The 227185-nt window shown below is 67.9% G+C and carries 219 protein-coding genes, 1 tRNA gene, 2 pseudogenes and 1 riboswitch (2 of these 223 only partly in view); of the genes and pseudogenes, 109 read left to right on the top strand and 113 right to left on the bottom strand.

Features of this window, described 5'->3' with window-relative positions:
* The 4 genes in view from dgoD to EV653_RS21720 are tightly spaced (at most 53 nt apart) and all read right to left on the bottom strand, a layout consistent with a single transcriptional unit that may run on beyond the window.
* A protein-coding gene (gene dgoD, locus EV653_RS21735) for a galactonate dehydratase (protein ID WP_134105558.1) crosses the window boundary here: on the bottom strand, window positions 1-3 show its 5' portion. 1143 nt of this gene lie to the left of the window's left edge; the window shows 3 of its 1146 coding nt (coding positions 1-3); the start codon lies at window positions 1-3; its stop codon lies off the left edge, out of view.
* 53 nt (window positions 4-56) lie between these two features.
* Window positions 57-1097 (bottom strand): hypothetical protein, encoded by a 1041-nt coding sequence (locus EV653_RS21730; protein WP_134105557.1) that lies wholly within the window; start codon window positions 1095-1097, stop codon window positions 57-59.
* Complete coding sequence (locus EV653_RS21725) at window positions 1097-1603, bottom strand: SigE family RNA polymerase sigma factor (RefSeq protein ID WP_134105556.1); 507 nt, start codon at window positions 1601-1603, stop codon at window positions 1097-1099. Before EV653_RS21725 ends, EV653_RS21730 begins: the two co-directional genes overlap by 1 nt.
* A 51-nt stretch (window positions 1604-1654) precedes the next feature.
* Complete coding sequence (locus EV653_RS21720; RefSeq protein WP_238160157.1) at window positions 1655-2902, bottom strand: DUF4032 domain-containing protein; 1248 nt, start codon at window positions 2900-2902, stop codon at window positions 1655-1657.
* A 67-nt stretch (window positions 2903-2969) separates the two neighbouring features.
* On the opposite strand from EV653_RS21720, the gene EV653_RS21715 reads away from it, so the two are divergent.
* The 5 genes from EV653_RS21715 (at window position 2970) to EV653_RS21695 (ending at window position 9294) form a co-directional block, all read left to right on the top strand.
* Window positions 2970-3962 (top strand): LacI family DNA-binding transcriptional regulator, encoded by a 993-nt coding sequence (locus tag EV653_RS21715; protein ID WP_134105554.1) that lies wholly within the window; start codon window positions 2970-2972, stop codon window positions 3960-3962.
* A 173-nt stretch (window positions 3963-4135) separates the two neighbouring features.
* A complete protein-coding gene (locus EV653_RS21710) occupies window positions 4136-5506 on the top strand; it encodes an ABC transporter substrate-binding protein (RefSeq protein ID WP_134105553.1) in 1371 nt (456 codons plus the stop codon).
* Between the two features lie 245 nt (window positions 5507-5751).
* Window positions 5752-6537, top strand: coding sequence for a carbohydrate ABC transporter permease (locus tag EV653_RS21705; protein WP_238159946.1), 786 nt, complete (start codon window positions 5752-5754; stop codon window positions 6535-6537).
* Window positions 6534-7403, top strand: coding sequence for a carbohydrate ABC transporter permease (locus EV653_RS21700; protein ID WP_134105551.1), 870 nt, complete (start codon window positions 6534-6536; stop codon window positions 7401-7403). The genes EV653_RS21705 and EV653_RS21700 overlap by 4 nt, the downstream gene beginning before the upstream one ends.
* A gap of 349 nt (window positions 7404-7752) precedes the next feature.
* Window positions 7753-9294, top strand: a complete 1542-nt coding sequence (locus tag EV653_RS21695; protein ID WP_134105550.1) for a glycoside hydrolase family 13 protein — start codon at window positions 7753-7755, stop codon at window positions 9292-9294.
* On the opposite strand, the gene EV653_RS21690 is transcribed toward EV653_RS21695, so the two are convergent.
* From EV653_RS21690 to EV653_RS21675, 4 genes are all read right to left on the bottom strand, one after another.
* Window positions 9287-11524, bottom strand: a complete 2238-nt coding sequence (locus tag EV653_RS21690) for a heavy metal translocating P-type ATPase (RefSeq protein WP_134105549.1) — start codon at window positions 11522-11524, stop codon at window positions 9287-9289. The genes EV653_RS21695 and EV653_RS21690 overlap by 8 nt on opposite strands.
* Window positions 11484-12455, bottom strand: coding sequence for a hypothetical protein (locus EV653_RS21685; protein WP_134105548.1), 972 nt, complete (start codon window positions 12453-12455; stop codon window positions 11484-11486). The genes EV653_RS21690 and EV653_RS21685 overlap by 41 nt, the downstream gene beginning before the upstream one ends.
* Window positions 12452-12670: a heavy-metal-associated domain-containing protein gene (locus tag EV653_RS21680; protein ID WP_134105547.1), complete on the bottom strand. Its 219-nt coding sequence runs from the start codon at window positions 12668-12670 to the stop codon at window positions 12452-12454. The genes EV653_RS21685 and EV653_RS21680 overlap by 4 nt, the downstream gene beginning before the upstream one ends.
* A 235-nt stretch (window positions 12671-12905) precedes the next feature.
* Window positions 12906-13202 carry a metal-sensitive transcriptional regulator gene (locus EV653_RS21675; protein WP_130446371.1) on the bottom strand — a complete coding sequence of 99 codons (297 nt, stop codon included), beginning with the start codon at window positions 13200-13202 and terminating at the stop codon, window positions 12906-12908.
* An 897-nt stretch (window positions 13203-14099) separates the two neighbouring features.
* Between EV653_RS21675 and EV653_RS21670 the strand changes: the two genes are divergently transcribed.
* Complete coding sequence (locus tag EV653_RS21670; RefSeq protein WP_238159944.1) at window positions 14100-14570, top strand: nuclear transport factor 2 family protein; 471 nt, start codon at window positions 14100-14102, stop codon at window positions 14568-14570.
* A 1323-nt stretch (window positions 14571-15893) separates the two neighbouring features.
* Here the strand turns inward: EV653_RS21670 and EV653_RS21665 are convergent.
* Window positions 15894-16460: a GNAT family N-acetyltransferase gene (locus EV653_RS21665; RefSeq protein ID WP_134105545.1), complete on the bottom strand. Its 567-nt coding sequence runs from the start codon at window positions 16458-16460 to the stop codon at window positions 15894-15896.
* Between the two features lie 163 nt (window positions 16461-16623).
* Here EV653_RS21665 and EV653_RS21660 point away from each other — a divergent pair, with 163 nt between their 5' ends.
* The 3 genes from EV653_RS21660 to EV653_RS21650 all read left to right on the top strand — a co-directional run bounded on the left by EV653_RS21660 (window position 16624) and on the right by EV653_RS21650 (window position 18435).
* Window positions 16624-16941 (top strand): ankyrin repeat domain-containing protein, encoded by a 318-nt coding sequence (locus EV653_RS21660; protein WP_202871772.1) that lies wholly within the window; start codon window positions 16624-16626, stop codon window positions 16939-16941.
* Window positions 16942-17242: 301 nt separating this feature from the next.
* The gene (locus EV653_RS21655) at window positions 17243-17671 is read left to right on the top strand and encodes a hypothetical protein (RefSeq protein ID WP_134105543.1); all 429 of its coding nucleotides are present in this window, start codon (window positions 17243-17245) and stop codon (window positions 17669-17671) included.
* Window positions 17672-17997: 326 nt separating this feature from the next.
* Window positions 17998-18435 carry a hypothetical protein gene (locus EV653_RS21650; protein WP_134105542.1) on the top strand — a complete coding sequence of 146 codons (438 nt, stop codon included), beginning with the start codon at window positions 17998-18000 and terminating at the stop codon, window positions 18433-18435.
* A gap of 73 nt (window positions 18436-18508) precedes the next feature.
* Here the strand turns inward: EV653_RS21650 and EV653_RS21645 are convergent, their stop codons facing one another.
* Together EV653_RS21645 and EV653_RS21640 are read right to left on the bottom strand one after the other, a co-directional pair.
* Window positions 18509-18946 carry a DUF6228 family protein gene (locus EV653_RS21645; RefSeq protein WP_255510908.1) on the bottom strand — a complete coding sequence of 146 codons (438 nt, stop codon included), beginning with the start codon at window positions 18944-18946 and terminating at the stop codon, window positions 18509-18511.
* A gap of 785 nt (window positions 18947-19731) precedes the next feature.
* The gene (locus tag EV653_RS21640) at window positions 19732-19926 is read right to left on the bottom strand and encodes a hypothetical protein (protein ID WP_134105540.1); all 195 of its coding nucleotides are present in this window, start codon (window positions 19924-19926) and stop codon (window positions 19732-19734) included.
* Window positions 19927-20595: 669 nt separating this feature from the next.
* On the opposite strand from EV653_RS21640, the gene EV653_RS21635 reads away from it, so the two are divergent.
* Window positions 20596-21516, top strand: a complete 921-nt coding sequence (locus tag EV653_RS21635; RefSeq protein ID WP_134105539.1) for an ABC transporter ATP-binding protein — start codon at window positions 20596-20598, stop codon at window positions 21514-21516.
* Window positions 21516-22505 (top strand): ABC transporter permease subunit, encoded by a 990-nt coding sequence (locus EV653_RS21630; protein WP_134105538.1) that lies wholly within the window; start codon window positions 21516-21518, stop codon window positions 22503-22505. Before EV653_RS21635 ends, EV653_RS21630 begins: the two co-directional genes overlap by 1 nt.
* On the opposite strand, the gene EV653_RS21625 is transcribed toward EV653_RS21630, so the two are convergent.
* Entirely contained in the window at window positions 22498-24975 is a 2478-nt protein-coding gene (locus tag EV653_RS21625) for a YfhO family protein (RefSeq protein ID WP_238159943.1), read from the bottom strand. The genes EV653_RS21630 and EV653_RS21625 overlap by 8 nt on opposite strands.
* Window positions 24976-25041: 66 nt before the next feature.
* Here EV653_RS21625 and EV653_RS21620 point away from each other — a divergent pair, with 66 nt between their 5' ends.
* Window positions 25042-26034: a glycosyltransferase family 2 protein gene (locus EV653_RS21620; protein ID WP_134105536.1), complete on the top strand. Its 993-nt coding sequence runs from the start codon at window positions 25042-25044 to the stop codon at window positions 26032-26034.
* 20 nt (window positions 26035-26054) lie between these two features.
* Here the strand turns inward: EV653_RS21620 and EV653_RS21615 are convergent, their stop codons facing one another.
* On the bottom strand, window positions 26055-27134 hold the full coding sequence (locus tag EV653_RS21615; RefSeq protein WP_134105535.1) for an ABC transporter ATP-binding protein: 1080 nt from the start codon (window positions 27132-27134) through the stop codon (window positions 26055-26057).
* 223 nt (window positions 27135-27357) lie between these two features.
* Between EV653_RS21615 and EV653_RS21610 the strand changes: the two genes are divergently transcribed.
* The gene (locus tag EV653_RS21610) at window positions 27358-28377 is read left to right on the top strand and encodes a LacI family DNA-binding transcriptional regulator (RefSeq protein WP_134105534.1); all 1020 of its coding nucleotides are present in this window, start codon (window positions 27358-27360) and stop codon (window positions 28375-28377) included.
* Between the two features lie 121 nt (window positions 28378-28498).
* Here the strand turns inward: EV653_RS21610 and snpA are convergent, their stop codons facing one another.
* Together snpA and EV653_RS21600 are read right to left on the bottom strand one after the other, a co-directional pair.
* Entirely contained in the window at window positions 28499-29191 is a 693-nt protein-coding gene (gene snpA / locus EV653_RS21605) for a snapalysin (RefSeq protein ID WP_166679508.1), read from the bottom strand.
* Between the two features lie 171 nt (window positions 29192-29362).
* Window positions 29363-30247 carry an alpha/beta fold hydrolase gene (locus tag EV653_RS21600; RefSeq protein WP_238159942.1) on the bottom strand — a complete coding sequence of 295 codons (885 nt, stop codon included), beginning with the start codon at window positions 30245-30247 and terminating at the stop codon, window positions 29363-29365.
* 52 nt (window positions 30248-30299) lie between these two features.
* Here EV653_RS21600 and EV653_RS21595 point away from each other — a divergent pair, with 52 nt between their 5' ends.
* Entirely contained in the window at window positions 30300-30884 is a 585-nt protein-coding gene (locus EV653_RS21595; protein WP_134105532.1) for a TetR/AcrR family transcriptional regulator, read from the top strand.
* Between the two features lie 57 nt (window positions 30885-30941).
* Here EV653_RS21595 and soxR read toward each other — a convergent pair whose 3' ends face one another.
* Window positions 30942-31418: a redox-sensitive transcriptional activator SoxR gene (soxR, locus tag EV653_RS21590; RefSeq protein WP_134105531.1), complete on the bottom strand. Its 477-nt coding sequence runs from the start codon at window positions 31416-31418 to the stop codon at window positions 30942-30944.
* Between the two features lie 387 nt (window positions 31419-31805).
* Here soxR and EV653_RS21585 point away from each other — a divergent pair, with 387 nt between their 5' ends.
* Window positions 31806-33749, top strand: a complete 1944-nt coding sequence (locus EV653_RS21585) for a DEAD/DEAH box helicase (protein WP_134105530.1) — start codon at window positions 31806-31808, stop codon at window positions 33747-33749.
* 67 nt (window positions 33750-33816) lie between these two features.
* Here the strand turns inward: EV653_RS21585 and EV653_RS21580 are convergent, their stop codons facing one another.
* Entirely contained in the window at window positions 33817-34905 is a 1089-nt protein-coding gene (locus tag EV653_RS21580) for an aminotransferase class V-fold PLP-dependent enzyme (RefSeq protein ID WP_134105529.1), read from the bottom strand.
* A gap of 114 nt (window positions 34906-35019) precedes the next feature.
* On the opposite strand from EV653_RS21580, the gene EV653_RS21575 reads away from it, so the two are divergent.
* From EV653_RS21575 to EV653_RS21560, 4 genes are read left to right on the top strand one after another with little or no spacing between them, the layout of a single operon-like run.
* Complete coding sequence (locus tag EV653_RS21575) at window positions 35020-38172, top strand: penicillin acylase family protein (protein WP_134105528.1); 3153 nt, start codon at window positions 35020-35022, stop codon at window positions 38170-38172.
* 27 nt (window positions 38173-38199) lie between these two features.
* On the top strand, window positions 38200-38811 hold the full coding sequence (locus EV653_RS21570; RefSeq protein WP_134105527.1) for a YbjQ family protein: 612 nt from the start codon (window positions 38200-38202) through the stop codon (window positions 38809-38811).
* Complete coding sequence (locus EV653_RS21565; protein WP_134105526.1) at window positions 38801-40180, top strand: GH1 family beta-glucosidase; 1380 nt, start codon at window positions 38801-38803, stop codon at window positions 40178-40180. The genes EV653_RS21570 and EV653_RS21565 overlap by 11 nt, the downstream gene beginning before the upstream one ends.
* The gene (locus EV653_RS21560; RefSeq protein WP_134105525.1) at window positions 40177-41421 is read left to right on the top strand and encodes an MFS transporter; all 1245 of its coding nucleotides are present in this window, start codon (window positions 40177-40179) and stop codon (window positions 41419-41421) included. Before EV653_RS21565 ends, EV653_RS21560 begins: the two co-directional genes overlap by 4 nt.
* Here EV653_RS21560 and EV653_RS21555 read toward each other — a convergent pair.
* Window positions 41352-42581 (bottom strand): winged helix-turn-helix domain-containing protein, encoded by a 1230-nt coding sequence (locus tag EV653_RS21555; RefSeq protein WP_238159941.1) that lies wholly within the window; start codon window positions 42579-42581, stop codon window positions 41352-41354. The two genes, EV653_RS21560 and EV653_RS21555, sit on opposite strands and share 70 nt — an antisense overlap.
* Window positions 42582-42716: 135 nt before the next feature.
* Between EV653_RS21555 and EV653_RS21550 the strand changes: the two genes are divergently transcribed.
* Window positions 42717-43151: a hypothetical protein gene (locus EV653_RS21550; RefSeq protein ID WP_134105523.1), complete on the top strand. Its 435-nt coding sequence runs from the start codon at window positions 42717-42719 to the stop codon at window positions 43149-43151.
* On the opposite strand, the gene EV653_RS21545 is transcribed toward EV653_RS21550, so the two are convergent.
* Window positions 43148-43756, bottom strand: coding sequence for a VC0807 family protein (locus tag EV653_RS21545; RefSeq protein WP_134105522.1), 609 nt, complete (start codon window positions 43754-43756; stop codon window positions 43148-43150). The two genes, EV653_RS21550 and EV653_RS21545, sit on opposite strands and share 4 nt — an antisense overlap.
* A 92-nt stretch (window positions 43757-43848) precedes the next feature.
* Between EV653_RS21545 and EV653_RS21540 the strand changes: the two genes are divergently transcribed.
* Window positions 43849-44457: a TetR/AcrR family transcriptional regulator gene (locus tag EV653_RS21540; protein WP_238159940.1), complete on the top strand. Its 609-nt coding sequence runs from the start codon at window positions 43849-43851 to the stop codon at window positions 44455-44457.
* On the opposite strand, the gene EV653_RS21535 is transcribed toward EV653_RS21540, so the two are convergent.
* Genes EV653_RS21535 through EV653_RS21520 form a run of 4 tightly spaced genes read right to left on the bottom strand, consistent with a single transcriptional unit; the run spans window position 44446 to window position 47885 of the window.
* Window positions 44446-44880, bottom strand: a complete 435-nt coding sequence (locus tag EV653_RS21535) for an EVE domain-containing protein (RefSeq protein WP_134105521.1) — start codon at window positions 44878-44880, stop codon at window positions 44446-44448. The two genes, EV653_RS21540 and EV653_RS21535, sit on opposite strands and share 12 nt — an antisense overlap.
* A 4-nt stretch (window positions 44881-44884) precedes the next feature.
* A complete protein-coding gene (locus EV653_RS21530; RefSeq protein WP_134105520.1) occupies window positions 44885-46387 on the bottom strand; it encodes a tripartite tricarboxylate transporter permease in 1503 nt (500 codons plus the stop codon).
* On the bottom strand, window positions 46387-46890 hold the full coding sequence (locus tag EV653_RS21525; protein WP_134105519.1) for a tripartite tricarboxylate transporter TctB family protein: 504 nt from the start codon (window positions 46888-46890) through the stop codon (window positions 46387-46389). The genes EV653_RS21530 and EV653_RS21525 overlap by 1 nt, the downstream gene beginning before the upstream one ends.
* Window positions 46887-47885, bottom strand: a complete 999-nt coding sequence (locus EV653_RS21520; protein ID WP_134105518.1) for a Bug family tripartite tricarboxylate transporter substrate binding protein — start codon at window positions 47883-47885, stop codon at window positions 46887-46889. Before EV653_RS21520 ends, EV653_RS21525 begins: the two co-directional genes overlap by 4 nt.
* A 181-nt stretch (window positions 47886-48066) precedes the next feature.
* On the opposite strand from EV653_RS21520, the gene EV653_RS21515 reads away from it, so the two are divergent.
* Both EV653_RS21515 and EV653_RS21510 read left to right on the top strand, forming a co-directional pair.
* A complete protein-coding gene (locus EV653_RS21515) occupies window positions 48067-49710 on the top strand; it encodes a sensor histidine kinase (RefSeq protein ID WP_134105517.1) in 1644 nt (547 codons plus the stop codon).
* Window positions 49707-50372 (top strand): response regulator, encoded by a 666-nt coding sequence (locus EV653_RS21510; RefSeq protein ID WP_134105516.1) that lies wholly within the window; start codon window positions 49707-49709, stop codon window positions 50370-50372. The genes EV653_RS21515 and EV653_RS21510 overlap by 4 nt, the downstream gene beginning before the upstream one ends.
* Here EV653_RS21510 and EV653_RS21505 read toward each other — a convergent pair.
* Window positions 50369-50920, bottom strand: coding sequence for a DinB family protein (locus EV653_RS21505; RefSeq protein ID WP_134105515.1), 552 nt, complete (start codon window positions 50918-50920; stop codon window positions 50369-50371). The two genes, EV653_RS21510 and EV653_RS21505, sit on opposite strands and share 4 nt — an antisense overlap.
* Entirely contained in the window at window positions 50917-51444 is a 528-nt protein-coding gene (locus EV653_RS21500; protein WP_134105514.1) for a gamma carbonic anhydrase family protein, read from the bottom strand. Before EV653_RS21500 ends, EV653_RS21505 begins: the two co-directional genes overlap by 4 nt.
* A gap of 12 nt (window positions 51445-51456) precedes the next feature.
* Between EV653_RS21500 and EV653_RS21495 the strand changes: the two genes are divergently transcribed.
* Window positions 51457-52650 (top strand): MFS transporter, encoded by a 1194-nt coding sequence (locus EV653_RS21495; protein ID WP_134105513.1) that lies wholly within the window; start codon window positions 51457-51459, stop codon window positions 52648-52650.
* A 49-nt stretch (window positions 52651-52699) separates the two neighbouring features.
* The gene (locus tag EV653_RS21490; protein ID WP_134105512.1) at window positions 52700-53062 is read left to right on the top strand and encodes a cupin domain-containing protein; all 363 of its coding nucleotides are present in this window, start codon (window positions 52700-52702) and stop codon (window positions 53060-53062) included.
* On the opposite strand, the gene EV653_RS21485 is transcribed toward EV653_RS21490, so the two are convergent.
* Complete coding sequence (locus tag EV653_RS21485) at window positions 53063-53632, bottom strand: TetR/AcrR family transcriptional regulator (RefSeq protein ID WP_134105511.1); 570 nt, start codon at window positions 53630-53632, stop codon at window positions 53063-53065. It lies immediately after the preceding gene.
* A 113-nt stretch (window positions 53633-53745) separates the two neighbouring features.
* On the opposite strand from EV653_RS21485, the gene EV653_RS21480 reads away from it, so the two are divergent.
* The gene (locus EV653_RS21480) at window positions 53746-55125 is read left to right on the top strand and encodes an MFS transporter (RefSeq protein WP_134105510.1); all 1380 of its coding nucleotides are present in this window, start codon (window positions 53746-53748) and stop codon (window positions 55123-55125) included.
* Complete coding sequence (locus EV653_RS21475) at window positions 55115-55582, top strand: GNAT family N-acetyltransferase (RefSeq protein ID WP_134105509.1); 468 nt, start codon at window positions 55115-55117, stop codon at window positions 55580-55582. Before EV653_RS21480 ends, EV653_RS21475 begins: the two co-directional genes overlap by 11 nt.
* On the opposite strand, the gene EV653_RS21470 is transcribed toward EV653_RS21475, so the two are convergent.
* The gene (locus EV653_RS21470) at window positions 55567-56364 is read right to left on the bottom strand and encodes an endonuclease/exonuclease/phosphatase family protein (protein WP_238159939.1); all 798 of its coding nucleotides are present in this window, start codon (window positions 56362-56364) and stop codon (window positions 55567-55569) included. The genes EV653_RS21475 and EV653_RS21470 overlap by 16 nt on opposite strands.
* Before the next feature lie 89 nt (window positions 56365-56453).
* Here EV653_RS21470 and EV653_RS21465 point away from each other — a divergent pair, with 89 nt between their 5' ends.
* The gene (locus EV653_RS21465; protein WP_202871770.1) at window positions 56454-57305 is read left to right on the top strand and encodes an EamA family transporter; all 852 of its coding nucleotides are present in this window, start codon (window positions 56454-56456) and stop codon (window positions 57303-57305) included.
* Here the strand turns inward: EV653_RS21465 and EV653_RS21460 are convergent.
* From EV653_RS21460 to EV653_RS21450, 3 genes are all read right to left on the bottom strand, one after another.
* The gene (locus EV653_RS21460) at window positions 57292-58104 is read right to left on the bottom strand and encodes an SDR family NAD(P)-dependent oxidoreductase (RefSeq protein ID WP_134105506.1); all 813 of its coding nucleotides are present in this window, start codon (window positions 58102-58104) and stop codon (window positions 57292-57294) included. The two genes, EV653_RS21465 and EV653_RS21460, sit on opposite strands and share 14 nt — an antisense overlap.
* Window positions 58101-59429, bottom strand: a complete 1329-nt coding sequence (locus tag EV653_RS21455) for an FAD-binding oxidoreductase (protein WP_134105505.1) — start codon at window positions 59427-59429, stop codon at window positions 58101-58103. The genes EV653_RS21460 and EV653_RS21455 overlap by 4 nt, the downstream gene beginning before the upstream one ends.
* A gap of 146 nt (window positions 59430-59575) precedes the next feature.
* On the bottom strand, window positions 59576-60064 hold the full coding sequence (locus EV653_RS21450) for a VOC family protein (RefSeq protein ID WP_134105504.1): 489 nt from the start codon (window positions 60062-60064) through the stop codon (window positions 59576-59578).
* A gap of 119 nt (window positions 60065-60183) precedes the next feature.
* Between EV653_RS21450 and EV653_RS21445 the strand changes: the two genes are divergently transcribed.
* Window positions 60184-60849 carry an alpha/beta fold hydrolase gene (locus EV653_RS21445; protein WP_134105503.1) on the top strand — a complete coding sequence of 222 codons (666 nt, stop codon included), beginning with the start codon at window positions 60184-60186 and terminating at the stop codon, window positions 60847-60849.
* 15 nt (window positions 60850-60864) lie between these two features.
* Here the strand turns inward: EV653_RS21445 and EV653_RS21440 are convergent, their stop codons facing one another.
* Window positions 60865-61992, bottom strand: coding sequence for a serine hydrolase domain-containing protein (locus EV653_RS21440; protein WP_134105502.1), 1128 nt, complete (start codon window positions 61990-61992; stop codon window positions 60865-60867).
* Between the two features lie 42 nt (window positions 61993-62034).
* Window positions 62035-65058, bottom strand: coding sequence for a PQQ-dependent sugar dehydrogenase (locus EV653_RS21435; RefSeq protein ID WP_134105501.1), 3024 nt, complete (start codon window positions 65056-65058; stop codon window positions 62035-62037).
* A gap of 170 nt (window positions 65059-65228) precedes the next feature.
* Here EV653_RS21435 and EV653_RS21430 point away from each other — a divergent pair, with 170 nt between their 5' ends.
* Window positions 65229-66128, top strand: a complete 900-nt coding sequence (locus EV653_RS21430; RefSeq protein ID WP_166679507.1) for a GIY-YIG nuclease family protein — start codon at window positions 65229-65231, stop codon at window positions 66126-66128.
* Between the two features lie 19 nt (window positions 66129-66147).
* Window positions 66148-66750 (top strand): SecDF P1 head subdomain-containing protein, encoded by a 603-nt coding sequence (locus EV653_RS21425; RefSeq protein WP_134105499.1) that lies wholly within the window; start codon window positions 66148-66150, stop codon window positions 66748-66750.
* On the opposite strand, the gene EV653_RS21420 is transcribed toward EV653_RS21425, so the two are convergent.
* From EV653_RS21420 to EV653_RS42200, 4 genes are all read right to left on the bottom strand, one after another.
* Window positions 66740-67471, bottom strand: coding sequence for a hypothetical protein (locus EV653_RS21420; RefSeq protein WP_134105498.1), 732 nt, complete (start codon window positions 67469-67471; stop codon window positions 66740-66742). The two genes, EV653_RS21425 and EV653_RS21420, sit on opposite strands and share 11 nt — an antisense overlap.
* 1 nt (window position 67472) lies before the next feature.
* Window positions 67473-67997: a SigE family RNA polymerase sigma factor gene (locus EV653_RS21415; RefSeq protein WP_134105497.1), complete on the bottom strand. Its 525-nt coding sequence runs from the start codon at window positions 67995-67997 to the stop codon at window positions 67473-67475.
* Between the two features lie 77 nt (window positions 67998-68074).
* Window positions 68075-68815, bottom strand: a complete 741-nt coding sequence (locus EV653_RS21410) for a TrmH family RNA methyltransferase (protein ID WP_134105496.1) — start codon at window positions 68813-68815, stop codon at window positions 68075-68077.
* Between the two features lie 4 nt (window positions 68816-68819).
* Window positions 68820-69137 (bottom strand): hypothetical protein, encoded by a 318-nt coding sequence (locus tag EV653_RS42200; protein ID WP_238159938.1) that lies wholly within the window; start codon window positions 69135-69137, stop codon window positions 68820-68822.
* Here EV653_RS42200 and EV653_RS21405 point away from each other — a divergent pair.
* Together EV653_RS21405 and EV653_RS21400 are read left to right on the top strand one after the other, a co-directional pair.
* Entirely contained in the window at window positions 69124-69537 is a 414-nt protein-coding gene (locus EV653_RS21405; protein WP_238159937.1) for an AMIN-like domain-containing (lipo)protein, read from the top strand. The genes EV653_RS42200 and EV653_RS21405 overlap by 14 nt on opposite strands.
* A 6-nt stretch (window positions 69538-69543) precedes the next feature.
* Window positions 69544-70503: a GNAT family N-acetyltransferase gene (locus EV653_RS21400; protein ID WP_134105494.1), complete on the top strand. Its 960-nt coding sequence runs from the start codon at window positions 69544-69546 to the stop codon at window positions 70501-70503.
* Here EV653_RS21400 and EV653_RS21395 read toward each other — a convergent pair.
* Complete coding sequence (locus EV653_RS21395; protein WP_134105493.1) at window positions 70493-70783, bottom strand: DUF4287 domain-containing protein; 291 nt, start codon at window positions 70781-70783, stop codon at window positions 70493-70495. The two genes, EV653_RS21400 and EV653_RS21395, sit on opposite strands and share 11 nt — an antisense overlap.
* A 133-nt stretch (window positions 70784-70916) precedes the next feature.
* On the opposite strand from EV653_RS21395, the gene EV653_RS21390 reads away from it, so the two are divergent.
* Window positions 70917-71111: a DUF3072 domain-containing protein gene (locus tag EV653_RS21390; RefSeq protein ID WP_134105492.1), complete on the top strand. Its 195-nt coding sequence runs from the start codon at window positions 70917-70919 to the stop codon at window positions 71109-71111.
* Here the strand turns inward: EV653_RS21390 and EV653_RS21385 are convergent.
* On the bottom strand, window positions 71108-72523 hold the full coding sequence (locus EV653_RS21385; protein WP_134105491.1) for a pyridoxal phosphate-dependent decarboxylase family protein: 1416 nt from the start codon (window positions 72521-72523) through the stop codon (window positions 71108-71110). The genes EV653_RS21390 and EV653_RS21385 overlap by 4 nt on opposite strands.
* Window positions 72524-72562: 39 nt before the next feature.
* On the opposite strand from EV653_RS21385, the gene EV653_RS42195 reads away from it, so the two are divergent.
* On the top strand, window positions 72563-73981 hold the full coding sequence (locus EV653_RS42195) for an MFS transporter (protein ID WP_238159936.1): 1419 nt from the start codon (window positions 72563-72565) through the stop codon (window positions 73979-73981).
* On the opposite strand, the gene EV653_RS21370 is transcribed toward EV653_RS42195, so the two are convergent.
* Window positions 73911-75095: an MFS transporter gene (locus EV653_RS21370; RefSeq protein ID WP_134105490.1), complete on the bottom strand. Its 1185-nt coding sequence runs from the start codon at window positions 75093-75095 to the stop codon at window positions 73911-73913. The genes EV653_RS42195 and EV653_RS21370 overlap by 71 nt on opposite strands.
* 51 nt (window positions 75096-75146) lie before the next feature.
* On the opposite strand from EV653_RS21370, the gene EV653_RS21365 reads away from it, so the two are divergent.
* Window positions 75147-75219, top strand: a tRNA-Thr gene (locus EV653_RS21365).
* Window positions 75220-77003: 1784 nt separating this feature from the next.
* Here the strand turns inward: EV653_RS21365 and EV653_RS21355 are convergent.
* Window positions 77004-78446 carry a DUF1254 domain-containing protein gene (locus EV653_RS21355; protein WP_202871769.1) on the bottom strand — a complete coding sequence of 481 codons (1443 nt, stop codon included), beginning with the start codon at window positions 78444-78446 and terminating at the stop codon, window positions 77004-77006.
* A 464-nt stretch (window positions 78447-78910) separates the two neighbouring features.
* Here EV653_RS21355 and EV653_RS21350 point away from each other — a divergent pair, with 464 nt between their 5' ends.
* The 3 genes from EV653_RS21350 to EV653_RS21340 all read left to right on the top strand — a co-directional run bounded on the left by EV653_RS21350 (window position 78911) and on the right by EV653_RS21340 (window position 81857).
* Complete coding sequence (locus EV653_RS21350; RefSeq protein WP_134105489.1) at window positions 78911-79633, top strand: HNH endonuclease family protein; 723 nt, start codon at window positions 78911-78913, stop codon at window positions 79631-79633.
* A 212-nt stretch (window positions 79634-79845) separates the two neighbouring features.
* Complete coding sequence (locus EV653_RS21345) at window positions 79846-80637, top strand: hypothetical protein (protein ID WP_134105488.1); 792 nt, start codon at window positions 79846-79848, stop codon at window positions 80635-80637.
* 269 nt (window positions 80638-80906) lie between these two features.
* Window positions 80907-81857, top strand: a complete 951-nt coding sequence (locus tag EV653_RS21340; protein WP_134105487.1) for a hypothetical protein — start codon at window positions 80907-80909, stop codon at window positions 81855-81857.
* 664 nt (window positions 81858-82521) lie between these two features.
* Here the strand turns inward: EV653_RS21340 and EV653_RS21335 are convergent.
* On the bottom strand, window positions 82522-82836 hold the full coding sequence (locus EV653_RS21335) for a hypothetical protein (protein ID WP_134105486.1): 315 nt from the start codon (window positions 82834-82836) through the stop codon (window positions 82522-82524).
* A gap of 182 nt (window positions 82837-83018) precedes the next feature.
* Window positions 83019-83366, bottom strand: a complete 348-nt coding sequence (locus tag EV653_RS21330; RefSeq protein ID WP_238159934.1) for a nucleotide pyrophosphohydrolase — start codon at window positions 83364-83366, stop codon at window positions 83019-83021.
* A gap of 228 nt (window positions 83367-83594) precedes the next feature.
* Between EV653_RS21330 and EV653_RS42190 the strand changes: the two are divergent.
* The 3 genes and pseudogenes from EV653_RS42190 to EV653_RS21315 all read left to right on the top strand — a co-directional run bounded on the left by EV653_RS42190 (window position 83595) and on the right by EV653_RS21315 (window position 86534).
* Window positions 83595-85394 (top strand): annotated as a pseudogene (locus EV653_RS42190) (DNA/RNA helicase domain-containing protein).
* A gap of 275 nt (window positions 85395-85669) precedes the next feature.
* Window positions 85670-86098 (top strand): hypothetical protein, encoded by a 429-nt coding sequence (locus EV653_RS21320; RefSeq protein WP_134105485.1) that lies wholly within the window; start codon window positions 85670-85672, stop codon window positions 86096-86098.
* 49 nt (window positions 86099-86147) lie between these two features.
* Window positions 86148-86534: a VOC family protein gene (locus tag EV653_RS21315; protein WP_134105484.1), complete on the top strand. Its 387-nt coding sequence runs from the start codon at window positions 86148-86150 to the stop codon at window positions 86532-86534.
* A 45-nt stretch (window positions 86535-86579) separates the two neighbouring features.
* On the opposite strand, the gene EV653_RS21310 is transcribed toward EV653_RS21315, so the two are convergent.
* Both EV653_RS21310 and EV653_RS21305 read right to left on the bottom strand, forming a co-directional pair.
* Window positions 86580-88298: a GH39 family glycosyl hydrolase gene (locus tag EV653_RS21310; protein ID WP_134105483.1), complete on the bottom strand. Its 1719-nt coding sequence runs from the start codon at window positions 88296-88298 to the stop codon at window positions 86580-86582.
* Window positions 88299-88450: 152 nt separating this feature from the next.
* A complete protein-coding gene (locus tag EV653_RS21305; protein WP_134105482.1) occupies window positions 88451-90097 on the bottom strand; it encodes an FAD-dependent monooxygenase in 1647 nt (548 codons plus the stop codon).
* Window positions 90098-90166: 69 nt separating this feature from the next.
* Here EV653_RS21305 and EV653_RS21300 point away from each other — a divergent pair, with 69 nt between their 5' ends.
* The 3 genes from EV653_RS21300 (at window position 90167) to EV653_RS21290 (ending at window position 92316) form a co-directional block, all read left to right on the top strand.
* On the top strand, window positions 90167-90793 hold the full coding sequence (locus EV653_RS21300) for a TetR/AcrR family transcriptional regulator (RefSeq protein ID WP_134105481.1): 627 nt from the start codon (window positions 90167-90169) through the stop codon (window positions 90791-90793).
* A 105-nt stretch (window positions 90794-90898) separates the two neighbouring features.
* Window positions 90899-91639, top strand: a complete 741-nt coding sequence (locus EV653_RS21295) for a polysaccharide deacetylase family protein (protein WP_134105480.1) — start codon at window positions 90899-90901, stop codon at window positions 91637-91639.
* 53 nt (window positions 91640-91692) lie between these two features.
* On the top strand, window positions 91693-92316 hold the full coding sequence (locus EV653_RS21290; RefSeq protein ID WP_134105479.1) for a glyoxalase: 624 nt from the start codon (window positions 91693-91695) through the stop codon (window positions 92314-92316).
* 1 nt (window position 92317) lies between these two features.
* Here EV653_RS21290 and EV653_RS21285 read toward each other — a convergent pair whose 3' ends face one another.
* The 3 genes from EV653_RS21285 to EV653_RS21275 form a co-directional block, all read right to left on the bottom strand.
* On the bottom strand, window positions 92318-92791 hold the full coding sequence (locus EV653_RS21285; RefSeq protein WP_134105478.1) for a winged helix-turn-helix transcriptional regulator: 474 nt from the start codon (window positions 92789-92791) through the stop codon (window positions 92318-92320).
* A complete protein-coding gene (locus EV653_RS21280) occupies window positions 92788-94017 on the bottom strand; it encodes an MFS transporter (RefSeq protein WP_166679506.1) in 1230 nt (409 codons plus the stop codon). The genes EV653_RS21285 and EV653_RS21280 overlap by 4 nt, the downstream gene beginning before the upstream one ends.
* Window positions 94018-94185: 168 nt before the next feature.
* Window positions 94186-94809: a hypothetical protein gene (locus tag EV653_RS21275; RefSeq protein ID WP_134105476.1), complete on the bottom strand. Its 624-nt coding sequence runs from the start codon at window positions 94807-94809 to the stop codon at window positions 94186-94188.
* 122 nt (window positions 94810-94931) lie between these two features.
* On the opposite strand from EV653_RS21275, the gene EV653_RS21270 reads away from it, so the two are divergent.
* The 9 genes from EV653_RS21270 to EV653_RS21230 all read left to right on the top strand — a co-directional run bounded on the left by EV653_RS21270 (window position 94932) and on the right by EV653_RS21230 (window position 105830).
* The gene (locus tag EV653_RS21270; RefSeq protein WP_134105475.1) at window positions 94932-97445 is read left to right on the top strand and encodes an ATP-binding protein; all 2514 of its coding nucleotides are present in this window, start codon (window positions 94932-94934) and stop codon (window positions 97443-97445) included.
* A gap of 134 nt (window positions 97446-97579) precedes the next feature.
* The gene (locus EV653_RS21265; protein WP_134105474.1) at window positions 97580-98419 is read left to right on the top strand and encodes a DUF11 domain-containing protein; all 840 of its coding nucleotides are present in this window, start codon (window positions 97580-97582) and stop codon (window positions 98417-98419) included.
* A 197-nt stretch (window positions 98420-98616) separates the two neighbouring features.
* Window positions 98617-100242 carry an extracellular solute-binding protein gene (locus tag EV653_RS21260; RefSeq protein WP_134105473.1) on the top strand — a complete coding sequence of 542 codons (1626 nt, stop codon included), beginning with the start codon at window positions 98617-98619 and terminating at the stop codon, window positions 100240-100242.
* Window positions 100242-101198 carry an ABC transporter permease gene (locus tag EV653_RS21255; protein ID WP_238159933.1) on the top strand — a complete coding sequence of 319 codons (957 nt, stop codon included), beginning with the start codon at window positions 100242-100244 and terminating at the stop codon, window positions 101196-101198. Before EV653_RS21260 ends, EV653_RS21255 begins: the two co-directional genes overlap by 1 nt.
* Window positions 101195-102070: a carbohydrate ABC transporter permease gene (locus EV653_RS21250; protein WP_134105472.1), complete on the top strand. Its 876-nt coding sequence runs from the start codon at window positions 101195-101197 to the stop codon at window positions 102068-102070. Before EV653_RS21255 ends, EV653_RS21250 begins: the two co-directional genes overlap by 4 nt.
* Before the next feature lie 17 nt (window positions 102071-102087).
* Complete coding sequence (locus EV653_RS21245) at window positions 102088-103086, top strand: LacI family DNA-binding transcriptional regulator (protein WP_202871766.1); 999 nt, start codon at window positions 102088-102090, stop codon at window positions 103084-103086.
* A complete protein-coding gene (locus EV653_RS21240; protein WP_238159932.1) occupies window positions 103050-104555 on the top strand; it encodes an arylsulfatase in 1506 nt (501 codons plus the stop codon). The genes EV653_RS21245 and EV653_RS21240 overlap by 37 nt, the downstream gene beginning before the upstream one ends.
* Window positions 104536-105288, top strand: coding sequence for an aminoglycoside 3'-phosphotransferase (locus tag EV653_RS21235; protein WP_134105471.1), 753 nt, complete (start codon window positions 104536-104538; stop codon window positions 105286-105288). Before EV653_RS21240 ends, EV653_RS21235 begins: the two co-directional genes overlap by 20 nt.
* A 5-nt stretch (window positions 105289-105293) precedes the next feature.
* Complete coding sequence (locus EV653_RS21230; protein ID WP_134105470.1) at window positions 105294-105830, top strand: MOSC domain-containing protein; 537 nt, start codon at window positions 105294-105296, stop codon at window positions 105828-105830.
* Window positions 105831-105837: 7 nt separating this feature from the next.
* On the opposite strand, the gene EV653_RS21225 is transcribed toward EV653_RS21230, so the two are convergent.
* Both EV653_RS21225 and EV653_RS21220 read right to left on the bottom strand, forming a co-directional pair.
* Window positions 105838-106260 carry a hypothetical protein gene (locus EV653_RS21225; RefSeq protein ID WP_134105469.1) on the bottom strand — a complete coding sequence of 141 codons (423 nt, stop codon included), beginning with the start codon at window positions 106258-106260 and terminating at the stop codon, window positions 105838-105840.
* Window positions 106257-107015 carry an SAM-dependent methyltransferase gene (locus EV653_RS21220; RefSeq protein WP_238159930.1) on the bottom strand — a complete coding sequence of 253 codons (759 nt, stop codon included), beginning with the start codon at window positions 107013-107015 and terminating at the stop codon, window positions 106257-106259. The genes EV653_RS21225 and EV653_RS21220 overlap by 4 nt, the downstream gene beginning before the upstream one ends.
* Before the next feature lie 63 nt (window positions 107016-107078).
* Here EV653_RS21220 and EV653_RS21215 point away from each other — a divergent pair, with 63 nt between their 5' ends.
* Entirely contained in the window at window positions 107079-107864 is a 786-nt protein-coding gene (locus EV653_RS21215) for a class I SAM-dependent methyltransferase (RefSeq protein ID WP_134105468.1), read from the top strand.
* Here the strand turns inward: EV653_RS21215 and EV653_RS21210 are convergent.
* Window positions 107861-108595: a hypothetical protein gene (locus EV653_RS21210; RefSeq protein ID WP_134105467.1), complete on the bottom strand. Its 735-nt coding sequence runs from the start codon at window positions 108593-108595 to the stop codon at window positions 107861-107863. The two genes, EV653_RS21215 and EV653_RS21210, sit on opposite strands and share 4 nt — an antisense overlap.
* Window positions 108596-108766: 171 nt before the next feature.
* Between EV653_RS21210 and EV653_RS21205 the strand changes: the two genes are divergently transcribed.
* The 4 genes from EV653_RS21205 to EV653_RS21190 are packed head-to-tail and all read left to right on the top strand — an operon-like array spanning window position 108767 to window position 113054.
* The gene (locus tag EV653_RS21205; protein WP_134105466.1) at window positions 108767-109969 is read left to right on the top strand and encodes a neutral zinc metallopeptidase; all 1203 of its coding nucleotides are present in this window, start codon (window positions 108767-108769) and stop codon (window positions 109967-109969) included.
* 18 nt (window positions 109970-109987) lie between these two features.
* A complete protein-coding gene (locus tag EV653_RS21200) occupies window positions 109988-111274 on the top strand; it encodes a neutral zinc metallopeptidase (RefSeq protein WP_134105465.1) in 1287 nt (428 codons plus the stop codon).
* The gene (locus EV653_RS21195) at window positions 111274-112155 is read left to right on the top strand and encodes a neutral zinc metallopeptidase (RefSeq protein ID WP_134105464.1); all 882 of its coding nucleotides are present in this window, start codon (window positions 111274-111276) and stop codon (window positions 112153-112155) included. Before EV653_RS21200 ends, EV653_RS21195 begins: the two co-directional genes overlap by 1 nt.
* Window positions 112152-113054 (top strand): neutral zinc metallopeptidase, encoded by a 903-nt coding sequence (locus EV653_RS21190; RefSeq protein ID WP_134105463.1) that lies wholly within the window; start codon window positions 112152-112154, stop codon window positions 113052-113054. Before EV653_RS21195 ends, EV653_RS21190 begins: the two co-directional genes overlap by 4 nt.
* Window positions 113055-113057: 3 nt before the next feature.
* Here the strand turns inward: EV653_RS21190 and EV653_RS21185 are convergent, their stop codons facing one another.
* Window positions 113058-113513, bottom strand: coding sequence for a GNAT family N-acetyltransferase (locus EV653_RS21185; protein ID WP_134105462.1), 456 nt, complete (start codon window positions 113511-113513; stop codon window positions 113058-113060).
* A gap of 180 nt (window positions 113514-113693) precedes the next feature.
* On the opposite strand from EV653_RS21185, the gene EV653_RS21180 reads away from it, so the two are divergent.
* Together EV653_RS21180 and helR are read left to right on the top strand one after the other, a co-directional pair.
* Window positions 113694-114524 (top strand): mechanosensitive ion channel family protein, encoded by an 831-nt coding sequence (locus EV653_RS21180; protein WP_134105461.1) that lies wholly within the window; start codon window positions 113694-113696, stop codon window positions 114522-114524.
* 100 nt (window positions 114525-114624) lie between these two features.
* Entirely contained in the window at window positions 114625-116781 is a 2157-nt protein-coding gene (helR, locus tag EV653_RS21175) for an RNA polymerase recycling motor ATPase HelR (protein WP_134105460.1), read from the top strand.
* Window positions 116782-116784: 3 nt separating this feature from the next.
* On the opposite strand, the gene EV653_RS21170 is transcribed toward helR, so the two are convergent.
* The 13 genes from EV653_RS21170 to EV653_RS21115 form a co-directional block, all read right to left on the bottom strand.
* Window positions 116785-117315 (bottom strand): hypothetical protein, encoded by a 531-nt coding sequence (locus tag EV653_RS21170; protein ID WP_134105459.1) that lies wholly within the window; start codon window positions 117313-117315, stop codon window positions 116785-116787.
* A gap of 39 nt (window positions 117316-117354) precedes the next feature.
* Entirely contained in the window at window positions 117355-118077 is a 723-nt protein-coding gene (locus EV653_RS21165) for a hypothetical protein (protein WP_134105458.1), read from the bottom strand.
* A gap of 133 nt (window positions 118078-118210) precedes the next feature.
* Window positions 118211-119215 carry an N-acetylglucosamine kinase gene (locus EV653_RS21160; RefSeq protein ID WP_134105457.1) on the bottom strand — a complete coding sequence of 335 codons (1005 nt, stop codon included), beginning with the start codon at window positions 119213-119215 and terminating at the stop codon, window positions 118211-118213.
* Window positions 119203-120459, bottom strand: coding sequence for a 6-phospho-beta-glucosidase (locus tag EV653_RS21155; RefSeq protein WP_134105456.1), 1257 nt, complete (start codon window positions 120457-120459; stop codon window positions 119203-119205). The genes EV653_RS21160 and EV653_RS21155 overlap by 13 nt, the downstream gene beginning before the upstream one ends.
* Before the next feature lie 10 nt (window positions 120460-120469).
* Window positions 120470-121657 (bottom strand): ROK family transcriptional regulator, encoded by a 1188-nt coding sequence (locus tag EV653_RS21150; RefSeq protein WP_134105455.1) that lies wholly within the window; start codon window positions 121655-121657, stop codon window positions 120470-120472.
* Window positions 121658-121822: 165 nt separating this feature from the next.
* On the bottom strand, window positions 121823-122788 hold the full coding sequence (locus EV653_RS21145; RefSeq protein ID WP_134105454.1) for a DUF2891 domain-containing protein: 966 nt from the start codon (window positions 122786-122788) through the stop codon (window positions 121823-121825).
* Window positions 122789-122798: 10 nt separating this feature from the next.
* Entirely contained in the window at window positions 122799-123770 is a 972-nt protein-coding gene (locus EV653_RS21140) for a DUF979 domain-containing protein (RefSeq protein ID WP_134105453.1), read from the bottom strand.
* Entirely contained in the window at window positions 123767-124480 is a 714-nt protein-coding gene (locus tag EV653_RS21135; protein ID WP_134105452.1) for a DUF969 domain-containing protein, read from the bottom strand. Before EV653_RS21135 ends, EV653_RS21140 begins: the two co-directional genes overlap by 4 nt.
* A 145-nt stretch (window positions 124481-124625) precedes the next feature.
* Window positions 124626-125303 (bottom strand): uracil-DNA glycosylase, encoded by a 678-nt coding sequence (locus EV653_RS21130; protein WP_134105451.1) that lies wholly within the window; start codon window positions 125301-125303, stop codon window positions 124626-124628.
* A gap of 176 nt (window positions 125304-125479) precedes the next feature.
* Window positions 125480-126031: a DUF1990 family protein gene (locus EV653_RS21125; RefSeq protein ID WP_134105450.1), complete on the bottom strand. Its 552-nt coding sequence runs from the start codon at window positions 126029-126031 to the stop codon at window positions 125480-125482.
* Entirely contained in the window at window positions 126028-126126 is a 99-nt protein-coding gene (locus EV653_RS42860; protein ID WP_441294977.1) for a hypothetical protein, read from the bottom strand. Before EV653_RS42860 ends, EV653_RS21125 begins: the two co-directional genes overlap by 4 nt.
* A gap of 288 nt (window positions 126127-126414) precedes the next feature.
* Window positions 126415-127449, bottom strand: coding sequence for an LCP family protein (locus EV653_RS21120; RefSeq protein WP_134105449.1), 1035 nt, complete (start codon window positions 127447-127449; stop codon window positions 126415-126417).
* A gap of 83 nt (window positions 127450-127532) precedes the next feature.
* A complete protein-coding gene (locus EV653_RS21115) occupies window positions 127533-128336 on the bottom strand; it encodes a helix-turn-helix domain-containing protein (RefSeq protein WP_166679505.1) in 804 nt (267 codons plus the stop codon).
* A gap of 71 nt (window positions 128337-128407) precedes the next feature.
* Here EV653_RS21115 and EV653_RS21110 point away from each other — a divergent pair, with 71 nt between their 5' ends.
* Both EV653_RS21110 and EV653_RS21105 read left to right on the top strand, forming a co-directional pair.
* Window positions 128408-129193 (top strand): phytanoyl-CoA dioxygenase family protein, encoded by a 786-nt coding sequence (locus EV653_RS21110; RefSeq protein ID WP_134105447.1) that lies wholly within the window; start codon window positions 128408-128410, stop codon window positions 129191-129193.
* Window positions 129194-129276: 83 nt separating this feature from the next.
* A pseudogene (locus EV653_RS21105) lies at window positions 129277-129528 on the top strand (HU family DNA-binding protein); the annotation flags it as partial.
* A gap of 97 nt (window positions 129529-129625) precedes the next feature.
* Here the strand turns inward: EV653_RS21105 and EV653_RS41260 are convergent.
* Entirely contained in the window at window positions 129626-129796 is a 171-nt protein-coding gene (locus EV653_RS41260; RefSeq protein WP_166679451.1) for a hypothetical protein, read from the bottom strand.
* A gap of 137 nt (window positions 129797-129933) precedes the next feature.
* Between EV653_RS41260 and EV653_RS21100 the strand changes: the two genes are divergently transcribed.
* Window positions 129934-131877, top strand: a complete 1944-nt coding sequence (locus EV653_RS21100; RefSeq protein WP_134105446.1) for a M13 family metallopeptidase — start codon at window positions 129934-129936, stop codon at window positions 131875-131877.
* A gap of 46 nt (window positions 131878-131923) precedes the next feature.
* Here EV653_RS21100 and EV653_RS21095 read toward each other — a convergent pair whose 3' ends face one another.
* A complete protein-coding gene (locus tag EV653_RS21095) occupies window positions 131924-133237 on the bottom strand; it encodes an FAD-binding oxidoreductase (protein WP_134105445.1) in 1314 nt (437 codons plus the stop codon).
* Window positions 133234-133638, bottom strand: a complete 405-nt coding sequence (locus EV653_RS21090) for a DoxX family protein (protein ID WP_134105444.1) — start codon at window positions 133636-133638, stop codon at window positions 133234-133236. The genes EV653_RS21095 and EV653_RS21090 overlap by 4 nt, the downstream gene beginning before the upstream one ends.
* Window positions 133639-133765: 127 nt before the next feature.
* Between EV653_RS21090 and EV653_RS21085 the strand changes: the two genes are divergently transcribed.
* Window positions 133766-136429: an ATP-binding protein gene (locus EV653_RS21085; protein ID WP_166679504.1), complete on the top strand. Its 2664-nt coding sequence runs from the start codon at window positions 133766-133768 to the stop codon at window positions 136427-136429.
* A gap of 139 nt (window positions 136430-136568) precedes the next feature.
* Here EV653_RS21085 and EV653_RS21080 read toward each other — a convergent pair whose 3' ends face one another.
* From EV653_RS21080 to EV653_RS21040, 9 genes are all read right to left on the bottom strand, one after another.
* Window positions 136569-138008 (bottom strand): aminopeptidase P family protein, encoded by a 1440-nt coding sequence (locus tag EV653_RS21080; protein WP_134105442.1) that lies wholly within the window; start codon window positions 138006-138008, stop codon window positions 136569-136571.
* 18 nt (window positions 138009-138026) lie between these two features.
* Window positions 138027-138449 (bottom strand): aspartate 1-decarboxylase, encoded by a 423-nt coding sequence (gene panD / locus EV653_RS21075; RefSeq protein WP_134105441.1) that lies wholly within the window; start codon window positions 138447-138449, stop codon window positions 138027-138029.
* 51 nt (window positions 138450-138500) lie between these two features.
* The gene (locus EV653_RS21070) at window positions 138501-140660 is read right to left on the bottom strand and encodes an MMPL family transporter (protein WP_134105440.1); all 2160 of its coding nucleotides are present in this window, start codon (window positions 140658-140660) and stop codon (window positions 138501-138503) included.
* An 81-nt stretch (window positions 140661-140741) separates the two neighbouring features.
* The gene (locus EV653_RS21065; protein WP_202871765.1) at window positions 140742-141419 is read right to left on the bottom strand and encodes a response regulator transcription factor; all 678 of its coding nucleotides are present in this window, start codon (window positions 141417-141419) and stop codon (window positions 140742-140744) included.
* Entirely contained in the window at window positions 141325-142596 is a 1272-nt protein-coding gene (locus tag EV653_RS21060; protein ID WP_134105438.1) for a sensor histidine kinase, read from the bottom strand. The genes EV653_RS21065 and EV653_RS21060 overlap by 95 nt, the downstream gene beginning before the upstream one ends.
* An 85-nt stretch (window positions 142597-142681) precedes the next feature.
* Window positions 142682-144103, bottom strand: coding sequence for an FGGY family carbohydrate kinase (locus EV653_RS21055; protein WP_134105437.1), 1422 nt, complete (start codon window positions 144101-144103; stop codon window positions 142682-142684).
* Window positions 144090-145487, bottom strand: coding sequence for an alpha,alpha-trehalose-phosphate synthase (UDP-forming) (locus EV653_RS21050; RefSeq protein ID WP_134105436.1), 1398 nt, complete (start codon window positions 145485-145487; stop codon window positions 144090-144092). Before EV653_RS21050 ends, EV653_RS21055 begins: the two co-directional genes overlap by 14 nt.
* 8 nt (window positions 145488-145495) lie before the next feature.
* Window positions 145496-146497: a Gfo/Idh/MocA family protein gene (locus EV653_RS21045; protein ID WP_134105435.1), complete on the bottom strand. Its 1002-nt coding sequence runs from the start codon at window positions 146495-146497 to the stop codon at window positions 145496-145498.
* Entirely contained in the window at window positions 146488-147891 is a 1404-nt protein-coding gene (locus EV653_RS21040) for an amidase (protein ID WP_238159929.1), read from the bottom strand. Before EV653_RS21040 ends, EV653_RS21045 begins: the two co-directional genes overlap by 10 nt.
* Before the next feature lie 148 nt (window positions 147892-148039).
* On the opposite strand from EV653_RS21040, the gene EV653_RS21035 reads away from it, so the two are divergent.
* Genes EV653_RS21035 through otsB form a run of 3 tightly spaced genes read left to right on the top strand, consistent with a single transcriptional unit; the run spans window position 148040 to window position 149843 of the window.
* On the top strand, window positions 148040-148348 hold the full coding sequence (locus EV653_RS21035) for a DUF3263 domain-containing protein (protein ID WP_134105433.1): 309 nt from the start codon (window positions 148040-148042) through the stop codon (window positions 148346-148348).
* Window positions 148349-148350: 2 nt separating this feature from the next.
* Window positions 148351-149013 carry a LytR C-terminal domain-containing protein gene (locus EV653_RS21030; RefSeq protein ID WP_134105432.1) on the top strand — a complete coding sequence of 221 codons (663 nt, stop codon included), beginning with the start codon at window positions 148351-148353 and terminating at the stop codon, window positions 149011-149013.
* Window positions 149010-149843, top strand: coding sequence for a trehalose-phosphatase (gene otsB, locus EV653_RS21025; RefSeq protein ID WP_134105431.1), 834 nt, complete (start codon window positions 149010-149012; stop codon window positions 149841-149843). Before EV653_RS21030 ends, otsB begins: the two co-directional genes overlap by 4 nt.
* On the opposite strand, the gene EV653_RS21020 is transcribed toward otsB, so the two are convergent.
* Complete coding sequence (locus EV653_RS21020) at window positions 149809-150276, bottom strand: hypothetical protein (protein WP_134105430.1); 468 nt, start codon at window positions 150274-150276, stop codon at window positions 149809-149811. The genes otsB and EV653_RS21020 overlap by 35 nt on opposite strands.
* A 47-nt stretch (window positions 150277-150323) precedes the next feature.
* On the opposite strand from EV653_RS21020, the gene EV653_RS21015 reads away from it, so the two are divergent.
* From EV653_RS21015 to EV653_RS20990, 6 genes are all read left to right on the top strand, one after another.
* Complete coding sequence (locus EV653_RS21015) at window positions 150324-151271, top strand: DNA-3-methyladenine glycosylase family protein (protein WP_134105429.1); 948 nt, start codon at window positions 150324-150326, stop codon at window positions 151269-151271.
* 9 nt (window positions 151272-151280) lie between these two features.
* Window positions 151281-152528, top strand: coding sequence for a cation:proton antiporter (locus EV653_RS21010; RefSeq protein WP_134105428.1), 1248 nt, complete (start codon window positions 151281-151283; stop codon window positions 152526-152528).
* Window positions 152529-152610: 82 nt separating this feature from the next.
* A riboswitch (SAM riboswitch) is annotated at window positions 152611-152753 on the top strand.
* A gap of 13 nt (window positions 152754-152766) precedes the next feature.
* Entirely contained in the window at window positions 152767-154026 is a 1260-nt protein-coding gene (thrC, locus tag EV653_RS21005) for a threonine synthase (protein ID WP_134105427.1), read from the top strand.
* The gene (locus EV653_RS21000; protein WP_134105426.1) at window positions 154023-154298 is read left to right on the top strand and encodes a ubiquitin-like small modifier protein 1; all 276 of its coding nucleotides are present in this window, start codon (window positions 154023-154025) and stop codon (window positions 154296-154298) included. Before thrC ends, EV653_RS21000 begins: the two co-directional genes overlap by 4 nt.
* Before the next feature lie 13 nt (window positions 154299-154311).
* On the top strand, window positions 154312-155337 hold the full coding sequence (locus tag EV653_RS20995) for a zinc-dependent alcohol dehydrogenase family protein (RefSeq protein WP_134105425.1): 1026 nt from the start codon (window positions 154312-154314) through the stop codon (window positions 155335-155337).
* A gap of 184 nt (window positions 155338-155521) precedes the next feature.
* A complete protein-coding gene (locus EV653_RS20990) occupies window positions 155522-156352 on the top strand; it encodes a carbon-nitrogen hydrolase family protein (protein WP_238159928.1) in 831 nt (276 codons plus the stop codon).
* Window positions 156353-156364: 12 nt separating this feature from the next.
* Here the strand turns inward: EV653_RS20990 and EV653_RS41725 are convergent, their stop codons facing one another.
* The 4 genes from EV653_RS41725 to EV653_RS20970 form a co-directional block, all read right to left on the bottom strand.
* Window positions 156365-156856, bottom strand: a complete 492-nt coding sequence (locus EV653_RS41725) for a hypothetical protein (protein WP_202871764.1) — start codon at window positions 156854-156856, stop codon at window positions 156365-156367.
* Window positions 156857-156984: 128 nt separating this feature from the next.
* Window positions 156985-158208 (bottom strand): hypothetical protein, encoded by a 1224-nt coding sequence (locus EV653_RS20980; RefSeq protein WP_134105423.1) that lies wholly within the window; start codon window positions 158206-158208, stop codon window positions 156985-156987.
* A gap of 224 nt (window positions 158209-158432) precedes the next feature.
* Window positions 158433-159383 (bottom strand): dihydrodipicolinate synthase family protein, encoded by a 951-nt coding sequence (locus EV653_RS20975; RefSeq protein ID WP_134105422.1) that lies wholly within the window; start codon window positions 159381-159383, stop codon window positions 158433-158435.
* Between the two features lie 39 nt (window positions 159384-159422).
* Window positions 159423-160571, bottom strand: coding sequence for a mandelate racemase/muconate lactonizing enzyme family protein (locus tag EV653_RS20970; RefSeq protein ID WP_134105421.1), 1149 nt, complete (start codon window positions 160569-160571; stop codon window positions 159423-159425).
* A gap of 94 nt (window positions 160572-160665) precedes the next feature.
* Here EV653_RS20970 and EV653_RS20965 point away from each other — a divergent pair, with 94 nt between their 5' ends.
* Window positions 160666-161631 carry an LLM class flavin-dependent oxidoreductase gene (locus EV653_RS20965; protein ID WP_134105420.1) on the top strand — a complete coding sequence of 322 codons (966 nt, stop codon included), beginning with the start codon at window positions 160666-160668 and terminating at the stop codon, window positions 161629-161631.
* A 16-nt stretch (window positions 161632-161647) separates the two neighbouring features.
* Here the strand turns inward: EV653_RS20965 and EV653_RS20960 are convergent, their stop codons facing one another.
* The gene (locus EV653_RS20960; RefSeq protein ID WP_202871763.1) at window positions 161648-162862 is read right to left on the bottom strand and encodes an AI-2E family transporter; all 1215 of its coding nucleotides are present in this window, start codon (window positions 162860-162862) and stop codon (window positions 161648-161650) included.
* Window positions 162863-163081: 219 nt separating this feature from the next.
* Between EV653_RS20960 and EV653_RS20955 the strand changes: the two genes are divergently transcribed.
* Together EV653_RS20955 and EV653_RS20950 are read left to right on the top strand one after the other, a co-directional pair.
* Complete coding sequence (locus tag EV653_RS20955; protein WP_134105419.1) at window positions 163082-164164, top strand: hypothetical protein; 1083 nt, start codon at window positions 163082-163084, stop codon at window positions 164162-164164.
* Between the two features lie 10 nt (window positions 164165-164174).
* Window positions 164175-164636, top strand: a complete 462-nt coding sequence (locus tag EV653_RS20950; RefSeq protein WP_134105418.1) for a DUF7144 family membrane protein — start codon at window positions 164175-164177, stop codon at window positions 164634-164636.
* Between the two features lie 4 nt (window positions 164637-164640).
* Here the strand turns inward: EV653_RS20950 and EV653_RS20945 are convergent, their stop codons facing one another.
* The 10 genes from EV653_RS20945 to EV653_RS20900 all read right to left on the bottom strand — a co-directional run bounded on the left by EV653_RS20945 (window position 164641) and on the right by EV653_RS20900 (window position 174757).
* On the bottom strand, window positions 164641-165513 hold the full coding sequence (locus tag EV653_RS20945) for a carbohydrate ABC transporter permease (protein WP_134105417.1): 873 nt from the start codon (window positions 165511-165513) through the stop codon (window positions 164641-164643).
* Window positions 165513-166292, bottom strand: a complete 780-nt coding sequence (locus EV653_RS20940) for a carbohydrate ABC transporter permease (RefSeq protein ID WP_238159927.1) — start codon at window positions 166290-166292, stop codon at window positions 165513-165515. Before EV653_RS20940 ends, EV653_RS20945 begins: the two co-directional genes overlap by 1 nt.
* Before the next feature lie 137 nt (window positions 166293-166429).
* The gene (locus tag EV653_RS20935; protein WP_134105415.1) at window positions 166430-167695 is read right to left on the bottom strand and encodes an extracellular solute-binding protein; all 1266 of its coding nucleotides are present in this window, start codon (window positions 167693-167695) and stop codon (window positions 166430-166432) included.
* Window positions 167696-167800: 105 nt separating this feature from the next.
* Window positions 167801-169822 (bottom strand): hypothetical protein, encoded by a 2022-nt coding sequence (locus tag EV653_RS20930; RefSeq protein ID WP_134105414.1) that lies wholly within the window; start codon window positions 169820-169822, stop codon window positions 167801-167803.
* Between the two features lie 127 nt (window positions 169823-169949).
* Complete coding sequence (locus EV653_RS20925; RefSeq protein ID WP_134105413.1) at window positions 169950-170513, bottom strand: hypothetical protein; 564 nt, start codon at window positions 170511-170513, stop codon at window positions 169950-169952.
* On the bottom strand, window positions 170510-171661 hold the full coding sequence (locus tag EV653_RS20920; RefSeq protein ID WP_134105412.1) for an L-histidine N(alpha)-methyltransferase: 1152 nt from the start codon (window positions 171659-171661) through the stop codon (window positions 170510-170512). Before EV653_RS20920 ends, EV653_RS20925 begins: the two co-directional genes overlap by 4 nt.
* Window positions 171662-171718: 57 nt before the next feature.
* Window positions 171719-171943 (bottom strand): cold-shock protein, encoded by a 225-nt coding sequence (locus tag EV653_RS20915; RefSeq protein WP_134105411.1) that lies wholly within the window; start codon window positions 171941-171943, stop codon window positions 171719-171721.
* Window positions 171944-171969: 26 nt separating this feature from the next.
* Window positions 171970-173109, bottom strand: a complete 1140-nt coding sequence (locus EV653_RS20910; RefSeq protein ID WP_134105410.1) for a Cmx/CmrA family chloramphenicol efflux MFS transporter — start codon at window positions 173107-173109, stop codon at window positions 171970-171972.
* Between the two features lie 113 nt (window positions 173110-173222).
* Window positions 173223-173423, bottom strand: coding sequence for a hypothetical protein (locus EV653_RS20905; protein ID WP_134105409.1), 201 nt, complete (start codon window positions 173421-173423; stop codon window positions 173223-173225).
* Complete coding sequence (locus EV653_RS20900) at window positions 173420-174757, bottom strand: PspC domain-containing protein (RefSeq protein WP_134105408.1); 1338 nt, start codon at window positions 174755-174757, stop codon at window positions 173420-173422. Before EV653_RS20900 ends, EV653_RS20905 begins: the two co-directional genes overlap by 4 nt.
* Before the next feature lie 195 nt (window positions 174758-174952).
* On the opposite strand from EV653_RS20900, the gene EV653_RS20895 reads away from it, so the two are divergent.
* The 3 genes from EV653_RS20895 (at window position 174953) to EV653_RS20885 (ending at window position 178219) form a co-directional block, all read left to right on the top strand.
* The gene (locus EV653_RS20895; protein WP_134105407.1) at window positions 174953-176527 is read left to right on the top strand and encodes an ATP-binding protein; all 1575 of its coding nucleotides are present in this window, start codon (window positions 174953-174955) and stop codon (window positions 176525-176527) included.
* Window positions 176524-177165: a response regulator gene (locus EV653_RS20890; RefSeq protein WP_130443951.1), complete on the top strand. Its 642-nt coding sequence runs from the start codon at window positions 176524-176526 to the stop codon at window positions 177163-177165. Before EV653_RS20895 ends, EV653_RS20890 begins: the two co-directional genes overlap by 4 nt.
* 73 nt (window positions 177166-177238) lie before the next feature.
* Window positions 177239-178219, top strand: a complete 981-nt coding sequence (locus EV653_RS20885) for an ABC transporter permease (RefSeq protein ID WP_238159926.1) — start codon at window positions 177239-177241, stop codon at window positions 178217-178219.
* A gap of 12 nt (window positions 178220-178231) precedes the next feature.
* Here EV653_RS20885 and rpsR read toward each other — a convergent pair whose 3' ends face one another.
* On the bottom strand, window positions 178232-178474 hold the full coding sequence (gene rpsR / locus EV653_RS20880) for a 30S ribosomal protein S18 (protein WP_130443954.1): 243 nt from the start codon (window positions 178472-178474) through the stop codon (window positions 178232-178234).
* Window positions 178475-178611: 137 nt separating this feature from the next.
* On the opposite strand from rpsR, the gene EV653_RS20875 reads away from it, so the two are divergent.
* Complete coding sequence (locus EV653_RS20875; RefSeq protein ID WP_134105405.1) at window positions 178612-179934, top strand: aminopeptidase C; 1323 nt, start codon at window positions 178612-178614, stop codon at window positions 179932-179934.
* A gap of 68 nt (window positions 179935-180002) precedes the next feature.
* Here EV653_RS20875 and EV653_RS20870 read toward each other — a convergent pair whose 3' ends face one another.
* Window positions 180003-180761 (bottom strand): alpha/beta fold hydrolase, encoded by a 759-nt coding sequence (locus tag EV653_RS20870; protein ID WP_134105404.1) that lies wholly within the window; start codon window positions 180759-180761, stop codon window positions 180003-180005.
* A gap of 41 nt (window positions 180762-180802) precedes the next feature.
* Window positions 180803-181537, bottom strand: coding sequence for a PIG-L deacetylase family protein (locus tag EV653_RS20865; protein WP_238159925.1), 735 nt, complete (start codon window positions 181535-181537; stop codon window positions 180803-180805).
* 38 nt (window positions 181538-181575) lie between these two features.
* Between EV653_RS20865 and EV653_RS20860 the strand changes: the two genes are divergently transcribed.
* Window positions 181576-182646 (top strand): serine hydrolase domain-containing protein, encoded by a 1071-nt coding sequence (locus EV653_RS20860; protein ID WP_134105403.1) that lies wholly within the window; start codon window positions 181576-181578, stop codon window positions 182644-182646.
* Here EV653_RS20860 and EV653_RS20855 read toward each other — a convergent pair.
* On the bottom strand, window positions 182643-183251 hold the full coding sequence (locus EV653_RS20855) for a ClpP family protease (RefSeq protein ID WP_134105402.1): 609 nt from the start codon (window positions 183249-183251) through the stop codon (window positions 182643-182645). The genes EV653_RS20860 and EV653_RS20855 overlap by 4 nt on opposite strands.
* Window positions 183248-183847 carry a ClpP family protease gene (locus EV653_RS20850; RefSeq protein WP_134105401.1) on the bottom strand — a complete coding sequence of 200 codons (600 nt, stop codon included), beginning with the start codon at window positions 183845-183847 and terminating at the stop codon, window positions 183248-183250. Before EV653_RS20850 ends, EV653_RS20855 begins: the two co-directional genes overlap by 4 nt.
* Before the next feature lie 98 nt (window positions 183848-183945).
* On the opposite strand from EV653_RS20850, the gene EV653_RS20845 reads away from it, so the two are divergent.
* The 6 genes from EV653_RS20845 (at window position 183946) to EV653_RS20820 (ending at window position 190157) form a co-directional block, all read left to right on the top strand.
* The gene (locus EV653_RS20845) at window positions 183946-184302 is read left to right on the top strand and encodes a hypothetical protein (RefSeq protein WP_134105400.1); all 357 of its coding nucleotides are present in this window, start codon (window positions 183946-183948) and stop codon (window positions 184300-184302) included.
* Window positions 184303-184354: 52 nt separating this feature from the next.
* Window positions 184355-186670, top strand: coding sequence for a DNA helicase PcrA (gene pcrA, locus EV653_RS20840; RefSeq protein WP_134105399.1), 2316 nt, complete (start codon window positions 184355-184357; stop codon window positions 186668-186670).
* A gap of 71 nt (window positions 186671-186741) precedes the next feature.
* The gene (locus EV653_RS20835) at window positions 186742-187692 is read left to right on the top strand and encodes a glycosyltransferase (RefSeq protein WP_134105398.1); all 951 of its coding nucleotides are present in this window, start codon (window positions 186742-186744) and stop codon (window positions 187690-187692) included.
* Between the two features lie 99 nt (window positions 187693-187791).
* Window positions 187792-188352: a hypothetical protein gene (locus tag EV653_RS20830; RefSeq protein WP_134105397.1), complete on the top strand. Its 561-nt coding sequence runs from the start codon at window positions 187792-187794 to the stop codon at window positions 188350-188352.
* 39 nt (window positions 188353-188391) lie between these two features.
* Window positions 188392-189075 carry a TetR/AcrR family transcriptional regulator gene (locus EV653_RS20825; RefSeq protein ID WP_134105396.1) on the top strand — a complete coding sequence of 228 codons (684 nt, stop codon included), beginning with the start codon at window positions 188392-188394 and terminating at the stop codon, window positions 189073-189075.
* 101 nt (window positions 189076-189176) lie between these two features.
* Window positions 189177-190157 carry an NAD(P)-dependent alcohol dehydrogenase gene (locus EV653_RS20820; protein ID WP_134105395.1) on the top strand — a complete coding sequence of 327 codons (981 nt, stop codon included), beginning with the start codon at window positions 189177-189179 and terminating at the stop codon, window positions 190155-190157.
* Here EV653_RS20820 and EV653_RS20815 read toward each other — a convergent pair.
* The 4 genes from EV653_RS20815 to EV653_RS20800 all read right to left on the bottom strand — a co-directional run bounded on the left by EV653_RS20815 (window position 190147) and on the right by EV653_RS20800 (window position 193975).
* On the bottom strand, window positions 190147-191460 hold the full coding sequence (locus EV653_RS20815; protein WP_202871761.1) for a lanthionine synthetase LanC family protein: 1314 nt from the start codon (window positions 191458-191460) through the stop codon (window positions 190147-190149). The genes EV653_RS20820 and EV653_RS20815 overlap by 11 nt on opposite strands.
* A complete protein-coding gene (locus EV653_RS20810; RefSeq protein ID WP_134105394.1) occupies window positions 191424-191942 on the bottom strand; it encodes a DUF6886 family protein in 519 nt (172 codons plus the stop codon). The genes EV653_RS20815 and EV653_RS20810 overlap by 37 nt, the downstream gene beginning before the upstream one ends.
* 60 nt (window positions 191943-192002) lie before the next feature.
* Entirely contained in the window at window positions 192003-192902 is a 900-nt protein-coding gene (locus EV653_RS20805; RefSeq protein ID WP_238159924.1) for a M23 family metallopeptidase, read from the bottom strand.
* Between the two features lie 218 nt (window positions 192903-193120).
* Complete coding sequence (locus EV653_RS20800) at window positions 193121-193975, bottom strand: esterase/lipase family protein (protein ID WP_134105393.1); 855 nt, start codon at window positions 193973-193975, stop codon at window positions 193121-193123.
* Between the two features lie 132 nt (window positions 193976-194107).
* Here EV653_RS20800 and EV653_RS20795 point away from each other — a divergent pair, with 132 nt between their 5' ends.
* From EV653_RS20795 to EV653_RS20780, 4 genes are all read left to right on the top strand, one after another.
* Window positions 194108-194527 carry a cobalamin B12-binding domain-containing protein gene (locus EV653_RS20795; RefSeq protein ID WP_134105392.1) on the top strand — a complete coding sequence of 140 codons (420 nt, stop codon included), beginning with the start codon at window positions 194108-194110 and terminating at the stop codon, window positions 194525-194527.
* Between the two features lie 404 nt (window positions 194528-194931).
* Window positions 194932-196215 carry an ABC transporter substrate-binding protein gene (locus EV653_RS20790; protein ID WP_238159923.1) on the top strand — a complete coding sequence of 428 codons (1284 nt, stop codon included), beginning with the start codon at window positions 194932-194934 and terminating at the stop codon, window positions 196213-196215.
* Window positions 196216-196401: 186 nt separating this feature from the next.
* Window positions 196402-197364 carry a carbohydrate ABC transporter permease gene (locus EV653_RS20785; protein ID WP_370358693.1) on the top strand — a complete coding sequence of 321 codons (963 nt, stop codon included), beginning with the start codon at window positions 196402-196404 and terminating at the stop codon, window positions 197362-197364.
* The gene (locus tag EV653_RS20780) at window positions 197364-198245 is read left to right on the top strand and encodes a carbohydrate ABC transporter permease (RefSeq protein WP_134105389.1); all 882 of its coding nucleotides are present in this window, start codon (window positions 197364-197366) and stop codon (window positions 198243-198245) included. The genes EV653_RS20785 and EV653_RS20780 overlap by 1 nt, the downstream gene beginning before the upstream one ends.
* 185 nt (window positions 198246-198430) lie before the next feature.
* On the opposite strand, the gene EV653_RS20775 is transcribed toward EV653_RS20780, so the two are convergent.
* Window positions 198431-200080 (bottom strand): glycoside hydrolase family 13 protein, encoded by a 1650-nt coding sequence (locus EV653_RS20775; protein WP_134105388.1) that lies wholly within the window; start codon window positions 200078-200080, stop codon window positions 198431-198433.
* Window positions 200081-200208: 128 nt separating this feature from the next.
* On the opposite strand from EV653_RS20775, the gene sucC reads away from it, so the two are divergent.
* Both sucC and sucD read left to right on the top strand, forming a co-directional pair.
* A complete protein-coding gene (gene sucC / locus EV653_RS20770) occupies window positions 200209-201381 on the top strand; it encodes an ADP-forming succinate--CoA ligase subunit beta (protein ID WP_134105387.1) in 1173 nt (390 codons plus the stop codon).
* Window positions 201382-201395: 14 nt separating this feature from the next.
* The gene (gene sucD, locus EV653_RS20765; protein WP_134105386.1) at window positions 201396-202286 is read left to right on the top strand and encodes a succinate--CoA ligase subunit alpha; all 891 of its coding nucleotides are present in this window, start codon (window positions 201396-201398) and stop codon (window positions 202284-202286) included.
* Between the two features lie 85 nt (window positions 202287-202371).
* Here the strand turns inward: sucD and EV653_RS20760 are convergent, their stop codons facing one another.
* Complete coding sequence (locus tag EV653_RS20760; protein WP_134105385.1) at window positions 202372-203706, bottom strand: hypothetical protein; 1335 nt, start codon at window positions 203704-203706, stop codon at window positions 202372-202374.
* 175 nt (window positions 203707-203881) lie between these two features.
* On the opposite strand from EV653_RS20760, the gene EV653_RS20755 reads away from it, so the two are divergent.
* From EV653_RS20755 to EV653_RS20740, 4 genes are read left to right on the top strand one after another with little or no spacing between them, the layout of a single operon-like run.
* Window positions 203882-205147, top strand: a complete 1266-nt coding sequence (locus tag EV653_RS20755) for a cell division protein PerM (protein WP_134105384.1) — start codon at window positions 203882-203884, stop codon at window positions 205145-205147.
* A 1-nt stretch (window position 205148) separates the two neighbouring features.
* The gene (gene purN / locus EV653_RS20750) at window positions 205149-205784 is read left to right on the top strand and encodes a phosphoribosylglycinamide formyltransferase (protein ID WP_370358691.1); all 636 of its coding nucleotides are present in this window, start codon (window positions 205149-205151) and stop codon (window positions 205782-205784) included.
* A complete protein-coding gene (gene purH, locus EV653_RS20745; RefSeq protein ID WP_202871760.1) occupies window positions 205748-207337 on the top strand; it encodes a bifunctional phosphoribosylaminoimidazolecarboxamide formyltransferase/IMP cyclohydrolase in 1590 nt (529 codons plus the stop codon). The genes purN and purH overlap by 37 nt, the downstream gene beginning before the upstream one ends.
* A gap of 58 nt (window positions 207338-207395) precedes the next feature.
* Window positions 207396-208079, top strand: coding sequence for a hypothetical protein (locus EV653_RS20740; protein ID WP_134105381.1), 684 nt, complete (start codon window positions 207396-207398; stop codon window positions 208077-208079).
* Here EV653_RS20740 and EV653_RS20735 read toward each other — a convergent pair.
* The 3 genes from EV653_RS20735 to EV653_RS20725 are packed head-to-tail and all read right to left on the bottom strand — an operon-like array spanning window position 208076 to window position 209761.
* Window positions 208076-208540, bottom strand: coding sequence for a GNAT family N-acetyltransferase (locus EV653_RS20735; protein ID WP_134105380.1), 465 nt, complete (start codon window positions 208538-208540; stop codon window positions 208076-208078). The genes EV653_RS20740 and EV653_RS20735 overlap by 4 nt on opposite strands.
* 56 nt (window positions 208541-208596) lie before the next feature.
* Window positions 208597-208866, bottom strand: coding sequence for a DUF3017 domain-containing protein (locus tag EV653_RS20730; RefSeq protein ID WP_134106630.1), 270 nt, complete (start codon window positions 208864-208866; stop codon window positions 208597-208599).
* 37 nt (window positions 208867-208903) lie between these two features.
* Window positions 208904-209761: a bifunctional methylenetetrahydrofolate dehydrogenase/methenyltetrahydrofolate cyclohydrolase gene (locus EV653_RS20725; RefSeq protein WP_134105379.1), complete on the bottom strand. Its 858-nt coding sequence runs from the start codon at window positions 209759-209761 to the stop codon at window positions 208904-208906.
* A gap of 236 nt (window positions 209762-209997) precedes the next feature.
* Here EV653_RS20725 and EV653_RS20720 point away from each other — a divergent pair, with 236 nt between their 5' ends.
* Window positions 209998-210984 (top strand): pirin family protein, encoded by a 987-nt coding sequence (locus EV653_RS20720; RefSeq protein WP_134105378.1) that lies wholly within the window; start codon window positions 209998-210000, stop codon window positions 210982-210984.
* A gap of 61 nt (window positions 210985-211045) precedes the next feature.
* Window positions 211046-211987, top strand: coding sequence for a hypothetical protein (locus EV653_RS20715; RefSeq protein WP_202871759.1), 942 nt, complete (start codon window positions 211046-211048; stop codon window positions 211985-211987).
* 4 nt (window positions 211988-211991) lie between these two features.
* On the opposite strand, the gene EV653_RS20710 is transcribed toward EV653_RS20715, so the two are convergent.
* Window positions 211992-212303 (bottom strand): cupin domain-containing protein, encoded by a 312-nt coding sequence (locus EV653_RS20710; RefSeq protein ID WP_134105377.1) that lies wholly within the window; start codon window positions 212301-212303, stop codon window positions 211992-211994.
* Window positions 212304-212374: 71 nt separating this feature from the next.
* Here EV653_RS20710 and EV653_RS20705 point away from each other — a divergent pair, with 71 nt between their 5' ends.
* Entirely contained in the window at window positions 212375-213295 is a 921-nt protein-coding gene (locus EV653_RS20705; RefSeq protein ID WP_134105376.1) for a helix-turn-helix domain-containing protein, read from the top strand.
* Here the strand turns inward: EV653_RS20705 and EV653_RS20700 are convergent.
* Both EV653_RS20700 and EV653_RS20695 read right to left on the bottom strand, forming a co-directional pair.
* On the bottom strand, window positions 213283-213924 hold the full coding sequence (locus EV653_RS20700) for a phosphotransferase (protein ID WP_134105375.1): 642 nt from the start codon (window positions 213922-213924) through the stop codon (window positions 213283-213285). The two genes, EV653_RS20705 and EV653_RS20700, sit on opposite strands and share 13 nt — an antisense overlap.
* Window positions 213925-215199 carry a glycoside hydrolase family 18 protein gene (locus EV653_RS20695; RefSeq protein WP_134105374.1) on the bottom strand — a complete coding sequence of 425 codons (1275 nt, stop codon included), beginning with the start codon at window positions 215197-215199 and terminating at the stop codon, window positions 213925-213927.
* A 110-nt stretch (window positions 215200-215309) separates the two neighbouring features.
* On the opposite strand from EV653_RS20695, the gene EV653_RS20690 reads away from it, so the two are divergent.
* From EV653_RS20690 to EV653_RS20675, 4 genes are all read left to right on the top strand, one after another.
* Window positions 215310-216539 (top strand): M48 family metallopeptidase, encoded by a 1230-nt coding sequence (locus EV653_RS20690; protein WP_134105373.1) that lies wholly within the window; start codon window positions 215310-215312, stop codon window positions 216537-216539.
* Window positions 216540-216595: 56 nt separating this feature from the next.
* Window positions 216596-217306, top strand: coding sequence for a transporter substrate-binding domain-containing protein (locus EV653_RS20685; RefSeq protein WP_134105372.1), 711 nt, complete (start codon window positions 216596-216598; stop codon window positions 217304-217306).
* Window positions 217307-217414: 108 nt separating this feature from the next.
* Entirely contained in the window at window positions 217415-220081 is a 2667-nt protein-coding gene (locus EV653_RS20680; RefSeq protein WP_134105371.1) for a S8 family serine peptidase, read from the top strand.
* The gene (locus tag EV653_RS20675; RefSeq protein WP_134105370.1) at window positions 220048-220650 is read left to right on the top strand and encodes a hypothetical protein; all 603 of its coding nucleotides are present in this window, start codon (window positions 220048-220050) and stop codon (window positions 220648-220650) included. Before EV653_RS20680 ends, EV653_RS20675 begins: the two co-directional genes overlap by 34 nt.
* A gap of 60 nt (window positions 220651-220710) precedes the next feature.
* On the opposite strand, the gene EV653_RS20670 is transcribed toward EV653_RS20675, so the two are convergent.
* Window positions 220711-221703: a malate dehydrogenase gene (locus tag EV653_RS20670; protein ID WP_134105369.1), complete on the bottom strand. Its 993-nt coding sequence runs from the start codon at window positions 221701-221703 to the stop codon at window positions 220711-220713.
* A gap of 187 nt (window positions 221704-221890) precedes the next feature.
* Between EV653_RS20670 and EV653_RS20665 the strand changes: the two genes are divergently transcribed.
* Both EV653_RS20665 and EV653_RS20660 read left to right on the top strand, forming a co-directional pair.
* A complete protein-coding gene (locus tag EV653_RS20665) occupies window positions 221891-222727 on the top strand; it encodes a glycerophosphodiester phosphodiesterase family protein (RefSeq protein ID WP_134105368.1) in 837 nt (278 codons plus the stop codon).
* Between the two features lie 16 nt (window positions 222728-222743).
* Window positions 222744-223550 (top strand): spermidine synthase, encoded by an 807-nt coding sequence (locus EV653_RS20660; RefSeq protein ID WP_134105367.1) that lies wholly within the window; start codon window positions 222744-222746, stop codon window positions 223548-223550.
* On the opposite strand, the gene EV653_RS20655 is transcribed toward EV653_RS20660, so the two are convergent.
* Window positions 223513-224115 (bottom strand): helix-turn-helix domain-containing protein, encoded by a 603-nt coding sequence (locus tag EV653_RS20655; protein WP_166679503.1) that lies wholly within the window; start codon window positions 224113-224115, stop codon window positions 223513-223515. The genes EV653_RS20660 and EV653_RS20655 overlap by 38 nt on opposite strands.
* Before the next feature lie 58 nt (window positions 224116-224173).
* Here EV653_RS20655 and EV653_RS20650 point away from each other — a divergent pair, with 58 nt between their 5' ends.
* A complete protein-coding gene (locus EV653_RS20650) occupies window positions 224174-225025 on the top strand; it encodes an MOSC domain-containing protein (RefSeq protein ID WP_134105365.1) in 852 nt (283 codons plus the stop codon).
* A gap of 32 nt (window positions 225026-225057) precedes the next feature.
* Here EV653_RS20650 and EV653_RS20645 read toward each other — a convergent pair whose 3' ends face one another.
* Both EV653_RS20645 and EV653_RS20640 read right to left on the bottom strand, forming a co-directional pair.
* Window positions 225058-225528, bottom strand: a complete 471-nt coding sequence (locus EV653_RS20645) for a lamin tail domain-containing protein (RefSeq protein ID WP_166679502.1) — start codon at window positions 225526-225528, stop codon at window positions 225058-225060.
* Window positions 225529-225641: 113 nt separating this feature from the next.
* Window positions 225642-226403, bottom strand: coding sequence for an MBL fold metallo-hydrolase (locus tag EV653_RS20640; protein WP_134105363.1), 762 nt, complete (start codon window positions 226401-226403; stop codon window positions 225642-225644).
* Between the two features lie 82 nt (window positions 226404-226485).
* Here EV653_RS20640 and EV653_RS20635 point away from each other — a divergent pair, with 82 nt between their 5' ends.
* On the top strand, window positions 226486-227185 hold the 5' portion of the coding sequence (locus EV653_RS20635; RefSeq protein ID WP_238159922.1) for a GlxA family transcriptional regulator. It continues 263 nt past the right edge of the window; the window shows 700 of its 963 coding nt (coding positions 1-700); its start codon is at window positions 226486-226488; the stop codon falls past the right edge of the window.

Below are 227185 nucleotides of genomic sequence, written 5' to 3'. Positions count from 1 at the left end.
CACGTTTCAACCCTAGTCACCATCTGCGGTGGGCAACCGCCGGACCGCCTCTGATTTCAGCGGGCGGGTGGGGTGATGGCGCGCGGCGGGTCGAACATGTCGCTGGGTTGGTGAGGTTTGTGGACGCCCCGCTGGACGAGGTCGACCGTGATCCCGTCGGCACGCCGCTGGGTTGTTCCGTCGTCGGTGGCGAAGGTTCCGTCGACCGAGCAGTAGTCGGAGGTGATCCAGACCGGGTACGAGGCGGCGCCGGTGTGCAAGGTGACGACGAAGGTGCGTTGGTTGATGTTGCCGCAACCCGTGGCGCGAGCCGGCGGCGGGCCTTCGGGCGAATCGTTCACTCGTCGTGCGAAGGCGGAAGCCGGTCCGGCGGCGAGGTCGGTTCCCGCGACCAGCGTGCCTCGCCAGTACTCGCACACGCCGGCAGAGGTGAACCGTTCGTTCGCCTTGAACCCGGCGCCGTGCGGCTCGGGGAGGGTCGGCGTGCAGCCGTAGTAGTCGGTGCCGGTGATCGGGCGGGCGGAGTCGACGATGCGGCGGCGGAGCGTGTCGTCGTTCGTCAGCACGCTGATCTTCGTCCCGCCGACGAGCCGGGTCTCTTCGGTCCAGCCCCCGTCGTAGTGCTTGATTCCGGGCGCTTGCACGTCGTCGAACCAGAGATACGGCTGCCGTTTGTTCAGTGGCAGTACGGCGTACTGGCACGTGTACCAGCTTTTGCTGAGCCAGCCGCTCAACCGTCCGATGGAGGGGACGGCCGAGTTGGCGAACGTCGTACACGGTGCCGGCCCGGAGATGTACTGCGTCCACCTCGTCGGCACCTGCACCTGCACCGTCTTGTACGACTCCCAGCGCCATCCGGCAGCGGGCGGGCCCGGCCGGCTGATCTGCGGATCGGTCCGCAGCCCCGACGTCAGGGTGTGCGTCGCGACGATCGCAGTGGCGACCGCAGCGGCAGCTACGACGACCGCGCCGACCGCGCGGCTGGTGCGGCGACGGCGCAGACGGGCGTGTACGCCGGCCAGGAGGTGGTCGTCCGTGGGAGCGTCCGCGGCGTGCTTCGACAGGCTGTCGGCGATGAGTTGCTCGGAGCGGTCCATCAGCGCTGGACCTCCTCGGTTTCGATGGTGGTGCGGAGGCTTGCCAGCGCACGATGGATCTGCGAGCGCACGGTGCTTGGGGAACAGTCCAGGATCACGGCGATCTCCGCGTCCGGGAGATCCTCGTAGTAGCGCAGTACGACGGCTGCCCGTTGTTTCGCGGGCAGCGTCGCGCACAGCGCCCACACGGCGTCGTGTTCTGCCTGTGTGACGGCGTGATCCGGCGTTGCGTCCGACGTTGAGGCCGACGTACCGGGGTTCTCGGTGGGGGATTCGCGGCGGAAGAAGCGGCGCCAGCGGGAGATGTCGGCGTTGACGATGCAGCGGCGTACGTAGGCTTCCGGATCCTGGGCGCGGCAGATCTTCGTCCAGCGTGAGTACGCCGCGATCAGCGCGTCCTGGACCGCTTCCTCCGCGCGGTTGTGGTCGCGCGTGACCAGGTACGCGAACCGCAGCAGCGCGCCGCCGCGCTGAGTGACCCAGTCGTCGAAGTCGGGTGTCTCCATCCGGCACCTCCCACCCTGATCACGTCACGGAGGACCGGAACGTTGCAAACCTCAGTCGGGCTCGGGCAGAGACGGTGTCGGCAGCGCGAGTTTCTCGTCCGGCTTGGCCGCCAGTACGTCGTTCACGTACGAGCGGGCCGCTTCCATCGTGTCGACCTCGTGGCCGGCCTGTTCGGACAAGAACCAGCGGTGTTCGAGGACCTCGTGAAAGACCTCGGCGGGTTCGAGCTTGCGGTTCAGGTTGCGGGGGACCGAGCGGACGACGGGCTCGAAGACATCGGTCAGCCACTGGTGGGCGACGATCTCCTCGTCCTCGTTCTGCTGGTCGGTCGCGGCGGCGAACGCGTCCAGGTCGTTGAGGAGCCGGCGCGCCTGGTTCTCCTCGACGTCCAGTCCGGTGAGGCGGAGCAGGCGGCGGGAATGGTGGCCCGCGTCGACGACCTTCGGCTGGATGCGGACCTGGCTGCCGTCCCAGTCGGTGATGATGTCGATCTCGGCGACGTCGAAGCCGAGCTCGTTCAGCCGCCGGATCCGCGAGTCCAACCGGTGCATCTCGTCGGTGGCGAACTCCTCCGGTGCGGTCAGCTCGGCCCAGAGCGCTTCGTACCGCTTCTGGATCGACTCGACGGTTTCCTGCGGGTCGATCGACTCGTCGAGCAGACCGCCCTCCTGCAGGTCGAGCAGCTCGCCGAAGAGGTTGATCTCGGCGGTGTACAGATCGTGCGCCCGCTGCCCGTCGGAGATGTCCTGGTGCAGCTCACCGGTCTCGGCATCCACCAGGTACGCCGCGAACGCGCCGGCGTCCCGTCGGAACAGGGTGTTGGACAGCGAGCAGTCGCCCCAGAAGAACCCGAGCAGGTGCAGCCGGACGATCAACGCGACCAGCGCGTCGATCAGCCGGTTGACCGTGTCCGGCCGGAGCGTGCTGGAGAACAGTGCGCGGTACGGCAGCGAGAACTGCAGGTGCCGGGTGATCAGGATCGAGTCGATCGGCTCGCCGTCGCGGTCGATCCGGTCGGTGATCACGCCGACGGGCTCGACGGACGGGGCCTCGAGGCGTTCGAGGTCGCGGAGCAGCCGGTACTCGTGCATCGCCAGATGCTCGAGGACCTCCTTGATCGCGTACACCGTGCCGTTGACCCGGACGAAGCGCACGACGTGCCGTGAGATACCGCGCGGCAGCGCGACCAACTGGTCCTCGGGCCAGTCCTCCAGCGGGACGTCCCAGGGGAGCGACAGCAGGCCGGTATCCGGGCGGGTGGCGACGAAGCGGGGCACGGCTCCCAGTCTGTCAGGAATCCTGAGGGTTCAGCGAGGTACGCAAGTGCTTGCAAATTCTTGCGTGATTAGGCGTAGAGTTTGCGCCATGACACGACGACTTGCAGAGGTGGCCAAGAAGGTCGGCGTCAGCGAAGCCACCGTGAGCCGCGTCCTGAACGGGAAACCAGGGGTGTCCGAGGCGACCCGTGAAGCGGTGCTCACCGCGCTCGATGTCCTGGGGTACGAGCGTCCCACGCAGCTGCGCGGCGATCGGGCCCGGCTGGTCGGTCTGGTCCTGCCGGAGTTGCAGAACCCGATCTTCCCGGCGTTCGCCGAGGTCGTCGGCGGCGCGCTCGCGCAGCAAGGTTTCACCTCCTTGCTGTGCACCCGGACGGTCGGTGGCGTGTCCGAGGCCGACTACGTGGATCTGCTCCTCCAGCAGCAGGTGTCCGGGGTGGTGTTCGCCGGTGGTTTCTACGCGCAGGCGGACGCGCCGCACCAGCACTACGAGCTCATCCAGGAGCGCAAGCTGCCGACCGTGCTGGTCAACGCGGCGGTCGACCACCTCGGGTTCCCGCAGGTCTCGTCGGACGACTATGTCGCCGCCGAGATGGCGATCGGGCACCTGCGAGCGCTCGGTCACCTGCGGATCGGGATGGTCCTCGGCCCGCGCGACCACATCCCCTCACGGCGGAAGCTGGAGGCGTACCTCGCCGCGGACGAGGCCGATCCGAAGCTCGTCGAGCACACGATGTTCTCCCTCGAAGGCGGGCACGCGGCGGCGACCCGGCTGGTGAACTCCGGCGTCACCGGCATCGTCTGCGCCAGCGACATCCTCGCGCTCGGCGCGATCCGCGCCGTCCGCCGGGCCGGCCTGAGTGTGCCGGGCGACGTTTCGGTGATCGGGTACGACGACTCCGCGATGATGAACTGCACCGACCCGCCGCTCACCACCGTCCGTCAGCCGATCGACGCGATGGGCCGCGCCGCGGTCGACATGCTGGTCGCCCTGATCGAGCGCGCCGTCGTACCCGCCGACGAGCTGCTCTTCGAGCCGGAACTCGTCGTCCGCGCCTCGACCGCCCGGGCCCGGATCTAGACGTCACGCAGTACCCCGGCAGCCGCTGACCGCTCTGGCGGCGGCTGCTGCCGTTTGTCCTCTGCTGGGTAATCTCCCATGGGAAGTCACGTTTTTGCAATCTCAGATCGAAGTATTGCGATCATGCGTCCAGTTCCCTACGGTGTCCACACGATCCGAGGGAGAGGGTGGAAATGACGACAACGCGCCGCGGGCTCAGCCTGCTGCTGGTTGCGGGACTCGGGCTGGTGGCCGCGTCCTGCGGGTCGGACGACGGGAACAAGCCGGCCGCTGGGGGAGCGTCGGACGGACCGGTGACGATCACGGTCGGCTGCGAGCCGCCGAAGAGCAATCCGAAGGAGCGCGAGGCCTGGGAGGCGGATGTCGCCACGTTCCAGAAAGCGCACCCGAACATCACCGTCCAGGGCAAGGACGCGTTCCCCTGCATCAACCCCGACACGTTCCAGGCGAAGCTGGCCGGCGGCACGCAGGAGGATCTCTTCTACGTCTACTACACCGATGTCCGGAAGATCATCGAGAAGAAGCAGGCCGCCGATATCAGCCAGTACGTCGGCAGCGTCGGCGCGGTCAAGGATCTGCGTCCGGACGTGATGGGCGTGTTCAAGGACGGCGACAAGACGTACGGGCTGCCGCGCAACAACTACAACATGGGCCTGGTCTACAACCGGAAGCTGTTCACCCAGGCCGGTCTCGACCCGGCCAACCCGCCGAAGACGTGGGAAGAGGTCCGCGACGCGGCGAAGAAGATCGCGGCGCTCGGCCCGGGCTACGTCGGGTACGGCGAGTACTCCGCCGGCAACACGGGCGGGTGGCACTTCGCGGCCGAGCTGTACGCGCGCGGCGGGTCGATGGTGAGCGACGACGGGAAGACCGCCGCGTTCAACAGCGACGAGGGTAAGGCGGTCCTCGAGAACCTGAAGAAGATGCGTTGGGACGACAACTCCATGGGCACGAAGCAGCTGCTCCAGTGGGAGGACCTGATGCGGATGATGGGCGGCGGCAAGCTCGGCATGATGGTCGGCGCGCCGGACGTCGTGCAGTCGGTCAACAACGACTTCAAGGGCAAGTTCGAGGACTACGGCGTCACCGCCGTACCGGAGTCGGACGGGAAGTCGTCGCTGAGTGGTGGCGACGGGTACATGTTCAACCCGAAGGCTTCGCCGGAGAAGATCAAGGCTGGTCTGCAGTGGCTCGAGTTCCACGAGCTGACGCCGGGCAAGGGCCAGTTCGACTACGCGCGGTCGAAGCAGCAGGGTCGCCCGGTCGGTCTGCCGATCCCGGACCTCTACGGAACGAGTGCCCCCGGCAACGAGATCACCGCGTTGCGCAAGCAGTACGCAACGGTCCCGGTCGACAACTTCGCGCCGTACGTCGCTGCCCAGGGCAACATCACCAACAAGCTCGAGCCCCCCAAGGCGCAGGAACTCTACGCCGTCCTCGACGTAGCGATGTCCGCCGTCCTCACCCGCAAGGACGCCGACATCAACAAGCTCCTCTCTGACGCCGAAGGCAAGGCCAACAAGATCCTCGCGAAGAACACGTGATGGATGACAAAACCACAAGCACCCGCCGTCCCCGCTCCGCGGGGACGGCGGGTGGTGTGGGAACAGCCGAGGCCGTGGAGGATCTGCAGGTGGGTTGGGGGCCCGAGAGCCGGCTGGCCGAACGGCACGAACCTCCAACCCCTCACGGTGCCGGAGCTCTGCGGAGAGCGGTCGGCCGGAACCTGACCGCGTACGGGTTTCTCTGTGCGGCCTTGATCTGTTTCGCCTTGTTCTCCTGGTATCCGATGTTTCGGGAAGTTGTGCTGAGTTTTCAGCAGAACAACTTTGTGGATCCGGGGATCTGGGTCGGGTTCGACAACTTTCGTACGGTGATTGCGGACCCGGCGTTCCGGTCTGCGTGGTTGAACACGGCGGCTTTCAGCGGGCTGGCGTTGGTGATCGGGTACGCCGTCCCGTTCGTGCTCGCCGTGGTGCTCAATGAGCTGAAGCACGCCAAGGCGTACCTGCGCTTCGTCGTGTACCTGCCGGTGATGCTTCCGCCGGCTGTCGCCGTACTGCTGTTCAAGTGGTTCTACGACCCGGGCGCGGGCCTCTTCAACCAGGTGCTAGGCGTCGTCCACATCCCGCCGCTGAGCTGGCTGGACTCGACGAGTACGGCGCTCATCAGCCTCGTGATCGTGTCGACCTGGATGAACCTCGGCACCGGCACGCTCATCTACCTTGCCGCGCTGCAGAGCATCCCTGGCGAGCTCTACGAGTCCGCGGAGCTCGACGGCGCCGGGCTGTTCCGCCGCGTCTGGCATGTGACGATCCCGCAGACCAAGCTGATCCTGCTGGTGATGCTGCTGCTGCAGATCGTCGCGACGATGCAGGTCTTCATCGAGCCGTACCTGCTGACCGGCGGCGGCCCGGAGAACGCGACCGTGACGGTCGCCTACCTGATGTACCAGTACGCGTTCAACTTCGGCGACTTCGGCGGCGGCTCCGCGCTCGGCCTGATGTTGATGATCGCGCTGCTGATCTTCTCCACGGTCTACCTGCGTGTGTCGCGCGAGGAGGATGCCCGATGAGGACCTTGGTCTCACCGCTCGCACTCCGCACGCCGCGCGGCAGGGTTATCTACTGGACGATCCTCACGGTGACGGTCGTCGGGTTCACCGGCGCGTTCGTGTTCCCGCTCTACTGGATGGTGACGGGCGCGCTCAAGTCACCTGACGAGCTCGCGCAGATCCCGCCCAGCTTCTTCCCGAAACACTTCGACCTGCACGTGTACGTCGACGCGTGGGAACAGCTCCAGCTCGGAGTCTTCCTGAAGAACACCGTGCTGTACGCCGGTGGCGCGTGGCTGTTCACGCTCGCGGTCGACGTCAGTGCGGCGTACGCGTTGTCGAAGCTGCGACCGATCTTCGGGAAGCTGGTGCTCGGCGCGATGCTGGCGACGCTGATGATCCCGCCGATGGTTTTGCTGCTTCCGACGTACCTGGTGGCGAAGGACCTGCCCATCTTCCACGCCGACCTGCTGAACACCCCGTGGGCGATTTGGTTGCCGGCGGCAGCGAATGGGTTCTTCGTGTTCCTGCTGAAGCGGTTCTTCGACTCGATCCCGCGGGAGCTGCTGGAGGCGGCGGAGATCGACGGCGCTTCACCCGCGAGGATCCTGTGGTCGATCGTGCTGCCGGTCTCCCGCCCGATCATCGGAGTCGTGTCGATCCTGTCCGTGGTCACGGTCTGGAAGGACTTCGTCTGGCCGCTCCTGGTCCTCCCGGAAACCGACAAGATGTCGATCAGCGTAGGCATCGCGTCCCTCTCGGCCCAGATGCCCCAGAACGTCCTCATAGCCTCACTGGTCATCGCCAGCCTGCCCACAATCATCGTGTTCTTCATCTTCCAGCGAAGCATCATGGCAGGCCTAACAGCCGGAAGCCTCAAAGGATGAAAGAAAACCCGCCCCTCGCTCCGCTCGGCGCGGGGAGAGGAAAGAAGCCGGCCCCTGCGGGGGTCGGGTTGGACCCGTCCCGGGTCGGGCGGTGGGAGAGGCAGAGGCCGACCCCCGCGGGGTCGGACTCGGCCCAGGTCGGGCGGTGGGAGAGGAGCCGGACCTGGGGAGCGGTTTGGACCCCGCGCCGGGTCGGGCGGGGAGGAGGGGGCCGGCTCTGCGGGGGGCGGGTTGGGCCCTGTCTCGGGGTGGGGCGGGGTGGAAACGGATACCTGACCTGCGCTCGGGGCGGGCGTGAACAAACATCACCGGGCCGAGCGGAGCGAGGGTCGGTTTGAGAGGAGATCTTGTGGGTGACGAGTGGTGGCGTGGGGCTGCGATTTATCAGGTGTATTTGCGGAGCTTTGCGGATGGGAACAGTGACGGGGTCGGGGATCTGGCCGGCCTGCGGGCCAAGTTGCCGTATCTGGCTGAGCTCGGTGTGGATGCGATCTGGTTGAACCCGTGGTATCCGTCGCCGATGGCCGACGGTGGGTACGACGTTGCCGACTACCGGGCGATCGACCCGGCGTTCGGCACGCTGGAGGAGGCCGAGGCGTACATCGCCGAGGCGCATGCGCTGAACATCCGGACGATCATCGACATCGTGCCGAACCACGGCTCCGACCAGCAGGACTGGTTCGTCGAGGCCCTCCGCGCCGGACCGGGGTCGCCCGAGCGTGAGCGGTTCCTGTTCCGCCCCGGCCGGAACGATGGTCCGCCCAACGATTGGCAGTCGATCTTCAACGGACCGGCATGGACACAGGTCGACGACGGTGAGTGGTACTTGCACCTGTTTGCGCCCGAACAGCCCGACTTCAACTGGCGCAACCCGGAGGTTGTCGAGGAATTTCACGACATCCTTCGGTTCTGGCTCGATCGCGGCGTCGACGGGATCCGGATCGACAGCGCCGCCGTACTGTTCAAGGACCTGGACAGCGTCGAGGAGTCCTACACCGACCACGACGAAGTACACGAGATCTATCGCGGCTGGCGGCACCTCACCGATCAGTACGACGGGCGCTTCCTCGTCGGGGAGATGTGGATGCCCGACCAGGAACGGTTCGCGCTGTACCTGCGGCCGGACGAGATGCAGACCGCGTTCAACTTCGACTTCTTGTCGCGTCCGTGGGAAGCCGACGAGCTACGCGCGTCCATCGACCTGACACTGTCGACGCACGTGCCGATCGGGGCACCTCCGACCTGGGTCCTCTCGAACCACGACGTGACGCGCCCGGTAACGAAGTACGGGCGGCCGGATACATCGTTCTCGCACCAGGATCGCAAGCATGGGATGCCGACCGATCTGCTGCTGGGGGAACGCCGGGCCCGCGCGGCCGCCCTGCTCGCCATGGCGCTGCCCGGGAGCCTCTACGTCTACCAGGGCGAAGAGCTGGGGTTGCCCGAGGTGGAGGATCTGCCGGACGAGCTCCTGCAGGATCCGATCTTCGCGCGCTCGGGAGGCGCCGACCGCGGCCGGGATGGTTGCCGAGTGCCCCTACCTTGGTCCGGCAAAGAACCGCCGTTCGGCTTCGGAGCCGGTACGCCGTGGCTTCCGCAGCCGGCGGACTGGAAGAACCTCACGGTCGAATCCCAGCACGATGACCAGAACTCGATGCTGGCCCTGTATCGCACCGGACTACGGATCCGACGCGAACTGCTCGGGGACGGCACCTTGTCCTGGGTCGAATCTGCTGCCGACGTACTGGTGTTCCGGCGGGAGAACCTGACCTGCGTAACCAACCTCAGCGCCGACCCGATCGAGCTGCCGCCGCACGAGGAGGTGCTGTTGAGCAGCATCCCCCTCGACGACGGCAAGCTTCCGGCCGACGCGACCGCCTGGATCAGGTGAGCGAACGGAACCGGCGCAACCGCAGGCTGTTGGACACGACGAACACCGAGCTGAAGGCCATCGCGGCCCCGGCCAGCATGGGGTTCAACAGACCGGCGGCGGCGAGCGGCAGCGCCAGCACGTTGTAGGCGAACGCCCAGAACAAGTTGCCCTTGATCGTGCGCAACGTACTGCGGGACAGCCGAATGGCGTCCACAGCCGCGCGCAAATCGCCGCGCACCAGCGTCAGATCGCTTGCTTCGATCGCCACGTCGGTGCCGGTGCCCATGCTCAGGCCGAGGTCGGCCTGGGCGAGGGCGGCCGCGTCGTTGACGCCGTCACCGATCATCGCGACCACGCGCCCCTCGTCCTGCAGCTTCTTCACCGCGTCGACCTTGCCGGCCGGCAGTACGTCGGCGATCACGTCGTCGATCCCGACCTCACCGGCAACCTTCAACGCAACTGCTTCGTTGTCGCCAGTCAGCAGCACCGGCCGCAGACCCAGCTCGCGCAACTGAGAGATCGCCTGCACCGACGTGGGTTTCACAGTGTCCGCAACAACCAGCACGGCCCGCGCAACCCCGTCCCACCCGACCGCAACCGCCGTACTGCCCTCGGCCTCGGCATGCTCCTTCGCGTGCGCGAGGTCGTCAGGCAGGTGCTGGCTCCACTCCTCCAGCAACCGCGTCCGCCCGACCAGCACGGCATGCCCGTCGACGATCCCCTGCACGCCAAGGCCTTCGACGTTCCCGAAGTCCTCGACTTCCGGCAGCTTCCCGGCGGCTGATGCAGCCCGGGCGACCGCCTGCGCGATCGGGTGCTCCGACGAGTGCTCCAGCGCGCCGGCCAACCGCAGTACCTCGGCCCGCTCCTGACCCGGAGCCAGCAGTACGTCGACCAGCTCCATCCGGCCCGTGGTAACGGTGCCCGTCTTGTCCAGCACGACGGTGTCGACGCGCCGCGTGGACTCGAGCACCTCCGGACCCTTGATCAGGATGCCCAACTGCGCGCCCCGACCGGTCCCGACCATCAACGCGGTCGGCGTGGCCAGCCCCAACGCACACGGGCAGGCGATGATCAGTACGGCGACTGCCGCCGTGAACGCGACTTCCACCGGCGAACCATTGCCCAGCCAGAAGCCGAGCGTCGCCAGCGCAAGCCCGATCACGATCGGCACGAAGATCCCGGACACCTTGTCGGCAAGGCGTTGTACGGCGGCCTTCCCGTTCTGCGCGTCCTCGACCAGCCGCGCCATCTGCGCCAGCTGAGTATCCGCGCCGACTCGCACGGCCCGTACGACGAGCCGTCCGCCCGCATTGACGGTCGCACCAACGACCGCGTCACCCGCGCCGACCTCGACCGGCACGGATTCGCCGGTCAGCATCGATGCGTCGACCGCACTGCTGCCGGTCACGATCACGCCATCGGTCGCGATCTTCTCGCCGGGCCGGACGACGAACTCGTCGCCCACGACCAGTTGGTCGGCGGGGATCCGGATCTCCGTACCGTTACGCAATACTGCGACGTCCTTCGCCCCGAGCTCCAGCAGAGCGCGCAAGGCGGCACCGGAGCGACGCTTGGCCCGCGCCTCGAAGTACCGGCCGGCCAGGATGAACGTGGTGACGGCGGTCGCCACCTCGAGGTAGATCTCCTCGGCGCCGCTGCCGCGGGACGGGATCAGCGTGAACGGCATCTTCATGCCGGGTTCGCCCGCCGAGCCGAGGAACAACGCGTACAGCGACCAGAGGAACGAGCTCACCACGCCCAGCGAGATCAGCGTGTCCATCGTCGTCGCGGCATGCCGCAGGTTCGTCCAGGCGGCCTTGTGGAACGGCCAGGCCGCCCACGTGACCACCGGGAACGCCAGCGTCAGCGACGCCCACTGCCACGAGTTGAACTGCAGCGCTGGGATCATCCCGAACGCGACCACCGGCACCGTGAGCGCGATGCTCGCGATCAGCCGCTCCCGCAGGGGTTTCAGCTCGTCCGGCTCCTCGACCTCGGTCGAGACGGCCGGAGTCGGCAGGGCCGCGGTGTAGCCGGTCTTCTCGACGGTGGCGACCAGGTCGTCGGTCGAGACGCCGTCGGGGTACGTCACCTTTGCCTTCTCAGTGGCGTAGTTGACGGTCGCCGTGACGCCGTCCATCCGGTTCAGCTTCTTCTCGACGCGGGCCGCGCAGGAGGCGCACGTCATCCCGCCGATGATGAGCTCAACGGACTGGTTGCTCATGTTCGTGTGCCTCCTCTTCATGTGCGGCGGATGTCGGTACGGCGGTCGGCGGGGCGATCGTGGTGCCGTTCGAGTCGACGTGCACCGTGAACTCCGCGGTGTGTACGGCGCCGGCGTGCTGGAAGTCCAGGAACAGGCTGTACGTGCCGGCGGTCGGGAACGTCGTCATGAAGTCGATCGACGGGCCGCCCTTCATCCCCGGCTCGGCGTGCTGCGCCGGGTGGTTGTGCAGATAGGCCAGGTCGCCGCTGCGCAGTGAGACCAGGTGCCCGAAAGCGCCCAAGTACGGCTGCAGGTCGGTGACCGGTTTGCCGTTCTTGCTGATCTTGAACGTCAGTTGCGATTCCTTGCCCGCAACCGGCGTGCCGGCGAGTGTCACGTTGTACCCCTGGACGCTGGTGACGGCGGCCGGATCATTCAGCGGGACCGGGACATACAGCCCGGTGACGTTGACGTCCGTGCCGAGCGTGATGTTCTTGTCGAGGCCGGCCGGCTGGAAGTCGGCGTACAGCCGCCACGTCCCGCCGGCGGTGAACGTGAACGGGATGCTCCACGTCCCGTCTGCCGCCAAGGTCGGGTGCACGTGGTGGAAGCCGGACAGATCGCGGCGTACGACGATCAGATGCAGGTCCTTCTCATGCGTCTTCGTGTACTGCGTGACCGGCTTGCCGTCAGGCCCTTTGATGGTGAAACGCAGTGCGGTCTTCGTGCCGGCGGTGAAGAACGTCGACGCCGGGGCGAACGTGTACCCGGCGTCGGACACCGCGAGCCCCGGCAGTTGCCCGCCGGCGTCGTGCCCGCCCATGTCGCTCATCCCCATCTCCTGCGACTGCGAAGGTGTGTCGGCCGCCGCGATCGGGTCGACCGCGGTGCCGATGCCGTACGCCGCCCCGAAGGCGAGCGCCAGCGCACCGGCGAACGCGCCGAGCCGGAGCGCGGCGGCCCGGCTCACGACGCCGCCAGTTCGTAACCCGCCTCGTCGACGGCCTCGCGTACGGCGGCCTCGTCGAGCGCGGACTCACTCGTCACGTGCACCGGGGAGGTGCCACCGGCGACGAGATCGATCGTCACGTCCTGCACGCCGACGAGCTTGCTCAACTCCTCGGTGACCGCAGAGGTGCAGTGCGCACAGGTCATACCGGACACGGAGTAAGTGGTGGTGGTCATATCAGCTGCTCCTTGAATGGTTAGCTACGAACTAGGCCGGCGATCGCATCGAGTGACTTGCTGCGAACCAGGCGGGCGATCGTGTCGACTGACTTGCTGCGAACTAGGCGGGCAACCGCATCGAGTGACTTGCTATGAACCAAGCGCGCGGTCGCGTCGAGCAGTTCGCTTCGAACTAGGCGGGCGGTCGCTCGAACGGTTAGCTTCGAACCGGGCGGCCGATCGCATCGAGTGATTAGCTTCGAACCAGGCGGGCGATCGCGTCCGAGGCCTCGCGGACCTTCTCCTCGGCTTCCGGACCACCCTTCTGCGCGGCCTCGACCACGCAGTGCGAGAGATGCTCGTCGAGCAGTTCGAGCGAGAACGACTGCAACGCCTTCGTCGCCGCCGACACCTGCGTCAGGATGTCGATGCAGTACTTGTCCTCCTCGACCATCCGCTGCAGACCACGAATCTGCCCCTCGATCCGCCGCAGCCGCTTCAGGTGACTGGTCTTCTCAGCGGTGTATCCGTGTACGTGCTCGTCGCTCATCTCAAACTCCTCAGCTACCCCTCGGGGGTATGTCGACCACCAAAAAGTACCCCCTATGGGTATCGAATGCAAGTCGTCATCGATACCTGGAGGGGGTATTTGTGGGAGGTGTTTCGTCCCCACGCGTGCTGCGCGGGCGCTTTCCTCGTCGCTACGCTCCTCGGCGCACCCGCTCCGCCCGCTCCCGCCCACCCTCCGGCTGGCGCCGGCGTGTCTTCCGGCTCATCGCCGGTGTGGCGAGCTGCCGCTCGCGGGTGACTGCTTGGTAGCCCTGATTCGTCGCGGCGGGCTGATTGGCGGTGGAAGTGGTTATCCCACGCGTGCTACGCGGGCGCTTTCCTCGTCGCTGCGCTCCTCGGCGCGCCCGCTCCGCGCTCCCGCCCACCCTCCGGCTGCCGCCGGCGTGTCTTCCGGCTTATCGCCGGTTTGGCGAGCTGCCGCTCGCGGTGAGGGCTAAGCGGATCTGGTTCGTCGCGGCGGCGCTGGTGGGTGGTGAAGCTCGTGTTCCCCAGGTGCGCCCCGCCGGTCACCTCTCGGCTGCCGCTGGGTCCTCCGGGCTTCGCGCCTCTGACCTATGGAGATGACCAATCCGTCACTGGCGGCGGCCAGCGCTACTTGGCTGGGCTCCTTGGTCAGCCGTCCGACTCACGCGCCCACTTCTGCGTCAGAGACTCGACAAACCTCGCCCCGCACCCGCCCCGAGGACCGGATCAGGTCGAGCCATTGCGCCGGGTGCCCTGCGAAGGATGCCCGCGGACTACCCGTCCACCTCGCAACGGCAACCGTTCACCTCCTGCAGCGTCACCCGACGTCCGCCGCGTGCAGCGAATGCGTAGCGCGGGCGGGGAATTTGATCCAAGATTGAACGGACCTGCTTGGCAACCGAAGGAGCCGCTTGTGAACGCGCGTCCCCCACTCCCGCCTTTCACCCGGGAGACCGCCATCCAGAAGGTTCGTGCCGCGGAGAACGCGTGGAACAAGCAGGATCCGGAGGCGGTGTCGCTTGCTTACACCCCGGACACCTTCTGGCGGAACCGGGATGTCTTCGTGAACGGACGGGCCGAGGTTGTCGAGTTCCTGACGCAGAAGTGGGCTCGTGAGCTGGACTACCGACTGATCAAGGAGCTGTGGGCGTTCACCGACGACCGCATCGCTGTGCGCTTCGTCTACGAGTCCCACGACGCAGCCGGCCAGTGGTACCGCTCGCACGGCAACGAGAACTGGGAGTTCGACGAGAACGGCCTGATGCGGGTTCGGCGGGCCAGCATCAACGACCAGGTGATCGCCGAGTCGGACCGGCTGTTCCACTGGGACGCGCCAGGCCCACGCCCGGACGACCACCCGGGCCTCACCGAACTTGGCCTCTAATCAACGTTGCCTATGTGATCCGCCAACAGATCCGCGACAGATGTCCGCCAACCGATGTGCGGCTAGCAGAGATCTGTCCGCGTGTCGGAGCAACGCAGGATCTGCCGACGGCAGGAAGTTCCTTGAGCCTTCCAGTCTACTCTGTGGCTCATGCCCACCGGGGACAGCTCAACAGCCATCGACACCTTCGAAAGCGATAGCCACTTCCACATCTGGCGCTACGAGGTGGGACATGACCAAGTTTGATGGACTTCAGATCGAGCGCGACGGATACCACTACGCCGTGTCGGGAGCAGACTGGTCCGGGTGTGTCATCGCGGGTGCCTGCGTCCAGGCCGAGGACGCCGGTGAGTACTACAACCCGAGCCCGTTCGCGCTGTCGATGCCCGGAGCGCGAGCAAATTCTACGATCGCGTTCAGACAGCGGGCCCGAGTAGATCCGCGACACATGTCTGCCAACTGATGTGCGACAGGCTAGATGCCTGAGCGACCACCTGGCGCGCCGGCCAACGTACGGATCTGCCGATGTGCGGATGTTTCGTTGGGCCGACTGCAAGACTGGCCGCGTGACCAGCCCTGAGCATCCAATGCTGCCGCATCTCATCGACCTTGAGTCTCAGTTCGACCCACGTGCCCTTCACGATTACGACCCGGTCGAGCTGGTTCGGTATGCGCTTGGGACAACGGATTACTGGGCCGACCTGGCGCTCAGGTGGCTGGAGCAGGGTGTTCCCGCCCGAGGACTGGAGCACGACCTGCTAGCGCTTGAAGCGCAGACCAGCCGACCCCAGTCGTTGCGACACCGGGCGAAGCGCTTGAGGAAATCTGCCTGAACTGAACGCACGAACATGCCGCGATCCGCGCGCTCATGCCGATGAGCGGTAAACGGCCGACCAATGGCCGGGCGGACCATAGGGTCGGTCCATGTCGTCGGTACGCACTCACTTCGAGGATCGCGCAGCCATGCTGTGGGATCGCGCCGCTGTTGGCTCTGTCGAGAAGGACGGAGCTGTGATGACCCGACTCCGTCCGAACGCACCCACGGCCGTGAGCGTCGTCCTGTACCTCTTTGCCGACAGGCACGGCACAGGGAGCAGACAAGCTTCAGCGCCATGAGGCCTACGAGGCGGTTGCTGCCGACGTGATGCGATTTGTCGAGTCGCAGGCCGAGCCGTTCTGGAAGCAACAACTCTCGGCGCGGACGTAGCCTCAGCCGACTCAACGGCGTAGCCCGTAGGCACCGAGCGCTGCGGAGACTGAAGCGCGCTCATGCCGATGAGATGGCGTTGACGACGGCATCCGAACCACCCCCTCGTGCCACGGCTACCTGCGGAGCATTGTCCAGAGTGTCGGGCCGTCTTCTGGGAGTGAGATCTCCTCGATCACGGCGAAGCCAAATCGCTGGTAGAGCGGCACGTTCCGCAGATTGCTGCTCTCCAGATAGGCCGGCCCGTCGATGCTCGCCAGGCGGCGCTCCAGCAAAGCCGACCCGACGCCTCTTCCCTGCGTCGAAGCGCCGATCTGCGCGAGATACCAGAGCTGCCCGGCCGGTCTCGCGCGTGTGAAGGCGCGCTCCAGCACAACGCCGCGGCGCAGCCCCGACCCCATCGCAAGAAACAACCTCGACAACCCCACCAGCCCTTGTCGAAATGACACGCTATGACCCGGTGGATCCCACAAGGCAGCCCCCACCGGTTCACCGTTGTCGAACGCGATGTCAGCGCAAGCGGGAGCGGCATGCAGGTGAAGGGTGAGGGCTCGAAACATCTGAACGTCGCGGCCTGCCTTCGGCATGAGCCAGCGGACCACGGGATCGGCGGCGAACGCAGTGGCCAACACCACGCTGATAGCTCTCCGCTCCTGCGCTGTGGCTCTGCGGACCTCCAGCATGGCTGGGAGTCTATGGGGCGCAGCCTCGCCAAACGAGGGCAGGCTCGAACGTCCGGATCTGCCGCTGTCGGGATGGACGCGTCCGGCCAGGCCGCGAGTATTGCGGCCAACGTCGTCCACGTGTGCTACGCAGATACCTTCTGCGCCAACCAGAGGAATGACGATGACACCTGCGCATCTTGCCGTCGAGAACGAGGACCTGCCGAGGCTGCGGGAGCTGCTCGATGGCGGTGTCGACGTCGAAGAGATCGATGGCGGTCTGACCCTGCTCCAGCACGCGGTCGACGTCGAAATCGATGCACACGCTCAGACGGGCGGCCCGCTTCATGTCGACGTCACGGCGTACCTCCTCGCCCGAGGCGCAGATCCACTTGCGTCGCCTGTAGGCGGCGGGGTGGGCTCTGCTCTCCACATGGCTCACCTCGGCGGTCACTGGCTTGCAATCTCGCTGATCGAGGCCTTCGCTGCGCGCAGGACGTAGATCCAACGCCCTCATCTTCCGCTGTCCGCGTGCACCTCGCGCGTCTACCAGATGGGCCGAGACGATCGACTCGTGGACCCAGTGACGCCCGGCGGACCACGGGTTGATCGAACGCGTCCGCTCGCGGCTGCGGCGGGCCAGGCCACCCTTCCCGCCTCTGCCCAAGGGCTCCTACCCGGCGCCGTGGGTCGCCGCGAGATGTTGCACAGATGTTGCTCGCGACCACGTGCGCCCGACCAGCCTCAACCGCCAGTCTTGCCCTGTGCGGACCAGTTGGCGTGTCGTCACGACATCGCGCAGCATGAAGCCGCGTCTGCACCTGGTCGCAGGTCTCCTCCTCTTCGGCGCAGTGGCAGCCTGCAATAGCGTGGTCAACTGCAGCCCGTGCGGCGGCCCGGTCCTGATCGAGTTGGGCGGACTGCAGCCTCGACCAACCCAACTACAGGTCTGCCTCGACAAAGTGTGCCAGGCCGCCAGCCGCCTGCCTGCTGACCAACCGATGATCAATGCGGGAGGGCCCGCGGTGTACGACCACTCGACGATCACGCTGCACACCTACCGCAACGGCCGGCGGGCCGGCACCTACGTCATCACCGACCTGACCCTCCGGCGACCAAGTGGAAAAGGCTGTGACTGCGGCGAGGAAGTCGCGTTGGTACCGGCACCCGACGGCACCTTGCGGCGTCGGCCGCCCGGCTCGCCATCACCAACGCTGCCGCCGTCGACCTGACCTTCTCATACGCGTCCGTGGCGATCCCGCGCGGCGTACGCCGTACTCTGCCGAGTTGATGCCGGCAACGCACGGATTTGCCGCGATCCGTACTTGCGACTGTCCTATGAGAACGATCCGGTGCCCGTGGCTCCACGATCGATGCGACCGCCGACGGCAGGCTAGGTTGTGCGGCATGAGGCAGTCGACCTGCCCGCGGACGGCAAGGCGAACAGCGTCTCGCTTGGTTCGGGGCTCCCGCGTGCTGTGTGCCGTCGCCCTTTCGCTTGCTCACCACCCTGGCCGGGTGTGCATCAGCGCCCGCAGACCCCGCAGGAGAATTTGCAATGAACCAAGAACCCGAGCGCTTCACGATCGTTCCTGACGACTATCACGTGCCCTACGCCGGCACCGCCGAGGACGGCCGCAAGTTCTTCCTCAGCGACGAACTGTTCACCCCCGGGTCGGGCTATGTCGGGCTGTTTTGGTGGAAGCCCGATGGGACCTTCGACGAGGTGAGAGTCGACGAGGTTCGTCGCTCCGAGGGCGTGCCCCCGGGCCAGGCAGTGTCGGCCGGTGCCGACGAGCTCGTCGCCTCCCGGCTGGCCGAACTGGGCAAGTACGTCCTAGAGCCGATCGAGGTCGAGCCGTTTTCCATTGAGGTCGACGGTGTGACCTTCGGTTGGATGGGGAGTGAGTTCGACGGCATCTACTCGATCAACATCGAGCCAGGCGACTTCATCGCGTACTACGAACCTTGGGATGGGCTCGAGTACGACACGTAGCACGCCGTTTCACGACGGCTTCGCCGACGTGAGACTCACGCACATGCCGCATTGAGGACGCACGGCTCGGGCTTCACTCTGCCGCTTCGAAGAAGTTCGCCATCGCGACGCTCAATGCCTCCATCTCGGCCCCGGCCTCAACGTCGAGATCAACGGAGAGATCCCACGGCACGTCATACGCTTTCGGCCGCAGCCTAAAGGTGAGCGTCACATGCCCTCGGCTACCCCACCGCGCTTCGACTCGCAGCTGGTCTTCCAGGCTGCGCCATTGGCGGATCCCTGACCATCCCCCGAACTCCTCAGCAAGATCAGCGAAGTAGCCGGCCAACAAGTCACCCTCTAGACTCGTGACCACCGCCGTAGCTTTCATTCCGGCACCGGCCACCTCGACGAGATAGTCCACGACCACGTCGCTCCACGGCCGCTGTGGGGCGCTGAAGACTAACCGTACTTCTGATCCATAACCTGCGGTCAGGACTACCTGCGGCTCGTCCGCCGTTGCTTGGCGCATCCCCGCATCGTCGCAGAGACCGGTCTCGCTATGTCCAAGAACGCACTCATTTGCCGCAGATAGGAAGCGCGGTCATGCCGAAATTCAGGGAAGACCTCGTGGATCTGCGTGTCGGGCGGCACGCCACGACCAGGCCCGATCCGTCAGACTGTGCGCATGAGTGTAGGTGCGGCTAGTCCCAGGCAGATGACACACGCGTGCCGATCAACCGCGCTGTGGGTGGGTGTACTGACCGAGGTGGAATGTTGACCGACAATTGTGGACCGGCAGAGCCCCATCATTTCGATGCTGCGCTCGCCACTCTCCGCCGCGCTCGACCCAGGCCAACCGTCACGGAGGCCGCCGAAGTCCTCCGTCAGGCTCTGGCTGCGGACGGAGCCATCTGGCCACAGTCATCCCTGCTCAAGATCGCGCGCGCTGTCGTAGAACCATCGTGGCCTTTTCGTCACCCGCTCAAGTTCCTGCGAGAACGAGCTACACAAGACCGGGTCGCCTCCGAACAGACCATTGGCTCGGCCATCGATTCAGAGCATGACGCAGTCGAATCCGCTCTGAGAGAGCGACTTGCGCTAGATCTCAGAGCCGATGACGCGGTGAAGGGAGTTGAGTTCCTCGCTGCTCGGCCGGGCGAAGTCGGCGTGTTACTGAACCCCTGGACGCGCTCCGCCGCCGACGCAGTACGGCGAAGATGCCTGCCTTATCGGGTCTACTTTATTGATGCTCTGCCCGAGCTCGACGCCGATCCGCCACACAACACCAAGGACACGTGATGCGGCCAGGTACGCTCATCGGCTGAACGCGAACGTCCGGACATGCAGCGATCCGGTGCGTTTCAGGGTTCGCCGCCCGTGCTGGGCGGCGACCCCTGGGGCCTGGCCCGACTCGAACGGTGCCGTCATCCTTGGGTTCAGTGACGCCCAGTACCAGCGCTGGGCGTTGAGCAGGCTGACCTCCAACGGTACGTGAGCACGCACGCTCATGTCGCGATCCGCGCTTTGGGCTCTCGCAGATCACCTGGCGGACGTGTGTCGCCCACCTGTCGACGGAGGACATCAAGCGCCTATGGATCAAGGTCGCGTCTTCGGCGTTGAGTGGGTGAGCCAATGCTGCATGCCACAGGTTCAGAGCTGAGACGCGTACCGCGGACACGGTGAGCAGCGCTGAAAGGAGGCGCGACGCGTAGCACGCCAGTACGGACACCTCGATCGGCCGCCACGTCCGACGCCGACGAATCAGATCCACTAAGCAGTCACGGCGAGCGGTAGCTCGCCACTCCGGCGGTAAGCCGGCAAATGTCGGCGGCAGCCGACGGGCGGGTGGGAGCGGGCGAAGCGGGTGCGGTGAGGAGCGTCGCGACGCGGCAAGCGCCTGCCTAGCGCGCGTGGGGCACACCAGCTCCACCACTCAGCACGCCCCAACCGCGACGAACCAGCTCCGCTCAGCCCTCGACGCGAGCGGCAGCTCGCGACCCCGGCGATGAGCCGGAAGGAATGCCGGCGGTAGCCAGAGGGTGGGTGGGAGCGCGCGGAGCGGGTGCGCCGAGCAGCGTAGCGACGAGGAAAGCGCCTGCGTAGCGCGCGTAGGGCACTCACCTGAGCACGAACAAAGCTGTCAGGCTGTGCGTCTGCTGACTGACGAGAGGGGCGTGGATGTCCGACGTGGCCATCAGTACGCGTGGGTTGCGTAAGACGTATCGGACCAGGCGGGGGCGCAAGGTGGTTGCGGTGCATGGGCTCGATCTCGACGTACCGACCGGTGGGGTGCACGGATTCCTGGGGCCGAATGGTTCGGGGAAGACGACCTCCATCCGTATGCTTCTCGGGCTCGTTCGTTCGGATGCGGGCACGATGACGGTGTTCGGCAAGACGGTGCCGGCGCAACTGCCTGAGGTGGTCGGCCGGGTCGGTGCGATCGTGGAGTCGCCGAAGTTCTTCCCGGCGTTCACCGGCCGGAAGAACCTCGAGCTGCTCGCGGAGGCGATCGGTGCTCCGAGAACGCGCGTCAGCGAAGTACTCGAGCAGACCTCACTGGGTGAGCGCGGCAACGACCGTTTCCGCTCGTACTCGCTCGGTATGAAGCAGCGCCTCGCGATCGCCGCCACGCTGCTGAAACAGCCCGACCTGCTGATCTTCGACGAGCCGACCAACGGTCTCGACCCCGCGGGTATCCGGGAGATCCGCGAGACCATGCGCGGCCTCGGCGATCAGGGTAAGACCGTCCTCGTCAGCAGCCACATCCTGGCCGAGGTCGAGCAAGTCGCCGACACCGTCTCGATCATCGGCCACGGCCGGCTCCTGGCCGCAGGAACAGTTGCCGAGGTCATCGGCGGTAGTACGACGCCGACGGTTAAGGTTGCTATAGGCAACCATGAGACCGCGGCCCGCATACTGACCGCTGCCGGCATGACCGTGCGGACCGACGGCAAGTACCTGCTCGTCGAGGGTGCGCCCGACCCAGCTGACGTGACCCGCCGTCTCGCGCATCAGGAGTTGTACGTGTCGGAGCTGGTTCCGGTCCGCGCCGACCTGGAATCCGTCTTCCTCGAGCTGACCGAGGGCGAGGGGCTGTGATGATCCGACTCACCAAGGTCGAACTCCGCCGCCTGACCGCTCGTCGGCTCACGTTGATCGGCGTCGCAGGACTCTTCTTGATTACCGCGCTGCTGCTGGTAGCGACCTGGTTCGACGCGCGACCGCTCTCCGCGGCGGAACAGCAGCAGGCCGAGCGCCAGTTCCAGTTGGCCCATAAGGACTGGGTCGACAACGCGGCCGAGAACCGCGCGCAATGCGAGGCGGACTGGAAGACGCAGCCTGACCCGAAGCCGACGGTCGACGACATGTGTTCCTACCCGGAGCCCAAGCTGGAGGACTTCGGCAAGCCGCCGACCGTGTTCGCCCAGGTCATGCCCGGTCTGCTGCAAGGTTCGTCGTACATCCTGGCCTTCGCCGCGTTCCTGATCGGGGCCGGCTTCGTCGGCGCCGAGTTCAGTTCCGGTGCCATCGGCAACTGGTTGACGTTCGAACCGCGCCGGCTCCGGGTCTACGGCAGCAAGCTGCTCGCGGCCGCGACCGGCTTCGTGCCGATCGCCGCGGTAGTGCTCGCGATCGTGCTGCTCGGCACGTTCCTGATCGTCGACCACCCCGGTGACACCGCCGGCACAACACGAAAGACCTGGGGAGATCTCAGCGCGATCGGCGGCCGCGCCGTGCTGACGACCGCGCTGGCGGCGGCTCTCGGCTCCGTCGTCGGCCTGCTGCTCCGACACACGGCGGCCGCGATCGGCCTGGTGATGGCGTACCTGGTCCTGGCCGAGGGCGTGTTCGCCGCGTTCCTGGAGAAGGCTCAGCCGTGGCTCGTGAAGGTCAACTTCGACGCCTTCGTCCGTCACGACGCGCAGTACTACGTCACCCAATGCAAGACTGGGAGCGACGGCAGCTACGTCTGCGACTACGTCCCGAAGACGCTGTCGTTCGAGCACGGTGCCTGGTACCTGGCGATCCTTGCCGTCCTCGCGATCGTGCTCGGCGGATGGGTTTTTCACCGCCGCGACGTCAACTAGCGGCGCGTCGCCGTCGTCGTAGTGTGCCGAGGAGCACGATCCCGAGTGTGAGTACGGCGGCGGCCCCGCCGATCGCCAGTCCACGACGCAGCCCGGGCGGTACAAAGGTGCAGTCGATCCGGTCCGCGCTACCCGTCAACGGAACAGCAATGAGTCCGCCGTAATCCCGCGGCACCTGAGCCTTGCCTCCGCCGACCGAGCACATCCACCCGTCGATCTTCGGTACGGCGACCACGGCGTACCCCGTGCTGCCGGGCCGCAGCGTCGCGTGCAGCGAATGACCGCCGGCCTTCACATCGGTCGCTCCGCTCGCCCGTAGCCGCCGGATCGCCTTCGCCAGCTCTTGCTCGTTGAGGCATCCGATTGCGCTGGACGGCGGGATGCCCTGCGGGTCGTCACCGAAGTTGAGCTCGATCAGCACCACGCCGGTCTTCGGCACCGAGCCGAGGGAGACCATCGCGCTGCTCGTGTTGATCCCCGGCCGCCGTGTCGCGCTCAGCTCGTGCCACTGCCCGTCAGCCAGCCGGGCCCGTCCGCCGACCCGCGGCATGAACAGGTACACCGACGTACCGGGAGTGCAGGCCCCGACCAGCTTGACGTCACCGGTCTCGAGCCGCGTCCCCTTGTACTTCGGGACTTCGTACACCGTGCTCCCGAGCAGCCGTTCCTGGATCGCATACGCGTTCGGCGCATTGGTGTCGACGTCGGGCGTCGCTCCGAGCCGTCGCCGTACCGTCACGAGCGGCGGCGCATCGGACCGGGTGATGCTCGGTTGCCCGGTGCCGACGAGCCGCATCCGCGCGCCGACCGAGAAGATCGCGTCGGTGACCGGGTTGTCGAGAGTGCGCGACGCGCGACCGTACCCGGACCAGCCGAAACCGAGACCGGTCAGCGTCTCGTTCACCGACTCCGGCAACAGGCTGCTGTACAGGCCGGCGCCCTGCCCGCCGAGCAGGATCGGGTCGTTCGGGGTGATCGACGTACCCGGCTCGGTCCTGTAGTTCGGCCACGCGCCCAACGCCCGGAGCGCGTCGTACCGCGCTGTCTGCTTGTCGTCCCACGCCGCGGCCGACGCGCCGAGCACCCGTCCGCGCTGCTCGTCGGTGACCACCGCGGTCCACGTGGTCTCCACCGCCACAACCACCAGCAGTACGCCGAATGCCGCCGCCACCGGCCACTTGACCCGCCGGGTGTTCGTGAACCGGCGCAGCGTCCAAATGGTGCCGAAGACAACCAAAGTCGCGACTCCGGACCCGATCAGCACGAACAACCAATGCCTGGTCAGCAACGGGCTGTCGTCGGACAGTACGGCGATCAGCGCGAGCAACGCACCGCCGCCGAGCAGCGCGATCGGGCCCGGCAGTTTGTGCGAGACCGAGATCCACGCGAGCACCACGATCACGCCGCAGAGCACGAACGCCTCGCGGTACTGGCTGCCGTTCGGGGTGTCGAACGCGTGCCAGAACTCCTGTGTGGGCGGCCACCTGAACGACAACGCGATCAGGACGGTCGTGATCACCCAGACGAGCTTGGTCAGCCATGGCACGAACTTGTTGAACGGCATCGTCAGTGCGAGTAGGAGCGCAACGGTTCCGACGTACAGGCTCGCCGTCCGGCCGACGCCCTCGGACAGCGGCAACAGCCGGGACAGGAAGATGTCCAGCGCGGACGGGTGGAAGATCCCGGACGGTGACGGCGTTGCGGCGCGGTTGGTCATGACGATCGGTAGCAGGATGGGCGCGACCAAGGCTATGCCGAGCACGAACGAGATGCCGTGCCGCAGGATCGCCCGCAGCCGCAGTGACCAGCTGAGATCGCTGGTGAGCAGCCGGGCGAGCAGGTAGATCCCACCCGCGATCGTTGCCATGTAGGCGGTGTAGAAGTTGGACAGCCAGAACAGGCCGACCACCAACACACTGAGCAGCCGGTTGGTCCGGCGCAGTGACCACTCCGCGACCATGAAGAACATCGGCAGGGCGATCAGGCCGTCCAGCCACATCGGCACGTACGATCCGTCGTCGAGCGCCCAGCCGCAGACGCCGTACGAAACGCCCAGCATTGCGGCAACCCAGCGGGGGCCTGGACGCATCTTCATCAGTAGGGCCGCCATCGCGGCCGCGGCCAGGCTCAGCTTCAGGGTGGTGATGACGTAGACGGCCAGGTCGATCTGATGGCGGGGGAACAACCCCACGAGCAGGGACAATGGGCTGCCGAGATCGACCCCGAGGTCGGCCAGGAAGCCGACCCCGAACGCGCTCTGCCAGTTGAACAGCAGGTCACCCTGGGCCCGGCCGTGCAGGATGTCCCACAGGTGGGCGAAGAAGGGGACGTACTGCGTGCCAAGATCGTTGGTACTGCGCGACAGCGAACCGAAGGGATAGGTACCGCGGATGATGCCGGAGGTGGCGAACACCGCCGCCACGACGACGAAGGCGACGACGGCGGGCAGCAACGCCGAACGTCGCCGCACTACCTTTGGTGATTCGCCGTCCGCTGAGGCCACCGACTGTTCCCCTGCCCTTTCTGGAAGTTACGCATGAGCCCGACAACGCGCCTGAGCCTAGTGGTGCCGTGTTACAACGAGGTCGAGGTGGTCAACCGGTTCCACGAGGCGCTCAGCCGCGAACTGTCTGCCTCCGGCCGGCCGTACGAGATCGTGTACGTGGACGACGGCAGTAGTGATGGGACGCTTGACGCCCTCGTCGGGTTGGCAGCCGCCGACGAGTCGGTCCGTTATCTGTCCTTCAGCCGCAACTTCGGCAAGGAGTCCGCGATGCTGGCCGGCCTGCGGTACGCCACCGGCGACGCGGTCGTGATCATGGACGCCGACCTGCAGCACCCGCCGGAACTGATCGGCCGGATGCTGGCGGAGTACGAGCGCGGTTTCGACCAGGTCATCGCCCGGCGGAACCGCACCGGCGACCCGGCCACCCGGACGTTCCTGGCGCGGGCGTACTACTGGCTGATCAACAAATGGGCCGATGTCGAGCTGACGGACGGGGTCGGCGACTTCCGGCTGCTGTCGCGGCGCGCCGTCGACGGGCTGCTCGAGCTCAACGAGTACAACCGTTTCTCGAAAGGGCTGTTCGCCTGGATCGGGTTCGAGTCGATCCTGTTCGAGTACGACAACGTGAAGGCGGCGCCGGACCGGAAGAGCCGCTGGACGTTCCGGCGACTGCTCGAGTACGGGCTCGACGGGCTGCTGTCGTTCAACAACAAGCCGCTGCGGATGGCGATCTACGTCGGCCTGCTGCTGACCGCGGTCGCTGCCGGATACGCGATCTGGGTGCTCGTGGCCGCGCTTCTGCACGGGGTCGACATGCCGGGGTACGTGACGCTGATCGCGGCGATCACCGGGCTCGGCGGCCTGCAGATGGTGATGCTCGGTGTGATCGGCGAGTACATCGGCCGGATCTACTACGAGGCCAAGAAACGCCCGCACTACCTGCTCAAGCAGACCAACATGAACCCGGTCGACCGGCTGGACAAACCACCGGCCCCGGGCGGACGAACCACCCGGGGCCGGTAGGCGAAAACTCCTGCTGACGATCAGGCCGTGAGCCGCTCGTCGGTGGAGGTGGAGAACAGGTGCAGCTTCTCCGGAACCGCCGCGAGGCGGATGGTGGAGCCCTTCTCGACCGGCATCCGGGCGTCGATGCGAGCAACGATCTGCTGGTGCTCGCCGGAGTGCTCCGCGGTGCCGTACAGGTACGCGTCGGCGCCGAGCTCCTCGACCACGGCGACCTTCACCGGCAGACCCTCGTCGGCGACCTTGAAGGCCTCCGGGCGAACGCCCACGGTCAGGGTCTTGTCGCTACCGGCCTTGGCCAGCACCGAGCGGTCGATCGGGATGGTGTAGTCGCCGAGCTTCGCGCCGCCGTCGGTGATGTCGGCGGTCAGCAGGTTCATCGCCGGGGAACCGATGAAGCCCGCGACGAACTTGTTCTTCGGGTTGTCGTACAGGTTCAGCGGGGTGTCGACCTGCTGGAGCAGACCGTCCTTGAGGACGGCCACCCGGTCGCCCATCGTCATGGCCTCGACCTGGTCGTGCGTGACGTACACGGTCGTGACACCGAGACGCTGCTGCAGCTCGGCGATCTGCGTACGGGTCTGCACCCGCAGCTTGGCGTCGAGGTTCGACAGCGGCTCGTCCATCAGGAAGACCTGCGGGTTACGCACGATCGCGCGACCCATGGCGACACGCTGACGCTGACCACCGGAGAGGGCCTTCGGCTTGCGCTCCAGGTACTCCTCCAGGCCGAGCAGCTTGGCGGCCTCCATCACGCGCTTGGCGCGGTCCTCCTTGGACACACCCTGCATCTTCAGCGCGAAGCCCATGTTGTCGGCGACCGACATGTGCGGGTACAGCGCGTAGTTCTGGAACACCATCGCGATGTCCCGCTCCTTCGGCGGACGGTGCGTGACGTCGCGGTCGCCGATGTAGATCGAACCCTCGTTGACCTCTTCGAGGCCGGCGAGCATCCGGAGCGAGGTGGACTTACCACAACCCGACGGGCCGACGAGCACCATGAACTCGCCGTCCTCGATCTCGAGGTTGAGCTTGTCGACGGCCGGCGTGTCAGAACCGGGGTAGATCCGGGTCGCCGCCTTGAACGAAACAGTAGCCATGACGATTTCTTCCCTTCACCGGCAGGAACGTGCCGGACGATCCGAGTAAAGGCACCCCCGAGGCGGGGGAGTCCGCCTATCCTCGCCTGGCCCGCTCGTCCTGACAAGGTATGCGGCGTGTGACGTGTCCATTCTGTTCACGTTGTGGACATCCGTGCGCAGTCTGCAAGTTCTTGCAGGATCTTGCTGAAATGTCAGGTGTGAGCTGGGTACAGTGCCCGGCGTGAGCAGCAGAGCACGGCTCGCGGATATCGCGGCCAAGGCGGGGGTCAGTGAGGCCACGGTCTCGCGGGTACTGAACGGCAAGCCGGGGGTGGCGGACGAGACCAAACAGTCCGTCCTGACCGCACTCGACGTACTCGGGTTCGAACGGCCGACTCGGTTGCGGCGGCGGTCGGCCGGGCTGATCGGGCTGGTGATGCCGGAGCTAATCAACCCGATCTTCCCGGCGTTCGCCCAGGTGATCGAGTCCGCGCTGTCGCAGCGCGGCTTCACCCCGGTGCTCTGCACGCAGTCACCCTCCGGAGCCACGGAGGAGGAGTACGTCGAGATGCTGCTCGAGCGCGGCGTCTCCGGAATCATCTTCGTCTCCGGCCTGCACGCCGACACCGGCGCGGATCACGCCCGGTACCAGGCGCTGGTGGACCGGCGGCTGCCGGTGGTGTTCGTGAACGGCTGGCTGCCGTCGGTCGAGGCGCCGTTCGTGTCGTCGGACGAGTACGCCGCGATGGAGCTGGCGGTCGCGCACCTCGTTGCCCTCGGCCACCGCCGGATCGGGTTCGCATCCGGGCCGGAGCGGTTCATCGTCGTCCAGCGGAAACTCACCGGGTACCGGACCTCGATGAAGGCGCAGCTGGGGGTGTCGGACGAGGACATCGATCCGATGGTCGCGCTGAGCATGTTCGGGGTCGAGGGCGGTGAGGCCGCGGGCCGGCAGCTCCTCGATGCGCAGGTCACGGCGGTCGTCTGCGGCTCCGACATGATGGCTCTCGGTGTGATCCGTGCCGCCCGCCAGCGCGGCCTCGCCGTACCGGGCGACATCTCGGTGGTCGGCTACGACGACGCCCCGATGATGGAATTCACCGACCCCCCGATGACCACCATCCGCCAACCGGTCCAGGCGATGGGCCTGGCCGCCGTCCAGTCCCTCCTCGAAGAGGTCCGCGGCCACGCCACCCCCCACACGGAGTTCCTGTTCCGCCCCGAGTTGGTCGTCCGCGGCTCCACCGGCCCCCTCCGCTGACAGCACTTTGTGCACCCATCGACCATTTCCAGGGCGGAAAAGTGGTCGGTGGGTGCACAAAGAAGGGCTCCGGCCCGGAAACCGTCCCCTGCCGGGCGGTTCCGGGCCGGAGGTACGTGGGTTACTTGGAGGTGTGGAAGGCGGCCTTGGCTGCGTTGGCGAAGCCGTTGGCCCAGAGGTTGTTGACCTTGGAGCGCTCGGTGGCGTTCGGGTACGGGTTGGTGCAGGACGGGCCGGGGCCGCCGCCGGACATCAGTTCGGAGCACGGGCCGGAGTAGTGGTCGGGCAGACCGAGGACGTGGCCGGTCTCGTGGGCGACGATGCGGGTCTTGTCGTACTGCTGGGACTGGGCGTAGTCGATGAAGACGTAGCCGCTTCCGTGGCCGTCCGTGGAGGCGTACGAACCGCGCGGGTCGTTGCCCTCGGTGTAGTAGAAGTCGTAGTTGCTGCCCTCGACGAGCTTCACGTTGCTGACGCTCGAGTTCCAGATCGACGAGCTGGACGCGATCTGGGACGCGAAGGTCGGCGCGTCGACGGCGTACGTGACGGTCACGGCGGTGACCTTCTGGCCGGCCTTGGCCTGCTTGGCCATCTTGGCGCGGGCGGACTTCATCACGGCGTCGTAGAACGCCTTGGTGGCGGCTTCGTCCTGCGGGGAGCCGACGTATGCCGCCCGGGTGGCGGCGGTCGAGACGTGCGAGCTGTGCGAATCAGGGGCCGGCGCGGCAGTCGAGGGGGACGCTGCGAACGCGGGCACGGCCAGCGCGGCGGCGGCAAGCCCCGCGAGACTGGTCAGGATACGGCGATGCGACATGGAGGGCCTCACTCCGAATCGGTGGCGGATAGCGACGGGCGGATTACCGATCGCCACCATCGGATGCTCCCAAGCGCCCAGGAATTCCGCATCACATCGCAGAAAACCCAGGGGATAACCCGCGCATCACGCCTGCCGTTCTATGCCGGACATAACGGCCGGGTTATGGGTTTAGCAGTCGTACGCCGTGAGGAACGTCCGCAGGTCATCGGCGATCCGGTCGGGGTACTCGCCGTTGACCGCGTGCGACGCGTCCGGGTACAGCACCACCGTCTTCGTTCGGAGCGCGCGTTCCGCCGTACTGCGGGCCTTCGCCGGGTCGTGCATCACCGAGCGTCCGGCGATGATCGCGAGGACCGGCATCGGCAGAGCGGCCAGCTGTGCCTCGGTGATGCGGTGCGGCTGCGGCTGGCGGATCGTGTAGTTCTTCATGCCGGCCTCGATCATGTCGGCCACCGGTACCTGCTGGACCGGCTTCCCGCCGGCCGTGTACGAGTTGAAGCGGTCCCGCCAGGACCGCGGCAGCCACTTCACCGCAGCCGGCAACGACCTCAACACCGTGCCGAGCGGAATTCCGTCGTACACGTTGACCGCGTCCAGCGTTGTAACGGTCGCAACCCGCTCCGGACGCCGAACGGCGAGATTCATCGCAGTCCAGCCGCCAATAGACAGCCCGAGCAGGTTGAACCGCTGCTCGGCCAGGGCAGCCAGGGTCTGGTCGAGCCAGGCCGCCTTGTCCTCGTCGGAGGTGATCGGCTTGCTCTGGATGCTCATCCCGGGCTCGCCGAGCAGGTCGATCGCGTAGACCTCGGCGATCGCGAGCAAGGACTTCAGGTTGTCGCCCCACACCGGCGTCCCGGATGAGGTGCCGGGAAGTAGCACGAGCGGGTCCAGACCGCTCTTGGCGCCGGCGTACCGGTACACGCGGACGAGCCCGTACTCCGTGCGGATGTCGCGGACCTCGGTCGGGGCGGGGAGGTCCCGCATTGCGGCGTCGTACTTGTCGCGATAGTCCTCGCGTCCAGCATCGCTCCGCCAGGTGCCGATCCTTGGCATGACCTCTCCTAACCGATCGGTAGGTGATCCCACCATACGGTAGGTTGAGGTCATGCCTTCAGCGCGTGGCCGGAACCTCACGTTCACCGAGCAGGCGCGGCGGGTGCAGCTGATCGACGTCACGATCGAGCTGGTCGCCGAGCGTGGGTACGCGACGGCGTCGCTCGGCCGGATCGCCGAGAGTGCCGGGATCACGAAGGCGGGAGTGCTGTATCACTTCCCGTCGAAACAGGCTCTGGTCGAGGCTGCGCACGAGCACGTGCTGTCCGCGCTGGTGATGACGGTCGGCGCGGCCGTCGAAGCGGCGGGGCCGGCCGAGGGTCCGGCGGCGTACATCCGGTCGATGGTGGGGCACCTTCGAGATCGCCCGCGGCACGTGCGAATGCTGATCGAGGCGATCACGTCCGGTGCGTCGTTGACCGACTCGAAGGCGCGCTGGTCAGTGGTCGCGGAGTTGGTGTCCGCTGCGCGCGCTGCCCGGGGGCTGACTGGTGTGGCGGATGTGCGGTCGGCCGCGCTGGTGATCGGCGGTGGCATCGACGCGATCGTGTCGGAGTCGCTCGCCGACCCGGAGTACGACGCTGCGGCCGCGGCTGAACTGCTCGTCCACGTGGTCGAGCGCGGCCTACTGTCGTAGCGCGCCCGGTGGTCCTGGCCGACCGGCTGCTCCAGTGTTGGTCAGGTCCAGCGGTGGTCAGGCCTCGCCGGGGATGCCGACGTTGAGGAGGCGGGCGCCGGGGCCACGGGTGGCCAGGCGGTCCTCCTTGTTGTAGAGGTTGCAGCGCTGGAGGCTGAGGCAGCCGCAGCCGATACAGCTGTCGAGGTCGTCGCGGAGCCGCTCGAGCTCGGCGATGCGCTCGTCGAGGCGGTTGCGCCACGTCTTCGACAGCTTGCTCCAGTCGGCGCGGGTCGGCGTCCGGTCCTCGGGGAGCGAATCCAGCGCGTTCTTGATCTCCGCGAGCGCGAGTCCGACCCGCTGGGCCGCCTGCACGAACGCGATCCGCCGCAGCGTGCTCCGCTGGTACTGACGCTGGTTGCCGGCCGTACGCCGGGACGCGATCAGGCCCTGGTCCTCGTAGAACCGTAACGCCGACGCCGCCACCCCGGACCGATGTGCGATCTCCCCGATCGAGAGCCAGTGCTCCTTGCTGGGGACGTTCTCCTCCGCCATATCGCCACCCTAGGACGGCGTTCCAAGAACTCAAGCTGGCTTGAACTCTGCGAGGCGGCATGCCGAGCGGAATGCCGGGTGGATGCCGGGAGCACCAGTCGGGTGGGTGGTCTGGTCATCGGCAGCATGGTCAGGGCTGCCGTCACGATCGGTTATACTTTTCTGGTGTCGGTGCGCGCGTCGCGTCACCAGAGATGTTCCCAGGCGCTCCGACCCGTCGGTTTCAGCATCCGCTGAGAGTCCGGCGACATGGGTGCAACGCGATAGCACCCGCAGGTCGATGCCCGTCTCCTGCTGAGCACGTTGTCCGGTCCCGTTTTCGTGACCGGACCTTCGTTGCGGCTGCGATCCGGCGCCATTCGTCCGTGAAACTGAGAGAGAGTTTGCGTGACCCAGCACCACCAGCAGGACGAGTCCGCCGACGGGCGGGCCAAGAAGCCCCGACACAAGAAGTACCAGAACCAGTCGTACGGCGAGCGCCTCGCCGCGAACGCCGCGTACGACGCACCGCGCGAGGACCGCAAGCCGGTGAAGGGCTACCGCTCCGAGGAGCCCCGCCCGGACCGCGGCCAGCGCAGCTATGACCGCGCCGACGACCGTGGCCGCGACGACCGCAGCCGTGACGAGCGCCCGCGCTACGAGAACCGCAACCGCGACGACCGTCCGGCACCGCGTCGTGACGACCGCCCGCAGTACAACCGCGACGACCGCCCGCGCTACAACCGTGACGACCGGCCGCAGTACAACCGTGGCGACAAGCCGCAGTACAACCGCCCCGAGCGCACCGACCGCCGCGACGACCGTGGCGACCGGCCGCAGTACCGGCGCGACGACAAGCCGCGGTTCGACCGCGACGAGCGTCCCCGGTTCGAGCGCAGCGAGCGTCCGTCGTACCAGCGCGACGACCGTTCGTCGTACCGCCGGGACGACAAGCCGTTCGTCCGGCGTCCGTCGCAGGAGGCTCGCCGCGAGGAGCAGGGCCCCCGCGAGGAGCCGGTCGTCGACCTCGGCACTGTTGCCGATGACAACCAGTTCGCCGCGCTCGGTCTCGCACCGCGGCTCGTGCAGCGGCTGGCCCGCGACGGCATCACCGCGCCGTTCCCGATCCAGGCCGCGACCATCCCGGACGCACTGGCCGGCAAGGACGTGCTCGGCCGCGGTCAGACCGGTTCCGGCAAGACCCTCGGCTTCGGGCTCCCGACGCTGATGCGTCTGGCCGGCGGCCACACCGAGTCGCGCCGCCCGCGCGGGATGATCCTGGTCCCGACCCGTGAGCTCGCGATGCAGGTGCACGATGCCCTCGAGCCGCTCGCGCACGTGATAAACGTGTCGCTCAAGCTGATCGCCGGCGGTCTTCCGTACCCGAAGCAGATCGACGCGCTCCGTCGTGGTGTCGACCTGCTGATCGCCACCCCGGGCCGCCTGATCGACCTGTGCGAGCAGGGTGCGGCCGACCTGGGTGCCGTGGAGGTTGCGGTCCTCGACGAGGCCGACCACATGTGCGACATGGGCTTCATGCCGGCGGTCACCACGCTGCTCGACATGACGCCGCCGGAGGGCCAGCGCCTGCTGTTCTCGGCGACGCTGGACAACGACGTCGACAAGATCGTGAAGACCTACTTGAAGGACCCGGTGCAGCACTCGACCGAGTCCGGTCAGGCCTCGGTGAGCACGATGGAGCACCACCTGCTGGTGATCGAGCCGGGTCACAAGCAGTCGCTGACCGCCGAGCTCGCCAGCCGTGACGGCCGGACCATCGTGTTCGTCCGGACAAAGCTGGGCGCCGACCGCATCGCCACCCAGCTGCGCGACCGTGGCGTGATGGCCGCGGCGCTGCACGGCGGCCTGACCCAGGGTGTCCGGAACCGGACGCTGGACCAGTTCAAGGACGGTTCGGTACCGGTGCTCGTGGCAACGGATGTCGCGGCCCGTGGCATCCACGTCGACGACGTCGGCCTGGTGGTTCAGGCTGACCCGCCGGCCGAGCACAAGGACTACCTGCACCGTGCCGGTCGTACGGCGCGGGCCGGCGGCAAGGGCGCCGTCGTCACGCTCGTCCTGCCGCACCAGCGGCGCGGCATGATCCGGATGGCCGAGACCGCCGGCGTCAAGGCCGAGCCGGTTCGCGCCCGTCCGGGTGACGAGCTGGTCACCGAGCTGACCGGCGGCACCAAGCCGTCCGGCTACCCGGTGAAGCTGCCGGCTCCGAAGCCGCAGCGGTTCGCCAAGGGCGGCAAGCGGTTCGGCGGCAGCAGCCGTCCGGGTCGCGGTCAGGGCGGCGGCAACGGCGGTCCCCGCCGCAGCGGCCCGCGCAAGTCCTACCAGCACTGACGCTGACACACGCAACGGTGGGCCGGTACAGGAAACCTGTGCCGGCCCACCGTTTGTCGTGTAAGGCTCAGGTCAGTATGGCCCACAGCCTGGCGAGGATCGCGTCGATCTCCTCGGCGGTGAGGGGGACGAGCTCCAGCATGAGTTCGCCTTCGGCCATCCGGTCGGTCATCACGTAGATGGACGGCGTACCCGCCTCGAGTTCGGTCGCGACGCGCTTCGCGTCCGCCACCTTGAGCAGGACCCGGGAGACCTGCAAACCGGTCGGGTCCTTGACCACCTCGGCGGTGACATCGGGGATCCGGGACGCCGCGGCAACGAACGCGTCGACCTTCGCGAGCTCGTCGGCCTCCCACTTCACCCGGTCGAACGCCTGCCACTCCTCGAGGGCCGCGAGTACGCCGATGATCGCTTCCTTCGTCGGCTTCATCACCCGCCCGATGCCCTTCTCCTGGGCCCGCAGTGCCTGCACCAGCGGCCAGCTCCCGGCGACGAGCCCCGCGGTCGGCGAGCCGAGGTACTTCTGCCCGCTGACCAGGACCAGATCCGCGCCGGTCGCCAGCAGGTCCGCGATCCGCGGGAACTGCGCGGCCGCATCGACGATCGCCGGTACGCCGCGACGGTGCGCGGCACGGACCGCGGCGACGAGGTCGATCGGTTCGCCGCGGGTCAGCCTCGATGCCACCAGCATCAGGCACGCCACATCCGGCCCGTCGAGCTCGTCCTCCAGCTCGGCGATCGTGCAACCGTCGTCGTCGCCGGCCAGGTCGACCTGGGCGCCGGCGAGCCGGATCCCTTGCAGATTGGTGTGTCCGTAGTCGACCACGTGACAAGCCGGCAAGACGACGCGGTTGTGCATATCCGTTGCATCCGGCAACGCCGCAGTACGCCGGGGGTCGCCACCGGTCATCGTGGCCGCGACCGCGAGGGTGATGCCGGCCGCGGTGCAGTGCACGACCGCACCGGCCTGGGCGCCGGTCACCTGTGCGATGGCCTCGCTGGCGCGGTCGCCGAGCTCGTCCATCACGAAGAACTCAGGCAACGCCTGTGCGACGGCCTCGGCCACCCCGTCGGAACTCCTGGACACCCCGAGCGGGGTGTAGGTCCCCTTGGCGTTGATCACCACACTCAAGCGGTAACGCTCATGAATGCTCATGGTGAAGCAGAGCGTAGTGGTCACAGACAGCAATTGGCGAGAGTCTGGACGTGAGTTCTTGACCTGATGCTACTGGTGAGTCATTCTCACTTTCACCGACCTGAGGAGGGAACCGTGCCCCGCCCCGCACTCCGAACCCGCCTTCGCATCACGATCGCCGCCGCCGCTGTAACCGCCGTCCTGGCGGCGCTGCCGGCACCGACCCAGGCAACCCGGCAGGCCGTTGCCGCGACCCCGGCAGATTATTGCCTCGAGCAATGTCGTGACATCCTTCCGCCGGGTCAGAACGGCAACGCGACCTTCACGGATCTCCTTGCTTTCAAGGCATTGGGCGTCAGGCCGGCGCACTTCAGCGACACGGTCAAGCCCTACCAGGACCTGGTCTGGAACTCGCAAGGCATCACCGACGACGGCCTCGCGCCGTACTACGACGACTCGTCGTTCGGCGTGAAACCGGACGACGTCGGGAGCACGATCCATCCGCGCAGCGACGTCACGATCGTGCGGGACAGGTCGCGCGGCATCCCGCACATCACCGGCACCACGCGGCTCGGCACGATGTTCGGCGCCGGGTACGCCGGGGCGCAGGACCGGCTGTTCGTGATGGACGTGTTCCGCCACCTCGGCCGCGGCCAGCTGACGCCGTTCGCGGGCGGTGCAGCGGCGAACCGCGAGTTCGAGCAGGAGTTCTGGCGCACCGCGCCGTACACCGAGGCTGATCTCCAGCGGGAGTTCGACGACGCCGACGACCTGTACGGCGCCGACGGCGTGAAGATGCAGCAGGACATCCAGGCCTGGGTCGACGGCGTGAACCACTACATCGACACGGTCGGCATCGCGTATCCCGGTGAGTACGTCGCCCTCGGTCTGCAGTGGCCCACCCCGCACTGGAAGGTGACGGATGTCGTCGCCACCGCCGCCGTTGTCGCAGGCATCTTCGGCACCGGCGGCGGCGCGGAGGTCACGTCCGCGCTCGCATTGCTTGAGGCACAAGTGAAGTACGGCGTTGCCCAGGGCACCAAAGTGTGGGAGTCCTTCCGCTCGCAGAACGATCCCGAGGCCAGTACGACGGTGCACAACGGCACCTCGTTCCCGTACGGCACGACCGGTCCGAACCCTGCCGGCCGCGCGATGCCGGACCGCGGCTCGGTCACCGCAGAGCCCGAGGTCATCGACCAGACCGCCAACAAGACGGCGGCCGCGAAACCGGCACCGAAGGGCTCGGACTCGTTGAAGGGGATCTTCGACGCCGGCCTGTTCCCGGAAGGCTTCGGCAAGAAGGGGATGTCGAACGCGCTGGTGGTCTCCGGTGCACACACGCAGAGCGGCAACCCGATCGCTGTCTACGGTCCGCAGACCGGGTACTTCGCGCCACAGTTGCTGATGCGCCAAGAGCTGCAAGGCCCGGGCGTCAGCTCGCGTGGCATCGCGTTCGCCGGCCTCAACTTCTACACGCTCATCGGCCGCGGCCCCGACTACTCGTGGAGCGCGACGTCCGCAGGGCAGGACATCACTGACACGTTCGCTGTACCGCTGTGCGAACCGAACGGCGGGACACCGACGAAGAACTCGCAGTACTACGAGTTCCGCGGGCAATGTGTTCCGATCGAGCGGCTCGAACGGCACAACGCGTGGTACGCCAGCCTCGGATCGTCCGAACCCGCGGGGTCGTACACATTGGTTGCCCTGCGCACCAAATACGGCATCGTCACGCACCGCGGGACGGTTGGTGGCAAGCCGGTGCTGTTCACCAAGAACCGATCGACGTACGGGAACGAGGCCGGGTCGGCGCTCGGGTTCATGCAGTTCAACGACCCCGACCGGATCCATTCGGCCGCCGACTTCCAGAGGGCGGCCGCGAACATCGGGTATACGTTCAACTGGTTCTACACCGACAAGGATTCGATCGCGTACTTCAACTCCGGCGACAACCCGGTCCGCGCGGCCGGCGCCGACCCGAACCTCCCGACCTGGAGTTCGTACGAGTGGCAGGGCTGGAACCCGGACACGAATCGCGCGACCTACACGCCGGCGGCGCAGCATCCGCAGGTGGTGAACCAGGACTACCTGACCAGCTGGAACAACAAACAAGCGCCCGGGTACTCCGCTTCGGACGGGCAATGGGGTTACAACGCGGTCTACCGCAGCCAGCCGCTCGACGACCGGATCAAGGCGGTCATCAACAACGGACAGAAGTTCACCCGCGCCAAGCTGGTCGAAGCCATGGAGGACGCGGCCACGGTCGACCTGCGTGGCGACCAGGTCCTGCCGTATCTGCTCAGAGTCCTGAAGTCCGCACCGATCACCGACCCGGCGGTCGCCGACGCCGTCGCCAAGCTGACCGCCTGGCAACAGGCCGGCGCCCACCGCAAGACACCCAACGCGTCGTCGAAGACCTACGACAACGCCGACGCCATCCGCATCCTCGATGCCTGGTGGCCGCTGCTCGTCCCCGCCGAGTTCAAGGACCTCGGACCGGATCTGTACGGCGCACTGGTCGCAAATCTCAAGATCGACGAGCGCCCCAGCGCCCAGGGTTCGTCGTTCCAGAGCGGCTGGTGGGGCTTCGTCCAGCGGGACCTGCGCAAGGTTCTCGGTGACCCGGTGAAGGCAGCTCAGCCGGTGACGTACTGCGGTAGCGGATCCCTGGCCGCCTGCCGCGCGACTCTGACGGAAACATTGCTGGCGGCAACCAAGGTGCCGGCCGCGACGACCTACCCGGCGACAGCGGACTGTGCCGCGGGCGACCAGTTGTGCGCGGACCAGATCGTGCATCAGCCGATGGGTGGCATCACCCAGGACCGGATCGCGTGGGTCAACCGGCCGACGTACCAGCAGGTCGTCGAGTTCCCGGCTCGGCGCGGCGACGACGTCACCAACCTGGCGGTCGGGAAGACCGCGACGGCGAGCAGTTACGAGACCGGGTGGTACAACTCGCCGCCGGCGCAGGCCGTCGACGGGAAGTCGGACACCCGGTGGGCGAGCGACTGGTCGGATCCGCAATGGCTGAAGGTTGACCTCGGCAACGAGCAGACGGTACGCCGGGTGGTGCTCGACTGGGAGGCGGCGTACGGGAAGTCGTACAAGGTCGAGGTCTCCCGGGACGGGGCGACGTGGCAACAGGTGTATGCGACGACGACCGGTGACGGAGGCGAGGACGTGGTGCGTTTCGTGCCGGTCCAGGCGAGATATGTCCGTGTCACCGGTACGCAGCGCGCGACCTCTTACGGGTATTCGCTGTACGAGTTCCAAGTGTTCAGATGGTGATGCCCCGAGGCCTGTCAGGATGAGGGCATGAACCAGAACTTTCCTCCGAACCAGCCGTTCCCGCCGCAGCCCGGCGACCAGCAGGGCCCTCCTCCGGGGTACCAGGGGCCGCCTCCGGGGTACCAGGGGCCGCCTCCGGGCTACCAGCAGGGGCCGCCGCCGCAGGGGTACGGGCAGCAGCCCGGGTACGGCCAGGCGCCGGGCAACTACCAGCCGGCCCAGCAGAGTGCGCCGCATGTCGCGCCGCAGGGTTCGCCGTACCCGGTGCTGGTCTCGACGATGAACGACCTGCCCGGGTACACCGCGGACAAGGTGTTCGGCGAGGTGTTCGGGCTGACCGTGCGGAGCCGCGACTTCGGGTCGAACTTCACCGCGAGCTTCCGTTCGCTGGGCGGTGGCGAGGTGCCGGAGTACACCCAGATGCTGGCCGAGTCGCGGCACGTCGCGGTGATGCGGATGTGCCAGATGGCGCAGCAGATGGGCGCGAACGCGATCCTCGCGATGCGGTTCGACTGCAACGAGATCGCCCAGACGATGAGCGAGGTCGCGGCGTACGGCACGGCCGTGATCGTGCACAAGGTCGAGCCGCCGCGGCCGCAGGACACCCAGCCTGACGAGGATGATGCGAATGACAGCTGAGCTTGTGTTTCCGCCCGGATTCCGCTGGGGGGTCTCGACGTCGGCGTACCAGATCGAGGGTGCTGTGGCCGAGGGCGGCCGCGGCCCCTCCACCTGGGACACGTTCTGCACCGAGCCCGGCAAGATCCTGAACGGCGACACCGGGGCAGTCGCGTGCGACCACTACCACCGGTACGCCGAGGACGTCGCGCTGATGCGGGAGCTCGGGGTGGACACCTACCGGTTCTCGTTCTCCTGGCCGCGCATCCAGCCGTCGGGTCGCGGGCCGGCCGTGGCGGCCGGATTGGATTTCTACGACCGGCTGATCGACACCTTGCTCGGCGCCGGGATCCAGCCGGCGCCGACGCTGTATCACTGGGACACCCCGCAGGCGCTCGAGGACGGCGGCGGCTGGTTGTCCCGCGACATCACCGACCGCTTCGCGGAGTACGCCGGGATTCTGGGCGCTCGGTTCGCGGATCGGGTGCCGCTGTGGATCACGATCAACGAGCCGATGGTGCTCACGCTGATGGGGTACTCGCTCGGCGCTCATGCGCCCGGGAAGGAGCTGTTGTTCGACGCTCTCCCGGTCGCGCATCATCAGCTGCTCGCGCACGGCCGCGCAGTACAGGCGCTGCGTGCGGCCGGTGCTACTCAGATCGGTATCGCCAGCAACCATGCGCCGACCTGGCCTGCGAGTGACAGTGCCGAGGACAAGGAAGCGGCCGCGCTGTACGACAACCTGATCAACTGGCTGTTCGCCGACCCGATCCTGCTCGGCGAGTACCCGAACGGCATGGGTGACGCGATGCCTGGCCCGGTCGCCGACGACCTGGCGGTCATCTCGACGCCGCTCGACTTCTTCGGCATCAACCACTACGCGCCGGTCTCGGTCGGCGCTGCCACCGGTCAGGCCGACACCGCGGCGACGGATGGGGTGCTGTTGCCGCCGGGGCTGCCGTTCGAGCCGCGGACACTGACCGGTTATCCGACCACGGACTTCGGCTGGCCGGTGGTGCCGGACGCGTTCGGCGAGATCCTGCGGATCTTCAAGGAGCGGTACGGCGACCGGCTGCCGCCGATCTACATCACCGAGAACGGCTGCGCGATCAACGACGAGCCCGTCGACGGGGTTGTGGACGATCAGCGACGGATCTCCTACCTGGACGGGTATCTGCGATCGCTCCGCGCGGCGATGGACGACGGCATCGACGTCCGCGGGTACTTCCAGTGGTCGCTGATGGACAACTTCGAGTGGGCCGCCGGGTACTCGCAACGGTTCGGCCTGGTGCATGTGGACTTCGAGACACAGGAACGTACGCCGAAGGCGTCGTACCACTGGATGCGCGAGCTGATCGCTCAGAGTCGTCAGGCACCGGGCCGGAAATGATTCCCGAGCCGGGGGTGGTGCCGTCCGCGCTGGCGGAGCCGACCGTCCGGGTGCGGCCGGGGTGGACGGCGGCCGTCGTCCTCGCGAACGTCGGGGTGTTCGCGGCCTGGCTCGGTCCGATCCAGGTGCTGCTCGCGAAGCAGTCGGAGTCGGTTGCTCCGGGCAACAAAGAGTTCGTGTTCGGGCTGGTGACCGGGGTCGGCGCGGCGGTGTCGGTGTTCGCGAACCCGGCGTTCGGCGCGATCTCCGACCGAACCACCTCACGCTTCGGCCGGCGGGTGCCTTGGGTGGTGGCCGGCGCGGTCGGCGGTGCGGTCGGGCTGGGGATCCTGGCCGGCGCCCACCTGATCGCGTTGATGCTGCTCGGTTGGTGCTTGATGCAACTGTTCGGCAACGCGCTGCTCGCCGCGGCAACGGCCGTCGTACCGGATCGCGTCCCGGTCCTCCAGCGCGGCGGCGTCGGCGGCTGGGTGGCGATCTCGCAGGTCTTGGGTGCACTGGTCGGTACTGCGCTTGCCGCAGCCTTCGACAGCTACGCGCTCGGGTATGCCGCGTGTGCGGCGTTCCTGTTGTTGTCGGTCGTGCCCTATGTGCTGCGCAGTCATGACGTCCAGTTGGTGGAGCGTCCGACGTTCGTACTGCGCGATTTCCTTCGCGGGTTCTGGATCAGCCCGCGACGGTACCCGGACTTCGGCTGGGCCTGGCTGACCCGATTCCTGTTCAACGTGGGCAATGCGCTCGGCACGCTGTACCTGTTCTACTACTTGCAGGACAAGGTCGGCGTCGACGATCCGGACACCGCCGTACTGATCCTGACCGCGATCTACAGCGTGTGCGTGCTGACGACCGCGATCACGTGCGGTCGCTGGTCGGACCGCTCCGAACGCCGCAAGGTCTTCGTCACCGCCTCCGGCTGGGTGATGGCCGTCGCGGGCGTCGTTCTCGCGGTCTGGCCGACCTGGGCGGGCGCGATCCTCGGCGCGATCATCCTCGGCATGGGGTTCGGCGTCTATCTTGCCGTCGACTTCGCCTTGCTCACGCAGGTGCTGCCGAGCGCCCAGGACCGGGCGAAGGACCTCGGTGTCATCAACATCGCGAACTCGCTCCCACAGGTCCTCGCACCCGCGATCGCGGCCCCGATCGTCAAACACCTGGGCGGCTACCCGGTGCTCTACCTTTTGGCGTCCGCGGTCACGGTCCTGGCCGGCGTACTCGTCACGCGGATCCGATCGGTCAACTGAGCAGCGAGCCGTCCGTCGGCTCGGACGTGGACGTGGTCGAGCGACAGCCAGTCGGCCATCAGGTGGAGTTCGTCCGCCAAGGGTTCGATGAAGTCGGGTGCGTCGGGCTCGGCGGTCAGGGTGGGGACGACGAGCGTGGACGTCTGGCGGTCTGCCTTGAGGTCGACACGGGCCACGAGCTGATCGCCCAGGAGGAACGGCAGGACGTAGTACCCGTGGATCCGTTGTGGGGCTGGGGTGTAGATGCTGATGCGGTAGAAGAAGTCGAACAGGAGGTGGGTGCGGTCGCGGTTCCAGATCAGGGGGTCGAAGGGGGAGAGGAGCGCTTGGGCGTCGATGGGGCGGTCCTTGGCCTCGTGCCAGCGGTAGCTCTGTCGGGTGACGCCTTCGACGCGGACGGGGATCAGTTCGCCGGCGTCGATCAGCTCGCCGATCACCTCGCGGGCGGTTGCTGTGGGCAATGGAAAGTGGGCCTGGCCGGAGTTGCCGCAGAGTTCTTTTGCGGTGGCGATTCCGAGGCCGCGGGCCGCGATCCGGACCAGCTCGCGGCGGCCCTCGGCGGCCGTGGGCTCGGGGGCGGCGAGTACCTCGGCGGGTAGGACGCGTTCGGTCAGGTCGTAGATCCGCTCGAAGTGCCGACGGCCGGCGATCGTCACCTGGCCCGTGCAGAACAGGTACTCGATCGCGATCTTCGCGTCCTGCCAGTTCCACATCCGCCCGGTGCCCGGGTCCGGATCCGGGTCGGTGCGCTTCCGGCGTACGCCGTCCGGGCTTGCCTCGCCCGCGGTCAACGGGCCCTTCTCGGTGATCATCCGCAGTACCTCGTCGACGTACCCGGGCCGCTCCGCGGTCAGCCGCCGCATCCCCGCCACGACCGACCATGGCGCGGTCACGTCCGGGCTCAGCTCTTCGTCCCACACCTGTCGCTCCGCCGCCCGCATCCGCCACCGCATCAACGGGTACGCCGTGAGCGGGATGAGCGCCGCCTTGTGCCCCCAGAAGTACTCGAACAACTCGCGGTCCTTGCCCCACGCCAGCTTGTCGAGGGTCGCCCGCGGATAGTTCCCCACCCGCGCGAACACCGGCAGGTAATGCGACCGAGTCAGCACATTCACCGAATCCAGCTGCAGCACACCGGCCCACCCGATCGCCTTCCGCACCGCCCGCACATCCCCCCGCTTCGGCCGCCCGCCCCCAAACCCCTGCGCCCCCAGAGCAATCCGCCGAGCAACCCCCACCGAAACCTCATCACCCACGGCCGCCATGAACCGAACCTATAGCGCGACACTGGCCACATGCAGTTCATCACGATCGGAAAGCCACCTGATTACCTCCGGCTGACCGCCGTACGCCAGCCGCCGGACGGCGCACCGGAGTTCGTGCCCAGGCACAGGCGCCGCTATCTGGACGCCGAACTCCGTGGCCGCGACGTGACCGCCAAGGTCAGGCTCGACTTATTCGATGAGTACGGCGGCCTGGTGCAGTTCCTCGACCAGGTCGCCGCGCACTGGCACGACATGGACAACTGGTCCATGGCGTGGGGACGGGGCAACCCACTCCGGCTCGAGGTCATCCGTGGACCTCGACCGGCGCTAGGACCGGACCACCTGATCGTCCACATCAAACTCCATCACGGCGGCCAGCGTTTCTGGACGCTCGAGACCTCCCTGATTCTCTCACCGGAGGAATTCGAGGCGATTGCTCGTGATGCGCACAGGTTGACCGACTAGCTCGGCTGCATCGCGCGGTGGCGGTGGTTGCGGTACCAGAGGGACCAGGTGGTGAGGGTTCCGAGGGCGGCGACGTGCATGAGTGGGGACAGGTTGGCCATTGTGTTGACGGGGAGGGTGTAGACGAGGACCAGTCGGATGATTGCGTCTGCGAGGAGTACTCCGCCGAAGACTGCGGTCAGGGTGGTGAAGTGTTTGCGGAACGGCGGCTGGGTGTGCCAGCGGTCGTCCCACTCTGCGAGGAGTTCCGGCTTGTTGGCGTTGGCTTTGCGGGCGATCGCGTAGACGAGCGGTCGGCCGTGCAGACATGAACCCAGCAGCAACAGCCCGGCCGTGCCCGACAGCACCGACTCCTTTGCGAGCAGGATCCGCGGATCCCCGGTCAGCAACGAGACGACGAGCAGCAGGGCGAACGTCCCGCCGACAAAGGCCGAGAGCGCGTTCAACTTGCGCTGTACGACGGCGATGACAGCGACCCGCAGCAGCGCGGCGCCGGCACCGGCGGCAAGGGCGGGGAGTACGTCGTACCCGAGGATGCGGCCGGCGTAGTAGACGACGAGCGGGAGACCGATGTCCCAGAGCAGACCGGCGAGGACCTTACGCATGAGGTGAACCCTTCTCTTAAGATACTGCTAGTAGCTTAAGAGCCGCAGATCCAGCCGGATTAGGCCGATTGTCATGGGATACCCTGAGTGTCGTGACGACACGTCGGCGGGGTGCCGCGCTGGAGGAGGCGATCCTGCAGGCCGCGGTCGAGGAGCTGACCGAGGTCGGGTACCGCGAGCTGACGATGGACGGTGTCGCCGCCCGCGCCGGCACCGCCAAGAACGTGATCTACCGTCGCTGGCCGAGCCGGGCCGCGCTGTGCATCGCGGCGTACCGTCACATGCTCCCGAGCGGTCCGGACTCGACGCCCGACACCGGCTCGCTCCGCGGTGATGCGCTCGCGCTGCTCACCCGTGCCAACGACCGCATGTCGTCCCCGGTCGGTCGCATCCTGCGCCAGCTCCTGGCCGACATCCAGTCCGACCCCGAGCGGATGCGCGAACTCCGCGACCAGGTCGCCCGCGCCGGCGTCTCGCACTGGCTGACCGTCCTGGCCCGCGCCGCGAGCCGCGGCGAAGTCGGCCAACAAGCCCTCACTCCACGCGTCGCCACCGTCGCCGTCGACCTGCTCCGCAACGAGTACGCCCTCAACGGCGCGACCGCAGTCTCCCCCGAGGTCCTGACCGAGATCGTCGACCAGGTCTTCGTACCACTCGCTACCCAGGCGCCAGCCCCGTCGGACGCGAGCTCACGAGATTGACATGGCTGACCGCAAGGCCTCGAAGTCTTCCGGCTCGAGTGGGACGAGCCCGCGGCGGAGTTGGTAGCCCCAGTTCGGCTGCCTGGTCAGGTCCAGCTCGACAGCTCGGAGATCCGCTCGCTGCACGGGTAGGAACTCGATCCGCCGGCGCCATGGCTGGACGATGCCGTGGGCGCCCATGTTCATCGGCTCTGCCTGGTACGGCGCGGCGTCGGCGACTACGCCTAGCGCGGTGAACGCGCGGAGCGGCTGCTTCTCGCCGTACCGTTCGGTCGGCGAATAGATCACGAAGCCGTCGCCCTCGCGCAGCCGCGCGACGCCGTACCGCTTGCCGTGGTTGAGCTGGATGAAACCGCCTTCGACCGCGCACTGGGTGTGGTCCGCGGAGACCACACCCAGCCATGCACGCTGCAAATCCGTCATACGACTACTGTCCGCCGGAATATACGACATCTTTCGTCATGATTTTGCGGCGGAGTCTGGCGAGCAGCGGCCAGGCGATCATCAACAGGATCGCCGCGTAGATGACGTACGCGACCGGTCCGCCGATCAGCCCGGAGACGTCGCCGTTGGACAGCTGCAGTGCCATCCGCGCCTGCCGTTCGGCGATCGGGCCGAGGATCACGCCGATGATCAGCGGCAGCACCGGCAGACCGAACCGGCGCATCCCGAAACCGAGCAGCCCGAGCAGCAGAAGCAGCAACAGGTCGAGCGGCTGCGCGTTCACGGCGTACGCACCCATCGAGGCGAAGAAGATGATCCCGGCGTACAGATACGGCCTCGGGATCTGCAGGAGCTTCGCCCAGGCCGGCGCCAGCGGCAGGTTGAGGAGCAGCAGCATCAGGTTGCCGATGAACAGGCTGGCGATCAGCGCCCACACCAGCCTCGGCTCGCGCTGGAACAGCAGCGGCCCGGGCTGGATGCCGTACGACGTGAACGCGGCCAGCATCACCGCCGCGGTCGCGTTCGTCGGCAGACCGAGCGCGAGCATCGGCACGAGCGTCCCGGCCGCCGACGCGTTGTTCGCGGCTTCCGGCCCGGCGACGCCCTCGATCGCGCCGTGCCCGAATTCCTCCGGATGCTTGGACAGCTTCTTCTCGGTCGCATACGACAGGAACGTCGGGATCTCCGCACCGCCGGCCGGCAGCGCACCGATCGGGAAGCCGTACGCCGTCCCGCGCAGCCATGGCTTCCACGAACGACGCCAGTCCGACTTGCCCATCCACGGCCGGCCGACCGGAATCACGGTGCCCGGGTTCCGCCGCAGGTGGGCCGCGACCCAGAGCGCCTCGCCGACCGCGAAGATGCCAACGGCAACCACTACGACATCGATGCCGTCGGCAAGCTGCGGTACGCCGAACGTGAGCCGCTGCTGGCCGGTCACCTTGTCGATCCCGACCAGCCCGATCACCAATCCGAGCAGCAAAGCCGCAAATCCACGGATCCGGGACGATCCGAGCACCGAGGTCGCACCGGCGAACGCGAGCAGCATGATGGCCAGGTAGTCCGGCGCGCCCAGGCTGATCGCGAACTTCACCACCTGCGGCGCCACCAGCACGAGCAGGAGCGTTCCGATCGTTCCGGCCACGAACGACCCGATCGCCGCGGTCGCCAACGCCTGTGCGGCCCGTCCGGCGCGCGCCATCTTGTTGCCTTCGATTGCCGTCACCACCGATGACGACTCGCCTGGCGTGTTCAACAGGATCGACGTCGTCGAGCCGCCGTACATGCCGCCGTAGAAGATCCCGGCGAACATGATGAACGCCTGCACCGGCTCGAGTCCGTAGGTGATCGGCAGCAGCAGCGCGACCGTCATCGCCGGCCCGATCCCCGGCAGTACGCCGACCGCCGTACCGACGGTGACGCCGAGCAACGCAAGCAGCAGATTGATGGGTGTCAGGACATCTGCAAATCCCTGGAGGAGGTCCATCACAAGATCCCTTGCAGTACGCCGGCCGGCAGGTTGACGCCCAGCCCGATCGCGAACGCGTAGAACGTGATCAGCGCCAGCGCGACGGCGATGAACACGTTCCGGACGTGGTGCCGGCTGCCGAGCGCGAACGCCGATCCCCAGAACAGCAGGGTCCCGCTGATCACCCAGCCCAGCGGCTCGATCAGCGCCAGGTTGACCACGAACGCGGCGATCAGTGTGAGCACCGTGCGCCAGTCGACGGAGGACGTCACGTCGACGTCCTCGCCTTCCTCCGCTTCGCCGGTACCTCCGCGCGCCACGTCGACGGCGTAAAGGACGGCGACGACGAGCAGCAGTACGCCGAGGACGATCGGTACCGGCTTCGGGCCGATCGGATCGTTGCTGTTGGCAATGTGCTGGAGCCGGGCGGCGTCGACGATCACCAGGACGCCGACGACCGCCAGGAACCCGCACACTCCGTACTGCGCACGATCCGGCCGCCTGACAGCGGCCTCGTTCACGCCGCCAGTCCCAGCTTGGTCAGGATGTCGGCGACGGCCTTGTCCTGGTCGGTGAGGAACTTGCCGAACTCGTCACCGGTCACGAACGCGTCGGTCCAGCCGTGCTTGTCCAGCTCGGACTTCCACTCCGCGGAGTCGTGCATCTTCGTCAGCGCGGCGATCCATACCTGCTTGTCCGCGTCGCTGATGCCCGGCGGCGCGACGATGCCACGCCAGTTCGTGAACACCAGGTCGATGCCCGAGCCCTTCAGCGTCGGCACGTCCTTCAGCGCCTCGATCGGCTGCTCGCTCGTCACCGCGAGCACCCGCACCTGGCCGCTCTGGACCTGGTCCAGGAACTCCCCGAATCCGCTGGCCCCGAAGGCGATCTTGCTTCCCAGCAGCGCGGGGAGCAGCTCGCCGCCGCCGTCGTACGAGACGAAGTTGACGTCTTTCGGCTCGATGCCGACGGCTTGCGCAAGCTGCATCGGCAGCAGGTGGTCCGGCCCGCCCGGCGATGAGCCGCCGCCGACGGCCATCCCCTTCGGGTTCGCCTTCCAGGCGGTGACCAGGTCGCCGATCGTCTTGTACGGCGAGTTCTTCGGTACGACGATCGCGCCGGCCTCCTCGATCAGCTTGGCGATCGGGGTGGTCTGGGTGAGCGTGGCCTTCGACTTCGACGTGTACGTCGCGCCGACCACGCCGAGCCCCATCTGCATGGCGAGCTTGCCGTTGCCCTTCTCGTTCACGGTCCGCTGCAGGCCGACCGTGCCGCCGGCGCCCGGCAGGTTGAACACCTGGACGCCGGTGGCGATCTTCGCGTCCTCCATCACCTTCGCGGCGACCCGGGCGGTGGTGTCGTATCCGCCGCCGGCCGCGTTCGGCACCATCAGCCGCAGCCCGGTCGCGGGCTTGCCGCTGTCGGCGTTGGTGTCGGATTTGTCGGCGGTCGCGCCGCAAGCGCTCGCGCCGACCAGCGCGAGCACTGCTGTGGTGACCCAGAGCATCGGCCTCATGGCGGTGTCCTTTTCGATGGGGATCAGGTGGCGACGATCGTGGACCTCCAGCGGGTACGCCGTCTGCGTTGTGGCCGCAGCGGTGGTTGAGTTCATTGTGGTCACAGGCGGAATCTGGGTGAAGTGTGGCACTCGAGCGCCGCAGCGGTGATCATGCGGCAGGACCTTATGGGAGGTGAATATGGCCGTCAGGCGTCCGACCTTGGCCGGGCAGCTGCTCGTGCTGCAGTTGGCGATCGTTGTGGTTGTGCTCGTCGCCGTCGCCGCGGTCTCGCTCGCCCAGTCCGCCGCCACGTTCAACCGCGTCGAAGGTCGCCGGGTGACCGCACTGGCCGAGCAGCTCTCCGGGAACCAGACGCTGCGGTTCGGTATCCGCCACCCCGCACCGGCGGAGGTTCTCGCACCGTTGCTTCAGACAACGTTGACGCAGTCCGGCGTCACCTCGATCACGGTCGCCGACGCTCAGGGCCGGATCATCGCGGCCACGAACCCCACCACGATCGGCAACTCGTTGACTCTCGGTGATCCTTGGGTGGCGCAAGGCCGCGGGTGGTCCGGCGAGTTGCGCCTCGGGGACGGCAAGGAGCTGGTCTCGCAGGTCCCTGTGCTCAGTCAGGGCACGGATTCGAACGGCCGGCCGGACGGAACGCTCGGCGATCACATCGGCACCGTGATGGTCGGCGAGCAGGCTCCCTCGATCTGGCAACGATTGCGCGGCGCATCGTCGTACCTGGCGATCTATCTCGGCATCGCCTGCGTGCTCGGGCTGCTCGGTTCGTGGTTGCTGGCGCGCCGGATCAAGCGGCAGACGCTCGGGCTCGAACCGCGCGAGATCGCCGGTCTCGCCGAGCACCGGGAGGCGATGCTGTACGGGCTGGCCGAGGGAGTCGTTGCCTTGGACCCCCATTTGCGCGTCACGCTGGTGAACGACGTCGGCCGCCGGCTGCTCGACCTCCCGGCGAACGCGGTCGGCCGCAACCTCGACGATCTGGGGATCGAAGGCCGGCTCCGCGAAGTACTCGCCGGCGAGGACGAGGCGCGCGACGCGGTGGTCGTACGACGTGGGCGCGTGCTCGTGATGAACCGGATGGAAGTGCTGAAGGACGGGCGGTCGCTGGGCTCCGTCACCACGCTGCGTGATCGGACCGAGTTGGCGCAGCTGGAGCGGGAGCTGGGGTCGTTCCGTTCGTCCGCCGAGTTACTGCGGGCCCAAACGCACGAGTTCGCGAACCAGCTGCACACGATCTCGGGCCTGATCCAGATCGGGGAGTACGACGAGGTCGTCACGTACGTCGGGGCGCTCAACCGGTACCGTGAATCGCTCGACCTGACCGTGACCCGGCGGGTTCACGACACCGCGGTCGCCGCCCTCCTGATGGCGAAGTCCTCGCTCGCGGCCGAACGCCGCGTCGAGCTGCGCGTGTCCGAACGTACGACGCTGCTCCGGCTCGACCCCGCGCTCTCGGCCGATGTGGCGACCGTGGTCGGCAACCTCGTCGACAACGCGATCGACGCGGCCGCCCAGTCCGGTACGCCGCTGTCGCCCGCGTGGGTCGAGGTCGAACTCCGGCAGGACGCAACGAGTGTGGAGATCGTGGTCCGCGACTCAGGTCCGGGGGTTGCACCCGAGCTGGCGCAGGAGGTGTTCGCGCACGGCTTCACCACCAAGGCCGCGGCCGAGGGGGAGCGCGGGATCGGTCTCGCGATGACCCGGCTGATCTGCCGCCGGCGCGGCGGCGAGGTCGCGGTCATGAACAATTCCGACGGCGGCGCGGCGTTCGTCGCCCGCATGTCCGCCCAGCGCACGCCCGAGGGAGCCCGATGATCACGGTCCTCGTCGTCGACGACGACTTCATGGTCGCCCGCATCCACCGCGGATTCGTGGACCGCGTGGACGGCTTCGAGGTCGTCGGTACGGCGAACTCCGGCGATCAGGCGGTCGCGGCGTTGTCCGACCTTCGCCCTGATCTGGTGCTGCTCGACCTCTACCTCCCCGACGTATTCGGCATCGACCTGATCGCCCGGCTGCGCGCCGTACGGCCTGACGTGGACATCCTCGTCATTACCGCGGCCCGCGAGGCCGACGCGGTGCGCGGCGCCGTACGCCAGGGGGTCGTCAACTACCTGCTGAAACCCTTCGGTTTCGAGGATCTGCGGGCTCGGTTACAGGAGTACGAGCGTCGCCGGGCGAGCGTCCCCGATCAGGTCACGTCCCAGGCGGACGTCGACCGCGTCCTCGCACCTGCCCGTCCAATGGTCAATCGCCTCCCCAAGGGCCTCAGCCAGGAGACGACCGACTTGGTCACCGCCGCCCTCCGCGCCACCCCCGACAACCTCTCGGCCGCCGAATGCGCCGAAAAGGTCGGCATCTCCCGCGTCAGCGCCCGCCGGTACCTCGAGTTCCTCTGCACCCAAGGCCAAGCCCAGGTCACCCTCCGCTACGGCACCACCGGACGCCCCGAACGCCGCTACCACTGGAGAAGCTAGTTCGCCGCGCGGGCGGCGCTCTCGATCCGGGCTCGGTGTGCTTCCCAGTCGACGTCTGACGCGCCGGTGGGCGCGCCCAGTTGTTCGCGGAGGATGTCGGCGTGACCCGTGTGGCGGTTGGTCTCGGCAACGACGTGCACCAGGATGTTGAGGAGTTTGACGTTGGGCCGCGGCCACCACGGGACGAATCCGGGAGCGTCGATCGGGAGGGCGTGGATGGTGGCATCGGCGTGCTCGCACGCGCGCTGGTACGCCGCGATCACGTCGGCGCGGGACTCGTGTTCGCGCACCCACATGTGGTCGTGGTTCGCGAACCCGGGATCGTCGAAGGTTGGGATCGGATCCGGATACGGCCGGCCGAAGATCTCCCCGAAGTACCGAGCCTCGGTCAGTGCCAGGTGCTTGACCAGGCCGAGCAGGTTCGTCCCGGTCCGCGTGAGTGGACGGCGTACGTCGTACTCCGGCAGTCCGTCGAGCGTCGACAGGAGCGACTCCCGCACCCACCGCAGCTCGTCGTGGAGGTAGGCCTTGGCGAACTCGTCGGTCATCGCTCCTCCACCAACTCGACGGTGGCGGCGTGGCGTTCGGCGAGGGCGTGGTAGACGGCGGCGTTGTGGTCGACGAAGAGTTTCGCGGTTCCTTCGAGCGGGACGATCTTCTTCGCCGGGCTGCCCATCGCGACCGATTCCGGCGGGATGACGGCGCCGGGCGTGACCGTGGAACCGGCCGCCACCAGCGAACGCTCGCCGACCACCGCGCCGTCGAGCACGATCGCGCCGTTGCCGACGAGAGCCTGCTCGCCGATCGTGCAGTCGTGGACCAGGCACTGGTGTCCGACCGTCGCGTTCGGCCCGATCTCGCAGCCGTTGTGGCCGACGTGGATCACCGTGTTGTCCTGGATGTTCGCCCCCGCGCGGATCGTGATCGTCCCCAGATCGGCGCGGATCACCACGCCGTACCAGATCGAAACCCCCGCCTCCACGACCACATCCCCGACCAGCGTCGCAGTCGGCGCGATCCACGCGTCCGGGTGCACACTCGGACGCTTACCTTCGAACGAAAACAGCGGCATACGCTGCACCCTATGCCGCGTAGCCTCGAGCGGGTGCGGAAAACAGTCGCCGGGTTCGCCGTGTTCGGGTTGTTCTGGGGAGCGTGGGGCGCGATCCTGCCCGCGGTCCGGGCCGGCGCCGGGGTGAACGACGGTGAGCTCGGCGTCGCGGTGCTGATGATCGGACTCGGTGCCCTGGTGTCGATGCGGTTCACCGGCTACCTGATCGATCGGTACGGCGGCGTGGTGCTGCCGGTCGTGACCGTGCTGTTCGCGATCTGCGGCGTACTGCCCGCACTGGCGGGCTCGGTCGTCACCCTGAGCGCGGCCTTGTTGTTGCTGGGAGCAACGTCTGGTGCGATGGACGTGGCCATCAATGCAACCGGATCCCACGCTGAGGCGGTGTCCGGGCGGCCGGTGATGAACCTCGCGCACGGCATGTTCTCGGTCGCCGTCGTGGTCGCAAGCCTCAGTACGGCGGGACTCCGCGCCGCCGGGGTGGGCGCACTGCCCGTGCTGGGCGGGGCGGGCGCTCTGATCGTGATCACCGCGCTCGTTGTCTTCGTGCCACGGGACAGCGCACCGGCCGCCCCCTCGGGCGGCGCACAGGACGTGCCGGCTGCCGCCGAAACTCCGAGGAGCGGGCTGGAGCCGGCGCTCCTCATGTTCGGTGTGCTGTGCGCGATCGCCTACCTCGTCGAGAACGCGTGGCAGAGCTGGAGCGCCGTACATCTGGATACCTCGCTGAACGCCCCGGCCGGCCTGGCATCCATCGCGCCCGCAGTCTTCGCCGCTGCAGCCGCCACGGGCCGGTTCGCCGGCAATGCTGTCCTGAAGCGGTTCCGGCCGGTCCAGCTCCTGGTCGTCGGCGGCGTCGTCGCCGCCATCGGCTCGCTGGCCGCGGCCACCGCGAACCATCCTTGGGCAGCTCTGGCCGGTATCGGAGTCGCGGGTCTTGGTACGTCGGTCTGCGCGCCGACGATCATCGGGATGGCCGGCGCTTGGGCCGGTCCCGAGCGGCGCGCGGGTGCGATCTCGGTGGTGACCACGATCGCCTATCTCGGATTCCTGATCGGCCCGGCGGCAGTCGGCGCGGTGTCCTCGCACTGGTCGCTTCCGGTCGCGCTGGGTGGCGTCGCCGTACTCGCGGTCGTCGTCGCCGGCCTCGCTCCGGTGGCCGGCCGCATCGCCGGAGCCGGCCTTCGACGTACGGCGAAAGGGATGTGAAAGGACCGTGCGCGAAGCTACGGTGACTAGGACCAGCGAGGAGGGTGGCATGACGGAGATCGCGAAATCGGGGGCCGTGGTGATCGACCGGGCCGACGGGCGGGACGACGGGGAGGAGTGGACCGAGAACTACACCCAGTTGCCAGGTGGGGCTGGGGTCTCGTTGATTCTCGAGTCGACCACGAAGGAGGGCGCTGGGCCGCGGTTGCACAAGCATCCGTACGCCGAGACGTTCATCATCCGGCGCGGTACGGCGACGTTCACGGTCGGCACCGAGGAGATCGTCGGCCGGGCCGGCCAGATCCTGGTCGTTCCCGCCGACACCCCGCACAAGTTCCGCACCGGTCCCGGCGGCTACGAAGCAGTCCACATCCACGCCAACCCCACGTTCGAAACCGTCTGGCTGGAGTAGTCAGGCAGGAGCGAACGCGCTCAGCAAGGTCGCGGTGATGTACGGCGCGGCTTGGTCGGACGTGATGCGGCCGGCTTGAAGTTCGCTTGCAGCGCCGTGCATGACGTTGTGCATGACGCTGACCAGCCACGAGGTTGGCAGGTCGCTGCGGAAGACGCCTTCGGCGCGGCCGCGTTCCAGTAGACGTTCCACGCGTGCCATCGGGTCGGCGTGCAGCTCTTGCACCCGCCCCGGCGGCAGCGCGTCCTGAGCCGCGAGCAGTAGCGCGCGGTACTGGTCGACCAGCTGCCAGCTCGACTCGGTCAACCGGGCCAGCGCCTCGCGCGGGTCACCGGTCAGATCGACCTGCCCGAGCGTCTCCTCGCCGGTCGCGATCGCCTGGACGAACACCGCGTCGACGAGCTCGGCCCGGGACGGGAAGTGGCCGTACAGCGTGACCCGTCCGACCCCGGCCGCCTTCGCGATCTCCGACGTGCTCGCGGCCGGATCGCGGCTCAGGCACTCGGCCGCCGCGGTCAGGATCGCCGCGATGTTGCGCTGCGCGTCCGCCCGCCGGGTGGTCACCGCCATCGACCGCCTCCTCATCTCGAACACCACTGTACGAATTCCTCTTGTTGAACACCAGTGTACGAGTTACGGTACTGATCTAACCCGTACACGGCTGTTCGACTTAAGGATGACCCATGAATCAACCCGACCCGCGGCGGTGGCGACTGCTGGGGCTGCTCGCCGTCGCGCAGTTCATGCTGATCCTCGACGTGACGGTGGTCGCGATCGCGCTCCCGAACATCCAGTCCGATCTCGGGCTCAGCCGCGAGACCCTCACCTGGGTGGTCAGCGCGTACACGCTGATGTTCGGCGGCTTGATGCTGCTGGGCGGCCGCGCCGCCGACCTGTTCGGCTCGCGCCGCGTCGTACTGACCGGCCTGATCGTCTTCACCCTGGCCTCGCTCGTCACCGGCCTGGCCAATGGGCCCGAGCTTCTCCTCGGCGGCCGCGTTGCTCAAGGCATCGGCGCCGCGATGCTCTCGCCGGCCGCGTTGTCCGTCGTCACCAAGACGTTCGACGGCGACGAACGCAACAAGGCGCTGGGCATCTGGTCTGCGATGGGCGGTGGCGGCGCCGCGATCGGCGTACTGCTCGGCGGCCTGCTCACCGCGGGCCCCGGCTGGCAGTGGGTCTTCTACATCAACCTGCCCATCGGCCTGATCGTGTTCATCCTCCTGCTCCGTCTGCTCCCCGCGGATCGCCCGAGCGAGGAGCAGGGCCGCCTCGACGTACCCGGCGCTCTTCTCGTCACAGCAGGCACAGGTACGGCGATCTACGCGCTGATCAACGCCGGTGACCGCGGCTGGCTCTCGGCCGCAACCCTCGGCACGCTCGCCGGCGCCCTCGTACTGTACGGCGTTTTCGCCTGGGTCCAGCGCTCCGTCCGCTCGCCGCTGATGGACCTCCGGATCCTCACCCGCCGACCTGTTGCCGTAGGCACCTTCATGTTGCTGATCGCAACCGCTCTGATGATCTCGATGTTCTTCCTCGGATCCTTCTACCTACAGCACTTCAAGCAGTACGGCGCTTTGCGCACCGGTCTGTTGTTCTTGCCGGTGGCAATCGCCGCGATCGTCGGCGCGCATCTGGCCGGCCAACTCGTCGGACGGGTCGGCGCACGCCCGGTCGCCGTCGCCGGATTCGCGATCACCGCGATCGGTGTCGCTGTCCCCGCGATCTGGGAGGGTGCTACCGAGATCGTGATCGGGATGACCGTCGGGACCGTAGGACTCGGCGCCGCATTCGTGGCGGCCTCGACCACGACGTTCGCGCAGATCGACCATCGGGAGGCGGGCCTCGCTTCCGGCATCCTGAGTACGTTCCACGAGTTCGGCGCATCGCTCGGCGTTGCGGTCGTGTCGAGTGTGGCGGCGGCAAGTCTCGCCGGCACGGTGTCGACCGGGTTCTCCAGCGGGTTCACGTTCGCCGCGGTCACCGCAGCGGTCGCGGCTGTCCTCGCGCTGATCGTCGTACCGGCGTTCAAGCCTGCAACCGGAGGGGTTCATGTCCATTGAGATCCGCCGCGCGGTGGTCGCGGACGCAGAGACAGTGCTGACGATGCTGGGGGAGCTGGCGGCGTACCAGGATCAGCAGCAGTACGTGACAGCAAGCCTGCAGGATTGGCAAGGGTTCCTCGGACGCGACGAGGTGATTGTGTTGCTTGCAGAGGTAGACGGGGTTGCGGCGGGCTACGTGTCCGCGCTGCGTCGCCCGTACCTCTGGGTCGGCGGCGATCGGCTCGCGCTGGACGACCTCTACGTCCGCGAGCAGTTCCGCGACGCCGGTGTCGGTCGCCAGTTGATGCTCGGCCTGGCCCGGTACGCGCTGCCGGATCGCCTCCCGATCGGCTGGGGTCTGCGCCTGGAAAACACAGCCGGCTACCGCTTCTACGAACGCCTGGGCGCCAAGCTGGTCACGAAAACCGCGGCCAGTTGGTCCGTAGAGGCCTACGAGGGTCAGCTCAACGAATAGGTGGCCGCGACCGGGAGATGGTCGGAGGCGAAGCTGACCGGGACAGACACCGCGGTCGGCGCCAGTTGCGCACTGTGCAGCTGGTAGTCGATCCGCTTGGTCGGCAGCGGCACCGGGCTGGTGAGCCCGAGCCCCAAGCCCTTCTCCGGCCAGGTGTCGGTCCAGTGTGTGGTCAGTGTCCTCACCTCGGCCGACGTCGGTAGGGCGTTGAAGTCGCCGACCAGCACCGTTGCCTCGGGCGCATCCTTGAGCAGGGCAACGATCGCGTTCACCTGCTCGATCCGCTCGCCGTCGTCCTTCGTGGTCAGGTGCGTGTCGGCGAAGCGCAACGGCGTACCGCCGACGTCGATCAATGCCTCGAGCAGACCCCGCTGCTCGCTCCCCGGATGCAGCGGCAGCAGACTGTTGCGTGAGTCAACGATCGGGTACTTCGACAACACCAGCGTCCCGTACTGACGACGGGGCTTGCCCGGCTCCAGCGGATCCCAGTCCAGGTTGGCGGCGAACACGTAGTTCATCTTCAACCGTGCAGCGAGCCAAGCCGGCTGATCGACCCAGTTGCTGCGCGCGTCGAAGTACTTGTCGACCTCCTGCAGGCCGACGACCGACGCACCGGAGGCCTCGATCGTCTTCGCGACCCGCTCGAGGTCGAGCTTCCCGTCGACACCCGCGCCGTGGTGGATGTTGAACGTCAGCGTCTTCACCGGGGTGGCCTCCACCTCCGCTTGAGCAGTCAGTGGCGACACGAGCAGCAGTAAGGAACTGGCCAGAGCAGCGAACACCACCGCAGTATCACATGTGGAAAGGATCAGGCCCCGGAGCTTACCGAAACGTCATGGCCCTACCGGGTTCTGGTTCCTACCGTGAAGTGATGCGACGGACGGTACCGCCACAGGCCTACTTCATCGTCAGTGCGGTCTTCCACTACCTCGGCCCTGCCTTCGCCGTGCTGCTGTTCGCGCGGATCGATCCACTCGGCGTGGCTTGGCTACGGATCGCTGCGGCCGGGCTGATCTTCTCGATCTGGCGCCGGCCGTGGCGCGCCTGGCGTCTGCTCTCCTGGGGCACGCGCCGACTCGTGATCGCGTGGGGCGCCGTCCTCGCGGTGATGAACTGCTGCTTCTACCTGGCGATCGATCGCATCCCACTCGGCACGGTCGCCGCGGCCGAGTTCGCCCCGGTGATCGTGCTCGCAGCGATCGCGGTGCGTTCACTGCGCAACTTGCTGGCTCTGGTGCTCGCAGTCGGCGGCGTCTATGTGCTGACCGACATCCGCCTGTCCCACGACTGGATCGGGATGGTCTTCACCGCACTCAACGCCGTCCTCTTCGCGGCGTACGTCGTCCTCGGGCACCGCATGTCCCGAGTCGAAGGACTGCGCCGGATCGACGGTCTCGCCCTCGCGATGGGAGTTGCGTCCGTCCTCGCGCTACCGGTCGGGCTGCGCGCTGCCGTCCCCGCGTTCACCGATCCCGGGCTGCTCGCCGCAGCAGTCGGGGTCGGTGTTTGCTCGTCGGTGATTCCGTACGTCGCGGATCAGCTCGCGATGGCACGGTTGAAGCGGTCCACGTTCGCGTTGATGCTGGCGTTGCTGCCCGCCACGGCGACGGTGATCGGTGCCGTCGTACTGCGACAGTTCCCGCGGCCGGCCGAACTGGCAGCGGTTGCGATCATCGTCGTCGCGGTCGGGCTGCATCGCGAGCGCGAGCCTAGATCGCCTTGAGCGACAGCTCTTGCCAGTCCGCCCAGGTCTTCAGCCGATCCTCGTAGGCCTGCTTCACCAGCTCGTAGCCCTGACCGAAGAACACGTGCAAGGGCGGGTTGGGGGAGTCGGCGAGCTCGAGGATCGCGGGTCCGGCCGCGGCCGGGTCGTCGAAGTCGACCGACGCCACGTAGTCCATGAGCGCCTGACGCTGGCCGTCGTACAACGGGTTCGGTGTCGCGGCCACCCCACCGGTCAGCCCCTCGGTCGCGTACCCGCCGGGCTCGACCACAGTCACCTTGATCCCGAATCCCGCGACCTCCTGGGCGAGCGCCTCGCTCAGTCCCTCCAGCGCCCACTTCGACGCGCAGTACCCGCTGCCGAGCAGGAATCCGGTCAGCCCGGCGACTGACGAGATCTGGATGATGTGGCCGCTGCCCTGCTCACGCAGGTACGGCAGCACTGCCTGGGTGACCCAGACCGGACCGAAGAAGTTCGTCTCGAACTGGTCCCGTAGTTGCTGCTCGGTGAACTCCTCCACGGCGCCCGACAAGCCGTAGCCGGCGTTGTTCACGATCACGTCGAGACGGCCGAAGTGTTCCTTCGCCTGCTCGACCGCCCCGAAGACAGCGGCCTTGTCGGTGACGTCGAGCTCGAGCGGCAGGACTGCGTCGCCGTACGTGTCGACCAACTCGATGAGGCTCTTCCGGGCCGTCGCGGCCACCCGGTCCCCGCGGGACAGAGCAGCCTCGACGAAGTGGCGGCCGAGGCCGCGGGACGAGCCGGTGACGAACCAGACCTTGCTACTTGTCGGGCTCATGCCGGCCTCACATTGTGGTTGCTCCTGAACAGATTGGCCGGGTCGTACTCGCGCTTGACCGCCGCGAGCCGCTCGTACGTCGCCGCCGGGTAGACCGCAGCCACGTCGGCGTCCTCGGCATCGGACAGGAAGTTCGCGTAGGCGCCGGTGACCTGCGGCGTGAGCTTGTCCCACAGCGCCTGGCGAGCCGGACCGGTCGCCGCGATGACCGGTGGCGGGCCGATCGTGGTCGTCGCGAACATCAGCTCCGCCTCACGATGCGCGTACGCCGTGGCGTCCGCAGCGAGCTGCGACACCGCCCCGCCGACGGTGCGGATCGACATGATCGGGGACCCCTGCGAGGCGCCGGTCTCGGCGAGGATCCGCAGCACCTCGGGGACGGAATCCTTGTCGACAAAGGCACTTCGGGTGACCAGCTGGATGCCGGGCGGCGGGACCACCCCGTCCACCAGCACCTCGGCGTACGGCCGGAGCCCGACCTCGTCGGCGAGCACCGTGCCGAGCTTGCGGATCGGATCGATCGCCCGGGCGGCGAGTTCCGCGTCGTCACCGTCGAAGGCGACCTCGATCTCCAGCGGCGCGTCGGGGCCGCCGAGGAACGGATTGGCGAACGACGCGATCGACGTGAGCTCGGGCGGCGCGGTGCGCTGATACTCCGCCCAGCCCTGGAGCACCTCGGCGATCTCGCTTGCCGGGAAGGCGAGCTTGCCGAAGTAGATGTCGGTCGTCGGGTGCGCCGCGAACTCGAACGCGGTCACGATCCCGAAGTTCCCGCCGCCACCGCGGACCGCCCAGAACAGCTCGGCGTTCTCGTCCGCCGACGCCCGGACGACGTCACCGGCCGCGGTCACGAGCTCGACCGCGACCAGACTGTCCAGCGCCAGACCGTACTTGCGGACCTTCCACCCGATCCCGCCGCTCAGCGTCAGCCCGCCGACGCCCACACTCTTGGTGTCACCCGACGAGATCGCCAGCCCGTGCGGCGCGAGCGCGGCCGCCACCTGCCCCCAGGTGGCGCCGCCGCCGATGCGTACGAGATGGCGCTCCTTGTCGACGATCTCGATCCCGGCCAGCTTGCCGAGCTCGATCACCACTCCGCCGTCGTTCGTCCCGAATCCGGCGAACGCGTGCCCGCCACCACGAACCGCTAACGGCAGCCCGCTCTCCGCCGCATACGCGACGGCCTTCCGGACATCCTCGACACTCGCCGGCCTGAGGACGTACGCCGGGCTGCCCCCGACCAGCACGGTCCGGCTCGCGACGTCGTACCCCGCGTCGTCCGGCCCGACAATCTCCCCACCAAATCCTTCGATCACTACACTCATGACGTTCCTTTGCGCTTGTCCTCAACGAACAAACACCTGACGCCAGGCAACCAGCACATGTGACGTGAACAAACCCACATCACACTTCCCCCCGCCATTTCGTCTGTCCTCCCGAACCACCTCAATCCCGAGCCGAGCAGGATGCGTCAGGCGCGGGAGCGCATTTCCGTGGCGAACGACTCCTGTAGGCGGTGCATGGTTGCGGCTTCTTCTGGGTCGGTGAAGAGGGTGGGGAGGTCGGCGGGGTTTACGTCGTAGAGGTGGGTCTGGATCCACCAGATGTTGCCGGCGGGGTCCTTGATGCGGGCGCCGCGGTCGCCGACGATGCGGGACGTGGTCAGTTCGGTGACGATGGTCGCGCCGGCGGCGACGGCGCGGGCGACGGTGGCGTCGGCGTCGTCGACGTACACGCTGAGGAAGCTGGGGGTGTCCGGCCAGTCGGGGCGCGCGTCGAAGGCCATCACGACCGAGTCGCCGATCGTGATTTCGGCGTGGCCGATCGTGCCGTCCTCGTTGTGGACGGCGAAGGCCGGCTTGGTGCCGAACGCCTCCTGCACGAACTCGAGCCAGGCCGCCGCACCACGAACGGCTACGTACGGAGTAACGGTCGACTTACCACCGGGGTTCTTTGTCATGCCTTCATCCTGGCCTTGGTAGAGGACAGCTTCCGTCCTCTACCAAGGTTGGCGGCGAACGGGTATTGCTTGGCTTCCTGCCGACACCAAGCCACACCTGGATCCGGTGAGATTGCCTCATGACGACGTTCGTGCTGGTTCCCGGTGGTTGGAAGGGCTCATGGGCTTATGAGGCGGTGGTTCCGCTGCTGGAGCGAGCCGGTCAGGTCGTTCACGCGCTGACGCTGACCGGTCTGCGGCCGTCCGACGACGAGGCGACGGTCGCAACCGCCAACCTCGACGTGCACGCCGACGACGTACTGCGGGTGCTCGATCGCGCACAGCTCACCGACGTGACGCTGGTCGGACACAGCTATGCCGGGATGGTGATCACCGCCGCCGCGGATCGCGCCGGCGGCCGGGTCTCGCGACTGGTCCATCTCGATGCGTTCGTACCGCGCGACGGCGAGTCGTGGTGGTCGTTGACGAACGACTACTTCCACGACGTGGCGACGTCCGGTGCCGCGACGAGCGGGTACGCCGTACGCCCACCGGGCGACCGCGATCCCCGCCGCCGTCCGCACCCGCTCGCCTCGTTCATGCAGGAGATCCGGCTCACCGGTGAGGTCGACCGGATCGCGCGTCGGGACTTCGTCTACTGCTCGGGCTGGGAGCAGCAGACGCCGTTCGCCGAGCTCCGCACGCGGCTGCAGGCCGATCCTGACTGGCAGGTCCACGTCGTCCCGACCGGCCACGACGTGATGCACGAGGCCCCGGACTTCGTCGCCGAGCTACTGCTCAGCTAGCGCCCCGACGCGGGCTTACGCCAGGCAGCTGCGAACGGCGTCGACCAGGCGGGTCGATCGGGCGTCTCCATGGCCCACCATCCTGTTCGCGGTATAGGCGAACGCGATGCCGTGCTCGTCGTCGCCGAACGCGAACTGGCCGCCCGCGCCGTCGTTCGCGAGGCTGCGAGGACCGAGGCTCGGGCGGAAGGGTGAGTCCAGCAGGAAGCCGGATCCCCAGCGTGCGCCAGCGTCGAAGCCCAGGTAGCTCGTGCCGGCGGAGACCTCGCGCGCCGCCCCGGTGACGGTGTCGCGCGACAACAACGGATCGGCGCCGTCGAGCCCGGTGATCGCTGCGGCGTACACACCCGCGAGACCCGTCGCGGAGGCCACGGCACCGGCGCCGGGCAGCTCGATCGACAGCAACGCAGGATCGTTCCAACCGTGCGGCTGATCGATACCGGGGAACGCCAGCGCCCCGTTCATCGTCACGATGCGCATCAACAGGTGCTCGGGATCCAACGCCTGCGGACGCCCCTCCGCTTCCGCCAGCCGGGCCAGGTTCGGCAACTCCGAAGCAGGCAACCCGATCCAGGCCCGCGACCCGAGCGGCCCACCGATGACGGTCCGGAAGTATGCCCCCGGCAACTGTCCGGTCAGCCGTCGGACCACCTCGCCGAGCACGAACCCGAACACATGCCCGTGATACTCGTACGTCGTCCCCGGCTCCCACAGCGGCTTCTGCTCCTCGATCGCGGTGATCACCGGCGTCCACGCCGCGATCTCCTCGAACGAGAGTGTCTGGTCCAGCACCGGGATCCCGGCCCGATGCCCGAGCACCATCCGGCAGGTGACGTCTTCCTTGCCGTTAGCAACAAACGACGGCCAGTAGGACCCGATCGGCTCGTCCAGCGACAACTGCCCCGACTGCGCGAGCAGGTGGACGACGACGCTCACCAGCCCCTTGGCGCAGGAGAACACCGGTACGACGGTCTCCTGCGACCACGGCCGCCCCGGCGCGGCATCGCCGTCCCAGAGCTCGACGACCTTGCGCCCACCGGCGTACACCGTGACGGCCGCGCCCAGCTCGGGGAACAGCGAGAAGTTCTCCGCGAACGTGTCCGCGACCGCGCCGTACCCCTCGTCCACCCAACCCTTGCTCATACAGCAGACGATAGGTCCGACGCGATCGTCACAACGACTGAATTACGGCAGCACCCACTTCTGGCCGATCGCGGTCGTGCAGGCCGCGAGGATGAGTTTGGTGCCGTTGGCGCTCAAACCGCCAGCGGCATTGAGACACAGGCCGGATGCTGCATTGACCAACGTACCGTTGGTCTGAGGCACCCAGCGTTGGCCGGGTGAACCGTCGCAGCTCCACAACACCGCCGGGGTGTTGAGCGTGGTGGTGCGAGCCGACAGGCATTTGCCCATCGTGCGGACGGTCCCGTCCTCGAGCGACGGCGTCCACAGCTGGTTCGCGGACGACTTGCAGGTGTAGAGCGTCGTCGGAGTACCGTCCGCGGTCGCGGCCTGGTAGACGTCGATGCACTTTCCGCCGATCCCGGTCGCGGGCCCGGTGTCCTGGAAGGCGCCGAACTCCCACAGCGAGTAGTAGCTGCCGGCAACAGCGCGCTTTGTTGCATTGATCCGCACATACCGGGCGTAGTTCGCACTGAACAGCAGGTTGTCGGTGCCGCCGTCGCCGGCCGTCGTCGAGTACACGGTCTTCCACGTCCGCCCGCTCCCGGACACCTGGATCTGGTAGGACTTCGCGTACGCCGTCGACAACCAATTGAGCAGCACCCGGTTGACCAGCTGCACCGATCCCAGATCGACGCGGAACCATTGCGGATCGGTCCGCGCACTCGACCAGGCCGTCGCCATCGACCCGTCAACAGCCTTCGACGCCTCCCGCCCGGCAAGATAGGTGCTCGAGGCAAGCGCCGGTCGGCCACGGGCAAGGTTCCGCTTCACGCCGTACGACGCCGTGTACGTCGTGGCCGTCGCCGGTGCGAAGAGGTTGTGGTTGCGCGCGCCGCCGTCCGACCAGGTCGCGAACCGGTAGAGCTGGTTGGCCGAGGACTGCACCGGATCCGCGGATACCGACACGCTCGACCTGACGATCACCGTGGAGGTGAACGGGGTCTTGGCCGTCGTGTTCAGAGCGGTCACCGGCAAACCGGCCGGTGAGGAGGCGAGCCCCAGCCCGACCGTCTTCGGATCGAGCCGCACGCTCTTCGTGTCGGTCAGTCCCTGCGCGTCCGTCGCGGTCAGCTTGAGTTCGAGGTACGACGGATACTCGTGATCCGGCGCCGTGAACGTACCGCTCGCCGCGGTCAGCGAGGTGATCGTGTGCGTGTGGCAGTCGCTCGGACAGTGATGCATGATCAGGGTCCACGTCAGCGCCGACGCTGGCAACGTCCCCTGCTCCGGATCGGTCGCCGAACCCGAGAAGCTGATCGTGTCCCCGACCTTCCAGGTCGTCGCCGGACCAGGTGACGTGATCAACGCGGTCGGCGCCGTATTCGCCACGTTGATCTGCATGGACGTCGTACCGGTCGTATGACCGTCCGAGACCTTCAACCGCGCGACGACTTCTCCCGCCGTCGTATAGGTGTGCTGGACAGTCGCGGCCGTCGAGTCGTCGTACACACCGTCACCGTCCAGGTCCCAGGCGTAGGTCAACGCGTCGCCGTCGGCGTCGTTCGAGGCTGTCCCGTCGAACGTCACCGTCAACGGCGTCGGCCCGCTCGACGGGTCGGCGTGGATCACCGCGGTTGGCGGGTTGTTCGTCGCGTCGTACACGTACCGGAGGATCCGGCCGTTGTCGTAGTCGACCGCGAACATGTCTCCGCCCGGACCGGTCTGCAGCTTCGTCGCGCCGTACCCCGAGGCGAAGGTCTGGATCTTCGCGGGATCCGGCAGACCGTTCGAGCCGGGCATCATCGCCCACACGCAACGGCGGCTGTAGTCCGCGAAGAACAGCGCGCCGTCGTACTCCGCCGGGTAGTTCCCGCCGCCGTAGAACTGCATCCCGGAGATCGACGAGCTGCCGACGGTGCAGGACTCGCCGGTCACGATGTGGTCGCTGTGCTTGTACGCGTAGTACGGCGCTGCGACCGCGGACGGGCCGGCGGCGTACAGGTTCTCGCAGAGGTTGACGTTGATCGCGTCGTACCCAGGCTGGCGGCCGGCGCCTTCGTAGCAAGGCCATCCGAAGTTCGTGACCCGGGCTGTCGGGTCGACGATCCGGTCGATCTCCTCCCAGGTCGAGTACCCGACGTCGCCGATCCACATCTCCTTGGTTCCCGGGCGGAACGTGAACCGCATCGGGTTGCGCAGACCGTTCGCGACGATGCGGCGCGTGTTCAGGTCCGCAGTGCTCGACGCCGGGTTGCCGGGTGCGGCCTGACCGGTGTCGGGATCGATGCGGATGATCGAACCGTCGAGACTGGTCGGATCGCCGGTCGTCCGTACGTCCTGCGCCCGGAGCGCTCCACCTTCGGCGGTCGGCGGGGTCAGCGTCGTACCGACGGCCGCAGGCCCATCACCGCAAGGGTTGTCGGCCGTAACGTCGGACGAGGGGTAGCCGTCCTGACCATAGTCGACGTAGTTGAAGCTCGCGCCGTCACCGCCGCCGGCGTACAGCATGCCGTCCGGGCCGAACTCGATCGAGCCGATCGAGTGGCTCGGAAACACCTGGCACCAGTCCTCGACCAGCACCTGCTCGGCGCCGTTCGCGTTCAGGACCGAGAGGCGGGCACTGGCCTGGCAGCCGTCGGCGGTCGGGCCGGGCGGCGAGGGACACGGGTCGTCGTTGGTGTCCGGCGTACCCCACTTGGGTGTCGGGCCGCCGATCAGTCCGTCGTGGGTGTAGAGCACGTAGATCCGTGGATCCGTTGGAAAGTTGGGGTTCAAAGCCATGCCGAGCAGGCCGCGGTCCCAGTAGTTGTAGACCTCGGTGCGCAGATCGGCGTACACGCTCGGTGTCGGATCGTCGAGCGAGTCGAAGACCTTGATCAGGCCGCTCTTCTCGGCGACGAACACCCGGCCGTCCGGCGAGAACGCGACGTTCGTCGGATTCGTCAGCCCGGTGAACACCACCTGCTCGCTGAATCCGGTCGGCGCGACCGCGGCCTGTGCCGGCGCGATCACGGCAAGCGGCAGCAACAGCAGGACACACAACGCAGGCAGCGCACGACGCAGCCATGTGGCGGATAACCTCACGAAGCCCCCCAGCCTCCCAAGTCCGGTGCCCGCCCTCACAGCCCCCTGCGAACACTCGGATCGCTCGCCAGAATGACTGGCGCGGTCTTGCTGCACAACCCCGGATCCGCATTCGTTTCAAACAATCAACCGAATATCACTCGCGCGGTCGGACCGTGCACACTGGGCTGATGATCAACAGCGTCCGGGAGTTGCCGACAGTGCCGGGCGTTTACCGTTTCCGTGACGGCGCCGGGAAGGTGCTCTACATCGGCCGCGCCCGCAACCTTCGGCGGCGCGTGCAGTCGTACTGGGTGAATCTCGGCGACCGCCCGCACCTGGCCCGGATGGTACGGCGGATCGCCCGCGTAGAAGGCGTTTCGTGCGACTCCGAACACGAGGCGGCGTGGTTGGAGCGGAATCTGCTCGAGCATGCCAAGCCGCGCTGGAACCGGGTCGAGGGCGGCGCGGAGGTGGTCGGCTACATCCGGCTCGCCACCGGATCCAAGCCAGGGTTGAGTTTCTCGCACACAGTCAGCGGTTCGTTACCGCACTTCGGTCCGTACCTCGGTGGGTTGCGGATCCGGCAGGCGATCTCCGGGCTGCATCGGGTGCTGCCGTTGCAGTACACCGTCTCCGGCGACGGTTCAGCCGAGGAGTTCGGGCGGCTGTTCGGGATCGGTCCGGGGGATCGCGAGGCGTTGGCGCGTACTGCGATCGCCGTACTGCAACGGGATCCGGCCGCGGTGGCGACGTTGCGGGAGGAACTGGTACGTCGTCGGGATCGCGCCTCGGCAGGGCAACGGTACGAGTTCGCGGCCAAGGTGCAGGGGGAGATCGAGGCGCTCGACTGGATCGTCGCCGAGCAGAAGGTCGCGTGGCTCGAGCCGCGGGAGGCGGACGTGTACGGGTGGGCGGACGGCGTACTCGTGCGGTTCGAACTGCGCGACGGGCGGATGTGCACGTGGACGCAGCGCGCGGTCGGTGAGGCGACGGCTCGGGAACGGGTGGCGTCCACGCCCGAGCTGTGGCGGACCTTCGCGCAACGCAACGCCGAGCTCGCGGCACGCCTGCTCAAGGTGACTTCTTGATTACTTAGCATGTGTTTCCATGACGCATCCGCAGTACCCGCCGCTCTTTCCGCAGCAGCCTCCGGCGAAGCGGTCGCGGGGTCCACTGCTGCTCGTCGGCGCCCTCGTGTTGCTGCTCGTCGCCATCGTCGCGACCGGTGTGGTTCTGGTCGTCAAGCGGAGCGACGACAAGCCTGCCGCCGCCGCGCCGGCCGCGCGTACCAAGCCGTCGGACCCGACCGCGGTCGAGTTCCGTCGCGTCCTGATGGTCAAGGCCGGTACCTGCCCATCGCCGGCACCCGCGGGTACGGCGTGTGATGCGAAGGGGATGCGCTACACCCTGGGCAAGGTCGAGCTCGACGGCAGCAACGTGACCGAGGTCAAGTCGGCGCTCCAGGAGAAAGGCGCAGGCGGTTGGTACGTCGGCCTGACGCTCGACTCGAAGGGCGCCACGCTGTTCGAGCAGCTGACTGCCGCCCTTGCCAAGCAGACCCCGCCCGCGAACCAGTTGGCGATCGTGGTGCGCGGCCAGGTCGTCACCGCCCCGAGCGTCCAGTCGGCGATCGCGGGCGGCAAGATCGAGATCTCCGGCGGCTACACCCGTGAGTCGGCCGAACAGTTGGTCGGGGAGATCACCGGCTAGCCGCGACGTACTCCGCTTTGCCCGCGTACTTGAACCGGACGATCGCGTGCGGGATCGGCCCCGGCCAGGGCGAGTGCTCCACGCGGCGGTAGACGAAGTACCCGTCCTTCACCTTCGCGACGCCGACATACCCGTCAGCGGTCTCGACGGTGACACGCGGGGGAGTCCCGGCCGGCACCGTGCCGAACACAGTCGTCACACTCGAGCCGGGTTTCGCGCCGCGCCCTTCCGCGGCGCTCTTCCGCAGTACGATCCCGGCCTTCGCACCGCCTGGTACGACGGAGAGCTTCGCGCCGTTGCCCCACTCGGTCGTGCAGAACGCGATGTTGCTCTTCGACCGCCGAACCATCGACATCCCGAATGTGTCCTGGACGTAGAGAACGACCTTCGGCCACAACCAGCCGTCGGAGGTCGAACCGTCCGCGGTGGTGCAGAGCCCGGTGCTGCCGCCGGGCGGCACCGATATCTCCGGGCGGGTCACATGCGATGTCGGTGTCACCGCCGGCGCGACGGGTAGGTTGTCGGATCGGTCGATCGTGCCGACAACAGCCGTCGTCGCACCTGCGACAACGGCAACCGCGGCAGCTGTTGCGATCGCGGTTGTCACGCGACGCCGGCGTACCTGCTTGCGTCCGGTCCGGACAAGCAGGTCAACGTCGGGGACGTACGGCGCCTGGGCGTCGACGGCCTCGGTCATCAGGTCCTTGAGCTCGTTCGTCATGTCAGCCTCCCAGTTCGGCGAGGTCGAAGTCGGCGAGGGCCGGGTGCAGCCGGAGCTTGTCGAGCGCGCGCATCGTCTGGCTCTTCACGGTGCCCGGCCGGCAGCCCAGTACGTCGGCGGTCTCGTCGACGGACAGGTCGTCGAAGTACCGCAGGACGACGCAGGCCCGCTGCCGTTCGGGGAGCTCGGCGAGCGCCTGCGTGATCACGAGCCGGCGCTCGGCGCGGCCGACATGATCGGTGGGATCGGCCTCGGCGGTGAAGTAGCTGTCACCGCCGACGAGCTCGGTGCTCGACCGGCGTCGCAGTCCGTCGAGCGTCGCCGAGACGACTACCTTGCGCGCGTACGCGACGATGCCGCCCTTGCGATACAACCTCGGCCAGCGCCGGTACAGCCGGAGCAGGGCCTCCTGGGTCGCGTCCTCGGCCCGTCGACGATCCCCGCAGAGCAGGTACGCCGTACGCCACATCGCGTTCGCGTGATGGGTCACGAACGCGGTGTATTCGCTCTCCGCCTCGCTGTCCAACCTGGCCTCCTCAACTCGCGCTGCGCAATAAACGCGTCATCGCGAGATTCGGTTGCATCAGCGGTTGGTGATTTGCCTCAGCGGTTCGTCACCTCGAAGGCGACGATGGCGGCAGCGACGGCGACGTTCAGGGATTCGACGCCGGCGTGCAGCGGGATCTGCAGGTCGGAGTCGGTGGACACCGTGATGCCGTTGGTCTCGCCGCCGAGCACGTAGACGGCGCGCGGGGCGAGGTCGGCCTTGAACAGCGAGTCCTGCGAGCGGGCGCTCAGACCGTAGACGTGGTACCCCGCCGTACGCAGCAGGTCGACCGCTGCCTTCGCGGTGGACGCGTTCACGATCGGCGCCTGGAACGCGATCCCGGCCGATGCCTTGATCACCAGCGGCCCGACGTGCGGCGTACCGGCCTTCGGCAGGATCACCCCGTCGAAGCCGGCGCCGGTCGCGGTACGCAGGATCATGCCGACGTTGCCCGGGTTGGTGACGCCGTCGAGCAGGAACACGTTCGTCGGCCGCTTCCCGCGGGTCCGGACGAACTCCTCCAGCGGCGTCATCCGCGGCGCGTCCACGTCCGCGACGACACCCTGGTCGTGCTTCCCGTTCCCCGCCAGCCACTTCACCCGGCTGGCAGTCGCCCGCTCGACCGGCGTCCCGTACTTCTCCGCGGCTCTGAGGATCTCCTGCATGGAGCCCCCGGTCGCGTTGTCCGCCAGCACCACCTTCGCGACGGAGAGCTTCGGATCGTGCAACGCCTCCAGCACAGGCTTCCGCCCGTACACGGTGATCCACTTGTCCCGCGGCGACTTCTTCGAATCCACCCGCCTACGGTACGCCGGACAACGTCACAGCCGGAAAACAGCTCGGTTCAAGCAATTGAATGCCGTCACCCACCGTCGAATTCCGGGCACCTAAAGATTTTCTCGCCAAAATGTCAACTTCGACCTCCCGGGACGCATCGAACAGGTGTCTCAAAGGGGGGACAAAAATGAAGCTGTTCCATTCCATCCGAACCACGATCGCTGTACTCGCGGTGGCGGCAGTTCCTGCCGTTGCCGTACCCGCAACCGCCTCGGCCGCCACAGCCTGCCGGACCGCCTGGGGTTCATTGCCGGAGGCAAGCAACAGGGTGAGCGCCGCCACCCTGGCCACGGTCCGCGCCGGCCGGCACGCCTGCTTCGACCGTGTCGTCTTCGACCTGACAGGCACACCGACCAGTTACAGCGCGCACTACGTTTCGAACGTCTTCCGCGCCGGCGCCGGTCACCTCGTCCCGATCCGCGGGGGTGCGAAGCTGGAGATCATGCTCGGCGTCCGCGAGTTCGACGACGACGGGCATTGGGCGTTCCAGCCTGCGAACGATTCGGAGCTGGCGAACGTCGCCGGATTCCGCACCGTCCGCCAGATCGCGTACGCCGGCAGCAACGAAGGCGCCGCCTGGGTAGGGATCGGCCTGCGTGCTCGTCTGCCGTTCCGCGTGTTCACCCTCGACGGTCCGGGCTCCGGCAGCCGAGTCGTCGTCGACATCGCCCATCGGTGGTGAGGCGCGATGACCACCGCCGTACTGCCGGCCGGGTACACGGCCCGGTCTCCTGTGCCTGCCGATTGCCAGGCGATCTTCGCCCTCGTCTCCGCGTACAACACCGCTGTGATCGGATCCGCCGACTGCACACTGGCCGACATCACCAACGGCATCGTTGACCCGGGATTCGAACCGCGGACCGACGGCTGGCTGGTCTTCGACCGGGACGTGCCGGTCGGCTACGGGACAGCCTTCGGCAAGGGCCATCGCGACGTGACCGAGATCGAGGTGCTGTCACGTGACGCGATGGTCGCCGGCTGGCTGTTCGACCGGTCCCTGCGGCGTGCAGCGGAGATGGGACGTGAAGCAGGCCACGCGGAGGTCACTGTCGACAGCTACGTCTACCGCGCCGACGCGTCCCTACGTGCCCTGTTGTCCGAGCACGAATTCAGCACCGGTACGACGTTCAACCGGATGCGGATCGACCACACCGAACCCGTCGCGGCTCCCGACGTACCGGCCGGGTACGTCGTTCGCCGCGGCATGGACGACGACCAGGCACGTCGGATCGCGCACGATGTCATCATCGACTGTTTCCGCGGCCAATTCGGTTTTGTCGTTCGTCCGCACGAAGAATGGCTCGAGGCGCGCGAGGCATATGCCAATTCCTCGTGGTCCCAGTTCACTCTGCTCGAGCTCGACGGAAAAGCGGTTGCGTTCCGCGACTGCAGCGATCGGGATGTCGAGATCGAGAATTGCGGCCACATCGACGGGCTCGGCGTGGTCGAGTCGGCTCGTGGGCGAGGTCTGGCCACGTACCTGCTCCGCGACGCCTTCGCCCTCGACGCAGCCGCCGGCCGCGCCGGCACGATCCTGCACGTCGACACCAACAACCCGACCCCGGCGCTGCACCTCTACCAGTCGGTCGGTATGCGTCCAACTCTGGTCATCGAGGGCTGGCGACGCACCATGCCGGCTACGCCGTGAGCGGGTTGGTCGCTTTCCCGTCCAGCCAGAGCAGGTTGCTCGGGTCGGAGTGGGTGCCCTTGGTGCCGACGTGCTTGTCGCTGATCTGCGGCCCGTTCTTGATCACGTGCACGAGCGCCATCGCGTGCCCGCGGCCGAGGTCGTAGTCCGCCTTGAGCCAGTCGCAGATCACCCCCGCCTTGACGTCCTTGTACCCCTTGCCCTCGGCCTCGTCGACCAGTTCCCGCGGGGTCCGGCCGGTCTTCTCCTCGATCTTGTCCAAGTACGCCTGGAAAGACATGTCTGTTTCCTCCTGTGATCGTTCGTACGCCTGAGCGTCGAACGACCTCGGCGGAAATCGACAGGGTGCATGGAAGTTGATCCGGTGGGTACTGGTCGCTCGACAATCGAGCGGGTGTTCGACGGGAGGAACAATGACAGTGCACCCAGTCCCGGACAAGGATCCGGAGGAGTGGACGACCGGCGAGGAGCCGATGACCGGCCCGCAAGCGTCGTACCTGCACACCCTGGCCCAGGAGGCAGGCGTCGACGTCCCGGACCAGTTGTCGAAGGCCGACGCCTCCCGCCTGATCGACGAGTTGCAGGACCGCACCGGTCGCGGGAACTAGCCCCGGACTTGTTGCAGACAGCGCAGGACGGCTGCGGCGGAGCGGTCGATGTCGGCTTCGTCGGTGGTCCAGTTGCTGACGGAGATGCGCATCGCGGCCTTGCCCTGCCAGGTGGTGCCGGACATCCAGCAGGTGCCTTCGTTCTGGACGTCGGTGATCACGCGGCGAGTGGTGGCGTCGTCACCGAACCTCACTAGGACCTGGTTGAGGACGACGTCGTTGAGGACCTGTACGTCGTTGGTTTTGAGGCGGTCAGCAAATCGACGTGCCATCGCGTGGCAGCGGTCGACGATCTCGGCGATGCCGTCACGCCCCAGGGCGCGAATGGCGGCGTACACCGGGGTGCCGCGTGCCCGGCGCGAGAACTCCGGGTTGTAGTCGAGCGAGTCGCGCTCGCCGTCCTCGTCCTGGATCAGGTACGCCGCCCGGATCGACATCGCGGCCCGGTGCGGCTCGGGATGCGCGCAGAGCACGATGCCCGAGTCGTACGGCACGTTGAGCCACTTGTGGGCGTCGGTCGCCCAGGAGTCGGCCCTGTCGATCCCGTCGACCAGTTGCCTGAGGCCCGGACTGACCGCGGCCCATAAACCGAACGCTCCGTCGACGTGCACCCACGCTCGGTGTGCGTGCGCGATCTCGCAGATCTCCGCGATGGGGTCGAACGCTCCGGTGTTCACGTTCCCGGCCTGGGCGCAGACGATCGTCGGTCTGTCGATCGCGTTGCCGCCCGCGCCGGTGGTCCGGCCGGGGTCCGCGTCGAGCGCCTCGGCCAGCGCATCGGCGCGCATCCTCCCTTGCTCGTCCACCGCGATCGGCACGATGCTGTTCGTCCCCAGGCCGAGGAAGCGCAGGGCGCGGTCGATCGTGTCGTGGCGCTCCGCCCCGGCCAGCACTCGGATCGGCGGCGCTCCGATCAGCCCGTCCCGCTCGACATCCCACCCGGCCCGTCGCAGTACCTCATGCCTCGCGGCCGCCAGCCCGGTGAAGTTCGCCATCTGCGCACCGGTGACGAATCCGACGGAGGTCGTGGACGGCAGGCCGAAGAGCTCGACCAGCCAGCGCGCGGTGACGTCTTCCACCACGGCGGCCGCGGGCGAGGCGGCGTACAGGCCCGCGTTCTGGTCCCAGACCGTCGTGAGCCAGTCCGCGGCGAGCGACGCGGGCGTGGCGCCGCCGAACACGAACCCGAAGAAGCGCCCGCTCCCGCTCGGCAACAGCCCGTCATCGACCCCTTTCGCAAGGTGTTCGACGACCTCCCGCGGATCCGTCGGCCCGGTCGGCAGCGGTCCGCCGAGCGCCTCGTGGAGCTCTTTTGACGTCGCTCGCGGGCCGACCCGTCGCTCCGGGAGATTCTCCAGATAAGTCAGCGCCCGCTCGTACGCCTCGGACAGCGGCCCCTCCCACTCAACCATTCCTCCTTTGTACGCCAGTCCCGGCGCTACAGTTCGCAGATGCGGATGCGGAGTCAGTGGCCGGCGATCGTCGGCTACTCATTGGTGGGCGCGGCCACCCAGCTCGTCTGGCTGAACTTCGCCGGCGTCACCACCGTCGCAGCCGCGCGCTACGGCGTCTCCGAGAGCGCGATCGGCTGGCTCGCACAGGTTTTCCCCCTCCTGTACGTCGTACTCGCGATCCCGTGCGGCCTGTTGCTGGACCGCTGGTTCCGCGCCGCCCTCATCGCAGGCGCCGTGCTGACCGCCGCGGGCGCCGTCGTACGCCTGATCGGCGACGACTTCGGCTGGCTCCTGGCCGGCCAGATCCTCGCCTCGATCGCCCAGCCCCTCGTACTGAACGCAGTCACCGGCATCACCGGCCGCTACCTCTCCGAAAAGGACCGCCCAACCGGCATCGCCGTCGGCACAGCCAGCATCTTCGCCGGCATGGTGATCGCGTTCCTCCTCTCCGCGATCTTCACCACCGCGTCCTCCCTGCCAACCATGCTGTGGATCACCGCAGTCTTCTGCGTCCTCGCCACAGCCATCCTGATCTTCGTCGTACGCCGTCCCGGCCCCTTCCAGCCCGCCCACCCAGCCGCTGCATCCCACCCCGCAGCCGCCCGCGCCGACGCCTCGGCTGCACCCACCGATGCGCCGGCTGAGCACGCAGACGCTCCGGCCGCGCACGCCGACTCTGCAGCCGCTGGCGCTGCCCACGCCGCAACTGCGCACGCAGACTCCGCAGCCACGCCTGCCGATCCGCTGGGGGCAGGTTCAGACGCTTCAGCCGCGCACCCAGGCGCGTCCACCGGCTCCGGCTCTGGCTCGCCCTCCCGGCCCGGTCGCGGCGCGCTTGCGGCCGCGTGGGGTGACCCGCTGATCCGCCGCCTGTGCGTGCTCGCGCTCTTCCCGTTCGGCGTATTCGTTGCCATGAGCACCTTCGCCCAGGCCCTTCTCGAACCAGCCGGCGTCAGCGGCGGCACCGCCAGCACCATTCTTCTGGTCAACGTGATCGCCGGCGTCCTCGGCAGCGCGATCATTCCGATCCTCGTCGCACGCCGCCACGCCGAGTCCACACTCCTCGTCGTCAGCCTCACCGCCACCGCCGCGGCCTGCGTACTACTGGCACTCGCCCCCGGCGTCCTCACCGGCTTCGTCGCGATCACCCTGATCGGCCTGCTCCTCCTCCCGGCCCTCCCGATCGTCCTCGAGTTGGTAGAACGCCGTACCGGAGAAGCCGAAGGCACGGCAGCCGGCCTGATCTGGATGTCCGGCAACCTGGGCGGCCTGATCGTCGCAGTCGTGGTCGGCCTGCTGGTCGATCACCCGTCCGCAGCTTTCCTCGTCATGGCCGCGATCGCGCTCATCGCCGTACCCGGGGCTCGCGCTCTCCGTCGCCCGATCGCCGAACTCCGATCGCAGTCACAACCGTAGCCAGCAACCCGCCGGCCCCCGCGGTGATGAACGTCGTACGGGCGTTCGTCTGCTGCAGCAGCAAACCGCCCAGCACGTACGAGAGCCCCGCCGCAAGCCCGATCGCGCCGTACAAGTTGCCGAACACCCGTCCCCGCATGTGCGCCGGTACGACGCGCTGCAGATGAGTGTTGACCCCGACATCGATCCCCGCGATCCCCAGCCCGCGAATGACCTGCAGCGCGAGCGCCGCCCAGATCGCCCACGCCAGCCCCGTGACCAGATTCCCCATGCTGCTCACAGCGAACCCGGCGAGCATCAGCGTCGGCATCTTCATCCGGCCCGCGTACCGAGCCAGGATCACGAACCCGACGATCAGCCCGATCCCCACCCCGGCGTACAACGTCGCCGACGCCGAGTCACTCCCGTGCAACTCGTCCTTCGCGAGAAACACCATCGCAACGTCATCCACCCCGTTGAACGCAACCACCGCGAAGAACCCGATCCCGATGACCCGGACTGCTTTGGTTCGCCAGATGTAGCCCAACCCGTCCCGCGCATCCTTCAGGAAACTGTGCCCCGACGGCTCAGCCCGCGGGATCCTCGGCAACCGACTCAGCATCGCCGCCGACACGAAGAACGTCACCGCGTCGATCAACAGAATCCCGCGTACGTCGGTCACCAGGAACAACCCTGCCGCGATCAGCGGCCCGATCGCCTCCAACCCATACGTCCCCGCCCCCAACGCCGAGTTGGCCGCCTCCAGCTCCTCGTCCTTCACCAACCCAGGCATCGCACTGCGCGAACTAGCCTGAAACACCGTCGCCGTAATACTCCTGAGCGCCACCATCACAAGCAGCACAGGCAACGGCGGCAGAACCAACCCCATCGCGACCGTCAGCACCCCCTGCGCCAGGTCGCAGACCACCATCACCCGCTTGAGATCGAACCGATCCCCGATCGCCCCCGCGAGCGCCCCGAACAAGCCCGGCACAAAGTCCCCCGCCAACAACACCAACGCCACCGCCAGCGCCGCCCCGGTCGTCCCCTGCACATACAGCAGCAGCGCCACCAACCCCAGCGAGTCCCCCAACACCGAAACCGCCCGGGCTCCCCAAAGCCACCGAAACCCCACAGACCCCCGCAGCACTCCCCACACAATCCACTACTATGTACCAGCACACCGGCCGGTGTGGCGCAACTGGCAGCGCACCGCTCTTGTAAAGCGGGGGTTAGGGGTTCAAGTCCCCTCACCGGCTCTCTGACCAGGGGATATGCCCGGGAGGTCATGGTCCAGGGACCTCCGGGCCATGGTTTACCCCATTGTTTTCGTCGCCCGGGGCTCCCGGCATGAGGCTGTCCAGTGCCTCAGCGGCCTCCGGGTTCCGAGCCTTCCGACCGAAGTACACATCCTGTGTCATCGACGGGCGGGACTGCCCGAGCTGGTCAGCCACCTGGCGCGCGGTTTGGCCGGCCTCATCAAGACGGGCCCCTCCAGGGCCCGAATGCGCGCCGCCACCGGAGGGCGGGACGCCTGCCCGCCACTCCGCTTCGCTGCGTTCTGGGCGCGTCCCTTGGCTTTGGCGCGCACGTGCTAACAGGGTGCCGGGTCGAAGGCAGCAGAACTCGCCATCAACGATCGACACTCTGTCGGTGCGCCACTCGCCCGAATGGCCGGCTACCCGCTTTGCCCAATGACCCGAGCCGCCCGGCTTCCGGTGGGTTCGCGCACCGCCCCGCTAGCAATCATGGAGAGGTGCAGTCCGGTCCGGCACGCGTCAAGGGCGCCTCCGGCGTCGCAAGCGATCGAGCAAGCTCGACCCTTGACCCGCACCGGACCTGAGGTCGGCAGCTATCGGGGCGATGCGGGAGGACTGTCCGGGCGCTTGACACATAGCCGCCATCGGAGGCCGCGAAGCGCTGCGCACGGCCCAGACTCGCCGGGCCTGCGCACCAAGCCTATCGCCTCAGCTGGTCTCGCTCATTCCGGTTCGCCGCCCCTATCGCATCCAGCTACAGCTAAGTCGAACGCTTCGCTCACCTGAACGGCAGATCGATGTGACTATCGCAATGGCAGTGACACTCTGGAGTGTGATCCCACGCGATGTCCGGGCTGTCGTCCCTTAACTCAGGGTGGTCATGCTCCCTGATGTGCCGCTTAGCCGTGTAGTAGTCGCTGGCCTCCGTCAGTCGGGGACCGCCCGTGGCATCGATTCTCGCCACGGTTCTCCTGTCGCGCTGGACCTGCCGTTCCAACCACTGCTGCGCGGCCCGCTGCCGTCGCTTGTCTGCCCGCTTACCCATCCGAACCTCCCTGCAGGAAGCCCTCAGCTGACGTGCACGTCCGCCGATGCTTGGCCGTCCCGTTCCGCCGCCCGCTGACTAACCGTGAGGTGAACAGACCCAGGCCCTGTCGGTCATTGGTTGCTTCTGACCGGTGGGCAACTGTGCCACCACGATGAACCACCCGCCGCCGAAGCACAACCCCCGCTGGCCGGCAAGATCCCCCCAGATCTCCGGCGCCGGGGCACGGAGAGCAGCGGGAGGCGAGCCGTCGGCAGGCTACCGGGCAGAAGGTGCTGGTCCCCATGGTTTAGCCCATGGTTTTCAATGCGAAACGAGACCACAAGTCGACCGGCGACGAATTGCCTCGCTGGCCAGAATCCTCGTGTCACAAGGGCTTTGAGCATCAACGCGTACCAACAGTAGGTGAGTACCCAGAAAGCGGGGGTTAGGGGTTCGAGCCCCCTCACCGGCTCTCTGACCTGGCGATATTGCCGCGGTCTTATGGAGTATTGAGTCCCAGCTCACCACTTACTCACCGGAATCGCCTTTCGGAGGGCGTTCGCGCAGACGACCGGAACGTTGACCGAACCGAGCGGTGTCGTCACCGTGTACCTCGCGTTGACTGCGCGCGAGAAGACGGGAAAGTCCATCTTCTAGAGGTCGCCGACATCCCGAACACCGCCCTGTCACTCACGAGACCGCCACATCCGTGTGTGCTGAACGGATAACCTCTGCTTCCTGCGCAACCAGCGGTTTGTCAGTCGAGGCGCTCGAACTCGTTGAGCGTCCAGGTCCGATCGAACCACGCTTGGAGTGGTCCGTAGAGCCGGAAGAGCTGGAACCAGGACTTGCCCGGGAGTGTTTCCACCCAGTTCGATTCCTTGCCCTGCGGGGCGGTGGGTCCGAAGTACAGGTCGTAGGAGCCGTCGTTGTTGGCCTGGAGGGTGCCGGTGTTGCTGGCGACGGCCGGCCAGATCGTGGAGGGCACCTGCAGCAGGGATCGGGTCTGGGTGTCGTAGACGTCGACCGCCCAGAAGTTCTTCGCCGGTGGGTTCGGGTCGACGTGGAGCCGGTAGGTCAGGGATCCGTCCAGGAGGTCCCCGTTGCTGTCGTGGATCGTGTAGGCGTAGGCGGAGCCCGCACCGACCTGGGCGTGCGCCATGGCGGGCGTCACCACCGTGGCGAGGTAGTGGTACTGGGTGCGCGCATCGAGCAGGCGGGCGCCGTTGCGGAGGAACTCGTAGTTCCCGCCGACGAAGGGGATCTTCCATGACCCGTAGAGCGTGGCTTCGGGGTCTCGGGGTTCATAGGCGAGGGTGCGCGCCAGCCCGGCGCCGATCTCGGCTGCCCGGGAGAGAATGGCGCGCATCCGGTCGTCGGGCGCGAATGGCTGACCGTGGGCGAGACCGATCCCCGCGAGCTGGCCGGCGCGTTCGGCATCAAGTGCCTCCGTCGGCTCCTCCTGGATGAGTTCGTCGAGCTCTTCGAAGAAGGAGAAGTCGTTGCCGTGCACCGAGTTCAAGGTCGCCTCCGCCAAGTCGACGAACTCGTTGTCAGCCGGCGCCACGCCCTGCGAGAGCGGGTAGATCCGGCTCTGCTTGATGGCGGGGACGCCGCCGAGCGCGCGGAGCACGACCCAGTTCGTGTACGTCGAGCAGCGGTAAGCGAAATACCCGTCCGGGACGTCACCGTCGTAGCCGGGTGGCATGAACAGGTACTTCCCGCCCTGGCCCCGGTCGGGGCCCGCAATGCCCATGTCGGCGACATAGCGGAACCAGAAGTCGTCGACGACACAGAGCGAGTCCGGCGGCGCCTCGATCACGGTCGGGCCCCACGCCTTGAGATCCAGGAACGTGGTCCCGTAGGTGGTTTCGGTGTTCGGGGTCAAGTAGAGACTCCCGGAATTGGCCCGCGGCTCGGTCAAACCGATGACGCGTGCCGAGGTGATGCCTGCAGACCGCAGGCCGCGACGCATCGCCACCAGCGACGCACCAGGGACCGCGTTGAGGAACACCTCGATGCCACGCATCAGGTCGAGCGCGTCGTACGCCGTGGACACCGTGTCCGGTCGCGGCACCCCGTCGAAGAACTCGAGCCGCCCGAACGGCGAGTCCACCGTGTCGGGCGAGGAGACCGCACCGACCGCCGCCTTCATCTGGTCCGCCGACAGCCCTGAACCGACTGAGCTCGTGCCCACCATGGCGTGCCCCCACTGCGATCGACGCTCCTGACCGCCCAATCTCGCAGCCGTCCACGGCACTTTCTTCATCCGCGAGGGGTGAGCCGCCCCGCGCCGAGCCGACGGCCGGATGCCGCATGCGGCCTCCGGCCGTTCACCGCCTGCGCACGCTCTCGGTGCCGTTCCCGTTGCGGCCGCCATCGCGGCACTCTCAGGTGTGATAGTCGTCGGTCTGAGCCGCCGCCGGCAACAAGCGCCGTCTCCTTCTCGCTGATCGTGGCGTAGTACCGCGCCGGCGGACGTCGAGGCCAGCTCATCGGCTGCTGAGCCCGAAACGCTTCCTGCTGCACGGGTACGTTTCGCGCTGTCAGCAAGCTGGTCGCTGCACGGCGGGCGCCGGCTCGACAGACCCTGTCGAGCCGAGCTTGGTGGAGTTGTTCGGAGTGCCTGAATTCGAAGCAGCGTTCGTGGTTTAGGGTCGCGTGATGCGCTCCCTGCTTGCTGTCCTGATCCTCGGCTTCGCAACTGCAGGGTGCGCCTACCCAGCGTCCGGTGCCGACCCGGCCGCGTCCAAACAGGCGCCTCAAGCGACGCCCAAGACCAATCCCGGTGCCGTTCAGCCAGCAGCTGGGAGGGCCAAGCTAATCGCTGCCGAACTTGGCAAGATCCGGGTCGTCACGGCACGGCCGCACATACCCGGATACAGGCGCGACCAGTTCGGGCAGACCTGGACCGACGATCACGACGGCCGGGGTGGCCACAACGGCTGCGACACCCGCAACGACATACTCGCTGCCCAGTTGGCCGCAGTGCAGTACCGCGCCCGCTCCCGATGCGTGGTCATCGCCGGCACCCTTCGCACCGACCCGTACACCGGTCAACGAATCGACTTTCGCAAGACCGACGCGACCAAGGTCCAGATCGACCACGTGTATCCACTCGCCCGCGCGTGGGACATGGGCGCGGCGCGGTGGCCACGGCAGCGACGCGTCGACTTCGCCAACGACCAGGCAGCCAACCTGCTCGCTGTCGACGGACCGGCCAACGCCTCCAAGAACGACGACGGACCCGGCGAGTGGCTGCCACTCAACCGTAGTTACCGGTGCACCTACGTCCTGCGATACCTCCAAGTCGCCTACAAATACGCACTACCCATCACCGCTGCCGACCGCGACGCCGCCAACGCGATTACCCGAACTTGCCCGTGAGCGGAGTCGAACCAGCTCAGCCGGAGGATAAGAGCTGACCACGATCTCCGAAAATCTGGCGGAGGCCCCATTGCGGCCGGTCGCGGCAGATCCGGTCGCGTGGACTCGACGATCAGCCCTTGCCTCGATTTCACGCCAGGAGGCGTCGCGTAGCAGACAGGCAGGGGTTTGGAGGCTATGGAGCCGTTCAGCTCGTCGATAGTCTGCTCGACATGTCCGTGTCCCAGGCAGACCGCGCAGCTCTCACTCCGATACTTGAGGCGCAACCGGACCTTGACCGCTGGCGGCTCAGGGCGAAAACCGTAGAAGAACCAGAGAGCGGCAGCGATCTAGCGCTTGACGACAAGATCTTTCCGCACATGGCGATCAGCCAACTCGCACGGACGTCACTCGTGTTTTCCGGCGAGCATCTGCGACTCGCGCTCGATGCTGTGCATGCCAAGCAGTTGTATCCCTCGTCGCACTTCACTGTGTTGCGCGGCGCCCTAGTTGGGGCAGCTCAGGGGGTGTGGATCCTGAGCCCTGACGATCGCAGGGAACGTCGCGAGCGAGGTCTTACCGTCCTCGCCGAGATGTACAGCCAGATGGGCAAGTACTACGACTCCCTCGCTGGGCTATCTCAGGACGACCAGGAGAGGATCGATGATCAGAAGGATCGGTTGAGTGACCGCAAGGCTGGCGGTACGGCCGTGCGAACAGGCAGGGCGGGCCTCAACCTCACCGATGTCATCCGAGCCTCAGCCGAGGACACCTTCGCCAGCGCTGGCCACCACGAAGCGGTCTGTCAGCTGTGGCGTGAGACGAGTGCCGACGCGCATGTCCTGGGTTGGTCAGTTTTTCGGCGCTCGTCATTCGGATCACCCGACCGGCGAACCGGCATTGGCGTGGCTCAAGCCCCTGGAAGTCCAGGTCATGTCGCCGAGGCGTTCCTACCTTCCTATCGAATGCTCAAGCACGGCTGGTCATTGTTCGACCGCCGGTGCGAGCAACGGACCGGGGAATGACAACGCCGGCGCGCGTCGCAGCACGTCCCACTGCCGCGAACATCGACAGATCCGGTCGCCGCGCGGCGTGCGACCGGCGCCTCAAGTGCCGATAGTTGACTAGTACCGCCGGCGTTGGAGTGAGGGGCGTAGCCGGCCGGAGTCTTTCGACAACCCATGATCCGGCGAGTGAGGAACTTGCAAGGGCGGGAATTGATGAGCCGGGGATAGCAGCCGTAACGTGATGAGTTCCCGGTAACGCGGAGTACTCACCCGGCGATGTAGGGGCCATGAGACTGCGACGTGTTGCACTCGCGCTGGCCGGGCTAGGCCTGGTCACCGCGGCAGCGGTACCGGCGGCCGCGACCACGGTCAAGCCCGGATCTGACTCGTTCCGGGCCGCCGGGAAGAAAGCCGAAAAGCTCCCCACCACCGACGCACAGGCCGCTACAACGGCGTGCGGGGTCGGTGTCGGCGCTGTGAACGCCACCGGGACGGCCGGTGGGTACGACGTGACGGCCACCCGGCCGCCCACCGTGAACCCGCTCGCCCCGTACAAGCTCTTCGGCGTCCGTTCCAGCGCCAGCTGGTACCTGGAGGGCGACGGCACGACGGGCTTCTACCACGGGCTCGTCCTGCAGGGCGACAACCTGTACGGCGCGATCACCACGTACCAGGGGTCGGCCACCACGCCGACCGTCCGGGCCATCAAGCTGGGCACCGGCTGGCGCGGGTTCAGCCAGATCACCGACTCCAACTACGTCTACGGGGTCAACGAGCACGAGTTCCTCTACGGTTTGCACGCCAACGGATCGCTCTACCGGTACACGGTCGAGGACCAGGCGCGGTCATACGGCTCGGCGCCCGGCTTCGGTTCGGTCAAGGCGATGACCCTGATCGCCGAGACGGCGACGTACGACACCCTGCTGGTGCTGACCAAGGGCGGCGCGCTCTACACGGTGCACGTGCCGGTCACGCTGCCGATGAAGCCGGTCGTGAAGCAGGTCCGTGCGTCCGGGTTCGCCGCGTTCGACTCGCTGGTCGCCCAGCGGTGCGGCGCGACCAGCACGCTACTGACCGCGTTCGACCACGACACCAACACCGCCACCGTGTACGCCGTCAGCAAGGCCACCGGTACCAGCACAGTGATCAAGAGCTACGGCACCTTCAAGGCCACGTTCGGTGCGAAGGTCCATTTCCTGCTCACCGGCGGCGCCGGCCCGCAGCGACTGGGCGAGTGACCCAGCTCTGACAGCCGTGTCCCCGTCCAGCCGAGCTGGGCGGGGACACCGCTTTTCGAGCGCTCGGCGGCGGCCCGTGTACTACGCGAGGTCCCAGCTGTGCGACGAGCACACTGACCCGCACCCGCTCGAGCGAGACCGTCCCTGCGCTGCCCGACGTTAGGCGTACGGATCGAACCGGTATCCCACGAGGCGCATAGGGTCGCAGGTTCCGATGGTGGTTCGGCCGGCTCGTCTGGCACCGGTGCGCCGTCCGTCGCTCCCATGGGATCATTCGTGGTGCGAAATGGAGTCGAAGAGGGTCGGCTCGCGGGGCCAGAGTCCCTTCGAACGCAGCCTTCTGACGCCCAGAGAGGCTGGTTACTAGGGCATCATTGCCCCTTTTAATCCGCGGGTGTGGTTTCAGTCCCACGGGGTCTACCAAGCCCAGTCAGGGCACACACGACGGCGGCGGCCACCCCTCAGCCCAAACTTTTGCCACCCTTTGGCCGTCTGACTCCTCTCCGAGGCCGGTGCCGAACACGGCATTAAAGACTTCGCCGGCCCGGCGTTGCAGATCTTCCGACCGAGATATCCATCTGGGTCATCGAGACTCGGCTGTGCCGAGCTGGCCCGCGATCGGCAGCGATGCCGTGCCTGTGATTTGGGGCGGTGCTTCGGGCGGTCAGATGTCGGTTGCATCCTCCCGCGCAGCGGCAGCCCGCTTGCGTACGTTGACCTGACAGTTCGGGTGCGTGTTGATCACTTCCTTGAGCTGATCAATCGGCAAGATCGCGTCGAGATGCGCGCGATGGGTCTGATCTTCCGCTTCCCAGTCCCTGTCGAGATGGGGCATCTCGTGGTCAAGCACCAGCCTCGCCAGCTCGTGAAGTGTCTGGCGCCACCAAGTCGGGAACACCGCAACGTCTACAACTGCGCGTTGCAGTGCGAAGAGCGCGCGCAGCCACTTCTCCGCGAGTTCAGGACTCCTCGCCAGCATTCGGCCTAGTCCTGCTGCATCCGGACTGCGGGATCGGAAGAGAACCGCAACCCGCGGGGGAGTTCGACGACCGTCAACGGCCCGTATTCCACGGCCCGCGTGATGAACAGCTCCACGTGCTACGCAGGCATCACTCACGCTCTACTCTCAGTGGGCTGGCGGACATGTCGGCGTGGGAGTTATCAGTGCTTCTCTGGAGCCTGGCCGCGGACTTGTTCAGGTGGAAACCGGAGTGAAGAACCCCGCAGCTTGCGGGAGGCTGCTTCGCCAAGGTCGATGTCTACGACGTCGGCGAGGCGGACTAGGTAGAGCAGGACGTCGGCCAGTTCGTCGCTTACGCGGCTGTGGAGGGGGTCGTCATGGACGCGGGCGGCAGCGGTGTCGGCGGGGAGCCATTGGAAGAGTTCAGCTAGTTCGCCTACCTCGCCGACCAGGGCGAGGATGAGGGACTTTGGGTCGTGGAACTGGGACCAGTCGCGTTCTTCGGTGAACTGGCGCATGCGGTCTCGTAAGTCGATCAGATCGGACACGCCGCGAGCATGACACGGATCATGCGGGCCGCGCTGGCTCGGTAGAGTCGGGGGCGCGGCCCGACGGGCTTCCGCTGAGCGGCAGCGTTCGCAGGACATGCCCCCACCCGCACGACCTTGATTCGTGCTGCCCTGGGGACTTCAACCGTGACGCTGTTCCGCCAATCCGGCGCTGGTTTCGTGACGCTGACGCTTGACCAGCAATTCGCCTTGAGGATCGCTGAGCAGATGCTGTTCCACACAGGTCATCGGCCGGCGCCGGCAGAGATCCGGTCGTGGGAACGCAGCCTGCCTGTTCTTGCTCACGACCTCGAGCAGGCCGGCCTCAGCAAGGTCGAAGTACTCGTCGAACATCACCTTCCGCTGACCTCGAAGCGGGCTGACGTCGTGCTCGCCGGTCGCCACCCACGGACAGGCGAACCGTCGTACGTCGTGATCGAACTCAAGCAGTGGAGTCGCGCAGTCGCCTGGGATGATGATCGGGAGCTCGTTCTGATCGACGGTTATCCGAATGCACCTCGACTGCACCCGGTCGCTCAAGTGCGAGGGTATTGCGAGTATCTGGCCGACTTCGCCAAGTTTTTGGACGGCCAACCGGACGCTGTTGCGGGTGCGGCGTACCTGCACAACGCCATGGCCGAGGCCGATGTGCGGGATCTTTACGACTACCCGCAGGACAATCGAGGGCGACTCTTCACCGGTGCGCGCCGTGACGAGTTCATCGAGTTTCTGCGCGATCGGCTGGACCCCGATGTTCCAGGCAGCCCGTACGCCGATCAGCTGATCAGCTCCGCGATCGCGCCGTCCAAGCAGCTGCTCGCCGTGGCAGCAGACGAGGTCCAAAGAAGAGAGCAGTTCGTCCTGCTCGCCGAACAGAAGCTGGCGCACTCGTACGTGCTGCACAAGGTTGAACGTGCGCGGAGCGGCGACAACAAGTCGGTAGTCATCGTCACAGGAGGGCCCGGGAGCGGCAAGAGCGTGATCGCTCTGTCCCTCCTGGGTGACCTGGCTCGTCGCGGACGCAGCGTTCTCCATGCAACCGGGTCACGTTCGTTCACCCAGACGCTCCGCAAAGTCGCCGGCCAGCGGCAGCCTCGCGTGCAACGGATGTTCAAGTACTTCAACCAGTTCATGGAAGCAGAGCCGAACGACCTGGACGTTCTGATCCTGGACGAAGCTCACCGCATCCGGGAGACCTCCGTCGACCGCTACACCAAGGCTGCGCTCCGGACCGGCTGACGGCAGGTCGACGAACTGATCGCCGCTGCGCGGGTACCGGTGTTCCTGCTCGATCAGCACCAAGTTGTGAAGCCGGGCGAACTCGGGACCGCGGAAGAGATCCGACAGTACGCCGCTGACCTCGGCTTCGAGGTGTTCCAGATCGACCTCGATGCGCAGTTCCGCTGTGGCGGCAGCGAAGAGTATGTCCAGTGGGTCCAACGCCTCCTGGGCCTCGCGGAGGACGGACCTGTCGAATGGCAGGGTGACCCGGCATTCGATGTTCGAGTTGCCGACAGCCCCGAAGCCATGGAGTCCCTTCTCAAGGACAAGATCGCGGGCGGCTATGGCGCAAGGATTTCAGCCGGCTACTGCTGGCCGTGGAGTAACCCGTGTCCTGATGAGATCCTTGTCGAGGACGTCCAGATCGGCGGTTGGGCTCGTCCTTGGAACGTCAAGGGTGAGCGCAAGGTGGGAGAGGCTCCGCCCGCGGCCCTGTGGGCGACCGATCCGAACGGTTTCGGTCAGGTCGGCTGCATCTACACGGCGCAGGGCTTCGAGTACGACTGGAGCGGCGTCATCCTCGGGCCGGATCTGGTTTGGCGCAACGGGCGGTTCACGACTGTCCGCGACGCCAACAAGGACCCTGCCTTCAAGAACCGGAAGGCGACCGATGACGCGGCGTTCGACCGCCTGATTCGTAATACCTACAAGGTCCTCTTGACCCGAGGAATGACGGGGACAGTCCTCTACTCCCCGGACGCCGAGACCCGTGATGCCCTTCATGAATTGGTCGGGACCGCGAACTGATCAGTACATGGTCGGCTCGAGGATCAGGAGCGATGCTGGGGCCAACGGAAGTGTGACGTCCACGGACACGTCGCCGTCTGCTGTCAAGAGGCGTTCGGGAGCGATCTGCTCGAGGGCCCGGTGACCCTTGATCTTGGTGAGCTGTTCGGCGGTTGGGTCGTGGGGTAAGCCGAGGGCTTGCCAGGTGGTGAAGGAATTGCTGTGTTGGCGGGTGGTTGCGGATCGTGGAGGGAAGGAGGAACGTCGTTGGGAGGGGGGCGGGTGGGAGGTGGGCGGTGAAGCTGGAGCATCTTTGTGATGTTGAGTGGCGTTACGACCTCGTCAAGACGATTGAGCCGTCGGGGGCGGGGGACGGTCTGCTGTACGGGCAGGGGACCGCGGTGTTGGCGGGGCGGCTCGCCGGGACTGCGCGATGGTCCAATAACCCCAGGCTCGAGGGCGGGTACGCCCACCCTGATGCCCGGGGAGTGATCGACGTCGGCGATGGCGGCTTTGTGCTGTTTCGGTTGACCGGGCTGTCGAACGTCACCGATGGCTCGGGTCTGCATGTTCTGACGTTCCAGACTGACCACGAACCTAGCCGGTGGCTCAATCGTGTGCTCGCCATCGGCGAGGGCGCTATCGACGTTCAGCGCGCCGCACTGTCGATGCGCTACTACAGTTGCGAGGTCGACTACTTTCCACAGGTCCCGGCCGACGACTGAGCAGAGTGGTGAGCATGGGGCAGCTGAGAACAGGCCACGGGAGAGTGCGATGAGTGTCGAACTGAACCACACGATTGTGCATGTGAAGGATCGGTGGGCTGCGGCTCGCGATGTCGCAGAGGTCCTCGGTTTGCCGGAGGCGCGGGCGTACGGACCGTTTGCCGAGCTGAAGTTGGACAACGGGGCGAGCCTGGACTTCATGGACTCCGAGGGGGAGATCCACGGCCAGCACTATGCGTTCCTGGTGAGCGAGGAGGATTTCGACGGCATCCTCGGTCGCTTGCGGGACGAGGGTCGCAAGTGGTGGGCCGATCCGTTCAAACGCCAACCGCAAGAGATCAACCACGGCGATGGCGGCCGCGGCCTCTACTGGGAGGGCCCGGACGGGCACTGGCTGGAGATCATCACGCGTCCCTACGGCAGCAGTACTGACTGATTCTGATGGCTGCCCTCTCGGGCTTAGAGCCTTTAGCGGACATAATCACCTAGCGGGCTCGAGGATCAGCAATGATGCCGAGGGCAACGGAAGTGTGACGTCCAGGGTGACGTCGCCGTCCGCCGTCAAGTGGCGGTCGGGCTCGCACTCGTCGAGACGCTGGTGACTGGTGATCTTGGTGAGTTGTTCGGGGGTTGGGTCCTGGGGGGAGCCGAGGGATTGCCAGGTGGTGAAGGAATTGCTGTGGTCGGCGTCGATGCGGAGGTGTCGCAGGCGGTATGAACCGGCCGGGAGGTTGCGGACGATTACCGTTACCGGCGTGAGGTCGTCGCTGGTTTGATACTGGTCGTCGATGTGGCGCCAGAGTAGTACGGCGACGGTCCCGTCGTTCGAGCGTGAGGCTAGGGCGTCGACCTCCTCGGGCATGCTGCTGCCGTCGGTTTCGTCGAGTTCCCCGACGTGCCAGGCCGCGTTCGACGTTGCGCGCAAACGATCCGGACCGAGCAGCGACAGCATTCGGTAGGCGTTGAGGAACGGCTTCTCGATACCGCCTGCGGTCAGGAAGGAGCGGGTACCTTCGAAGTAGCGTTCGGCCTCGAAGTAGAAGCTCCAGGAGGTGGCGTAAGCGACTTTGGCCGGCTCGGTGTCGTTCAGGTCCAGGATCTTCTTCATCAGTTTCGCCTGGAAGACGGGGTAGTACTCCGTGTTCTGGAAGCTGTAGTTGCGGTTGTCGTACCGCCCGAAGTGGGCGGGCACCGCCGCGTCGCACTCGTCGACGATGACCGGCAGATCGGCGTACGCCTCATAAGAACCGATCAGCCGGTTGAACTCGCGTACGTCGTACAGCATCTTCGTTGACGACGGGCTGAGTTGCTCGGCGGCCGGTTCGGCAAACGGTTTGTAGTCGCGGGTCGGGAAGTGGCAGCCCTTGGTGTGGTACGAGATGAAGTCCAGCGGCTCATCGCGGCTCGACGTGTAGTCGAGGAAGCCGCGGAGGAAGTTCAGGCCGCCGCTGGTGACCGCCGGACCTCCGACCTTTGCCTCAGGCAACACGTCGCGGATCGCTTGCACCGTTACGGTGTAGAGCTCGTTGTATTGATCGAGAGTGCCGCGCCAGTAGAAGATGTCCGGCTCGTTCCACAGCTCCCACAGCCAGGTCTTCACCTCCGCCTCGCCGTATCGCTCGATGGAGTGCCGGACGGTGGCGCTGATGAGACCTGCCCACTTGGCGTAGTCGTTCGGCGGATAGGCCCAGGCGCCTGCTTCGTAGTTGGTGTACGCGGTAGGACTCGGTACGACGGTCAGCTCGGCGGCCTCGGGCGGCAGCAGGTCCCGCGGCGTGAAGCCGAGCTCGACCAGAAGGTGATGTCCGGCGCCGACGATCGCGTCGTACGCCTGGTCGAGAAGCGTGAAGTCGTAGTACGGATTGCCGTCGGCGTCCTCGTGGTAGACGTTGCCGGAGCTCCAGTGCGGGATGCCGAAGCCGCTGCCCGAGCAGTACATGTAGTGCGGCCGGACGAAGTACCCGGCGCCGGAGAAGTCGGCGAAGGTCTGCAGCAGCCGCTTGCCGGTGGGCATGTACGTCCAGTTGAACTCGTCGTACCCGAAGCTCTCCCAGATCCGCGCCAGCGGACCCTGAACCTGTCCGGCGTCGACGTCGATCATCGCCGCGGTGACGTGCGGCGCGTCTGGATTCCGGGGAGCGGCCGGCGGGAACGGGCCGAGGGCCGTGCGTCCGGTGTGAACCGCTGGGTCGGTGGTCATCGTCGCGACCTCTCTCTGCCCGGATGATCAGGCTGCACAATCTACCGAGGGACTGAGAGACGCGCTGTCCTGGGCGAGCCGCAGGCCGCCCAGGACAGCATCGACAAGTACGAACGACTGAAACGCCTCAACCGCGAGCGCTGGAGAGACGTTCAGGCTGCTTGACCGAGCCAGTTTTCGAGGGCGGGAGTGAGACCGTCGAGGTTGTCGTTGTCGGTGGACCAGGCGACGTGGCCGTCGGGGCGGAGCAGGAGGGCCGCGGGGGCCCCGGGAGTTGCCGGTTTGGTGTCGACGACGTGGAGACGGTCGGACCACGGTGCGGCCAGGTCGCGGAGTTGTGGCGAGTCGGTGAGGTTGAAGAGGACAGCCCTGCCGTCTCGGAGGTGGTCGCCGAGCCGGGTGCCGTCGGCGAACTCGAAGTCGGGGGCCGACGTTCCGACGAGGTCGTTGTCGCTGCCGAGGTCGTACCGTTGCCAGACGCCGGAGAGCTTCTTGCTCAGGAAGGTGGAGCCGTCGGCGGTGCGGAGGAGGTCGTCCATGACCCGGCGGAGGGCGCGGGCGTGGCGGTCAGGTCGCATGATGGTGATCTGGGCTCGGGTCCAGTCGAGGACCCATTCGCCGATCGGGTGGCGTTCGGTGGTGTAGGTGTCGAGGAGGCCGTCCGGCGCCCAGCCTTGGATGGTGGCGGCCAGTTTCCAGCCGAGATTCATGGCGTCGCCGATGCCCAGGTTGAGGCCCTGACCGCCGAACGGGGAGTGGACGTGAGCGGCGTCGCCGGCCAGGAGCACGCGACCGAGACGGTACGTCGTTGCTTGGCGGGCATTGTCGGTGAAGCGGGTCGCGGTGATGACCTTGGTGATCGTCACGTCGACGCCGGTCACGTTGCGGAGGCTGGTTTCCAGCTCGGCTGCGGTGATCGGGGCGTCGCGGTCGATCGGTGGCCCGTCGAACTCGACGGTGAGGATGCGGCCGGGGAACGGGCCGTACGCGTAGATGCCGGTGTCGGTGCTGCTCCAGCCGAGGGTGAGCCGCTCGGCGCCCTCCAGCTCCACCATCGCCTGGTGGCCGGTGATCTCGGGGTCGGTGCCGACGAAGTCGAAGCCGGCGAGTTTACGGACGACGCTCCGCCCGCCGTCGCAGCCGACCAGCCAGCCGGCCGACAATTCTTCATTGCCCAGCACCACGCGTACGCCGTTGTCGGACGCGGTGTAGCTGGTCAGTTCGACACCGCGGCGCACCTCGACGCCCAGCTCTTCCGCTCGTTCGGCGAGGACCTGTTCGATGGTCTGCTGGTTGATCAGGAAGATGCTGGAGGCCGGCCCGGCGTCGCGGAACTCGGGGTCGGCGAAGTCGACGTTCTCCGCGCCGACCAGAATGCCGCCGAAGTGGCCGGCGATCGGCGGGCGCTTCGGCGGCGCGGAAGCCGCCGCAGAAGCCGGGCCGGAAGTCGGCCCGGAAGTCGGCCCGGAAGTCGGCCCGGAAGTCGGCCCGGAAGTCGGCCCGGAAGTCGGCCCGGAAGTCGGCCCGGAAGCCGGGCCGGAACCCGATGCAGGAGCCGACATGCCCGCCATGCGAGCGAACTGTTGCATCATCAGCTGTTGCTGTTCCTGCAGCGCGGGCAGCAAACCCCTGCGGTACAAGGCTTCTGCGGTCGGCACGTTGATCGAACCTGCCTTGATCGTCAGGTCCGGCTCGGTGAGCCGCTCGACCACGAGCACGCTCACCCCGGCCAGTCGCAGCTCGCAGGCGAGCATGAGTCCTACCGGCCCTGCGCCGGCCACCACCACGTCGTAGTCCATATCAGCTCCCAGATCGTCGTCAGCAAATAGTGTACTCGGTCTAAATTTATGTCGAGTATGCTAAATGTCATGGATGAGCGGCTCGGCCTGCGCGAGCGGAAGAAGCGGGAGAGCCGGCGGCGGATCGCGGACGTCGCGTCGGGGTTGTTCATCGAGCGCGGGTTCGACAACGTCACGATCGCCGAGGTCGCGGAGGCGGCCAACGTGGCCCGGATGACGGTGTTCAACTACTTCCCGCGCAAGGAGGACCTGTTCCTCGATCGGCACGCGGACCTCGTCGACGATCTGCGGCGGGCCATCCGCGACCGTGAGTCCGGCGAGTCGGTCGTCGCCGCGGTACGGCGGTATCTGCACGAACTGCTGGCGACCCAGCACCCGCTGTCCGGCGCACGGGAGGGGACCCAGCACTTCTACCAAATCGTCGACGCGAGCCCGGCACTCGTACGTCGTACGCTCGAGCACACACGGGAACTGGCCGACGCGCTGACCGAGCTTCTCGAGACCGAGGTCGGACCGGGCATGGAGGCCGCCGTCGTCGCCAATCTGATCGCGACCGCCGTCACGATCGTGCCGCGCGTCGCCGTCGACAAGCTGATCGCCGGACAACTGGGCGAGAAGGTTCGCCGCGAACAGGTCGACGTCATCGATCAGACCTTCGACCTGCTCGAAGGCGGCATCGGTCAGTACGGAAGCTGAGTCCGGAACCACCTCAACGAACTCGACACCGGGTCAACTTTCCGGAGGCTCGCGGCGTCTTCAGGGAGGTAAGCGGTATCGGTGCTGAGGCTGGGGGTTCGGGGGATGTGGAGAGGTCTGAGGTTGCCCGTGGTGCTGGCGGTCGGGGCGGCAGCGGCCTTCTGGAGTTTGCATGCGGCGAACTCCAGCGAGGCGCAGAGCGCGAACACGTCCCGGCCGGCCCACCGCCTCGCAGCGACCACACCCGTCCAAAAACCCACGCCGACTGCGACGAAGAGCGTGCAGGTCACCAAGCCGGTTGAGCAAGCCCAGGGCAAGGTCGTTTACCTGACCTTCGACGACGGCCCGGATCCGCGGTGGACACCGGAAGTCCTTGCTGTACTGGCGAAACACGGCGTGCACGGGACGTTCTTCATGCTGGCCGAGGAGTCGGACTCGCATCCGGAGCTGGTCGACCAGGTGCGTGCCGCGGGCAACCAGATCGGGAATCACTCGATCTCGCACCCGCAACTGACCAAGCTTTCGCCGGCGCAGCTGCATCATCAGGTTGCCGACGGCATCAAGTCGAAGTGCTTCCGGCCACCGTACGGCGCGACGAACGCGCGGGTGCGGGCCGAGATCAAGCGGGATGGCATGCAGCAGGTCCTGTGGGATGTCGACACGGAGGACTGGAAGCGGCCGGGTACGGCGACGATCGTGCACCGGGTGCTGGCCGGCGCGCGCCCGGGAGCGATCATCCTGATGCACGACGGCGGTGGCAACCGCGCACAGACGGTCGCAGCGCTGGACCAGGCGCTGACGGCCTTGTCGGCTCGAGGATTCGGGTTCGCGACCCTGGCCTGCTAAAGCTGGTCAGGAATCAAGAAGCGCTGCGGGTCGGCCGAACCTAGTTTGAAGACATGACAAATCTTCGAGGTGTGGTTCTGGAAGTTGCCGACGTTGCAGAGACCGAGCGGTTCCTGCAGGAAGCCTTCGGGCTGGACGAGCGGGTGCGGGTGCGTCAGTCGGCCGCGGACACGAACGGTTTCCGCGGCTTCACGCTGTCCTTGACAGTAGGGCAGCCGAGCACGGTGACCAGCCTGTTCGAGAGCGCGGTTCGTGCCGGTGCGACGGTCATCAAGCCGGTGACCAAGTCGATCTGGGGGTACGGCGGCACGCTGCAAGCGCCCGACGGGACGATCTGGAAGGTCGCCACGTCGGAGAAGAAGGACACCGGTCCCGCAACGCGGGCGATCGACTCCGTCGTACTGCTCCTCGGCTGCTCGGATGTGGCCGCGAGCAAGAAGTTCTACGTCGATCACGGCCTGACGGTGGCGAGGAGCTTCGGGCGCAAGTACGTCGAGTTCGACGCCACCGGGCCGGTGAAGCTTGGGCTGTACGGGCGGAAGGCGCTGGCCAAGGACGCCGGCGTACCGGTCGACGGCAGCGGCTCGCACCGGATCGCGCTGACTGGCGACGCGGCGGACTTCGTCGACCCGGACGGCTTCAGCTGGGAACCCGCCCAACATCTCGCCGATCGGTGAGTCAGCGCCAGTCGCTGCGGTCGGCCGTGCTGCCAGGGACCGGGTCGAAGGAGACCTCCGCCGCCGGCACGCGGGTCCCCGACTCGGTCGTGAACGAGGCGTCGACCAGTTCGCCCGACTTGGCGTGCCGTACGACGGTGGGCCCCTGGTCACGGGGAACGTGGACGTCGCCCCACTGCTGGAGGGCGGCGAGGACGATCTTGAGGTCCTCGCCGGCCGCCGTCAGGTGGTAGTCACAACGCGTGCGCTCCCGCTCCGCCCGGTACTCGCGTCGCTCCAGCAGGCCGGCGTCCACCATCGCCGTCAGGCGGTTGGTCAGGATGTTCGGCGCGATGCCGAGCACGTCACGGAAGTCGGCGAAACGGGTTGTGCCCAAGTGCGCCTCGCGGAGGATCAGGAACGTCCACCGGTCGCGCAGCAGGTCGAGGGCGCGGGCGATCGAGCAGTTCGGTCGGCCCGCGGTGCGGGTGCTCATGACACCTCCTTGCGGGTGGTGTGGAGGATGGCCGCCGCCAGGATCAGGATGGCCAGCGTACCGATCACGGTGACGCCGAGGAGTAGCGCCGTACTCAGGCCGGACGCCGTCGCGACCAGGCCGAGGGTGAGGGCGATCGCGCCCTGCAGGATGTAGGCGACGAGGTAGACCGCGGAGACTGTCGCGCCGCGGTGGTGCGCTGGCGCGTGGCTCGCGATCAGGCCGAGACCGCCGGAGAAGAGCAGGCCGTACGCCGTGCCGCCGGTGATCGTCGTCGCGATGAAGAGCGGGACCGAGTGCGCTGTCGCCGCGAGCTCGAGCAGACCGAGGTCGACGAGCGTCAGGACCGCGCCGAGCGGGACCAGGCGGTGCGCGGGGAATCGGCGGCCGATGATCGCGGTCGTCCCGGTGGCGACCGAGAAGATCGCGAGCAGCAGGCCGATCACGAAGATGTTCCCGGTACCGACCAGGTCACGCACGATCTCGGCGCCGAGCGCCAGGAAGACCGAGCCGAACGCGTACGCGCCGGTGACCGCGAGGGCGGCCGCCAGGTACAGCAGACGGGTGCCCTTGGCAACGGTGATGGGGCGCGGACGCCAGCGGCCCTGTGCCTCGTCCCTCGTGTGCCGCGGCATCCGCCAGATCGCCCCGAGGACGCCGACGATGACCGCGACCAGGACCCAGTAGTCCAGGTGCAACGGAGCCGGGGCGTACTCGATCAGCCCACCGCCGACGATCGTCGCCAGGGCAAGCCCTGCCGCGGTCGCCACCGTCGTGACCGACGCCGCTCGGTGCTCCTTGCCCCTGGCGCTGAACTCGACCGCGGCTGCCGTCGCGGGCGTCAATGCCAGGCCGACGCCCGCGCCCATCAGCGCCCGGCCGGCGTAGACCCAGCCCACCGACGGGGCGACAGCGAAGAGAAGCACGCCGACGAGCATCGCGCCGACGCCGTACAGCATCGTGGTCCGGCGGCCGATGTAGTCGGACACCTGGCCGAAGATCAGCAGGAACGCGACCAGCACCACCGGGTAGACCGCGAAGATCGCTGTCGTCGCCGTGGGGGTGAGGTGCCAGGTCGAGGCATAGAGCGGGTACGTCGTGGTCGGCGCTGCGCTGGTCCACAGGCTGATGCCCGCAACGGCAGCCGCCGTCCAGAAACTGCCGCGCCGGCTCAGGTTCCGGCGCGATCGCGGAGCAGCTGAGACGGGGAGATCGAGAGTGCTCACAGAGGGGTCCTTCCAGGGACGGCTGAGACGGGGAGATCGAGAGTCAGAACACCTGACTTGCTCAAAGCAATCCAGCCACGTCTGTGAGGTGCGTCACATCACAAAAGACGGGCCCTGGAGCGCCGAAGCGCTCCAGGGCCCGCCTTTGACAGTGGTCCGAGCAGTTGGTCAGCCGGCCAGGGCGAGGGAGGTCGTCGCGTAGTTGATGACCGCGCCGAGCACCTTGCTGTCCGCGGGCGAGCCGGCGGTCGAGATCTCGACGTCCGCGCTCTTGCTGCCATCGAGGCCGACGTACCGGGTCGCGACCCAGCGGGTGGTGCTGCCGCTCTTGTAGGTGTAGACGACCGTGCTCACGGTCAGCCGGCCCTCGTGGTTGGTCGAGTTCATCCCGACCGTCGAGGTGCCGACGATGTGCAGACCGCGGGTGCCCTTGAGGGCGGCGATCTTGCGGTTGAGCGCGGTCACGGTGCCGATCTTGTAGTTGTAGTTGTTGTCGAACCGGATCATCCGGTTGTTCGCGCTGTCGTCGAAGCGCGCCTGCCAATCCCCGAGCTCGACGTCCCGCCAGGTCGTCGGCAGCACCGCCATCGCGTGGTTGCCTTCGCTGTAGTGCAGGAAGAACCGGGTCTTGTACCGCACCGGCGTGGATGCCGTGCTGTTGCTCGAAGCAACCGTCTTGATCTGCTCGGTGGCGGCGTTGCTCGGCAGTGCCCCACCCAGCAGCAATGCGGCCGCCCCGGCCAGCGCAGCCACTCCGGAGACAGCCCCCGCAACGATTCCGAACCGCTTCATCTTTCTTACCCCCAGGTCTTGTTCGCTGCCTCCTTGGCCGCGCACCGGATGAGACTCCAGGTCGTCGGCAAAAGTTGCCGCCAACTCTCGACGTTCTGTGGTGAGTTGTTGAGACTGTCGGCATGGGTGGGGGAATGGTGTCGATGTTGTTCTCCGACATCGAGGGATCGACAGTGCTGCTGCGGCGGCTGGGGGATCGGTACCTCGATGCGCTGGAAGGACATCGCCGGATCCTGCGGGCGGTCTGGTCGACGTACGGCGGGACGGAGATGGGGACCGAGGGCGACAGTTTCTTCGTCGTGTTCGAGACGGCCGGGGACGCGGTGCGGGCGGCGGTCGACGGGCAGCGCGGGCTGGCGGAGCACCGATGGCCGGGCGGTGAACGACTGCGCGTGCGGATGGGTATCCATACCGGTACGCCCGGTGTGTACGACGGCGACTACTGGGGAATGGACGTCCATCTCGCAGCACGGATCGGGGCGGCCGCGCAGGGTGGCCAGATCGTGGTCTCGGCGGTCACCGGCCGGCTCACGCAACTGCCGGACGGCGTGACGCTGCGCGACCTCGGAACCCATCATTTGAAGGACATTCCGGAGCCCGAGCACCTGTTCCAGGTCACGGTCGACGGCCTGCCGAGCGACTTCCCGCCACCACGCACCATCGGTACGTCGACCAGCCTCCCGGCTCCCGCGACCGCTCTGCTCGGTCGCGAGCATGACGTCGAACGCATCGTCGCCCTGCTCGACCGATCCGACGTACGGCTCGTCACGCTGACCGGTCCCGGTGGAGCGGGCAAGACGCGCCTCGCGATCGGTGCCGCGTCGAAGGTCCCCGGCGGGGTGTACTTCGTTCCGCTGGCGGCGGCCACGTCCGAGTCGGTGCTGTGGACGACGATCGCCGAGGTACTCGACGTACCGCCAAGAGAGCGCGGGCGGATCGTCGCGTACCTTGCGCAGCGGTCGCTGCTGCTTGTGCTCGACAACCTCGAGCAACTCCCGGACGCCGGCAAGATCGTTGCCGAGATCATCGAAGGCGCGGCGCACGTGAAGGTCGTCGCGACCTCCCGGCGTGCTCTGGGACTGGTCGGCGAGCACCTGCACCCGGTGGCGCCGCTGCCCGTCACGGACAAGGACTCTGCCGCCGTACAGCTCTTCATGCAGCGTGCTCGTGCGGTGCAGCCGACATTCACCTACTCCGACGACGTACTCGAGATCTGCCGGCGGCTCGACGGGCTTCCGCTCGCGATCGAGCTCTGTGCGCCGCGCGTGCGCCTGCTCAGCATCAAGGAGTTGCTGGCCAGGGTCGACCAGTCGCTCGACATCGCGTCGACGAGCAGCGTTACCCCGGAGCGTCAGCGGACCTTGCGCGAGACGATCGCCTGGTCGTACGAGCTGCTCACCCCCGAGTATCGCCGTACCTTCCGCCGCCTGGCGGCGTTCTCCGGTGGCGCTGACCTGGCCGCGATCCAAGAAGTTGCGACCGGCAACGATCCACTGGAATCCCTGGCAGAGTTGAGCGATGCCAACCTGATCAGACTCGTCGAAGGACCCGAAGGCACCCGCGTCGAGCTGCTCGAGACCATCCATCAGTACGCCGCCGACGAGCTGGCGGCGACCGACGAATCAGCGGCGATCTACAGCCGTCACGCCACGTACTTCGCCGACCTGGCCGAGCGACTCGAGATCCTGAAGAGGTCGATGGCCGAGCCGCCGATGGAGCGCGCCGAGGCCGACCTCGACAACTACCGCGCCGCGCTCGCCTGGGCGACCGACCACGACCTCCGGACCGCGCTGCGCCTGTGCTCGGCCCTCGGCTGGGTCTGGCAGCTCGGCGGGTACCACACCGAGAGCCGCCGCTGGCACGAACAAGTTGTCGCAGCCGCCGGTACGACGTCCTCGCCCGAGCTGGCGGCCTGTCTGCGTGGACTGAGCAATCTCCTGCTATTGCAGGGCGAAACGGATCGCGGCTACGAGGTTGCCGCGCGAAGCCTGGCCATGTCGCGCGAACTCGACGACGCGGCCGGCACCGCGTTCGGAATGACCGTGCTCGGCACGGCGCAACGCCAGCGAGGTGATCTGGACACGGCAAGGCAGACTCTGACCGACGCCGTCGAGCGACTCCGCACCCTCGACGACCGCTGGCGACTGGCGCGGGTCCTGGGTCATCTCGGCGGTATCGAGGAGGCGCTCGGGCATCTCGACCGGGCGGAGGAGCTGCTCCGCGAATCCCTGGGCATCAGCGAGTCTCTCGGGGACGTGTACGAGGTCACCGTCCACGGTCAGAACCTGGCCTATCTGCTCGCGCTCGCCGATCGCGTCGGCGAGGCCGCGGACCTGGCCCGCCACCTGAGGCCGACCGTGGTGGCCCTCGGCAGCCCGCCGCTGACCATGGCGTTCTCGAACACCGCGATGAACATCCTGCTACGGCTCGGCGATGCGGCCGGTGCGGCCGAGCTGTTCGGCGCGGAGGAGGCGATGGGCGAGCGGCTGGAGATCGTCAACCCGTACGCGGACGAGGAGCTCGCGGAGGCGCTTGAATTGGTCGGCGATGCACTTTCCCGCGCGGAATGGGAGCGCCACCGGCTCGCGGGCCGCACCGAACGCGTCGAGGATCTGCTCCAGAGACTGGATTTCTGAGGCGGGCGGTTGTACAAGGCAACGGCGAGCGGTTGACCGCTGTGAAGCTCCCTACCATACTGCTTGCACCGCCATCGGCGGTCTCTGGGGGAAGTTGTTACTGGGGTTCACATGGGGATGGGGGGCAATTGCTTATGCATGCCTGGAAGTTGTTTCGTGCCGCGCTGGTGACGGCTGTCGCCGGCGCGACACTGGTGACGGTCCCGGTGACCGCGCATGCGGCGCCGCCGACGAGTGCGATCGACGTCAGTACGACGTCGGTCGCCCGCGGGCAGACCTTTACGATCAAGCAAACCGTGTACAACTCGGACTCGTCGACCGTCATGGGCGGCAAGGCGACGTTGTACGCCAAGGACGCGATGCTGCCGGACATGGTCGATCTGGTGTCGTGCCCGGAGGCCACGGCGTGCGACACGCTCGGGACCAGCGTCCGGGCCGGAGTCGGCGACGTACCGTCGGGTGAGTCCAGGACGGTGACCTTCACCTTCCGGGTCAAGGACGATGCGCCGCTCGGAACGATCCAGCTGCAGCACCAGTTCGTCGGCGAGAACTTCTCGTTCGAGATCCTCGACGGACCGTCGCTGACGATCAAGGAAGCGCCCGCCGACATCGCCGTGTCGATGACCGGGAAGGCCGCGGGATCGCGGATCACCTACACGATCGGCGTGACCAACAACGGCCCGAGCGACGCGACCGGCGTCCGGGTTGTCGGCACGTTCCCGGCCAACCTGGCCTACGTCAGCTCGACCTGCACGCGGGTCGGGACGACGCGATCGGTCAACTGTGACGTCGCATCGCTCGCCAGCGGACAAACTGTGACCAGCACGCTCACGGTCTCCGCGGGGATGCTGACGATCGGAACGCTGACCACGACCGCGCAGCGGACAGCCAGTTCACCGGTCGACCCGGTGGCGACGAACGACAAGGCGAGCAAGGTCTGCCGGGCGCTGACCTGGTTGGTCGTCTCGTGCTGACAACGCACTGACCACGCACTGACCACGCATTGACCACGCACTCCACGTAGGACGGCCGGCGGCCGCGGGTTCTCGAGCCCGCGGCCGCCGGCTTCATTTTTGTCTCATGCCTTGCATCCAGGGGCGGCAGAGGTTTACGGTCCGGGTTAACGTTTAAGTGATTGTTAGTGAGCACTTCTTCGAAACTTGGAGCAACTATGATCAGTCGGCGACGGTTTCTGCAGGTGACCGGTGCGGCGATTGCCACCTCGACGACGCTGGCGGCCTGTGGAGACGGTGGAGCGTCGAGCGGTGGCGCGAAGGCTTCCGGTGAGCTCACGCTCCCGACGTACAAGCCGTTCGAGGGGCTGCACCCGGACTTCCCCGGGGCCGAGTCGGGCCTGGAGCCCGGGTTCCTGAAGTTCCCGGCGGACGCGATCTCGAGCGTGAAGGCACCGCCGCTGAAGAGCTCGGTGACCGCGCTGACCGAGACGTTCGCGACGCCTCCCCCGCCGATGGGCAGCAACCCGATGTGGCAGGCGCTGAACTCCGCCCTCGGCGGCGAGCTCAAGCTGACCATCGGCACCGACCCCGGCTACCCGGAGAAGTTCGCGACGCTGCTCGCCAGCGACTCCCTGCCCGACCTGATGTGGCTGCCGCCGAACCAGGGCATCCCGAACATCGGCCCGATGCTCGAGGCCAAGTTCCAGGACCTGACCAAGTACCTGTCCGGTGACGCGGTGCTGGAGTACCCGAACCTGGCCGCGCTGAAGCCGGCCTCCTGGCGGACCGCGGTGGTGAACGGGAAGATCTGGGGTGCGCCGATCCCGTCGACGCCGTTCGGTCAGGTGATGATGGGCAACCCGAAGACCTGGGCGAAGGTCGGCGGTCTGCAGTGCTCGACCGCGGACGAGTTCTTTGCCAAGTGCAAGGAGTTGAGCAACGGCACGAACTACGCGCTCGAGCCGGCGATCATCAACATGCTGCACATGTTCGGCGAGTGGTTCGGCGCCCCGAACGGCTGGCGGGTGAACCAGGACCGCTCGCTCACCTACCTGTACGAGACCGACAACTACAAGGCCGCTGTCGAGTACGCCGCCAAGCTCTGGGCGGCGAAGGTGTTCTACCCGGACCTGAACCTCGCCGACGCCACGCCGAAGACCGTGAACGGCCAGATCGCCGCGCAGGTCACGGTCGGCCCGCGGGCGACCGCTGACTTCCGGAACCTGGACCCAACGCTGTTCGTGGACACGATGATCCCGTTCGGCCACGACGGCAAGGCGAAACCGACGTACGACATGGGCTACGGGACGGTCGGATTCACGCCGTTCAAGAAGACCGACGAGGGCCGGATCCGCGAGCTGCTCGCGCTGATGGACTACCTGTCCGCGCCGTTCGGCACGAAGGAATACCTGATCAAGAACTTCGGCGTCGAAGGCCAGCAGTACCAGCTGGACGCGCAGAAGAACCCGGTGCTCACCAAGGCCGGCAACCAGCAGGCGCCCGGTCTGGTCAGTGCGCTGCAGATCATGAACTCGCCGGAGAGCGTGATCTTCAACCCGGCCTACCCGGAGGACACCCGCAAGATCTACGCCACCGAGCAGAAGCTGCTGAAGTACGCGATGCGGAACCCGACCGCGGGGACGTACTCCGACACGTCGAGCAAGCTCGGTCCGAAGCTGACCGCGGCGTTCCGGGACACGATCGTCGACATCGTCACCGGCCGGCAGAAGATGGACGCGTACGACGCGGCGCTGAAGCGCTGGAAGTCCGGTGGCGGTGACAAGATGCGCGACGAGTTCGCGGCCGTGCTGCCGTCGAGCGTGCCGGTCACCGGCTCGTGATGCTGAAGGCGAGTGCAAGGAAGCGGCAGGCGAAGGTGGGCCTGCCGCTGGCGGCGAAGTGGCGCCGCGACTGGCAGATGGTGCTGCTGATGATCCCCGGCGTCCTCTTCCTGCTGGTGTTCTTCTACCTGCCGGTGCTGGGGAACGTCGTCGCGTTCCAGGACTTCCAGCCGTACCTCGGCATCATGCACAGCGAGTGGAACGGGCTGCAGAACTTCGTCAACCTCTACGACAACCCGGACTTCTGGGACGCGTTGCGGAACACGTTGCTGCTGGCCGCCGTACAACTGCTGCTGTTCTTCCCGGTGCCGATCGGGCTGGCGCTGATCGTCGACTCGTTGGTCAGCAACCGGCTGCGGCGATGGTTCCAGACGATCGCCTATCTGCCGCACTTCCTGTCCTGGGTGCTGGTCGTGACGCTGTTCCAGCAGTCGCTCGGCGGAGCGGGGTTCGTCAACAACCTGCTCCGGCACGCGGGGCTGGACCCGATCCCGTTCATGACCAACCCGGACACGTTCCCGCTGCTGGTGGTCGCACAGCTGGTCTGGAAGGACGCGGGCTGGGCGATGATCATCTTCCTCGCGGCGCTGACCACTGTGGATGTGTCCTTGTACGAAGCCGCCGCGGCGGACGGCGCCGGGCGGTGGCGGCGGATGTGGCACATCACGCTGCCGTCGCTGCGGACCGTCATCGTGCTGCTGCTGATCCTCCGCATCGGTGACATCCTCAGCGTCGGGTTCGAGCAGTTCATCCTGCAGCGCGACTCGGTCGGCCCCGGCGCGGCCGAAGTACTCGACACGTTCACGTACTACGCGGGCGTGGTCGGCGGTGACTGGAGCAGCGGCGCCGCGGCCGGCCTGGCCAAGGGTGTGGTCGGGGCCTTGTTGCTGTGGGGCGCGAACTCACTGGCCCATCGGCTCGGCGAGCCGGGGATCTTCCAAAGGCGCGGCGCATGAGACCCATCTGGAAAGAACGTCCTTCTCCTGGATACCAGGCGATCAAGGCGTTGGTGCTCGGCGGCTTCGCGCTGGTGATCGTGATCCCGATCCTGGTCGTCATCTCGACGTCCCTGGCCAGCGATCGCGACATCATCGACGCCGGCGGGTACGTGCTGTGGCCGTCGCATCCGACGCTGAAGGCGTACCAAACGCTGTTCGGCGGCGGGTTGATGGGCCGGGCGATCCTGGTCAGCGTCTTCGTCACGCTGGTGGGTACGGCGATCGCGCTCGCCGTCACGATCGCGCTGGCGTACGCGACCTCGCGGCCGGTGCTGTTCGGGCGGCCGGTGTTGCTGATGGTGCTGTTCACGTTGTTGTTCGCGCCGGGCATCATCCCGATGTTCCTGATGGTGAAGCAGCTCGGCCTGCTCGACAGCCTGTGGTCGCTGATCCTGCCCGGGGCCCTGGGCGCCTTCAACTTCGTTGTCCTGCGCACCTTCTTCATGAACGTGCCGGGTGAGTTGCTGGAGAGCGCGCGGATCGACGGGGCGAGCGACTTCACCATCCTGCGACGGATCGTGCTGCCGCTGTCGAAGGCCGTGGTCGCGGTGGTCGGGCTGTTCTACGCGGTCGGGTTCTGGAACGCGTTCTTCAACGCGCTGCTGTACCTGAACGACACGTCGAAGTGGCCGGTCCAGGTGATCCTGCGAACGTACGTGCTGCAGGGCAAGTCGCTGTCCGCGGACCAGCTCGGCGTACACCCGCCGTCACAACCGCAGTCCCTGCAGATGGCCGTCGTCGTGGTCGCCCTGGTCCCGATCGCCATGGTCTACCCGTTCCTGCAACGCCACTTCACCAAAGGCGTCATCACCGGCGCCGTCAAAGGCTGATCTGCGACAATCGTCCTATGTCCTCACCTGCGGCCGATCGGCCGACGCTGCGTATGGTGGCGAAGGAGGCAGGTGTCTCGGTCGCGACCGTGTCCTACGTGCTGTCCGGGCGTCATCGCAGCCACACGATCAAGGACACGACCGCGGACCGGGTCCGTGAGGCGGCCACGCGGCTCGGGTACCGGCGCAACGATGCGGCACGGGCGATCCGCACCGGGAAGTCGGACCTGGTCCTGCTCTCGCTCAGCGTGCTCGCCGACCCGTGGTCACAGGCGGTCGCGGCCACGGTCAGTACGGCGGTGACTCCGCTCGGCAAGACTGCGTTGATCGTGGCCGACGGCGACTGGCGGACCGTGCTCTCGAACCGGACGCCGGACGTGATCTTCATAGACAGCGTCAAGCCGGATCCGGCGCAGATCGCTGAACTGGAGGCGTTTGCGGCGCAGGGCGTGCAGATCGTCGCGTTCAGCGAGACGCTCGAGCCGGAGGGCTTCGACGTGATCCGGTCGGGTGCCGAGCCGCGCTGTCATCTCGCGGTGGAGCATCTGCTCGAGCACCACGACCGGGTCGGCGCGCTGACCTCGCGGACGACCGGCTTCGCGCGCTTCGACGCGTATCTGAACACGTTGCGCGCCGCCGGCAGGCCGATCCGGGACGACGACATCGAGGTCTTCGAGCAGCATCCCGAAGGCGCGTACCGGGCCGCGATGGCGTTGCTCTCGAAGCCGGATCGGCCGACCGCGCTCTACTGCACGACGGACTTCGCCGCGATCGCCGCCGTCCGGGCAGCGCATCGGCTGCGGATCGACGTACCGCGGGAGCTGGCGATCGTCGGCGTCGGCAACACGCCGGAGGGCGAACATCTCGACCCGTCGCTGTCGACGGTCGGGCCGGTCGACTTCAACGACGCGCTGGCGCAGATCATCGTGAGCAGGCTGACCGATCGAGAGGGCGCTCCGGGTGAGGTGTTCGACTTCCCATGGCAGTTGATCGTGCGCGAGTCGTCCCGGGTATGAAGCGTCCCAACGTCGTACTGATCTGTGTCGACGAGTGGAGGGGCGACGCGCTGTCGTGCGCCGGTCATCCGTACGTCGAGACGCCGCATCTGGACGAGCTGGCGCGGGCCGGGGTGCGGTTCAGCCGGGGGTATTCGGCGACGCCGACGTGCGTGCCGGCCCGGGTGGCCTTGTTCACCGGGCAGTCGCAGGAGCGGCACGGGCGGGTCGGGTACACCGACGGCGTTCCTTTCGAGGCGGCGCATCCGGTGACGATCCAGGGTGAGTTCCGGCGCGCCGGGTACCACACGCAGGCGATCGGGAAGATGCACGTGTGGCCGGAGCGGGCGCGGCTCGGGTTCGACGACGTCGTACTGCATGACGGGTTCCTGCATCATTCGCGGCGGGAGCATCGGCAGCAGTTCGGGTTCTTCGACGACTACGTGCCGTGGTTGCGGCGGCAGCCGGGGGTTTCGCCGGATGCGGAGTACTTCGACCATGGCGTGAACTGCAACTCGGTGGTCACTCGCCCGTGGGACAAGGCGGAATCGCTGCATCCGACCCATTGGATCGGCACGCAGACTGTCGAGTGGCTGTACCGGCGCGATCCGACCAAACCGTTCTTCCTGTACCTGTCGTTCCATCGGCCGCATCCGCCGTACGATCCGCCGGCCTGGGCGTTCGACCGGTACGACGCGTTGCCGCCGTACGAGCGGACGTTGGGCGACTGGGAGAGTGACTGGGACGAGTTCCGGCGGGACGGGGACTATCAGGCCTCGATCGGGGATCTGCCCGACCGGGTCGTGCATCGGGCGCGGGCCGGGTACTACGGATTGATGGCACAGATCGATCTGCAGATCAACCGGATCCGCGAGGCACTGGTCGACTTCGGGGTGTACGACGACACGATCATCGCGTTCACGTCGGACCACGGCGAGATGATGGGCGACCATCGGATGTTCCGGAAGTCGGTGCCCTACGAGGGGTCGGCGCATGTGCCGTTCATCGTCGCCGATCGCGCGTCGGCGGCCGGTGCAACGCGTGGCGGGGTTGTCGATCAGGTCGTCGAGCTGCGGGACGTGATGCCGACGTTGCTGGATCTGGCCGGCGTACCGATCCCGTCGTCGGTCGACGCCTGTTCGCTGGCGCCGTTCTTGCGCGGTTCGTCGGTGCCGGTACGGGAGTGGTTGCACGGGGAGCATCTGCACTTCGGGCAGTCGATCCAGTGGGTGACGGACGGTCGGGTGAAGTACGTGTGGGGGTCGGAGCGTGGGGTGGAGCAGCTGTTCGACCTGGTGGAAGATCCGGGCGAGCTGCGGAATCTGGTTGCCTCGCGTCCTGAGCTGCGGGCGTTCTGGCGGGATCGGCTGATCGAGTCGCTGACCGGCCGCGAGGAAGGGTTTGTTGCTGATGGCAAGCTGGTGACCGGGTGTCCGGTGACCGCGATCCTCAATCACACCAGGGAGAGAATTGCTACCGCCGCGGTCTGATGAGTGGACGCTGGTAGATGTCGGCGAGTCCGATACGCGGGTCTACCGGCGGGGCGACGTCTTCGCCAAGTGCTGCGATCGTTCTGGTGTCGCAGAACTTGCGGCCGAACGCACCCGGGTGGAGTGGCTCACCGGGACCGGCTTTCCTGGCGCGACGGTTGTCGACTGGCTCGAGGCGCAGTCGGACGGCGCGTGCCTGCTGACGTCAGCTGTACCGGGTGTGCCCGGTGACGCGCTCCCGCCTTCGGCGCACGGTGCGGCGATGCAGAGCCTCGGATCGGTGCTCCGAGAGTTGCATGCGTTGACCGATTGCCCGTTCGAGCGCCCGTTGGCGGCGGTGATCGCCACGGCGGCAGACGTCGTACGACGGGATGCCGTGAACCCGGACTTCCTCACCGACGAGTGGCGGCTGCTGAAGCCGTCGGAGCTGCTCGACCAGGTAGTTGCCGAGCGCCCCTATGTCGAGAGCGTCCTCGAGCCTGTGGTCTGCCACGGTGACGCGTGCCTGCCGAACGTCTTCTTCGATCCTCGAACGCTGAAGGTCACCGGGCTGATCGACCTGGGCCGCCTGGGCATCGCCGACAGGTACACAGATCTGGCGCTGACGGCCATCCAGCTCCACGACGAGTGGTCCGCCGACCCGGCACCGTTCTTCGCTGCGTACGGGCTGTCGGAGCCTGACTCCCGGCGCCTGGAGTTCTTCCGCCTCCTCGATCCACTCACCTGGGGTTGATCCACATGCTGGTCGAGCTCGTTGCATTCGTCGTCTCCCGAGAGCACGCCTTCGAGGGCCGACCGCAGGACGGTCCCCGCCCGGACCCCGAGCCGGTAGCACGCACCGAGATCGAGATCCGCGCCGAACTGGGCATCGTCGGCGACCGCTACTACGGCCAGAAGATCCACAAGAACGCCGCCGTCACTCTGATCGACGCCGCGTCGCTCGATGAGGTCGTGCGCACCCTCGGTCTGCCTGAACCACTCGACCCGCACCTCAGCCGGCGCAACATCACCCTCCGCGGTTACCCGATCGACGAGCTGGCGGCGCACCGGGCGGCCGACGGCTCACGCGTCCCCGGCCGCCGCTTCACACTCGACTCCGGCTCCGGCCCGATCACCTTCCAAGCCAACCGCCCCGCCAACCCGTGCGCCTGGATGGACGAAGTACTCGCACCCGGCGCAATGAAAGCACTCCGCGGCCACGGCGGCATCCGCACGACGCCCCTGACCTCCGGCACCCTGCACCTGGGCCCAGCAGACCTCACGCTGCTGGACTGAGCCGGAGTTACTTCCGGCCGAACTTCCACCACTTCGGCTTGTTCATCTTGATCTCGTCCGGCGTCATCGGCGGCGGCACGGGCGGCCGGGACTCCTCGGTGAGGAAGTCACCGGACTCGGTGTCGTACGGCGTGACCCCGAGCTTGCGGCTGATCTCCATCACGATCGGGATCGACCGCGGGCCGTCGTTCAGATAGAACGTGATGTCGCGGACCTCGACCCCCTTGCCGATGGTCATCTCGACGTCGTACTCCGGACTTCGCAGCGCCAGCCAGGACGGTTTGCTCGTGTCGACATCCGGCACCACCTCCCGGACCGCGGCCACCACGTCGGTCGCCGTACCGACCGATGGCGGCTCGTAGTCCATCGGCATGTCGTCGAGGCGACGTACGCCCCCTGGCCCGCGCACCGCATAAACAGCCCAGCTCATGCCCCCAGCATGCCAGGCGATCGGCGTTTGCGGGCAGCCAGGACGGCGAAGGTCAGATACTCGCCCTGATCCGTCTCGAGCATGTCGAGCGAGCCGTCCCGTCGCTCGTCCCTGTACTCCGCGACCGCGCGGGACCATCTGAGCCAGTCCGACCAGCCGTTCTTCTGCAGCCGCGCCGCGGTGACATCGACCAGTTCGGTGATCTCCCACTGGAACCGCCACCAGTCCGCGGTGTGCCAGGCGAGGGCCTCCCACCCGACCACGTTCTTGATGTGGTCCGGGATGTGGCCGAGTTCGCGGAGCTCCTTGGTCATCGCCGGCGTCACGACGCCCAGCTGACCTCCCGGCTTGAGGAAGCTCGTGATGTAGGCGAGGTAGTTGTCCGCGGTCCCGAAGTACTCGTACGCGTCGATGCACACGATCGCGTCGAAGAAGCCCTGCGCGAACGGCAGCGTGTGCGCCTCCGCCTTGAGGGTCACCACCCCGTCCTGGGGCGCGATGTAGGCGGCGGCCTCCGTCGGGTCGACCCACAGGTCCGCGGCCCACACCTGTACGCCGTACTCCTTCGCCAGGAAGACCGAGGTGGCACCCTTCCCCGATCCCAGGTCGAGCACCCGCATACCGGGTCGCAGCTCGAGCTCGCGGGCGAGATCTTCCAGCAACCACAGGGGATTCGGGCCCATGTCACCGGACAGCAGCCACTCGGCGTCGTACCCGTTGGACCGCGGATAGTCCTCGTGCTTCAGCTCCACCACCCGCACAGGGTACCGGTGGCAAAACGGGATGTGCCTGGGATTTTCGGACGGCACAGTGGCTGAATGGTTGATCTTGATCCGTTGATCCACGAGTTCTACCGCGACCGGTATGTCGAGGACGACCGGCTGATCCGGTCCGGACACGGCCGCCTGGAGTTCCTGCGGACCCAGGAGCTGCTCCGCCGATGGCTGCCGCCCGCGTCCGACGTACTCGATGTCGGCGGCGCGACCGGGATCCACGCACGCTGGCTGGCCGAGGACGGTCACCGGGTCACGCTGGTCGATCCGGTGGTCGAACACGTCGAGCAGGCGGCGACCGTGGGCACGTTCAGCGCTGAGGTCGGCGACGCCCGCCACCTGCGGCAGGCCGACGCGAGCGTGGACGCCACGCTCCTGCTCGGCCCGCTCTACCACCTCGTCGAGGCGTCGGACCGTGCCCAGGCGCTGTCGGAGGCGCTCCGGGTGACGCGCCCCGGCGGCCTGGTGATCGCGGCCGGGATCAACCGGTACGGCGGTCTGCTCGAAGCCGGAAGCAACGGTCACCTCACTCCGGAGAACCTCCACCTGTTCGCCGAGCCGTTCGCGTCCGGTCGCAACGACGGCAGGTCCGGCTTCACCGTCGCGTACTTCCACCACGCCGACGAACTGGCCACCGAACTCGTCACCGCCGGCCTCAGCGACGTAGAGATTCTCGGAGTAGAGGGCCCAGCCGCCAACGTCCTGCAGAACACCCCGCCCGACGCTGTCGACACCCTCCTCCCATCGGCCGTCCTCCTGGCCCGTCAGGTCGAGTCCGACCCCAACCTCATCTCCGCCGGCTTCCACTTCCTCGCGCGCGGCCGCCGCTAGATCGAGATCACCTCGATCGGGATCCCGTCGCTCTGCACCAACACCCGATCCGCCAGCGGCTCCTTCAGCTTCGCTGTGACCACCCGCCCGACCGCGACCAGGGGAATCACCTCGACGCCCGGGCGGGTGGCGCCGTCGAGCACAAGAACCACAGCAGTCCGCGACTCGAGCACGGCACCCACCCACACGTCGGTGTACGCCGGCGGCGCGCCGTGCACAACCCACCGGACCGTCCGCCCGCCGTCCATCAGCACAGCCGGCGGCAGCCCTCGCAACCCACCGCGATAGCTCGACTCGAGCCCTGGGGGCCACCAGAGCTCGACGGCCGGATCGAGCACATGCATCGGCGGGTACCCGATCCCCTCCGCCTTGGGGTTCGGCGCGTGCCCGGGCCGGTACTGCAGTCCCGCGAACTCGACCCGGTACGCCGGGAGCGGCCGATGTCCGCGATCCGTGCGGAATTCCGGGGTGACGCGCCGTACAGAACGCACCCGGACCGGATCGACCTGCCAATGCGGCTTCGGATCCGGCTGCAGCGCCTCCAGCAGCCAGGGGGGCATATCGACGTCCGAAACCACCGCCGCATGCCGCAGGACGTCCGTCCGGTCCTCCAGCATCGGATACCCGCCTGGGCCGAGCGAGAAGCTCATCAGCACAATCGGCCGGGGCTGCCGGTCGACGGGGAAGTCGGACCACAGGGCCAGTGCCTCTTCGGGCAGAGGGAGGTTCATCTGTCCAGGGGGTAACGGTCGCGAAACGATGTCAATAGCTGCAACTCGGTTTTCGGCAAGGCGGTCCAGGCCGTAACATCAGCCGTCGGCCGGCACTGGGGGTGTTCCGGCCGTTCTGGTGAATGGGTGGAACCGGCACGAGGGCCGGTACTGGGGAGAAGCGGGGAAGTCATGGCCGACAAGCCGGTGCCCAAGCCTGGTCATTTCCTGCCTGGCGGCGAGGGTGAGCAGGGCTCGACGGAAACGCAGCGACCACCCGTGGCGCCGCCGGCCGGACCACTGGCCGCGCCGACGCCGCGACTGGGCGGCGAGGCTCCGCCGATCCCGCCTCAGCTGCAGGGGACCCGCATCGACTCCCGCCGTGCGACGTTGTCCGGCAGCCGGCTCGGACCGCCGACGGCCGACGACCGGGCGGCCGCCGCGTACCGGGAGGTGTTCCACCCGCAGCCGATCCCGTTCGACCCGACGAAACGGCGCTCGAAGGGCCTGGTGGCGCTGATCGTGGTCGCCGCGCTGCTGTTCGTCGGCGGTGGTGTGACGTTCGCCGTCAAGGTGTTCTCGTCCGACACCTTCAGCGTGAACCCGATGGTGACGCCGTCGGTGAAGCCGACCGGCGGGCCGACGACCACCGAGCCGGTCGGGAAGGGTACGCCGGACGCCGACATCGTCGGCAAGAACGCGATCTACACGGCCGGCGCGATGCCGGTGGTGAAATGCAAGGAGCCCGCCTTCCGGCCGACCTCGATGGAGAACGTGCGCTCGTACTACGAGGCGCTGACGGCATGTATGGACAAGGCCTGGGAGCCGATCGTCACCAAGGCCGGGTTCGAGTTCCGGTCGCCACGGCTGATCATCTACAACGAGGGCGACGAGACGGCCTGCGGCGTACAGAAGGATCTCGCGCTGTACTGCCAGGACGACCAGGGCGGCAGCGCGACGATGCCGTGGCAGAAGATCGTCGAGGACTATCCCAAGCACAAGGCCGAGACCCGCGCGGAGATGGCGCAGTCGTTCGCCTTCGTGTACGGCGTCCACGTGCAGAACCTGACCGGGATGGCCGATGCGGCCGACAACCTCGCCGACACGGCGGCGAACAAGGCCGGGCAGTTCGAGCAGCAGCGGCGGGCGGCCCTGCAGGCGTACTGCTTCGGTGCGGTGTTCTTCGGCGCGGCCAAGAACAGCTTCCCGCTGCGCGGCGAGCTGCTGAACCAGTGGAACGGGCTGATCCAGCGCCGCGGTGACGACAAGACCAAGGACAAGACCCCCGACCACGGCTCGAGCAAGAGCCTCGACCTGTGGATGAACCAGGGCTTCGCGACAACCAACCCGGGCAGCTGCAACACTTTCGTCGCAGCATCCGCGAAGGTCAGCTGAGCGAGATGGGAATGGCCGATGCCTGAGTCCGAGGACGGTACGCCGAAGCCGGGACACTTCCTGCCCGGCGGCAGCGACGAGCCGGCCGCCGGGACGCGTCCGCTGACCCTGAAGAGCCGGCAACCCGACGGCCTCGGGAAGGCTCGCTCGGTCGCGCTGGACGACTCCCCGGTACGCCGTAAGGCCCGCCCGATCCCGACCGATCCGGGTACCACGAGCGAGTACAGCGGCCCACCGGTCGCACCGCTCACAGGCGGCCCGCTGCCGCCGCTGACCGGCACTCGCCGGATCGGCGGCCAGCGGACGACGGGATGGCACAAGAACCCGTCGCGCGGCGTACCGCAGTTCTCGACGGAACCGCCGCCGGTCAAGCCACCGCGCCACTACTCGCGCCGCGTGATAGCCGGCCTCTCGGCAGTGGTCCTCGTCATGCTCACCGGCGCCACCGTCGCCGGCTTCAAACTCATCAACTCCTACGACACCAGGGTCGACAACCCACTCTCGCAGCCATCGGTGAAGAAGTCCCAGGTCCCGATCCCGACTCCACCGGACCCGACGGTCACCGTTACTGTCCCGGGGATCCCGGACATGGTTCGCCTGCAGAAGAACAAGATCTACACGTCGGGCAAGGTGGCGGCGGTCAGCTGCAAGGAACCCGCGATCACACCGGATTCGCAGTCCGCGATCCTGCGGTACTACCAGGCCCTGCTGCCCTGCCTGAACAAGGCGTGGGAGCCGGTGGTGAAGCGGGCTGGGTACGACTTCCGGGCGCCGAAGCTGAGGCTGCAGACCAGCCAGGCCACGTCTGAGGACACCTGCACCGGTGAGTCGGACACGGCGTTCTACTGCGGTTACGACGAGAGCATCAACATCAGCTGGAAGAGCGACCTCGCGTACTACAAGAACAGCCCGGAAGGTGCCAGGGTCTGGATGCTCGACACGATGGCGCACGAGTACGGCCATCACGTTCAGGAGATGACCGAGATGCTCACTGCGGAGACCTCCCGCGAGGGGTGGACGAACTCCAAGGCGATGAAGCTCGAGTGGTCCCGGCGCCTGGAGTTGCAGGCCACCTGCTTCGGCGCGGCCTTCCTCGGCGCCAACAAGAAGGCGCTCGGCATGTCCGGCGAGAAGCTGCACGTGTGGCAGTGGGAGACGCAGCACTCCGGCGACGAGTACAGCAAGAAGAAGCTCCGCGACCACGGTTCCCGCAAGAACAACTGGGTCTGGGCGGACCCCGGCTTCAAGGCCGCCGGTCCCGCCCCCTGCAACACCTTCACCGCACCCGCTGCCAAGGTGAGCTGATGCGCCGCGGGCCGGCGATGGCGCTGGCCGGACTGCTCCTCGTGTTGTCCGCTGGATGTACGCCGTCGGCCGCGCCTGCTGTGGTGTTGAGCACGGCGCCTGGTCCGACGCCGGTTGCGTCAAGGCCGGCGCGGGTTGCTCCGACGGCGAGGTCGACGTACCAGTCGCCGGGCGACTTCTACCTACTCCACAACGAGATCTACTCGGCGGGACAGGTGCCGGCGGTGCCCTGCAAGTTGCCGAAGATTCCGCTGCAGACGCAGAAGGAAGTGCAGCAGTACGCGAACGCGGTCCTGGGCTGTCTCGAGCGGGCCTGGAAGCCGGTGGTCGAGCGTGCGGACGTCGTGTACTCCTCCACCGTCGTGTACGTCGTCGACCAGGGCTGGAAGACGGGCTGCGGGATCTTCGGGAAGGACGACGAAGGTTTCTACTGCGCGGACGCCGGGATCTATCTCGACTGGGACCAGTTCACCGAGGAGAGTCCGGACGACCGCGTGTGGGCCGGGGTGTACCTCCAGTTCACGATGGCGCACGAGTTCGGCCACCACGTGCAGCAGCTGACCGGGATCTCGTCGTACTTCGACGATCGCTGGTCGGAGGCCAGCGGCGCGGCCCGCCTCGAGCAGATGCGCCGCCACGAGCTGCAGGCGTCCTGCTTCGCGTCCGCCTTCCTCGGGGCGAATCAGCAGACCCTCGACCTGTACGGCGAAAGGCTCGAGGCCTACCGGGATGCGGCGTACGCCGGCGATGACGACGCACCGACGGTCCAACCGGACCACGGCTCGCGCAAGAGCAGCACCGCCTGGGCCCAAGCCGCCTTCAAAGCCAAATCCCCCTCCGCCTGCAACACCTGGTCCGTCCCCGCAGAGCGAGTCACGTGAAGATCCCGAACCGCCTGGCGGTAGTCGCCGCGCTGTGCGTGCTCTCCGTCAGCGCTTGCGCGCCGAACAGTTCGCCGACTGCCGCCGTACCGACGCCGACGCTGACACCGACAACCTCAACACCGACTCCGACGCCGGTCGCGGTGGTGAGCACGCCGTCGGATCCGATCTCGATCGACCTCGCGGACGGCGTCATCCACAACAAGCTCTACACCGCGGGTAAGGTGCCTGCGGTGCGATGCTCGTTGCCGCGGCCCGACCTGACGTCGAAGGCGGGGATGGTCGCCTACGCCAAGGTGCTGGTCGCGTGCATGGACAAGGCGTGGGCGCCGATGGTGGAGAGGTCCGACGCCTACCTGGTGCCGCCGGAGGTCTTCGCCTACAGCATGCGCCACCCCGAGGCGACGCCGGAGTGCCTGGATCCGCCGGCGAACTCCGACGCGTTCTACCACTGGAGCGGCATGACCGGGAAGATCTGCCTGGAGTGGGAGGAGTTCCTCGACGCGGACGATCCGGTCGCGAACCTGATCGACTTCGAGCAGCTCGTCGCACACGAGTACGGCCATCACGTCCAGCGGTCGGTCGGGATTCTCACGCTGTACAACGAGCTGATGCGCGGGAAGTCCGAAGCCGGCCAGCTCGAGGTGATGCGCCGCAAGGAACTGCAGGCGAGCTGCCTGGGCGCCGCGTTCCTCGGCGCCAACAAACAGACCTTCGCCCTCTCCGGCCGCCGCCTCGGCATCTGGCGCTCGATCGTCCAGCACGTCGGCGACGAATACAGCACCGTCCGAGACCACGGCTCCCGCAAGAACCACGGCTACTGGACCATCCGAGCCTTCGCCACCACCAACCCCGCCTCCTGCAACACCTTCACCGCCCCCGCCAAGCGCGTCAGCTGACCGCTACCGGAGTTTGAGTTTGAAGCCCTCGTGGGAGTTGGTGAAGCCGAGGTTCGTGTAGAAGCGGTGGGCGTTGGTGCGGGTTTTGTCCGAGGTCAGTTGGACGAGGGTGCAGCCTCGGGTGCGGGATTCTTCGATGGCCCACTGGATGAGCTTGGTGCCGAGGCCCGAGCCGCGGGCGGGTGCCGCTACCCGGACGGCTTCGATCAGGCCGCGGGTGGAGCCCCGGCGGGACAGGCCCGGGATGATCGTCAGCTGCAGCGTGCCGATGACCTCGTTGTTGCGATCAGCAACCATCAGCAACTGGTTGGGATCACCATCGATCTGCTCGAAGGCGGCCAGGTACGGGGTGAGATCGTCGAGCGACTCGCGGGTGGCGCCTAGCTGGTCGTCGGCGATCATCGCGACGATCGGGCCGACATCGGCGGCTGTGGCGCGGCGGATCACGGTTTCGGGCATGGTCGCAGCATCTCAAACTTATGCAAACACTTTTCCTAGCGGGACCCGCCGTAGCGGGCTGTTTGCCCTGCGCAACCAAGGGTACGAGTAATACTGGACACCACTGCATCCGCCCGTGTGCCGGGGTCGTGTGCAGTGCTGCGCGACAGCGGATGCGGGCCAATTCGGAAGGAAGTCCCGATGTCCGCATTAGCGATCGACTTCACCGGGCCGTTCGAAGATGCCTTCAGCAAGTTGCTGTCGTTCATCCCGAACCTGCTCGGCGGTCTGGTCATCCTGGTGATCGGCTACTTCGTCGCCAAGGTGCTCGGCAAACTCGTCGGCAAGTTGCTCGGCCGGGTCGGCTTCGATCAATGGATGGACAGAGCCGGCGTTTCCGGTGTGCTGCAACGGTCGGGCACGGGGCTGACCGCTTCGGCGATGCTGGGCAAGGTCGTGTTCTGGTTCGTGTTCCTGATCAGCTTCACGATGTTCGCCTCCGCGCTCGGCGTACCGGAGATCTCGAACTTCATGAGCGACATGCTCGGCTACATCCCGCGGATCTTCGCCGCGATCGTGATCATCTGCCTGGCGGCGCTGTTCGCGAACTTCCTGGCCGCGATCATCCGCGGTGCCACCGGCAACGAAACGCTCGCCAAGGTGGGTAAGTACGCGATCCTCGTGTACGCCGCGTTCGCCGCGCTGACCCAGCTCGGGATCGCGGTCCAGTTGACCGGCAACACGCTGCTGATCGTGCTCGCCGGCGCCGCGCTCGCCCTCGGTCTTGCTTTCGGCCTCGGGGGCCGCGAGATGGCCGGCCGCGCATTGGCCAACCTGTTCGACCGCGACAAGATGATGAAGCCGTCCGCGGACCAGAACCCGATGAACGGTACGCCGTCGTACCCGGCCCAGGGCGGCTACGACAACGGTTACCAGCAGCCGATGCCTCCCGCGCAGCAGCACCCTGCGGCACACAGCGCCGGCTACTCCAACGGCACCCAGCCGAACGCCAACTGGCAGTCCGGCCAGTAGAAGGCAAAGAAATAGAGGGGAGCACAGAAACGTGTTCCCCTCTATTTCCAATCTATAACCGACGACCGGGCTTGCCGCAAGCCCCACCTCGTGCTTCAGAATCGCCGCCGTGCCCACCAGTGCGTTCGACCTTCCCGAACACCTTGCCGCCAAAGCCGACCCGGCACTGATCGCCGACGACGAGAAACACTTCGCGGCCATCGCGGAGACCCTGCAGCAATCGATCGCCGACCTGACCGACCGTCTCGAGACCGCCCGTAAGGCACCTGGTGGCATCGGCCAGGAGGCGATGGACCGCGACCTCGAGGTCCACCGGTTGACGACCCGTCTCCGCCTCCTCAGTCGCTTCGGCCTCGACCTGTGTCTGGGCCACGTCGTCAGCGCGGATGACCCCGAGCAGCCTGTGTACGTCGGACGCCTCGGCCTCACCGACAGCGAAGGTCGCCGCCTGCTGATCGACTGGCGTTCACCGGCGGCCGAGCCCTTCTTCGGAGCGACGCACGGCAACCCGATGGGCCTGGTCAGCCGGCGCAGGTATCGCTGGACCCGTGGCCGGATCAGCGACTACTGGGACGAGGTCTTCAACGCCGACGAGTTCGCAGGACACGCCGCGGCGCTCGACGACCAGTCCGCGTTCATCGCCAGCCTCGGCAGCAGCCGGTCGCCTCGCATGCGCGACGTACTCGGGACGATCCAGGCCGACCAGGACGCGATCATCCGTGCGGGTTCCCGCGGTGCGCTCGTCGTCGACGGCGGTCCGGGCACCGGGAAGACGGTTGTCGCGCTGCACCGTTCGGCGTACCTGCTGTACTCCGATCCACGGCTCGGCGAGCGGCATGGCGGCGTACTGTTCGTCGGCCCGCACCAGCCGTACCTGGCGTACGTCGCCGACGTCCTGCCCAGCCTGGGCGAGGAGGGCGTGCGAACGTGCACGCTCCGGGACCTCGTGCCCGAAGGCGCCGCGGCGAAGCCCGAGGACGATCCCGACGTCGCACTGCTGAAATCGTCGGCCGAACTGGTGACAGCGATCGAACCGGCCGTCCGGCTCTACGAGGAAGCGCCGACGAAGCGAATGATCGTCGAGACCCACTGGTCCGAGCTCGAACTCACGGCGGCCGACTGGACCGACGCGTTCGAAGCGCCCGATCCCGGTACGCCGCACAACGAAGCGCGCGACCTGGTCTGGGAAGAGCTGTTGACGATCCTGATCGACAAGCAGGACGACGAGGACACCCCGGAAGAGATGCTGCGCAGATCCCTGGAACAGAACGAAGACCTGCGGACGACGTTCGACAAGGCCTGGCCGTTGATCGAACCGAACGACGTCGTCGCGGATCTGTGGTCCGTCCCGGCGTACCTGCGCAGGTGTGCGCCGTGGCTCGAACCCGAAGAGGTCAAGCTGTTGCAGCGCGAGGACCCGTACGCGTTCACGCTGCAAGACCTGCCGTTCCTCGATGCTGCCCGGCTCCGGGTCGGCGATCCCGAGGCATCGCGGCGTACACGCCGGCGGAAGGCAGCGGCCGCGGCGGAGCGGGCACGCATGTCCGAGGTCGTCGACAACCTGATCGCGGCCGGCGACGACGAGTACGGCGGGGGACTCGTGTCGATGCTGCGCGGTGAGGACTTCACCGACGCGTTGGTCGACCCGGCCGGGCTGGTCCACAAGGACCCGGACCTGCTGGCCGGTCCGTTCGCACACGTCGTCGTGGACGAAGCGCAGGAGCTGACCGACGCCGAGTGGCAGATGCTGCTGCTCCGCTGCCCGTCGCGAAGCTTCACGATCGTCGGCGACCGCGCTCAGGCCAGGCACGGTTTCACGGAGACCTGGCCGGAACGGCTCGAGCGGGTCGGGCTCGACCAGATCAACGTGGCGACCCTGACCGTCAACTACAGAACGCCGGAACAGGTGATGGCCGAGGCCGAGCCGGTCATCCGGGCAGTCCTTCCGGACGCAAATGTTCCGACGTCCATCCGCAAGGGCGACCGTCCGGTGGTCCACGGCTCGGTCGCCGACCTGGGCTCGATCCTCGACGCCTGGCTCGCCGAAGAGGGCGATGGCGTTGCCTGCGTGATCAGCGCCGGCGGCGACGCAGTACCGACGACAGCACGTATCCGCTCGCTGACGCCGGCCCTGTCGAAGGGCCTCGAGTTCGACCTCGTCGTACTCATCGATCCCGAGACCTTCGAGGGAGCAGTCGACCGCTACGTCGCCATGACCCGCGCGACCCAGCAGTTGGTGATCCTCACGACCTCGTGAGGGTCAGCTCTCCGAGGTGTCGGGGCCTGCTTCGCGGACGTCCTCGACCTTGCGCATGGCTTCGCGGAGGTCGGACAGCCAGCTTTCGCTGTGCTGGGCGACCAGCTTGACGCACCAGCCGAGGGCGTCGCTGCGGGAGCGGGCCACGCCGGCGTCGACGAGCGTGTCGAGGACCTGGCGTTCGGGCTGGCGCAGGCGGGTCATCACCGGTGCGGACAGCGAGGTGAAGATCGTCCTGGTCTCGCCGCAACGGACGCCCCAGGCGACCTTGCGGCGGGTGGCGTGCTCGAGCTCGCGGGCGATCTCGATCCGGTGGTCCCGGGTGTCCTCGCGGAACTGCTTGATCCGGCCTGCCTCGGCGGCGGAGCGCTCGGAGTCGCTCACGTCCTTGCTCTGCTCGGGTGCGGGGATCCGGCCGACGATCAGGATCTCGTCCCGGTCGATCGACAGCTCGGGCTCACCCTCGAACCAGTCGCCCGGCAACCGCCCGGTCAGCCAGCCCCGCACCTTCTCCTGCTCGGTCTGTGTACTCATGTAATCATGATTACACCTCAACAGGACGAGCTCAAGCCATCAGTGGTACCGCACCGTGTACGCCGCGTGTGCGTCGCCCTGGGACAGCCCGACGTTCGACACACCGATCACCAGCGTGTGCCTGGTGACGTCGTTCCGGTACGTCACGTACGTCGTACCGGCCGCGCCCTCGGCGGAGCTGCGCGTCCAGTGCGAACCGCCCTTCGCGGCGACCTTGTGCAGTTGTGCGGCCGCGGTCGGCGTCGCGTAGTACGCAGTCCACTTGGTGTCACCGCGTCCCCAGGCCCGGACCAGATTGTCCGACCACTGGACCGCGTTCCAGGCCCGCGGCTCGCCGCTGAACTTGGCGGTGTACGCCGCGTGCCAGCCGTTCGCCGCGCGCAGACCGACGTTCTGTACGCCGATCGTGAGGTTCCCGCCGCGAGCGTCGTCGTGGTACGTCACGTAGATCGTGCCGGCGGCGCCTTCGGTCGAGACCCGGCGCCAGTGGATGCCACCGGGCAATGCCTGTCCGTAGAGCGTGCGGGTAACAGCCGTCGACGCGTAGCAGTTGGCGGTCGCGGTCGCACCGCTGCCCCACGCGCGCACCAAGCGGTCGGCGTACGCCGCAGCGGAGATGTTCGTCGCAGACGCGAGCCGGCTACAGCTGGTCGTGGTCGTGGTCGTGGTTGCGTTGGCCGGTGCTCCGGCCGCGGTGAGAACGAATGGCGCACTGACTGCGAGGGCCGTCGTACCGCCCAGACCTATGATCCTTCGAATCATCATCGACCTCCCGAGTGGATGTGGTCCTACTCGTGGGACGCCACATCACGCGCGGGAGTTTGCATCAGTCCCCAATGAAACAGTGCTGCAACATCCCCACCCCTCGCTCCGCTCGGGTGGGAGGAGGGCCGGGTCAGGCGGCCGGTGGCGGCGCGAAGGCTGCGCGTAGGCGCTCCTGGGCGCTCGCTCCGGCGGCCGTGTGGTCAAGTCCGAGCAGCGCCGCACCCACGACCGGCGGTACGTCGACCACGCGCGGGACTGCCTTCGGAGCGACGTCGGCGAGCAGACCCGTCACGCGGTCGAGCAGGACCGAGTGCCCCGCGGTCAGGACGCCACCACCGAGTACGACGGTGACGGGCTCACCGAGCAGCTCGAGCCGCCGCAACGCGCTGACCGCCATCGCGACGATCTCCTCGGCCTGTTGCTGAATGATGCCCAAGGCAACGGTGTCGCCGGCGGCCGCGACCTGGAACAGCACCGGCACGGCCTCCAGCTGCCGCGGCGCCGGGAAGTCGCCGAGGTGCAACGCCTCGATCACCGCAGCCAGTGACGGCAAGCCGTAGTGCGCCGGCAGCGCGGTGAGGAGCGCGGTCGCCGGGCCGCGGCCGTCCTCTGCGCGCGACGCCGAAAAGAACGCCTCCTCGGCCAGTTGCGCACCGCCGCCCCAGTCGCCGGTCAGCTTCCCCAGCGCGGTGAAGCGGGCGGTCCGTCCGTCGGGGAGCATCCCGGAGCAGTTGATCCCTGCACCGCAAACCACTGCCACACCACGCGGTTCGTCCACCCCGGAGCGCAGCAGGGCGAAGGTGTCGTTGGTGACGTACACCGACTCCGCCCAACCACAGTCCTCGAAGACAGCGGTCAGCTGTTCCACCTCGATCGGCAGGTCGGCGTTCGCCAGGCACGCCGAGATCTGCTGCACCAGCGGTACGTCGCCCAGTCGCAGTCCGGCTTCTGCCGCGGCAGCGCGTACCAGCGGTTCCAGCCCGGCCACCGCGGCGACCGGTCCGAGCTTCTGTGGCTCGAACCCGCCACCACGCGCCGTACCGAGCACTGTCCCGTCCGCGGCGACCAGTGCGACGTCGGTCTTGCTGTTGCCGGCATCGAAGGCGAGGACTCCGCCCGGGACTAGCGCGCCCACGGGAGATACGCCTTGTTGTGCGCCAGCAGCTTGTCGGTCAGCTTCTGAGCGATGGAGATCTGCCCGACCAGAGGATGCGCCAGCAGTGCCCTGAACACGCGCTCGGATCCGCCCTTCACAGCGGCCTCCAGCGCCAGGTCCTCGTACGCCGTCACGTGCGCGACCAGTCCGGCGTACAAGGGCTCCAGCGGGGCGACGGGCTCCGGCGTCGTACCTTCCGCGCCGACTGTGGCAGGCACCTCGATGACCGCATCGTCAGCGAGGAAGGGGAACGTGCCGTTGTTGAGGGTGTTGACCACCTGCACGTCGCCGGTGTTGTTGAGCAATGACGATGCCAGGGCGACCGCGGCCTCGGAGTAGTACGCACCGCCGCGCTTCTCGAGCAGAGCGGGCTTCTCGTCGAGCTTCGGGTCGGCGTACATGTCCAGCAGCTCCTTCTCGAGTGCTGCGACCTCCGCGGCACGAGAAGGCTTCGTGAGCAGCTCCTTCACCACCGCGTCGTGCGCGTAGTAATAGCGCAGGTAGTACGACGGCACGACGCCAAGCTCACGTACTACGTCGGCCGGCAGGATCAGGTCCTCGGACAGGTCGTCCAGGTGCTCGGCGAGCAGCTTCGGCAGCATGTCCTCGCCGTTGACGCGGACCGCGCGCTCCCAGGTCAGGTGGTTCAACCCCACGTGGTCCAGCGACACCTCTTCCGGCGTGACCCCCAGCATGGCGGCGAACCGACGCTGGAACCCGATCGCCACGTTGCACAGCCCGACCGCCTTGTGTCCGTGCGACAACAGCGCACGCGTCACGATCCCCACCGGGTTGGTGAAGTCGATGATCCACGCGTCCGGATTGGTACGTCGTACTCGCTCGGCAATGTCCAGCACGACCGGCACGGTCCGCAGTGCCTTGGCGAGACCACCGGCGCCCGTCGTCTCCTGGCCGACGCAACCGCACTCCAGCGGCCATGTCTCGTCCTCGTTGCGCGCTGCCTGCCCGCCGACGCGCAGCTGGAGCAGCACGGCGTCCGCGCCCTCGATGCCCGCGTCCAGGTCGGACGTGGTGATCACGCGGCCCGCATGCCCTTGTTTTGCGAAGATCCGGCGGGCCAGGCCGCCGACCAGCTCGAGCCGGTCCGCCGCCGGATCGACCAGCACAAGCTCCGAGACCGGCAACGTGTCCCGCAACCGGGCGAAGCCGTCGACGAGTTCGGGCGTGTAGGTGGACCCGCCACCAACGACTGTGAGTTTCATGCTGCGGCTCCTAGGTGACAGGTGGACCAGCGGTGTCGAAGACCTCGTCGCGGGTCGTGCTCAGGGCGGACTGCAGTGCTCCGGAGAGCACGGGATCGGTGCTGATCGCGGTCATCAGCAGCTGCGGCCGCGGGACGGCGAGATCAGCGAGCTCGTCCTGGACGAGGCCGCGCAGGCGTTCGCCACCTGCGGTGATGACACCACCGGCGAGCACGATCAGCTCGGGGTCGACGACCGCGACGATGGCGGCCAGCCCGACGGCCAGCCGGTGCGCGAACTCCGTGAGCACGGCGTCGCCCGCGCCTTCGGTCTGCAGCGCGGCCGCGATCGCGGCTTCCGGCGTACGGGCCTTGAAGCCGTGTTCGCGGGCGAGTTCCAGGACCGGTTCGCCGCCGGCGAGCTCCTGGAAGCCGCCGGCGTTGTTGCGGCCGACGTTGCGGACCAGCGGCGTACCCGGGAGCGGCAGGAACGCGACCTCACCCGCGCCACCGGTCGCGCCGCGGTGCAGCCGGCCGTTGATCACGATCGCGGCGCCGATGCCTTCCTCGCCCCAGAGCAGCACGAAGTTGTCGTGCTCGCGGGCGTGGCCGACGCGCTGCTCGGCGATCGCGGCCAGGTTGACGTCGTTCTCGACCTCCAGCGGTACGGCGATCGCGGCGGCCAGCTCCTCGAGCAGATGCGGCGCGTGCCAGCCGGGCAGATGGGTCGCGTACCGCAGCCGGCCGGTCGTCGGGTCGAAACCACCCGGCGTACCGATCGAGACCCGGTGCAGTCGTTCGCGATTCAGGCCCGCCTCGCCGGTTGCGCCCTCGATCGCTTTGACCACCCGGTCGACCGTGCCCTTGGCGCTGCGGCCTGGCGTAGCCAGCTCGTACTCGCCGACCACCTTGCCGGTCAGGTCCGCCACTGCGGCCCGGATCCGGGCCGGCGTGACGTCGAGGCCGGCGACGTACGCGATGCTGCCGTTGATCTCGTACAGCTGCGCGTTCGGGCCCGGGCGACCGGCGGTGGTGCCGCTCTGGCGGACCAGGTGGGCAGCCTCCAGCCGTGCGAGCAGCTGGGACGCGGTCGGCTTGGACAGACCGGTCAGGTTGCCCAGCGTGGTGCGGGAGAGCGGACCCTGGCTGAGCAGCAGGTCCAGGGCGGCGCGGTCGTTCATCGCGCGCAGCAGGCGCGGCGTTCCGGGTGTTGTTGCCATGAGCCAACCCTGCCTCCCTTCGCCGCTCGCGGGTACTCGCCGCGCTGATCACGCGATCTGTTAGGAAAGTTTCCTATTAACGCGAGACCGTACGGCGGACTTCGCCGGGTGTCAATCGGCGGCGGTCGGGAGGGCCTGACTCAGTACGTCTGTACGTCTGTCCGTCTAGGCCTGATCAGCCAGGAGGGCGAACGACACCAGCCAGTGGGTCGACATGAAGTCGCCGCCGGTGACGGTCGGCAGCGTCGCTTCGACCTGACGATCCGCGCCTTGACGAAGCGCCGAGGCAACGTCAGGCAGGGCGGGCGCGATCGTCCGCAACTGCCAGGCCCTGCTCAAAGCCAGCCCGGACAGGTGCGCCAGCTGCCCGTCGCCCGTGTCGTCGGTGATGGGCACCTCGAGCAAATGCCGGTGCGCGTCTTTGCCGAGCCCTGGCAGGAACGCGGACAGCCAGTCCGCGAACTCCGCATCCGGCAACACGCGGCGCATCAACTCCGCCTCGGTCAACGCCGGCGACAAGAAGTCCGTCCCGGACGGCTCGAATCGCGTGTCGTACGCCGTGTCGTCGCCGAACCACTCCAGCGCCCGAGACCGGATCGCCTCGACCACATCGGCGCGGCCCAGCTCGTCGTACGCCTCGAACAACAAGGCAAGCGCGAACGCGGAGTTGAGATGCACCCCATGCCGCACTGGATAGGCCTGCTTCGGCAGCCACGCCAGTACCAGGTCGGCGATGACATCACCAAGCGGGCGCAGTGCATCCGCCCACTGCGTCTGACGACCAGCGGCGACCAGCATTGCCGCCCAGGCCCAGCCATAGGGCCGTTCGTACGAAGGCCGCTCCCGCAGGTACTCCGCTTCGGTGGCGATCGCCTCTGGTGTCAGACGCTTGTCGAGTACTTCGATCGGGCGCCGCCCGACCTGGTCCGGTGCGAGTGCGAGCAACCGGACCAGGGACCACTGCATGTGCGCGCTGGAGTGCCAGTCGTACGACCCGTGGAAGGCTGGATGCAGGCGATCCGGGGTGACGTCGACGTCGTCCGGGCCCGTCGACGCGTGCCCAGCGCCGTACGGGTACGGCGTCTCGAGCACCTCACAGGCGATGTCGGCCCAGGCGGCGGCGTACTCCATGTGCGACTCCTTAGAAAGCGAAGATGTACATGATCGCGATGTTGCAGGCGAGCAGCGGGACAGCTGTCGGGATCTGGGCCTTGATCGGTCCGTACTGATCCTTCATCTCCAGCAGTGCCGCGGGGACGAGGTTGAAGTTGGCGGCCATCGGCGTACAGAGCGTGCCGCAGAAGCCGGCCAGCATGCCGACCGCGAACACGACCGCCGGCGTGCCGTGGAACTGTTGCACCAGCAGCGGCCAGCCGACCGCGGCCGTCATCACCGGGAAGGCCGCGAACGCGTTGCCCATGATGATCGTGAAGATCGCCATCCCGATGCAGTACAGCGCGACCGCGGCGATCAGCGATCCCTTGGGAATCAGGTGATCCGTGACGCGGCCGACCGCCTTGCCGACTCCGGACGCGGTGAACAGCAGGCCGAGCGTGGCGAGCATCTGCGGCAGGATCGCGGCCCAGCCGATGTGCTCGAGCAGCCGCCGGCCCTCATGCAACGGCACGGCCGGAGAGTTCGGCCGGAACAGGATCATGCCGACGATGAGCGCAAGGATCGAGGCGACGCCGAGACCGATGATCGTGGCTGAACCGGTCTCGAGCAGGGGCTTGCCGTTGCCGAGCTTCACCTTGGCGAGCCAGGCGCCGAAGATCGCGGCGACCACTGGGATCACGAGCGCCGGCAGGAACAGCTTGTTGCCGAACCGGTCAGCGAAACGAGCCCGCTGCTCCGGTGTCGTCGTACGTTCCTGACCGCGCCCGGGGAACCCTGCGCCTGCCAGCGCAGCGATACCGATGACCGCGATGCCGAGCAGCCAGGACGGAGCCTGCTTGTGCACCACGAACGTGCCGTAGCAGAACGACAGACCGAGGAGGCCCCAGAACGCGGCGCTGCCGAGGCGCTTGCGGTTGGTCCGGTCGTTGAAGGCCTGCATCGCGATCAGCAGGAAGAAGATGCCGCACAGCCAGTAGAACCACTCGACCTTGATCACCGGGCCACCTCCTCGTCCTCACCCATGGCCTCGGCGTCGGCCTGGGCGGCCATCTTGTCGAGCGTGCGATCCAGCAGCCACAGCCGCGAGCCGTGGATGAGCAGCGCGCAGATACCGGTCGGAATCGCCCAGACGGCGATGTCGATCGCCTCGAGCTTCAGGCCGTACGTCGTGTCGACGAAGCCGGTGATCAGCAGGATCGAACCGATCGCGACGAAGATGTCCTCGCCGAAGAACACCCCGACGGTGTCGGCGCTGGCGGCGAAGCCCTTGATCTTCTCCTGCATCTTCTCCGGCAACTTGCCGTACTTACGCTCGGCCGCACCGGCGGCCATCGGATGGATCAGTGGCCGGACCGCCTGCGCGTAGCCGCCGATGCTGGTCAGGCCGACCGCAGCCGTGCCTTGCCGGATCAGCATGTAGAGGGCCAATAGGCGGCCAGTGGTGAGGACCTTCAACTTGCTGATCAGCTTGCGGGCCTGGTGTTGCAGGCCGTACCGCTCGATCAGACCGATGACGGGCAGAGTGACGATGAAGACGGTGACGGACCGGCTGCCGGCGAAGCCGTCGCCGAACGCGTTCAGGATCTTGACCGGAGACAGGCCGCCGATCAGGCCGGCCACGATCCCGGCCGCGGTGACGACCAGCATCGAGTTGATCCGGAGGGCGAACCCGACGACCACCACCGCAATGGCGAGCAGAACCCACATGGTTCCTCCCGGAGGGACAGGGCGATTCCGCTCACCATAGGAGATTGTTGAACGATCCTGCAATGCATCATTCGAACAAATTGTCCGAACACGTGGAAACGCGCCGTGACCACGGGGGTCCGGCGCGTTATCGGCGAGGGGTTGTTTAGGGCAGGCGCCAGTCGACCGGAGTCGCGCCTTGCTGCTCGAGGAGCGCGTTGACCCGGCTGAAGGGCCGGGAGCCGAAGAAGCCCCGGTCGGCGGACAAGGGGCTCGGGTGGGCGCTCTCGACGTACGGCGTGTTGCCGAGCATCGGCTTGAGCGTCTGGGCGTCGCGGCCCCAGAGGATCGCGACCAGTGGGCCGCCGCGGTCGACCAGCGCGTGGATCGCCTGTTCGGTGACGCTCTCCCAGCCCTTGCCGCGGTGCGCACCGGACTTGCCCGGCTGCACAGTCAGCACTCTGTTGAGCATCAGCACACCCTGCTCGGCCCACGGCGTCAGGTCACCGTTGGACGGAGCCGGTACGCCGACGTCGGCCATCAGTTCGCTGTAGATGTTCGCGAGGCTGCGCGGAATCGGCCGTACGTCGGGAGCCACCGAGAAGCTGAGGCCGACGGGGTGCCCGGGAGTCGGGTACGGATCCTGGCCGACCACCAGCACTTTCACCTGCTGCAGCGGCTGCTTGAACGCGCGCAACACGTTCTCACCTGCCGGCAGATAGGACCGTCCGGCAGCGATCTCGCCGCGCAGGAACTCACCCATCTTGGCGACCGTGCCCTCGACCGGCGCCAAAGCCTCGGCCCAGTCCGGCGCCACCAGATCCGTCAACGTCTTGGGACTCACCCGCCACAGTTTCGCAGCACCACCACCTGCCGCGCACCCCGGGTTGTCGCCCACTGTTCGCGTGTCGCTCAAACGCTGGTATTGCCACGCAGTGTACAAAGGTCGCGGCCCCGCAAAGGTATGAGCTTGCGGGGCCTTTGCTATGGGTTGGGCTATCGGTCGGGCTATGTGTCGCTCTAGGTGGTTGCCAGGCGTTGCAGGGCCTTGGTGTAGCGGTGGGCGGCGTACTGCTGGGCTTTGCGGGCGAGCGGGCCGGCTAGGCGTGTGTACCAGGTGGCGCCGCGGCTGTACGCGCGGATGGTGAAGTAGATGCCGTCCGGCTCGCGGGTTATGACGAAGGACTCCTCGCCGGCCTCCGGGTGCCCTTGCAGCGAGCCGTACGCGAAGCCGATGCGGTCCGGTTCGTTGACGGTCCAGACGACCCGGCAGGGGACCGGGAGGCCGATGCGCGCGAGGGGCGACCGGCCGATCAGCAGACCGGGTCCGAGGCGACCGAGCGAGTTGGTGCCGATCCGCGGGGGTGAGTCGGTCGCGGTCATGGGCAATCCGGCCGCAGGCTGCATCTGCCAGCCCAGCAACGCATCAGCCGCCCGCCGGAACACCTCGTCCCCGTGCCCGATCCGCTCTCGACACTCCAACCGGTGATACCCCTCGGGCGTCTCGTCGTACCGCGTAGACCCCACGACGTCGTACCCGAACCGCAGCCCCGCCAGATCCTCCAGCTTCATCCGGCCCCCTTCCTTTCTCGCGGCGTGTTCACCACATGTCCCAGTGCCCAACTGACCGCCAAAAGCATCGTGACCACCAACACCGAACCAGACACGCCCAGCAAAACTGCTGTACCCCGATCAGCCGTCCGCGACCGCCTCCCCAGGTTCCAAGCCCAGTGCCCAGCGGGACGCTGACAGCTGCCAGACCGTCCGCAGACAGGTAGGCCATCAGCGCGGCCGCAAAGCCCGCGAGGTGGAAATGGGCAGCCAGAGTGACACGGCACCTGGAACGGCGAACGCGAACCACCAGTGGGTGCTGGTGGTTCGCGTGGGGAGCAGCGTGAGTCCGAGAGGTACGACGATGAGCATGCCCAGGCTCACCACCGCGTGGATCAGGAAGGTCAACTGCTCTTGAGGCCGCTGGTGTTGTCCTGCTTGATCGCGTTGAACAGCGCCGTGGCCTTCTTGGTGTCCCACTTCACGGCGACGCCTCGCCCGTGGCCGAGCTGGTAGTTGTCGTCGCTGACCGGGACGGTGAGTGTGACGCCTCCGCTGCCGGAGATGGCCCGCATGCCCCGCGCGAACCGGATGAAGTCGAACAGGCTCATGTCCTTGTCCACGGTCAGCGCGTCGACACCCTTGGTCGCGACGTTGTAGTAGCGCACCGGGTTCAGGAACGTCGACGGCGAGCTGGCCTTCTTCGCGATCGCGCCGACCATCTGCCGCTGCCGCTCGACCCGGCCGAAGTCGTTCTGGTTGTCGGCGTGCCGCGAGCGCACGTATCCCAGTGCGTTCACGCCGTCGAGCTTCTGGCAGCCGGCCGGCAGGTTGATATGCGCCTTGTCGTCTTTCATTGCCTTCGGCAAGCACATCTGGATTCCGCCGATGCTGTCGATCACCGACGCGAAGCCGCCGAACCCGACCTCGACGTAGTGGTCCACGCGCAGCCCGGTGACGTTCTCGATCGTCTGGATCAGCAGCGCCGGGCTCTTGTTGAAGGCCGCGTTGATCTTCTGCTTGCCCTCGATGCCCGGGATGTTGACCGCGCTGTCGCGCGGGATGCTGATCAGCACCGTCGGCCCGGACTTCGGCACATGCATCAGCATGATCGAGTCGGTCCGCGCCGGCCCGGCGTCGCCGCCGGTGTGCAGCCGGGCGCGCTCGGCCCGGCTGAGGTCCTCGCGGGCGTCCGATCCGACCATCAGGTACGTCGTACCCGAGGTCTCGGCGGGCCGCTGTCCGGTCGGCATGGCCTCGATCTTGTCGATCCGGCTCCACGCGTACAGCGGGACGGCGATCAGCATGAGAACGAACAGCAGGACGATCAGTCCGACGGTGCGGAGGAACCAGTTGCGCCGCTTCTTCGGCCTGCCGGCCGATTGGGTCCGCGGCGACCGGTTCGCGTAGCGCGGGTCGATGGGCTGCGTTTCACTCATAGACACGACCGTATCGGTGCCCGGCGGCCGGCACGTCACCCCACTGAATGGTTTTACACGTCGGAAAGTAGCTCCCGCCTCCGTCAAAGGGAGGAAATCCGCCCCGACAGCGAACCAGATCGCCGGAACGCGCCGGGCGACATCCCAACCCTTGCGGTGAACAAGCGGGTGAAGTACGCCGGATCGTCGTACCCGACCCGCCTGGCGACCGCTGCGACGGGCAGGTCCTCCTCGGCGAGCAAAACCTTTGCATTGCTGAGTCTTGTGGTCAGGACCAGTTCATGTGGGGTTGAGCCCGTCGTACGCCGTACTGCGTCGCGCAGCTCCTTCACGGTGAGACCAAGCTCACTGGCGTAGGCCTGAACGCTCATCGGTGTACTGGCGAGCTCGGCGAGCTGTGTGGCTACATCGTCACCTGTGGTCGTCGTAGCTGCAGCGATCACGTCATAGAGAGCTCCTGTGAGCTGCACGGGGTTGTGCTGTGTGCTGACGCGCAGCAGTCGGCTGAATGCGCGGTCGATCGGACGCGGGTCAGCGAAGCGGCGGACTGGTCGGCTGACGTCCAGGTGGCCGAGTGTTGTCAGTGCGTCGACCGCTGAGCCGCTGAACAGGGTCCACGCCTGACGCCATCTCGTTGTGGGCTGGTAGCCATGCAGGACGCCGGGGAACAGCCAGAGCATCGTAGGTGCCCTGACCTCATGCAGGTGGCGGTCAGGTCCGTGCAGCAGCTGGCCGCGCCCTTCCTTGAGCCAAACCAGCGCATGACAGCCGAGGGCGCGCTCTCGGGTGTTCTCCGAGCCGTGTGTCTGCTCACCCGCTCCGAGGCAGAAGAGTCCAAGTTGTCGCTCGATAGCACCTGGAGTCAGGTAGATCGACCAGTCGGGCACCTCACAAGAGTCCAAGAAGCTCGGCACTGTTGTCCATTCCGCTGACCGCGGGACTTGGCTGGAATGGACGGGTGCTGACGTCGAACGGATATGTGCTGGATGAGCAGCGGCTGGGGCAACTGGTCGCAGTACCCGAGGAAGAGCGTGGTGATCGGGCACGGTTGCGGTCCCGGTTGAAGCGGGACGGGTACCTGTTCCTGACCGGACTGCTCGACCCTGCGGTGGTACTGGACTTCCGCGAGTACTACTTCGCGTTGACGGGTGCGACTATGGACAGGGCCTCGTACCGAAAGGTGTTGTTCGAGGAGATCGTGCCCGGGCCGGAGTACGCCGCGTTCTGTGCGCAACCGGCGTTGAAGGGCTGGTTCGAGTGGTTCCTCGGCGGGGAGCCGTTCCTGCACCGCAGGAAGATCATCCGGCAGACGGCACCGGGAGAGAACGGCATCGGCACGGCGACGCAGGCGCACTACGACCTGGTGTACCTGCGCGACGGGACTGACCAGGTGCTGTCAGCCTGGATCCCGCTGGGCGACTGCCCGGTCAGCCGCGGTGGACTGACGTACCTGCAGGGCAGCCACCACCGCGTGCTCGAGGAGGAGGCCGCGGGAAGACTCCAGCGGCCTGCGGCATCCATCACTGCGGACCTGCCCGCTCTGGCGACGGAGTACGACGCCAAGTGGCTGGTCACCGACTATGCGGCCGGGGACGTGGTCGTCCACACCGCGCACACCGTGCATGCCGCCTTGGACAACGTGTCGACCGAGCTACGGTTGTCGACGGACATCAGGTACCAGCTCGCCGATGACGCGATCGACGCCCGCTGGCAGAACCACTGGCACGACCGCGACGGTCTCTGACCGATATCCGGAGAGGTTCTCGCTAACGACAATCATTGTGGTTAAGGTGCCGCTCGGAAGCCGAACCGAGTCCGAGGAGAGCCGTGAACCGGAACGAACTGATCGCCGGCGTCGCACACAAGGCGGGCATCCCGCGGAACCAGGCCGAAAAGGTCCTCGACGCCCTCGGCGACGTTGTCACCGAGGCTGTGCAGCGCGGCGACAAGGTGTCGCTGACCGGCCTGCTCAGCATCGAGCGCGTGCTGCGGGCGCCGCGTACCGGCCGCAATCCGCAGACCGGTGAACCGCTGTCGATCCCAGCCGCCTACTCCGTGCGTCTGTCGTGCGGAAGCCGCCTCAAGGCCGCGGCCCGGGCAACCTCCGCACGGCCGGCTGAGCTGCCGCCAGCTGTTACCGAGCCAGTGCCGGCTGGGGCCGGCGGCCTACTGCCGGCTACTGGGCGGATGGGGTCAGGAAGCGGATCTGGTCGCAGTGGCCGTCGTCGACGGAATGCTTCACGACAGTGGGGCCTGGCGGTGCGGCGGCCGCAGCGGACGACGTGGTGATACCGCCCAGCACGAGTGCCGACAGCCCGACGACAGCTGCGATGGTGCGTTTGTTCATGGTGCCTCCCCATCCAAGGTAAGCCGATCCGTCCCACCCGGGGAACGGCTGGATCCTGTGGATAGTTCAGGCCGGCCGGATCGCGAACCGGGTATGTTCGCTGACAGCAACTGGACATGGGACAAAAGGGGTCAGGGATGACAGCAGGAATCGACAGCTCGGAGTCGGTCGACGCGGTGCGGCCGCAGGACGACCTGTACCGGTTCGTCAACGGGAAGTGGCTGGCTGAGCACGAGATTCCCGCGGACAAGGCGATCCACGGTGCGTTCCACGCGCTCTGGGACACCGCCGAGCAGGACGTCCGGGCGATCGTCGAGAAGACCGTCGCGGCCGGCCACCCGGAGGGCAGCGAGCCGCGGAAGATCGCCGACCTCTACACGAGCTTCATGAACACCGAGACGATCGAGCGGCTGGGTGCCGAGCCGATCGCCGACCAGCTCGCGCTGGTCCGGGACGCCAAGGACCTGGCCGGCCTCGTCTCGGTCCTCGGGCAGCTCGAGCTGCAGGGTGTGCCGGGCGTCTTCCACTACTGGGTGGACGCCGATGCCAAGAAGTCCGACGAGAACATCGTCCACCTGACCCAGGGCGGCCTCAGCCTGCCCGACGAGTCGTACTACCATGACGACAACTTCGCCGCGATCCGCACGGCGTATGTCGCGCACGTGGCGAAGCTGCTCGAGCTGGCCGGATTGCCTGACCCGGCCGGGTCCGCGGAGCGGATCCTGGAGCTGGAGACCCGGATCGCCGACGGTCACTGGGACCGGGTGAAGGACCGGGACGTGCAGCTGACCTACAACAAGCTCGATCGCGCCGGGCTCGAGGAGCTCACGCCCGGCTTCGACTGGTCGACCTGGCTGGCCGGCGCAGGTGTGCCGGAGACCGCGTTCGCGCAGGTCGTCGTCCGCGAGCCGGACTTCCTCACCGCCGCCGCGGCCGCGTTGCAGGAGGTCGAGCTGGACCGGTGGAAGGAGTGGCTGAGCTGGCGGATCGTGCACAGCGCGGCGCCGTTGCTGAGCCAGGCGTTCGTCGACGAGAACTTCGCCTTCTACGGCAAGACCCTGACCGGTGCGCCTGAGCTGCGTGAGCGCTGGAAGCGTGGCGTCGGCGCCGTCGAGCAGTCGTTGGGCGAGGCCCTCGGCAAGTTGTATGTCGCCGAGCACTTCCCGCCGTCGGCGAAGGCCCGCATGGTCGACCTGGTGCAGAACCTGGTCGCCGCGTACAGGCAGCGGATCGAGGCGCTGGACTGGATGGGCCCGGAGACCCGGCAGCGGGCGCTCGACAAGCTCGGCGCCTTCGTGCCGAAGATCGGGTATCCGGACGAGTGGAAGGACTACTCGGCCCTCGACGTCGACCCGGCCGACCTGTTCGGGAACGTACGCCGTTCGGTCGCGGTGGAGACCGCGCGGGACCTGGCCAAGCTCGGTCAGCCGGTCGACCGCAACGAGTGGAAGATGACGCCGCAGACGGTCAACGCGTACTACAACCCGCGGATGAACGAGATCGTCTTCCCGGCCGGCATCCTGCAGCCGCCGTTCTTCGACCTCGACGCCGACGACGCGACGAACTACGGCGCGATCGGCGCGGTGATCGGGCACGAGATCGGCCACGGCTTCGACGACCAGGGCTCGCGCTACGACGGCGACGGCAACCTGAACGACTGGTGGACCGACGAGGACCGGGCCGCCTTCGAGCAGCGCACCGACAAGCTCGTCGCGCAGTACGACGCCCTCGAGCCGGCCGAGACGCCCGGCAAGAAGGTCAACGGCAAGCTGACCCTCGGCGAGAACATCGGCGACCTCGGCGGCCTGTCGATCGCCTATGCGGCCTACCAACTGTCGCAGGCCGGGGCCGAGCCGGATGAGACCGGTAGTGAGCGTTTCTTCGCTGCCTGGGCGCACGCGTGGGCCACGAAGACCCGGCCGGAGGAGGCCGCTCGCCGGTTGACCATCGACCCGCACTCCCCGCCGGAGTTCCGCTGCAACGCGGTGGTGAAGAACATCGACGCCTTCCACGCCACGTACGACGTGCAAGAAGGCGACGGCATGTGGCTGGCCCCGGACGAACGGGTCCGGATCTGGTGACCGCGTCCCCCCGCCGGCCGGCCTTTCGGGTCCGGCCGGCAGGGGATCAGCGGTGCAATGCGGTTCGGGTGAAGACGTTGTCGGGGTCGTAGGTGTCCTTGACCTGGTGCAGGCGCGCGAGCTTGTCCGGGGAGTAGGCCCGGCGGACGGCGGTGGGGTCCTCGTCGGCGATGGTGTTCACATAGCTCCCGCTCGCGTAGGGCTCGAGACCAGCGGCGTAGGTGCGGGCCGCCATGATGCGGGCCTCGTCCTCGCCGGGATCGCTCCAGTCGTCGCCGGTGGTGAACTCGACCAGCGCATCGCGATGGCTGTACGCCGTCTCACCGTCCGGCACATCGCCGACCGCGCCGCCGCACAGCGTCAACCGTGCCCCCGGATTGTTGTCCGAGGCAAGGAAAGCGTCGATGGCGGCGTCCGGCAACGACCGCAGGTAGTGCCCCTTGCAGTAACGGCGGAGGGCGTGGCGTTCGGCGTCGTCGGACTGCGTCTGCAGGTCCAGGTAGCTGAGCTCCGTGATCCGGCGACCGATCGGTTTGCCGATCCCTTCGTACGACGGCAGCAGCCGCCGTCCCTCGTCGACATCACCGACCCACACGTAGCCGATACTCGCGATCAGGCGTCTGCCGTACTCGTCCCGCCGGCCGATCCGGGCCACCGGCGTGGCCTGCCGCGGCGCGTCCGCGAACAGGTCCCGCCAGCCGCGCAGCGCCGTACCGGCATCGTCCAGCTCGTAGAACAGGTCGACGGTCAGCGCTTGGGTCCCGACCGGATGCAGTTGGAACTCGAACGCGGTGACGACGCCGAAGCTCCCGCCTCCACCGCGCAGCGCCCAGAAGAGGTCCGGGTGCTCGGCCGCGCTGACCCGCAGGACGGCGCCATCCGCGGTGACCAGCTCGTACGACGTGACGTTGTCGCACGTCAGCCCGTGCGCGCGAGCCAGCCAACCAACTCCGCCGCCGAGGGTGAGCCCGCCGACGCCGGTGTGCGAGACGTTGCCGGCCGTGGTCGCGAGCCCGTACCGCTGGCTGGCGACGTCGAGTGCGCCAAGCAGCGCGCCACCGCCGACGCGGGCCTGGCGCCGGACCGGGTCGACCTGCACCGAGTTCATCGCGGACAGGTCGAGCAGCAGACCGTCCTCCACCACCGGAAGCCCGAGGAAGCTGTGCCCGCCGCCGCGAACCCCGATCACCAGCCCGGCCTCCCGGCCGTAGCGCAGTGCCGCAACGACATCCGCCGTACTCGCACAGCGCGCGATCAAGGCCGGCCGGCGATCCACCATCGCGTTCCAGACCGCCCGGCCGGAGTCGTAGTCCGCATCCCCCGGCCGGGTGAGGAGTCCGTCGAAGGCCGCGATCGTCATCGCCGGACCAGCCCTCGGATCGCCGCCAGGATCGACTCCCGCCGGAACCAGGCGATCACGGCTGCGACCAGCAGGTAGCCGAGGGGAATCGCCGGTGACGCACCCAGCGCGACGATGTTGGTGAGCGTCGCACCGACGAGCAGCATGGTCAGACCGAACGCGGCGAGACCGCACAACCGCGGTACCAGCAGCCCGATCGCGCCGGCCAGTTCGAGCACGCCGACCACGTACCGCAACCACTGACCCGCACCGACCGCGTCGAAGAGCTCGATCATGACCGGATCCCCGGTCAGTTTCGGCAGGCTCGCCATCACGAACATCGCCGCCAGCACCACCTGCGTCACCCACAGCACCACCGCGCCCGGCCGGACCCTGCGCGTTGTCGTCGTCGCCGTACTCATCGCTGCCTCCAAGAGTTGTTCTGGTACGACGACCCTCGCGCGGGTGACCCGCAGCCCACATCCGTGCCGACCACGGATCCACCACGGAGCGGCCACGAGAGATCCGCTGATCGGTCATGATGGGCGCGTGAACGAGGTGTCCGCACGGGAGGCCGAGGTACTGGAGGCGGTAGCCGCTCATCGGTCGAACGCGCAGATCGCCCGGGCCCTGCACATCTCCGTCCGCACGGTCGAGAGCCACGTCTCGTCGTTGCTCCGCAAGTACGGGGTGACCGACCGCCGCGAGCTCGCCGACCTGGCCGGATCACGCGGCGGGCCGGGGATCAGCGGGCTGCCGGCCGGTCGGACCACCTTTGTCGGGCGCTCCACCGAGACGACGGCGGTCCGTACGGCGCTGGGGCAGTCCCGCCTGGTGACCCTGCTCGGACCTGGCGGCATGGGCAAGACCCGACTGGCAGCAGTCGTCGCGGCCGAGCTGGGTTCCGCAGGCGCGTTCGTCGACCTGGTTCCGGTTCGGGACGGCTCGGTGACCCGCGCGGCGGCAACTGCGCTCGGGCTGACCGAACGCCCGCCGCAGAGTCTGGAGCAGGTCCTGATCGAGCACCTGCAGCAAGGCCGGTGGCTGCTCGTCCTCGACAACTGTGAGCACCTGGTCGACGAAGTCGCTGTACTCGCGGAACGGCTGCTGCGCACCTGCCCCGAGGTGACGATTCTCGCGACCAGCCGGGAGCGGCTCGGCGTACCCGCGGAGGCGACCGTGCTGTTGCCGCCCTTGGACGCCGCGACCGAGCTGTTCATCGACCGGGCGCGTGCCGTCGACCCGGCTTTCACCGCCTCGGCCGACGAGCTCGCGGAGATCTGCGCGCGGCTGGACGGCATGCCGCTGGCCATCGAGCTCGCCGCAGCCAGGATCGGCTCGCTCGGTGCCGATGGCCTGCAGGCCGCGCTCGACGACAGGCTCCGGCTGCTGGCGGGCGGTCGTGGCATGGACGCCCGGCACCGGTCGCTGGCTGCGGTGATCGGTTGGAGCTACGAGTTACTGGACGACCAGGAGCGGCTGCTGTTCCGGCGGCTGTCCATCTACGTCGGCGGCTTCGATCTGGATGCCGCCAGCGCGACCAGTCCGGAGCTCGGGCGGGGCGAGGTGGCGGACCTGCTGGGCCGGCTGACCGACAAGAGCCTCACCGTACGCCGGGGATCGCGCTGGCGGCTGCTCGAGACGATCCGCGAGTTCGCCCGCGAGCAACTGACCGAGGACGAGCTGGCCGCCGCAGAGGACCGCTGGATCCGCTGGGCCGCTGACACCGCCGCCGCGCTGGAGAGCCGGCTCGACGCGGCCGAGTGGCAGCAGCCGTACGACGAAGTGGCCGGTGATCTCCGGGCCGCGCTCGCGGCGACGACCGCGGAGCCGGATCCGGAGGCGCATCGGCTGGCGCGTTCGCTCGGCCATCTCGGGTTCGCCAGGCGGGAGTTCCAGGAGTCCATCGACCACTACCGCGCGGCCGCCGAGCGCGCCCCGGATGGTGTGTCCGCCGCGCTGGATCTGCGGTCGGCGGCCGATGCCACGCTCGCGATCTCGGACGCGGAGACCGGGGTCCAACTGCTGCTCGACGCGGCCGATCGGGCGGTTGCCGATGGCAACGTTCGGGCGACGATGCTGGCACTGGCGGTGATCGCCGCGAACCGGTATCCCACCGGATCGCTGTACGACCTGTCCAGGGAACGCAGTCAGGCGCTGCTCCAGCAGGCAATGGACAGCGCACGTCCCGGCGACTCACAGGTCACGGCTCTGCTGGCGACGGCCAAAGCCTGGGAGCACGGCGGCCGCCGGATCGGCGCTGATCCGGAGCTTGCCCAGGAGGCCGTCGATGCGGCGCGCCGGACGGGTGATCCGGTGCTGATCGCGGGTGCGCTCGATGCGTTGACCGTGGCCGCCGGGAACGCGGGACGGCTGCGCGACGCGCGCTCGTACGCCGTCGAACGGATGCGGTTGGCGGGACCGCTGCCTCGGCACGAGCCGTACGCCGCGGCCGAGATCATCGACGCCTTCCATGTCGCGCCGACCACGGCGACCGCGGTCGGCGACCTGCCCGCGGCGCTCGCGGCCGTGGGCGCGCCGGACGATCCGGTCGGCGACCATCCGTACATCTCGCTGCCGCGCATGATCCGGGTCTACGCGTTGACCGGGCAGTTCGACGCTTGTGTGGAGCACGCGGACGCTCTCTGGGACCGGTGGCAAGGCGCGGGCTCCCCGCCGATCGAGTGGATGGCGTCTGCCCTGTCCGCGGCCGCGATGGTGCACGGTCTGCGCGACGACGGTTTGTTCGACGTCTGGCAATCACGGGCGCTCGCGGTCGCCCGGTGCACCGACGTGGAGGACGCGCCCTGGCTGGCAGCTCCGTACACGTTCGCGCGGGCGCGGGTCGCCGTACAACTCGGCGCCGTCGAGCAGGCGACCGACATTGTCCGGCGGGCGTTCGCGGAGTTCTCCGAACGCTGGTGGGCGCCGTACGCACGAGCCGCCGCCGCGGAACTCGCCGTCGTCGCCGCGCTTCCGGAAGCGCCTGACCTCCTCGCCGCCACCGCGCCGGAAGCGGCCGAGAACGACTGGGCCGCAGCCTGCCTCACTCGCGCGACAGCCCGCTCCACAGGCGACCGCGATGCACTGCTGGCGGCCGCCGATGCCTTCAAGGACCTCGGCGCCCGCTTCGAGTGGGCCAGCACTCTGGCGCTGCTGCCCGACCGTGCCGCCGAGGGCCGCGGCGAACTCGCCGTTCTGCAGATTCCGTAGTCGATCCGTGGTCAGCACGCAGGCCGGGCGGCTCGCCGGTGAACCTGACCCGCGACCGCGTCGTCGAGGCCGGAAGCGGCGTCACCGACCTGCGGTTCCGGGTCGCCCGGTAGTACAACGCACCGAGCGACCCGGCAGGTCAGGACGCCATCCACTCCTGAAGGCCCTCGACGGTGCGGGGCATGGCCTCCGAGAGGTTCTCGGTGCCGTCCGAGGTGATGAGGACGTCGTCCTCGATGCGGATGCCGATGCCTCGGAGGTCTTCGGGAACGGTGAGGTCGTCGGACTGGAAGTACAGGCCGGGCTCGACGGTGAGGACGTAGCCGGGCTGGACGTTGCCCTGGCGGTAGGTCTCGCCGCGGGCCGCGGAGCAGTCGTGGACGTCGAGGCCGAGCATGTGGCTGACGCCGTGCAGCGTGTAGCGCTGGTACAGGCGGCTCTCCGGGTCGAGCGCCTCCTCGGCCGACACCGGCAGCAGCTCCATGGCGTCCAGGCCGTGCACGATGACCTCCATCGCCGCCTCGTGCCCGGAGCGGAACGCCGCGCCAGGCTTGAGCGCCGCGATCCCGGCGTTCTGCGCGTCCAGCACCAGTTGGTACAGGTCCCGCTGGCGCGGCGTGAACTCGCCGTTGACGGGCAGCGTGCGGGTGATGTCGGCGGTGTACAGCTGCCGGTTCTCCACGCCCATGTCGAGCAGCATCAGCGTGCCGTCGTTCACCGGGCCGTCGTTCTCGATCCAGTGCAGGGTGGTCGCGTGCGGACCGGCCGCGGCGATCGAGGTGTAGCCGACATCGTTGCCTTCGGCCCGTGCCCGGCGCCAGAACGTGCCCTCGATCCAGCGCTCGCCGTACTGCCGGACCTTGTCCATCTCCGCGAGTACGTCGGAGAACCCGCGGTGCGTGATCGCGACGGCGTCCCGGAGCTGCTCCAGCTCGTAGGCGTCCTTGACCAGCCGGAGCTCGGAGAGGGTCGCGGCGAGCTCGTTGTCGCGCAGGTCGTCGAGCTTGGCGCCGGTCAGTAAGTAGGCGATCGACTCGTCCTCGTCACGCCGTACCCGGGTCGGTACGTCGCCCTTGAGCGCGTCGGCGAGCTGGTCGACGTGGCGCGTCTCGATACCGAACTCCTTGGCGGTCTCGGTCAGCGAAGGACGCCGGCCGGCCCAGAGCTCGCCGTACATCCGGTCGCGCCAGAACTCCTCACCCTGCGAGCGGTCCGCGCGGGGGCGGAAGTACAGCACCGAGTCGTGGCCGCTGGTGCCGTTCGGCTCGAGGACCAGGACCGCGTCGGAGGTCTGGTTGCCGGTCAGCCACACGTAGTCGGTGTGCGGGCGGAAGACGTAGTCGGTGTCGTTCGAGCGGACCTTGTACGTGCCGGCCGGGACGACGAGGCGCTCGCCCGGGAACGCCTGGGACAGCGCGTCCCGCCGCTTCGCCGCCCACACGCCGACGTCGCTCAGCGCGAGGTCGTGCCGCTCCGAGTCGGCCCACCCCGAGTTCATGAACGCACGCAGCTTCTGGCTCGGCTCGTTGTCGTGGGAAGCGGTCTTCGGGGCAGAAGTGTCAGCGGTGTTCTCGGTCATCCTCGACCAGTCCTCGTCTCAACGCGGGGTGTGCAGTTGGTCGCCGCGGAGCGTGCCGCTGTCGGGTAGCGCCTCGGCGGGGTCGGAGCCGATGCGGGTGATCGCATTGTGCTCGTCCACGAAGACTACGCTCGGTTCGAAACCCTTCGCCTCGGCGGTGTCGAACATCCCGTAGGCGATCAGGATGACCAGATCACCAGGATGGATCAGGTGCGCCGCCGCCCCGTTGATCCCCACCACCCCGGACCCGCGCGGACCCTCGATCAGGTACGTCGACAACCGCTGCCCGTTGGTGATGTCGACGATGTCCACCTTCTCGCCGGGCAGCAGATCCGCCGCGTCCATCAGGTCCGCGTCGAGCGTGCACGATCCGACGTAGTGCAGGTCCGCCTGCGTCACCGTCGCCCGGTGCACCTTCGACTTCATCATCTCGCGCCACATGGCAGGGAATGATCCAGGCGCATTCGTCCCCTGTCAGTGGCCGCGATCACGTCAACGAGAGACCAACTCCGGCTCACGTGGATCGGACGCGGGCGGGCGGCGGAGGGAGTCGCCTTCGACGTCGACGTTCGGGAGCAGCCGTTCCAGCCAGCGGGGGAGGTACCAGGCGCGCCGCCCGAGCAGCGCCATCACCGCCGGTACGACGGTCATCCGGACGACGAAGGCGTCGATCGCGACCGCCAGCGCCAGACCGAACCCCATCTCCCGGATCAGCGCCTGCCCGGACAGGATGAACCCGGAGAACACCGCGGTCATGATCACCGCCGCCGCGGTCACCACCCGGGCACTGTGCGCGAATCCGTCGACGACGGCGATCCCCGGCTCGGCGCCGTGGACGTGTTCCTCGCGCATCCGTGTCGCCAGGAAGATCTGGTAGTCCATCGCGAGACCGAACACCACGCCGATCAGGAAGACCGGCAGCATGCTGATCACCGGCCCGGTCTGCCCGGAGACGCCGAACAGCCCGGCCAGCCAGCCCCACTGGAACACCGCGACCACCGCACCGAACGTCGCCGCGACGGTCAGCAGGAACCCGAGCGTCGCCTTCAACGGCACCAGCACCGAGCGGAACACCAGCATCAGCAGCAGGTACGCCAGTCCGACGATCAGTGCCAGGTACGGCGCCAGCGCGCCGCCGAGCTTGTCAGAGATGTCGATGTTGACCGCGGTCGCACCGGTCACGGATACCTCGGAGCCGCCGCGTTCCGGGAGCGCACGGATCGCTTTGACCAGGTCGTTCGTCTGCGTCGTACTCGGACCGCTCTTCGGGATCACTGTGAGCAGGGCGGTGTTGCCGGCAGGGTTGAAGCGCGGCGGACTGACGATCGTGACGTCGGGGAGACTGCGGATGCCCGCAGCGGTGTCCGTGGCGGCAGCCTGCGGATCGGGCGCGGTGGCGGCGTCTACGACGACCATCAGCGGGCCGTTAAAACCGGGGCCGAAGCCGTCGGAGAGCAGGTCATAGGCCTTGCGCTGGGTGGAATCGGGCGCGGCGGTGCTGTCGTCGGGCAGTCCGAGCCGCAGGTCGGTTGCGGGGATGGCCAGCACACCCAGGCCGACGACCGCAACCAGCAGGACGGCCAGCGGGCGGCGGGTGACGAAGCGTGCCCAGCGCTTCCCTCGCGTCGGCCGGTCGACAGCCTTGGTCCGGGTCTGGCCGCGGACCCGGCCGCCGGCGAAGCCGAGCAGGGCCGGGAGGAGAGTCAGAGCGATGGCTACTGCGATGACGACGGTGAACGCTGCGGCGAGGCCCATCTGGGTGAGGAACGGGATGTCGACCACGAACAGACCGGCGAGCGCGATCACCACGGTCAGCCCTGCGAACACCACCGCGGATCCGGCTGTCCCGACGGCTCGTCCGGCCGCTTCCTCCGGTTCGAGTCCGGTGCCCAGCTCGTGCCGGTACCGCGACATGATGAAGAGCGCGTAGTCGATCGAGACCGCGAGTCCGATCATCAGCGCGAGGATCGGCGTACCCGAGCCGATGTCGACGAAGCCGCTCAGCGCCGAGATCGCGGTGGCGCCGATGCCGACGCCGATGATTGCTGATAGCAACGGTAGGCCTGCCGCGATCAGCGAGCCGAACGTGATCAGCAGGACGACCGCGGCTACGCCGAGGCCGATCACCTCGGTCAGTTGCTGGCCGTCCTGCGGTTGCAGTGCGTCGCCGCCGTACTCGACGGTGAGACCGGAGGCCCGCGCCGGTTCGATGGCGGCATCGACCGCGTCCTTGGCCTCCGGCGTGACGTCGGCCGCGGGTACGTCGTACGTCACCTGCGCGTAGCCGGTGCGGCCGTCTGGGGAGATCGCCTTCGCGGTGAACGGGTCGAGGACGCGGGCGACCTGGGGTGCGGTCGCGATCCGGTCGAGGGTCTGCTTCACCTGCGGGGTGTCGGTGAGCTTCTGGCCGTCAGGCGCCTGGAAGACGATCCGGGCGGTCGCGGCGTCCGCGCCGGCCTGCGGGAAGCGTTCGTTGAGCAGGTCGGCGGCCCGCTGCGACTCGGTCCCGGGGATCGAGAAGCCGTTGGCGGTCGGGCCGGACAGCGTCGCCGCGCCGGCGATCCCCGCGGCGAGCAGACCGAGCCAGATCAGTACGACGAACCGTCGCCGGCGGAAGGCGAGTCGACCCAGCCGGTAGAGATACGTAGCCATACCGCCGATGCTCCCGGCGAGCCGCCGTCGCTCGCGTCTGCCGGCCGCGGGCTTCTCGCGGTACTGCGTTCGCCGTACGGGCTACTGCGCCTGCGGTACGCCGGGCCGGACAAGACCGGTCTGGTACGCGAGAACGACGAGCTGGGCCCGGTCGCGACAGTCGAGCTTGACCATCGCCCGGTTCACGTGGGTCTTCGCGGTCGACGGCGAGAGCACGAGGCGTTCGGCGATCTCGTCGTTGGACAGGCCGAGAGCCACCAGGCCGACGATCTCGCGTTCGCGCTCGGTGAGTACGTCGAGGACCGTCGGGCCGATCGGGTTGCCCGGCGTGGGTTCGGCGAGGAAGCGGTTGATGAGGCCGCGGACCGCCTTCGGGGAGAGCAGGGCGTCGCCGCGCGCGACCACGCGGATGGCGTCGATCAGCTCGGCCGGCTCCACGCTCTTGCCGAGGAAGCCGCTGGCGCCGGCGCGGATCGCGTCGAACACGTACTCGTCGACCTCGAACGTGGTCAGGATCAGCACCTTCACGCCGGCCAGCGCTTCGTCCGCGGTGATCATCCGGGTCGCCGCGAGACCGTCCATCTCGGGCATCCGGATGTCCATCAGCACCACGTCGGCCCGCTCGGACCGGGCCAGCTCGACCGCCTCGCGCCCGTTGGACGCCTCAGCCACGACCTGCAGATCCGGCACTGAACTCACCAGCACCCGGAACCCACTCCGGATCAACGTCTGATCGTCGGCCAGCAACACCCGAATCATCACCCACACCCCCCGTCCCCAGTGGAAGCACAGCACACACAGCAAACCCACCACCCGCGGCCGGGCCGGCAGACAACGTTCCACCCACGGCGGTAACCCGCTCACGCATACCGACCAGCCCATGCCCTCCGCCGGGCCTGGCACCAGTGCCCGAGCCCGAGGCAGGCTCGGGGTTGTCGACCGCGACGGTCAGGGCACCTGCGGTCTGCGTGAGGCGGACACGCGCCGGTGCGCCCGGCGCGTGCTTCAGGACGTTGGTGAGCGACTCCTGGACCACGCGGTACGCGGTGAGCTCAAGGACATCCGGCAGCGGTCCGAGGGGCTCGGGCGGCTGATAGTGCACCTGAACTCCGGCAGCTGTGAACGACTGGATGAGCGCGTCGAGCTCATGCAGCGATGGAGTCGGAGCGGTCGGGAGAGGCGAGCCCGAGCGGCGCAGTACGCCTAGGAGGACGGTTAGCTCCTGGAGCACCGTGCGGCCGCCTGAGCGGACCAACGACAGGGCGTGTTCGGCCTCATCGGGTTCGGAACGGAGTACGTGGGCTGCGACACCAGCCTGCACGTTCATCAGTGCGATGTGATGTGCGATGACGTCGTGGAGCTCGTGGGCGATGCGCAGGCGTTCCTCGATCACCCGTCGCTGCGCCTCCTCGTCGCGGGATTGTTCGGCCCGCAGCGCCCGCTCCTCCAGCTCCTGCACGTACGCGCGCCGGTACCGCGTCGCCTCCCCGATCGCCGCTCCGAACAGCACCACCAAGCCGTTGAAGAGGTTCGCGAGCAGCTCACCGTTCGTGAACACAGCCGCGGCGACCAGCGTCACCGCGACCACGGTGATGATCGACGTACCCCGCGTGCGGTGGTCCGTGCGCAGCACCACCATGTACGCCGCGCACGCCATGAACAGCCCGATCGGACTCTTCGCCTGCTGGGTGATCGCGTAGCAGACCCCGGCGGCCGTGGTGAGCCCGAGCGCGACCAGCGGAGCCTTCCGGCGGAACACCATGCCGACAGCAGCCGCCGTACACAGCAACACGCCCGACACGGTCGCGGCGACCTCTCCAGCGTGGCGCTGACCGAGCAGAACCAGGTTGAGCGCGAGGATGACCGCGGCAAGCAGACAGTCCGCGGCGACCGGGGGTATCCCCAGGCACCGGCACCACCGCGACAGCGCACCCATGCTCTTCACAGTACGTGGCGACCAGTACGTCGGCGTCCTGCTCGAGCAGTATGCGAGCCGTACCGCGAACGCAGTACGTCGAGGATCAGGCCCGCTGCTGGGAGGCCTGTACGGCGAGCTCGCGGAGGGCCTCGTACCGGGGGCGCATGGCTGCCACGCGCTTGACCTCAGCGTCCACCGGGGTCAGGTGCTCGCCGCCCGGTGAGGGTGACAGGCCCAGTGCGACGGCCGCCGCCCCACGCGCACCCACCTCGGCCTCAGCGCACACCGTTGTCGGCCGGGCGAACGTCGCGGTCAGACAGCGTCGCCACCACTCAGAGGCGTCGATGCCGCCACCACCCAGTACGACGTCCAGCTTCCGCCCGAACAGCGAGTCGAGCATGCGCAGCCCGCGGTCGACCTCCAGCGACGCGCCCAGCAACGACGCTGCGAGCAGATCCGCCGCAGTGTCGTCGAACGACAATCCGAAGAACACCCCGGACCCGCTCGGCACAGTCGCCGGTGGCCTGGTGCCGGCCATGAACGGGATCGCGATCGCCCGTGACGCCCCGATCTCCGCGCCCGCCAGCTCATCGGCCTCCAGCCGCAGTACGCCGGTCAACCAGGCGTGCAGGTTTCCCGCCGCGGAGAACGCCATCCCGGTCACCGCGCGCTTGTCATCGACCCGGTACCGCCACAGCTCCCACGGCAGCTCAGGCGCGTCGTCGATCGGATGCACGACGCGTACGGCAGCCGACGTCCCCACTGTCACAGCAGCCGTCCCCGCGTCGTATCCGCCCGTCCCTACGTTCGACGCGGCCCCGTCGCCCGTCGGCGGATGCACAGGTACGCCGACCAGCCCCGGCCAACGGCGTGCGTACTCCGTGGACAACGACCCGGTCCACCCGGTCGGCACGATCGACGGCAACCGGTCCGCGCGTACGCCGGCGATGTCCAGCGCCTCGTCGTCGTACATGCCGGTGGCCAGGTCGAGCGTCCCGGTCCCGGACGCGATCGACACCGAGGTCACCCGCTCGCCGGTCAGCCGCTCCAGCACGAGATCAGGCAGCCCGGCGAACTCCGCGGGGGAGCCGGTCGCCAACAGCCACGGGATCCGGCGGGTCCAGTACAGCCGGTGCAGCCAGGCGCCGGTGCGTGCATGGAAGGCGCGTTCGTCGACCGACGGGGCGAGGTCGACCGAGCGCGTGTCGGCCCAGGTGATCACCGGCGTCAGCGCGGCACCCTTGTTGTCAAGCGCAACGATCGAGTGCCACTGCGAGGACAGCACGATCGCGCCGATGTTCTCGAGATGACCGTTCTGCTGCAGCTCGTCCAGGCAGCCGAGCAGCCCCTCGACGTACTCGTGCAGGGCGAGCGTCGCGGAGCCGTCCGGGCCGTACGTCGGGGCGATCTTGTGCCGGGCCAGCGCGCCCGGGATCGGCGACGCGTCGTCGCCGGACAGCACCAGCGCGCGTGCCGACGACGTACCGAGATCGAGCGCGAGAACCCGCTCGTCAGTCCTGGTCATGGAGCGCCTTGAGGAAACTCTGCGCCCAGACGTTCACATCGTGTGCGGCCAGGTGCTTGCGCATCGCCTTCATCCGGCGGCCGAGCTGGCGGTCGTCGGTGTTCATCGCGTCGACGATCGTGTCCTTCATGCCGTTGATGTCGTGCGGGTTCACGAGGAAAGCCTGCCGGAACTCGTCGGCCGCGCCGGCGAACTCGCTCAGCACGAGCGCGCCGGTGTCGTCGTACCGCGTCGACACGTACTCCTTCGCGACCAGGTTCATGCCGTCGCGCAGCGGTGTCACCACGGCAACGTCCGCGGCCCGGAACAGCGCCGCCATCTCGGTCCGCGAGTACGACGTGTGCAGGTAGTTGATCGCCGGCGTGCCGATCCGGCCGTGCTCGCCGTTGATCCGGCCGACCAGCAGCTCGATCTCGTCCCGCAGGACGCGGTACTGCTCGACCCGCTCGCGCGACGGCGTCGCCACCTGGATGAACACCGCGTCGTCGACCGAGATCCGCTTCTCGTCCAGGAGCTCGCCGAACGCGCGCAACCGTTGCCGGATGCCCTTGGTGTAGTCGAGCCGGTCGACGCCGAGCAGGATGTGCGACGGGTTGCCGACCTCTTGCCGCATCTCGGCCGCGCGGGCCGTCGTCTCGGGCTGACGGGCCAGGCTCTCCAGCTCGTTGACGTCGATCGAGATCGGGAAGGCCTTCGCCCGGACGATCCGGTCGTCCGGCAGGTGGATGCGGTCGCCGCGGGTCCGCAGGCCCATCCGGTTGCGGGCCAGCCGGGCGAAGTTCGAGGCCGCACCCGGTCGTTGGAAACCGACCAGGTCCGCGCCCATCAGCCCGTCGAGGATCTGCCGCCGCCACGGCATCTGCGCGAACAGCTCGGTCGGCGGGAACGGGATGTGCAGGAAGAACCCGATCCGTACGTCGGGACGCAGCCGGCGCAGCATCGCGGGGACAAGCTGCAGCTGGTAGTCGTGCACCCAGACGTCGGCGTTGTCGTCGGCAGCCTCCGCCGCGGCCTCCGCGAACCGGCGGTTCACCGCGACGTACGACTCCCACCACTCGCGGTGGAACTCCGGCGCCACGATCACGTCGTGGTACAGCGGCCAGAGCGTCGCGTTGGAGAAGCCCTCGTAGTACAGCTGCACGTCCTCGGCCGACAGCATCACCGGGACCAGATGCATACCGTCGTTGTCGAACGGGTCGAGCTTCTCGTCCGGGCTTCCGGTCCAGCCGATCCAGGCGCCGTGGTGGCCCTGCATGACCGGTGCGAGCGCGGTGACCAGGCCGCCTGGACTGCGGCGCCACGCCGTACTGCCGTCGGGCATCTCGATCCGGTCGACCGGCAGCCGGTTGGCCACCACTACGAAGGAACTCCTACCGTTCGGCATGTTCAGCGTCATCCACTCAGGTCGTCGTCGTCACCGGGGTAACGGACCCCGATCTGGCTCCGGGTCTCGTCGAGCAGGTCGAGAACCTCGAGCGTGGCGGCATGAGGCAACGCCGGTACTTCGAGGGCCCCCGCACGCAGCGCTTGGATCACTGCCCCTGCCTCATAGTGGTACCCACGCCCATGCGTCGGCACGTCGATCCGCTCCGCTCCGGAAGCAGTCGTACGCACATAGTAGTCGGGGTGGTGGAAGCGGTGCGGCAGCTGCAGACTGCCCTCCGGCCCGCTGATCGACGCGACCCACGGGTTCTGCGAACGCAGACCGCAGGTGAGCGCGGCGACCGCTCCGGAGTCGTACCGCCAGGCCATGGCGACGTTCAGGTCCACGCCGTCCTCGTTGAGGGAACCGACGGCCTTCACCTCGGCCGGTCGGCCCAGCGCCATGTAGGCGAACGTCATCGGGTAGATGCCGCCGTCCATCAGCGATCCGCCGCCGAGCGTCGGGTCGAGCAACCGCGATGGCAGTGACGGTTTGTAGAAAGCGAAGTCGGCAACGACCTGCTGCGGCTCACCGATCACGCCGTTGGCCAGGTCGTCGAAGACCGCCTGGATCACCGGGTTGGTCCGCATCCACATCGCCTCGGCGAACAACGTCTTGTGTTCGGCCGCGACCGCGACCAGGTCACGCGCCTGCTTGGCCGTCAGCGTGACCGGCTTCTCGCACAGTACGGCGACGCCGGCCTGCAACGCGGTCCGCGCGATCGCGTAGTGCTGCGGATGCGGCGTACCGATGTAGATGACGTCGACGTCACCGGAATCGATCAGCTTGCCGTAGTCGTCGTACGCGTTCGGGATGCCGAACTCGGCCGCGAAGCGGTCCGCGCTGTCCTGGGACCTGGACGCGACCGCGGTGGCGACGGCGTCGTCGGGGAGCAGCCCCAGATCGTGCGTGAACTGGGTCGAGATGTTGCCAGTAGCAACGATGCCCCATCTGACGCGATCTATACCCACTGGGTTAACTCCGGGGTCGGGAACGGTCCGTCTGCTGCGATTCTCGCGGTTTCGAACGCGTGAGCCAAGCGAATGAGCGTGACCTCACTTCGCGCCGTGCCGCTGAACGTGATCCCGACCGGCAGTCCGGAGACCATTCCGGACGGCAGCGAGAGCAGCGGGTAGCCGGCCAGTGCCGCGTGCGAAGACGAGCCGCCGAGCACGTGGTCGCCGTTCACCAGGTCGATGGCCCAGGCGGGTGAGTACGACGGGCTGACCAGCGCGTCGAGCTGGTTCTCGCGGAGCAGGTCGTCTATGCCGTCCCGGCCGGCCCGGAGCGCGGTCAGGCGCGCGGCGACGTACACCGGGGAGCTGAGGCCGTCCGTGGTCGCTGCCCGCTCGAACAGCTCCTGTCCGAACCACTGCAGCTCTACGTCCGCGTGGTCCCTGTTGAAAGCGATCAGGTCGTCCAGCGTCCGCGGACCCCCAGGGACCCGAGTGGCCAGGTACGCCGCCAGGTCGACCTTCAGCTCATGTGACAGCACCTGCAACTGGTCCTCGTCGCCACCCGGCGTCGGCAGCGACAGGTGGTCGACCAGCGTCGCTCCACAGCTGCTGAGGATCTCCAGCGCGTGCTCGGTGACCTGGTCGAGCCCGGTGGAGTAACCCCACAGCGGCCCACGCGGCACGCCGATGCGCACGTTGCTGAGGTCAGTGCCCCGGCAGGCCTCGGTGTAGTCCGTCTGGTTGCCGGTGAGGACCGACAGCAGTGCCGCCGCCTGGGTGACAGTCCTCGTCATCGGACCGGCAGTGTCCTGCGAGTGCGAGATCGGGACGATGCCCTGCTGCGGGATGAGTCCGACAGTGGGCTTGAGACCAACGATGCCGTTCAGCGCGGCCGGACAGACGATCGATCCGTTGGTCTCGGTGCCGATCGCGTACTGCGCCAGTCCAGCGGCCACTGCGGCGCCGGAACCGCTCGAGGAGCCGCCCGCGGAGCGGTTCAGGGCGTACGGGTTGCGCGTGAGACCGCCGTACGCGCTCCAGCCGGAGGAGGAGGCCGAGCCGCGGAAGTTGGCCCACTCGCTCAGATTGGTCTTGCCGAGGATCACGCAGCCGGCTTCGCGGAGACGGCGTACCAGCGGGGCGTCATCCGGCGGCGGTGGCTGGTCGGCCAGGGCCAATGAGCCGGCCGTGGTCGGCAGGTCGGCGGTGTCGATGTTGTCCTTGACCAGGACCGGTACGCCGTGCAGCGGGCCGCGAACGCGGCCGTTCTCGCGCTCGGTGTCGAGACGGGCGGCTTCGGTGAGAGCGGCGGGGTTGGGCGTGCAGATGGCGTTGACCAGCGGGTCCACCTCACGAATCCGGGCCTGCAGCTCGTCCACCAGCGCCTGGCTGGAAGAAGTTGAGCTCACGGCAGAGATCCTGCCAGAGTTGCTGACACCCGGCCGTCCGCCGACGACACGCTCCGTGTCGTGTCACGGGTGAATGACATCGCTGTTGTTCAACACGTACAGTGGAGCGCGGACGGACGATCACCGACCGCACAGGAGTCAGCAGCAGATGGACAGCGCCAACGCCAGCTCTTCCGGCCACGCCGAAGCTGCGCCGCCGGCCGTCGCCGGACTCTCCGAGAGGGACGGGCAGATCCTCGCCTTCGAGCGCCACTGGTGGAAGTACGCCGGGGCGAAGGAGCAGGCGATCCGGGACCAGTTCCAGATGTCGGCGACCCGGTACTACCAGGTTCTCAACGCGCTCATCGACCGGCCCGAGGCCCTCGCGCACGACCCGTTGCTGGTCAAGCGCCTGCGCCGCCTCCGCGCCGCCCGCCAGCGCGCCCGCTCCGCACGCCGACTGGGCATCGAGGTCTGACCATGTCCCGCCTTCGGGCATCCCGTGGCGAGCGGGGTCAGGTGCTGTCCTCCCTCGTCGCCGTGGCTGCCGTCGTCGCGATCGTGGCCGGTCTGCTGGTGCTGTTCGGGACCCGCGGGCACGACAGCAAGGCCGACGAGCAGTCCGGCGCTGCGGCGAAGCCGAGCAGCAAGCCGTCGCCCAAACCGTCGTCCGGACCCTCAACCGTCGCCGCGAGCATCCCGCGGCCCTCCACCCAGACCACGACGCCGCCGGAGGTCACGCCGTCCAAGCCGTCGACGGCGCCGACGAGCGCACCGTCGTCGACCGCACCGACGCAACCGACGTCGCAACCTACCCAGCCGCCTACTCAGGCGCCTGGGACGCAGCCGGTGACGATCCCGGTGGAGGAGCGGCCGGCGATCGAGGTGTACAACAACACGCCGCGCAAGGGTCTGGCCGACGAGGTCGCGGGCCGGGCGCGGCAGGCCGGCTGGACGGTCGCCGGTTCGCCCGACAACTGGCACGGCAAGATCGCCGAAAGCACCGTGTACTACCCGCCGGGCATGCTGGACGCCGCGAACCAGCTCGCACATGACATCGGCGTCGGCCGGAGCAAGGGCGCGCTGGACAACATGAAGAAGGATCGCCTGACCGTGATCCTCACCTCGGACTACGCCGGATGAGTACTCCGGTCATCGAGACCGACGCCGGGCGGGCGGGCTGGGAAGCCATCGTCGCCGACCCGGCGACCGCAGTGATCTCGTCCGACTTCGACGGCGTCCTGTCGCCGCTCGTCGAGGACCCCGCCCGATCCCGGCCCGTCGAGGGCGCTCTGGACGCGCTGGCCCGGCTGGCCCGGTCGGTCGGCCAGGTGGCGATCGTGACCGGTCGTCCAGCGCTCGTGGCTACGGAGCTCTCGGGAGTCAGCGCTCACCCCGGTCTCGGTCAGCTCGTAGTGCTCGGCCACTACGGACTCGAGCGGTGGGACGCCGCGACCGGCAAGGTGACCACCGCGCCGGTGCCGCCTGGGGTCGCGACGGCTCGAAGCCGCTTGCCGGGGCTGCTGACCGAGGCCGGCGTACCGGATGCCTTTGTGGAGGACAAGGACAGCTCACTGGCGGTGCACACGCGGCGGCTGGATGATCCGACCGGTGCGTTCGAGCTGCTGCGCGGGCCGCTGACCGCGCTGGCCGAGGAGACCGAGCTGCGGCTGGAGCCCGGCAACCTCGTGCTGGAGCTGCGCCCGCGCGGCATCGACAAGGGCGTCGCCATCCGCAGCCTGATCGAGTCGACCGGCGCCCGGTCGATCCTGTACGCCGGGGACGACCTGGGCGACCTCGCCGCGTACCGGGCGATCTCCGAGGAGCGCGAGCACGGGCTGGCCGCCGTACTGCTGGCGACGCGGTCGTCGAACGCGACCGAGCTGATCGAGGCCGCGGATATCGTCGTCGACGATCCGAGCGGTGTGGTGACCGTCCTCACGGCCCTTTCGGACGCGATCTCAGCACGCTGAACGCCTGCGTCACGGTCTTCCCGAGCGGCTGGATCGGCCGTTCGACGTACCCGCCGTCCTTCAGGTTGGCCATCCGCTCGAACGGATTCCGTGACGCCGGATCGCCCGTCAGAAGGAAAGAGATCACCACGCCGACGACGTACAACGGCAGCATCGGCAACCCGATCAGGCAGAAGTACTGCCAGGAATGGCGCTCCTCGTGCCGCAGCAACGCCGGATCGTCGAAGTACGAGCGGTCGTTCTTGCTGAGGATGACGTTGCCGATCGTGAACGCGCCCGCGACCGGGAAGCCGAGCTTGTAGCCGTTCGCGAAGTACAGGCCGCGTGGGCCGCGGGTGAATTTCGCTCGTCCCAGGATGCCGACGAAGGTGCCGGCCAGCGTGGACAGATTGAGGAAGTTTCCCACCAACTTGACCCACTGCCAGGCCGTCATGCCGCCCAGTATGCGGTTCTGTCGGCGGGGTGGGTAAGACTTGACGGGTGAGTTCGGTGGTGCGGGTCTGGCGCGCGGGGCGAGTGGTCGATCCGCATTCGGTGATCGGAGGCCTTCGGAAGGGGCCGGGCGATCCGGCGTACGTGTTCGATGCGGGGCGGCGGACGGTGTGGCGGGCCACCCGGACGCCTGACGGACCAGTGCAGCTGCGGTTGACTCCGCACGCCGGGGGTGTGGAGGCCGAGGCCTGGGGCCCTGGGGCCGAGTGGGCGCTCGACGCCGTGCCGGAGTTGCTGGGCGACCGGGACAGTTGGGACGGGTTCGAGCCGCTGCCGGAGCATCGGGCGTTGGTGGATGCGGCGCGGCGGTTTCCCCATGTGCGCGTGCCGCGGACGCGGGCGGTGTTCGAGGCCATGGCTGCGGCAGCGATCGAGCAGGTCGTGACCGGCAAGGAGGCGTTCCGGGCGTGGCGGCTGCTGCTCCGTGAGTACGGCGAACCTGCGCCGGGGCCGGCCGCACCGGACGGGCGGCAGATGATGGTGCCCCCGGCGCCGGAGGACTGGCGGCGGATCCCGTCGTGGCAGTGGCTGCGGGCCGGTGTCGAGGGGCGGCGGTCGCGTGTCGTGCTGACCGCGGCGACGCGGGCGAAGGCGTTGGAGCGGACGCTCGAGCTGACCGATTCCGAGGAGATCGAGCGGCGGCTGCGGTCCCTGCCGGGAGTCGGCGTGTGGACGGCGGCCGAAGTACGGCAGCGGGCGCATGGGGACGCGGATGCGTTCTCGTTCGCGGACTACCACGTGTCGCGCAACGTGTCGTACGCCTTGATCGGCGAGGAGCTGGATGACGACGGCTGCGCCGAGCTGATCGAGCCCTATCGAGGACACCGTTTCCGGGTGCAACGACTGTTGGAGCTGACCGGGATCGGTCATCCCCGTTACGGCCCGCGCAAGGCGCTACCCACCCACACTCCGGGGGCGACCCATCGACTGCGCTAGACCCACACTATGACCATCAACGGGGACGGCCTGTATCTCGTCGCAGGCCTGGCGCTGCTGCTCGGCGCCGTTCTGCCGCGTCTGCTCCGCCGGTACGCCGTCTCCGCACCGATCGGCTTCCTCGGTGCGGGCGTGCTCCTCGGGCTCGCTGTCGACCAGTCCCACCTCAGTCCGATCGTCGAGTCCAGCCTCACCAAGCACTTGGCCGAGCTGACCATCCTGGTCGCTTTGATGGGTGTCGGCCTGGCGATCGACCGCCCGATCGGCTGGCACCGGTGGAAGGTGACCTGGCGGCTTCTGCTCGTCGCGATGCCCGCCTGCATCGCGGCGGTCGCCGGTGCGGGCTGGCTGCTCGGCCTGGCGCCCGCGACCGCGTTGCTGCTCGGCGCCGTACTCGCGCCGACCGATCCGGTCCTCGCCTCGGACGTGCAGGTCCAGGGCCCGTCGACCGGCGCGGACGCCGAGCCGGAGGAGGACGACGAGGTCCGCTTCGCGCTGACCTCGGAAGCCGGCCTGAACGACGGTCTGGCGTTCCCGTTCGTGTACGCGGCCGTGTTCGGGGCCACGAAGGGCGCGGTGGGTGGCTGGGCGCTCGAGTGGTTCGCCTGGGATCTGATCGGGCGGACCGTCATCGGCGTACTGGTCGGCGTCGGGGTCGGCTGGCTGCTCGGCAAGATGGCCTTCTCCGCACCCTCGCGCACCTTCCGCCTGGCGGAGTCGCGGGAACCCGTGCTGGCCCTCGCGATGACGCTCGGTGTTTACGGACTCGCCCAGGTGCTGCACGGCTACGGATTCGTTGCCGTGTTCATCGCCGCTCTGACGCTCCGCGCGGCCGAGCGGCACCACGACTTCCACGAGGAGCTGCACGGGTTCATCGAGCAGCTCGAACACATCCTGACCTGGGGGATCCTGCTGCTGCTCGGATCGGCGATCACGGCCGGGCTGCTGCGGCCGCTGACCTTCGCCGGTGCCGCGCTGGGCGTCCTGCTCGTGCTGGTCCTCCGTCCACTGACCGCCTGGGTGTCGCTGGCCGGGACGCCGATGCGTCGCTCCGAACGCTGGGTCACCGCCGCGTTCGGCATCCGCGGCGTCGGCTCGGTGTTCTACCTGGCGTACGCCGGCGCCGACTTCCGCACCGACCTGCCGTGGCTGTGGGCGACCGTCGGCTTCACCGTCGTGCTGAGTGTGGTCGTCCACGGCGTCGCCGCGACTCCACTGATGCGGATGCTCGACGTACGCCGGGACCGGGCCGCCTGAGCTGCTCCGGAGCTGAGATCGCCCGTCTCGGATGGTGGGATCACAAGACACAATATGGACCCGATTGGGTAATCTCGGGGGCAGCTCATCCAGAGGGACTGAGGGAAACGGCCCGTTGACGTCCCGGCAACCCTCCCCGTCGAGACCCCGTCCGGGGTGATCTCAGCGAGGGAACGGTGCCAAATCCGTCCCGCGCCGAGATCCGGCCCCCGGGGAAGATGAGAGGGGAACCTCACTCATGAGCCAGACCGCCACCCACACGATCCGTGAAGGTGCCTTCGGCAACGGTACGCACCTGAGCTGTCGCGCCTGTGGGGCGAAGTCGCCGCTCGGCCCGTTCTACGCCTGTATGGAGTGCTTCGGTCCGCTCGAGGTCGGATACGAGTACCCGACGATCACCCGCGAGCAGATCGAGGCCGGACCCAAGAACATCTGGCGGTACCAGCCGCTGCTGCCCGTCCCCGTCGACGTGGCCAGCTACCCGAACACCGAGCCGGGGTACACCCGGCTCATCGACGCCCGCAACCTGGCCCGCGAGCTCGGCCTGCGCAAGCTGTGGGTGAAGGACGACTCCGGCAACCCGACCCACTCCTTCAAGGACCGGGTGGTTGCCTCCGCGCTCAGCGCGACCCGCGAGCTGGGCATGAAGGTCTTCGCCTGCCCCTCCACCGGCAACCTGGCCAACGCCGTCGCCGCGGCCGCCGCCCGGGCCGGCATCCGCTCGGTCGTGTTCATCCCGCACGACCTCGAGCGCCCGAAGGTGATCACCACCGCTGTGTACGGCGGCACGCTGGTCGCCGTCGAGGGCAACTACGACGACGTGAACAAGCTTGCCTCCGAGATTGCCGGCGAGGAGGAGGGCTGGGCGTTCGTCAACGTCAACGTCCGTCCGTACTACTCCGAAGGCTCCAAGACGCTGGCGTTCGAGATCGCCGAGCAGCTCGGCTGGCGGCTGCCGCAGCAGATCGTGATCCCGGTCGCGTCCGGTTCACAGCTGACCAAGATCGACAAGGGCTTCACCGAGCTCGGCAAGCTCGGCCTGGTCGACGCCACCGACTACAAGGTGTACGGCGCGCAGGCGACCGGCTGCTCTCCGGTCGCGCAGGCGTTCCGCGACGGCCACGACGTGGTCAAGCCGGTCAAGCCGGACACGATCGCGAAGTCGCTGGCGATCGGCAACCCGGCCGACGGTCCGTACGTCCTGGACGTCGCCCGCCGGACCGGTGGTGCGATCGAGGACGTCAGCGACGAAGAGGTTATCGAGGGCATCCAGCTGCTGGCCCGGACCGAGGGCGTCTTCGCCGAGACTGCCGGCGGTGTGACCGTCGCGACGCTGAAGAAGCTGATCGCGACCGGCCAGCTCGACCCCGAGGCCGAGACCGTGATCATCAACTCCGGCGACGGGCTGAAGACGCTCGACGCCGTGGCCGACCGGGTCGGCCCCAAGGTGACCATCCCCGCGTCGTACGACGCCTTCGTGAAGGCAGGCCTGCAGTGAGTGTGAGCGTTCGGGTTCCGACCATCCTGCGTCCGTACACCCAGGGCGTGTCCGAGGTGTCCGCGGAGGGCTCGACGCTGACCGAGGTGCTCGACTCGCTGGACGCGTCGTACCCGGGGATCAAGGGTCGCGTGCTGGACGACGCGGGCGAGCTGCGCCGGTTCGTGAACGTGTACGTCGACGATGACGACGTACGCTTCGCCGACGGCCTGCAGACCGCCATCAAGGACGGCGGCCAGGTCTCGATCATCCCGGCGGTCGCGGGCGGCTGATTAAGCTGGCCCGATGCGCGCAGTAGTCATTGAGGAGTACGGCGTCGTGCCCGTCGTACGGGACGTCCCGAAGCCTGTCGCGGCGGACGGCGCGGTCGTTTTGCGAGTCGAGGCGACCGGGCTGTGCCGCAGCGACTGGCACGGCTGGATGGGCCACGACGCCGACATCGTGCTGCCGCACGTGCCCGGGCACGAGCTGGCGGGGACGATCGCGGCGGTCGGCGCCGGCGTGACCGGCTGGCAGGTCGGCGACCGGGTCACGACTCCCTTCATCTGCGCGTGCGGCACTTGCGAGCAGTGCTTGGAGGGCAACCAACAGGTCTGCCCCAACCAGCTACAGCCCGGCTTCAACTACTGGGGCTCGTTCGCCGAGTACGTCGCTGTGCCATACGCCTCCGTGAATCTGGTCCGCCTTCCTGACGATATGGACTTCGCCACTGCCGCCGGCCTGGGCTGCCGCTTCGCGACGTCGTTCCGCGCGGTTCACCAGGTCGGCAAGGTCCGCGCCGGCGAACGCGTAGCCGTCTTCGGCTGCGGCGGCGTGGGCCTGTCCGCCGTCATGATCGCCAGCGCCCTGGGTGCTTCAGTCGTCGCGATCGACACCAACCCCGACGCGCTGAAGCTGGCCCGCGAGTACGGCGCCGTGCACACAGTTGAGGCCTCGGACCAGGTCGCCGCCGAGATCCAGGATCTCGGCGGGGCTCATGTCACCATCGACGCCCTGGGCTCCAGCGACATCGTCCAGCAAGCCCTGACGTCCCTCCGCCCCCGAGGCCGCCACGTCCAGATCGGCCTGCTGCCCTCCGGCGTCCAGCTTGACGTAGGTCGCCTGATCGGCCAGGAACTGTCCTGGCTGGGCAGCCACGGCATGCCCGCCCACGCCTACCCCGAAATGCTCGCGTTAGTTGCTTCAGGCAACCTCCACCCGGCTGAGCTCATCACCCGAACCATCACCCTCGCCGAAACCCCCGCCGCCCTCGCAGCACTATCCGCTGGAACCCCGCCCGGCATCACCGTCATCACCCCAGGCGTCGCTTGACGGGATTCGGGCCCAGCGGGCACGATGTGCTGCGGCGTGGCCTACGCCGAACCTTCGTCGATCGCCCCCAGCGTGATCCACCGTGAAGGCAAAGGGACTTCGGGTCTCAGGTCGCTGTCATCGATCCGACCGCCTCGGACGTGGTCGCTGGGGGAGCCGCGTGCCCGGGGTACGGAGGATGACCGTGACCAAGCAATCTCTTCGCATCGCCGTGGCGCAGACCACCGCGACCGCCGACGTTCGCAGCAACGGCGAGACAGTACGGCGATTGATGCGCGAAGCCGGCGCTGAACAGGCCCGATTGGTGCAGTTCCCCGAAGGGTTTCTGTCGGGGTACGCCAAGGAACAGATCCAGGACTGGGGCCACGTCGACTGGCCGGCGGTCCGCGGCGAGCTCGAGCAGATCATCGCCCTGGCCGCCGAGCTGCGGATCTGGGTCGTGCTCGGCTCCGCGCATCCGCTGACTCCGCCCCACCGGCCGCACAACAGCCTGTACGTGATCTCCGATCAGGGGACGATCGTCGATCGCTACGACAAGCGGTTCTGCTCGCACACCGAGATCACCACGTTCTACAGCCCCGGTTTCGAGCCGGTCGTGTTCGACGTCGACGGGTACCGGTTCGGCTGCGCGATCTGCGTCGAGATCAACTTCCCCGACCTGTTCACGCAGTACGGTGAACTCGGCGTCGACTGCCTGCTGCTGTCGGCGTACCCCGTCGACGAGGTCTTCGAGGCGAAGGCGCGTGCCTATGCGTCGATCAACACGTACTGGACGGGAATGGCCCTGCCTTCCCAGACCTCACACCTGATGAACTCCGGCGTGATCGGCCCCGACGGGCGCTACGTCGCGCAGCTCGACGGTGGCGAGGGACTGGTGTACGCCGACCTCGAGCGGTCGGCGTACAGCGTCTGGTTCGACAAGGCCCGACCGTGGAGGCGGACCGCCCTGCTCGGCGACATCTACCGCAGCCGCCGTGTGGACGACCCGCGAAGCGAGGACCGGACCTGCTTCTGACCCGCCGTCGCCTCAGGAGATGATGCCGTGGGCAACGTTCCAGTTCTTGGCCTTGGTGTAGGCCTGGATGATCGACCAGATGTACATCGCCGGTACCAGGAGGAAGCCGATCGCGACGAAGAGCGAGGCGTACGCGATTCCGGTCAGGATCATCATGAGGATGCCGAGGCCGATGTCGCCGTTCATCAGTTGGCCGACGCCGGGTATCAGGAAGCTGAGGACAGCTGCTGCGCCGGGGTTCTTCGGCTTGATCATCGGTGCCGGCTGCATCGAGGCGTAAGGCATCGGCACCGGCTGCTGTGGTGCCGGTTGCCACGGCTGCATCTCCGCCGGCGGCTGGAACCGTCCAGGCTGCTGGAACTGCTGTTGCTGTGGCCGTCCGTACTGCTGTTGTGGCGGCTGCCCGTACTGCTGGGGCTGCTGGAACTGCTGACGCTCTCCCACCCGCCCGGGATTCGGCCCGGGAATGTACGGCGGTGGTTCGTTTGAGTCGTTGCCGGTCATCTGAGGTCCCCCTCGGTGCGCGGTACTAGCTCCGTAAAGAGCAGGCTCACCGAGCCGTGATACACCCAGTGACGAAGAAGCCACTCCTACAAGCGCATGAAGGAAGCACTTCAGTACACGGCGTAGACCTACAGGCGGATCAGGTAGACCGTGGGTGGGCGGCCGGTGCGGCCGTGTTGTTGGGTGCCGGTGGGGGCGGCGAGGCCGGCTCGTTCGAGGCGTTTCAGGACTCTTCGGGCGGTGCGGAGTTGGACGGCCAGGTGGTCGGCTACGTCTTGGGTGGTGAGGCCGTCGGGGAGCGTGGCGGTGAGCTCTCGCATGCGGGCGAGGGTCTGGGTGTTGAGGCCGACCCGGCGCGCGAGGAGGGGCAGGCTTTCCGTGCCACGGGCGGTGGTGGGCTGGTCGCCGCTCGGTTCGATGACGATCTCGACGTCGTCGGACATCGAGACCACGCCGGCGACGGACCCGATCGACGCAGCCCGGCTGACGGCTCTGCGAGCGAGCGCCTCCGCTTCAGCCGCAGTGCGGCCGACGCCGAACCCGACGTACGCCGTGCTGTGCCGCGCCGCGAGGTGGTCGAGTAAGGGCATGCGGGAGAACTGCTCCGTCGCCTGTTCCAGCAACCCGCGCGTGGTGACGACCAGGTGTCGCCCGTCGGGCAGTGCGGCGAGGCTGCCTCCGAGCGTGATGAGGTCGGCTGCGAGCGCATCGTCCGGCTCAGGTAGATCGATCACCCCGAGAGCGACCTGGGCGTCGCCGACATGCTGACCGGTCGTCGTCAGGACGAGTGCCTGCAGAGTGGACCGGATCGAGTAGCGCGACGGCGCCAGGCGCACGGACGGCATCTCGTTCTCGATCAGGTGGAACGCCGAACCCAGGCAGCTGATCGCGACCTTCGTGTTGTGCTTCTCGCGCGCGGTGCGGTGGAACTCGACGATGTCGTCCGACGTCAGCCCGGGCCGGTACGGCAGCACGTGGATGTGTTCGGTCGGCAGCTTCGCCTCGATCAGCGTCTCGATCACCTCGGACCGGCGCAGTGTGTCGATCGAGAACTGCGTGACGTTGTGTCCGAGCCGCAGCAGTTCGACCAGTGCGCGCAGCAGCGTCGCGCCGTCGTACGAGACGTACATCGCCGGCCGGTCGATCACCCCGGCCTCGGTGGCGATCGTGTACGGGACGACGCCGGTGAACAGGAACGCGTCGACGTCGGAGTGCGCCTGCTCGACCAGCTCGACCGCCTCGGTCTCGTGCCGGTAGGCCAGCGGGAGGAGGGTGGTCCCGCTCGGTGCGCCGACCGCGGTCACGCGCTGGACCAGGTCCTCCGGTCCGACGATGCCGACCGTGAGCGCCATCAGGTCACCGGGCCCGAAGCTGAGCTGATCCGCACGGCATCCTCCGACAACTTCTGGTCTGGCCCTCAACTCGCAGAATAGCGCAGCAAGCGCCGAGATCTTGACGTCCAGGGCGCACTCTCATAGTTTCGGTCAAGACCACAATTCCCGCCACGCCTGAGGCGGTCCGCAGCCGGTGGCGGTGTGGTGGAGCGTAGGAGGGAGCGCGCCACCCCACTGCCCGGCTAGCTGTGGAGCTCCTCGAGGCAGCGGATCACCAGGTCGCGTTCGCCCGGCGGCAGGTCGGGACCGTAGGGATCGTGCGCGGCCTCGGCCGGCACCAGGCCCTCCCATTCGGCCGCCCACAGCATCCGCTGCACGTACCCCTCGATCGGCGCGTAGAACGTCGCCGCCGCAAACCGGTCCAGCTGGTCCGACGCCGTCAGGAACCCGGAGTGGTCACCGGCGGTCCAAGCACGCAGTACGGCGGCCGACAGCTCCACTTGGGCGGACGCGATCCCGACGAGTGCCGTGTCCGCGCCCCACATGAACGACGGCCCGTACATGCGGTCCTCGCCGGTGATCAGCAGCTTGCCGGTGCCACGCCCGGCCCAGATCGCGTCCTGACAGCCGATGGCCCGGTCGAGCGTCGCCGTCTTCACGCCCAGCATCGCGTCCAGCGACAGCAGCTCGCGGATCAGTGCAGGCGAGTACGGATACCCACCAGCCTCCCCGTGCAAGTAGAAGCCGACCAGCGGCAGCCCACTCTCCGCAGCGACCCTCTCGTGCAGCGCCACCGCCTGCGCGTCCCCGTCCGGCAGCTCGCCGAGTGCTGCGAGCGGATAGACCATCACTGCGTCCGCCCCACCTGCCGCAGCGGCCAGAGCCATCTCCACGGTCGCGTCGGCTGCCTCCTGTAACCCCGCCGCCTCAGCAGAGCGAGGTACGCCGACACCCGCCACGATCGGTACGTCGGTCGCTTGCCGCCACGTCTCCAGCACCTTCGCGCGGTCACCGGGCGACAGGTACAGCCCGCGGCCGGTGTGCGCCCACACCGCGATCCCGCCGACGGACTGCGTCGTCAGCGCACCGGCGTACGCGGTGAGAGCGTCGTACGCGACGACACCGTCGGCGTCCATTGGTGTGACCACAGCGGGAAGCAGAGTGCCGCGCAGTCGCTCTACGAGTGGGTGCATGAGGTCCTCTCAAACAGCGTCAGACAGCGACAGACAGCGTCAGACATCGTGCCCGAGACCTGGGCGCTTCGGTACGTCGATCCAGCCGTCGCAGTCGGCGAACACACTCGGCGCCAGCGGGTCCTCGTCGACCATCAGCGGCCCCACCAGGTCCGCCGCGACGGTCGCACCGGGCACGGCGGCGGCCAGGTGTACGGCGGCCAGCGTGGCCACGCCCAGCTCCGGCATCGAGCCTACCTTCACCGCCAGCCCCGCAGCCTCGGCCACATTGGCGATCTGCAGCGCGCGATGGAGTCCACCGACCTTCAGGATCTTGATGTTCAGTACGTCGGCCGCACCGCGCCGCACGATCTCCATCGCGTCGTGCAGCGAGTGCATGCTCTCGTCGACCATCACGCGTACGTCGAGGCGTTCCCGCAGTCTTACGAGCCCGGCAAGGTCCCAACGGGGCAGGGGCTGCTCCAGCAGCGTCAGCCCGGCGGCGCTCATCTTGGCGAGGTACGGGAGCGCTGTGGTCGCGTCGTAGCCCTCGTTGGCGTCAAGGCACAGCTCAGCGTCGTCAGGGATCGCAGCGCGGACGGCGCGGATCAGCTCGAGGTCCTTGGCCGGATCCTGGCCGCCCTTGACCTTGAGGTGCATGAAGCCGCGCTCGGCGTACTCCGCTGCCTCCGCGGCCATCTCGTCCAGCGTGCCGAGGCCGACGACCCACGTGGTCTGCACGCGATCGCGGACGCTGCCGCCGAGGATGGTGTGGACGGGCCAGCCGCTCAGCCGACCGGCTAGGTCGTACAGCGCGATGTCGAGGCCGGACTTGGCGACCTGCTGGCCGCGCAGTACGCCGTCCATCACCACGTGCGCACCGGCCCGGTCGAGCGGGTCGCGACCGATCAGGGCCGGCGCGAGGTGCTCCTCGATCGCAGCCTGTACGCCGGCCAGCGTCTCCCCGGTGTACGCCGTCATCGGTGACGTCTCGCCGATCCCGACGGCCCCGTCGGCGGTGTGGACCTCGACCACCAGGCTGATGAGCTGGGTGCTGATACCGCTGCTGATCTGGAACGGACGCCGGTACCGCGCACTGACCACGCGGGTCTTGATCGCGCTGATCGGTGCCGAGGACGCCGTTTCCGCCGGGCCGGATACCGCTGGTGCCCCGGCCGGCAACCCTGCCGGTTCTGCTGCAAGACTCATTCCGGCTCCTAGGGTCGCAATCTGAGCGGAAAGCATTTACGGTCAAGACCGTAAATACCCTGAGCGCTCCCTGTCAACGGAAGGTGGCACCCCGATGCGGCTGGGTCTGTATCTGAACCTCTACGGCACCCCGGACGAGCGGCCCCGGTTGGCCGACGTGGTCGAGCAGGCGAAGCTCGCCGAGCAGGCCGGGTTCGAGTGGGTCGTGCTCGGCGAACGGCACCTGCACCGGCCCGGGTACCACGAGATCCTCACCTCGATGACGTGGCTCGCCGCGCACACGTCCCGGATCGGGATCGCCACGGCGGGAATCGTCGCGCCCTTGTACGACCCTGTCGTACTCGCCGAGACGCTGGCCCACATCGACGTACTGTCCGGTGGCCGGGTGACGGCCGGATTCGTGCTCGGATACCGGCCGGAGGAGTTCGCGCTGTACGGCGTGACGCAGTCGGAGCGGGTCGCGCGGTTCGAGGAGGGGCTGGAGATCCTGACGCGGCTGTGGACGTCGGACGAGGTCACGTACGACGGGAAGTTCACGAGCATCCAGGAGGCGTACCTGTCGCCGCGACCGGTGCAGTCGCCGCGACCGCGGATCTGGAACGGCGGGCGGGTCTCGGCTGTGCTGGAGCGGACCGCGCGGATGTGTGACGGGTGGACGACGTCGTTCAACGAGTTGGACGCGGACCTGCCGGCGAAGATCTCGGAGTACCTGTCGTATCCGCGCGGGGAGGGGACGCTCGGGCAGGAGGTCATCTTGTGTCGCGAGGGGTACTGCGGTGCGACCTCGCAGGATGCGCGGGCGGCGTTGGAGGAGCCGTTGCGAGACCTGTACGACGCCTACACCGGGTGGAAACGTACGTCGACGGATGTCAGCCGGTACACCCAGGGCTGGGACGAGATCGTGGATCGTAGCGTGATCGGATCGTCGGCCGAGTGTGCTGATCGGCTGGCGCACTACGAGGCGCTGGGCGCGGACGGGATCATCCTGCGGATCCAGCCTCCCGGGATGTCGCAAGCGGACGCGCTGCGGTCGATCGAGGCCTTCGGGGAGCTGGTGTAGCAGTTCCCCGCGGGAGCTAGCTGAACTCAGGCGTGGCCGGTGGGACGGCCGCGGCGGGCCGCTCCGGCTGCTTCTCGGGTACGTCGTCGGTGCCTGTGATCAGGCCGTTGACCCAGCGGGTGGAGGGGTCGGCGTCCAGGAGGAGGGCTTTCGCCAGCAGGGACAGGGGGATCGCGAGGATGGCGCCCAGTGGACCCAGGACCCAGGCCCAGAAGATGAGGGACACGAACGTCAGGGTGGTGGACATACCGACGGCGTCGCCGACGATCTTCGGTTGGATGATCGACTGGAAGACGAAGTTGATGACGCAGTACGCAACGATCACCCAGACAAGGGCTGACCAGCCGTTGTCCAGTAGTCCCAGCAGCGCGGGCGGCACGACGCCGATGATGAAGCCGATGTTCGGGATGTAGTTCGTGATGAAGGCGAGCAGACCCCACAGCCACGGGAGGGGGACGCTCAGCACGTAGAGGACGCCCACATCCACCACGGCGACGATCAGGCCGAAGATGGTCGAGACGACCAGGTACCGCGTCGTGCCGCGCGCGAAGCTGGTGAGCGCGCCGGCGATTCCGGGCCGGTGTTTTGCGGCCTCGGTCAGCCGTGCGGAGAAGCTGTTGGCGTCCATGCCCATGAAGAACAGCAGGATGACGATCAAGCCGAGGTCGGAGAACACGCCGAGCAGCTTGGTCAGCCAGCCTTGCAGGATTCCGAGCGCTTTGCCGAGGTCGAACGCCTGGAGGACGCGCTGGATCTCCTGGTTGCCGATGCCCCGGTGGGCGAGCCAGCTGCGGGCGTCGTTGATGAGCTGCGCGAACGTGTCCTGGTACGTCGGGAGCAGCGTCGCCAGCCGCGCGAGGGACAGGGCCAGCGCGGCGGCGAGGCCGAGCAGTATGGCGATCACCACGACCAGCGCGATCAGGGCGGCGATCCACGTGCGCACGCCACGCCGGATCAGGTACCGGCGCAGCGGACTGACCGCGATCGTGAGGATCAGCGCCAGGAACACCGGTCCCGCGATGCTCGAGAACCCGTGCAGCCCGCCGGCCGTGATGATCGCGCCGGCGGTCCCGAGCAGGACTACCACGCCGCGCGGAAGGGACCACGAGGCCGCCGCGTCACCACCCGCCGGAGGCGGCGCAGCGGTCTCCGGCGGCGAGGCGTCCGGGGCGGTCGGGGCCTCTGGGGCGGTTGCGGTCTCCGGCGGTGGGGAGTCGGGGGAGTCCGGCATGTCGTAGCTCTCCTCCGCGTCGGACCAGGGGGTTCGAACATCTCCGACATCGGGTCCGGCGGCATCACGCGTCCCGGAGGAGGCGGCGGCGGGCGTCGTACGTCAAGGGTGAGCCGGTCCCGCCGGTGGCGCCGACCGGCCGTGGAAAACCCCCGGGTTGAGGTGAAGCCCGTGAGACGGTTGCGGTCGTAGCCTGAGTCGGACGGATGGGAGTGGCGGATGGACGTCCAGGTGGTGTTCTGGGCCGTCGTGCTGGCGCGCTTCGTGCTGCCGTTCTTTATCCTGCGGTACCCGTTGCCGGCGATCATCGCCTGTCTGCTCCTCGACGGCGTCGACCAGACGATCTTCCAGCTCTTCAACGTCGAACCGCCGAACTACCAGAGCTACGACAAGGCGATGGACGTGTTCTACCTGTCGATCGCCTACCTCGCGAGCCTGCGCAACTGGACCAACCCGGGCGCGGTCAAGATCAGCCGGTTCCTGTTCTTCTACCGTCAGGTCGGCGCGGTGCTGTTCGAGCTCACCGGGTTGCGGTTCCTGCTGCTGGTGTTCCCGAACACGTTCGAGTACTTCTTCATCGCCTACGAGGGCGTGCGCGCGCGGCGGGACCCGATGCGGTACGGGTTCCGGTTCTGGGTCAAGGTCGCGGCCGGGATCTGGATCTTCATCAAGCTGCCGCAGGAGACCTGGATCCACGTCCTCAAGCTCGATCTGACCGACACGATCCGCGACGTACCGTGGTTCCTCCCGGCGCTGATCGTCGCGCTGCTGGCACTTGCAGCAGTCCTGTGGTTCGTCGTACGGCCGCGGCTCAGTCCACCCGATTGGACGTTGCGGCTGAGCGCCGACCCGTTGCCGGTAGCGATGGACGAGGCCAGCGAGCGGATGGCGTACCGCGCCGCGCACAACCGGGTGCTGGACATGGCAGCCGTCGAGAAGATCGTGCTGATCGGGCTGACCAGCGTGATCTACGGGCGGGTGCTGCCCGGCGTACAGACCAGCGACCTCAGACTGTTCCTCGGCATCGCGTTCTTCGTGGTGCTGAACTCCGCGATCGGGCTGTGGAGCGCACGGCGCGGGTACGGGTGGGACTCGGCCGCGTTCTCGTTCCTTGTCCTGCTGGTGATCAACATCGTGCTGGTGTTCGTCGCCGACTTGCTGCTGACGCGGGGCAACGGGGACCTGTCGCTGCCGGACACCCTGTTCTTCGTCTTCCTGGTCACCACTCTGACGATGCTCTACGACCGGTATCACCCGGTCAGCGAGTACCGCGCGACCGCGGCAGCCAAAGCCGTGAGCTAAGGAGAGCGCCATGCCGGAGCCCGAGGAAACCATCAGCGGAACCCATCGACGGCCCGAGGTCGAGGTGCCGGAGTGGCCCAGCCGCTGGGTCGGCTGGATCCTGTTCGCGGGGGTGATGATGATCGTGCTCGGCATGGTCCACGCGTTCCAGGGTTTCGTGGCGATCTTCGACGACACGTACTACCTGGTCCGGCCGTCCCGCCTGACGATCCACCTCGGCTACGACGGCTGGGGCTGGATCCACCTGGGCGTTGCCGTCTTCATCCTGATAGCCGGCATCGCCCTCCTCAGCGGCCGGGTGTGGGGCCGCGTGGTCGGGGTGATCGTCGCGATCGTGAGCATCCTGGTCAACATGGCGTTCCTCGCGGCGTACCCCATCTGGTCGACGATCACCATCGCCGTCGACGTGCTCGTCATCTGGGCCCTGACCGTTCACGGCGACGAACTCCGCCAGATGCTCGACCGCAAGTAGCCCCTCAGGCTTTCAGGCCCGACATGGCGATGGAATCGGTCAGGTAGCGCTGGAGCAGCCCGAAGACCAGGAGGCTGGGGACGACGGTGATGGTGGCGCCGGCCATCACCTGGTTGATAGGGACGGCCTGGGTCTGGAGCGTGGCCAGGCCGACGGTCAGGGTCTGCATGTTGCCGGACTGGCCGATGACCAAGGGCCAGAGGAAATCGTTCCAGTGCCAGAGGAAGACGAAGATTCCCAGCGTCGCCAGCACCGGGCGGATCAGCGGTACGACGATGGTCGTGAAGATGCGCCACTCCGACGCCCCGTCGATCTCCGCGGCCTCGAAGAGTTCGTCGGGGAGTTGCATGATGAACTGGCGCATCAGGAAGACCGCCTGCGAGTTCGCCAGCGTGGGCACGATCAGGCCCCAGTAGCTGTCCACCCAGTCGAACCGTGAGACCAGGATGTACGACGGGATCAGCGTCGCCTGGAACGGGACCATCAGCGTGGCCAGGAACGCCCAGAACATGATCTCCCGCCCCGGGAACTTCTTCTTCGCGAACGCATATCCGGCCATCGACGCGAACAGCAGCACGCAGACGACCGAGACGAGCGAGTAGAGCAGCGAGTTGACCGTCCACCGCGGGATGTCCGAGCTCGACAGCACGCGCGAGAAGTTGTCCAGCGTGAAGTTCGCCGGGTTCAGCGCATCGGGAAAGGTCCGCCCACTGGGCGGCGCGAAGGCGACCATGACCATCGCCGCGAACGGAACGATCGTCACGATCGCGGTCAGCGTCAGCAAGGTCGGCAACGTCAAGCGGGCCGCCGTACGCTGGCCGACAGCCTTGGTCTCGCTGACCGCCCGTACCGGCGGGCGTTCGAGCATGTTGACCATCAGTCGTCCCTCCCGACGAGCCGGCGCTGCACGAGCGAGACGATCAGCACGATCAGGAACAGCACCAGGCCGATCGCGCTGGCGTAACCGAAGTCGAAGTACTTGAAACCGCTGTCGTACAGGAAGTACACGAGCGAGTAGCTGGACCGCACCGGTCCGCCGCCGGTCATCACGTACATCGCGTCGAAGACCTGGAAGGCGCCGATGGTCTCGATGACGAGCACGAAGAACAGCACCGGGCGGAGTTGTGGCAGCGTCACGTACCGGAACCGCTGCCAGGTGCCGGCGCCGTCGATCATCGCCGCCTCGAGGTACGACTTCGGCACCGCCTGCAGGCCCGCGAGCAGGATCAGCATCGAGTACCCGAAGCCCTTCCACGCCGAGGTCACCGCGATCGACGGCAGCACGGTGCCGGACTGGCTGAGGAAGTCGATCGGGCCGATATTCACCAGCCCCAGCACGGCGTTCAGCAGGCCGTCCTGGGCGTCGTAGATCCACTTCCAGATGACCGCGGCGAGGACGATGCTCGTCACGTACGGGAGGAAGAACACGCCGCGGAAGAACCCGCGCTTCCAGACGACTTGATGGAGCAGTACTGCGGTGCCGAGCGAGAGCAGGACCGTCAGCGGCACGAAGATCACGGTGTAGGTGACGGTGACGAGAAGCGCCTGATGGAAGACGCTGTCCGACAACAACCGGGTGTAGTTGTCGAGGGCAATGAAATCCCACTTGCCGCTGAGCCGGTAGTCGGTCAAAGACAGCAGGAAGGCCCCAACCACCGGCAGAAACCTGAACACCAAGAACAAAACCAGCATGGGCGCGACAAACAGCAATCCGACCCACGGGCGCCGGATCGATCTGCGCCGACCGGACACGGGTCCCGCCCGACCCGTGTCCGGCACCTGGCGTGCCTCCGTCAACGCTGTCTCGACAGGAGGTCGTTGGCTTGTTTGGCGGCGTCGTCGAGGGCTTGCTGGGGTTGCTTCTTACCGGTGAGGACGGCCTGGATCTCCGTGCTCAGGAACGACATCACCTGGCGCGCGGCCGCGTTCGGTTCGCCCGGTACGGCGTACTGCAGTGCGTCACGGAATTTGGCCGCGTTCGGGTCGGTCGACTCGGACTTGGCATCGATCCGCGGCGAGTAGAACCCGGACGCCTTGCTCAGCGCGTCCAGCTGGGCCGCCTGCATCATGAACGACAGGAACTTCTTCGACGCGTCGACGTTGTCCGACGCCGCGTTCAGCACCAGACCGCCCGGCAGCCCGAACCCGACCTGCTTCTTACCGGTCAGCGGCGAACCGATCTCGACGTTCGCCGCACCCCAGGTCTTGGTGACCGTCGCGACGTCGGCCGGCACGCTGGTCATCGCCATCGCGACCTGACCCTTGCCGAACGGCGAGTCGGCGACCACGTTGCCAGCGCTGATCGCGGTCTTCGGGATCGCGCCCTGGTCCCACAGCGACTTCAGGAACGTCAGCGCCTCCAGACCCGGAGCCTGGTTGAACGTCACGGACTTCCCGTCGTCGGCGAACACATTGCCGCCGGCCTGCCACAGCAGCGGGTAGAAGTTTAGGTTCAGCGTCGCCTCGGGAGCGGCCGAGTAGTCCAGCGTCGAGAACCCGGCCGCCTTGATCTTCGGCGCGGCGGCCTTGATCTCGTCCCAGGTCTCCGGCGGCTTCGCAATCCCGGCCTTGGCCAGCACGGTCTTGTTGTACATCGTCGAGGTGACGGTGTGGTAGATCGGTGCGCCGTACACCTTCCCGTCCACGCTCAGACCCGGGATCGCGGCCGGCAGGAACTTGTCCTTCTCCGGCGCGACCACGTCGTCGATCGGCTCCAGCGAGCCGCTCTTGACGTACTGCGGGATCTGGTCCGGGATCATCAGCAGGACATCCGGGCCCTTCTTGCCGGAGAACGCCGCCGCGACCTTCTCCTCCCGGTTCGCCCAGGGCTGCATCTCCAGCTTCAGGTCGATCCCGGAGTTCGCCGCCTCGAAGTCGGTCTCGACCTTCTTCCAGTAGGCGTCGCTGGCCGCCTGGTCGGCGATCACCGGGTACATCCAGAGCGTGACGCTCTTCTTCGAGTCCGAGGAGCCCGAGTCGCCTCCGCCGCAGGAACTGAGCGCGGCGGCGAGAACGAGCGCCGTAAGTGGTGCCGCGATGCGGCGGACGGTGGAAATCATCGCACCCCCAGGGTGTCCGGAAGTCAGGGCCGGAAGTAGTGCAGTGCCGTAGAGATTTGGCGAATAACGGTCAGGACCGAAAGTAGCCGGGGTGAATTTCCGCTGTCAACGGCTGATATCAATCCGGAACAGCTCGGACCCGCTCGTCATCAGCAGTTGGTGATCTCCCCGGACCCCGAGCCGCCGGTGCGCGTGCTCGACGAACAGCGTCGGGACCGCCTTCTTCCCGGGCTCGATCCGGTAGATCTTGTTCAGGTCGATGCTCACGTAAACAGCCTCCGGGGTGGACACGATGTCCCCGCTCGAGGTCGTCGTACCGAGCGTGAAGGACTTCTTCAGCTTGCCGCTGTCGGGGGCCACCGCGAACACTGTCCTGCCAGCCACGCCCCACAGCAGGCCGTCCGGCCCGATGGTGACCGACGAGACCGTCGCCGCACCCGGTACCGGCACGGTCTCCCAGAGCTTCTGCTTCTTGGCCACGTCCCACGCGAATACTGTGCCCGCTTCCCGGGTCGGCGGTGTGGTGGTCAGCCCGCCGGCGATCGACGTGCCGCCGTACACGATGCCGCAGTTCGCGGTGAGACCGAAGACCGACTCGTCCTGGACGACGTTGCGGTACTTCTCCGCCGTACCGGTCTTCGGGTCGTAGATGACCAGCGCGCCGCCGAGCCGGTCGCCGTCCGGGACGGTGCCGACCGCGATCTTGCCGTTCACCTCGGCCAGCGCGCGGGCGCGGGTCTGGAACAGGTCCGGCTTCAGGTTGAGCGCCTGGACCGGGTTGTCCGGCGTACCAGGCGGGCCGGGGGAGTACTCCGGGCTGCTCCACGGCTTCGACGTGTCGTATGAGTACAGGCGCGCCTCGGGATAGGCGCCGATCCAGACCGTGCCGTTCGAGCTCTCCATCAGCGCCTCGACCTGCGAGAACCGGTTGAACGTCGCGGCGCCGGTGTCCGGGTTGACGACGGACACGCCGCCGTTGAGGAAGCCGCCGGCGTAGATGTTGTCCTTGCCGCCGGCCACGGACAGGATCTCGATCGGCTCCCGCCGGACCTTGGTCTGGAAGATCTCGGACTTGCCGGTCTGCGGGTTGTACCGGAACTCCTCGCCGCGCCAGAGCGTGCCGACCACGCTGGTCCCCGGGTAGTCCGGGAGGTCCAGATCGGCGTACCCGATCGACCGGGCGTTCTGGATCCGCCCCGTGAAGGTCAGGCCGGTCCCGGTCAGGGTCTTGGTGGCCGGGTCGTACTTCTTCAGCTCACTCGCCTGGATCATGTACAGCGAGCCGTCAGCGCCGATCGGCGAGATGTCCAGGCCGTGCTCGTTCGGGATCTCGTCGACCCAGGTCCGCGACGCGATGTCCCAGACATACATCGGGCCGGGGAACGCCGTACTCACCCGGGTGTACACGCGGCCGCCGCGGACGTTGAGGTCGTAGACGACCTTGTCCTTCGGGTCGCCCATCGTGGGTGGCGCCGGGATCTCGGTGATCGCGCCGGTGGCCACGTCGACCTCGGAGAAGTACGCGTCCGGCTCGGTCCCTGTGTAGAGCTTGCCGTTGGCGTAGTCGATGCTCTTGACGTATCCCTGGCCGGCCTTGATCGTGCCGTAGTCGCGGACCGCGCCGGTCGCGTGGTCGTAGCCGAACACCCGCCCGTGCGGGTATGTACCGCCGTACACATTGCCCTGCTCGTCGACGGTGATCCGCAGGATGAACGTCTCGGACGCGAGCGGCCGGCCCAGGTCCTCGGCCGTGGTCGCGCCGGGCTTCAACCGGTACAGGTGGCCGTTGTTGTATGTGCCGGCATAGATCGTGCCGTCGGGCGCGGCAGCAACCGCGTAACTGCCGTCCGCGCCGGGCAGCGCCGTGGACAGCAGGCTGTCGCCGGTGGCCGGGTCGATGGCGTTCAGGTACGCCGGGCTGCCGCTGGACACGTTCCAGATCGCGGTCTTGCCGTTCGGGCCGGGTGCGACGGTACCGCCGATCAGCAGTACGTCGGACAGCGGAACGCCCAACGAGGTCAGGGTCGCTGTCGGCGGATGATGCCCGGCCTGAGCAGCGGGAGTGGTCAGAGTCGTGACGAGTACGGCGGCGAGTGCCACCGCGATGAGCGAGCGGGCTGATCGCATGCGATGCCTCCGGGGTGCCGTATTTACGGTCCTGTCCGAAAGTGAAGCTCCGACGGCATCACCAAGTCAACGTCTGAACACAATTTGCCACTAGTGGCAGCAGAAGCTTCGGTTTCGGCCTCGGCCGTTAAGGCTGCGGGATGGTGGCGAGCAGGTTCTGCAGCTTCTCGCGAGTGGCGGCGAAGTAGCTGTTCTCGCGGTGCAGGGCGCGATGGAAGGCGGCCAGCTCGGCCGGCGAGATCGTGTTCGAGAACGTGCTGATCTCGGTCAGGTCGAGTCGGCGGTTGAACAGATGCACGGTGTCCCGCCAGCGATGCAGCAGCCCGACCAGGTCCGCGTCCCGGTGCAGTCCGAGCGCACCCGACACCAGCGCGAGATCCACCGCCGACACCACCAGCCGCGGGTACACCTGCCGTGAGGTCGGCGCGTCCGGCGAGAACCGCTCGTCGTTCAGCAGCCGGGTGTTCTCCTGCAGCTCGTCCACCACAGCACGCAGTACTTCGGTACGCCGCTCTGCCTCGGCCGTGAGCCGCTCGACGAAGATGCCGCTCAGCCCGGCGACCAGAGTGAGGGTGTTGACGGCCGGCTCCCACCGCGAGTTTCCCGGCCAGAAGAACCAGATGATGCCGAGAACGAACGCCACCGCGAGCAGGCCGTACGTCACCACGGTGACGACGGTCCGCCGGGTCATGTCGCCCAGATGTCGTCGGCGAGGCTGTGTGCCGCCTCACCGGCCGCATCCGGCGCGAGCAGGAGCAGCTCGAGGCCGAACGGGTTCGGACGGCGGGTGTACCGGAACTGGGACTGGATCGCCTCGACCGGCGTCAGCCGGCAGCTCTCGGTGAGCCGCTTCAGCCGGGCCGTGGAGTACTTCCGCGTGGTGTAGAGGCGGATCGTGTCGCCGATCGGCAGCACCACCTCGGTGTGGTCCGGCAGCTCCATCCGGATCTCGTCGTCGGTGTCGTTCTGCCAGAGGATCTTGACCAGCAGCGCGTCCTCGTCCTCGACCTCGCCGATGAACTTGACCCGGTCGTTGTTGATCTTGAGATCGGTGTTGTACCGCAGTGCGCTGGTGACGAACTCCGCGAACGCGCGGGTCTGGTGATACTCGTCGGCGGCCGCGTCCGCGGTCTCCTGGTCCAGCCGGGTCGTGCTCGCGACCTCGAGCAGCAGGCGGTCCTGCGGCCGGAGCACCCCGGTCAGGATGCTGAGCAGCTCCTCGTCGCTCTCGAAGTTGGCCAGCGTGTTGCCGGTGAGCGTGAACAGGATCGGGTCGTCGCCGACCAGCCGGGCGAGCATCTGCGCGAGCTCGTCCATGTTGTCGGCGATCGAGAAGTCGAGCTGCACCGGCAGCACTTGCGACACCGGGAAGCGGGCGCCACGGACCGGCTCCAGCGTGCCCATCCGCAGCATCTCGGAGCTCATGTCGACCGGGATGTAATACATGTCCCGGTTGTTCCGGAGCATGTCGCTGAGGATCGTGCGGTCCTTCACGCCGGTGCCGACGCCGAGGCTGACCAGGTGGAAGCCGCCGTTCTCGACGTGCGGGCGGACCTTGCGCCAGTGCCGCAGGAACGACTCCGCGCCGGCCTTCATGACCAGGTAGAACGGGTCGTTGGTGGCGTTCGCCCAGGCAATGGTCGGGCCGATACCCCAGTACGAGAAGCCGGACGTGATCTGCTTGCCGTCACCGGTGGTCGACACCGGCCCGCGCAGGTCACCGGTCAGCGTCGCGAGCTTGTCGGTCTGATCCTCGCCGACGAGCAGCAGCGACCAGGCGAAATCGTCGTCGGCCAGCGCATGCTCGAGCTTCCGGATCACGGGTACCGGCTCTGCCACGTCCCACCCCTCACACGATGAGACGTCAGATTATCGGTTGCCGGACCATACCGCTGGTCAGATCGGAGTGACCGCGTCGGCTTCCCGGCCCTTGGGGCCGTCGACGATCTGGAACTCGACCTGCTGGCCGTCCTCGAGGGTCTTGTACCCGTCCGACACGATCTTGCTCCAGTGCACGAACACGTCGTCGACGTCGTTGCCGTCGGCGTCGCCACCGGTCTCGACGGCAAGAAAACCGTAGCCCTTGTCGGCGTTGAACCACTTCACGGTGCCGCGCACCATCGGAACTCCTCGACCACGGGACCCGCTTACCCAGGCCCCTCGCGATGAACAAGCCTAACCGAGCCCGCCGCCACGCAGAGCGCGGTGCCCACCAGCGCGGCGCTGACCCACAGCGGCCCGCGGAACCCGGCGGCCCCGATCGCCAGCCCGCCGAGGACCGGCCCGGCGGCCGCACCGACGTTGAGCGCGGCGGTCGCGAGTCCACCGGTGAGGACCGGGGACTCGGCACCGGCGTACAGGGCGTAGGCGATCAACGTCGAGCCGACCGCGAAGGACAAACCGCCTTGCAGGAAGGCCAGAACGACGGTCGGTACGACGTGCGCGGCGGTCAGTGCGAAAGCGCACCAGCCGAGCAGCAAGATGCCGCCGGCAACCAACGCGCCCAGGTGGTTGCTGCGGTCGGCGTACCGGCCGGCGACGGTGACGCCCACAAAGGATCCGAGGCCGAAGAGCGCGAGCATCAGCGGCACCCAGCTCACGCCTAGACGGGTGACTTCGGTCACGACCGGCGCCAGATAGGTGAACGAGCAGAATGTCGCGCCGTTGACGAGCGCCCCGAGCAGCAGCAGTACGCCGAGCCGTCGGCTGACCCGGAACCGCCCGATCGTGGTCGGACCGGTCCCGCGGGCCGGGACCGAACGCAGGATCGCGATCAGCGCGGGCAGCGAGATGACCGCGACCGCCCAGAAAGCGGACCGCCAGCCGAAGGACGAACCGAGCAGAGCGCCCGCCGGTACGCCGACGATGCACGCAAGCGTCGTACCGCCGAGCAGAACCGAGGTCGCACGCCCCTTCGCGTCCGGGCGGACCAGGCCGCTGGCGGTGGCGAGTGCGACGGCCAGGAAGCCCGCGTTCGCGAGCGCGGCCAGAATGCGGGTGATCAGCAGTACGACGAAGTCGGGCGTCAACGCGCCAACCACGTGCACGGCGAGGAAGACGGCCAGCGTCACCAGCAGCGTCCGCCGTCGCGGCCAGCGCGCGCCGAGGACGGCGATCGCCGGAGCGCCGACGATCATGCCGAGCGCGAATGCCGAGGTCAGCCAACCGGCGGTGGGAATCGAGACGCCCAGGTCCTGGGCGATGTCCGGGCCGAGCCCCGAGAGCATGAATTCGGAGGTTGCCTGGGCGAACACGGCCAGGCCGAGCAGGTACAGCACGAAAGGCATGGAGGTACTCCCGTAAGCCATCGATGGAATGCGTCATCGGTGGTTACGGTCTGTCGGCCTCCGGGCTGGACATGCCGCGAGCCTAGGGAACGGCCGGGATGCCGTCCAACGAGTTAACCGCGGCGGGAAGCGGCCAGGCCGAGGACGCCGGCGGTGACGAGCAGGAGGGCGCTGGTGACGCCGAGGTCGTCGGTCTGCAGGACGCCGTTCTCGGTCAGCATCCAGATCGTGGCAGCGCCGGTCAGAACGGCCCCGGCGACCACGCCGGGAACGTCGGGCCGGGTGGGTCCGGTCTTTCGTGGCTGCCGGCTCATCCGCGCTCCACCTTGATGCTGCCCAGCCTGACGTCCAGGTCCAGGGTGACCTGCTGCGGACCGGCCTTGCCGTCCGTGCCGAGGTCGTTGAGGTTCAGCTCGGCATTATGGCCGCCCTGGTGCTGGTCGAGGAAGGCTACATCTCCCATTTCAGCCGACAGGTTTCCGGTCACGTCGACATTCGGGGGGACCTTGACGATGACCTCGCCGGCGCCGCCGTGCACTTCGACCTTCGCACCCGGGCCGAACTTCGCCTTGGTCAGGTCGAGATGCACCGAGCCGGCGTCGAACTGGTAGCTCGTCCCGGTCGCGGTGATGGTCTGGCCGATCGGCGCGACGTAGTTGGTGTCGGCGAAGTTGCGCGGCACATTCGGGAACACCGTGCTCGCCACCGCACCGGCCGCGAGCAGGATGCCCAGCGGCAGCAGGGCCAGCGTGCGGCCGACGAACCCGCCGAGCAGCATGCCGGCGCCGAGCGTGGCCAGGCCGATGACCAGCATGGTCGCCGTCGAGGCACCCGCCAGCGCGGCGATCCCGATCGCGAGACCGGTCAGCACGACGACGATCGACTTGATCCCGCGCATGCCCTTCGCGGGCGGTCCGGCCGGCCGGCTGCTGACCGGCGGGGTGGTGCCGGCCGGCTCGTCGACGTACAGGCCGAGAGGGTCGTCCTCGGTCCACACAGGCTGGACCGGTTCGACGGTGCGGTCCTGGGGTCGCTGTGTGGCCGAGGACGACGGACCCGCCGGGGGAGCTGACGGGTCGTTCTGTGACGGCGCGTACGCCGAAGTGGCCTGCTGGCCGGGCGGGGTGTCCTGCGGGCGGCCGGTCCAGTCGGTGCCCTGGCCGCTCCAGTTCGCGTTCGGACCGCCCATGTACTGGTTCCGCCGGCCGCGGCCGATCCCGCCGTTCTTGCGCTGCTTGGCCACCACCCAGATCACCGCGAGCACGATCAGCGGCCCGGGAACGAAGCGGCCGAAGTCGAACGACGACATCATCGCGATCGCGGCGAAGACACAGGCGCCGATCACGACCGGCCACAACCACGGGTGGTCGGGACGGATCCGGTCACCGAGCAGATTCTGCGCCGCCGAGCGGTCGCTGCCCTCGTCGGGCATCATCGCCCAGGCGGCGATGTAGAAGATGATCCCGGGGCCGCTGAGGATCAGTACGGCCATGACCACGCGGATCAGCACGGGGTCGATGTTCAGCGCGCGGCCGATGCCGCCGCAGACACCGGCGACCCAACGGTCCGACCTGCTGCGCCGCCACGTCTGCGGGTTCTGCAGGCGGTCGCGGTCGAACCCACCGGGTCCACTCTGGTTCTGCTCCATGTCATCGATACTCACACCAAGGTCTCGCGCGGAACATCGGGATGCACCCTGACGATCCCCGGAGTCGGCGCGTGGCAGGCGAGGGTTTCGGGGTTCTCCCCGAGGTGACCCTGAGCCAAGCAGGCGGGGCGCTGAGGAGGCGGCCCGGGACAAGCCTGCTGGTGTGAGGCCCGTCCACATGTGACGATCGTGGTGATGAGCCAGCCAGCAGCCGCGCCGCCGGGCGGGACCTCCACGAACGGAGGCCGGCCCGAGCAGACCCCTGCCCAGGCTGCCCAGGCTGCCCAGGCTGCACAGAATGCCGAGACTGGCCAGGAGCAGTGGCGTTACAAAGGCTGGGGCCCGCAAGGCCCGGGGCAGTACCAAGGCCCGTACGCCGCCTACGCCGCCCGCATGGCCGCGGAGCAGGCCGCTGGTGGTCAGCAGCGCGCGTGGACCCCGCCGCCAGGCCAGCCTGGGCCGGCGTCGGGTCCCGGTGCAGCGTTTCCCCCTCGGCAGCCCACGGACCCGCCTCGCCGGGCGTACCGGCGTACAGAAGGTCGTGTCGTTGCTGGTGTGGCCGGCGGGATCGCGGATCACCTGGGCGTGTCCGACACCATGGTTCGGCTGGTTCTGATCGCGACGACAGTGTTCGGCGGCTTCGGCGTACTGATCTATGCGGCCCTGTGGTTCCTGATGCCGCTCGCTCCGGACAACGTGCCGGCCGCGCCAGGCCTGGCCGCGCACACCCGCAGCGGAATGCGCTCCGACGAGCCGCCGCCTCCGGTGGCCGAGGCGAAGCAGCGGAAGCGGGAGAAGAGCCGTGGCCAGCTGCCCGCATTGGTGGCCATCGGCATCGGTCTGTGTCTGCTTTTGCAGGTCGCCGGGTTCGGGATCGCCGGGAAGCTTTTCTGGCCGCTGGTGTTCGCCGCCACCGGTCTCGCGCTGATCTGGCGGCAGGCCGACGAGAACCAGAAGGACAAGTGGACGCAGGACATCCGCGTCCCGATCCTCGGCCTCGTGCTCGGCAAGGGCGGCTGGAAGTCGCTGATCCGGATCGCCGTCGGCCTGATCCTGATCGGTACCGCGGTCACCCTGTTCCTGGTCCAGAACGGCCGGCTCTCGATGGTCGGCGACGTACTCATCGCTCTGCTGCTCGCCGTCGTCGGCATCGGTCTGATCGCCGGGCCGTGGGTGCACCGGCTGAGCCGTGACCTGAACGCCGAGCGCGCCGAGCGGGTCCGCTCGCAGGAGCGTGCCGATATGGCCGCGCACCTGCACGACTCGGTCCTGCAGACGCTCGCGCTGATCCAGAAGCAGGCCGAGGACCCGAAGGCGGTGACCCGGCTGGCCCGCTCGCAGGAGCGCGAGCTGCGGTCCTGGCTGTACGACGAGGACGACACCGCCGACCAGACCATCGCCGGCGCGGCGAAGCGGGCCGCGGCCGAGGTCGAGGACTCGCACGGCGTGCCGATCGAGGTCATCACGGTCGGCGACTGCGATCTGACCGAGCCGCTGTCGTCGATGGTGCGGGCAGCCCGCGAATCGATGGTGAACGCCGCCAAGCACTCCGGTGCTGCGAAGATCGACGTATTCGTCGAGGTCGACGGCGACCGGGTGGAGATGTTCGTCCGCGACCGGGGCAAGGGCTTCGACGTCGACGAGGTACCGGACGACCGGCTGGGCTTGCGGCACAGTGTGATGGGCAGGATGGAACGGCACGGCGGCCGCGCAACAGTGCGGTCCGATCCGGAGACTGGCACCGAGGTGCGACTGGAGATGGACAGATGAGCAGCAGGCGCGTTGTCGTCGTCGACGATCACGACATGTTCCGGGCCGGGGTACGCAGCGAGATCGGCGCCTCGGTCGACATCGTCGGGGAGGGATCCGACGTCGACACCGCGGTCAAGGCGATCGTCGGCACCGAGCCCGACGTCGTACTGCTCGACGTCCACCTGCCCGGCGGCGGTGGCACCGAGGTGATGAAGCAGGTGCACCAGCGGCACCCGGACATCAAGTTCCTCGCGCTGTCGGTGTCCGACGCGGCCGAGGACGTGATCGGCGTGATCCGGGCCGGCGCCCGCGGGTACGTGACCAAGAACATCTCCGGCACCGAGCTGATCGACGCGATCAACCGGGTCGCCGACGGTGACGCGGTCTTCTCGCCGCGGCTGGCCGGCTTCGTGCTGGACGCCTTCTCCGGTGCGATCGACATCGCTTCGGTGGACGAGGACCTCGACCGGCTCTCCCAGCGCGAGCGGGAGGTACTGCGGCTGATCGCGCGCGGCTACGCCTACAAGGAGGTCGCCCGCGAGCTGTTCATCTCGGTGAAGACCGTCGAGACCCACGTCTCCTCGGTCCTGCGGAAGCTGCAGCTGTCCAACCGGCACGAACTGACCCGCTGGGCAACCGACCGCCGCCTGGTCTGACCTTCGCTGCCCCTTCGAGGTAATCTCCACCGACCGAGTGGGATTTCGAGGGGGCAGTGCTGTGTTGTATTACGTGGTGCGCCGGGTAACGTCCGCGCTCAGCGTGGTCGCGGTGACGCTGGTGGCGACGTTCGCGCTGTTCTTCATCGCGCCGACGGATCCGGCGGCGGCGATCTGCGGTGAACGCAAGTGCCCGCAGTCGCGGTACAACGAGATCAGGGCGAACCTGCACCTCGACGAGCCGAAGGTCCAGCAGTTCAGCCGGTACGCCAAGGGCATCGTGGTCGGCCGCGACTTCGAGACGTCCGGCGTGGTCCAGCACTGCTCGGTGCCCTGCCTCGGCTTCTCGTTCAAGAACGACCGCCCGGTGACCGGCACGCTGATGGCCCGGCTGCCGGTAACGGCCTCACTGGTCCTCGGGTACGGCGTACTCGTGCTGACGATCGGCGTCACGGCCGGCGCGATGGCGGCCAGACGACGCGGTACGTCGGGGGACCGGCTGATGATGAGCGGGACACTGCTGATCAGCTCGGTGCCGTACTACATCGTCGGCCTGATGGCGGCGCTCTATCTGACGATCCTCTACCCGATCCTGCCCCGGAGCGGCTGGGTGTCGCCGCTCGAGAGCCCATGGCACTGGTTCACCGGCCTGGTGGCGCCGTGGGTGATCCTCAGCCTGTACGGGTGCACCGACTACGCCCGCTACTCCCGCGGCTCGATGGTGGAGACGCTGAACGAGGACTTCATCCGGACCGCCCGGGCCAAGGGCCTGTCGGACCGAGCCGTCACCTACCGGCACGCACTCCGGGCAGGACTGATCCCCGTCGTCACGATCTTCGGCCTCGACCTGGCCGCCAGCCTGTCCGGGGCGATCTTCACCGAGAAGATCTTCGACCTGCCAGGGCTCGGCGTCCTGGCGCTGGACGCGGTCAGCGACTACGACCTGCCGGTGATCATGGGCACGGTGCTGCTCGGCTCGGTGCTGCTGGTCGCGATGAACCTGATCGTCGACCTCGCCTACAGCGTGATCGATCCCCGGGTCCGGCTGCAGTAGCTCAGGAGCCGATCAGCGGCCGGCCGACGTGTACGGCAGCAGGGCCATCTCGCGGGCGTTCTTGATCGCGCGGGCGACCTGCTTCTGCTGCTGCACCGACAGTCCGGTCACCCGGCGGGAGCGGATCTTGCCGCGGTCGGAGATGAACTTCCGCAGCAGCGCGGTGTCCTTGTAGTCGATGTAGGTGATGCCGTCGCGGTCCAGCGGGTTCTGCTTCGGCTTGCGCTTGCCGGTCGGGGCCGGACGTCGGGCCATGGCGCCACTCCTTCTTGAATGTCGTTTTCAACTAGCGTAACTCAAGTGTCTATCGGTGGCGCGTTTCGGCCAGGGCATGGATTCGCCACCCCGGTAGCGGCGCTCCGGTCTTGGTGGCTGTTATACCGTCGACTCTTATGGAGCGGAATCTCACAGCCGATCAGCTCGCGCTCTTCGAGAAGGAGTTCGCGTCGAACCCGCAGTACCGGGTGATGCAGAACGCCGTCACGCAGACGCCGGTCAACAGCATTGCCCTCGACCGTCAGGTCGTCACCTCGATCGACCATTCGGTGTCGAACCTTCTGGACGACTGGAAGGTGACGAACCAGAAGAAGAGCGGCCGGTGCTGGATGTTCGCCGGGCTCAACCTGCTCCGGGTCGGCGCGGCCGGGAAGCTCGGGGTCAAGGACTTCGAGTTCTCGCAGAACTACGTGCTGTTCTGGGACAAGTTCGAGCGGGCCAACTTCTTCCTCGAGGCGATGATCGAGACCGCCGACCGGGATGCCGACGACCGGACGGTGGCGCACCTGCTGTCCGACCCGATCGGCGACGGCGGCCAGTGGAACATGTTCATCGCGGTCGTCCGCAAGCACGGTCTGGTGCCGAAGTCGGCGATGCCGGAGACCGAGAGCTCGTCGGCGACCGCGCAGATGAACGACGTACTGCGCAAGCTGCTGCGCCAGGGTGCGCGCGACCTGCGGGCGCTGGAGGATGAGGAAGCCCGCCGCGAGCGCAAGGGCGAGATCCTGACCACCGTGCACCGGGTGCTGAGCATCCATCTCGGGACCCCGCCGCAGAAGTTCCTGTGGCAGTGGAAGGACTCCGACAAGGGCTTCCACCGTGACGGCTGGACGACGCCGGCCCAGTTCGCCGCGGAGTACGTGCAGCTGCCGGTCGACGACTACGTCTGCCTCGTCCACGACCCGCGCTCGACCAGCCCGGTCGGCAAGACCTTCACCGTCGACTACCTCGGCAACGTCATCGACGCCCCGCCGGTGGTCTACCTGAACGTCGAGATCGACCTGATGAAGCAGCTCACCCAGGATGCGATCGTCGGCGGCGAGCCGGTCTGGTTCGGGTGCGACGTCGGCAAGCAGATGAACTCCGACCTCGGCTTCTGGGACGCCAAGCTGTACGACTACGGCTCGGTCTACGACACCGAGTTCACGCTGGACAAGGCCGAGCGGCTGGTGCACCACGAGACGCTGATGACGCACGCGATGCTGTTCACCGGCGTCGACCTGGTCGACGGCAAGCCGCGGCGCTGGCGGGTCGAGAACAGCTGGGGCGACGAGAAGGCCGACAACGGCTTCTGGACCATGAACGACTCGTGGTTCGGCGAGCACGTCTTCGAGATCGCCGTACGCCGGTCCGCGCTGCCCGCCGAGCTCCAGGCCCGCCTCGACGACGACCCGATCGTCCTCCCGGCCTGGGACCCGATGGGTGCCCTCGCCGACTGACCAGCCACCGAACAAAACGGACCCCGGCCCTTGGCCGGGGTCCGTTCTACGTTCAGTACCTCGCTCGGTTACTCATCGACCGGGTCGGTGAGGGCTGTTCGGATGAGGGTGGTGGTTTCGGTCGGGCGTTCCAGGAGCGGGAGGTGGCCTGCCCAGGGCAGGTCGGTGCGGTCGGAGGTGGGGAGGCGTTCGGCCAGGTAGTCGGCGCTGTCGGTGAAGAAGCGGAAGTCGTGGGCGCCGGTGACCAGCCAGACGGGGGCGGTGATCCGCTCGGGCTCGACCGGCCATTCCTCGTTGTCGACGTCGCCGGCGGCCAGTTGGACGTCGTACGCGTGCCGTTGCATGGTGCGGAGGAGGTCGCGGGCCTCGGCGCTCGCGTCGGGACCGATCCAGCGGTTGACGGTGAGCTCGGTGGCGCCCGCGACGTCGCCGGCGTCGATCAGTGCGTTCTCCTCGGCCCACAGTGCGCGCAGTGCCTCGTCCGGCTCGACGTTGTCGGTCGGCGCGCACAGGAGGACCACGCGGGCGAACCGCTCCGGCTCGCGGCTCGCCACCTGCTGTACGACGTATCCGCCGTACGACGCTCCGACGGCAGACACCGCGCCCGCGCCAACCTCGTCCAGAACCGCCAGCACGTCACCGGCGTCGGAGTACTTCGCTCCCGGCTCCAGGGGCGTCTCGCCGAACCCACGCAGGTCGAGCGTGATCACCTGGTGGTCGTCGCGGAGGTCTTCCACCAGGGCGGACCACATGCGGGCATCGGCCACCCCGGCATGGACGAGCAGGACCGTCGGCCCGTCGCCGACCACGGTGTAAGAGATAGTCATGGTCGAACCATCGCGGGTCGAACCGCTTCCCAGCAAACCGATTAGCGCATCCGGATGACGGTGAAATCCTCGGCGTAGTGGTTCGGCGGGAAGCCCGCGGCCCCGGCGACCTCGGCGAAGTGTGCCCGGATTCCGCTGAGCAGGGCGTCGGGGTCGCGGTGCTGGCTGGTGTGGGACATCAGGGCGGCCAGCTTCTGGTCGAAGGTGTCGGTGATGTCGACGTGGTGGTTGACGTCCGGGTGGTCGATCATCCACAGCTCGTCGACGTCCCAGGCCTCCTCGGCCAGATCGGTGTACGCATACGGGTTGCCGGCGGCCGGGTAGAACGCTCGCACGGCAGCTTCGGCCGCGGCCAGGTGGTCCGGGTGGGAGACCTGGAGGCGGGACCAGACGCGCTCCGGCGACTGCGTGAGCAGGCGCTGCGGGCGGACCGTGCGGATCACCCGGCTGATGTCGCGGACCAGCTCGAACGTCGGCTCGACCGCGCCGTCGGCGTACCCGAGGAAGTGCAGGTCGTGGACCCCGACATGCTCCGCGGCGGCCGTCTGCTCGGCCCGTCGTACGTCGGGGATCTCGGCGCGATCGCGTTCCGGCTCGAAGCCGCCGGCCTGACCGTCCGTGACGATGCAGTAGTGCACGTCGATACCGGCCTTGGTCCACAACGCGACCGTGCCGGCCCCGCCGAAGTCGATGTCGTCGGGGTGCGCGACGACCACCAGCACCCGCTCGATCTCACTGTCCGGCCGCGGATTCGCCTCAGGCACTGTCACAGTCACGACCCTAACGGTTTGCGCCGACAGGGACAGTTGAATTCATGGAGTTCGGTGGCACGTGCGATCCGCAGGACGCCGGCTTCGATCCCGCCGGACTGACACAAGCGATTGAGTTGATCCAGGCCCGCGGCGCTGTGGGTCAGCTGTGCGTCGTTCGCCACGGCCGGGTGGTCGTGGACAGGTCGTTCGGGTGTGCACCGAACGCATTGTTCTGGCTCTTCTCCGCGAGCAAGCCGTACCTCGCCGTCGTGATCCACCAGCTGGTCGAGTCCGGCCGGCTGCACCTGGACGACGCGGTCGCGGCGTACTGGCCGGAGTTCGGGGAGAACGGGAAGCGCGAGATCACCGTCCGTCATGTGCTCCGGCACCGGTCCGGCGTGACGAACGCCGGCTCGTACGTCGGTGAGGTCCGCGCGATGACCGACTGGAACCGTTCGCTCCGCCGGATCGAGGAGACCAAGCCCCGCTGGCCGCTCGGCACGGTCGCGTACAGCCCGCTCGCCTTCGGGTTCATCCTCAGCGAGGTCGCCCGGCGTTGCAGCGGAGTCCCGATCCACGAGCTGATCCGACGGTTCATCCTGGAACCGCTCGGAGTCGCCGACACCTACCTCGGGCTGCCCGTCGACCTGTGGGAGCGGCATGTGCCGATCCGCGCCGCGGGACCGCTCGGGCCGTTCATCCAGTCCGTGGTGAATCGGCGCAGTACGCGCGAGGCCGTCGTACCGGCGGCGGGGATGTCGGTAACGGCGCGGGACCTGGTGACCTTCTATCAGGCGTTGCTCGCCGGAGCGCTGCTGTGGCCGGAGACGCTCGCGGTGGCGTGCGAGCCGAGCAGCGAGGGTGAGATCGACCGGACCGCGCGGGCGCCGATCCGTTGGTCGCAAGGTTTCCAGCTCGGTGGACCGCGGTGGATCGAGGGCGCGTCGACGGCGCTGGGCTCGCTCAGCAGCCCGCGGACCTTCGGTCACAACGGAAGCAACTGCTGCATCGGGTGGGCCGACCCGGATCGTCAGATCGCGTACGCGTACCTGACCAACCGGGTCGGCCGTCCCGCCGCCGACCTCGCCCACCACGCCGCCGTCGCCGACAAGGTGCTCGAGGCCGCCGGCTAGACGAGCGCGGGTACTGCGAGCCGTTCGGTGATCACGTGGTCGACGAGGCCGTACGACTTGGCACCTTCCGCCGTCAGCACGTGGTCCCGGTCCGTGTCGTGCCGCAGCTGCTCGATCGTCTGCCCGGTGTGCCGCGCCAGGATCGACTCGACCTGGCCGCGGACCCGCACCACCTCGTCGGCCTGCAGGATCAGGTCCGGGATCGTGCCCCGGCCACTCGCCGCGGGCTGGTGCAGGACGATCCGCGCATGCGGCAGAACGGCCCGACGTCCGGCCGCACCGCCGGCCAGCAGGACCGCCCCGGCCGAGATCGCCTGCCCGACGCAGAACGTCGCGACCGGCGACTGGATGTACTGCATGGTGTCGTAGATCGCGAGCATCGCGGTCATGTCGCCGCCCTCGCAGTTGATGTACAGGTTGATCTCCTGGTCGGGCTTGTCGACCTCGAGGTGCAGGAGCTGCGCGATCAGCGCGTTCGCCACGCCGGCGTCGATCGCCGTACCCAGGTAGATGATGCGCTCGCTGAGCAGGTGCGAGTAGACGTCCATGATCCGCTCGCCCCGCGGGTGCTGGGCGATCACGTTCGGGATCGTGTAGCTGCTCATGCCGCAACCTCCTTCTTCCTGGGCATGACCTGGTCGAACGACTCGACGATGTGGTCGATGAAGCCGTACTCGCGGGCCTGGTCGGCGGTGTACCAGTGGTCGTGCAGCGAGTCCTCGTGCACGGTCTCGAACGGTTGACCGGTGTCCTCGGCGATCAGCCCGAGCACGGTGTCGCGGATGTGCCGCAGGTCGTTGGCCTGGATCTCGATCTCCACCGCGGAGCCGCCGATCCCGGCGGAGCCCTGGTGCATCAGGACACGTGCGTGCCGGAGGGCGTAGCGCTTGCCCGGCGTACCGGCCGACAGCAGGAACTGGCCCGCGCTGCAGGCCAGCCCGATCGCCAGCGTCGCCACGTCGCACGGCACCAGCCGCATCACGTCCCGGATCGCCAGCATCGACGGCACCGAACCGCCGGGCGAATGGATCCACAACGCGATGTCGGTGTCCGGGTCCTCGGCCGCCAGCGACATGATCTGGCTGGCGATCAGGGTCCCGTTGTCGTCGTCGAGCACTCCGTCGAGTACGACGATCCGCTGCGCGAGCAACCGCTGCCGGGCCGTCTCGTTGAACATCGGCGGTTTCATGTCTTCTGCCATGTCATCCACCCTGACGCGGACGGCACGGCGTACCCCAGCTTTTCTGCTCACGGCAAGTCTGCCCACAGCAAAGCCCAGGGGGTCGTAGGCTCCGGCAGGTGATTCTGACTGACGACCTGACCGCGCAGGAGCGCACCCTGCTGGAGCTGACCGCGACCCCGGCGGCGACGCTGCTCGGTGCGGCGTCGATGATCCTGCGTACGACGCTGTTCAGCGAGGACCCGGCGGGCTGGGTCGACATGTGGCAGGCGCGTCCCGACCTGGCGCGGATCGAGTGGTCGGACGGACCGGAGCTCGCCGACGTGGTCGCGCACCTCGCCGCGAAGGACTACGAAGGCCAGATCGAAGGCGTCCCGGGGCTGCGGATCACGTCGTACGACGACCGGTCCGCGAAGATGCGCTGGCTCGGCGCCGCCACCCCGGTCGTCCTGCACCTCACCCGCCAGCTGTCCTAGCGGACCTGCGGTTTTCGGAAAGTGTCGGGGAGAGCGCCTAAGGTGTTTAGTGATGACTACGCTGTTCTCGCCTGATGAGCTCCCAGTGCCGCTGGAGGAGCCGAAGACGTCCCGGACCGACCCGGATTCGCTGCTCGAGGGGCTGAACCCGCAGCAGCGTGCGGCTGTGGTGCACTCGGGCAAGCCGCTGCTGGTCGTGGCCGGTGCGGGTTCGGGCAAGACCCGGGTGCTGACCCGGCGGATCGCCTATCTGCTGGCGGCCCGCGACGCCCACCCCGGATCGATCCTGGCGATCACGTTCACCAACAAGGCCGCCGCGGAGATGCGCGAGCGGGTCGTGGACCTGGTCGGGCCGCGGGCGAAGCTGATGTGGGTCTCGACGTTCCACTCGTCGTGCGTGCGGATCCTGCGCCGCGACATCAAGCGCTTCGGGATCAGCTCGACGTTCTCGATCTACGACGACACCGACTCGCGCCGGTTGATGACGCTGGTCTGTCGCGAGCTCGACCTCGACGTCAAGCGCTACAACCCGCGCGCCGTGCTGAACTGGATCAGCACCCAGAAGAACGAGCTGATCGACCACGAGACGGCCGCGGCGAAGGCCGAGAACCATCTCGAGGAGACGTACGCCGAGTGCTATCGGACGTACCAGGAGCGCCTCGCCCAGGCGAACGCCCTGGACTTCGACGACCTGCTGATGACCACGGTCAACCTGTTGCAGGCCTTCCCCGACGTCCGTGAGTACTACCGCCGCCGCTTCCGTCACGTGCTCGTCGACGAGTACCAGGACACCAACCACGCGCAGTACACCTTGATCCGTGAGCTCTGCGGCGAGGATCCGGCGGACTACAACGGGCCGACCGCGCCGCCGGCCGAGCTGATGGTGGTCGGCGACTCCGACCAGTCGATCTATGCGTTCCGCGGCGCGACGATCCGCAACATCCTCGCGTTCGAGGAGGACTTCGCCGGCGCCGAGACGATCCTGCTCGAGCAGAACTACCGATCCACCCAGACGATCCTGTCCGCGGCCAACGCGGTGATCGCCCGCAACGAGGGCCGGATGGCGAAGAACCTCTGGTCCGACCAGGGCCAGGGCGAGCAGATCGCGGTGTACGTCGCCGACAACGAGCACGACGAGGCGCAGTTCGTCGCCGACGAGATCGACCGGCTCACCGACGCCGACGGGATCAAGCCGTCAGACGTCGCGGTCTTCTACCGGACCAACGCGCAGTCCCGTGTGTTCGAAGAAGTCTTCATCCGGACCGGCCATCCGTACAAGGTGGTCGGCGGCGTCCGGTTCTACGAGCGCAAGGAAGTCCGTGACGCGCTCGCGTACCTGCGCGTGCTGACGAACCCGGAGGACACCGTCTCGCTGCGCCGGATCATGAACGAGCCGAAGCGCGGGATCGGGGACCGGGCCGAGGCGGCGATCGAGGCACTGGCGGCCCGCGAGCGGATCTCGTTCGCGGCCGCGATGCGCCGCGCCGACGAGGCGCCGGCGATGGCCTCGCGCTCGGTGAACGCCGTGCAGGCCTTCGTGGACATTCTCGACGAGCTGACCGCGATGGTCGACTCGGGTGCGCCGCCGGACGACATCCTCGACGTCGCGCTGCACCGCTCGGGGTACTACGAGACGCTGCAGAAGTCGCCGGATCCGCAGGACGAGACCCGGTTGGAGAACCTGGACGAGTTCATCTCGGTGGCCCGCGAATTCGTCGAGGAGCGGACCGCGGCCGGTGAAGCCGCCGATCTGCAGGCGTTCCTGGAGCGGGTCGCGCTGGTCGCCGACGCCGACCAGATCCCGGATGCGGCCACCGACGGCGTGGTCACGCTGATGACGCTGCACACCGCGAAGGGCCTGGAGTTCCCGGTCGTGTTCCTGACCGGCATGGAGGACGGCGTCTTCCCGCATTCGCGGTCGCTGACCGACCTGAAGGAGCTCGAGGAGGAGCGCCGGCTCGCGTACGTCGGCATCACCCGGGCCCGGCAGCGGCTGGCGATCTCGCGGGCCGCGGTGCGATCGGCGTACGGCGCTCCGCAGCACAACCCGCCGTCGCGGTTCCTGGAGGAGATCCCGGGCGAGCTGCTCGACTGGCGGCGCGACGAGTCCGCGATCACCCGCTGGTCCGGCACCGGGACGGTCCGCGGCAGCGGCATCCCGAGCCGGTACGAGCCGACGCGCCGGAGCGCCTCCGACAAACCGGTGATCAGCCTCAACCCGGGCGACCGCGTCGTTCACGACACGTTCGGGATGGGCACGGTCGTCGTGGTCCGTGGCGAAGGCCAGCAGGCGCAGGCCGATATCGACTTCGGCTCCGAGGGCGTCAAGCGGCTGCTGCTGCGGTATGCGCCGGTGGAGAAGATCTGAGCGCGCGCGTCGTCTACGCCGTCAAGGAGCCGGACTCTCCCGGCGGCGGGATTCGGGTACAGGCACGGCACGTGGAATTGCTGCGTGCGGCGGGGATCGAGGCAGCACTGTGGTTCCGTACGCCGGGCTACCGGCTGCCCTGGTTCGAGACGACCGCGCCGATCCTCGGGGGCGACCGGCTCGAGCTGGGCGCGGACGACCTGCTCGTCGTACCGGAGCTGTATCTGCTGCCGGGCGTTGATCCGGCGCCCGGCGTCCGGAAGGTGATCTTCAACCAGAACCACTTCCTGACCTTCTGGTCGTGGCGTGACACCGACGGGTATCCGGGCTGGGATCCGGCGCCGGAAGTCTGGGCGGTGTCGCGGGAGAGCACCGACGTCCTCGGCCGGCTACACCCGGAGCTGCCGCTCCACCTGGTGCCGAATCCGATCGACACCGCGCTGTTCCGTCCGGGGCCTGAACGCACCCGGCAGATCGCCTGGATGCCGCGACGCCGTCCGCTCGAGGCGGCCGTGCTGGAGCGGCTGCTGCGCAACGACTCGCGTGCGGACGGGGTTGACCTGGCCGTTCTCGCGGAGCTCGGTGAGAGTCAGGTGGTCGAGGCGCTCGGTCGGACCTCGGTGTTTGTTGCCCTGGGGATCTCCGAAGGATTCGGCCTGCCGGTTGCGGAAGCTCTCGCCGCCGGTTGTCTCGTGGTCGGGTATCCGGCCGGTGGCGGCGAGGAGTTGTTCGACGCGCCCGGGACGTGGCGGATCGACGACGCGCGACCGCACCTCCTCGCAGATCGGGCGCTGGAGCTGGTCGGCGTACCGGCGGACGATCCAGTCCGTAGCGCGGCGCGGAACTGGATCGCGGAGCGTTACAGCCTGGACGCGACCGCCAAGGCCCTGTTCGCGGCGGTCGAGTCGGCGCGGGCTTTGCCGGGGCGCGCCGGCACCGCGACGCACCCGATCGTGTGGCCTGACGATCCGGTCGCGGCGGCCGAACGTGGCCATCCGTGGCGGGGTGGCGGCGGGCGGTAATCGCAAGTCCGCGTCAACCTTTCGGACGTTCGCGTTGCATCTGGGCCGGAGATTGAGACAATCAAGTTTCTTCGCCCCCTCCCGGAAGCGTCCTCCCTCATGTCCAAGTCGGCTGGCAACAACCGCCGGATCATCCTGGCGGGGGCCAACCCTGGGCTGCGGCTGTTCGACGAGAACGGCAAGGTGACGGCGTACGCCTCGATCTGGATGGTCGACTGGTCCATCCGTGGGGCGGGTACGGCGGTCGTGCTGTGGTTCGACGGGATCGTCCGGGTGGTCTCGGAGGACGTCGACCTCGCCGCCTGGCTGGAGCGGTATTTCGTTCGCTCTTTCCTCGAGGTGCAAGGTCTGCCGTGGCACGAGCCGGCCGTCGAGCGGGATCTGGTCCAGGTCTCGATGAACCTCGCCGACGGGTTGAGCGCGAAGGCCGCAGACATCCAGATCGAGATGGGCGGCGTACTCGACCGGCGGCTGTTCGCCACCGACAACTTCCCGCTCGCCGAGGGAAACCACAGCCTCAGCCTGGTGATCGCGCCGGTCCGGTCGGCGACGGTCTCGATCGGCGGCGCTTCGGTCGCGGGCTTCGTGCAGGTCGACGGGTCACCGGACAGGCCGGGCTCGTCGGCGTTCCTCACCACCGCCGAGGTCTGGCAGCGCTGACCCCTTACGCTGTACGAATCAGCGTTTGGAGGATCAACAGTGGCTAGTCAGGCGCCGGCGCCACGGACGCCGCTGAGCCGTGACCGGGTACTGCGGGCCGCGGTCGAGATCGCCGATGCCGACGGCCTCGACGCCGTCACCATGCGCCGGATCGGCGACGCGCTCGGCGCCGAGGCGATGTCGCTGTACTACCACGTCGCGAACAAGAACGATCTGCTCGACGGCATCGTCGACGTACTGATGGCCGAGCTCAACGAAGCCGTCGACCGCCTGACCGTCGTGACCGACTGGAAGGCCGCGATGCGGCACCGCATCCTCACCGCGCGGGCCGTGCTCCTCCGGCATCCGTGGGCGCCCCGACTGCTGGAGAGCCGTACGACGATGCGCCCGGCGGTCGTCATCTACCACGACCGGCTCGTCGGCCTGATGCGATCGGGCGGCTTCTCGTACGACCTCGCGCATCACGCCCTGCACGCACTCGGCAGCCGGGCCCTCGGCTTCAGCCAGGAATTGTTCGACCCGGCCGACGCGAGCCCGAACCCGGACGCCGACGCCCGAATGCTCGCCGATCTCGCCGAGCAGGTCCCGAACCTGGCCGGCATGCTCGCCGAGGTAGCACACGACGACCCCGACTCCACGATCGGCTGGTGCGACGACCAGCAGGAGTTCGAGTTCGCCCTCGATCTCATCCTAGACGGCCTCGCCCGCCTAGCCGCCCGCTAGAACGCACCCGCCAGAACTGCCCTCGCCTCAGCTCTTGACCTTTCTTACGGCGTAAGTCAGCCTTACGACGTAAGACGGACTCACAACGTAAGGGGCGGGACATGAAGGCAATCGTTCAGGACCGGTACGGCTCACCCGACGTGCTGCGCTTTGCGGACGTCGACCCCCCGCGGCCGGTCGGCGACCAGGTTCTCGTGCGCGTTCACGCGGCCGCGCTCAACGCCCGCGACTGGCACGTTCTCCGTGGCGACCCGTATATCGCCCGCCCGTCGGCGGACCTCGGCTGGCGCCGCCCGAACGAGCGCATCCGCGGCACCGACTTCGCCGGCACGGTCGAAGCGGTCGGCCCCGCCGTCACCCGTTTCCAGCCTGGCGACGAGGTGTACGGCGACGCTCCCGGCGCCTTCGCGGAGTACGTCTGCGCTCCCGAGCCCCGCATCGAACGCAAGCCCGCCAACCTCACCTTCGAGCAGGCCGCGGCCATGCCGCTGGCCGGCAACACCGCGCTGATCGGCATCCGCGATGTCGCGAAACTCCAACCAGGCCAGGAGATTCTCATCAACGGCGCATCCGGCGGCGTCGGCACCTTCGCCGTCCAGCTGGCCAAGGCGTACGGCGCGAACGTCACCGGCGTCTGCAGTTGGCGGAATCTCGAGCTGGTCCGATCGGCCGGAGCCGACGAGCTGATCGACTACACCACAACCGATTTCGCGCGCGAGGATCGCCGGTACGACGTCGTCCTCGATCTGGTCGGCAATCGTTCGCTGTCCGACCTCCGCCGAGTCCTGAAGCCCGGTGGTCTGGTGGTCTTGTCCGGCGGCGGGGTGTACAAGGGTGGGAGCCTGGTCGGCCCGATGGGTCTGATGATCCGCGGCACGCTGCTGTCACCGTTCGTCGGTCGCCGGATCGTCCTACTGACGGCGAAAACGAGCCAGGAAAACCTCGCGACCCTGCGCGAGTTCGCCGAGGCCGGCAAGGTCGTGCCGATCATCGATCGCACTTACCCGCTCGCTGCGACGGCCGACGCAATGCGTTACCTGGAAGGCGAACACGCCCGCGCGAAGGTCGTCGTCACCGTCTGAGCGCCCACCAGTTGTCCATCCGCTCGACGACCCGCTGATCGCCGCCCAGCACCCGCTGGAGCCGGAACAGGTACGCCGCGATGCCGGCCGCTCCCTGCATCCAGCCGACCCCGGGCGGCAGCAGCGGATCCTCGTTGCGATGCTCGATGAATCGCCAGTACGCGTGACTGCCTTCGTGATGGGCGTGGTCGAGCAACGTGTCACCCATCAGTACGGCGAACTCCAGGTCCTGGTCGTGGCCGCTGTCCAGGAACGCATCGCCGACCCCCGCAGTACCGCAGCAGCGCCCGTCGTTGTCCCAGAAGCCGGGGTGCAGCCGCTCGGGGATCCCGGAGTACCGGACGCTGTCCAAGCAACGCCGGTGCCATGTCGAAGGCGTTTCGCCCGCCACCTCTTTCACGTCGGCGTACTCGAGCGCGCTGAACAGCAACGCCGTCCCTGCCCCGCCGTGGCACCAGTTGTAGGTGAACTCGTCGCCATGCCGCTCGGCCCACGGAATGACCCGCGCGACCCGGAAACCCTTGTCGTCGTTGATCCCGATACTGACCAGATGCTCGGCCCCGCGCCGTGCCACGTCGATGAGCTCGGGCCGGCCGAGGTCCACGCCCGCCACCGCCAGCGCCGTCGCGATCCCGGCCAGGCCGTGCGTGAAGTTCGGCATCTCGCTCGGCTCGTCGGTCCGGAACCGCCGGGACACGAACTGCCAGTTCACGCCGGCAGGAGTCTCCTCCTTCTCGCCCAGCACCACGTCGGCCGCGTGCGACGCCAGCGCCGAGGCGTCCTCGCCGCGGCGCATCGCCCACACCGCGCCGAGGAGGACCGCGGCGGTGCCGAGCGTGACGTCGTTCGCGAACGCACCCGGCTTGTACCGAGGCTCGTCGAGGAAGCTCTCCGGCCAGCCGTCGTCGGTCGCGAGGTCCCGGATCCGTTGCAGCGCGGCGTCCGTACCCGGTTCGCCGAGAGCGCTCAGGATCCCGATCGAGCTGACCTGACCGTCGAAGAACGTGGTCGACCTGTCGTTCGGGATCAGCGCACGGATACGGTCGGCGATCCCCGTCGCCAGGTCCTGTTCGGCGGTCGTCCACGGGCGGGTCAGCCGGATCTCCGCCAATGTGTACGCGAGCCCGCCGATACCGCTGTGCATCCCGTCGATGTACTCAACAGGCTTGTCGCCGCCCCCGGACTCGGGGATCCACGGCCCGTCGTCGTCCCACCGCACCTGAGTCCGCACCCACGCCCAGGCTGCCTCGGCCACATCGCCGTACGTCATGGCTTGGCGTTCCGCATCCGGATCCCACTCCACTCGAGGGTGCTGGCGATGGTCTCGGCCCAGAAGTCGTGCAGCCGCCGCAGGACACGCAGCTGGATGCCGGCCTCCTCGTGCAGGGCGAACAGATCGCCGACACGTTCAGCCGGGCCGAGCGGCCGGACCTCGGTCGTTGCGACGACCGCCGCGTCACGCTCGACGAACTCGTCGGCGGGGAGACGGTACGCGTACAGCTCGACCGAGCGGATCGCGTCCAGCCAGCCGTACTCGACGGCGTGCACGCGGGTTCCGGAGCCGGCGCCGATGATGCGATCGCGGTCCTCGGGAGTCGTCGCGGGGCCCACCCACGCCATCGCACGGGGGCACTGCCGCGGGAACCAGTAGTCGGGGGCGCGGTCGTGGCCGACAGCCCAGACGTACGGCGTGACCTCGCCGTTCGTCCTCGCGACGTACGGACGGAAGGTCGTGATGGTCGGATCTTCGGAGAAATGCAGTACCTCGCCGGCAGCCGGGCGCATGCGCCGCAGCTTAGCCGTGGTGCCAGGTCGCTGCCCGGGGATTACCGGCCCGGGGTGCTACTAGCCGGCGGTGTACGGGTTGATGCCGCAGTGGTTGCGGAGCCACGGGTCCGGGTCGACAGCCTCGCCGCCGTCCGGGTGTACTTCGAAGTGCAGGTGCGGGCCGGTGGTGTTGCCGGTCATCCCGACCGCGCCGACCTGGTCACCGGCGTACACGGTCTCGCCGACCGTCACGCTGAACTTCGACATGTGGTTGTACCAGGTGACGGTGCCGTCCTCGTGCCGGACCTGGACCTGACGCCCGTACGGACCGGCCCAGTCGGCGAAGATCACTACGCCCTTCATCACGGCGCCGATCCGGGTGCCGATCGGGGCGGCGAAGTCGAGGCCGGTGTGGTTGTGGGCCCAGCGGCTGCCGCCCTGACCGAAGGTCGCGGTGATGTGGTAGCCGGTGACCATGATCTGGCAGCGGGTCGCCGACTCGCGGGCGGTCTTCGCGGCCAGGTCGGCCTTCGCCTTCGCGGCGGCCAGAGCGCTCGCGCGCTTCGCGGTCAGTGCCTGGGTGGCGGTCAGCTTCGCGGCACGGGCCTTGGCCAGCTGCGCGGCGGCGGACTGCTTCTTGGTCGTGTCGGCCAGCTGGACCCGGGAGGAGTCACGGGTGGCGAGCTGGCGGGCCTGGATGCGGGCCGTGGTGATGCCGGACAGCTGCTGACCGCTGTCCAGGCCCAGCGCGGCAAGGTTCACCGCGGAGTTCGCCTGGGTGGGCGACGCCAGCGTGCTGGCGCTGAAGCCGACAGCTCCGGCGGCCGCGGCGAGCGCGGCGGTCAGTCCGACGATCTGGGTACTGCTGGGGGTGTTACGCCTGGCGACGCGATGCTTGGCACTATGACGTCCTGCGCCGGGTTTGCGCGCAGCGTTGCCGGGCGTGACGCGGTCTCCCGCGGCACGGTGCTGGGACACAACGTGGCCTTTCGGTCACAGGGGAGGGGCTTGGGCCGAGCTAGGGAGGCTCGTCCCATCCCTTGCGGGGGTTTATTCCCGCTAGGGACCTGACGCACGATAACGGATCAGTCACGGGGCCACAAACCCTGTCCCGGCGTTTTCTGCCTCTCCTTCACGAAACTTTTGCATGAGCGCCTGCACGTGCATCGGCCGCGAGCGCGCAGAAGATTGACCGGTCAGGCAGTTTTGGGCTGTTCGTCGAGGTGCGCCAGCATCCCGGTGATCTGGTGCACGACCTCGCCGTGGAACGGCAGCGACAGGTGGCCGACCCCGTGCACCCGGACGTTGCTCGCCATCAGGTCGGAGTGGCGGATCCGGGCCCGCCGCTGCGGCACGATCAGCTGGTCGACGTCGCTGTAGAACGCCACGAACCTGGTCCGGCAGTCCGGCGCCGGCTCGGCCAGCTCGGCCATCAGCTCGCTGTCCGGCCGGACCTGCTTCACCAGCGGCCACGGCAGCAGTTTGGCCGCGGCGGTGCCCTGGTGCGGCGTACCGAGCGTGACGCAGGTGTGCACCCGCTCGTCCCCGCCGAGCCGCTGGACGTAGTACCGCGCGATCAGTCCGCCCAGGCTGTGCCCGATGACGTGGATCTGGTCCGACCCGGACTCCTCGCAGATCGCCTCGATCTCCCGGCCCATCCGCTCCGCGGTACGGCGTACGTCGAGCGTCAGCGGCGAGTACGAGAACGTGTGGACGCTGCTGAACCCGCGACGGGCCAGCTGCCGGCGCATCAGTGCGAAGATCGTGTGGTTGTCGATGATCCCGTGCGCCAGCAGGATCGGCGTACCGGCGGCTCTGACGTCGCTGACCAGCAGGCCGCGCTGTGCGGGACCGAGGCCGGCCAGGTTCACCCGGCCCGGGAGCGCCCGCGAGGTGCCGCCGATCACGCCGAGCGGATACATCGCCAGGTGCGTGGTCAGCCAGCCGATCTCGACCGCGGCACCCTGCAGCACGCTGGGCGAGAGTGCGGAGCGGGCGCCGTACGCGAGTCCGTCCAGCGCGCCGCGGAGGTCGTCCTGCCAGGAACCCATGGGCGACTCCTCACCAACCAGACCCCCCGATTGGTCCGATCTCTTCCAAGGTAACCGGTTCCCATCCTGCGTGGCGGGGAACACACAGCTCCGTGTCTTATCCGTGAGGTTCCCACCGGTTAGCCTGCGAGCATGCCTGCTACGAGCCCGTTGCGCGTTGTCGTCGCCAAGCCCGGTCTGGACGGTCACGACCGCGGCGCCAAGGTCGTGGCCCGCGCGCTGCGCGACGCCGGCATGGAGGTCATCTACACCGGCCTGCACCAGACGCCGGAGCAGATCGTCGAGACGGCGATCGCGGAGGACGCGGACGCAATCGGGCTGTCGGTGCTGTCCGGCGCGCACATGACGCTGTTCAAGCGCGTGCGGGAGCTGCTGGCCGAGCGGGACGCCGAGGACATCGTGGTGTTCGGCGGCGGGATCATCCCGGACGCGGATCTGCAGCCGCTGGCCGAGCTCGGCGTACACAAGATCTTCACCCCCGGCGCGACCACGACCGAGATCGTGGAGTGGGTCCGCGGCAACGTCGGCGACGCTTCGGCGTCCCCGGCCTGAGCTCAGGCCTGAGCTCAGGCTGAGAACTGCCGCCGCACGTCTACCGGAGTCCCGGATCCGCTCCGGAGCGTAATGACGACTGCCCGGAGTCGTTCTGAACACTCATGCCCGGTTCAGCAAGGTTACTAATCGGTAATACCGAATCGTTAGGAAATGCCCGGTTGTGCGGGCTTCCCAAACGCGGTCGCATACAGCCATGCGGCTGTCCGTTTCAGAGACCGTCGACGGGACTGTGTGTGGCTCAGAACACATCGGCCCCGTTCTCGGTTACTGTCCGGACATGGCGGATCGCAGTGCGGTGGGGGTCTGCGATCAGCCGGGCCGGACCAAGGCGATACGTCCCATCGGGAGAGGGCAGGTAGACGATGAGGTTTGAACGATCACACGCACGCAGGACGGCCTTCGTGGCCGTGGCAAGCAGCCTGGCGCTGCTCGCCACCGCGTGTGGTAGTGGCGATGACGGAAGCAGCAGCGGCGGGGGTAGTTCGGCCGGCGCACTCGAGGGCCGGGGCCCGATCACCCTTGCCGGAGGCAAGGACACCTCCGGGAACCTCCAGAACCAGCTCAACGCCTGGAACGCCCAGCACCCGAACGAGAAGGTCGAGCTGAAGGAGCTGCCCGAGGACGCTGACGCGCAGCGTCAGCAGATGGTCCAGAACGCCCAGAACAAGTCCGATGCGTTCAGCGTGCTGAACATGGACGTGGTCTGGACGTCGGAGTTCGCGGCGAACCAGTGGATCACGCAGATTCCGGAGGACAAGGTTCCGGACCTGGGCAAGTTGATTCCGGCGACGGTCGATACCGCGAAGTACCGCGACAAGCTGTACGGCGTGCCTATCACCTCCGACGGCGGACTGCTCTACTACCGCAAGGACCTGCTGACCAAGGCGGGTATCGCTGAGGCGCCGAAGACCTGGGACGAGATGCTGGCCGACTGCCAGAAGGTCGCCGCGCTGCCCGAGGCCAAGGGTATGAGCTGCTACGCCGGTCAGTTCGAGAAGTACGAGGGCCTGACCGTCAACTTCTCCGAGGCGGTCAACTCGGCCGGCGGCGTGATCGTCGACAAGGACGGCAAGCCGAACGTGAACACGCCGGAGGCGCTGGCCGGGCTCCAGGAGCTGACCAACGGCTTCAAGACCGGTGCCATTCCGAAGGCCGCGATCACCTACAAGGAAGAGGAGAGCCGGCGCGCGTTCCAGGAGGGCAAGCTGCTCTTCCTGCGCAACTGGCCGTACGTGTACGCCAAGGCCGAGGCGACCGACGGATCGTCGAAGGTGGCCGGCAAGTTCGCGGTCGCGCCGCTGCCGGGTAAGACCGGCCCGGGTGTCTCGTCGCTCGGTGGCCACGACTACGCGATCAGCGCGTTCGCCAAGAACAAGGCGACCGCGATCGACTTCATCAACTTCATGGCGAGCGAGGCCCGCCAGAAGGCGAACATCGAGAAGACGTCGCAGGCGCCGACCTGGGCATCCCTGTACGACGACCCGACGCTGACCAAGCAGTTCCCGTACCTTGCACCGCTGAAGGCGTCGATCCTGGCCGCCCAGCCGCGGCCGAAGGTGGTCAAGTACGGCGATGTGACGGCGGCGATCCAGCAGGCCGCGTACGACGCCCTAAGTGGCAAGACGCAACCACAGCAGGCGCTCTCCGACTTGCAGACCAAGCTGCAATCGCTCATCACGCAATGACCGATGCGCCGGGGCCGGTGTGCGTTGCGCTGATGTCCGCACACCGGCCCCGGCCAGTCCCTGCCCGGGTTCGCCCGGGAGCGTAAGGAGGCGCAGGTGACTGCAACCGCGCCGGTCGCGGAACGGCCGGCCAAGGAACCGAAGCAATCGAAGCGCCCGCAGCGCTTCAACGAGGGAACCGGCCGGCTGGCCGCGATCCTTCTCTCCCCGACCCTGCTCGTGCTCGGCCTCGTCGTCGTCTTCCCGATCATCATGGCGTTGCGGGAGTCGCTGTTCACGAGTGGCACGAAACTCGACGCGAACGGGTTCATCGTCAAGGGCTCGACCTTCGTCGGGCTGCAGAACTACACCGACATCTTCAAGGGCGACACCGGGCACCGGTTCTGGAACGCCGCCTTCAACACGACGTTCTTCACCGTGGTCTGCGTCGTGCTGGAGACCATCCTCGGCGTCGCGATGGCGCTGATCATGCACAAGGCGTTCAAGGGCCGGGGTGTCGTCCGCGCCAGCATCCTGGTCCCGTGGGCGATCCCGACCGTCGTCTCGGCGCTGCTGTGGAAGTGGATCTTCCAGGCCGACGGCATTGCCAACACCCTGCTCGGCACGCAGATTCTGTGGTCGACCGAGGGCTGGCAGTCCAAGGCGTCGGTGATCATCGCCGACACCTGGAAGACCGCACCGTTCATCGGGTTGCTGGTGCTGGCCGGTCTGCAGACCATCCCTGCCGAGGTCTACGAGGCAGCGAAGGTGGACGGCGCCAGCGTCTGGAAGACCTTCACCCGCATCACCCTTCCGCTGGTGAAGCCGGCACTGCTGGTGGCAGTGCTGTTCCGGATCCTCGACACGCTGCGCATCTTCGACCTGCCGTTTGTCCTGGTCGGCGCACACAAGGACTCGGTCGAGACGCTGTCGATGCTGGCGTACGACGAGGCCTTCAACACCAGATACGGACCGGCGGCCGCTTATGCGACGCTGCTGTTCATCTACGTCGCCGTGGTTGCCTACGCGTTCGTGAAGATCCTGGGTGCCGACGTCATCGGTGAGGCCAGGGCCAAGAAGCCTGGAGGCGGCGGCAAGGCGAAGAAGCGTCGTGCAACGGCTCCTGAGATCTCCGCCGCCGCGGCGACCAACACAGGGATGGGTGCGTGATGGCTACCGCAACTGCACAGGTCCGGGCCGACGCTGCCAAGGTCCGGGCGGCCGAGGTCAGCCCGATGCGGCGCTGGGCGCCGCTGATCGGTGTCGGGCTGATCGTGCTCTACTGCCTGGCGCCGTTCTACTGGATGGTGGTGTCGGCGTTCCGCCGGCCGGCCGACCAGTTCTCGAACGCGTTGATCCCACGACCGTTCTCGCTCCAGAACTTCAAGGACGTGTTCAGTGCCAACAACGGCTTCCAACGGGGCCTGCTGAACAGCTTGATCGTGGCCGGCTCGGTGACGATCCTGACGCTGGTCATCGGCATGATCGCGGCCTACACGCTGGCCCGGCTCGACTTCAGGGGAAAGAACCTGGTCCTGGCCATCATCATCACCACGTCGATGTTCCCGGGCATCTCGCTGGTGGTTCCGCTGCTCAAGCTGTTCATCAACATCCACTGGATCAACACCTACCAGGCGATGATCGTGCCGAGCCTGTCGTTCGCGCTGCCGCTGGCGGTGTGGAACCTGACCGCGTTCTTCCGGCAGATGCCGCAGGAACTCGAGCAGGCGGCAATGGTGGACGGGTGCACGCCGGCGCAGGCCTTCCGCAAGGTCATCCTGCCGCTGGCCGCGCCCGGCGTGTTCACGACCGCGATCATCACCTTCATCGCGGCCTGGAACGAGTTCCTGATCGCGCTGAGCATGACCAACAAGAAGTCGATCCAGACGGCGAACGTGATCATCTCGCAGTTCACCGGTACGACGGGCCGTGACCAACCGTTCGGCAGCCAGATGGCCGCCGGTGTGGTGGTGACGATCCCGCTCGTGATCGCCGTACTGCTGTTCCAGCGCCGTATCGTCGCCGGCCTCACGGCAGGTGGCGTGAAGTGAGCTGGCGCGACCGTGACCGCCGGGACCGGGACGACCGGGACCGGCGGGACCGGGACGAGCGTGATCGACGGGACCGCGAGGACCGTGATCGGCGGGACCGGGAGGACCGGGACCGCCGCGATCGGGATCGATACCGCTAGCAACGAGAACGGCCGGAGCCTTGCGCTCCGGCCGTTTCTCGTTGATCAGACGGCGAGCCAGACCGTGGTGTCCACCGGCAGTACGCCATCCGCCAGCTGGTCGCTGGCGAGCAGGACCTCCTGATGCGGCGGCAGGGTGACCGGCGCGTCACTGATGTTGACCACGCAGCGGAACCCGGGTTCGCGGGTGAACGACAGCACGCCGGCGGGAGCGTCGGCGTCCCAGACCAGACGGCCGTCGCCGAGAGCCGGGTGGTCGCGGCGGATCCGGAGTGCCGCCTTGTAGAGGCTCAGATGGCTGTCCGGGTCCCCGGCCTGCGACTCGGCGGTCAGACCCGACCAGTCCGCGGGCTGCGGGAGCCAGGGCTGGCCGGTGCCGGGCCCGAAGCCGAACGGCGGCTCGGTGCCGGACCAGGGAATCGGGACGCGGCAGCCGTCGCGGCCGCGGACCGTGTGGCCGGAACGCTCCCAGGTCGGGTCGTCGAGCACGTCCTCCGGCAGGTCCTCGACCTCGGGCAGCCCGAGCTCGTCGCCCTGGTAGATGTATGCGCCGCCCGGCAACGCCAGCTCCAGCAGCGCAGCGGCCCGTGCCCGGCGCAGTCCGAGCTGTAGATCGGTCGGTACGACGCCTGCGCCCTCCAGCGCGTCCCGCTTGTCGCGGCCGTACCGCGTGCGGTGCCGGATCGTGTCGTGGTTGCTCAGCACCCAGGTCGCCGGCGCCCCGACCGCCCACAGGTTCTCGGTGGTGTGGTCGATCACCTCACGCAGGTCCTTCGCGTCCCAGGTGGCCCGCAGGGCATCGAAGTTGAACGCCGACTGCAGTTCGTCCGGCCGTACGTACTGCGCGAGGCGCTCCGCCGGGGACAGCCACGCCTCCGCAACGAAGACCCGTGCGCCTTGCGGCGTATCGGCGTACTCGTCGGCGATCGCGCGCCAGCGCTGATGGATGGTGTGCACCCCGGGCTGGTCGTAGAACGGGTTCCCGACGTACTTCTCCCGCGTCGGCTCACCGTTGTGCAGCGGTACGTCGGGCAGCGTCGGGTCCTTGGCCATCGAGTCGGCCACATCGATCCGGAACCCGTCGACGCCGCGGTCGAACCAGAACCGCAGGATCGCGTCGAACTCCTCGATCACCTTCGGGTTGTCCCAGTTCCAGTCCGGCTGGGAGATGTCGAACAGGTGCAGGTACCACTGCCCGTCCTCGATCTGCTGCCAGGCGCCGCCGCCGAACGCGGCCGGCCAGTTGGTCGGCGGGCCGCCGTCCTTGGTGTCACGGAACCAGAACAGATCGCGCTCCGCCGAGCCCCGGCCGGCCTTGAGCGCGGCCTGGAACCACGGGTGTTCCCAGGAGCAGTGGTTCGGCACCAGGTCGATCAGGATCCGCAGGCCGAGCGCGTGCGCCTCGGCGATCAGCGCGTCGGCGTCGGCGAGCGTGCCGAACTCCGGGTTGATGTCGCGGTAGTCGGCCACGTCGTACCCGCCGTCGAGCAGCGGGGACGGATACCAGGGGCTGATCCAGATCGCGTCGACCCCGAGGTCGGCGAGATACGGCAGCCGGGCGCGGATCCCGTTCACGTCGCCGGTCCCGTCGCCGTCGGCGTCGGCGAACGAGCGCGGGTACACCTGGTAGACGACGGCGCTACGCCACCAGTCGTCAGCTGGTCTGGTCCTGGAGTCGGCTACAGGGTCACTCATGTGACCTAGCCTGACATGAGACGCCCGTCGGCCTGTGACCGTCGTCTCAGCCGGGACCCCGGCTGTTGCTCGCGGCACGAGGGTGGCTACTGTCAGAAGCCCGTACAGGCGAGAGAGGGACCACACTCGTGGATCTGATGGAATTCCAGGCGAAGACGGTCTTCGCCAAGCACGGAGTGCGGACGACCGTGGGTGCGGTTGTCACGACTCCGGAGGAAGCCCGCGCGGCAGCCGAGAAGATCGGCGGCCGGGTGGTCGTGAAGGCCCAGGTCAAGACCGGTGGGCGCGGCAAGGCCGGCGGCGTCAAGCTCGCCTCGAGCCCGGACGAGGCGGAGGAGAAGGCCCGCGAGATCCTCGGGCTGGACATCAAGGGTCACGTCGTCAAGATCCTGAACATCGTCCCGGCCGCGGCGATCGCCGAGGAGTACTACTTCTCGTTCCTGGTCGACCGGGCCAACCGCAACTACCTCTGCATCGCCTCCGCCGCCGGCGGGATGGAGATCGAAGAGGTCGCGCACACCAACCCGGACGCGGTCGCGCAGATCTCGATCGACCCGGCCACGGGCGTCGACGAGGCGAAGGCACGGGAGATCGCGCAGGCCGCGAAGTACCCGGCCGACGTGATCGACGCCGTCGTACCGGAGATCGTCAAGCTGTACGAGGTGTTCATCGCCGAGGACGCGTCGCTGGTCGAGGTGAACCCGCTGGTCAAGCTCGAGGACGGGAACGTCGAGGCGCTCGACGGCAAGGTCACCCTGGACGAGAACGCGGACTTCCGGCACCCGGACCACGCCGAGTTCGAGGACATCTCGGCGGCCGACCCGCTGGAGGCGGCGGCCAAGGCCAAGGGCCTGAACTACGTGAAGCTGGACGGCTCGGTCGGCATCATCGGCAACGGCGCCGGCCTGGTCATGTCCACCCTGGACGTCGTGGCGTACGCCGGTGAGGAGTTCGGCGGCGTGAAGCCGGCGAACTTCCTGGACATCGGTGGTGGCGCCAGCGCCGAGGTGATGGCCAACGGCCTGGAGATCATCATCTCCGACCCGCAGGTGGAGAGCGTGTTCGTCAACGTCTTCGGCGGGATCACGGCATGTGACGCGGTCGCGAACGGCATCGTGCAGGCGTTCGAGCTGCTGGCCAGCCGCGACGAGCACGTCTCCAAGCCGCTGGTCGTCCGGCTGGACGGCAACAACGCCGAGGAGGGCCGCCGGATCCTCGACGAGGCGGGCCTCGCCGGCCTGGAGCGGGTCGACACGATGGACGGCGCCGCCAAGCGCGCCGCCGAGCTGGCTGCGAAGTAAGGGATCGCCGAACAATGTCTATCTTCCTGACCAAGGACAGCAAGGTCATCGTCCAGGGCATGACCGGCTCCGAGGGCACCAAGCACACCACCCGGATGCTCGCCTCGGGCACCAACATCGTCGGCGGCGTGAACCCGCGCAAGGCGGGCCAGAGCCAGGACTTCGACGGCAAGTCGGTCGCGGTCTTCGGCACGGTCGCGGACGCGGTCAAGGAGACCGGCGCGAACGTGTCGGTCATCTTCGTCCCGCCGAAGTTCACCAAGGACGCCGTACTGGAGGCCGTCGAGGCCGAGGTGCCGCTGGTCGTGGTGATCACCGAGGGCGTGCCGGTGCACGACACCGCCGCGTTCTTCGCCGCCGCGCAGGCGTCCGGCAAGACCCGGATCATCGGCCCGAACTGCCCCGGCATCATCACCCCGGGCGAGTCGAACGCCGGCATCATCCCGGCCAGCATCGCCGGCCAGGGCCGGATCGGTCTGGTGTCGAAATCCGGCACGCTGACCTACCAGATGATGTACGAGCTGCAGGAGTTCGGGTTCTCGACCGCGATCGGGATCGGCGGCGACCCGATCATCGGGACCACGCACATCGACGCGCTGCAGGCGTTCCAGGACGACCCGGACACCGACGCGATCGTGATGATCGGTGAGATCGGCGGCGACGCCGAGGAGCGGGCGGCCGCGTTCATCAAGGAGAACGTGACCAAGCCGGTCGTCGGGTACGTCGCGGGCTTCACCGCGCCGGAGGGCAAGACCATGGGTCACGCCGGCGCGATCGTCTCCGGTTCCTCGGGCACCGCGGCCGCGAAGCAGGAGGCCCTCGAGGCCGTCGGCGTGAAGGTCGGCAAGACGCCGTCCGAGACCGCCAACCTGATGCGCGAGATCATGCAGAACCTGAGCAAGTAGTACTGCGGAAAGCGGGACCTGTTCCTTCGGGAGCAGGTCCCGCTTCTGTGTGCAGCTCTGTGTGCGGCCCTGTGTGCGGGCAGGCTCAGCTGTAGGCGGCCGAGCGGTCGACGGCGCGGGCGACGGTCTCGTTGAACGCCGTGTCGGTGATGTCGAGCTCCTTCAGCACCGGGAACAGCATGTAGACCACCCGGTCCCCGGACCCGGCGACCCCGATCCGGTAGATGTACTTCTTCCCGTCACCGGTGTCGTACGTCGCCTTCCAGCTCTTGCCCTTGATCGTGCTGGTCTGGATGGTGCCGGTCGCCTCGACCTTCGCGTTCGAGACGTTCTTCTCGCAGGAATCGACGTTCTTGCGGATCTGGGTGACGTAGCTCGCCGCCGCGGACGCGCTGGGGAACTTCGCGACCGTGTCGTCCAGGCCGAACTCGGTCGGCACCTTCGCCTCCGGCGTCACGTACGTGACCGTGCCGAACTTCAGCGCCTTGGCCTTCTTGAAGTCGATCTTCTCACAGCCGCCGCTGCTGTTGCCCTTGGCGGCCGGGGCGCTCACCCACGGCTTGTTGATCTCGGACAGCAGCGGCAGGTCGACCGAGGCCATGAAGCCGGGCGCGTCGACGTTCGGCAGGAGGGCCGGTTTCGCGACCGGGGCGCCGGTGCCGCAGCCGCCGGACTGGGCGCAGATCTTCTTCGCCGCGACGTTGGCCGTGGCCAGCACGGCGTCCGGCTTGGGCGGCGACGCGGCCAGGGTGTCGTGCTCGAGCACCAGAGTGGCCTGGCCGGCCAGCGCGACCGCGACGGTCTTGTACTTCGTCTTGGACGCGGGCACCTGGCCGAACACGGCGATCACGCCACGCTCGCCGACTCCGGTCGTCACGTAGCCGGACGACAGCCGGGTCTGCGGTGCAGTGCACTGGCTGAGCCAGTGGACGACGGCGTTGTACGTCTTGAGCGCGGAGGCCTTGTCGTTCGAGACCTCGACGTACTGGACGGCCGTGTCCTTGGTCGTGGCGTTCTGGAACGTGCGGACCCAGGTCCGCACGCCGGCCGGGTCGGCGAACCGCTGCGCCTGGCAGACGAACGCGCTGTCCGGTGCCGAGTCGCCGTCAGCGGTCTGGGTGACGGTCCAGGCGCCGGTCGCGCCGAGCGTCTTGGCGCCCGCGCCGTCCAGCAGCGCCTTGTCGTCGGCGAGCACGTTCGAGTTGGCCGGCTTGTCGTCCGACGCGCTGCTCCCGGCCTTCGGGTCGGGTGTCTTGTCGCCGCCGAACGCGTTCAGCGCTGCGACCCCGCCGCCGCCGACCAGCACCACGACCGCGATGCCGGCGGCGATCGTCTGGTTCCTTTTACGCGCCTTCTGGCGACGCGCCTCCCGGGCAGCGGCGCGACCGCCGCCGCGTGATGCACGGTGGGAACCGGCCAAAGCTCGACCTCCTGACTGATTCCACCCGACAGTACCGGGTAGACCAACGCCACTCCCACTCCGCTACCACCAGCCGAACACAGGGGGACTGAGCGTGAGCAAGCGGGCTGAAGTCTCCCACACCCGGCGTGTCAGGACGAGTGGCGTCCGTGTGCGGGGAGACCATGGGAGTCAGATGACCGACATGCTGAGCCGCCCGGGCGCCCGGGACGGTGAATCGAGCGCTACGCCCACGTCGGAGATCGCCGCCCAGACCAAGCCTTTGGTCGTGTCGGCCGTGATCTCCGCGGGAGCGTGCCTGCTCACCGGTCTGCTCACGTGTGCCGCGGTCGCGGTGATCGGCTGGTTGGGTGCGACGTTCGGCGGCGCGTCCGGCGCGGTCCGGGCCGGGGCTTCGGCCTGGCTGGTCGCGCACAAGGCCGCCGTCACCATCGGCGACAGCACGACCGGCGCCGGCCGGATCAGCGTCGCACCGCTCGGTCTGACGCTGTTCTTCGCCTGGTGCCTGTACCGCGGTGGCAAGTCCGCGGCCCGGTCCAGCGCGGCCGATCGGACCAGGGACCTGCTCTCGCTGGCCGGAGCGTTCGCGCTCGTCTACGGCCTCGGTGCGCTGGTCGTGGCGTTGCTCACGTCGGACGGTGCGCTCAAGGTGTCGCCGCTGTCCGCGTTCCTCGGTGCCTTTTCGTTGGCGTTCGTGGCGGGTGCCGCCGGGATTCTGGTCGAGTCCGGTGCGGCGGAAGACATCGCGGATGCGACTCCGGCCGGTCTGCGCGACGTGGTTCCGGCCGCATTTGCCGCCGTACTGACGGTGATCGCGATCGCCGCGCTGCTGTACGCCGTGCTGCTCGCGGTCCACTTCTCGCGGATCACCGGGATGCTCGAACTGCTGGATGCCGGCGTGATCGGGTCCGTTGTGCTGTTCGCGATCTGCCTGATGCTGGTGCCGAACATGGTGCTGTACGTCGTCGCGTTCCTTGCGGGGCCCGGGTTCCAGTTGGGCACCGGGACCACGATCGCGCCGACCGGGGTGGATGTCGGGAACCTGCCGGCCTTTCCCCTGCTGGCCGCGGTCCCTGCCGACGGCGCGACTCCGTCGTACCTGCTGGTGCTGACGGCGCTGGTGCCGCTGGTGGCCGGTGCGGTCGCGGGGCTGGTCGTCGTACGGCGAGGGCTGGTCGAGCGGGACGCCGACGTGCTGGGGTGGGACGCGTTCGCGCTGCGGGGCGCGATGGCGGCGCTGCTCGCGGGGATCATCATCTTCGCGCTGCTGGCGATGTCGGGTGGTTCGGCGGGCCCGGGGCGGATGTCGTCGGTCGGCGTTCCGGCGGCGCTGCCGGCGGCCGGCGTACTCACCGCGGGGATGGCGATCGGGGCCGCGATCACGGCCGCTGTGGCCGCCTCCCGCCGACCGGTTGCGGAAGAGGCCGACGCGGAGCGATAGGCTGCCCGCCGTGACTTCTGCTTCTGACCCCGGTCCTGCGCGCCTCGTCGTGCTCGTCTCGGGATCGGGATCGAACCTGCAGGCCCTGCTCGACGCCTGCGCGGATCCGGCGTACGGCGCCCAGGTGGTCGCCGTCGGCGCGGACCGCGAGGGGATCGTGGGGCTGGACCGCGCCGTGGCCGCCGGAGTGCCGACGTTCGTGCACAAGGTGAAGGCTTACGCGGACCGGGCGGACTGGGACCGGGCGCTGACCGCATCGGTCGCGGAGTACAAGCCGGACCTGGTCGTTTCCGCGGGCTTCCTGAAGCTGGTCGGCGACGACTTCCTCGAGGCGTTCGGCGACCGGTACATCAACACCCACAATGCGCTGCTGCCGGCGTTCCCGGGGATCCACGGTCCGCGGGACGCGCTCGAGTACGGCGTGAAGGTCGCCGGGGCGACGCTGTTCTTCGTGGACGGCGGCGTCGACACCGGGCCGATCATCGCGCAGGTCGTCGTACCGGTCGAGGACGACGACACCGAAGACACCCTGACCGAACGGATCAAGGAGGTCGAACGCCGCCAGCTGGTGGAGTGGGTCGGCCGACTTGTCCGCGAGGGATGGACCATCACCGGACGAAAGGTTCGACTGAAGTGAGCACCGACCGCAGGCCGATCCGCCGGGCGCTGATCAGCGTCTACGACAAGACCGGTCTGGAGGAGCTCGCCTCCGCGCTGCACGCCGCCGGGGTGCAGATCGTCTCCACCGGTTCGACCGCGGCCCGGATCGCGGCAGCCGGCGTACCGGTGACCAAGGTCGAGGAGCTGACCGGCTTCCCGGAGTGCCTGGACGGACGGGTCAAGACGCTGCACCCGATGGTGCACGCCGGCCTGCTGGCCGACGTACGGCGGGAGGAGCACGTCGAGCAGCTCCGCGAGATGCGGGTCGAGCCGTTCGAGCTGCTGGTGAGCAACCTGTACCCGTTCAGCGAGACGGTGGCGTCCGGCGCTTCGGTGGACGAGTGCGTCGAGCAGATCGACATCGGCGGGCCGTCGATGGTGCGCGGTGCGGCGAAGAATCACGCGAATGTCGCGGTGGTGACGTCGCCTTCGCAGTACGCGTCGGTTTATGCCTCGCTCGAGACCGGGTTCTCGCTGGAGGAGCGGCAGAAGCTGGCTGCGGCGGCGTTCGTGCACACGGCGGAGTACGACATCGCTGTCGCGTCGTGGATGGGGTCTGTTCTGACGGACACGTCGGAGGGCTCCGGGTTCCCGGCGTGGGTGGGTTCGGCGTGGGACAAGTCCGCCGTACTGCGCTATGGCGAGAACCCGCACCAGCCGGCGGCCCTGTACCTGAACGGCCGGGGCGGGCTGGCCGCGGCGGAGCAGCTGCACGGCAAGGAGATGTCGTACAACAACTACGTCGACGCCGATGCGGCCCGGCGTACTGCGTACGACTTCAGCGAGCCGGCGGTTGCGATCATCAAGCACGCGAACCCGTGTGGCATTGCCGTTGGCAAGGACATTGCCGAGGCACACCGGCGGGCGCACGAGTGCGACCCGGTGTCGGCGTACGGCGGTGTGATCGCGACCAACGCGCCGGTGTCTGTCGAGATGGCCAAGCAGGTCGCGGAGATCTTCACCGAGGTGCTGGTCGCGCCGGCGTTCGAGGACGGCGCTGTCGAGATCCTGCAGGGCAAGAAGAACATCCGGCTGCTCGTGGCGCCGGCTGTGTCTACTGACGAAACCGTCGAGATGCGGGTGATCAGCGGTGGGTTGCTGCTGCAGCACCGCGACCGCTTCCAGGCCCCGGGCGACGACCCGTCCGCGTGGACCCTGGCGGCCGGCTCTGCGGCCTCGCCTGAGGTGCTGGCTGACTTGGCCTTCGCCTGGAAGGCCTGCCGAGCCGTCAAGTCCAACGCGATCCTGCTGGCGTCCGATGGCGCCTCGGTCGGCGTCGGTATGGGCCAGGTCAACCGGGTCGACTCGTGTCGCCTCGCCGTTTCACGCGCAGGCGACCGCGCCGCCGGGTCCGTTGCTGCCTCTGACGCGTTCTTCCCGTTCCCGGACGGTCTCGAGGTGCTGATCGAGGGCGGTGTCAAGGCAGTCGTCCAGCCCGGTGGCTCCATCCGGGACGAAGCCGCCATCGAAGCCGCCAACAAGGCCGGCATCACGATGTACTTCACCGGCACCCGCCACTTCTTCCACTAACTGCTTCTTGTTGCACGCGGGGGTGCCGCCCCCCGCGTGCTGCCCACTGGGGAGGGCCATGCAGAGACTGGGGGGACTGCTGGTCCTCGTGCTGGCACTGGCCGGCTGCGGGGACGAGGTGGCGCCGCAGGCTGGGAGTACGCCGAGCCTGGGGCTGCGTGCGATCGAGCCACCCGACGGAACCGGCGCTCAGACGCCCGGGGCTCAGACGCCTGGGGTGACGCAACCCGCGCCGTTCCCGACGACTCCGTTGCCGCGAAGGCCTGAGCTTCCTGCGTCGGCGTACCAGCAGATCAGTGTGGTCCGGTTGCAGACGCCGAACGCGGCGCTTCAGGTGCCGCCGGACGGGTACGCGCAGGTGATCTTTGCGTGCTCCTACGAGGAGTGGAGTCCGCAGTACGAGTACAACGCCACGACGAACTACAACCCGCCAGGGCGTCACCTGCGGGGTGACAAGGTCGGCGACTTCCTTGGCTCGATCAGCGCTAGCGAGGTCGGGCGAGCGCTGGGGTCGGCGGCGGATCCGACGTCCGATGATTGGATGGCACGGTCGTACACCGAGGACTCATGGCCCGATCGGCGGCTCGTGACGGCGTACCAGGTGAAGCGTGTGAACCTCACCCGCGCGAAGGTCCTCGCCGCCCGCAACGCCTACGCCAAGGGCTGCTCGGTCAAGTACACCGCGCCGCTGCTCGACGCAGTACGTGTGAGCATCTACGCCCCTTGGAACTGGAGCATCTAGAACCGGCGGCGGTACGACACCTGGCGGCCGTTGTCGCGGGAGGCTCCGTCCAGGATCCAGCCGGTTGATGAGTAGAAGGTTTGGCCTTGGGGGTAGTTGGCCAGGGTCCACACGATCGCTTCGGGGTATGTGGTGGCGAGGGCTTCTAACGCCTTCTGCATAAGGGCTTTGCCTACGCCTTGGCGCCAGTACGCCGGATCGACGGCGATCGTGTCGAGCTCGCCGAGGCCGGGGTCGATGGGGTCTCGGCTCGGGCCGATGCCGACGAAGCCGGCGATGGTGTCGTCGACCTCCGCGACCCACCAGTTGCCATCGGCAAGCGTGTCGGCCCACCGGGCGATGCGTGCGTCACTGACCTCGATGGACGCCATCAGGTCGCCGAAGCCGTCGTTCCACGAGTCGACATAGATCTGTACGACGCGCGGCGCATCGGCACGGGTGGCGGATCGAATCGTCAGCATGCGCCGGGGAGGTGTATGCCGATCGCGGCTACCAGCAGGTCGGGCAGGGCCATAGGTCAGTTCGGGATGATGAGGCCGAGTACGGCGATGGCTGCCGCGGTGAGCAGGAGGAACGTCGTGTCGAACATCCGGCTGCGGACGTGGAGCAGGCCCGCGGCGGTGTCGGTGAGGGCGGCGCGGAGGAGGCCGGCCAAGCCGACCGCGCCGGCGAAGATGAGTACGCCGTTGCGCCAGTCGTAGAACCACAGCACCACCAGGCCGGTGAGAGCGGCCAGGAGTGACAACGCTAGCGGCCACTGGCTGCGCCGCTGGGCCTCTCCTGCCATCAGCACGTCACTCTCACCTTCAGCGCAGGTCCGGTGGTCACTGGGGCAGGCTCGCTTCGGCGGCTTCGACGACGTTGGTGAGGAGCATGGCCCGCGTCATCGGGCCGATACCGCCGGGCATCGGGGCGATCCAGGACGCCTGCTCGCGGGCGGCGGGCTCGATGTCGCCGACGATCTTGCCCTCGGCGTTGCGGCTGGTGCCGACGTCGAGCAGTACGGCGCCGGGCTTGACCATGTCGGCGGTGATCAGGCCGGCGGACCCGGCCGCGGCGATCACGATGTCGCCGGTGCGGACCACCGCGGCGAGGTCCTTCGTGCCGGTGTGGCACTGCGTGACGGTCGCGTTCTCGCTCCGCCGGGTGAAGAGCAGGCCCATCGGACGCCCCGCGGTCACCCCACGCCCGACGACGACCACGTGGGCCCCGGCGATCGGTACGTCGTACCGCCGCAGGATCTCCACGCAGCCCTTCGGCGTGCACGGGAGCGGACCGTCCTGGCCGAGGACGAGCTTGCCGAGGCTCATCGGGTGCAGGCCGTCGGCGTCCTTCACGGGATCGATCAGCTCGAGGATCGCGTTGGTGTCGACGTGCTTCGGGAGCGGGAGCTGGACGATGAAGCCCGTGCACTCCGGATTCTCGTTGAGCTCGCGGACCTTCGCGGCGATCTCGTCCTGGGTCGCGGTGTCGGGCAGTTCGACCTGGATCGAGGAGATCCCCACCGCTGCGCAGTCGCGGTGCTTGCCGGCGACGTACGCGCGGCTGCCCGGGTCGTCACCCACCAGAATCGTGCCGAGCCCGGGCACCACGCCCTGCTCGGCCAGCTTCGCGACCCGGACCTTCAGCTCGTCCTTGATCGCCGCCGCCGTCGCCTTGCCATCCAGAATCTGAGCTGTCACGCCACCAGAGTCTGCCATGCGCCCACACCACCCGAACGTCCGCCACTGACCAACCCGCTCCCGAGCCTCGTGCCGAGCGTGATTGCGCCGGCCGTCGGAGTGATCGGCGGACTTGGTCAGTGGCGCAGGTTCGGGCGGACCGGCTGGAAGGTTCCTGTGAGCCGGGAATGCACCCGCTCTTGCCGTGGTTCGGGCAGGTAGTTTATTCTTGAACTATCAACCAGCGAGGAGCCATCATGCCCGCCGTGACCGTCAGTGACATCACCGTCCTGCCCCGCATCACCCAGCCGGACCCGGCGGTCGCGCACGAGCGCCCGGTGAAGTCGGTGACGTCCGCTCCGAGCGGCTACGAGGGTGAGGGCTTCCCGGTGCGGCGCGCGTTCGCCGGCGTCGACCTCCGCGACCTGGATCCCTTCATCCACATGGACCAGATGGGTGAGGTCGAGTACGCGCCGGGCGAGCCGAAGGGCACCCCGTGGCACCCGCACCGCGGCTTCGAGACCGTCACGTACATGCTCGACGGGATCATGGAGCACCAGGACTCCAACGGCGGTGGCGGCATCATCTCCAACGGCGACACCCAGTGGATGACGGCAGGTAGCGGCCTGCTGCACATCGAGACCCCGCCGGAGCACCTGGTGCTGAGCGGCGGCCTGTTCCACGGCATCCAGCTCTGGGTGAACCTGCCGAAGGTCCAGAAGTGGGCCGCGCCGCGCTACCAGGACATCCGCGGCAGCGACGCTGCGCTGCTGTCCACGGCAGACGGCGGCGCCCTGATCCGCGTGATCGCCGGCTCGGTCGACGGCCACGAAGGCCCCGGCTCGACCCACACCCCGATCACGCTCGTACACGCGACCGTCAGCCCCGGCGCGGAGCTGGTGCTGCCGTGGCAGCCCGACTACAACGCGCTCGTCTACGTCCTCGCCGGTCAGGGCACGGTCGGCGCCGAACGGCGCCCGTTCCGCAAGGGCCAGCTCGCCGTCTTCGGCCCGGGTGACACGATCCGCACCCAGGCCGGTACGACGCAACCGCAGGCGGAGCCGAACCTCGACGTCCTCGTCATCGGCGGCCGCCCGATCCGCGAGCCGATCGCGATGGCCGGACCGTTCGTGATGAACACCCGCGCCGAGGTCATCCAGGCCTTCGAGGACTTCCAGGCCGGCAAGCTCGGCTCGATCCCCGCGGTCCACGGCGCGCCAACCGAACTGCGCAGTACCGACTAGTTGCTCTGGACGACCGGAAACCCTGGATCTACCTTCAAAACAAGGGGATTCAGGGGGTGTCATGTCCATCTTGAGGAAACTTGCGCTGATTGTGTCCGCGCTGGCACTGACGGTCGCCGCGGCCGCACCCTTCCCGGTGTCGATCCCGCTACCGACGGACTTCGCGCCGGAGGGGATCGCCACCGGTCCGCATCACACGTTCTACGTCGGATCGCTCACCAGCGGTGACATCTACCGCGGCAGCCTGCACAACGGAAAGGGCGCAGTGTTCGTCGACGCCCCGCCGGGCCGGGCGGCCGCGGGGATGAAGGTCGAGGCTTCCGTGCACCGGCTGTGGGTGGCGGGTGGCTTCACCGGCCACGCGTATGTCTACAGCACGCGGGACGGCTCGACGATCGCCGACCTCGTGCTCAGCACACCCGGTGACAGCCTGATCAACGACGTGATGATCACGCCGGCGGGCGCGTACTTCACCGACTCGTTCCACGCGGTGATCTACCTGGTTCCGATCGGGCCGGGGCACCGGATCGGGAAGCCGCGGACGATCCCGCTCAGCGGACCCGCCGCGGTGCTCGGGGACTTCCCGAACCTGAACGGCATCGCGGCGCCCAGCAACGGGCGGGTGCTGATCGTCGGCCAGTCGTCGCGTGCCGAGCTGTATCTGGTCGATCCGTGCACCGGCGCGAGCCGAAGGATCTCGCTCACCGGCGGCGCGCTCACTCCAGGTACGCCGGACGGCATCCTCCTGGAGGGCCGGACGCTGTGGGTGGTGCAGAACTTCGCCAACCAGCTCGTCAAGATCCAGCTCAGCCCGGACCTGAGGAGGGGCCGGATCGTTGCCACGGTCACCAATGCGCTGTTCCGGGTCCCGACGGCGGTCGGCGCGGACGGTCACCGGCTCGCGTTGGTCAATGCCCGCTTCGACCTCGGCTTCCCGCCGCCGCTGGGCCCGGGCGCTCCGCCGGGGACCGACTTCAACGTCGTGCAACTCAACAAACCCTGATCGGCTAGCCCTCGGGGTAGAACAAGAACAACGTGCAGCCCTTCGCGGACTGCGGTACATGGGACGACCCGGCCGGGGCGTGGATGAACGAACCGGCCGGGTAGTCGCGGGTCCCGTCGTTGAACACGCCGTCGACGACGAACACCTCTTCCGGTCCCGGATCGTGTATGTCGATACCTTCCCAGCAGGAGCCCGGATCCATCTGCAGGACAAAGGCTTTCGCGACCTCGCCGGACCAGAGCGGTCGCAGCGTGATGCCGGGGAAGAGTTCGCGGACCGGTGCGTCGTCGACGGACGCCCACTCGTAGTTCTGCATGGCTCTGATCCTCCGCTTTCCGAAGGTCGGGACCCAGTGTCTGGATAGTCCTGATCAGGTACTTTCTTGCCATGCACCGGGTTGTCGCTCTGGTCAGCGCACCGCAGGCGAGCTTCGAGCTCGGCTGCGCGGCGGCCGTGTTCCGGGAGGCGCCGTACCGGTTCGGTGTGTGCACCGCGGAGCCGGGGCCGGTCCGCACGACCGAGGGTTTCGACATGGTGGTCACGTCCGGTCTGCGAGCGCTGGAACGCGCGGACACGATCGTTGTACCGGGTTGGCTGCCGATCAATCGCGAGCCGAGCGCCCGGGTGCTGCGAGCACTCACGCGTGCGCATCGGCGGGGAGCTCGTCTGGTGAGCATCTGCTCGGGCGCCTACGCGCTCGCCGCGACCGGGCTGCTCGACGCGCGCCGGGTCGCGACGCATTGGCGGTACGCCGATGAGCTGCAACGCCGGTTCCCCGCGGTACACGTAGATCCGGACGTGCTGTACATCGATCACGGTGACGTAGCGACGAGTGGCGGGTCGGGGACCGGGATCGATCTGTGTCTGCAACTGGTGCGACGCGATCACGGTGCTGCTCATGCGGCACGGGTCGCGAGGCGGATGGTGATGCCGCCGCATCGCGAAGGCGGCCAGACGCAGTACCGCACTGAGGACCAAGCGCCGGTCGAGTCGTTGGGCGAGCTCCTCGACTGGGCAACCCATCACCTTGCCGAGCCGCTCACGCTCCAGGACCTCGCCGGCCAGGCCAACGTTTCACCGCGAACGCTTGCACGGCGGTTCACCGACCAGCTCGGCATGGCACCCGGCCAGTGGCTGCTCGCCCAACGAATCGCCAGAACCCGTGTCCTGCTGGAGGAAACGGACCTCCCGGTCGAGACGATTGCCGCCAAGGTCGGCCTGTCGTCGGCGACCAATCTCCGCAGGCGTTTCAAAACCGCCCTGCAGACGACCCCGAGCGCCTACCGCCGGGCGTATCAGGGCATGTAGTCGCCGGTGTCGTCGAGCGTGATGTAGTGCTCGATGCGCGGGTCGTCCGGATCCCCGCCGTACAACTCGACGAAGCGCCGCGCCGCAGGCAGGCCGCCGTACTGCGGATTGCGGCCGCCGCGGAGGCTCTTGAACATCAGGGCGAGGTCCAGGTAGCGGTCGCCGGTGCCGAGGCGGCCGAGGTCGAGGATGCCGCAGAAGCGCAGGGTGTCGGGGTCGATGAAGACGTTGGGGGCGCAATAGTCCCCGTGCGTGACGGCGTCTCCGGAGCCAGGAAAGGGTGACGGGAACGGGCAGCCGGACAGCTGGTCGAGCGCGCGCAGTCCGTCGGCCATCGCGGCCAGGACCGCGGGGCGGTCGGCCGCCGGCCAGTCATCGGACGCATCGCGGCCGGCCAGCTCCGTGGTCAGCAGCCAATTGTTGCCGCGGTCAACGAGCTGGGGGCACGGGAAGCCGGTCCCGTTGAGCCAGGCCAACCGGTCGGCCTCAAGGCCGGCGCCAGGACCGGCCTTGTAGTAGAGGTGGTTGGGCCCACGAGCGAGTCGGACGACGGTCGCGCCCGAGCATCCGCCGACGACCGGTTCGGCGCTGGTCGCGCCGAACCGGTCCTGAAGAGCATTCAGATCCACTCAGCGTAGGTTACGGTGCAACGCCGAGATCAGCTCCCCATTTGAATCGCCGTCGAGGGACCAGATCATCGCGCCGCCCAGGTCGCGGTGCGAGATGTACTTCGCCTTGCGGGCCATCTCGACCGGGTCGTCCCAGGTCCAGAACGTCGTACCGTCGAACAGCCAGGCGAATCCGGCGCGGTTGTCGCGGTAGACCGTGTAGTCGGACAGATGAGCCTTGAGCAGGCCGTAGTCCTCGGTGCCTGCCTCGTACGTCGCGGGCGCCGGTCCGGTCGACGGCTGGAACAGACCGTGATTCGCGTTCGTCACGCCTGTCCAGCCGTGGGAGTAGAACGGCACGCCCATCACCAGTTGGTCGCGCGGTGCGCCGCGGGACAGGTACGCGTCGATCGTGACCTGCGAGCTGAACTCCGGTGTGGTCGGATCGCCCTTCGGCCCGTCGATCGCCGACTGCTGGTTGGTGAGGGTCTCCCACGGGCCGTGGTAGTCGTACCCCTGCGTCGTACCGAAGGTCAGGTCCTTGAACAGCTTGCGGACCTCGAAGCCCTTGTCGATCATCGTCGGGTTCGCGGGCAGGAACGCGGTCAGGTTGTACTTGCCGGGCCGCCCGGACAGTTTGTCGAGCTGCTTGCGGTACTCGTGCACCAGCGCGGTGAAGTTCTGCTTGTCCTCGGGCCGGATCACGTTGCCCGGGTTGCCCTCACTGGCCGGCCATTCCCAGTCGAGGTCGACACCGTCGAAGATGCCCTTCGCTGCGCCTGCGGGGAGGCCGGGCAGGTTGCCCTTCAGCCACATGTCCAGGCACGACTTCACGTGCGCGGCCCGCGAGGCCGGCGTGAGCGCTGCGTCGGAGAAGTGCGCCGAGCCGGTCCAGCCGCCGAGCGAGATGCTGATCCGGAGCTTCGGGTACATCTTCTTCAGCTCTTTGAACTGGTTGAGGTTGCCGTTGAGCACCTGACCGGGCTGGTCGGCCTGGCCGTTCACGCTCTGCTCGGCGGTGAACGGTCGCTGGTAGTCGGCCCATGCGTCACTGGGGATGCAGTTCCCCTGGGCGTCGACGAAGCCGAACGCGTAGTTGATCTGGGTCAGCCGGGCCGCGGCCCCGGTCTTCACCAGATCGCTGACCAGGTAGTTCCGGGCGTACCCACTCCAGTTGGTGTAGTACCCCACTACTCGCTTGTCACTGTGGTCACCGTGGGCCTCCGCAGGCACGGCGACAATCGTTGGCACGACCATCGCAGCCGCCACCAGCAGCCCCACACTCCGACGCTTCATTGCACCCCCATCGGATGAGTTGATGCGCACACAGTAGGACCGCCCACCGACTTACACAATGTCTCTGCAAAAAACTCTTGATGCCCCCTGCCAAGCCGCATTCTTGCGCTGTGGAAAGTTTGGTGGGGTGCCCGGACTGCGGGCGGGAACTTCCGGGGGATCGGCGGTACGCCGTCTGGTGCCAGCACTGCAGCTGGAACCTGGACGCGCCACCTGTGGAAGCGAGTCGTGAGGTCGAGCGAGAGAGCAAGCTGGCCGACGCACTGATCAGCGGGCGGACCCCCGGCCCGGAGCGCTCGGTCGGCGCTTTTCTCCTGTCGTTGCCGGTCCTGCTGGTGCCGCTGCCGAGTCTGCTTGGTGGGTTGGCCCTGCTCGGGTTCTACCGGCCGCTGCTGTTCGCCGCGCCGTTCGCGGCGATCCTCTTCGTCATCACGGCGATCTTCCGCCCCCGCCTCAACCGTCTGCCCGGCAACGCCCAGGCGGTGACGAGACAACAAGCTCCGCAGCTGTACGACGTCCTCGACCGACTCGCCGGACAGACCGGTACCGCGAAACTCGAGAGCGTCGTCGTCACCACCGACACCCGGATCGCCATCGACCGCATCGGTTGGCGGTATCGCCGGGTACTGCGACTCGGCCTGCCGGCCCGGGCCGTGCTCAACCCACAGGAGCGCTACGCGGTCCTCGCGCACGCCATGTACGACGACCAGCGCGGCATGCACGATCGCGTGCTCGGTGCGGCCGAGCACATCCTCGACGAGCTCGCCGCGACCGTGCAGCCGGGAGCACTCGACTCAGCCGGCAACGGGAAGCTCAAGTCGTCGGAGGGAGTGGTCGTCCTGGTCGGGCAGGGGAGTGACGACCAGGTTCTGCACAGCCGGCTCGTGCAGATCGCCGACGCCGTTCTCGGGCCGCCGATCCGCGGGTACCGGCGGCTGCTACGCAGGCTCGACCTCTCCGGCCGGCAGCGGCGCGAGTACCGGATCGACCGCCGGATCGCCGAACTCGTCGGCTCGGAACCGACCGCGCGGTCGCTGGAGCGCCTGCTGCTCGCCGATACCGGCTACCGGGCGCTCGAACGCGCCATCCGCCGCGGCCCGATCAGTGATCCGCTCGACGTCCTGCGTCGTACCGCGGCGGAGATCCCGGACCACGAGCTGGTCCGGGTGATCCGGTTGGATCAGGCGGAGAACGGCCGTACGGACGCCGACCACCCGCGGACCTGGCAGCGCACGCGGCTGCTCCGCGCGAACCCGACACCGACGACCAGCGTGTTCGCGCCGTCGAAGGACGACGAACTGACCGCGGCTGCCCGCGCCGCCGTCAGGGACTATGACTGACGGGATCCGTCAATCGATCGACGGCCGGGGTATAGGGCACGGATAAGGTCGCGGGTATGACGACTGTGCAGGCGGATCTCGCGCCGACCGGTGTACTGCGAGCCTCCATCAACCTCGGCAACCCGGTGCTGGCGAACGGTACGCCGGACGCGCCCGGCGGCGTGACGGTGGACATCGCGCGGGAGCTCGCGAAACGCCTCGACCTGCCCTTGCAGCTGGTGTGTTTCGACGCGGCGCGGAAGTCGTTCCAGGCGATGACGAACGGGCAGGCGGACATCTGCTTCCTCGCGATCGACCCGGCCCGCGCGGAGGAGGTCGCCTTCACCGCGCCGTACGTCGTCATCGAGGGTGTGTACGCCGTGCCGCGGGATTCACCGCTCACCACGATCGCCGAGGTCGACACCGACGGCGTGCGGATCGGGGTGAAGCAAGGCTCGGCGTACGACCTCTACCTGACCAGAACGTTGCAGAAGGCAACGGTTGTCCGCGGTGCGGAGGGCGTCGACGTGTTCCGGGCCGAAGGGCTCGAGGCGGCGGCCGGGATCCGCCAGCCGATCACGGCGTACGTCGCCGAGCATCCCGACCTCCGCCTGATCGACGAGCGGTTCATGCAGATCCAACAGGCTCTCGGCACGTCGAGGTCGAAGCACCCCGACACCGTCGCCTACCTCCACGAAGTGATCGAGGACCTCAAGGCTTCCGGTTTCATCGCCGCCTCCCTGGCCACCTCCGGCCAGCCGGACGCGACCGTCGCTCCACCTGCCTGATCGCGTTGACCGTTATCGGGCCTTATCCGTTGGGCTGAGTACGCAACCCCGGGGATCGGTTGTCGCGTTTACATCCGTGCGCAGACAACCGATTTCTGGGGAGGCCCTGTGAAATTCACGCGCAGAGGAACGCCTGCGATCGCCGTACTGGCGGTTGCGGGTCTGGTCGCCGGGCTGGGAGGAACCGCTCACGCGGTCCCGTCCGGGCCGGCGGCCGCCGCCCGTTCCGCGTCGGGTAAGGACGTCAGCGTCACGCTGATCACCGGCGACCGGGTCGTCCTGCCCGGCGGTGACCTGACCAAGGCGACGATCGAACCGGGAGCGGGCCGGCAGCACGTCGGCTTCACGACGTACCGGACCAAGGATCATTCGTACGTGATCCCGGCCGACGTCACGAAGGCGGTCGGCGATGGGAAGATCGACCGCCGGCTCTTCGATGTCGCCGAGCTGGTCAGGGACAAGTACGACGACGCCTCGACGAGCACGATCCCGGTGCTGACGACGTACGCCGGGACCGCGAAGCGTGCCGTGCCGGCCGGGACGAGGGTCACCCGCCAGTTGCCGTCGATCGGCGGTGCGGCGATGAAGGTGAACAAGGCGGATGCCAAGACATTCATGAGCTCCGGCGGATTCACCAAGCTGTGGCTGGACGGCAAGCGGAAGGTGCTGCTGGACCAGTCCGTGCCGCAGATCGGTGGACCGGTCGCGTGGGCGGCCGGGTACACCGGCGAGAGTGTGTCGGTCGCTGTGCTCGACACCGGCATCGACGCGACCCATCCCGACCTCGCGACGCAGGTCGTGGGGGAGAAGAACTTCACCACCGAGTCCGCCGACGATCTGGTCGGTCACGGCACGCATGTCGCGTCGACGATCGCCGGCACCGGCGCTGCCTCGGACGGGAAATACAAAGGCGTGGCGCCCGACGCCCGGATCTACGACGGCAAGGTCTGTGAGGTCTGGGGCTGCGATGAGTCGGCGATCCTCGCCGGCATGGACTGGGCCGCGAACGACGTCAAGGCGAAGATCGTCAACCTGAGCCTCGGCGGTCCGGACACCCCGGACCTCGACCCGCTCGAGGAGGCGGTGAACCGGCTGACCGCACAGACAGGCACGCTGTTTGTTGTTGCTGCTGGCAACGAAGGGCCGAGTGACGGGACGATCGCCTCACCGGGCAGCGCGGATGCGGCGCTGACCGTCGGCAACGTGACCAAGCAGGACCAGCTCAACCTGCAATCCAGCCGGGGCCCGCGGATCGGTGACAGTGCGGTGAAGCCGGACGTGACCGCGCCCGGTACGGACATCGTCGCGGCCAAGTCGAAGGACTCGTCGATCGGCGAGCCGGTCGGCGACAAGTACCTGCGGCTGTCGGGTACGTCGATGGCGACGCCGCACACCGCCGGCGCGGCCGCGATCCTGCTGCAGGAGCACCCGTCCTGGACGCCGGCCGAGTTGAAGGCCGCGCTGATGGGTTCGGCGAAGGTTGCCGCGGATCAGACGTCCTTCCAGCAAGGCGCCGGGCGGATCGACCTGACGACGGCGATCAAGCTGAGCGTGGTTTCCGAGCCCGGCAGCGTGTCGTTCGGCAAAGCGTCGTACCCGCACACCGACGACGAGCCGGTCACCCGTGAGGTGACCTACCGCAACCTCGGCGACGCGGCCGTCACGTTGTCCCTGTCGTCGGTGCTGAACGGCCCCGACGGTACGGCAGCCCCCACCGGCGCGCTGAAGCTGAGCGCCGACTCGGTGACCGTTCCGGCCGGCGGTACGGCGTCCGTGCAGGCGACGTCGGACACCAGCCTCGGCGGCGCGGACGGCCTGTACGGCGGTCGCATCACCGCCACCGGCGGCGGCCAGACGGTCGTCGTACCAGTGGGTGTGGACAAGGAAACTCCGACCTACACGCTCACCGTCAAGCTGATCAAGCCGAACGGCGCTCCGGACCCGGACTACCCGGTGTCCGTCACGGGCGTCGACAACGGTGAGAACGACCTGGTTTCACCGGACGAGACCGGCACGGTGACGCTCAGGCTGGCGCAGGGCGAGTACGTGCTCAACCAGTTCCAGGAGTTCGAGCGCGGGACGGAGGACTGGATCTTCTTCACGCTGCTTGCCCCGAGCGTGAAGCTCACCGCGGACCAGACGGTCGTCCTCGACGCGCGGAAGGCGAAGCCGGTGACCACCTCGGTGCCGAAGGCCGACGCGGTGCAGGCCAACTCCGACATCGGGTTCGACCGGAAGATCAAGGACGGCGTGTACACGTACTCCGCCGGCGGATTCCTGTCGGGGAGGATGTTCACCTACAACGCCGGTCCGAAGCTCCCCGCGTCCGAGCTGACCGGGCACGTCATGTCCCAATGGGGTGTGCCCGGCGCCGACGGGCTCTTCACGAACACGCCGTACCTGTACGGGATCGCGAACTTCCAGCCCGGCGACTTCCCGACCGGGTTCGACCGCAAGGTGAAGCAATCCGATCTCGCGACCGTCGACAGTACGGTCAACGCCACCGCCGAGGCACGGGTCTTCAAGATGCTGTTCCCGGTCGGGCCGACCGGGGACGGCGGCTGGGCGAGAGTCATCCGGCTCGACGTGCCGCGGACGATCCGCTACTACCTGGACCAGACGCCGTACGGCTGGTCCGGCAGCACCGAGGAGGACACCGACGGTTCGGACGTGCCGTTCGGGAAGTGGCAGCTCGAGGGCAAACCGGTGATCTACAAGGCCGGGCAGCACTACCAGGAGCGGTGGAACGCCGCGGTGTGTTCGTGCCGTCGGTGAACGCCGCCAAGCGGTCCGCGGAGGAGCTGATCGTTTACCTGAAGACGCTCACCGACGCGGACGGTCACACCGGCTCCATCGACGGCAAGTCCGGGAGTACGACGCTCTACCGGGACGGGACCGCGGTCGGCGGCTCCGACCGGTTCGGCTTCGTCGACGCGACCGGCCTGCCGGCGGGCAAGGCGTCGTACAAGCTGGTCACGACCGGCACGCAGGAGGTCTGGCCGTTCTCGACGCGGATGGATGTCGAGGCGACGTTCACCTCATCGGCGGACCAGCCGGGTGTCGCGATCTACACCGTCGGCTATCAGCCGGAGGTGGACGGCAACAACACGATGGCGCGCAAGCCGGTCACCGTGCTGCCGTTCACGGTGCAGGGCACAGTGAGGCAGGTGAAGATCCAGTACTCCGATGACGGCGGAGTGACCTGGAAGCAGGCACCGGTTGCCGGTGGCAAGGCGATCTTCCCGACGCCTGCCGGCAAGACGATCTCGTTGCGTTCGACCGCGACGGACGCGGCCGGGAACAATACGACGCAGACGGTGATCGCCGCGTACAGCATGCGGTGAGAACAGGCGAAGGCCCCCGGGACGACGTCCCGGGGGCCTTCTGTGTGCTGCGGGGCGTGATCAGCCGATCAGGCCGAGGGCCTTCACCGCGTCGCGCTCCTCGCCGAGTTCGGCGACCGAGGCGTCGATCTTGCCGCGGGAGAAGTCGTTGATCTCCAGGCCCTGCACGATCTCCCAGTTGCCGTCCTTGACGGTCACCGGGAACGACGAGATCAGGCCCTCCGCGACGCCGTACGAACCGTCGGAGACGACTGCCATCGACAGCCAGTCACCGTCGGCCGAACCGGCCAGCCAGTCGCGGGTGTGGTCGATGGTGGCGGCCGCGGCGGAGGCGGCCGAGGACGCGCCCCGCGCCTCGATGATCGCGGCGCCGCGCTTCTGCACGGTCGGGAGGAAGTCGTTCTCCAGCCAGGCCTGGTCGTTGACAACCTCGGCCGCGTTCTTGCCGGCCACCTCGGCGTGGAAGATGTCCGGGTACTGCGTCGCGGAGTGGTTGCCCCAGATCGTCAGCTTCTTCAGGTCGGTGACGTGCACGCCGGTCTTCTTGGCCAGCTGCGCCAGCGCCCGGTTGTGGTCGAGCCGGGTCAGCGCGGAGAACCGCTCGGCCGGGATGTCCGGTGCGTTGCTCTTCGCGATCAGCGCGTTCGTGTTCGCCGGGTTGCCGGTGACGGTGATCCGGACGTCGTCGGCGGCATGGTCGTTGAGCGCCTTGCCCTGGACGGTGAAGATCGCGCCGTTGGCCTCGAGCAGGTCACCGCGCTCCATCCCCTTGGTCCGCGGCCGCGCACCCACCAGCAGCGCGACGTTGACACCGTCGAAGACCACGTTCGGGTCGTCGCCGATCTCGATCCCGGCCAGCGCCGGGAAGGCGGAGTCCTCGAGCTCCATCACGACGCCCTCGAGTGCCTTCAGCGCCGGGGTGATCTCGAGCAGCCGCAGCTCCACCGGGGTGTCCGGCCCGAGCAGGGCCCCGCTCGCGATCCGGAACAGCAGGCTGTATCCGATATTCCCCGCGGCCCCGGTAACGGCCACCTTCACCGGTGTAGTGCTCACGACACGCTCCTAGAAACTCATTGATGGTGTGCTTCGGACGCTAGCAAGCCCGGCGGCCGGTACCAACGCTGGGGGCGACCGAATAGCTCACATCCCAATACATCATTCACTGACCGCTCATCCGGCGTACGTCGAGGAGCCGACACCGTGCCCGAGAGTGGCGCAAAGTCCCTGATGTACCGCGCGGATGGGCGCCGACTACATCGAGCCTGACCTGGTCACCACCAAGGACCGCGTGCTGGTCACCCGGCACGAGCCCGAGATCGGCGGTACGACGGACGTCGCGAATCACCCGGAGTTCGCCGGCCGCAAGAAGACCAAGCTGCTCGACGGGGTCGCCACCACCGGCTGGTTCACCGAAGACTTCACGCTGGCCGAGCTCAAGACGCTGCGCGCCAAGGAGCGGATCCCGGCGGTCCGCCAGCACAACTCGGTCTTCGACGGGCACTACCAGATCCCGACCTTCCAGGAAGTGATCGACCTCAGCAAGCGCCTGTCGAAGGAGCTCGGCCGCCCGATCGGCATCTACCCCGAGACCAAGCACCCGACGTACTTCCGGCAGCAGGGCCTGCCGCTCGAGCCGGAGCTGATCAAGACCCTGAACCGCAACGGCCTGAACCGGCCGGACGCCAAGGTCTTCGTGCAGTCCTTCGAGGTGTCGAACCTGAAGGCGCTGGACAAGCAGCTCCGGGTCCCGCTGGTCCAGCTGACCAGCTCGGCCGGTGCGCCGTACGCCGACGGTGTCGGGCCGAGCAAGGACCAGATCATCCCGCTCGACGCGGCCGGCAAGCTGGGCAAGCCGACCAGCCTCGTCGCGGACGCGCACAAGGCCGGCCTGGTCGTGCACCCGTACACGTTCCGGGTCGAGAACACCTTCCTGCCTGCCGACTTCGACAGCTCGGCCGTCGCGAGCGACTCGGGCAACCTGTTCGCCGAGATCGCGGCGTACCGCAAGACCGGGATCGACGGGCTGTTCACCGACAACACCGACATCGCGGTGGCCGAGGAGAAGGAAGCTCGCTGACTGGAATGATGGGCGGGTGGAACGGCGGACGGCCTCGGGGCTGGCGAGTGTGGAAGCGCAGCACGACGGCACGTTCGTACTGCGGATCGACGGGTCGCCGCAGTCGCAGGTCGATCTGGCTGATCCCACCCACCTGCCGTTCGAGTACATGCGCCGGATCGGCGACGTCGTGGACGCGCTCGCGCCACGACGTCAGCCGGTCGCGGTCCTGCACGTCGGCGGGGCCGCGCTGAGCATCCCGCGGTACGTCGCCGTCACGCGACCGCGGTCCCGGCAGATCGTGCTCGAGCCGGACGAGGACCTGACCGAGTTCGTCCGCGAGGCGCTTCCGCTGCCGAAGCGGACGGGCATCAAGGTGCGGCCGGTCACGGGCCGGGCCGGGATCGGCGAGGTGTACGACGACTCGATGGACGTGGTGATCCTGGACGCGTTCGAGCATGAGGCCGTGCCGGCGAATCTGGTGACCGCGGAGTTCTTCGCCGAGTGCGCCCGGGTGCTGCGACCGACCGGCGTACTCGTGGCGAATCTGATCGATGGGAAGGCCGGGTTGCCCTTCATCCGGCGTACCGCGGCGACCGTGCGGGCCGCGATCGGGGCCGGAGTGGTGCTCGCGGAGCGGAAGATCCTGCGTGGCAAGGGATTCGGCAACGTCATCATGGTCGCGTCGCGGCAGCCCGTTCCCGAGCTGACGGATGCCGGGCGGCGCGCCCAACCGCCGTACGACGTGATGCCGCTCGACGAGCTGGCCGGGAAGGCCGCTCCGCTCACCGACGCGGAAGGCTACGTCACGCCGCAGGCGCCGCCCTCAGCCTTCCGGAGCTGAGCCGCTCTCGAGCGACACCGAGCCGCTCCTGGCTTGCGCTGAGCCTTTCCCGGGCGGCGCCGAGCTGCTCCGGGCCGGGGCTGAGGCGCTGGACGGCGTCGGCTACCGCTGCTCGCTCGGCCGGCGTTGCGCCGACCGAGCGGACCAGGTGATCGAGCCGGTCCGGCCTCGCCAGGCGGGAGCCTCGCAACCATGCCTGGATCGTGGTCCGCGGGATACCCGTCTCCTGCTCCAGCGCTCGCAACGACCGCGGCCGGACGAGCGCTGCGACAGCAGCACCCAGGTTCTCCAGGTCCTCGGCGCTCTCCAGCAACCCGACGATGTCGCGCGGATCGCGGCTTGCTTCCTCCCACCGCCGGCGCCAGACCGGCAGCAGGTCGGCGGGCACACCGCACCCGGTCAGGAACGCGTGGGCGACCTCCCACGTCGGCAGCTGCTTGCCGCTCGTCGCGCGGATCAGGTGTGGATGGGAGTAGTGCGCGCGGTCCGCCAGTTGCCGGTAGCTCAGCCCGGCGTGACGTCGTACCCGCTGCAACGCACCCGCGAATGACTCGACATCCTCCACGTGTTCAAACATAACTCAACACGTTTCAACAGAGCAAGCGACAGTTACGCTGGACCACGTGACTGTCGCGAAGGTTGCCGCCCTGGCCTACTACCCGGTGAAAGGCCTCGCCGGGATCCCCGTCGAATCAGCTGAGGTCGGTCCGACCGGCCTCGTGAACGACCGGCTGTTCATGCTCGTCGAGCCGGACGGCAGCTTCCTCAGCCAACGCAAGCTCCCCGCAATGGCGACCCTCCGCGCCGAGCCGGCCGGCGACCGGCTCCGGCTGGCCGCCCCCGATGCGCCCGATCTCGAGCTGGCGATCCAGTACGACGGCAAGCGGCGCGACGTCAGCCTGTTCGGCAAGTGGTTCGGCCAGGGCGTCGTCCAGGACCCGGCCGCGGACGAATGGTTCACGGCCCGCCTCGGTACACCGGCCGCGCTCGTCCGCGTCACACCTGAACACGAACGGCCCGGCTGGGGCGCGCATCGCGGCCTCACCGGGTACGGCGACGCGCACGCGCTGATGATCACGTCGCTGTCGTCACTCGACGGCCTCAATGCGCGCATCGTCGAGCACGGCGGCGACGCAATTCCGATGAATCGCTTCCGGCCGAACATCGTCGTGTCCGGCTGGCCGGAGCCGCACACCGAGGACAAGGTCTTGCGGATGGCGGCCGGCGCGGTCGAGATCGGCTACTCGGCGCGAGGCATCCGGTGTGCGGTTCCGACCGTCGATCAGGGGACCGGCGCCAAGTCCGGTCCGGAGCCGACGAGAACGCTGGCGACGTACCGGCGCGAACCGGCGTACGGCGGTGGCGTCAGCTTCGGCGTGAAGGCCGCAGTACTTGCCGGAGGCGCCATTCGGGTCGGCGACGAGATCGCCGTCCGGGAGTGGATCCCGGACGGCACCGATCCGGCTCAGGACTAGGGCGCGGCTCCCGGCCCCACGCGAGCCACGCCCTAGCAGCCGACCCGCGAGCGGCCGGTGACGGCCTTGTAGGTGCAGGTGTCGAACGTCTTCCCGGCCGGGGTCTGGAAGCGGGCGGTGTCGCCGGTGTTGTTCCAGACGTACCAGCTCTGGTTCCAGTACAGCGTCAGCGCCCGGTTGCGGTTCTTGCCGGTGCGAACGATGACCGTCGACCGGCCCGGCAGGACGTAGCCGCGCGGGAACACGAACACGTGGTTGGCCACGTCCGCGACCCGGAAGCCCGACAGGTTGATCGGCCGGGTGCTGATGTTGCGGACAGTGAAGAACTCGTTGTTGATCTGGGCGTTGGTGCGGACGTCCGCGCCCGGCGGGTCGTACTGGATCCCGCTGAGTACGGCGGTGATCGCCGCGTCGGCCGTCAGCGGCGCGAGGACCGCCGTACCGGCCAGCACCACCGCGGCCGTCGCGGCGGAAAAGAGCGTGCGGAAGCGTCGTACGAACACTGGAATTTCCCCTTCGGCAGTGGGCCGATCTCCCCCCGGCCCGGTGAACACAGCTGCCGGTTCCCCCCGGCGGTCGCACACGCTAGTCGTTACGCTCCGTGCTCGTCAAGGGCTCAACCAACGGGTGTCGCGACCCCGTGCTCGAGCACCTTCAAGCGATCCTCCAGCCCGGCCTCCCGGAACGCGGAGACGAGCTGATCGGGCCCCTCGGTGAAGTGCGCCCAGCCCTCGGTGTGGACCGGGACGATCGTCGCCGTACCGAGCAGTCGCGCTGCCTGCACCGCGTCGGCGGAGGTCAGCGTGAGGTTGGCTCCATCGAGGAGCGCGGTCCGTGCGGCGCCCGCGAACAGGACCGCGACATCGATCGGCTGGAAGCGGTCGGCGATCTCTTTCACCAGACCGAGCGACGCGTTGTCGCCGGCGACGTACACGGTTTGCAGTCCTTCGCCCTGCAGGACGAACCCGGTCACGACGCCGAGCACCTTCTCAGCACCTTCTGGGCCGTGCAGCGCCGGTACGCCGGTCACCGTGATGACGCCGCCGTCCGGTCGGGGCAGGTCGACCGACTCCCAGTTCTCCAGGCCGCGGACGCCTTCGATCCGAGTGGCCGCGCCCGGGGTCGAAAGGACGGTCGGGATGGTCGCCAGCAGTGCGCGGCCGGCGTCGTCGAGGTTGTCCTTGTGCTCGTCGTGCGAGACGAGCGCGACATCGATCGGACCGAGCTTTTCGGCCGGGATCGCCGGTCCGATCAGCTTGGTCATCACCCGTCCCGGCAGCTGGTAATCGCGGGGTTCGTCGAAGGCGGGGTCGATCAGGAACGTCAGGCCACCGAGGTTCAGTACGGCGGTCGGGCCGCCGATGTGCGTGATCTCCATGACCACGATCCTCCGTCGCGGCGAGCCGTCCGGCCATTGGCCCGGGAGCCATAGTTACCGAAGATCGGGCCATACTGGTCCCATGCGTCCTATGCGTACTGTCGCGGTGCTCGCGTACGACGGGATGAGCCCGTTCCACCTGTCCGTCCCCTGCCTGGTGCTGGGCGAACGGCGCGGTCGGACGTCGCAGTACGACGTACTCGTCTGTGCTGAGACGCCGGGGTCGATGCGGACCAACGCGGGGTTCGGGATCAGCGTGGATCACGGGCTCGAGGTGATGGAGCGGGCCGATGTCGTCGTGCTACCGAGTTGGGAGCCCGGCCGGCAGGCGTCCGACGTACTGCTGGATGCAGTCCGGCGGGCGCATGCGCGCGGGGCGACCGTGGTGGGGTTGTGCATCGGGGCGTTCCTGGTGGCGGAGAGCGGGATCGCGGCGGGGCGCGAGGTGGTGACGCATTGGCGGTGGGCTGACGAATTGCGCGTACAGCATCCGGAGTTGGCTGTGCGCGCGGACGTGCTGTGGTCGGATCTCGGCGACGTGATCACCTCGGCCGGTACGGCGGCATCCCTCGACTGCTGTTTGCACCTGGTACGCGTGCATCACGGGGTCGAGGAGGCCGAGAAGGTTGCCCGCGACATCGTCGTGGCGCCGCATCGGAGCGGGTCGCAGGCGCAGTACATCCCGGTGCCAGTGCCGCCGGATCCGAGCGACGACGTGATCGAGAAGGCGATGGTGTGGGCGCGGGCGCGGCTCGATCAGCCCGTGTCGCTGGACGAGTGGG

Origin of the sequence: Kribbella pratensis (genome assembly GCF_004365355.1) — a bacterium.
Classification (GTDB): Bacteria; Actinomycetota; Actinomycetes; order Propionibacteriales; family Kribbellaceae; genus Kribbella.
The sequence above is the reverse complement of the archived record's forward strand: the minus strand, read 5'-3'. Positions and strand labels throughout refer to the sequence as shown.

Excerpts from the sequence above, each read along its gene's own strand:
- EV653_RS21125 (WP_134105450.1), bottom strand. The coding sequence starts at position 126,031 with ATGAAGCTGGAGGATCTGGCGGGGCTGCGGTTCGGGTACGACGTCGTG.
- EV653_RS21165 (WP_134105458.1), bottom strand. The coding sequence starts at position 118,077 with ATGATTCGAAGGATCATAGGTCTGGGCGGTACGACGGCCCTCGCAGTC.
- snpA (WP_166679508.1), bottom strand. The coding sequence starts at position 29,191 with ATGTCGCATCGCCGTATCCTGACCAGTCTCGCGGGGCTTGCCGCCGCC.
- panD (WP_134105441.1), bottom strand. The coding sequence starts at position 138,449 with ATGTGGCGCGAGATGATGAAGTCGAAGGTGCACCGGGCGACGGTGACG.
- EV653_RS21145 (WP_134105454.1), bottom strand. The coding sequence starts at position 122,788 with ATGGAGTACGCCGCCGCCTGGGCCGACATCGCCTGTGAGGTGCTCGAG.
- EV653_RS21385 (WP_134105491.1), bottom strand. The coding sequence starts at position 72,523 with ATGGTTGAGTGGGAGGGGCCGCTGTCCGAGGCGTACGAGCGGGCGCTG.
- EV653_RS20965 (WP_134105420.1), top strand. The coding sequence starts at position 160,666 with ATGCGGCTGGGTCTGTATCTGAACCTCTACGGCACCCCGGACGAGCGG.
- EV653_RS21065 (WP_202871765.1), bottom strand. The coding sequence starts at position 141,419 with ATGATTCGGGTGTTGCTGGCCGACGATCAGACGTTGATCCGGAGTGGG.
- EV653_RS21195 (WP_134105464.1), top strand. The coding sequence starts at position 111,274 with ATGCGCCGCGGGCCGGCGATGGCGCTGGCCGGACTGCTCCTCGTGTTG.
- EV653_RS20695 (WP_134105374.1), bottom strand. The coding sequence starts at position 215,199 with ATGAAGCGTCGGAGTGTGGGGCTGCTGGTGGCGGCTGCGATGGTCGTG.
- EV653_RS21260 (WP_134105473.1), top strand. The coding sequence starts at position 98,617 with ATGATCAGTCGGCGACGGTTTCTGCAGGTGACCGGTGCGGCGATTGCC.
- EV653_RS20775 (WP_134105388.1), bottom strand. The coding sequence starts at position 200,080 with ATGAGTGACCCTGTAGCCGACTCCAGGACCAGACCAGCTGACGACTGG.
- EV653_RS20665 (WP_134105368.1), top strand. The coding sequence starts at position 221,891 with ATGGGCGCCGACTACATCGAGCCTGACCTGGTCACCACCAAGGACCGC.
- EV653_RS21225 (WP_134105469.1), bottom strand. The coding sequence starts at position 106,260 with ATGAGCTGGGCTGTTTATGCGGTGCGCGGGCCAGGGGGCGTACGTCGC.
- EV653_RS21305 (WP_134105482.1), bottom strand. The coding sequence starts at position 90,097 with ATGGACTACGACGTGGTGGTGGCCGGCGCAGGGCCGGTAGGACTCATG.
- EV653_RS21520 (WP_134105518.1), bottom strand. The coding sequence starts at position 47,885 with ATGAGGCCGATGCTCTGGGTCACCACAGCAGTGCTCGCGCTGGTCGGC.
- EV653_RS21285 (WP_134105478.1), bottom strand. The coding sequence starts at position 92,791 with ATGAGCACCCGCACCGCGGGCCGACCGAACTGCTCGATCGCCCGCGCC.
- EV653_RS21355 (WP_202871769.1), bottom strand. The coding sequence starts at position 78,446 with ATGGTGGGCACGAGCTCAGTCGGTTCAGGGCTGTCGGCGGACCAGATG.
- EV653_RS21340 (WP_134105487.1), top strand. The coding sequence starts at position 80,907 with ATGAGACTGCGACGTGTTGCACTCGCGCTGGCCGGGCTAGGCCTGGTC.
- EV653_RS21550 (WP_134105523.1), top strand. The coding sequence starts at position 42,717 with ATGCAGTTCATCACGATCGGAAAGCCACCTGATTACCTCCGGCTGACC.
- EV653_RS21095 (WP_134105445.1), bottom strand. The coding sequence starts at position 133,237 with ATGACGATCGCGGCCTTCGACGGACTCCTCACCCGGCCGGGGGATGCG.
- EV653_RS21535 (WP_134105521.1), bottom strand. The coding sequence starts at position 44,880 with ATGACGGATTTGCAGCGTGCATGGCTGGGTGTGGTCTCCGCGGACCAC.
- EV653_RS20820 (WP_134105395.1), top strand. The coding sequence starts at position 189,177 with ATGAAGGCAATCGTTCAGGACCGGTACGGCTCACCCGACGTGCTGCGC.
- EV653_RS21515 (WP_134105517.1), top strand. The coding sequence starts at position 48,067 with ATGGCCGTCAGGCGTCCGACCTTGGCCGGGCAGCTGCTCGTGCTGCAG.
- EV653_RS21250 (WP_134105472.1), top strand. The coding sequence starts at position 101,195 with ATGAGACCCATCTGGAAAGAACGTCCTTCTCCTGGATACCAGGCGATC.
- EV653_RS20995 (WP_134105425.1), top strand. The coding sequence starts at position 154,312 with ATGCGCGCAGTAGTCATTGAGGAGTACGGCGTCGTGCCCGTCGTACGG.
- EV653_RS21680 (WP_134105547.1), bottom strand. The coding sequence starts at position 12,670 with ATGACCACCACCACTTACTCCGTGTCCGGTATGACCTGTGCGCACTGC.
- EV653_RS21295 (WP_134105480.1), top strand. The coding sequence starts at position 90,899 with ATGTGGAGAGGTCTGAGGTTGCCCGTGGTGCTGGCGGTCGGGGCGGCA.
- EV653_RS20715 (WP_202871759.1), top strand. The coding sequence starts at position 211,046 with ATGTCCATCTTGAGGAAACTTGCGCTGATTGTGTCCGCGCTGGCACTG.
- EV653_RS20720 (WP_134105378.1), top strand. The coding sequence starts at position 209,998 with ATGCCCGCCGTGACCGTCAGTGACATCACCGTCCTGCCCCGCATCACC.
- EV653_RS21420 (WP_134105498.1), bottom strand. The coding sequence starts at position 67,471 with ATGACGAACGAGCTCAAGGACCTGATGACCGAGGCCGTCGACGCCCAG.
- purH (WP_202871760.1), top strand. The coding sequence starts at position 205,748 with ATGGACCATCACCGGACGAAAGGTTCGACTGAAGTGAGCACCGACCGC.
- soxR (WP_134105531.1), bottom strand. The coding sequence starts at position 31,418 with ATGGCGGAGGAGAACGTCCCCAGCAAGGAGCACTGGCTCTCGATCGGG.
- EV653_RS20810 (WP_134105394.1), bottom strand. The coding sequence starts at position 191,942 with ATGCGCCCGGCTGCCGGCGAGGTACTGCATTTCTCCGAAGATCCGACC.
- pcrA (WP_134105399.1), top strand. The coding sequence starts at position 184,355 with ATGACTACGCTGTTCTCGCCTGATGAGCTCCCAGTGCCGCTGGAGGAG.
- EV653_RS21335 (WP_134105486.1), bottom strand. The coding sequence starts at position 82,836 with ATGCTGGCGAGGAGTCCTGAACTCGCGGAGAAGTGGCTGCGCGCGCTC.
- EV653_RS21315 (WP_134105484.1), top strand. The coding sequence starts at position 86,148 with ATGAGTGTCGAACTGAACCACACGATTGTGCATGTGAAGGATCGGTGG.
- EV653_RS21545 (WP_134105522.1), bottom strand. The coding sequence starts at position 43,756 with ATGCGTAAGGTCCTCGCCGGTCTGCTCTGGGACATCGGTCTCCCGCTC.
- EV653_RS20850 (WP_134105401.1), bottom strand. The coding sequence starts at position 183,847 with ATGGCAGAAGACATGAAACCGCCGATGTTCAACGAGACGGCCCGGCAG.
- EV653_RS20800 (WP_134105393.1), bottom strand. The coding sequence starts at position 193,975 with ATGGGTTCCTGGCAGGACGACCTCCGCGGCGCGCTGGACGGACTCGCG.
- EV653_RS20740 (WP_134105381.1), top strand. The coding sequence starts at position 207,396 with ATGCAGAGACTGGGGGGACTGCTGGTCCTCGTGCTGGCACTGGCCGGC.
- EV653_RS20855 (WP_134105402.1), bottom strand. The coding sequence starts at position 183,251 with ATGAGCAGCTACACGATCCCGAACGTGATCGCCCAGCACCCGCGGGGC.
- EV653_RS21455 (WP_134105505.1), bottom strand. The coding sequence starts at position 59,429 with ATGAGTGTAGTGATCGAAGGATTTGGTGGGGAGATTGTCGGGCCGGAC.
- EV653_RS20710 (WP_134105377.1), bottom strand. The coding sequence starts at position 212,303 with ATGCAGAACTACGAGTGGGCGTCCGTCGACGACGCACCGGTCCGCGAA.
- EV653_RS21450 (WP_134105504.1), bottom strand. The coding sequence starts at position 60,064 with ATGACAAAGAACCCCGGTGGTAAGTCGACCGTTACTCCGTACGTAGCC.
- EV653_RS20640 (WP_134105363.1), bottom strand. The coding sequence starts at position 226,403 with ATGGAGATCACGCACATCGGCGGCCCGACCGCCGTACTGAACCTCGGT.
- EV653_RS20980 (WP_134105423.1), bottom strand. The coding sequence starts at position 158,208 with ATGGCGCTCACGGTCGGCATCGTCGGACCGGAGGACCTGGTCCAGCGC.
- EV653_RS20975 (WP_134105422.1), bottom strand. The coding sequence starts at position 159,383 with ATGCACCCACTCGTAGAGCGACTGCGCGGCACTCTGCTTCCCGCTGTG.
- EV653_RS21230 (WP_134105470.1), top strand. The coding sequence starts at position 105,294 with ATGCTGGTCGAGCTCGTTGCATTCGTCGTCTCCCGAGAGCACGCCTTC.
- EV653_RS21635 (WP_134105539.1), top strand. The coding sequence starts at position 20,596 with ATGTCCGACGTGGCCATCAGTACGCGTGGGTTGCGTAAGACGTATCGG.
- EV653_RS21390 (WP_134105492.1), top strand. The coding sequence starts at position 70,917 with ATGACAGTGCACCCAGTCCCGGACAAGGATCCGGAGGAGTGGACGACC.
- EV653_RS21180 (WP_134105461.1), top strand. The coding sequence starts at position 113,694 with ATGTCCGCATTAGCGATCGACTTCACCGGGCCGTTCGAAGATGCCTTC.
- EV653_RS21490 (WP_134105512.1), top strand. The coding sequence starts at position 52,700 with ATGACGGAGATCGCGAAATCGGGGGCCGTGGTGATCGACCGGGCCGAC.
- EV653_RS20860 (WP_134105403.1), top strand. The coding sequence starts at position 181,576 with ATGGAGTTCGGTGGCACGTGCGATCCGCAGGACGCCGGCTTCGATCCC.
- EV653_RS21430 (WP_166679507.1), top strand. The coding sequence starts at position 65,229 with ATGATCAACAGCGTCCGGGAGTTGCCGACAGTGCCGGGCGTTTACCGT.
- EV653_RS20905 (WP_134105409.1), bottom strand. The coding sequence starts at position 173,423 with ATGAGCCGGCAGCCACGAAAGACCGGACCCACCCGGCCCGACGTTCCC.
- sucD (WP_134105386.1), top strand. The coding sequence starts at position 201,396 with ATGTCTATCTTCCTGACCAAGGACAGCAAGGTCATCGTCCAGGGCATG.
- EV653_RS21660 (WP_202871772.1), top strand. The coding sequence starts at position 16,624 with ATGACACCTGCGCATCTTGCCGTCGAGAACGAGGACCTGCCGAGGCTG.
- EV653_RS20900 (WP_134105408.1), bottom strand. The coding sequence starts at position 174,757 with ATGGAGCAGAACCAGAGTGGACCCGGTGGGTTCGACCGCGACCGCCTG.
- EV653_RS21580 (WP_134105529.1), bottom strand. The coding sequence starts at position 34,905 with ATGAGCATTCATGAGCGTTACCGCTTGAGTGTGGTGATCAACGCCAAG.
- EV653_RS20910 (WP_134105410.1), bottom strand. The coding sequence starts at position 173,109 with ATGCCTTTCGTGCTGTACCTGCTCGGCCTGGCCGTGTTCGCCCAGGCA.
- EV653_RS21475 (WP_134105509.1), top strand. The coding sequence starts at position 55,115 with ATGTCCATTGAGATCCGCCGCGCGGTGGTCGCGGACGCAGAGACAGTG.
- EV653_RS21665 (WP_134105545.1), bottom strand. The coding sequence starts at position 16,460 with ATGCTGGAGGTCCGCAGAGCCACAGCGCAGGAGCGGAGAGCTATCAGC.
- EV653_RS21730 (WP_134105557.1), bottom strand. The coding sequence starts at position 1,097 with ATGGACCGCTCCGAGCAACTCATCGCCGACAGCCTGTCGAAGCACGCC.
- EV653_RS21615 (WP_134105535.1), bottom strand. The coding sequence starts at position 27,134 with ATGGCTACTGTTTCGTTCAAGGCGGCGACCCGGATCTACCCCGGTTCT.
- EV653_RS20955 (WP_134105419.1), top strand. The coding sequence starts at position 163,082 with ATGGACGTCCAGGTGGTGTTCTGGGCCGTCGTGCTGGCGCGCTTCGTG.
- EV653_RS21215 (WP_134105468.1), top strand. The coding sequence starts at position 107,079 with ATGGTTGATCTTGATCCGTTGATCCACGAGTTCTACCGCGACCGGTAT.
- EV653_RS21035 (WP_134105433.1), top strand. The coding sequence starts at position 148,040 with ATGGACAGCGCCAACGCCAGCTCTTCCGGCCACGCCGAAGCTGCGCCG.
- EV653_RS20705 (WP_134105376.1), top strand. The coding sequence starts at position 212,375 with ATGCACCGGGTTGTCGCTCTGGTCAGCGCACCGCAGGCGAGCTTCGAG.
- EV653_RS20915 (WP_134105411.1), bottom strand. The coding sequence starts at position 171,943 with ATGGTGCGCGGCACCGTGAAGTGGTTCAACGCCGACAAGGGCTACGGT.
- EV653_RS21270 (WP_134105475.1), top strand. The coding sequence starts at position 94,932 with ATGGGTGGGGGAATGGTGTCGATGTTGTTCTCCGACATCGAGGGATCG.
- EV653_RS21675 (WP_130446371.1), bottom strand. The coding sequence starts at position 13,202 with ATGAGCGACGAGCACGTACACGGATACACCGCTGAGAAGACCAGTCAC.
- EV653_RS21210 (WP_134105467.1), bottom strand. The coding sequence starts at position 108,595 with ATGAACCTCCCTCTGCCCGAAGAGGCACTGGCCCTGTGGTCCGACTTC.
- EV653_RS21645 (WP_255510908.1), bottom strand. The coding sequence starts at position 18,946 with ATGCGCCAAGCAACGGCGGACGAGCCGCAGGTAGTCCTGACCGCAGGT.
- EV653_RS21090 (WP_134105444.1), bottom strand. The coding sequence starts at position 133,638 with ATGAGTACGGCGACGACGACAACGCGCAGGGTCCGGCCGGGCGCGGTG.
- EV653_RS21255 (WP_238159933.1), top strand. The coding sequence starts at position 100,242 with ATGCTGAAGGCGAGTGCAAGGAAGCGGCAGGCGAAGGTGGGCCTGCCG.
- EV653_RS20935 (WP_134105415.1), bottom strand. The coding sequence starts at position 167,695 with ATGATTTCCACCGTCCGCCGCATCGCGGCACCACTTACGGCGCTCGTT.
- EV653_RS21200 (WP_134105465.1), top strand. The coding sequence starts at position 109,988 with ATGCCTGAGTCCGAGGACGGTACGCCGAAGCCGGGACACTTCCTGCCC.
- EV653_RS20960 (WP_202871763.1), bottom strand. The coding sequence starts at position 162,862 with ATGCCGGACTCCCCCGACTCCCCACCGCCGGAGACCGCAACCGCCCCA.
- EV653_RS20930 (WP_134105414.1), bottom strand. The coding sequence starts at position 169,822 with ATGCGATCAGCCCGCTCGCTCATCGCGGTGGCACTCGCCGCCGTACTC.
- EV653_RS21595 (WP_134105532.1), top strand. The coding sequence starts at position 30,300 with ATGCCTTCAGCGCGTGGCCGGAACCTCACGTTCACCGAGCAGGCGCGG.
- EV653_RS21705 (WP_238159946.1), top strand. The coding sequence starts at position 5,752 with ATGTTTCGGGAAGTTGTGCTGAGTTTTCAGCAGAACAACTTTGTGGAT.
- EV653_RS21290 (WP_134105479.1), top strand. The coding sequence starts at position 91,693 with ATGACAAATCTTCGAGGTGTGGTTCTGGAAGTTGCCGACGTTGCAGAG.
- EV653_RS20795 (WP_134105392.1), top strand. The coding sequence starts at position 194,108 with ATGCCTGCTACGAGCCCGTTGCGCGTTGTCGTCGCCAAGCCCGGTCTG.
- EV653_RS21710 (WP_134105553.1), top strand. The coding sequence starts at position 4,136 with ATGACGACAACGCGCCGCGGGCTCAGCCTGCTGCTGGTTGCGGGACTC.
- EV653_RS21495 (WP_134105513.1), top strand. The coding sequence starts at position 51,457 with ATGCCGCGTAGCCTCGAGCGGGTGCGGAAAACAGTCGCCGGGTTCGCC.
- EV653_RS41725 (WP_202871764.1), bottom strand. The coding sequence starts at position 156,856 with ATGACCGGCAACGACTCAAACGAACCACCGCCGTACATTCCCGGGCCG.
- EV653_RS21245 (WP_202871766.1), top strand. The coding sequence starts at position 102,088 with ATGTCCTCACCTGCGGCCGATCGGCCGACGCTGCGTATGGTGGCGAAG.
- EV653_RS21170 (WP_134105459.1), bottom strand. The coding sequence starts at position 117,315 with ATGAGTACACAGACCGAGCAGGAGAAGGTGCGGGGCTGGCTGACCGGG.
- EV653_RS21020 (WP_134105430.1), bottom strand. The coding sequence starts at position 150,276 with ATGACGGCCTGGCAGTGGGTCAAGTTGGTGGGAAACTTCCTCAATCTG.
- EV653_RS21480 (WP_134105510.1), top strand. The coding sequence starts at position 53,746 with ATGAATCAACCCGACCCGCGGCGGTGGCGACTGCTGGGGCTGCTCGCC.
- EV653_RS21275 (WP_134105476.1), bottom strand. The coding sequence starts at position 94,809 with ATGAAGCGGTTCGGAATCGTTGCGGGGGCTGTCTCCGGAGTGGCTGCG.
- EV653_RS21560 (WP_134105525.1), top strand. The coding sequence starts at position 40,177 with ATGATTCCCGAGCCGGGGGTGGTGCCGTCCGCGCTGGCGGAGCCGACC.
- EV653_RS21345 (WP_134105488.1), top strand. The coding sequence starts at position 79,846 with ATGTCCGTGTCCCAGGCAGACCGCGCAGCTCTCACTCCGATACTTGAG.
- EV653_RS21395 (WP_134105493.1), bottom strand. The coding sequence starts at position 70,783 with ATGTCTTTCCAGGCGTACTTGGACAAGATCGAGGAGAAGACCGGCCGG.
- EV653_RS21630 (WP_134105538.1), top strand. The coding sequence starts at position 21,516 with ATGATCCGACTCACCAAGGTCGAACTCCGCCGCCTGACCGCTCGTCGG.
- EV653_RS21620 (WP_134105536.1), top strand. The coding sequence starts at position 25,042 with ATGAGCCCGACAACGCGCCTGAGCCTAGTGGTGCCGTGTTACAACGAG.
- EV653_RS21465 (WP_202871770.1), top strand. The coding sequence starts at position 56,454 with ATGCGACGGACGGTACCGCCACAGGCCTACTTCATCGTCAGTGCGGTC.
- EV653_RS21570 (WP_134105527.1), top strand. The coding sequence starts at position 38,200 with ATGAACCAGAACTTTCCTCCGAACCAGCCGTTCCCGCCGCAGCCCGGC.
- EV653_RS20890 (WP_130443951.1), top strand. The coding sequence starts at position 176,524 with ATGAGCAGCAGGCGCGTTGTCGTCGTCGACGATCACGACATGTTCCGG.
- EV653_RS21715 (WP_134105554.1), top strand. The coding sequence starts at position 2,970 with ATGACACGACGACTTGCAGAGGTGGCCAAGAAGGTCGGCGTCAGCGAA.
- rpsR (WP_130443954.1), bottom strand. The coding sequence starts at position 178,474 with ATGGCCCGACGTCCGGCCCCGACCGGCAAGCGCAAGCCGAAGCAGAAC.
- EV653_RS21400 (WP_134105494.1), top strand. The coding sequence starts at position 69,544 with ATGACCACCGCCGTACTGCCGGCCGGGTACACGGCCCGGTCTCCTGTG.
- EV653_RS20875 (WP_134105405.1), top strand. The coding sequence starts at position 178,612 with ATGGAGCGGAATCTCACAGCCGATCAGCTCGCGCTCTTCGAGAAGGAG.
- EV653_RS21350 (WP_134105489.1), top strand. The coding sequence starts at position 78,911 with ATGCGCTCCCTGCTTGCTGTCCTGATCCTCGGCTTCGCAACTGCAGGG.
- EV653_RS21690 (WP_134105549.1), bottom strand. The coding sequence starts at position 11,524 with ATGAAGAGGAGGCACACGAACATGAGCAACCAGTCCGTTGAGCTCATC.
- EV653_RS21640 (WP_134105540.1), bottom strand. The coding sequence starts at position 19,926 with ATGAGCGTGCGTGCTCACGTACCGTTGGAGGTCAGCCTGCTCAACGCC.
- EV653_RS20685 (WP_134105372.1), top strand. The coding sequence starts at position 216,596 with ATGACGACTGTGCAGGCGGATCTCGCGCCGACCGGTGTACTGCGAGCC.
- EV653_RS20895 (WP_134105407.1), top strand. The coding sequence starts at position 174,953 with ATGAGCCAGCCAGCAGCCGCGCCGCCGGGCGGGACCTCCACGAACGGA.
- EV653_RS21485 (WP_134105511.1), bottom strand. The coding sequence starts at position 53,632 with ATGGCGGTGACCACCCGGCGGGCGGACGCGCAGCGCAACATCGCGGCG.
- EV653_RS20730 (WP_134106630.1), bottom strand. The coding sequence starts at position 208,866 with ATGGCAGGAGAGGCCCAGCGGCGCAGCCAGTGGCCGCTAGCGTTGTCA.
- thrC (WP_134105427.1), top strand. The coding sequence starts at position 152,767 with ATGAGCCAGACCGCCACCCACACGATCCGTGAAGGTGCCTTCGGCAAC.
- EV653_RS21080 (WP_134105442.1), bottom strand. The coding sequence starts at position 138,008 with ATGACCGAGAACACCGCTGACACTTCTGCCCCGAAGACCGCTTCCCAC.
- EV653_RS41260 (WP_166679451.1), bottom strand. The coding sequence starts at position 129,796 with ATGAACAAACGCACCATCGCAGCTGTCGTCGGGCTGTCGGCACTCGTG.
- EV653_RS20830 (WP_134105397.1), top strand. The coding sequence starts at position 187,792 with ATGTCCAAGTCGGCTGGCAACAACCGCCGGATCATCCTGGCGGGGGCC.
- EV653_RS21030 (WP_134105432.1), top strand. The coding sequence starts at position 148,351 with ATGTCCCGCCTTCGGGCATCCCGTGGCGAGCGGGGTCAGGTGCTGTCC.
- EV653_RS21205 (WP_134105466.1), top strand. The coding sequence starts at position 108,767 with ATGGCCGACAAGCCGGTGCCCAAGCCTGGTCATTTCCTGCCTGGCGGC.
- EV653_RS21155 (WP_134105456.1), bottom strand. The coding sequence starts at position 120,459 with ATGAAACTCACAGTCGTTGGTGGCGGGTCCACCTACACGCCCGAACTC.
- EV653_RS21265 (WP_134105474.1), top strand. The coding sequence starts at position 97,580 with ATGCATGCCTGGAAGTTGTTTCGTGCCGCGCTGGTGACGGCTGTCGCC.
- EV653_RS21120 (WP_134105449.1), bottom strand. The coding sequence starts at position 127,449 with ATGAGTGAAACGCAGCCCATCGACCCGCGCTACGCGAACCGGTCGCCG.
- EV653_RS20945 (WP_134105417.1), bottom strand. The coding sequence starts at position 165,513 with ATGGTCAACATGCTCGAACGCCCGCCGGTACGGGCGGTCAGCGAGACC.
- EV653_RS21240 (WP_238159932.1), top strand. The coding sequence starts at position 103,050 with ATGGCAGTTGATCGTGCGCGAGTCGTCCCGGGTATGAAGCGTCCCAAC.
- otsB (WP_134105431.1), top strand. The coding sequence starts at position 149,010 with ATGAGTACTCCGGTCATCGAGACCGACGCCGGGCGGGCGGGCTGGGAA.
- EV653_RS21650 (WP_134105542.1), top strand. The coding sequence starts at position 17,998 with ATGAACCAAGAACCCGAGCGCTTCACGATCGTTCCTGACGACTATCAC.
- EV653_RS21725 (WP_134105556.1), bottom strand. The coding sequence starts at position 1,603 with ATGGAGACACCCGACTTCGACGACTGGGTCACTCAGCGCGGCGGCGCG.
- EV653_RS20780 (WP_134105389.1), top strand. The coding sequence starts at position 197,364 with ATGGCTACCGCAACTGCACAGGTCCGGGCCGACGCTGCCAAGGTCCGG.
- EV653_RS21300 (WP_134105481.1), top strand. The coding sequence starts at position 90,167 with ATGGATGAGCGGCTCGGCCTGCGCGAGCGGAAGAAGCGGGAGAGCCGG.
- EV653_RS20870 (WP_134105404.1), bottom strand. The coding sequence starts at position 180,761 with ATGACTATCTCTTACACCGTGGTCGGCGACGGGCCGACGGTCCTGCTC.
- EV653_RS21150 (WP_134105455.1), bottom strand. The coding sequence starts at position 121,657 with ATGGCAACAACACCCGGAACGCCGCGCCTGCTGCGCGCGATGAACGAC.
- EV653_RS21510 (WP_134105516.1), top strand. The coding sequence starts at position 49,707 with ATGATCACGGTCCTCGTCGTCGACGACGACTTCATGGTCGCCCGCATC.
- EV653_RS21460 (WP_134105506.1), bottom strand. The coding sequence starts at position 58,104 with ATGAGCCCGACAAGTAGCAAGGTCTGGTTCGTCACCGGCTCGTCCCGC.
- EV653_RS21530 (WP_134105520.1), bottom strand. The coding sequence starts at position 46,387 with ATGGACCTCCTCCAGGGATTTGCAGATGTCCTGACACCCATCAATCTG.
- EV653_RS21100 (WP_134105446.1), top strand. The coding sequence starts at position 129,934 with ATGACAGCAGGAATCGACAGCTCGGAGTCGGTCGACGCGGTGCGGCCG.
- EV653_RS20970 (WP_134105421.1), bottom strand. The coding sequence starts at position 160,571 with ATGAGTCTTGCAGCAGAACCGGCAGGGTTGCCGGCCGGGGCACCAGCG.
- EV653_RS20755 (WP_134105384.1), top strand. The coding sequence starts at position 203,882 with ATGACCGACATGCTGAGCCGCCCGGGCGCCCGGGACGGTGAATCGAGC.
- EV653_RS21445 (WP_134105503.1), top strand. The coding sequence starts at position 60,184 with ATGACGACGTTCGTGCTGGTTCCCGGTGGTTGGAAGGGCTCATGGGCT.
- EV653_RS21070 (WP_134105440.1), bottom strand. The coding sequence starts at position 140,660 with ATGGCTACGTATCTCTACCGGCTGGGTCGACTCGCCTTCCGCCGGCGA.
- EV653_RS21505 (WP_134105515.1), bottom strand. The coding sequence starts at position 50,920 with ATGACCGACGAGTTCGCCAAGGCCTACCTCCACGACGAGCTGCGGTGG.
- EV653_RS21500 (WP_134105514.1), bottom strand. The coding sequence starts at position 51,444 with ATGCCGCTGTTTTCGTTCGAAGGTAAGCGTCCGAGTGTGCACCCGGAC.
- EV653_RS21060 (WP_134105438.1), bottom strand. The coding sequence starts at position 142,596 with ATGGGTGCGCTGTCGCGGTGGTGCCGGTGCCTGGGGATACCCCCGGTC.
- EV653_RS20925 (WP_134105413.1), bottom strand. The coding sequence starts at position 170,513 with ATGACCCGGCGGACCGTCGTCACCGTGGTGACGTACGGCCTGCTCGCG.
- EV653_RS20735 (WP_134105380.1), bottom strand. The coding sequence starts at position 208,540 with ATGCTGACGATTCGATCCGCCACCCGTGCCGATGCGCCGCGCGTCGTA.
- EV653_RS21600 (WP_238159942.1), bottom strand. The coding sequence starts at position 30,247 with ATGCCAAGGATCGGCACCTGGCGGAGCGATGCTGGACGCGAGGACTAT.
- EV653_RS21440 (WP_134105502.1), bottom strand. The coding sequence starts at position 61,992 with ATGAGCAAGGGTTGGGTGGACGAGGGGTACGGCGCGGTCGCGGACACG.
- EV653_RS20950 (WP_134105418.1), top strand. The coding sequence starts at position 164,175 with ATGCCGGAGCCCGAGGAAACCATCAGCGGAACCCATCGACGGCCCGAG.
- EV653_RS21135 (WP_134105452.1), bottom strand. The coding sequence starts at position 124,480 with ATGTGGGTTCTGCTCGCCATTGCGGTGGTGGTCGTCGGGTTCGCCCTC.
- EV653_RS21055 (WP_134105437.1), bottom strand. The coding sequence starts at position 144,103 with ATGACCAGGACTGACGAGCGGGTTCTCGCGCTCGATCTCGGTACGTCG.
- EV653_RS21310 (WP_134105483.1), bottom strand. The coding sequence starts at position 88,298 with ATGACCACCGACCCAGCGGTTCACACCGGACGCACGGCCCTCGGCCCG.
- EV653_RS21050 (WP_134105436.1), bottom strand. The coding sequence starts at position 145,487 with ATGCCGAACGGTAGGAGTTCCTTCGTAGTGGTGGCCAACCGGCTGCCG.
- EV653_RS21425 (WP_134105499.1), top strand. The coding sequence starts at position 66,148 with ATGACGCATCCGCAGTACCCGCCGCTCTTTCCGCAGCAGCCTCCGGCG.
- EV653_RS21565 (WP_134105526.1), top strand. The coding sequence starts at position 38,801 with ATGACAGCTGAGCTTGTGTTTCCGCCCGGATTCCGCTGGGGGGTCTCG.
- EV653_RS21655 (WP_134105543.1), top strand. The coding sequence starts at position 17,243 with ATGAAGCCGCGTCTGCACCTGGTCGCAGGTCTCCTCCTCTTCGGCGCA.
- EV653_RS21185 (WP_134105462.1), bottom strand. The coding sequence starts at position 113,513 with ATGCCCGAAACCGTGATCCGCCGCGCCACAGCCGCCGATGTCGGCCCG.
- EV653_RS21010 (WP_134105428.1), top strand. The coding sequence starts at position 151,281 with ATGACCATCAACGGGGACGGCCTGTATCTCGTCGCAGGCCTGGCGCTG.
- EV653_RS42195 (WP_238159936.1), top strand. The coding sequence starts at position 72,563 with ATGCGGATGCGGAGTCAGTGGCCGGCGATCGTCGGCTACTCATTGGTG.
- EV653_RS21700 (WP_134105551.1), top strand. The coding sequence starts at position 6,534 with ATGAGGACCTTGGTCTCACCGCTCGCACTCCGCACGCCGCGCGGCAGG.